Origin of the sequence: Paenibacillus sp. FSL M8-0142 (assembly GCF_038597315.1) — a bacterium.
Taxonomy (GTDB): domain Bacteria; phylum Bacillota; class Bacilli; order Paenibacillales; family Paenibacillaceae; genus Paenibacillus_AQ; species Paenibacillus_AQ lactis.
The window spans coordinates 576,316-807,001 of record NZ_CP152008.1 but is presented as its reverse complement, the minus strand read 5'-3'; the positions used below and the strand labels follow the sequence as shown (position 1 = coordinate 807,001).

Here is a 230,686-nt window from a genome sequence, read left to right as displayed (position 1 = left end):
TGTACACATGGCGGATCGCGCCAAGCTTGCCCTGCTCGATCAGAAACTTGGCATAGCGGACGGCGGCCTTATACCGGTAGGAGAAGCAAATCATATGCGGCAGTTCGTCCTGAAGGAGCAAATCCTTAAGCATCGCCGCTTCCCTGGTGTCCAAAGCGACGGGCTTTTCGAGCGCAAACGGCTTCCGGTGCTTGATCGCCGCATAAGCGATCGTATAATGATTGTGATTCGGCGTTCCGATCGTAACGGCATCCACGTTCGGATCGGCCAGCAGCGCTTCATGATGCAGATACCGGCGCGACTCCGGCACGCCGAGCTGGTCGCCCTTCGCCTGAAGCGCCTCCTCGCTGCTGTCGCAGATCGCCCACACTTCGGCATCAGGACTGGCCAGAATACCGGCGATATGGGCGCCTGAGATTCCGCCTAAACCGATCACGCCTATTCTGAGTGTCACGGTGAACCATCCTCCTGTACGTCCTTCGTTTCATTCACCATGAGTATAGGCTGTGTTACAATGAACGGGAATGTGTGAAAGTTACTCTTTTTGTACAAAAACGACTTCGCGTCATTGGAAAGGGTGCATTTCCATGCTGGTGATGAATGCCGATTACGTGCCGAGAATCAAGCTGATGGGCTTTGTCTCATACAAAAATCCCTGGATCCATTTCAAACGGAACACGCATGAATACATCCTTTATTTCATCAAGAAGGGCGAGCTTCATATTCGGGAGAACGGAATCCCTTACATCCTGCGAAAAGGCGATTTGCTCGTGCTGGAGCCGCATGTCGACCATGAAGGAATCGAGAAGCATACATGCGATTACTACTATATCCACTTCGAGCATCCCTGCATCGAGGCCGTGCCGGAGCAGCCGCTTTCGCTGCTGGCCGAGCAGTGGATCATGACAAACAGCCAGGCCCCTGGCGGCGGAAACGGGAGCAGGAAGCTATATTTTCCGAAGAACTGCTCCTTGACGCAGAAGAAGAGTCTCCATCATATGGTTCACGCGCTGGGAGAAATGCTGCAGCTCTATCGGCGGAAGCATTTTAACCGCACCATGACCGCCTTGAAATTCATGGAGATGCTGATCGAGCTGTCGCGCCACAGCCTGTTCGATGAGCTGGAGCAGAACAGTCCGTATACCAAAACCTACATGAAAGTGCATGCCCTTCTGGATTATATTCATGAGCACTACGCCGAGAAAATCACGAGCGCCGACATCGAGCAGCGTTTTGAATGCAACTACGACTATATGAACCGAGTATTTGCGAAGCTCACGGGCCATACGATCATGCGCTACGTGAACCAGGTCCGCATCAACCATGCTAAGGAACTGATCGAGGCCACCCATCTGAGCTTCGGGGAGATCGGATATTTAACCGGCCTGGACGACCCGTTCTATTTCAGCAAAGTATTCAAAAAATATGTAGGGATCTCCCCGAACCAATATTACAAGCAGGTGCATGAGGCGGAATGACAAGCGAGGATGGGGATAACTTTCTGGGCGAGCCGCCCATTCGCTTTGTTATCCTTGCACTTTTCCACATTTGTTCACAAATCCGGGATAACTCCCCCCTCTAATAGCGCCTGGGCGCTCAAATATCCATAGCATCCGTGGATGATGTTCATAACTCTGTGTATAACGAACTTTTTAGCGATGTTATGCACAGCGGAATTCAAGTTCCTCTCCGCGAGGCGCAACGTTTATCCACATACTGTGGCATGGATTTTTTCGCATCATACGCCGTGACGGCCATTGGGCCGATGGAGTATCCGTGTTGGAACGATGAGACGGCTGCAGAAAAACAAAAACTTGGGATGCGGCAGTTCTCTTGTATCTGATCCAGCTGTTCCGAATATGAGCATATCTATATAAAAAAGCCAAGGACAGCTATCCCCTGCCCTTGGCTTCCTTAAATCAATCCCGCATGCCGCAGCCCATGGCGAATGCCGCCTTCGTTCACATGCTTGGTGACGAAATCGGCCAGCGGCTTCACCTCTTCGTGCGCATTGCCCATGGCGATGCCGAGCCCGACGTACGCCAGCATTTCTTTATCGTTCAACCCGTCCCCGAACGCTACGGCTTCGGCCGGGGTAATTCCAAGATGCTTCAGCACCGCTTCAATCCCCTTCGCTTTCGAGCCGCCTCCCGGAATGACGTCCATCGCCACCCGATGCCAACGCACGAAGTTCAGGTTACCGAACGGAGCTTCGGCCGACGTGTACAGCGATTCCTCGTGAGCTTCGCAATACAGCAGCGCTTGGTACACCTTCGCCTCCTTCCAGTAGCTGCTTCTGTAGCCGGGCACCTCGACCCGCAGATCATGGAACGATTCGGCAACGAACGGATGCTCCTCGTAGTTGGCATACCCTGCTTCAGCCCCCTGCATCACGATTGGATGGTTGTTCGCAAGCGCGGTGCTTTCCAGCAATTCCAGCGTTTTTTCCGGAATCGGGTGCTCATGCACGACTTTTCCTTTGTACACGACATAAGAGCCGTTAAAGCTGACAAAGGAATCGATGCCTAGCGGCTTCGCATAGTGCTGAAAATAATAAGGCGCCCGCCCGGTTGCAATAAATACATCGATGCCGCTCTCCTTCAGCTGTGCAATCGCCTCGATCGTATCCTGCGGAATTTCCTTCTCTTCATTAACAAGTGTTCCGTCAATGTCGAAAAAAACGGCTTTATACTTCATTGTATGGCCTCCTCCTGATGTCTCTATTTATTTACGCCCGTAGTCGGCTTTAATTTCTCCCCAGCTCTTGGTCTGCCACTTGAGCAGCTTGTTGGAATACGTATTGTTACGCAGCCAGCTTTCGGCGCGATCCACCAGATCCCAGATTTCCTTGGTGGAGGCGTCCCTCGGCAGCGTCGACACCACCTTCTTCTGCTTCACCCATTTGATCGCGTTCAGGGAATCGCTGTACACCGTCTTGCTGCTGCCGATCTTCTTCAGATAGGCCAGGGCGTGGACGATCGCCAGAAACTCGCCGAGATTATTGGTGCCCTTCGCAATCGGCCCGCAGGAGAAGAGGATGTCCCCCGTTCGGGTATCTACGCCTTTATATTCGACCGGTCCGGGATTACCCCGTGTTCCCACATCAACCGAGATGCTGTCATAGTCGATCTCGCCCGGATCCTCCGCCGCCATGGAGCGGCTGCGCTTATATCCCGCGCTTCCTCCGGCTCCCGCGCTTCCCTGTCCGGCCGAGGATTGTCCCCAGTAGTTTTTATATCCTGCGGCAAAGGCCTGCTCCGCTTCGCTTCTAGATTCGAACGCCTTGAACTTTGCGCCCGTATATTGATTCACCTGCTGCTGGCACTCGGCCCAGCTTGTATAAATGCCGGGAACTTTGCCGACCCAGACCACGTAATATTTTTGCTTTGCCATGCTAAACCTCCATCCTGCTTGCTAACCTCTCTAGCGTACTATACCACAACCCGTAACCCAATAAAAAAAAAGCGCCATCGTCTCCGATCCGCTTTTTATGCTTGATCTTATTCAGCTGCTCCTGCTTGCCCGGCTTCACTCTCACATGCTGGGACAGTGCGCCGAAATCCTCGTTTGTCTTTCTCATCATGACGGCACTCCATGTGCCTGCGCGTTCCGCCTTGCGGCGCGCCTTCTGCGTCTTGGTACGGGCCATGCGCGTTCACACTCCTTGGTCTTATCTGCTTGCACCTTTATTGTACGTGAAATCCGTGCGGATTGGAATCATCCAACATGTTTACAACCTTGCTATGATATAATACGGAATCATTGGAGAATGAATCCGCATTCTCTTGAAAGGATGGTCTCATGAAGCTGGAACGGCTCATATCGATGATCTACATGCTCCTTAATAACGAAATTTTATCGGCGTCCGCCCTGGCTGAAAAATATAACGTATCCCAGCGGACCATATACCGGGACATTGACGCCATCTGCGCGGCCGGCATTCCGGTCGTATCGTACCAAGGCGTGAATGGCGGCTACGGCATCATGGAGCAGTACAAGATGGATAAAAGCCTGCTCGGTTCCTATGACGTCAGCGCCCTGATCACCATCCTGCACAGCATGTCGACCGTGTTCGAGGATGAGCGTGCGCTGGATACGATCCAACGGCTGCAAACGATCGATCGTTCCGGAAACACAGGGCCCCAGGGGCTTTCGATGGACATCGGCAGCTGGCGCACCCATAACGAATCGCTGAGGCTCCTTCGCGGCGCCATCACCAACCGGCAGACCGTGGCCTTCCAGTACATCAGCGCCAAGAACGAGCGCATCCACCGCAAGGTGGAGCCTCTGCGCCTCATGTATAAATTCGGTGCCTGGTACCTGTATGGATACTGCCGGACGCGGCAGGACTATCGGGAGTTCCGCATTTCCAGAATGTCGGAGCTGACCTCCTCGGCGGAGCCGTTTCAGCGCAACCATGCGGAGGAACACACGCAGGGACCGGGTCGCAAGGCTTCGTCAAGGGACGAAGAACGCCGCGCCTGGGAATCATCGCCCGATGCCCGGGAGGTCGTGCTGCATGTATCGCCTAACGCCCTCGCCAGAGCCATGGATCAATTCTATGACGTGCACCGTGAATTTCTGGAGGACGGTACGCTCCGCCTGACGTTCAAAGTTGAACAGCCGGAATCCTGGTGGTTCTGGTCAACCCTAATGAGCTTCGGGGACGATATCGAGATTATCGAGCCTGCCGAGCTTAGAAGCATGATGAAATCCAAATTGCAAAAAATGCTGCAACGCTACTCGTAAAGTATGACAGTCCGCTGTCATACTTTTTTGTTTACACTGGATTCAAGAACGAAACCCAAGCGTTAAAGGAGAGATGATTGAAATGACATATCCCGTAAAAATGTATCAATACCATGCATGGGCGAACCAAGCGATTTTCAACCGGCTGTTGGAGCTGCCCGGCGAGCTGTACAACCAAAAGATCCACAGCGTCTTCCCGTCCGTAGCCGCCGCATTGATTCATATCTATACCGTCGACTTCAGCTGGCTGAAGGTTTTGACAGGCTCGGATATGAAGGATGCGTTGACGGAAGCCCATCAGATGGGCGGAGAGCTGGAAGACCTCGGCGCCGAGGAGCTGCAGCTGCGGTTCATCGAGCTGTCCGATGGTTATCTGTCTTTTTTCCGCGGCCATTCGGATCTGGAGCAGGTCATCACCTTGGATAATCCGTATGCAGGCATTCGGGACACCCGCCTGTCCGAAATCGTGCTGCATGTAGTGAATCACGGCACGTATCATCGCGGCAATATTGCGGCCATGCTGCGCCAGCTCGGGAGCTCCTCCACCATGACGGATTACGCGTTTTTCTGGTATCAGGATGAGGAAGCGGTTCCCCCGCCGTTTGCTAAACGCTGACTTAGTGGAAAGAGACGACTAGCCTATCCGCAAAAGCCAGATAAATACCTATAGATTCCGCAGGGACACCAAGGGCTCGTTACTCGATATTTGCCGCCCGGCTGCAGCATCCCCCAACCTATCGCCCTTCCCAAAAGAAAAGCCCGCTTTTTGGAATTTCGGATTCCAGAAAGCGAGCTTTTCGCTATGAAGCACGTACCCTCTTCGGACCTCATTAATTACTGTCTCCGTCCCTCGGTCAATCTCACCCAGAAGCCGCCCTTAAAGTTCTTCGGTTCATGGGAAATGATAAAGGCCTGCGGCGAAAGCTTGTTCAGCGTCTCCATCAAGCGCCGCTCATTCTTTCGCTTCACGAGTACCTGCAGCACCAGACGTTTGCCATCCTTGCCGTCCGCCTCCCAGGAGGTGACGCCGTAGCCCTTCTCTCTCAGCTTCATTGCCAAATCCGTCTCCAGGGAGTTGACGATGACTTGAACGACAAGGTAGCCAAGGGCTAAGTATTCCTCGATCCGGCTTCCGATATAAACGCCAAGGCCAAAGCCGAGACAGTACGCTGCCATGTTAAAGGGATTGTCTACATTTTGAAGGACCAGGTTCAGACCAAGCAGATAGACAAAAACCTCCAGCATGGCCAGAAGAGAGGCAATCCCTCTTCTGCCTTTGATCATCAGGATCAGCCGCAGCGAAAAGATCGAGACATACACTACGTTGATGCCGATGATCGAGCCTATGAGAGACAGGTTGATCATAAATGATCACGTGCGGCGATATACTCCGGTCCAGGCTCCGCATGCTGCCTCGAAGGGGAAAGATCCATTTCCTTATCCCGTAAGGTCAATTCTTGGTTGTAGCTCATCACTTATCATCTCCTTAGTCCGTTAGCCCGTAATCGAGGATAATAGTGTGGTACATGCATTCTACGTCATGCACTTCGTAAGCGCCGCCTCCATGATGATGATTGCCGCCGGGAGCGGTAACCCGCTTCCGGGATCATCCGGCAGTTTCTCCATATATGCCATCGTGTCCAGGTCTTCATTAAAGTATCCGTCTTACGGCATATATCCCGAATGGCTCACACCGATAAAGCAAGCCTCAGAAAACCCTCCAACAACCACCCTGAACAGATCAGCCACTTATCATAAATTAACCAATATGGATGGTCCGCTACACTCTGAAATCAAGGACTCATCCAAGAAAAAAGCGAAATCCCCCCGCTTACCGTCATATGCATGCCGGAAACTTTGCATTCTCTGCATCATTCATACGGTTAACCTTCCGCTGAGAAAGGCGGCAAGAAGACTTCGTACCAGCCCCGAAAATTTCTTGTCATGCGCCGGATCACTTCCTAATGCTTGTCTTTATCCCCGTTCATTTCAGCCCGCGTCAGGCCTGTCTCAGACGGAATCGGTGGGCCCCCAACTATAGGGCAACCGTACATTCTAGCAAATAATAGGCGTCCATCTATCAGGAATACGCTATTAACCCATGCCCCCAAGGCAAAAGTTGCGTAGTATAGAACAAATCTAAAGGAGGTGCTTGAATTTGGATCGTTCTCTTAGAAAAAAGAAATTGTGCTCACCTAAAAAAATAGAGAAAAAAGTGCTTCACGCCAAAAAGAAATGCCACGATCATCATGGCAAAGGCAAACACGATCATGGTAAAAAGGATCTGGTGCTTGTGCGCCGCTGTCCAAGAGTTTCGCGCGGGCGGATTGGACCGGTTGGGCCTGTCGGACCGATTGGGCCGATCGGACCTGCGGGACCGCAAGGCATTCCAGGGCCTGCAGGACCACAGGGCATTCCGGGACCGGTAGGGCCTGCTGGACCTGTCGGACCTGCGGGACCTGTGGGACCTGTTGGACCTGCGGGACCTGCTGGACCTGCGGGTGTACCGGGCATACCTGGCGGAGGCGCCATCATTCCGTTTGCCTCCGGTATACCGCTTGCCTTGACAACGCTTGTCGGTGGGTTGGTTGGAACGGTCGGCCTGGTAGGCTTCGGCAATTCCGGACCAGCGGTCACCTTGGCTGGCGGAACCGTCGACCTTACCGGCGCTGGGGGAACCCTGCTTGACTTTGCATTCAACACGCCGAGAGCAGGCACCATTGATGCGATCTCCGCAACCTTCAGCACCACGGTAGCGCTCTCCTTAGTTGGAACAACCGTTACGATCACAGCTCAGCTGTACAGCGCCCCGGCAACAAGCAATATTTTCACACCAATTCCAGGCGCGGTTGTAACGCTGGCTCCTCCGCTTACCGGCGTTCTTGCCCTCGGAACAGTCAGCAACGGTTTTGTGGACGGTCTGGCCATTCCAGTAGCGGCCAATACCCGCTTGCTGATGGTATTCTCAGCTACGGCTTCAGGTATCACGATCGCTACTGCCGTAGCTGGCTACGGAAGCGCTGGTGTCAGCATAATATAATTCGCTCCCGATATAATAGAGCTTCCTTGGAATATGCAAAAAAGCCCCGAGTCCTCTCGGGGCTTTCTTGTGCAGGCATTTAAACCGCTGTATATCCTCCATCAACCAAGAGGGTCGTCCCTGTTATAAACGATGCATCATCACTGGCCAGAAACAAGACTGCCTTCGCTACCTCTTCCGGCTGTCCCAAGCGCCCCATCGGATGAAGGCTGACCAGATGCTGCGTAATGGCTTCCGTCCGTCCCTGGATCAGCGGGGTGTCGATATATCCAGGACATACGGCGTTAATCCGGATGCCTTTCGAGGCATAATCGGCCCCCATGGATTGCGTCAACAGCTTCACCCCGCCCTTGGCTGAAGCATAAGCGGTTACCCCGGATTTGCCGACATGGCTGTGGATCGAGCCGCAATTTACGATCGCGCCGCCGGTGCCTTGGGACAGCATTTGCTTGATCACGTACTTATCGCACAGAAAGACGCCCGTTAAATTAATATCGATCGTCCGCTGCCAATTGTCGAGCTCCAGCACATCGGCCGGTGCATCCTTCGCAATCCCCGCGTTGGCGAATAAAACATCAATGCGTCCATAATGGTTCACCGTCTGCTCGACCATGCGGATCACTTCCGATTCCTTGGTCACATCGGTCTTGACGAACAGCGCCTCATACCCGTCTTGTCTTAATTGATCCGAAAGGGTTTGTCCTCGATCTGAAAAATCCGCAATAACCACCTTTGCCCCTTCTTGTGCGAACAGCCGGACCGTCGCTTCACCAATCCCGCTCGCGCCGCCGGTTACAATGACAACCTTCGACTGAAATCTCATGTTCGTCCCACTCCTTGGCTTGAAAATTTTCGACTCCAAACAGCATGACTATGTCACACATTATGGTATTAACCTAGCGTGAGCATAATCCCCCATATCTATTCTATTTTCATCCGAAAATGGGCCTCCCATGAACAGATGGGACAACCTAATTATTTCCATTAGAATCTAAACATGGACAGACTGTATAATCATTCAGTACTACATCAACATGACATCATAAGGGAGGTCACAATGTCTATTGAATACGTTCGATAAAGGTACACGGTTCATTCAGGTAACCGGTACGCTGGAGCGGGACCGCTTCACATTCCACACCTGCGAATGGAAGCTGCTCGTTGAAACCAGCCGGTATTATGAAATCAAGCCGGACAGCGGATCTGTAAAGAGATTATATAAGGAAAAGCTGCATGTCATCCTGAATGACAGCAGCCATTACAAGCATGCAGCATTGTCCTGCTCCGCTTTTTGCATGAAAGAGCGGGAAGCCGAGATCCGGGTTCAAATATTGCACCATTTGAAGCAGCGAATACAGGAGCTTAAGCAGGATTTGCAGCATAACCTGGATGCGCTGGAACAAGCATCGGGCCAAATCACATAGACAAAAAAAAGCAAAGCCGCAGCCGTACGATGTCCATGACAGCGTAACCTCGCTGGGCTTTTTCCATTACCATCTGCGTCAAGAAGGAGTCGCCCCGATTCGAATATCAGCAGACTAAGCCTTCTCCCATTTTTCCTTAAAGAACAATTGGTACACTCTCTTTACGATAATCTTCACGATCATATAGATCGGAACGACAAGCAGGATCCCGATAATGCCGCCGAGGTCTTGTCCTACCAATATTAAAATGATGATTGTAACCGGATGAATATCCAGCTGCTTGCCGAAAATATACGGGCCGATCAAATTGTCCTGAATCTGCTGGGCGGCCAAAATGACCAGGAGCGACCATATCGCGGTTCCCGGCGACTGGATGAACCCGATAATGACGATCGGAATCGAGGATAGAATGGCCCCGATAAACGGAATAAAGTTGGCAATGACGGCAACCACCGTCAGCAGCAGCGCATACGGAAGCCCGATGATCAGAAAGCCGATGTACATCAGCACGCCAAGGGCCAAATTGACCAGCACCCGGCCGACAATAAACCCTTTCAGGGCGTTATTGATCTCATCCAGCACGGATGCCCCCTCGTCCTTGAAGCGGTTCGGAAGAAAGCCGACCAGCATTTTGCCGAATTTTCCCCCCTCCTTCAGCATGTAATACAGAAGAATCGGGAAGGTAAACAGCACGATCGCGAAATTCGACACAAAGGAGAACAGGTTCATGATGTAGTTGGTGAGGAATGAGAAGCCCCGGTTCAAGTAGTCGGTCAGTTGCGTCAACGGGGTAACGTCTCCGGGAAACAGATCCTGCAAGAAGCCGCTCTGCTCCAGCTCGTGCAGCTGATCGCCCAGTGCGGCGAACAGTGCCGGCGCATTCTGTACGAGCGCAACGACCTGATCCCTCAGAGAAGGCCACACCCACAGGATAAAGCCGGTCAGGATTCCCGCGAACACGACATACAGCAGCAGGATCGCCAGCGATCGGTTCAGCTTCCATCTTTCAAGCAAATCGACCAGCGGCCGCAGCAGGTAAAAGAAGAATCCCGCCAGCATCAACGGCACGAGCGTAATCGAGAAGAACGAGAGGACCGGCTTGAAAATAAAATCGACGAGCGATCCTAAATATATGATGGCCAGGATCAGAATGACGGCAAAGCACAGTTTGAAAAATTTGTTCATTCTTATCAAATAGGGTGCTCCTTATCTCCACAAAGTTTCATTCATCGTATCATGACAGACGGCAGGGATTCAAATGGCGAGCGCGCTGTTTCGCCGCTCCCTTACCTTATGAAACAGGCACTTGACTAAAAATCAAGCGATTAATCCATACTGCGGTTATATACTTCTCCTAACAGCTCACGTATAATATGAAGGATTGCAAGGGCGAGGCTGAAGTTTAGGAGGATTTTTTGCAATGCATGTGACATCCATTATTTTGGGTCTGGTCATCGTTCTGAATATCTTGTTCGCCATCGTGGTCGTTTTCAAGGAGAGACGCGATGCCGCTTCCACGTGGGCGTGGCTGCTGGTGCTGTTCTTCATCCCGATTCTCGGGTTTGCGCTGTACCTTTTATTTGCCCAAAACTTAAAAAGCGTGAGACTGTTCCATTGGGACGATCTTCAGAAGACCGGAATCGAGAAGGTGCTGCTCTCCCAGATGGATTCCATGTATCGGGGAGACTTTTCGTTCGCGAATCGGGCCGCACAGGACAACCGGGATCTGATCCATATGCAGCTCAACGAGAATCAAGCCATTTTTACGGACGATAACAATGTCGAGATTTTTACGGACGGCCGCGACAAATTCCAGCGCCTGTTTCAGGATATCGAGGAAGCGAAGGAATACATACATATTCAGTACTACATTATCCGGCGGGATCAGCTTGGCAAACGCCTGATCGCCCTGCTGACGAAAAAGGCCCGGGAAGGCGTCAAGGTTCGCGTCCTCTATGATCAGCTGGGCTCGCGAAAATTGACGAAAGGGTTCTTTAAGGCTTTTCGGGAAGCGGGCGGAGAGGCCGAGGCCTTCTTCCCTTCCAAGCTCCGCTTCATCAACCTGCGGCTCAATTACCGCAATCACCGAAAGCTGGTCATCATTGACGGCGATATCGGGTATGTCGGCGGTTTTAATGTCGGGGACGAGTATCTGGGGTTGAACTCAAGGTTTGGTTATTGGCGGGATACGCATCTGCGCATACAAGGAGAAGCCGTCTATGCGATGCAGGTCCGCTTCATTCTGGACTGGAATCAGGCATCGCATCACCATGACATCGTCTACGAGCCGAATCTGTTCCCCAAGATCAATTCACCGGGTAACGTCGGTATTCAGATCGTAACCAGCGGTCCGGATTCCGAGTATGAGCACATCAAGAACGGGTATATCAAGATGATCACTTCGGCCAAAAGATCGATCTATATCCAGACCCCTTATTTTATTCCTGATGCAAGCCTGTTTGACGCGCTTCGGATCGCTTCGTTGTCCGGGGTCAAGGTGCATCTGATGATTCCGGACAAGCCGGACCATCCCTTCGTCTATTGGGCGACATGGTCTTATATTGGAGAGATGCTGCAAACCGGGGCGAATGTGTATTTGTACAATAACGGGTTCATTCATGCCAAGACCATCATTATCGATGAGACCATCTCCTCGGTCGGCACGGCCAACATCGATGTCCGAAGCTTCCGGCTGAATTTCGAGGTCAACGCCTTCCTTTATGATGAGCTGCTGTCCCGGCGTTTGACGGAGATTTTCCATCACGATCTGCGCGTATCCAGCCTGCTCACCTTGGAGGAATATGAGAAGCGGTCCAGATGGATCAAATTTAAGGAGTCGATCTCGCGCCTGCTGTCTCCGATTTTATAGACTGCCTAAGGGTTCATATCGGAGGAAGGTTAAGTTAGCAATCCATAAGAAATTCGGGAGTATGGATACCTATATACTTGAATCAAGGAAAGGCTCCAATCTTACTTTCGAAAGGATGTTGATTATGGCGAAGTTGACACCGTACATATTCTCCGAGGATGCTAAAGCGCAGGCTGAGTTTTACACGAGCGCACTGGGAGGCGAAATCCTGTCCGTGAAAACCTTCGGCGAGCTTCCCGGCTCCAACGAAGAAATGAAGGACAAGGTTTTGCATTTAAGCCTTGTTGCCGGAGGGGTTCCCATTTACATGTCCGATTCCATGTATCAATCGCTGGATCGAGGGAATGGAATGCATCTGACCCTGGCGTTTGACAGCGATGCCGAGGCGCATGAAGCATTTGACCGGCTGTCTGAGGGCGGGAAGGTTGTCGATCCGCTGAAGCCCCAATTCTGGGGAGCGCTGTTCGGCGTAATTGAAGATAAATTCGGCGTATTATGGCAAGTGACGACCGAGGCGTCGGCCTAAACGCCGGTCCATTCCATTGAATCGGTAATACCAAAGCGGCCGCCAGTTCCTCAGAGAACTGGCGGCTGTTTCATTTTATCCATAGGGGATACCCGCTGATGCATATGTGCATGCACTCGTTCGTGTGTCCGTATACACATGTGCACTACTTGGTCGTATCCAGCTGATGCATACATACACCTACATTCGTTCATGCCCAGCATGTAACGTGTACTACATTCGTTCGCGCCCCAATTATGCATACGTGCATGTCATCCATTCGTGGTCCGTTATGCATACGTGCATGCATCCATTCGTGGTCCGTCATGCATACGTTCGTGTTCCGCTCGCGTATCATTCATCCCCCCATACATACTAAGGCTTCAACACCATCAGCAAGATCAGAATGACAATCCCCCCTTGAACAATGAGGATATGGGGCAATGCCTGCGACCATAACCGTCGGTAGGTTCGCTCCAGATCGGCTTGCGATACGGTGGATGACTCTACCAGCGTATACAAGGACCGAATTCGCGGCCTGACCGCAAATTTCATGTAAAGGCCGATGACGGGCACCAGCACAAGGGCCGCAACGTACCACAGCATCTGAAATAGAACCGGCTCCATCCATCCCATCAGCAGTCCCGTGACCAGCTGAAGGATCATACCCGTATCCGTCAAACGATCCAGCCTCCGGGCAGTCCCGTGCGCGTATCTCAGCGAACCGGCACCTCCTGCGGAAGCCTGCGGGAAAACAAGAAACCGCTGCAGATAAAATGCCGGGCCGATCATGGCGATGGCCGATATCACGTGAATGATCAAAATCATCGTATAAGCCATAATCACCCTCCCATCTCATTTTCAAAGATGATTTTATGACCTGAATGTTATCCCTGTCCGAAGGTCCTCGTCCCTAATCCAGTGCAAGACCGCCGACTCTGCAGCCTGGAAAGCTTCAGCCAAAATTTCACTCCGATCCAGGACCGCGTGCCCCTGCGCACGGATAATCCTGTAGTCCGTAATACCAAGAAACGCAAACATCGATTTCAAATATTGATGCGAATATTCAACCTCGCTGTACCAGTCGCCATTCGTATATATACCTGGATAACTACGACGCTCCGGCCATCGGTCAGGAGTCCTTCCGACCCGTTCTCCGTATAACGGAATGTTTCCTTCGGGATGATAATATTATCCATATAGTCCTTGAGCTTGGACGGAATATTGAAATTATGGAGCGGCATGGCAATCACATATTTGGACGCCCATTTGAACTGCCGCAGAATCTCGGACATCCGGAGCATCAAATTCTCCTCGACATCCGTTAGCCGCTCCCCGGTCTCAAGCTTAGCCCAACCGTTCAGCATATCGGCCGTAATGGCCGGCACCTCCTCACGATACAGATCAATCTTCTGCAACTCATGATCGGGGTTTAGCTCTCTGTACTTGCTTATAAAGCGGTTAAGAACCTGCAGGCTAAGGGAATGATCGCTCGTAACGAGGGGATGGGCATTGATAACTAATACTCTTTCCATAGGAATCACACTCCTGTCATCATATATCTTCATATCAATCGGCGGTTTGCGAAGCATCTCAATCGTGCTTGATTCACCTCCTGAAACCGGAACTGAAGAAGGAAAAGAGCGATATCTAGAGGAGATTAATCATTGGTGTTTTATATTTGTTGTTTGTACATACAACTATAATCGATTTCCAGTTAAAAGTAAAGCCAGTAATCTGGCCACTTTAAAAGTTTTTTATAATGTATCTGAAAAACGAAAGCAGCAGGTACGCCCGATTATGTCTGGCGTCCCTGCCGCTTCCTATGCATGCTTTGCTGTCCCGTTAGAATACAGCAACCATCAAACCTTATGGATGGTTATTATTGAACGTTGCTTGGATCCATGTACAATACTTCCCACAAATGACCGTCCGGATCCTGGAAGCTCCAGCTGTACATAAAGCCATGATCCACCGGATCATTGGAAGGCGATCCTCCTGCAGCCAGCGCATTGTTGACGATTTCATCAACCTGCTCCTTGCTCTCGGCCGACAACGCCAAGATTACCTCGGTCGTATTGGCCGCGTTGGACAGATCTTTTTTGGTAAAGGTTTTGAAATAGTCCTCCACCAGCAGCATCGCAAAGATGTTGTCGCCGATCATCAAACACGCAGCGTTCTTGTCCGTAAATTGCGGATTGAATTCAAATCCGATCTTCGTAAAGAAGTCCTTCGTTCTGTCCAAATCCTTGACCGGCAAGTTAACAAAGATATTACCACATTTCAGCGCCATATTTGATCACCTCATCCATTTGATAGGTCTATCTTAACATGGGTTCTTTAGCGGGATTTCTCTTTAATTGCTATGTTCGCACTCAGGCGGTTCACCTCTTGGTCATAGCGATGTAGATTAGGGTGCCTCTCGAACCATTCGCTCTGTCTCGAGAAGCACCCTTAATCCTTTTGGGTGAGTCATCTAGTTCAGTAATCCAAGTGTGCGAAGCGTCCTCATTACGGTAACCACCGTCTGTGCCTTGGTCACATTGGATTTCGGATCAAATTTTGTTGTGGATACGCCATGCATGATCTTGTGTTTGACGACCATTGCAACGGCCGACTTCGCATAGGAAGAAACTGCGGAACGATCCTTAAAGCCATCGAGCACGGAGGCACCTGCATCCTTGGTCATGCCGGCATAAGCCAGCACGTTGTCTAGGATAACGGCAAGCTCCTCTCGGGATATCGGACTGCTCGGATCAAAGGTCCCCCCTGTTCTGCCCTTCACCAGTCCCGCTGCCTTAGCCGCAGCAATTTCTCCGGCATAGGCGGATTTTGGATCTACATCTGCAAAATTCGTATAGCTTTCATCCGGCAGAAGACCGAGCGCGCGAACGATGATCGCCACAATTTCAGCCCGGGTGATGGATTTATTGGCACCGAAGTTACCGCTATTATCCCCGGATATGACCCATTTCGCGGCGGCTTGTGCTGCATCCTCCGCTGCCCAGGCCGGGATCGCATCCTTGAACTTCATATCCTGCTGTGCCAGCACGTAGATGCCATTGCCGGTTTTCTTAATTTCCACGGTCACGGTACCGTCAGCGTTCACCTTAAACAGCGTCGGCACCGAACGCAGCTCGTTCAGCCCCGGAATATAAACGACGCCGGTTGCTCGCTTCGTGTTAATCGCTTTGGCATCTACTGTGATAAATTCACTTACGTATAATTTTCCGTAGTGCTTAAGTTCCGTAGCTGTTTGGTCGGCATGAAGCTGCTCCAGCTTGAACAGAAGCGGTGTACTTAGCACCTCTTTCCCTTTCAGAAGCGCTTCGGCTCCCTTGAGGTCTGCCTCGGAAGAGGCTGTAACCGATACCTTCACCGGGCCGGCAACCGTAATAAGCGCAGCCGGAATCCTGTACTCGGTTCCATTAACAAGGATCGACAGGCTGGCGTTTGGTCCTTTTTTCGCAACGGCTGCAATGACCTCTTGCGGTATTTCTGCCTCTGCCTGCTTTGCCTTGTCGCCGGCATCAATTCGGAAGATGACGGAATCCGAAGCGTTAATTGCCTGAACAGCCGCAGCTACCTGAATTGTAATGACGGCTTTATCTCCCGAAAGAACTACCTGCGCGTCCAACTGATCCTTCTCCTTAGGCGGCTGAGGTACAGGAGATGGAGCTGAGCTTGATCCGCCTGATCCGCCGGAGCTGTCCGATCCGCCCGAGCTGCTGCCGGACGTTGTGATACTGAGCTGCTTTGATGCGCTCGAGACACGATGAATCTCATCGCCTGTGCGGTCTACGGCCAGCACATGAATCTTGTAATTGTTCAGCGGCTGAAGACCCTGAATCGTGTAAGCGCCTTTGCCCTCAGTCAACCCGGAAAGCGCGTGGTTCACATACACCTCATAGGTGGAAGCTCCTTCAACCGGATCCCATTCAAGCTGAACGGAATTGGATGTAACGCCAGACACCTTCAGATTGCTAGGTGCTCCGAGTGCAGCATCATTCGACTTGCCGTTAATCGGCAGGTCTTTAACAAGCTGATTCGTCAGCGTATAGTTCCGGTCCCCGCTAATATCCCAGCTCATGACCCCGGCGATATCAAGCGTTTTGACGAGGGATGCGGTGTACATCATTGTAGTTTTGTCATTGTACGTGATGAATACTTTGTTCTGATCATTATAGAGATAAGGCACTTTCGCATACTCGTTCCAGTATCGCTTATAACCGTTCTTGCCGATATAATCGTTCTCAAGATGGCTGAAGTCGAACAGGGCACTCTCCCATGTTCCGACGCTTGAGCCCCCCTTGCAAGCCTGGTACTGCCCATTCGGTCCGCATCCGTCCCAGCCCTTGCCATAGTAAGGAACGCCGGCAATCAATTTATGCGGAGGCACGCCGCCGTTCAAATGCCCCATCAGCCCGCCGAGCACATGATTTCTTGCCGCCGACCGGGTTGGCAGGGCCTTATCATAGAAGAGCGGTGCATTATGGCGTCCTAATGTATCGGTCTTTCCGCTATAGTCGTATGTCATGATATTAATAAAATCGAGATACTGCACGGAATTCTCAAAATCGGCGTTCACCGTGAAATTGTCGCCTTGCCCCGACGCGATCGTCAGCAGATAGTACTTTCCGTCTTCACTGCCTGCTGCATCCAACGCCTCACGGACTGCTTTCATGAGCAGCGTGAAGTTTTCCTTATCCTCAGGTCCCCGGGAATTGGTCTCCAAACCGCCTTCCACCGGATATTCCCAGTCGACGTCCAGGCCGTCAATGCCGTATTCCCGCAGGAAATGGACCGCCGAGTTCGCGAATGCCCTGCGCGTCTCCTCCGTCCGTGCGATGTTCGAGAAATTGCCGGACCACGTCCAGCCTCCGACCGACACCAACAGCTTCAAATGCGGATTCGCTGCTTTAATCGATTCAAATGCCTTGAAGTTCTGAAAATCAAAGGTCGGATCTCCGATGATGATTTCTCCGTCATACACGTACCGGTTCTGGGCGGGAATGTTAGGATCTTCGCAGGCTCGCGCCCCGCTTCCGAACTTCTTCCAGCAGATGTCGGCAAAAGCATAGTTGATGTGCGTCAGCTTGGACACGTCCAAATCGTCAGGCTGCAGGTTGCGGGCATTGGAATCGGTACTCGCGGACCACGACGTGTAATACGTAATATTGTTATAATTGCTGCCAGGAACGACAGTCACCGCATCGCTCTCAGGAGAGGTCCACAGGCTATTTGCTCCCGTCACCTTGAAGGAATAGGTCTTTCCTTCTTCGAGCCCAGCAACCGTATACCGGTTCTGCTCGCTGGTGCCGATCTTTACGCCATCCTGGTAAATATGATAGGTTGTGGCGCCAGGAACCGGAGCCCAGCCTAGCGATACCGTCGACCGCGTCGCCGTTACAACTTGCAGCCCCTCAGGCTGAGCCAGCTCGCCCCATGTGATCGTAACCGTATTGCTGTTCGCGGACGTCTCGAGCGCGCCGTTCACCGTTCGCTGCGCCCCAACCATAAATTTATATGTCTGCCCTGCTTCAAGAGGGGAGTAGGTCGATGAGGTTGCGGTGTTCTCCCAGGTTCCACCTGCCCATGCCCCATTGACGTAAATGTCATAGGCGGCGGCACCCGGACTGGAGCCCCAGTCCAGCGTCACGGAATCCTCTGTTACGTCCGTAATTTTAAGACCGCTTGGCGGCGTTAACGGAGCTTCTTTATACTCGGTGACATCCTTCGTTGTCGTGAACTCCAGCACATTGCTCTTATGCTCCTGTTTCGTATCTTCATTCCATGTAATATAGATGCGGTAGGTGGTTTCCGGGGATAAGCCTGTCACGGCCCGGGTCCAATAGTTCCCCCAAGTCAGCCATTTGCCTGTATCGGCATCCCACACCTGAATATTGTTATCGTCCTCTTTAGGTCTGAAATCCCACTCAAAAATCGCCATATTATGGGAGACGCTGACCAATCTTAGATTTTGCGGGGCTTTCGGATCCTGGTTAGCTGCTATATCGTTCATGGAGGTCGGACTCTTGCCGTACGTGGAATTTGTTACCGTGATGGGCTCCGCTGACAAATCCGCAGCAGGAACCGTTGCCGGAGGGGGAAGATCGCCCTCTGCAGCATATACTGACACAGCAGGGGCAAGCGGAGTAAGAACTAGGAGCAGGACAAGCACCCCAGTGAGCCATTTCGAAAACCTTTTGATCATGAATGGCATGACCGTTTCACCTCAATTTCTCAAATTTCGATTTGCAAAAGGATACAGCATTTTTCATAAATGTCTGTTCTGTCCGTGATGTCATCGCATAACCGGCTTGCAGACGTCATAGCCCAAGCCGTTAATCATACATGAAACGTCTCTGCTTGGCGTTCATCTTGATGACTGGTCCAGCTTCGCATGGTGATCGAAATCCTGCGATAAATGAAAGCGGTTACCGTTTTTATCTCAAAAATATGTACGGCAGACTCATCTCCCTTCTCCATGTCCAAACCTTCAACCTTTTGGCCCCGAGCCCTGCTACAGCCTCCTTCCCCGGCTTTCAGCGGTTTATTGAATTTTAAATCTATTTGTATCATGGAACCTTCCCTAGAAATTGAGAAGGGATACATTTCCATAGATTAGGGATAAAATCTTGTAATTTTATATTCTGTTAATAAATTCAAATCTCAGGAGCGTCCAGCCTCAAGGAAGCAAGGCTCCTAATCAAACGCTTTATGTACAGACCGTTCTATTTTCGGTATTAATGTCCTGGTAACAGAAAAAAGCTGTCCTAAGCAGACAAGCTACTTATAGGACAGCTCCCTTCACCTATATAGACGATTCCTCTACTTCAGCGGGCTAAGATGCTCATGCTTCAGCTTCCAAACTCCTTCCCCGGTCCGCACGAAAACATTGGTCGCTCTTCCCCTGCCGGTAGTAAACTTGCCTTGAGCATATCCCTCGTAGCGGTAGGTATAGATGCAGACCGCCGTCCCGGAATTCTCGGCAATCCACTTCACGTCGTCAGCGTAATAAACCTCGTCCCGAACGACGTCCCAGGCATGTTCGAAGTAAGCGCGGATCTCGTCCTTCGTAACGCAGCTGCGGTCCGAGAACCAGTAAACCGCATTCTCATCCAGCAGTTTAACCACTTGATCGAAATCATGGGTGTTCGTTGCCGATATGTATGCTTCCAGCGCTTGTTGGTATCCCATAAGTGTCTTCCCCCTCCTCCTCTCTCCTCGCCAAATCTCTTCCAAAACCTTTTGCTTTCGCCTTCGGCCCAATTCGTTCCATTCGATGATAACGGCGGATGTTCTTCTTCTCCTGCCCATCTCCAATAAATATAAAGCTAGCTCTCATCATGGAACAACCTATTTTCTCTGAAAAATTCTTACGCCTCCTAATGAAATCCCAGGTCTGCATCTCTACGGATTGTGCTAAGATATGAAGCAATACGAGCTCATTATCAAGAGAAAGAATGTCAACATGATCGTCATGAGACTTGTTCACAGCTTGCCGTCCCCCATACTCCGGCACAGACCTAACGGGACGAAGTGAATCCCTCCGAATACAGGTGATTGCGTATGATGAGTATTGCCGATTTCGCGGAGCGCACAGGCATCGTCCCCAGTGCTCTTCGCTTTTATGAATCCAAAGGAATATTAGTGCCTGCAGAGCGCCAGGCCAACGGCTACCGGACTTATGGCGACCATCAAATCCACGAAGCGAAGCTGGTAAACAGCCTCCGTCAAGCGGGAATCAGCCTTAACGACATCCGAGGTTTCCTTGAATCGGATGAGGAGACACGCTCCCGGCTGCTGGAGCGCTGGCGACGGGAGGCGGAAGCCCGAATTCTCTCCGTACAGATTGCAAGCCAATATCTGAACGGAATGGAACCGGGGCCAGGCAGTCTTCATCTTGTTAGATGGGACGAACCCCTGACCCTGCTATGGCAGCCTTATGAAGTCCATAAGCCTGTTCATTCCTATTCGCTGGCTTGCGAGCATGCCCTTCCGCAACTGCGTCAAGCAGGCATCCGCCCCCAAGGAACCGGCCTGATCCGGGTCCTGGATTCCCGGGAGTCCAGCGTTCTGATCGAAGTCGGCTACCAACTGGGCCGGGATCCTAATGCAAAATGCCGTTCACAATCGCTTCCACCCGAAGCATACTTGGAAACCTTGCCTCCTACCTTGTTCGTCTCCGTCGACAGCTCTTGGGAAGATATCTTTATCTGCATGCGGACGATCCGATTTTTGGAGAAGTTCGGCTTTAAGCCTTCCGGCAAACGGATCGAGCGGCATTTTGAGGACTCGGACTCCTTCGAAATATTAATTCCCGTCATGCAGTCAACCATGGGTTGACCTTCAAGTAACTTGAAGGTTTATACTGGGTTTGTTCGTTCCCAAAACTTTCTTGCTAAGGAGGAGTTTCGTAAATGCCTGCGCTAAAGCTCGATGATTTTGATGGAGGATTTATTATTGCCCCTTGGGACCGGTTCAAGGAGCTCATCACATGGTACAGCACGCACTTGGATTTGAAAGTGACATACGAGGAAGATTTTCCGGTCGAAAAAATGGCCACCCTGACATTCCCTGCACTCGGCTGTATTCATATCAAGTCCGTAGAGCATGGGCATCCCCATTTTGCGGTGGATTGGGGCCGGAACGGAAATGTCCGTTTTTGCTTTACGGCAACCGACCTGGATGCGGTACATACATACTTTCGCAATCAGAACATCCAAGTGACTGAAATTACGGAAGGAGCCTTCGACCGCACCTTTGACTTCTACGACCCGGTCGGCAACCGATTAACAGCGATCGAGCCCGAACCCGGGACCGAGGAATGGGTTGCCAAGGCCCCTACGGCACGCTTTCCATTTCAGGCTATCCCCCGCTTTGGCGTCGATAATCTGGAGGATGCGATCCAGTGGTATGAGACGAATCTGGGCGGCAAGGTCGAACGGATTAGCGAGGACGGCACTTCCGCGATCGTGATCATGACGAACGAAGGCGCGCCGGTCTACCTTGAGACTGCCCGTCCCGATCACACCAAGGACAGGCTGACGGTCGCTGCACGGCCGTACTGGGTGATCCGAAAAAAGGCCGATTTCTTCGAAACCCATAATCGCTTGAAAGAACAGGGCTGGCATGTTACGGATTTCGCCGGGAATCCCAAGACGCTGGTACTGTTCCACACCTACGATCTGTACGGTAACCAAATTAACATATGGTGTTATGAGGACTGTTAATTGCAAGCAATTTGATAAGCCAAAAGGCACTCCCTGAAGCAGGGAATGCCTTTTTTACTGAAGCCGCTTATTATTTACGTGCTCGTTTCCTGCCTTGATTTCACTAAACAAATTAACCTCCGGATCAGGAGTCTTTGGCTCAACAGCCGGATGTCCTGTACCTGCTCCGGTAAAGTATTGAGATAGCAAATCCTCCAACTGTGATAAGGTTACCGGCTTTGCGGAATCCTGCAGTTCATAACCAAGCAGTCCGTTGGGCTCGATCGTAGCCGTTTTCACATCACTTCGTTTGGATATCCCCTGCTGCCGCAATTTCATCTCAAGCGCATCCACGGTTAACCTTAGCTTTTTCATATTCTGCAATTGAAGCTGCCCATTCTCTATAACGATAACGGCTGGTCCCTTTATCCACCTCTCAAAACGGCTCCAACGCACTTGCATAAATTCGACCAGGATGAGAACCAGAATAAAGACCAGAGCCGCTGCAAAGGTCAGAACTAAGTTTTCTTCGGCGATCGGTTGAACGATGATCGTTCCGATGGAAATCATCGTAATGGTTGTGGGTACGGTCATTTGGGAGATTGATTTTCGACCGGATATGCGGAGCACCAGCATTCCAAAAATAATTAAAATAAGGGATTTCCAGATCTCATTCCATAGCTCATTCATAGACTTGTCTCCTCAATCGTTCAATGATTCCCTTATGTTTTGGTCAACGAGTAACCATCTTATGCATGCCCTTACTCATTTTGATGGATAATATTTAACTAGTCCCTCTCTTCCCCATTATTTTGGTTTGCGAATCGCGTAATTTCGGATACAATCAATGACTGAAAAAATTATCCTGAGGCGAGGGGTGCTCTATGCATCATTTCAATGAGATCTTCGTTCAATTGTTAATTTTGCTTGCGATATCGATGGGGGTTATCGCATTGGCCAAAAAAGTAAACCAGCCTTATTCGATTGCGCTCGTTGTGGTAGGTTTGCTGCTCGGATTGCTGCATATTCCCGTTTTGGACGAAGCCGAAACTTTTATTACGCAATCCAATGTATTCCAGGCGATCATCATCTCCTTGTTTCTGCCTATCCTGCTTGGCGACGCCACATTAAAGCTTCCTTTCTCCCACTTACGGCAGCAGAGCAAGCCGGTGGTTGCTCTGGCGATCGGCGGAACCTTTCTATCTTTCCTTATTATCGCACTGGCGATGTATGGAATCATGGGACTGCCTTTACCTGTAGCTTTTACCTTTGCAGCGCTTATGAGCGCAACGGACCCGATTAGCGTAATCTCCATCTTCAAATCCCTTGGTGTTTCCAAGAAAATGGTGACCATCATCGAAGGGGAGTCGCTTTTCAATGACGGCATCGCCGTCGTGTTATTCCAAATTTCATCCGTATACTTGCTCTCCTATATAGAGATGGGCTGGGCAGGCATAGGCAGCGGGATCTGGCTCTTTCTTCAGTTTAGCTTGGGAGGGATTGCGATTGGAGCCATCCTCGGCTTTCTGTTCTCACAGCTCATTCGTTTTTATGACGATTATCCGCTGGAGATTGCCTTTTCGATGTTGTTGTTTTTCGGAAGCTACTTTATTGCCGAGCACTTTCATGTCTCGGGAGTTATCGCCGTCGTCGTAAGCGGCTTGATCTTCGGCAGCTACGGCAGCCGGATCGGGATGTCCGAAACCACGAAGATGAATATCAATTCGTTCTGGGATGTCATTACCCTGGTTGCCAATTCATTGATATTCCTTATGATCGGCCTAGAAATCAAGCATATCGATTTCACGGATAAATGGGCGCTGATTATCGCCTCCATCATTATCGTGCTGATTGGAAGAACGGTCGCTGTTTATACCAGCTTGAGCTTCCTGCGGAAATTTCCGTCATCCTGGAAAGCTCTGCTGAATTGGGGCGGCTTAAAAGGGAGCTTATCGATTGCACTTGCGCTAAGCCTGCCCGCCTCCTTCGAAGGGCGCGACGATATCCTCGTCCTTACATTCAGCGTCGTCCTGTTCTCGCTTCTTGCACAGGGGCTGACGATAAAACCGTTGGTTACCAAGCTTACGCTGTCGAATCCCGTCAAGGAGACCGAATAACTAACTAGAGCAAGATCGAATATTTATTGAAAGTCCGAAACCTCGCGAGGGAACTCGCGTAGAATACCTAAGTATAGATTAAGCTGCATCGTTTCAATAACGTCACATGACACTTCGGGATCAAGGTTTACATTTAGATCTACCTAGCTTAGTATATACTACGATAATCTTATATTATTGATCGCTTAATCCCCACCACTTGGGGAGCGGGGGAACCAGCGAAGCCGCTAACGGCTTCAGGGGTGAATTCTTTCCAAGCCGGAAAGAACGGGGACTCTCAGACCCGAATCCGACAGCTAACCTCGTCAGCGTCTCGAGAGATAACGCCCGTGCAACTTTGACTTGTTTATTCGGAACACAGTCCAAAGCCTGGAAGCAGATTGTCTCTGCTACCGGGCTTTTTTTCCTTGGGTTCAGAAGACTCAAGCCGCTTGATCAGAAAGGAGCAGATGCATTCATGATACATCATGAAAAAATTATGGTGTGTGTTTATTATGGGCCGAACGGCGAACGGCTGATTCGGAGAGGAGGCGAGCTCGCCAAACTACTGCAATGTCCCCTCTATGTGATGAGCGTCATTCCCTCGGCTGTGGATGAACTCGATCTCGAGCAGGAAAAATTCATGGCCCTTTGGCAAACCATCTGCGATGAATATGGAGCTTCGTTCATCACCAAGCCTAATGATAATCGTCATAAAGCTTCGGACATCATCGCCGAGACCGCCAAGCATTATCAGATAACGCAGCTGGTCATCGGACAATCCGGCCAAACACGGTGGCAGGAAATCACACAGGGTTCATTCGTCAATGAGCTGCTTAATCGAATCGGCGAGACGGATCTGCACATCGTGGCTGTGCAGCGAATGGATCAACACATCGTGGAGACTCACGAGCGTGGAATTCCGGTTACGGTTGTCAGCAAAGATGGACTATATCTGATCCGTAAAGGTGAAGACGAAGGGGACGTTGTCGCGGAGGGGCTGTTCTTCAAGGAACTGAATACGGATTTCGAAACCGGTTTGTTGCGTATAAAAACCGATCGGGAATTCAAGTATTTAAAGGTAAGTCAGGGGAAAGTCGCAGACACTTCGTTTTTCCTAAGTCAAGCATCAACACCCCTTGACCATGAGAAGGATTATGGATAGTAACGCAACAACCCAACGATCCGCTCCCAGCAAAATCGAAATGTTCATCAACAAACAAAAAAGCAATATGAGCCCCCCTCAGCTCATCCTGATCGTATTTACCATCTTAATCTTGATCGGTACCTTGCTGCTCGCGCTTCCACTGTCCTCCGCCAGCGGTACATCCGTAGGACTGCTGGATGCATTATTTACTGCCACTTCCGCAATCTGCGTGAATGGCCTAGTTGTCGTGGATACCGGGAGCGTCTACTCAACCTTTGGCCAAGTCATCATTATGATATTGATTCAAACCGGCGGGTTGGGCTTTATGACCTTTGGTGTCATGGTTGCCATCGTGTTAGGGAAAAGAATCGGGTTAAAGCAGCGTCTCATGATTCAACAAACGACCCACTCCACATCGGCACAGGGACTGGTCAAACTATCCCTGTATATGGTGCTGATCTCATTTGCCTTTGAAACGCTCGGAACGATTCTCCTCGCCATTCGATGGCATGAGATCGGCTGGGGACAAGCACTCTATTATGGACTTTTTCATTCCGTCTCTGCCTTCAACAACGCCGGTTTTGCCCTTTGGTCGGACAGTCTCTCTTCCTTTGTCGGCGATCCTGTCGTCAACATAACGATTGTCTTGCTCTTTGTTATTGGCGGACTCGGGTATATTGTCGTTGTCGATCTGTTCCGCAAGCGCTCTTGGAGGAAGCTGTCCCTTCACTCCAAGATTGTCATTCTTGGAACGGGCATCCTATGCGTGTTCGGCTTTGCAGCGATTCTCGTACTGGAAAGCTGGAATCCGGCTACCTTCGGGCATTTGAACGGAGGCGAGCGGGTGCTCGCAGCATTCTTCCAGGGCATGACCCCAAGAAGCTCCGGGTTTAACACGATTGACATCAGCAGCATGCTGGCGGCTTCCCAGTTCATTATCATCATTCTGATGTTTATCGGAGCAGCCTCAGGCGGAACAGGGGGAGGCATCAAGATCAATACGCTTGTGGTACTCATACTGGCAACCATCCAAACCTTCCGTGGCGGCGGCCAAGTCCATGCCTTCCAGCGCAAAATTGCGATTGAAACGGTCTTGCGCGCACTAGCTGTCGTTATGAGTTCATTGGTAGCCGTACTTGTCGTTGCCCTCCTGCTCACGGTATCCGAGGGAATGCTGGAGGAGCATTTTCTAGAGGTTCTCTTTGAAGCGACTTCGGCCTTCAGCACAACCGGGTTGTCTATGGGACTCACGAGTGAGCTGTCTCCTGCCGGCAAATTCATTGTGATTGTCACGATGTTTGCCGGGCGGCTGGGTCCATTAACGCTCGCTTATGCGCTGGCTCAGAAAAAACGCTCCTCCAAAATCGGGTATGCGGAAGATCATGTGCTGATCGGTTAGATAACCTACAAGAATTAATAATAACCTTCCGCCTCTCTGTATCAAGGGTTAAACACACTAAAAATAGGATGCCGGAAATCGGCATCCTCCTTATTGCACTAGTATTAATCCGTTTCTTTTAATGAAGAAGGGACGGCTTCCTCGGCAGTCTGATCCGCTGAATAGCTCATCTTCCTTCCCCTTTCCCTTGACGAGAGCATCACTTCGCCGCGACGGCTTCGATCTCAACGAGCAAATCCGGCGAAGCGAGAGCTTTGACAATAACTAACGTTGTCGCCGGGGGAGGGGTAGGCAAGGAACCTGCCCCCGCCTCCATGAAGGCACCAAGCAGATTTTCATCCGTTAAATAGATCGTGGATTTTACGATATCGTTTGCATCCATATCTGCGTCGGCAAGAACTTTATATAAATTGTTGATCGCCAACTCCGTTTGTTGCCGAATATCATTGCCGGGAACTCCATCCGGACCTACACCCACTTGACCGGAGATGAACAGCATGCGCTGGAAAGACGTGACCTCAACTCCATGATGATAAATGTTTGAAGAGGCCATTCCTGGAGGATTAAATTTTCTCAACATCATCCCATCTCCCTTTTGTTCCATATTTTTGCATAGCATATTAAGGACTCGTGCTCAAAATCGGAAGAGTGCTCTAGACTTTTCTTACGGGGAACCACAGTTCAACGGAATGTAGCCCTGCTATTTCGCCGTAGATTTCCAATTCCATTCCATCCACCTGCTCATAGCCTGACGTTGGGAGCCATTCCGTATAAAATCGCCGGTACATCGTCTCGATGGTTCCACCGAACGCATCCCAAGCAATGGGTTCCGAGGGGAAGATCGCCCATGTTTGTGCAGGAATCGTTATGGTAGAATATCCATTCGTGTTACTGGTTTCGCTTTTAAAGGCACACAGCATATACGGAAAGGTATCATTTCCTGTATGTTTGTAGCTGCAAATCCCATGTACTTTGTATGAATCCGGACTCAAAAAACGGGGCAAGTTGCCGGCATTAGCAGCAAGTCGCTCTACTTCACCAGTGGCGTGGCATTGTTACCAGAATTGTGCCGGCGTGTTCGGTGCATCACCGCCTCCTTCGCTACGAAAAACTCGTTCCATGCCAAATACCTCGAATGATTCCTTCGTTTCTATGCGATAATTCATCGCGTCTACTCCTTTGATCGTAATCAGAAAGGAGAGGCGTGGATAGGCCTTAAGAGCAATTCCGGCTTGGCGAGCCATTGCCGGCGTAACCCCATGAAGCGATTGAAAAGCTCGCGCGAAAGAAACCGGGGATTCGTAGCCGTATTTCATGGCAATATCAATGACTCTCGCCGAATCGCTATTTTGCAATTCGAGTGCGGCAAGGGTAAGCTTTCGGCGCCGAATATACTCCGCCAGTGTTACATTGGTGATGAAGGAGAACATCCTTTGAAACTGATGAGATGAACAACAAGCTCTAAGCGCAACTTCACTCAGTTCAATCTCCCCCGCCAAGTTCAATTCGATATAGTCCATCGCCCGGTTCATCCGCTCAAGCCAATCCATCTAATCCCCTCTTCTCGATCAAAGTATAAAATATAGCAATTATCGCATCGCAACTATTTGTGCACAAATAAGTTGCGTCTTGTTTGCGAACTGCGGGCTTGGTGTCAGTCATCGATGACCTGGTAGACAGTGGCCCTTAACTCATGTAAACGTATCACAAAATCCAGATGGAAAAAATAAGAATCCACCTTGATGAAAAGGGAAATGGTTCCAAGGACCTAGCGATTTTTTTACTATTCTGTTACTTGTTCCTTTTGTGTAGACGGATGACCTTTACTACAATAATTACATTAATCTGTACATTGTTGAGGTGAGTGCCGTGAGCAAAATATTAGTTCCTCCGGAAAGACTTATGGAGATATCCCGACAATTTGCACAGGCTCGGGAAATCGGGGTGCAAATTTGCAGCCACCTTACCCAGCAGATCCAAATCCTTGAAAGCGGTTGGGAAGGTACGACAAGGCAGCAATTCTATCAAAACTTCCAGCTGGCCCGCCAACAAATGGATAGCTTCACGGCAGCGGTGGGCTCGGTCAGCACGGAATTACATACGATTGTCAACCGCTTTACAGAGGCCGATTCCACTCAAGCTTCGTTACAGGCAAGGACGGCCGCCGATCCGATTGATCAAACCCAGGACGTATTAAACAACACGCTGCAAGTGAGAGATAATTTGGAGAAGTGGGGAACTCTCCTTTACAGCTCTGTCGGCGCTTCCTTAGTCTTAACTAATACGGTACGGTTCAGGGTAGATCCCCGAAATCCGTCCCGAGCTAAAATTCATAATGCGCCATGGGTTAAAGGCAAAGGCAACAATACGTTCTTGAAGAACCTGGCAAGAGGCATCAATCGCCAGATCGTGAACCCGGGCTTCATTATGAAGGGCATCAAAGGCTTCGATAGAGTCGCAAGCAAATTCGGTCTCAATTTTGGGTTAGGCTTTAGTCAAGCTAAGAACTTTCCTCAATGGACCAGACAGGTTATAGCCGGTGTAGAAAAAGGCAGGTACGGGATCGAGACCAAGAAAATCCCTGGGATGATCGCCAAAAAGATATTCCCGATTAACGCAACCTTTAATGTGATCGGCGAGGCTTCCGGTCTTGTCAGCAAGTATCGTGAAGGCAAACTCAACGGGGAAGAAGTAGCTGTAGCCGCATCCAACGTTGTTGTAAAAACAGCCGCGACCTATGGCGGCGCTGTAGCAGGCGGAGCCGTCGGTGCAATGATTGGTGGTCCGGTCGGTGCGGCTATCGGTTCCTATGTAGGCGGTACGGTTGGAGCCTTTGTCGGTGATGGCGCGGCTAAAGTGGTCGAAAAGGGAGTTCGCTGGATTAGCGGATTGTTCAAATAATTTCAGGAAGGCGCTAAATCATGAACGCAATAACTTATCGGAAATCCGTAGCATGGGGGAAATCCCTTGGCAGTTTACTGTTTGTGCTGGCCTGCCTGTTTCTGCTGTACGCGGCTTTTTTTATGGATACTTCCTTTATTCGCAAGTTTTTTTGTATCACATCAGCCATAATCGGGATTCCGTTCTTTGGAGGATATTTGGTTGTCAGCTTACCCAAGGCGCTGAAATCAGACACGAAGCTGCTCACCTACGATCAACATTCCATTTCGGACGGTACGCAGACCGTAGCCTGGGCGGAGATTACAAGCATCAGCTACAGCGGCCCTTCCATTCGAAGGTGGCTGCTTCCGAAATTGCCCGTGCTGATTTTTCATTTGAAGAACAGGGAGACCTGGACTGTGAATACGTATTATTTGTTGACCGATTCCGAAATTCAGTCTGTCATGAAGCGCCTGCGGGGGCTGATCAGCCGTAACGGAAAGGAAACGAAATAGATCTGTACTGGAGGATTTGCTTACATGAGCGAGCATACCTTTGTATTTTCATTAGAAGAGCTGGGATACGCCTTGGCCGTTCATCAAGGGGAGGAAATGGCTGCAGGACTTATGAAGGCATACTATGGAGATCTGTCTGAAGACAAATGGGAGCTTCTATTTCAGGCAGCTACACATAGCTTGATGTCCAAAGGTTTTATAGAATCGATGGATGAGGAGAATGGAGAGGTTCGTTTCACATCCGAAATTACGCAAATGATTCAGCATTTGCTGCACAGCAATTATATGCTAAGAGGGATTACCGATCGGAATTCCAGCAAAGTACTCACGATCCATGAGCTGCAGCAGCGGTATTTGTACCACTTGTCTGACAATCATACACTTCATTTTCTTACCTGGACAGAGCCGGCGGATTGGGAAGAAGAGCTAGCACATTTCTATGGAGTGAAGCCTTCGAAAGCCGAAGGGCTGACTTTATCCGAATCCAAGGCTGTGGTCACGGAAGAATTGTGGAATCGGCTGACATCAGGTGAATCCCCTGCCTCCCCTCTCAATGACGAGCTTTCATCCGGTCAGCAGCAGCTGATTGCAAAATGGCAGCAGGATTTTCAAAAAAATGCCCGTACCATGGACAATCTAAGCACCATAAGAATTGGCAGCGGAAATCAGACGGCAATCGAGGATATTTTGTTTATACTTCCTTCTAATGAAGGGGTCTGGATTATACGTAACCAGGAAGCGGACAGAAATGCGGAACCACGGATTTGCATTGAGCTGCAATCCTTCTCGGCATGCAAAAAGACGCTCGGCGCTTTTGCTGGTGCTTTGGCTTAGTCAAGCGGTAGATCTAGTACCGCTCATCTAAACGGTCTTCTATGCGGGAGCATCTTAAAACCTGACCAAGTCTTAAATCTCCGTTGTCCCAAAATAAAAGGATGCAGCGTTTCCCTAGTAAGCGCTGCATCCTTTTTCATTGATTAGCGATATCGGTCATTTTTTCTTAATCAATGAAGGCTATTATAGCCCCCCTCCTTCCAGCCTTTTATTAATATCTTCATCCGAATCTACGAAACCATTTTCCGTTAATTCAACGAAAACTGTACGATCATATTTATAACTTTCTAAAGAAGAAGGATCTATATTTGCTACTTTCTCTAAAAATTCATTCACCTTTAAATACTCATCATCATTAAATATCCAATACGTTGCGGAAATCGAAGGGCCGTTAAACTGATCATAGGATTGCTGAACAATCGTTTTTAATTTCTCTGCTGTAATACTTTCATCATGTTTCATGACAATTTCAACATGGATATACTCTGCTTTCGATTTTTCAAGATAGTCTTCAATCGTCATATCTTTCGTTACTTCAATAGGTTGTTTCGGATGAATATTGACCCACGAAGATGCATCTAGCCCTTGATCTTCAATCGCATGATTAAAAACGGAGGCAAATTTATGCATTAACCGCATCTCCGGATAATTTTCAACGATGTTTTCCGAGGTATCCATTACGGCAGTAAACATGATGTCTGAATCTATTGCTTTAACATATGTAGTTACTGTATTATTGCTTTTCGTCCCCCATCGTTCCCCTATGTATTTTACTTCAAAGGATTCATTGTATTTTTCGGATAACCTTTCCTCGATGATTTTGGCAGTTTTTTCATTTAACTCGCTGCATCCTAATAAGCTTAATATGGATATTCCCATTACGACCATGCATACTTTTCTTAATAATTTACTCATATCCCCTTGCCTTCTTTCATAAAAATATGAACTCATAATCTATTATAACAACGGAATGATTTTCGATTGATCATCAAAATGCCCCGCCTCTTTCTTTATTTACTTTCTTCACCCAAAATCTAACAGAAATAATTTGACAAAAAACTTTAAGTGTCGTCTAATGTGATATATAACAGGATTGCTCATGATCTAAGTATATTTTACTGCATTTTCATGGAGCGAAGGGGGATGGGGATTGCTTTGACGAAAGTATCCTTGATCTCGGAGTCTAAAAAGAGATGTGAGAAGCTAGGTATTGATCCACGGGGGGTTCCCTCTTTTTCGACCTTTTTATCAGAAGGCGATTTGAATCTAAAACGGGCCGAATACGAAGAAATATTGTCGGTAATCAATTTTTTTGTACATAAGATGTTGGAGCTCATGAAAGGGATTCCACTGCTGATCCTGATTTCCGATGAGAATGGCTGTATTCTGGAAATGGCCGGGGATGAAGCGATCAAGAGCGTGGTTCAGCAATCGGGCATACAGATTGGCCTCGTGTTCAACGAGCAAGAAGCGGGAACTAACAGCATTAATTTGGTTTTGGATCATCGTCAGCCCATTCAGCTTGTCGGGGACGAGCATTATTATGAGTTTTTGTGGTCCTCCGCGTGTTATTCCGTACCCTTCCAATATACAGATATCTCCAATCTGCTTGGAACCATTACAATCATGACGACGATCGATCAGCACAACCCATTTTTGCTGGCGATGCTGAGTACGGTCGTAGATTCAATCGAAAGAGAGCTCCTGCTGAAAAAGCAAAATCGACGATTGCACATATTGAATCAGGTGGTTATCGAAACAACCAGAAACGGCATCATTATTACGGATCGGGATGGGAACATAACCGAGTTTAACAAGTTTGCTGAAATTTTAACGGGTGCCAAAAAACAGGATGTCCTTCATAAACCTATTCCGGATGCCAAAACAAATGAGTTCATTCAAGAGGTCCTTCAATCGGGAAAAGAATACGAAAATATGGAATTCATACTGCACCCTCGGACGGGGCAAAACGAGCTGGTCTGCCTGTTCGACGCCTTCCCTATTCGTGATGAGAATATGCAGGTCATGGGCGCATTTGCACAGTTTCGGGATATCACGGAGCGTTATCATACGCAAAAGCAAATTAATTATTTAGCCTACCACGACGATTTAACCGGTTTGCCGAATCGAAGATTCTTCACCAGGCATATTGATGAGCTCCTGAAGCATGGGGTGAAAGAAAACAGTATCTTTGCCGTCATGTTTCTTGATCTGGACAGCTTCAAGAAGATTAATGACACGCTGGGCCATAACAACGGAGACGTGCTGTTAAAGCTGGTTGCCGAGCGTCTGAAAACTTGCTGTCATGCTCCGAATCAACTGGTTTCCAGAATGGGCGGGGATGAATTCACGATCCTCCTGCAAGAGATTACGGATCATACGGAAGCCATTCATGTTGCCGAAGAGATTATAAAAGCATTTGAGAAACCATTTGCGGTAGACGGCTATGAATTCTATATAACGGCCAGTATCGGTGTTGTCTTCTATCCTCAAGACGGCACGAATGTCGAGGTGCTCATGAAGAATGCCGACATTGCTCTTTACCGGATGAAAGACGACGGGAAGAACAATTATAACATTTTCAAACCTGTGCCAAACAGCAGCGGTATTGAAAGACTTACCTTGGAGCATTCAATCCGTAAAGCGTTAGACCTAGATGAATTCGTGGTATATTACCAGCCCCAAATCGATATTCTGACTGGGAACATCATCGGTACCGAGGCGCTCGTTCGTTGGAATCATCCGACTCTCGGCTTGGTCCCTCCAACTAAGTTCATCCCGATCGCCGAGGAAACAGGACTCATTGTCCCCCTTGGGGAATGGGTGCTCAAAACCGCGTGCCTTCAGAATCAAATATGGAAGGATAAGGGGTTCCCTCCTATGAGCGTATCGGTCAATCTCTCTTCTCGCCAATTCTCAAGATATAATTTGGTAGACACCATCAAAGAGATTTTACTCGAAACCCACATCGATCCCCAATACCTGGAGCTCGAGATTACCGAGTCGATGACGATGAATGTCGATGTTGCGATCGAGGTACTCGGGAAACTGAAGGAACTAGGCATACAAATTTGCATCGACGACTTTGGGACGGGTTATAGCAATCTTTACTACTTAAAATTGTTTTCGATTGACCGGCTGAAGATTGATCAATCCTTTGTCAGGAATATTATGACGGATTCGAATGACGCGGACATTGTGGCTACGATCATAGCGATGGCTCATAAGCTTGGCATCGATGTTATCGCAGAAGGCGTAGAAACCAAGGATCAGTTGGATTTCCTGCGTAGTCAAAGCTGCCATGAAGTGCAAGGGTTTTATTATTACCCACCTTTACCCGCAGAACAAATCGAGCGGTTGTTGAACAAAACGGCGACAATAAAAACCAATTTGCAGGGGTGATAGGATGAAAAAGAGAGTGTATACCCTATTAGTCGAGCATTTTAAAAATTGGGGGATTTCTCACGTATTCGGAATTCCCGGAAAGTCCATTTCTCCGCTGATGCTGGAGCTTGAAAGCCATGGTATTCAATATGTGCTGGGTCGTCACGAAGCTGGCTCTGGGTTTGAGGCGTCAGGCTATGCACTGGCGAAAAAAACAATGGGGATCGCGATTGGTACTTCCGGCCCGGGAGGAACGAATCTGATCACAGCCGCCGGGCAGGCCAAAGAGTTCCAGTTACCGGTATTGTTCATCACCGGACAGCCATCGATGCGGGAGACTGGGCGCGCTTTAAGTCAGGATTCAAGCCAGTTTGGGGCCGATTTGGTTAAGATGTTCGAGCCCGTTACCTTGTTCAGTGCCCGCATCGAACGTGGGGACCTTCTTTACTTGTACCTTAAACATGCCCTGGAAAAAGCCTACACGGGTGAAAAAGGCCCTGTTCATCTTTGTATCCCATTTGATGTGCTGATGGAGGAAGTCGAGAGCTTCTACCTGCCTTTGCCAGACCACATTTCACCAGTTGTATCCCCCGATATCGATAAGGCGATATCGATGCTGGGCGAGGCTAAGAAGCCCGTCCTCTTTCTGGGCAAAGGCGCCGTCATGGCGGATGCCTATGAACCATTGCGGATCATGGCCGAGCATTGGGGGATTCCTGTAATGACCACGCCGGGTGCGAAAGGAGCATTTCCTACCAGCCACCCCTTATACCTAGGCGGGTATGGTCTCGGCGGTTCCAAGCATGCAACCGATTATATGAGATCCGGCATTGACCTGATGATCGTCGTAGGCAGCAAATTGTGCGATATGTCCTTGTCCGGATTTACGCCCGATATGGAGCCGGAAAAGGTTTTGCAATTTGAGTATGACCTTAAGTTCGCAGGTAAAACCATTCAGGCGCCGACGCAACTGATTCTTGGCGATATCCGCTCTAACCTGACTCAACTCATCTCGCAAAGCGGGGCATCGTCCAAAGAGCATGAGATGCTGATTGCCCGGGCACAAGTGGCAGCAGCGACCTCCCAAGCGGAATCCGTGTTGTCAGCGGGAACGGCGTTCCGAAGCTTGCGATCCGTGCTCCCGAAAGAGGCAGTTCTCTTCGGGGATGCAGGGAGTCACTCCTTTCATGCCGTACAAAACTTCGAGATCATCGAGCCCGGGACATTCTATTTCGATGAAGTGTTCATCGCTATGGGGGCAGCGATCGGCTATTCGATCGGAGCGAAAATTGCCATGCCCGATCGCCCTGTCGTCTGCGTGACCGGCGACGGCTGCATCATGATGCACGGCACCGAGATATCGACAGCCGTGAACCATGGAATTCCGGTTATTTTCTTTGTACTGAATAACGGCCGTTTAGATATGGTGGAAAAGGGAATGTCTTATAACACCGGGCGTTCGGTAGGCGCTGTCTATGAACGACCGCTGGATGTGAGCTTATTTGCCCAATCCATGGGCGCCATGGCATTCCGCTGCGAAAATGAAGCCGACATTACGAGGGCGGTTCAGTCAGCCTTGCAGTCCCATACGGCTACGGTAATCGAGGTCATGGTGGATCCGCAAGAAATCCCGCCGATTCTTACCCGATTGCTTAGTCTAGATTAACGCTTACGGAGGACGTTTATGGAGTCGAATCGCTATAATAAAGGAATCGAAGTTTTGCAACAGATGGTAAGTGAAGAACGACTGAACGCAACGGTCAAACAGATGGAAAAATTCTCACCGGATATGGCCAGGCTGATTGTCGAGTTCCCTTATGGCTCGCTGTATTCCCGTCCAGGCCTGGATCTAAAACAAAGGAGCCTGCTTACCATAGCGGCTATGCTTGCCTCAGGCGCAGCGGCTCAGCTCGATTTCCATATCGAAGCAGCCTTGAATGCCGGGCTTACGCCAAATGAGATTGTAGAGGCCGTCATGCACTGCGTATCTTACGCAGGCTTTCCCAAAGCGCTGGATGCCATGTTTGTGGTCATGAAAGTGTTTAACGAACGGGGAATTCAATACGAAGAACGATAAACCCCTGCTCCCTACTTTATTTCGGCCAACTCGATTCAACGAGAGTAAGCCTGAGAAGGATTTTGACTTAGTCGAGGATGGATGCGTCACCGTGGTTTGGCCAGGCTCAATCATTCACGGCTATTTTGACTTTACATAATGCATGGCCTACCCAAGTGTCCTTGATTTCTGCAATAACAAGAGCCCCTCTGTTAAATAACTTGAGGGGCTCTTGTGTTGCTTATCATATTATTCAGTTTAGAAAGAATAATTAACTTTCAGACACTTCACTTCTTCTGAGATAAAAGCTCTGGTTTATCCCTTGCCCAAGTATCCTTAACTGTTGAAAAATTCGACCAGTAAAGGAACGAGAGCCGCAGGATCGACATTGTGATCTTGTCCCGCAAGCACCCGATCCTTCGCCTTTACGAGATGATGGGCCAATGTTTTCGCAGCTTCATGGAAGAAAGGCTCGCTGTTTGCGCCGGAAATTACCACTGTGGAGGACGTTACTCGAGCCCATTTGCTGGTTGGCAGCGGCTTGCCGATCATCACATCACGTGCGATCCTTCCATCATATGCGAGCGTATGCGCAACAGCCAGAAAATCTCTCCATATCGGACTTTCCTTCTGCGGAGCCAAGTATTCTTCCGGAATAAGCAGCGCCTGTGTCATGAAAATTTCCAAAGCTTTGTCGCGTTGTCCGGACAAGATAGCCTCGTCCAACTGCTCGACGTAATCCAGGGGAAGAGGCGGACGGCTTGCGTCAAGGATGAGGGGCGGTTCATACAGCGCCAGCTTTGGGATTTTTTCAGACAACCGATCAGCGGCCTCCAGGGCGAGAATTGCTCCGGACGATACACCATACAAATAGGCGCTCCCGCCCACGGATTCTATTAGTGCATCGATATCTTCAATCTCGCGCTCCACCGCATAGGGCGGTGTGTCGTCACTGTCTCCCCGCCCGCGTCGGTCGTAATTGATCACGGTATAATGGTTCGCCAGCAAATCTGCCAGTTGCTCTTGCGAAGGGAACTTGCGATACCCTAGAGCGCCAGTTACCAGGATCACAGCCGGACCGTTGCCGTATTGGTCATAGGCGATGGCCGTTCCATCTTTGGATATAACGTTGTTCATCAGTTCTCGCCCCTCCTTTTTCTTAAATTATTTTCGCTGGTAATGCAAGCCGACGACGCCGTTCTTGTATGTTTTGGAGCGGATCAACCGGAGGGACTGCTGCTTGTTGGCCAAAGCGAACAAGCGCTCGCCGCGGGAAGCGATGACGGGATGAACGAGCAGCCACAGCTCGTCGTAAAGTCCGCTGTGGATGAAAGATTGCCATGTCTTTACTCCGCTTTCGACGGAAATTCGATTGACCCGGCTTTTCAGTGCTTCCAGCTCACGAGCGAGCGAGGTATTGCCACTCCCAATCTGCTGCGAGTTTCTCCAGACCAAATCGACTTTGGAGCTGGAAATGACCACTTTGGAGATCTCGTTCATGCGCATGGCGATGGCCCGTTCCAGCGCATTGGAAGAATGCTCCGCCTGCTGCCAATGCTGGGCTAACGAAGCGTACGAATTTCTGCCTACGATAATCGTATCGACAGTATTGTAATATTCCAAATAATCCTCAAAGATCTCTTCGCTCAATGTCATCCACTGATTTTCATCCGACACGACGCCGTCCAGCGAAAGCTGCATTGTTAAAATCACGTCACCCATTCCTTCAATCACTCCTTGCTTTCATGATTTACGAAACAAATATATCATTTTCCCGGTCCGAGCATTTCTTATCAATTGCTATTATGTTCCAGTTTTAATCTAGGGAACCTGAAGGTACAACAAGATTCCTAGAATGCTGTTAGCCTTTTTTATATTAAACCCTCTGATTTTCTTGATTAAACAACAAAAGAGCTCAGACTAATCTGAGCTCTTTTGGTTTAGAAGTTACAATCCATGGTTTCCATATGCATACTTCTTTTATTGGTTACAAGCTTTATTATTCAAGTTACAAAGAATACTTAATACATTCACACAATTACGAGCAAAGCCCACGCTTACTCTACCGTCACGCTCTTCGCCAGGTTCCGCGGCTTATCCACGTCATTGCCCCGAGCGAGGGAAGCATAGTAAGCAAGCAGCTGCAGCGGGATCACGGACAAGGCGGCCGTCAGTACCGGCAGCGTCTTTGGAATCGCGAAGGCTTGGTCGACCGACTTCAGCAGGTCAGCCACATGCTCCTCGTAGGTAATGGCCATGACTTCCGCACCCCGCGCTTTCACTTCCTTAATGTTGCTTACGGTTTTCTCCAGCACCGCTTCCTGGGTTGCAAGAGCGATCACCGGAATCCCTTCCTCAATCAAAGCGAGCGTGCCGTGCTTCAGCTCACCGGCAGCATAAGCCTCAGAATGGATGTAGGAGATCTCCTTCAGCTTCAGGGAGCCTTCCTGGGCTACCGCATAATCTTGGCCGCGGCCGATAAAGAACAGGTGCTCATGCTTGGCGATCTGCTCGGCATAGGCTTTGATCGATTCGGCATTCGCCAGCATCGCTTCCACCTGCTCCGGCAGAGCCTCCATCGCAGCAATCACTTCGGCAACAGCGTCCTCCGTCATCGTGCCGCGTACCTGAGCCAGATACAGACCAAGCAGATAGAATGCGATCAGCTGGGAGGTGTAGGCTTTTGTCGAAGCAACCGCGATTTCAGGTCCTGCCAACGTACCAAGCACGTCGTCGGCTTCACGGGCGATCGAGCTGCCGACCACGTTCGTAATCGCCAGAACATGGGCGCCGTGGCTCTTCGCTTCACGAAGGGCTGCCAGCGTATCTGCCGTCTCGCCGGACTGGCTCACAACGATGACCAGCGTCTCAGGCGTGACAATCGGCGAACGGTAACGATATTCGGAAGCCACGTCGTTCTCGACAGGTATACGTACCATTCCCTCGATCACGCTGCGTCCGACAAGACCGGCATGGTAAGCCGTTCCGCAGGCAATGATTTGGACATTGCGAATATTCGCGATCTGCTCGTTCGTCAGCTTCAGCTCAGGGAGGACGACTTTCCGTCCGCTCTCATCCACGCGGCCCAGCATCGTATCCCGATAGGCCTTCGGCTGCTCGTGGATCTCCTTCAGCATAAAGTGATCGAACCCGCCTTTTTCCGCCGTGACGGCATCCCAATCGACACGAATCATTTCCCGAGAAATAAAATTCCCTTCGATCGTCATCAATTCGACAGCATCTGCAGTGAGCAGCGCCATCTCGCCGTCATTCAAAATATATACGTTCCGCGTATATTTCAAAATCGCCGGAATATCAGAACCGATAAAGTTCTCGCCTTCACCAAGGCCGATAATGAGCGGGCTGGCTTGACGAACGGCAACCAGCTTATCCGGTTCGTACTCCGTTAGTACGCCAAGTGCAAAAGCCCCTCTCATATACTTGATCGCCTTCTGCACCGCCTTCACGATATCTCCGTCATATTCACGGGCGATGAGATGCGAGATCACTTCCGTATCGGTCTCGGACACAAAGTGATGCCCTTGCTGGATCAGCTCTTCCTTCAGCTCCAGGTAGTTCTCAACGATCCCGTTGTGTACGACCGAGAACTTCTGGCTCTCGTCCGTATGCGGATGGGAGTTGACATCCGATGGACGGCCATGCGTAGCCCAGCGGGTATGACCGATCCCGGCCGTACCGACCAGCGGCGCTGTTTCCAGCCGTTCCTCAAGATTGGCCAGACGTCCCTGTGCCTTGGCTATGCGAAGCCCTTCATTGGTGAACACTGCGATTCCTGCAGAGTCATATCCGCGATACTCGAGCTTTTTGAGTCCTTCCAGCAACACCGTTTGCGTCTTCTGATTTCCAATATATCCGACAATACCACACATTGTATGATTCCTCCGTTCGGTTTCCAAAAGTAATGGTTATGCGAAAAGAAGAATGCGCACCTGCTGTGCGGTATTACGAAAGAAGAATGATCTATTCAATTATCAATGTTCAACGATAGCTTGATAGCTTTCCCTTAAGCTATTGAACAATCATGAATGCACTCTTCTTCCACCGCGCTGTACGCACACTTGATTCGCACATTCATGTTTTTATGAAATACGATGAGCACCTGCTGATGCGTTGTAAGAACGGTCGCCCATTCCTTTTCCGCGTTCAGCTTACGGTTCTGGTGCAATCCCGGGAGGTCCCCGCCGAACAATCCGAACACCTCCACCTCGTCAGCTTGATTGTGCCGTTTCGTTATCACATCGATTCGTCATAACGATTTCCCCGCGCATTTTTCAAGCTCTGGCGCTTATGAAGCTTATGGTCTACCTCACAACCCTCTCTTTCCATTCTTGAATGACATTCTATATTATATTCACCCGAATAGGGTTTGGCAACTTTAGTGGCTAGCCTTCTCTTTCGAGCTCCACCAAGAATCGGCCTTCCAGACTACTTGAATCCATGCATCAGGAATGCGGAGCCTATACCTGCAGCATATGCAGTCATAGCAAGGCTTGCTTCCGCTTTCATGCGCTGCATCATACCAGGAATATGCGGGCCAGTTATCAGCTGTTCTAGTTCACTGGCCCTTACATAAACTGGTGTTCCACCCTTGAAAAATCCAACTTTAGCCTTAGGCTAATTCCCGCTTCACGACATCGGCAATCTGGGTTACATAGCGATCCAGCTCGTCTTTATCCGGACCTTCGGCCATAACCCGAATGAGGGATTCCGTACCGGAAGGGCGAACCAGTACCCGGCCGTTATCTCCCAAAATCTGCTCTACCTCGGAAATCGCAGACTCGATTGCCTTATTTCCTTGGTACTTCGTTTTATCGCCAACGCGCACGTTAACAAGCACTTGAGGATACTTGCGCATGCTGTTCTTCAGTTCATGCAGCGGTTTGCCGGAAGCTACGATGGTGTCCACCAGCTGAATGCCTGTCAGAATTCCGTCACCGGTTGTGTTATAGTCCAGGAAAATAACATGACCGGACTGCTCGCCGCCGAGGTTAAATCCGCCGCGACGCATCTCTTCCATCACGTAGCGGTCGCCAACGGCCGTCTTGGCCGTTTTCAGCTTCAAGCTGTCGCAAGCTTTGTAGAAGCCGATGTTGCTCATGACCGTGGACACAATCGTTCCTGCTTTCAGCTTGCCAGCACGATTCATTGCATCTCCGCAGATGCACAGGATGAAGTCGCCATCAACCTCCTCGCCTTTCCCGTCAATGGCGATCAGACGATCCGCATCTCCGTCAAAAGCAAGTCCCAGATCCGCGCCGTGGGCAAGGACGGCTTCAACCAGCTTCTCCGGATGTGTCGATCCGCAGCCATCATTGATGTTTAGACCGTTAGGCTCAGCGCCGATCGTAATAATCTCCGCACCAAGCTCGCGGAACAGCTTCGGAGCGAGCTCGTAAGCTGCGCCGTTCGCGCAGTCCAGCACGATTTTCAGGCCGTCGAAACGGTTGCTGATAGTTGTCTTCAAATACTCCAAGTATTTAAATTTCGATTCATTATCTACGCGAAGCTCGCCCAGTTCGGCTCCGATCGGACGCGGAAGCTCGTCCTTCTCCGCATCCATGAGCTCTTCAATCTTGAGCTCCGTTTCATCGGACAGCTTGAAGCCGTCTCCGCCAAAGAACTTAATTCCGTTATCTTCAACCGGATTGTGCGAGGCCGAGATCATAACGCCGGCATCGGCTTTCAACAATCTTGTAATGTACGCTACCGCAGGGGTGCTAACAACCCCTAGACGAATAACATGCGCACCGATCGACAGTAGTCCTGCCACCAATGCAGATTCCAGCATAGCTCCGGATACGCGCGTATCCATGCCAATCACGACAGTCGGCTTCTCCTTATCCCCCGTTAGTACATAGCCGCCGCAGCGGCCGATGCTGTAAGCCATTTCGGCAGTCAGCTCTTGATTGGCAATCCCTCTTACCCCATCTGTTCCAAAATATTTCCCCATGTGTTCTCTTCCCCTTTATCTACATTTCTTTATGTTTCACTCATTCGGTGTTTCTGTACCCGTATCCCCATCGTCAGTACTTCCATCTGCCGGCGGATGGGCCGGTTCCTCTTCGTTTCCGCTGGCATCCGTTCCCGAATTTACGGGCGGCGCTACGCTTTGATTCCCCTGCTCATTGCCTGTTCCGGTACTCGGCGGATCGGTCTGGTCTTTATCCTTGCCGTCATCCTTCGGCGTGGTTCCCGGGTTGGTTGTAACCGGCGTAGAGTTGTCCTTCAGCTCGATCTTCACAACCAGTCGATTCCTGTCGGCTCGATTAATGAAATCCGGAAGCGTGATTTGAAGCGGAATTTCATGCATACCCGCCTTCAACCCGGCTAGATTGGCCTGAGCCCCGATATCTTCGGGAGTCAGACTATTCAGCAGGTCGGGCGCTCCGGTAAGCGTAAGTGATATCGACTTCTCCTCGGGCTCAAGGATAACAGCTTCCAGGCCCGAAGCTACTCCCTTTAAGGTTATCGGGATTCCGCTAATGACCCGTTCGCCATGCGATACGGCCGTAACCTCAACTTCGACAGAGCTCGGCTCGATTTTCTCAAAACCTTCAGGCGGCGTCAAGTCGGCCGTAAGTACTGTTGTTCCTGATTTGTTAATTTCAGACAAATCCACAATCGCTTCGATATAGGTCTCTGCTCCTGCAAGCGCCTCTTTGCTCCCGAACAACTTGACTTCCTTGACCTTTTGATCCACCTTGGAAAGCACAAGCCCTTCGGCCAATCTTCCCGTATATTTCAGCTCCAGCGGCACCGTCACAAAGGCAGGCTCAATCGGCACTTCGGCCGCTACGCTGCTCGGCTCGATGACCGCATCCTCCATCACGACGCCTTCCTTATCATATGCCGTCAGCTTGACGCGTTTCTCCGTAATGTTCTCCTTGGCTCCGTCCAGCTCAATATTCCCCTTCACCTGACCGAGCTTCTCCATCCTGGATTCCGGCAGCGTCACCGTGACTTGGCGTGGGTCGATCAGCACGGGTGTCCCGGCCCGGTAATCTTTGGCTGGCTCGCCCTTCGTGCCAATACTTACCGTCACCGACTTGGAGACCCGCTTCTCTACGGTCACCGTAACCATGCTGGGATCCATCGATACGACCTCCACTCCGTTCGGCACTGAAGCAGTTAAAGGAAGGGTATGGGTACCGGGCTCCTTCACATTGCTAAGGTCAAGCTTTACTTTGTACTCATCCGTAAACAGGGTGATGTTGGACCGTTTGCCCCTCACTTCCAGCGTCACGCGGTCTTTGTCGATACCCGTTAAAGCATATTCGCCATCATCGAACCCGTAGGTTTGAATTTTGACCCCTTCAATCACACGGGTATCGTAGAAGGTTGTCGGGGGAGGAGGCGAGCCGCTGTCCATATGAACCATCGCCCACAACAAGATGCTGACAGCCAATGCAATCAGCTTGCTGACTGTATTGTTCTTAATCCATTTATCCATTACGGCCCTCCTTCCGTTTCCAGAAGAACGTGCGTTTCTCCTTCGTGGATGCGGCAGGACGCATCTCCTCATACAGCTTGGAGATGAGGGATTCTTCCTTGATATCCCGAACCACTTGCCCATTCAATGCTAACGATACTTGACCGGTCTCCTCCGATACGACCACCGAGATCGCATCCCCCACTTCACTGATTCCTATGGCTGCGCGGTGTCTGGTACCAAGCTCTTTGCTTATAAAAGGATTCTCCGATAAGGGTAAGTAACAGCCCGCCGCGGCAATCTGTCCGTTCTGGATAATAACCGCTCCATCATGAAGCGGCGTGTTCGGTATGAAAATGTTAATGAACAATTCCGAGCTGATCACCGATCGCATCGGAATGCCGGATTCGACATACTCATTGAGACCGGTTGTCCGCTCAAATACGATGAGGGCACCGATTTTTCGCTTCGACAAATAATTAACGGCCTTAATGGTTTCGCTAATTAATTTATGGGTCTCTTCATCGGCGTCCGCCGTTCGTCCGAAGAACTTGCCGCGGCCAAGCTGCTCCAGTCCACGTCTAAGCTCTGGCTGGAAAATAATAAAGATGGCCAGCACCCCGAACGTGAAGATCTGATTCATCAGCCATTTGAGCGTGTACAGATCGAACCAGGTGCTGAGCGCCCAAATAACGACCAGTACCAAGATTCCTTTCAACAGCTGCACAGCTCTTGTGCCCCGAACGAGCAGAATCATTTGATATATAATATAGGTAACGATAAGAATATCGATTATATCCTTGATGGTTTCTCCCCAGGTCATATCCGTGAAATACTCCATACAGCAACCCCCGTCAATTCCATTAAGTGCGGGTTCAAAAAATCTGCCCCTCACTGGGAACTTTTTGAACGTCCTCATGCATAACGCTTGAGACTATATATGTAGTATGTACTCTACACTCTCTAGGTTATAACGTTAATCTTTCCGATGCAAGCGAATGCCTCGTCCATAACCTGCTTTCTGCAGATTTTTGTAATAAAAGAAGCGCCGTCTTTTCACTGAAAAGAGGCGCTTGTATTCAGTAAGGTGCAGGCGATTCTTATCGGTAAGCGACATCTGTGAACAGATTGGAGATTTTGTACCATATCCAATCCATTGCCTTATCAATATCTTTAACTTGACCTGCTATATGAGCGGTGGAGGCCTGGAACAACTCCCCGTCAATGACCGTGAGATTGCCATTCACTTGGCCATAGACCTTAGTCTTCCCATTCTCAACGGTTATATCTCCCGCAATGACCTGATCGGCAGGAATGATGACCGTGTCACCTTCAATCACCAGCTTCTCGAATTCATCACTCTTCACAACCAGCTGGTTCTCTTGGTTCCAGAAGCTGATGGTGCTAAAGAGCATGACCACGACAAACATGGCTGCCGCTGTAAGCGCAGGATGATTCCTAACCCAGGTAACCCATGCCTTCTGCTTCTTCGGCTTAGGCAGCATGCCCATAATGCGGTCTGCTAGATCATCTGATGGCTTCGTCGCATGATGAGTTAAGGAAAATAGAAGCATATCGGTATGCTCCAGCTTCTCGAAATTGACTCGGCACTCGGAGCATTCCTGCAAATGCTGCTGCAATTCAAGCTGCTTCGGCTCGGACAAGTCATTATCCAGATAATCATGCATCAAAGAGACGGCTAATTTGCAATCCATTTGTGAGCCAATCCTTTCGTTCAATCTCTTTGCTGGGTCCATTCCCCGACCGGGGACATAAGACTTGCTTATTGTTCATACGTGCAGGAGTCACGGATGTTTCAAATATTTTCGGATAAAAAACAATTTTGTCTGCAGAGTCCGCTGAATCGTGGGAATCAGCCCTTACCGATTCTTGGCCCGCATCATAAGCGACAACGTCAACTAAGGCGCCGTCTTGAGGTCAGCAAGAAAAAACCACCCTCCGGTGGCCCGGCTTTTTCTTACAATTTATGCTCCAGCTTTTTCCTAAGGAACTCACGTCCACGGTGGACTCGCGTTTTGATCGTTGTTACAGGCAAGTCCAATATCTCGCTAATCTCTTGCAGCGATAAATCCTGTATATATCTCAGGATCATGATCGTTTTGTACTTGGCCGGAAGCCCCTCGATCGCCTGGTGGATGATCCGCTGCGTTTCCGACAGAAGCGTTTCACTCTCCGGTGTGCGATTGTCACTCGGGATGAGGGAATAACCGTCCATACCGTCACTGTCGTTCAGTTCCGCATCCAGCGAGAAAGAAGGCTTGCGTTTTCGCAGCCGGTCTATACCAAGATTCGTCCCGATCCGGTAGATCCAGGTCGAGAATTTCTGGTTTTCGTCATAACGATCCAGGTTTTTATAGACACGCAAGAACGTCTCCTGTACGACGTCCTCCGCCTCATGGCGGTTGCTTAGCATTCGGTATGCTAAATGAAAGATCTTATCCTTGTACAGTTCCACAATTTCGGCAAAAGCTCGCTGATCGCCTTTGCGGGCTAGCTTTGCCAGTCTTACATCCAAATTTTCCACCATAACTCCCCCAGAATGGTCTGATGGGTAACGTTTTAAAAGCATCATTCAAATGGTAATTCAACTGTTTCTAAAAATCAACAACTATTAGAAATCCAACCGAAAATTTCGAATGGATCAAAGCCTATCATGCCCCATACTCCCCAAGATGAATAAGGAGCGATCCATCCGGTATAAAACAAGGCGAGGCTCGAGTGAGCCTCGCCTTGTTCATCGAGATCTTTGTCTTGCTGTGCTATAACGATCGATCCCAGCCAGGGCCCGCATCAGCCCGTATTCCGAAGCCCTGCGGCAATGCCGTTAATCGTGAGCAGCACTTCGCGAAGCAGCTCCGCGTCATCCTGCCCCTGCTCTCTTAAGCTGCGGAGCTCGTTGAGCAACTGTACCTGCAGGTAGCTAAGCGGATCGACGTAAGGATTGCGGAGTCGAATCGATTCCTGCAGGACCGGTTGATTATCCAGGATGTCCTGCTGTCCGGTAATTTTGAGGACGAGGTCCTTCGTCAGGTTGAACTCTTCCTGGATCATTCCAAAGATGCGCTCGCGTGACGTATCGTCCTTCGTCATTAAGGAGTACTCCTTAGCGATGATAAGATCCGCCTTGGCAAGTGCCATCTGAAGGGTATCAATCAGCGACGTGAAGAACGGATAGTCCGTGTACATCTTCTGGAGCACCTTCAGATTCTCTTCCTTGCCTTGGTAGAAGCTCTGTAAGCCCGTACCAGCCGCATACCATGCCGGGAGGAGGTAACGGCTCTGGGTCCATGCAAACACCCAAGGAATGGCTCTCAGGTCCTCGAAACGGTCGCTGTTCTTGCGCTTCGATGGGCGGGAACCGATATTCAGCTCGCCCACTTCCGGAAGCGGCGTCGATTCTTTGAAAAAGCTAAGGAAATCCGGGTCGCGGAAGATCAGGTCCTGATACTTCTTCTGCGCTGCCTCCGAGATCCGGGAGGCGATTTCCTCCCATTCTTTATCGACAGATTGGGTTTCAGGATATCGTGCATTGATCGATGCCGTAATGAGCGCGGAGGTGGCTTGCTCCAGGCTTCGATAAGCAATCCCTTTCAGGGAATAGCGCGACGAGATGACCTCGCCCTGCTCCGTAATCTTGATGCCGCCGGCAATCGTGGAGGCCGGCTGTGCCAGAATACTGCGGTTCAGCGGCATGCCGCCGCGTCCCAAGGATCCGCCCCGCCCATGGAAATACTTCACCTTGATGCCAAATTCATTCGCAACCGCAGTGATTTCCTTAAGCGCTACTTGAAGCTCCCAGTTGGCCGTAATGGCTCCGCCATCCTTGTTGCTGTCAGAGTAGCCGAGCATGATCTCCTGCAAGTCATTCATTGCGCTTACGGCTTCGCGGTAGATCGGAAGGCTAAAGAGCTTACGCATGATCTCAGGCGCAGCGTGAAGGTCCTCGATCGTCTCGAACAACGGTGCTGCCTGCAAGGTGGCAACTACCGTACCGTCCGTATCCTTCCGGAACAATCCGGCTTCTTTCGCAAACACCATCACTTCCAGAATATCGCTTGCACCCTCAGACATACTGATCAGATAGCTCGAAATGCACTTCACGCCGAATTCCTTCTGAGCACGGAATACGGTACGGTACACTTCCAAGCATTCCTCCGTACTGTCGCTGTACTCCTGATAAGGGGTCGTCAGCGGACGCGGGTCGTTCAGCAGGTCGTTCAGCAGCGCAATCTTCTCATCTTCGCTTAATTGCACATAATCACTGGTAACGTTCATTTTGTGCAAAATCTCAGCCATCGCATTCTCATGCTCTTTGCTGTGCTGTCTGATATCCAGGGTTGCGGTATGGAAGCCAAACAACTCGACCTGGCGAATCAGCTTCTGGATGTACGTATCGGCGACATAGTCAGCAAAGTGGAAGCGCAGGCTGCGGTCAATGATCTTCAAATCCTCAATGAATTCTTCCGGTGACTCGTAGCGCTCGCTGCCGGTCATTTCGTCTTCGAGAATATGACTGATTTTGGCCAGCATATAAACGAGCTTAATACGATACGGCTCTTTCTCATTGTGCCAAATTTCCATCTTCTTCAGCGTGACGTTTTGGCGGTCCTTCTCAATGGACGCAATCAACTCGTCGGATACGTTGACAATGGTCGAGCTGAAGCTGAGATACTTCATGAAATCACGCAGGATCCGCTGGTATTCACGGATTGCCAATTTACGCTGCATCTCAAGGGTTTTCCAGGTCACGTCCGCCGTCACCGAAGGATTACCGTCCCGGTCTCCGCCGATCCACGATCCGAAACGCAGATACGTCGGAACATGCCAATGATGGCCCGGATAATACTTATTCAGGCAACGCTCCAGTTCTTGATAAACCTCTGGCAGAATGTGAAACAGCGTCTCATGGAAATAATACATTCCGTTTCGGACCTCATCCAGAACGGTCGGCTTACGGTCGCGAAGCTCATCGGTTTGCCACAGTGTAATCACTTCATTCAGAAGCTTCTCCCGAAGCTGTTCTCTTTCGCGGAATGTTAATGTTGGGTTGTCCAGCAGCATCACATCCTCGGCGATCCGTTTATGGATATCGAGAATGGCTCTGCGCATCGCTTCAGTAGGGTGAGCTGTCATGACCAGCTCAAGGGATAGATTTTCGAGAATTTCTTGAACTTCTTCAAAAGGAATGTTGCGTTCTTTCAGATCCTGGACCGCACTTTCAATGGATCCCGGCTGAACGCCTTCACCAGCGGAGCGCTCATAATCGCGTTTCCGGCGGATTCGGTGATTCTGCTCGGCGATGTTAACCAATTGGAAGTAAATCGCAAAAGCGCGGATCACTTGATGGCGGATATCCGGTTCCAGCGTGCTGATGATTCTCTTAAAATCTGCGAACAATTCAGGAAGAAATACGGATCGCAACGATTTGCTCGTTTCGCGAATTTTCTCAACTATATCTAAAAGCTCGTTGCCTCCTTGGTGGACAAGAACTTCTCCAAGAATATTGCCAAGGAACCGTACATCTCGCCGCAGCAGATTGTTGGAATTACTCTTTGCGGTTACTGTAAGTTCAGTCATGCTACTCCTCCCATCTCAAAGCCCTTTTTACGCGGTTTATCTCTAGAACATAACGCCTTCCTAACATAATACAATAAATGCGGGCGAAAATCTTCACTTTTCAACCGAAAAAATTAGCCAGATCGACAAAATTCATTCCCTTGAAAAGCGCCAACATCCCATATACGACAAGCCCTGAAGCCATTGGCAAGTCTCCTCTTTAATACATTAACACTTCGCAGAAACATCGTGCGGATATGTAAAAAAACATCACACATGGTGATGTCCTGCTATATTATGGAGCGGGTGATGGGAATCGAACCCACGCTACCAGCTTGGAAGGCTGGAGTTCTACCATTGAACTACACCCGCATATCAACCCACAAAAGTAAAGACTAAGCCTTGAAACATATGCCGATTACTTTTGCGGGAACCGAATTCTTAAGCAAATCGGGATGACACGATTCGAACATGCGACCCCCTGGTCCCAAACCAGGTGCTCTACCAAGCTGAGCTACATCCCGATATGAACTTAAAATGGCACGCCCTGAGAGATTCGAACTCCCGACCTTTTGATTCGTAGTCAAACGCTCTATCCAGCTGAGCTAAGGGCGCAAATGGAGCGGACGACGGGAATCGAACCCGCGACCCTCGCCTTGGCAAGGCGATGCTCTACCGCTGAGCCACGTCCGCAAATATGGTGCGCGTGGAGGGACTTGAACCCCCACGTCAAAGACGCTAGATCCTAAGTCTAGTGCGTCTGCCAATTCCGCCACACGCGCACAAGATAAAACACTGGTGAGCCATGAAGGACTCGAACCTTCGACACCCTGATTAAAAGTCAGGTGCTCTACCAACTGAGCTAATGGCTCGCATTCAAGGCGTCGCCGAGACTTCCGGTTCACCTTCAAAGCTGCTCTTCACCTTGATTGAGGTGAAAATGGCTGGGGATATAGGATTCGAACCTATGCATGACGGAGTCAAAGTCCGTTGCCTTACCGCTTGGCTAATCCCCAATAATTATCATGTTACTAGCATGTCCAATTCGAGATTGAAACATGAATGGTGGAGGCTGAGGGGATCGAACCCCCGACCCTCTGCTTGTAAGGCAGATGCTCTCCCAGCTGAGCTAAGCCTCCATGTTGGTGACCCGTAGGGGATTCGAACCCCTGTTACCTCCGTGAAAGGGAGGTGTCTTAACCCCTTGACCAACGGGCCACATGTTTAAGCTGCTTCTAAGTTGCTAAAAGAAGATCTGGAGCTTCCAACCGGGATCGAACCGGTGACCTCATCCTTACCATGGATGCACTCTACCTACTGAGCTATGGAAGCAGGTGGCTCCCCGAACAGGACTCGAACCTGTGACAACTCGATTAACAGTCGAGTGCTCTACCAACTGAGCTATCAGGGAATATGTATTCGCTTGGCGGCGTCCTACTCTCCCGGGACCCTTCGGTCCAAGTACCATCGGCGCTGGAAGGCTTAACGGTCGTGTTCGGTATGGGAACGCGTGGAACCCTTCCGCCATCGCCACCAAACGTGATTTTTGCGCTGCACTTTGCTTCAATGATTGCTCACCAGCAAAATATCAAGCCTTAGAAAAGGCATGCAGCTTCAAAATCGTTTCAAGATCTTTTGAACCTTGAAAACTAGATACGAAACGTCTTTGCGTTGATTAGAATCCGTAGCATTTCCCCAATGTTGGATCGGGGCCCCCGAAAAGTATTCGGCATCCGCTTCAAAGCTTCGCTTCACTTTTTGGGGTTTTTGTTCATGCTTCCGTAGCGAGCTTTCTTTCAGAAAGCTTGTAGGATAAGCCCTCGACCGATTAGTATTGGTCAGCTCCATGCATTGCTGCACTTCCACCTCCAACCTATCTACCTCGTCGTCTTCAAGGGGTCTTACATACTGGGAAATCTCATCTTGAGGGGGGCTTCACGCTTAGATGCTTTCAGCGCTTATCCCGTCCGTACGTAGCTACCCAGCCATGCTCCTGGCGGAACAACTGGTGCACCAGCGGTACGTCCATCCCGGTCCTCTCGTACTAAGGACAGCTCCTCTCAAATTTCCTACGCCCACGACAGATAGGGACCGAACTGTCTCACGACGTTCTGAACCCAGCTCGCGTACCGCTTTAATGGGCGAACAGCCCAACCCTTGGGACCTACTTCAGCCCCAGGATGCGATGAGCCGACATCGAGGTGCCAAACCTCCCCGTCGATGTGGACTCTTGGGGGAGATAAGCCTGTTATCCCCAGGGTAGCTTTTATCCGTTGAGCGATGGCCCTTCCATGCGGTACCACCGGATCACTAAGCCCGACTTTCGTCCCTGCTCGACTTGTAGGTCTCGCAGTCAAGCTCCCTTATGCCTTTGCACTCTTCGAATGATTTCCAACCATTCTGAGGGAACCTTGGGGCGCCTCCGTTACTCTTTAGGAGGCGACCGCCCCAGTCAAACTGCCCGCCTGACACTGTCCCCGTACCGGATCACGGTACCAGGTTAGAACCTAGATACGATCAGGGTGGTATCCCAACGTCGCCTCCACACAAGCTGGCGCTCATGCTTCAAAGGCTCCCACCTATCCTGTACAGATCGTACCCAAATCCAATATCAAGCTGCAGTAAAGCTCCATGGGGTCTTTCCGTCTTGTCGCGGGTAACCTGCATCTTCACAGGTATTAAAATTTCACCGGATCTCTCGTTGAGACAGCGCCCAAGTCGTTACGCCATTCGTGCGGGTCAGAATTTACCTGACAAGGAATTTCGCTACCTTAGGACCGTTATAGTTACGGCCGCCGTTTACTGGGGCTTCGGTTCACAGCTTCGGGTTTAACCCCTAACCGCTCCCCTTAACCTTCCAGCACCGGGCAGGCGTCAGCCCGTATACTTCGCCTTGCGGCTTCGCACAGACCTGTGTTTTTGCTAAACAGTCGCTTGGGCCTTTTCACTGCGGCCCCCTCGGGCTATTCACCCTACCGAGGCACCCCTTCTCCCGAAGTTACGGGGTCATTTTGCCGAGTTCCTTAACGAGAGTTCTTCCGCGCGCCTTAGAATTCTCTTCTCGCCTACCTGTGTCGGTTTGCGGTACGGGCACCTTCACCTGACTAGAGGCTTTTCTTGGCAGTGTGAGATCATGACCTTCGCTACTGTAATTTTCACTCCCCATCACAGCCCAGCCTTACGATGTGCGGATTTGCCTACACATCAGCCTCACTGCTTGGACGGACATCCATCAGTCCGCGTCACTACCCTCCTGCGTCACCCCATCGTTCATAACGGTTTACGGTGGTACAGGAATTTCAACCTGTTGTCCTTCGACTACGCCTTTCGGCCTCGCCTTAGGTCCCGACTTACCCTGAGCGGACGAGCCTTCCTCAGGAAACCTTGGGCTTTCGGCGGATCAGATTCTCACTGATCTTTTCGTTACTCATACCGGCATTCTCACTTGTATGCTGTCCAGCGCTCCTTACGGTACACCTTCAACCTGCATACAACGCTCCCCTACCCCTGATGCAAGCATCAAGCCATAGCTTCGGTGGTGTGTTTAGCCCCGTTACATTTTCGGCGCAGAGTCACTCGACCAGTGAGCTATTACGCACTCTTTAAATGGTGGCTGCTTCTAAGCCAACATCCTGGTTGTCTGTGCAACTCCACATCCTTTCCCACTTAACACACACTTGGGGACCTTAGCTGATGGTCTGGGCTGTTTCCCTTTTGACAATGGATCTTAGCACTCACTGTCTGACTCCCGGATATAAGTCTATGGCATTCGGAGTTTGACTGAGCTTGGTAACCCTTGCGGGCCCCGCACCCAATCAGTGCTCTACCTCCACGACTCTCAATTCCGAGGCTAGCCCTAAAGCTATTTCGGGGAGAACCAGCTATCTCCGAGTTCGATTGGAATTTCTCCGCTACCCCCACCTCATCCCCGCACTTTTCAACGTACGTGGGTTCGGGCCTCCAGTGCGTGTTACCGCACCTTCACCCTGGACAGGGGTAGATCACACGGTTTCGGGTCTACGTCCACATACTAAAGCGCCCTATTCAGACTCGCTTTCGCTGCGGCTACGGCTTCTCGCCTTAACCTTGCATGGGAACGTAACTCGCCGGTTCATTCTACAAAAGGCACGCCATCACCCATAGATCGGGCTCTGACTTCTTGTAAGCACACGGTTTCAGGTTCTATTTCACTCCCCTTCCGGGGTGCTTTTCACCTTTCCCTCACGGTACTGCTTCACTATCGGTCGCTAGGGAGTATTTAGCCTTAGCAGATGGTCCTGCTGGATTCATACGGGGTTTCACGTGCCCCGCACTACTCGGGATCCGTCTCGGAGGGTTCACATTTTCGATTACAGGGCTTTTACCTTCTATGGCCGGCCTTTCCAGACCTGTTCGTCTAATCTAAACCTTTGTAACTCCATGTGAGACGTCCCACAACCCCAGAGAGCAAGCTCTCTGGTTTAGGCTGTTCCGCGTTCGCTCGCCGCTACTGACGGAATCACTCTTGTTTTCTCTTCCTCCAGGTACTTAGATGTTTCAGTTCCCTGGGTATGCCTCCTCGCATCCTATGTATTCAGATACGGGTAACTGGCTATTACACCAGCTGGGTTTCCCCATTCGGACATCCCCGGATCGAAGCTTGCTTACAGCTCCCCGAGGCAGTATCGTTGTTCGCCACGTCCTTCATCGGCTCCTAGCGCCTAGGCATCCTCCGTGTGCTCTTAGTAGCTTAACCATGTCGCTCCAGCTTCGTGCCATGTGCTCTGTTGTCCACTTGTTTCCTGATTGGATAAAACCACTCAATGGTGAAACAAGCTTCCAAAGGATCACCTGTCACGAATCTTTCGCTCTAACGCTACTCTTTCACTTCTTGGTCAATCACTTGACACAAGTCGTTAGAGAAGGATATTTCTAAAACGCAAATTCGTTTCGTTATCTAGTTTTCAAGGATCAATGCCAGTCTTTCGACCGGAAGATTATCTTACCACAACCTCCATTACAGTACAACCTGCAATTTATGGAAGCGTTAAGAATAAATATGGTGGAGCCAAGGGGGATCGAACCCCTGACCTCCTGCGTGCAAGGCAGGCGCTCTCCCAGCTGAGCTATAGCCCCATATTAGGAAGTATATAAAGTTGTTATGGTGGGCCCTAGTGGACTCGAACCACCGACCTCACCCTTATCAGGGGTGCGCTCTAACCAGCTGAGCTAAGGGCCCATATCATACGCTTGGCAACGTCCTACTCTCCCGGGACCCTTCGGTCCAAGTACCATCGGCGCTGGAAGGCTTAACGGTCGTGTTCGGTATGGGAACGCGTGGAACCCTTCCGCCATCATCACCAAACGTATGTATGAAAGGATTGACCTCTCAAAACTGACCAACGAGTGAGTTGGTTGACTTTACTTCGTAAAGCCTATTTATCCGGCAGCTTGCGCTGACCGTATTTGTACCGCTTCGCTACGGAAGCGAGGTACTCCATAGAAAGGAGGTGATCCAGCCGCACCTTCCGATACGGCTACCTTGTTACGACTTCACCCCAATCATCTACCCCACCTTCGGCGGCTGGCTCCCGTAAGGGTTACCCCACCGACTTCGGGTGTTGTAAACTCTCGTGGTGTGACGGGCGGTGTGTACAAGACCCGGGAACGTATTCACCGCGGCATGCTGATCCGCGATTACTAGCAATTCCGACTTCATGCAGGCGAGTTGCAGCCTGCAATCCGAACTGAGACTGGCTTTTTAGGATTGGCTCCACCTCGCGGCTTCGCTTCCCGTTGTACCAGCCATTGTAGTACGTGTGTAGCCCAAGTCATAAGGGGCATGATGATTTGACGTCATCCCCACCTTCCTCCGGTTTGTCACCGGCAGTCACCTTAGAGTGCCCACCCAAAGTGCTGGCAACTAAGATCAAGGGTTGCGCTCGTTGCGGGACTTAACCCAACATCTCACGACACGAGCTGACGACAACCATGCACCACCTGTCTCCTCTGTCCCGAAGGCCGCCCCTATCTCTAGAGGATTCAGAGGGATGTCAAGACTTGGTAAGGTTCTTCGCGTTGCTTCGAATTAAACCACATACTCCACTGCTTGTGCGGGTCCCCGTCAATTCCTTTGAGTTTCAGTCTTGCGACCGTACTCCCCAGGCGGAATGCTTAATGTGTTAACTTCGGCACCAAGGGTATCGAAACCCCTAACACCTAGCATTCATCGTTTACGGCGTGGACTACCAGGGTATCTAATCCTGTTCGCTCCCCACGCTTTCGCGCCTCAGCGTCAGTTACAGCCCAGAGAGTCGCCTTCGCCACTGGTGTTCCTCCACATATCTACGCATTTCACCGCTACACGTGGAATTCCACTCTCCTCTTCTGCACTCAAGTCCCCCAGTTTCCAGTGCGTCCCGAAGTTGAGCCTCGGGTTTAAACACCAGACTTAAAGAACCGCCTGCGCGCGCTTTACGCCCAATAATTCCGGACAACGCTTGCCCCCTACGTATTACCGCGGCTGCTGGCACGTAGTTAGCCGGGGCTTTCTTCTCAGGTACCGTCACTCTCATAGCAGTTACTCTATGAGACGTTCTTCCCTGGCAACAGAGCTTTACGATCCGAAAACCTTCATCACTCACGCGGCGTTGCTCCGTCAGGCTTTCGCCCATTGCGGAAGATTCCCTACTGCTGCCTCCCGTAGGAGTCTGGGCCGTGTCTCAGTCCCAGTGTGGCCGTTCACCCTCTCAGGTCGGCTACGCATCGTCGCCTTGGTGAGCCGTTACCTCACCAACTAGCTAATGCGCCGCAGGCCCATCCTCAAGTGACAGATTGCTCCGCCTTTCATAACTCCGCCATGCGGCAGATTTAATTATCCGGTATTAGCTACCGTTTCCGGTAGTTATCCCAGTCTTGAGGGCAGGTTGCCTACGTGTTACTCACCCGTCCGCCGCTAACCAACGGTTTCCCCGAAGGAAACCATTAGTCCGCTCGACTTGCATGTATTAGGCACGCCGCCAGCGTTCGTCCTGAGCCAGGATCAAACTCTCCAATAAAGATCGTCCGAAGGACGATCGACCTCGCCGGATTTGGGTTCCACTCGGATGAGTGAATCAAATCTGGTGAGTCTTGAAAGAGCGATTAAGCTCATTAGAAAAACTGACGAGAATTTGTTCAATTCTCTATTGTAACTCCCCGCCGAAGCGGTTCGTTTTTACTCACTCGTTGTTCAGTTTTCAAAGATCAATCATCGTTTCTTTTCGTCATCCGCATCTCAGCGGCGACTTTTATAATATATCATACTTCCTAGCAACTTTGCAATACTTTTTTTAAAAAAGTTTTTTGAAGTTTTTGGTGAAGTTTGATGGCCGCCGACCCGCGGCATCACCTTCGGAAAGGAAGCGAAAATTAATTTACCACACACTCGGCGAGTTCGTCAACACTTTTTCTGCGAATTAGTGTTTGAATTGCGGGAACTTCCCGTTACGCGCATATTTGGAGAGTTCTTTCTGAGGAGCAAAGCGGGCATACATGCGAAATACCGTCTTATAGCGATTCGCGATCGCCTGTCTAATATTCTGGTCCAATCGTTGGTCGCTTAAGTCCAGCAGCATTTCATCCAGTTCTTTTCGCAGTACATAATCAAGCTCTTTGCATTCTTTCTCATTGAATAGCATTCCCAGCATGATAGGACCTCCTTATATATTAGCGAACAATGAAATTTCACTTTCATCGGGTTAAAGCAGCTCTTGCCTATGTAAGGTTGATTAACCGATATGGCCGGATCTCTAAACCGAATATAAGCGATTTCTGGTTTTTCAAAACAGCGAGCGCTGTAAGCTTCACTTAACACTCTTGAAGAACAACGCTCGATCCGCTTTATTAGGTATGCACAATTTCCTTGAAAATTATGACATCAGCCACAATGTAATTGTACTTTCGATAATGGCGGCGACCAGCAGAAGCACGACGACCCATAGCGATGCCGTCCCCAGCTTGCGCCAGAAGCCGCGCCACTCCGTGCCGATCCCTCTTCTTTTCTCACCTGATGCAAGCATGCTTCGGAAGACTAACCCGCCGAAAGCAAGACCATACCCGCAGGCAATCACAATGACCGGAATTTCGATGATCCCGTGCGGGAGCAATCCCTTCACAATGAGATCAAACAGACTCTCGCCGCTTGCCTGCACGATTTTCAGCAAAAACCCAATCACCATGCCGTTAACGAGAAGGAATATGAATGGGATAACCCCGAGCAATATGCCTGACAACATGACCAGCACACTCTTGATGCTATTGTTCAAAAATATAAACACAAAGAAGCTCCATTCCGGGTTGTCCGACATCCGCAGCTCCTGACTCATCTCCCCCAGCCCTTGAAGCTGGCTGATAAGCAGCTGCTCAAATTCATCCGATCCCCACCCGATCGCAATCCCGCCGGCAAACAAGACGGCAGAAAGAATGAGCGCCTTCCGGATCGTGGTTAAATCTCTAAGAAAATTGCTAAAACGAAACATTCGGTACCTCCTTTATTGGTATAACTCACAAGTACGAGCATATGTTGAAGTAAACAAGCTACTGCACACTGAAGGGAGAGGGGCAGATCGTATTATGAATTCTTTTTATGTATTCAACGGCAGAAAGATCAAGCGGTTTTTCTTTGTTCTTGCCGCAGCGGTATTTGCAATCGGCGTCATTTATGTGGAGAGCGACAATATCTCGGTTTTCTCTGAAACCGGCCCGTCGGCCATTTACAGCGTGTCTACAGACAAGAAGCAGATAGCCTTGACATTTGATATCAGCTGGGGAGAAAAACGCGCAGAGCCCATTCTGAAGGCGCTAAAAGACAACGGAGTCCAGAAAGCCACCTTCTTCCTCTCCGGACCATGGAGCAAAACGCATCCGGACATCGTGAATGCCATCAAGGAAAGCGGTTATGAAATCGGCAGCCACGGCTTCAAGCACGAGAACTACAGCTCCCTGTCTGATGAGGAGATTCGGAAGCAGATCATGTCGGCTCATGATATTTTAACCTCAATGACCGGACAAGAACCGAAATTAATCCGGATGCCGAACGGCGACTTTGATAAACGGGTCTTAAGCATTGCGGAAAGCCTGAACTACACCGTCATCCAGTGGGATACGGACTCGAGAGATTGGAAGAACATCGGCGTGGATAAAATCGTCGACCGGGTCGTCTCCAAAGCGCATCCTGGCGATATTGTGCTCATGCATGCCAGCGACTCCGTCAAGCAAACGCACGAAGCGCTGCCGCAGATTATTCAAGAACTCCGCAATAAAGGGTATGAGTTCGTCACCGTGACCGACTTGCTCCAGCAAGGAAGCACAAAGGGCACCGAGGTACGCGACCATGCTTCGATTCAAAAAAATATTGAGGATGCCGGCGGGCTGTGATGCTGCCTCCCGCTTTCCTACCGGTAATAAAAAAAGAGCTAAGGTTTAGCTCTTTTTTTCATCCTGCGTAACTTTATGCAGCGTCAGAATTTGGTATGCATTACAGATCAAAAGAGGTACGACCATAAAGATGGTGGCATTGCTCACACCGATCTGCAGGACGCCGATGATTTCCACAATAGAAACCGCCATCATAAAGAACAGCGTCGGTATCCAGGCATTGGCGTTTGTGCTCTTTACTTTAAAATAAGCGACAATGACTGCAACGACCAGAATGGCAATCCCTAAGCCCACATCTTGTCCCAAGCTAGTCGATCCGCCAACGAAGGTGCGGAAGAACATCAGCTCAAGCAGCGCAAGAACGGCTAGCACGATCTGAATGTACTGCCAGGTTTTTTTGCGGAATATGCCTATTCCCATATAATTTAACGTCAGGTAGGCAAAAAAGCCCATCTGGGAATACACGCTCACCAAAGCCCCAGAACCCAACAAAATCAGTGGGTATATTAAAAAATCGGCTACTCCCTTAAAATCGATAAAGCCATTAAACAGCTGCAGCCCCAGACCTACAATTAAGGCCGCTACTGCCCCTACGAGCATCGTCTTCAAAAATAATTTGGACCACTTCCGTAAGCTCAACGAACCTCCACCCCCACAGATCATTATTTTACCAACGTTCACAATAAAAAACCATTCTGAATGCGACATATTTCCGCAAAAGCATCGCATACTATTCACAGAACCGTAAAAAAGGAGGAAAACGGTAATGAAGTGGCCGTTATTTCGTTTATGTATTATCGTCTTCGTTGCTGCCATAACGCTTACCGCTTGCGGCCAGGAACAGAGCGCTTCCCCTCAGCTTGGATATAAAGAGATCAAATCCATGGTGGTCGACATCCTGAAGACCGACGAAGGAAAAAAAGCGGTGGAAGAAGCGCTCGGAGGCGGGTCCGGTTCTTCCGGAAGCACCGGGTCGATGGGGATGCGGATGATGACCGCCCAATCCGGCGAGGAGATCCGGATGGCTGTTAAAGACACGCTTGTATCGGATGAATATAAAAAAGAAATCGAAAAAATTATGACCGACCCGAAATTTGCCGGCGATTTCGCCAAAGCGATCAATTCCCAAAGCAAACAGCTGCATATGCAGTTGATTAAAGACCCTACTTATCAAAAAGCCATTCAGGACATGCTGAAATCTCCGGACGTGATGAAGTCGTTCCTGGAACTGACCAACACGCCGGATTACCGCAAGCAATCCATGACCGTCATGCAAGAGGCAATGCAAAATCCCCTCTTCCGCATGGAAGTGCTGGAGCTTTTGAAATCCGTCGTGAAGGACGAGCTTCAGCCTAAAGTGGAGAAGAAGAAGCCGCAAGAGGATCAGAAGCAAGAGCAAGGCGGCGGTGAAGGCGGCGGCGAGGGTGAAGGTGGCGGCGAAGGCGGCGGTCAAGGTGAAGAGGGCGGCAGCGGAAGTTAACCGTCTGGCCGGTACCCTCTCGACATATCCGGTTAAAGACACTCTTTCACCGGTTATCGTTCTTGACTAACTGGCTGCCTCTTGAAGCCAAAAACCGTACGATTGCAACTGGGTAAATCCCAATAACAGCCTATACAGCCAGTTCATACGCATAACGGCCCATGCAGTTCTCACGCAAAACGGCCTTGTGCCCCATCAAACGCATACGGCTCATCTCCCCGGCCCATACGCCATTACGGCACGTCCAGCTCGGAGGCACGTTAGCCTACTCATGCGCTCACAACACAATCAGCTGCTCATACGCCATAGAGCACATTAGCCTGCTCATACGCTACACGGCCTTCCAACTGGCTCATATGCCACACGGCACTTCCAACTGGCTCATATGCCACACGGCACTTCCAACTGCTCATACGCCAACGGCACATTTAGCCGCTTCATACGCAAACAAGCTCCCATCAGGGAGCTTGTTTTGTTTCGCTATCGCTTATTAACGGTTGCTCTCGCACTTATCCACAATCTTGGCCGCAACCTCATCATATATCGCGGCACTCTCGGTGCCGGGCTTATACACCGAAGGAGAGAAATCAGGCTCGGACGGATGGTTATCCGGCCCGCCGAGCGGCAGCTGCGCCAGCAGCTCTGTGTGGAGCGTCTCGGCAAGCTTCCCGCCGCCGCCGCGCCCGAATACATAATCCTTCTCGCCGCAATGGGAGCAGGCATAGTACGCCATATTCTCTACAACGCCCAATATCTCATGCTCGGTCTGGATCGCCATTGCCCCCGCTCTTGCGGCGACAAATGCCGCCGTAGCATGCGGAGTCGTAACGATGATCTCCTTGCTCTGCGGGATCATCTGATGCACGTCCAGGGCGATATCCCCCGTTCCCGGCGGAAGATCAAGAAGCATGTAGTCCAGCTCCCCCCAAGCCACATCGCTGAAAAACTGGCGCAGCATCTTGCCAAGCATCGGACCGCGCCAAATCACGGGGCTGTTCTCACGGATGAAGAAGCCCATGGACATCACTTTAACGCCGAAACGTTCTACGGGATGAATGACACCGTCATCGGAAACGGTTGGCCCGATTTCGATGCCCATCATATCCGGTACGCTGAAGCCGTAAATGTCCGCATCAATGAGCCCGACCTTTTTGCCTTGGCGCGCCAGCGCCGCAGCCAGGTTGACGGTCACCGTCGATTTGCCGACACCGCCCTTGCCGCTCGCTACAGCAATGAAAGTAACGCCCGATTCCTCGCTCAATAACTCATGGTTCTCCATACCTGCGGCATGGCCCTTCGTCAGCTTCTCCTGGTCGCTCGGCTCCTGATTTCGGGCCGCTTCGCCCCCGCCTTGTTCCAGCGGCCGCATCCGGATATGGATATCCTCCGCCCCCATCGCCTCCAGAAGCTCCCGGATTTGCGCCTCTAAGGAAGCGCGTACATCTTCGCTGCTATAGGTTACGGATAGACGGACTGTCCGTTCTTTGACCACGATATCCCGAATACGCTGAAGCTCCATCAGACTCTTCCCGGTTTCGGGATCGGTCAGCGGCTGGAGTATCTCCTGTACCTGTTCTCTAGTCAGCATGATAAGCACCTCTGCTCTATGTAATGGAATAGACATTGCTTCGATAACATGTCTATTATACCATTACTCTGCAGCTTGTGACGACTCGGACGGGGACTCTCCAGCGGTATAACGCAAAATACCGTTATAGACGGCTGCAGCCACTTTCCGTTGGTATTTCTCGTCCCGGAGCAAGTCGGATTCCTCCGGGTGGGACAAGAATCCCACCTCGACCAGGGCAGACGGCATCTGTAGAGCCTTAAGCAGATATATGGTGTCTTCCGTCTTCGCCAGCCGCTGTGTATTCTGGAGGTTGTGGCGGATTTCGCTCTGGATCAATTCGGCAAGCTTTCTGCTCTCCTCATTGTTCGGAGGGAAGAAGGTCTGCGCCCCTCTCCAACGATTGGAAGGAATGCTGTTCAGATGCAGGCTGATGAATAGATCTGCCCGGCTGTCCTCGATCTTACGCACCCGCTGCTTCAGATCCTCGGTCTTCCGCTTGGAATAGCCCTTGGTCGATTCCGAGGCAAGATCATAATCTCCTTCCCTCGTCATCACCACCAGCGCTCCGGCCTGCTGCAAATAATCGCGTAAATACAGCGTGATGGCTAAGTTTACATCCTTCTCGATCACCCCTTGGCGGCTGACAGCCCCGCCGTCAGGCCCGCCGTGCCCCGCGTCGAGCGCGATCACTTTGCCCGCCAGCGGCAGACTCCAGGTGTTGGAGGTGTTCGCAGATGGAACCTCATACGTAACGACGATCAAAATTAATGCAAGCAGGCCGGCCCCTATTATCGATTGCTTGATTCTCTTCCACGATACCCACAACGTCACCTTGTCCGAACTCCGCCTGGACATAACAAAACCACCTCGTCCCATGAGTTGTACTAACTCCATCATATGGGACAAGGTGGTTATTTATGACCTCAGACTAAACGGAGACCCGCTCCTTCATACCCTCAATCAGCACCTGAGCAACCTCTGGACGCGTAAATTCAGGCGGCGGGCAAACGCCGTCCCGCAGCAGACCGCGAACCTTCGTACCCGACAAGGTCAAGTGGTCCTCCTTCGGATGCGGGCAGGTTTTGCTCGACGCCATATTGCCGCAAGTCTTGCAGAAGAAGCTGTGCTCGAAGAACAGCGGCGTAATGCCGAGCTCCTCTGCCGTGAAGTTCTTGAAGATTTCCTGGGCCTCATACGTGCCGTAATAGTCGCCTACGCCGGCATGATCCCGGCCTACGATGAAATGCGTGCAGCCGTAGTTTTTCCGAACCATAGCATGAAAGATGGCTTCCCTTGGGCCCGCATAGCGCATGGCGGCAGGAAATACCCCAAGGAAGGTCCGATCCTCCGGATAGTAATGCTTCAGCAAGGTTAAATAGCTCTTCATCCGCACATCAGCCGGCACATCGTCCGATTTGGTCTCCCCGACCAGCGGATTCAGGAATAAGGCATCCACGATTTCCATAGCGCTCTTCTGAATGTACTCATGTGCGCGGTGAACCGGGTTGCGTGTCTGGAAACCGACAACGGTGTTCCATCCTTTGTCCCGGAAAGCCTTTCTCGTCTCGGATGGGTCGAAATAAAACTCGCGAAAACGCTCCGGCTGCGGACGATTCAGCACCTGGATCGGCCCGCCTACGTAGGTGGATGGGCGCTCAAACAGCTTTTTAACGCCGGGATGCTCCGGATCGTCCGTCTTAAATACTTGAACAGCCTCCAGCTTCTGATCAACCTGATAAATGCTCTCCACATCAATAACGCCGTAAATAACGCCGTCTTCTTCTCCGACCAGCGCTGCCTTCCGGCCAACCTCAAGCTTGGCTGCCGTCTCCTCATTCACCGCAAGCGTAATCGGAATGCTCCATACGGTTCCGTCGGAGAGCCGCATGGAAGAAACGACAGCGTTATAATCCTGCTCATTCAGAAATCCTTGCAACGGCGAGAAGGCCCCTACGCCGATCAGATCCAGATCCGAGATCGTCCAGGCATTGACCCGAATTGCTTGAAAAGTGCCTGCCTGCTTCAATAAAGCTTCGCGTTCTTCTCCTTGGACGACCCGCTGCACCAGCGTTCCGCCATGGGGGAGTATTGCTGTCATGAATGATTCCTCCTCTTGTGACTCCCATCGATTGGGTATGTGGATCGGATTATTTATGAAGTCCGCACTCGGTTTTCTCATGGCCGGACCAGCGTCCTGCACGCGGATCTTCGCCAGGCATCACTTGTCTCGTGCAATATTCGCATCCGATGCTCGGATAGTTCTGATCATGCAGCGGGTTATAAATCACATCATTCGCGCGGATATAGTTCCATACGTCTTCACTGGTCCAACCGGCGATCGGATTAAATTTGACAAGTCCGAATTTCGTATCGTATTCGATCTTCTTGGCATTCGCCCGGGTAGGCGCTTGGTCTCTGCGGATCCCGGTAATCCAGGCTTCATATTGAGACAAAATGCGGGTTAACGGCTCAACCTTACGAATGTTGCAGCATTGGTTCGGATTCACGCTCCATAGAGCCTCGCCATGCTGAGCGGCCTGCTCCTCCGGCGTAATAAGCGGAGATACCCGGACAAATTCCAAGCCGTACCGCTCGGCTAACCGATCGCGAGTCTCGTACGTTTCCTTAAAGTGAAAATCGGTATCCAAATAAAAAATATCCGTGGACGGGCTGATCTTCTGAATCATATCAACCAATACGACGTCTTCCGCACCGAAGCTGCACGCAAAGGTGATGTTCGGAAACGTGCGGATCGCATATTCGATAACTTCCTCGGCGGACTTGTGCTCAAGCTCTTCCGCCTGCACCTTGATCAAATCTTCTTTCTCCAGCAAATTCATGTTTTGGATGCCTCCCCCGATTTAAACCCGATATTCCTACTGAAATAATATGAATTACCTTCAGTATAAAACATTCCTAATAAATGTCAACCTCAAATCATCATCCGCACGAAGCCAAAAAAATCCTTCCCTGCATACGCAAGAAAGGATTTTCATCGGGTCTTTATTGAACATTTGGAGGTTCCATATGCTCGAAGAGTGACGGCTTAATCCGCTGCCAAAGATGGCTCGGCAGCTTTGATATTCGTTTTTCCAAGGCCGTCTGCGGACGGCTTGTCGCCCTGCTGAGGAGCAGGTCCTTGGTTGCTGGTACGCAGCGGCACTTCCTTCAAGAAGAACACCAGCAAGAGCGCAATGACAAGCACGAGGGCTCCTGTCAGGAATACCATGGACAGCGTGTTGCCCAGCGCATCGCGGATGCTGTCGATCATCTGCATGAAGAGCGGCTGTACATCGGCAGGAAGATTCGCTTGCGTCTGCTCAATCAACGGTTTGTTCATCAGCGTCTGCGGATTCGCAAAAGACAGCATTTGCTGCGCCATCTGCGGATCAAGCGAGCTGAAATCAGGGGCCTGCGGCGATTGCAGCGCCTCCTTCAGGTTTTTGGTCAAGCTGTTGGACATGACCGTACCCATAACCGCGATCCCGATGGTCCCCCCCAGGTTACGGAACAATTGGGAGGAAGCCGTCACCACGCCAAGCTCCTTGTGAGGAACTGCGTTTTGCGTTGCCAAGGAGAAGACCGGCATACCGAGCCCAAGGCCGAGGCCGAAGATAATCGTACTGATGACCGTCAGCCAGAGGTTATCCATAACTACCATGATTCCCATACCGACGATCATAATCGGCACACCGATCAGCGCATAGCGCTTGTACTTGCCGCTCTTGGCGATCAACTGGCCGACGACGGCGCTCATGCCCATCATGAAGACGGACATCGGAATGGTAACATAACCTGCATAGGTAGGCGATATCCCCAGCACGCCTTGCACATAGAAGGAAATATAAATCATGGCTCCCATCAAACCGAAGTTCATAATGAATCCGATCAGATTGGAAATGGTCACGACGCTGTTCTTAAACAGGCTAAGCGGAAGGATCGGCTCCTTCACTTTCATCTCAATAAGGATAAAGATGATAGCCGATACGATGGAAGCAGCGATTAATCCGATGATCTGCGACGATCCCCATGGATATTCGGTCCCTGCCCAAGAGAAAGCCAGCAGCAGCGGAACGATCGATGTTGTCAGGAACAAGGAGCCCAAATAGTCGATCGACTGCCCCTTCTTGCGATCCACCTTCGGAAACAGCGACAATATCATGATGAAAGCAACAATGCCCAGCGGGAGGAAAATCCAGAACAGCCAGCGCCATTCGATATGGTCGACCAGATAACCGCCTAGCGTCGGCCCGAGCACGCTCGAAAATCCGAATACAGCCGTCATCAGCCCCATCCATTTGCCCCGTTCACGCGGTGCGAACAAGTCGCCGACCGCCGTGAATGCCGTAGACTGGATAATGCCTGCACCGATACCCTGAATACCACGGTAAATGATAAATTGGTACACATCCGTCGACGTACCCGTTAAAAAGGCACCCAGCATGAAAAACAATATCCCAATAAGTATAAACGGCTTCCGTCCGAACATGTCGGACAGCTTACCGACCAGAATGGTCGCAATCGTGGAGGTTAATAAGTAGATGTTAATCGTCCACGTATAATAATCCATTCCATCCAAGATCGCGATAATGCGCGGCATCGCCGTGCTCGTAATCGTCTGGTTGATTGCAGCGAAAAACATCGCGGCCATGATTGCGATCATGATGGATATTTTGCGTTTAAGCGTTAAGTGCTCCATATTCTTTTTCCACCCCTACCCCTTGTGTTGGTCTATATTGGACAGCATTAATGAGAAAATCCGTTTCAAATGCTGTATATCATCTTCGGACAGTATGTCGAAGAAGCCCTGTATCATTTCTTTCTGGTCGCGCTTGACCTTCTGTATCATCTCCAAGCCCGCATCCAGAATCGTAATATTGACGACTCGGCGGTCATCCTCTGCGCGCTCCTTCTGAACATACCCTTCGGCGAATAATTTGTCCGTCAGCCCCGTAATCGCCGGCGGCGTCAGCGACAGAGCTTCCGCAAGCTCGGAAACTTTCTGCGGGCCCCGCATCTTCAATACGTACAACACTTGAAATTGCGGAAAGGTTAAATTGTATTTCCCCGCACTCGTCTTGTTCCAATCCTGCGAAATGTTCTTGAGCAGGGCACGGAACATGGACGACACCTGAAAAAGCTCTTCGTTCCGATCCATCCGTATCCTCCTTTCCAATTACTTATCTAATTAATGATTAAATATTAATTATTTAAGTTGTTAATTAAACGACAATAAATAATATAACGCTATTTACATATGGAGTCAAGTGGAGCTATATCATTTGTCATAGACAACACCAGCGTTTTTTCACAGGCTGTGCACATATTGTGCATAAGGGCCTTTCATTTGATGCGGAATTTCCTCCTGATTCTCTTGATACGCTGAATCCGCTGTGTATAAACGGCTTATGGCTTCCATCATTGACGGCACTTATCCCCAAACGCAAAAAAGCCCTTGACCATAATTGGCCAAGGACTCTTGGATGCTGTAAATTAACGCTTGGAGAACTGAGGTGCGCGACGAGCTGCTTTAAGACCGTATTTCTTACGTTCTTTCATACGAGGGTCGCGAGTCAGGAATCCAGCTTTCTTGAGCGAACCGCGAAGTTCCGGATCTGCTTTCAGAAGAGCACGGGAGATGCCGTGACGGATCGCGCCGGCTTGACCGGAAATACCGCCGCCATGAGCGATAACGAGCACGTCATACTTACCAGCTGTTTCTGTCAGATTCAAAGGTTGTTTAACGATCAGTTTGAGGGTTTCCAAACCGAAGTATTCATTAATATCACGTTTATTGATGACAATGCGTCCTTCACCCGGTACGAGGCGTACACGTGCTACCGAGTGCTTACGACGACCTGTCCCATAGTATTGTACTTGAGCCATGAAACTGTCCTCCTTTTTAATTAACCGCGAAGTTCGTAAACTTCTGGTTTTTGTGCTTCATGTGGATGTGCTGTGCCTGCATATGCTTTCAGTCTCAGCTTCATTTTCTCGCCCATGCGAGTTTTAGGAAGCATACCGTGAACTGCGCTTTCGATCACGCGTTCCGGGAATTTTGCAATCAGGTCTTGAGCTGCAGTTACTTTCAATCCACCTGGATGCAGGGAGTGACGATAGTACTTCTTGTTCTCCATCTTCTTGCCAGTGAGGCGGATTTTCTCGGAATTGATAACAATTACGAAATCCCCTGTGTCAACATGTGGAGTAAATTGAGGCTTATGTTTGCCGCGGATCAGAGCCGCAACTTCACTTGCCAAACGGCCAAGCGTCTTGCCTTCGGCATCAACGATGTACCATTTGCGCTCAACTTCATTTGGCTTCGCCATATAGGTGGTACGCATGTATAGTTCCTCCTTGTATTCGTCCGAAAATCATTTCATTATCATCATTTATCTTCGTTCATGTGTAATGCATGTTCATGTTGTTGCTTCGTGTTACGTCATTCTGTGGCATCTTCTTAACCGGGGCTGTGGGAGAGCCGTTAAGAAAACACAACTAATATAATACAGGATTCAACCTGCTTACGCAAGTGTTTTTTAGGCTTTCCAGGTTATGCTTCCCGCTTTACTCGAACAAGTTGCCAAACACGTCAAGAACCGTTCTAGCCCCTCTGTATGACAGCCTCGCTTGCAGCGGCTCCCACCCGTCTACTAACTGAAGCACAGCGTGTTCAGGTCGTTTGAATGGATGGAGTCTCCGCTATCGAGGGGATATCATATTCCACTTCCCACAGCATCAGACCTTTGCTCATGGCGGTAGGCCCGGCTGCTGCCCGGTTTTTGGCTTCCAGAATCACCCGCATATCATCCGGGTGGCGTCTGCCTTCACCCACTTCGATCAGCGTCCCCATAATAATCCGGACCATATGCTGAAGGAAGCCGTTGCCGGTCAAATACGTATGAATGATTCCTTGATCTTTCGTGCCCGGTCGGCACATTGACGTATCCGTCTCGATCCAGGCGTCGAATATCGTACGTACATGGGACGGCTTCGTCGACTTGCGTGATGCAAACGTCGTGTAATCATGCGTCCCGATCAGATGAGAAAGTCCCTGCCGCATGGCTTCGATATCCAGCTTCCCGTAATGATGGATCTGGTATCTGCGGTTAAAAATATCAGGGAACTGGTTCGCATTGATCGTATAGCGGTACGTTTTACGCTTGGCTGCGCGGCGGGAATGGAAATCCTCCGGCACCTCCATCGCTTCCGTGACCACGATATCTTCCGGCAGCCAGGTATTTAAGGCCATGCACCAACGCTCCAGCGGGATTGGGGAAGCCGTGTAAAAATTAAACACCTGACCGCGCGCATGCACGCCGGCATCCGTCCGTCCCGATGCTGTGATTTTCAACTGCTCACCGGATAAGCGGTGAATAGCCTCCTCCAAATAATCCTGAATTGTGTGGCCACCCGGCTGGGTTTGAAAGCCGTTATAATCGGTACCGTCGTAACTGACTTTCATCAGAAGATTCCGCATGCTGCCCTCCTGTAATGCTTGCCGTCTACTACACGATCCCCATTACGCTAAGGTACCGGCATCCGATCGGATCCATTCCCCTTCAGAGCGGTGTAGACGTTCTTGATGATCAAAAAAAGAGCCCCAAAGGAGCTCCTTTTCATCATGCTTGGCTAAAACCCTTCGAGTCAGCCGCATGACTAGAAGGTCCCCGTTATCATTGCCCATGGGGCAGTCGAGACGAGTCGAACCATCGAATGCTCGACTAGATCTCGTACCACGTCCCCTGCTGGCTCTACCCCGTATTCGCAGTGCGAATAAACATGTGTAGAGCCGGGCATACATAACTACAGTCACTTCATGAAAACAATCTTACGCGCGATCCACCAGTTCCAAGTAAACCATTGGAGCTGCGTCACCACGACGAGGACCCAGCTTCAGGATACGAGTGTATCCGCCTGGACGCTCTGCGTAACGAGGTGCGATTTCGGAGAACAGCTTTTGAATTGCGTCCTGTTCGCCATCCACCGTTTCACGACGTACGAATGCAGCTACTTGACGACGAGCATGAAGATCACCCTTCTTTGCCCGCGTGATCAGCTTCTCAGCGATCGAACGAACTTCTTTCGCTTTCGCTTCTGTCGTTTGAATGCGCTCATATAAGAAAAGGTCGGTTACCAGGTCACGGAACAACGCTTTACGCGCACTGGAATCGCGGCCCAACTTTTGGTATGCCATCTGTTATTCCCTCCTTTGCTAAGCTAAGCCGATTGAAAGCTTAATCCTCCGTACGAAGTCCCAGGCCAAGCTCTTCGAGCTTCTCTTGTACTTCCTCCAAGGATTTGCGTCCGAGGTTCCGGACTTTCATCATATCCTCTTCGGTTTTCGTGGTCAGCTCTTGTACCGTATTAATGCCGGCACGCTTCAAGCAGTTGTAGGAACGAACGGAAAGATCCAGCTCCTCGATCGTCATTTCAAGCACTTTTTCTTTCTTGTCTTCTTCCTTCTCAACCATGATCTCTGCGTCCTTCGCTTCGTCGGTCAGACCCACGAAGAGGAACAGATGCTCCGTCAAGATTTTGGCGCCGAGGCTTACAGCCTCCTCCGGCCGAATGCTTCCATCCGTCCAGATTTCAAGCGTCAATTTGTCGTAGTTGGTTACTTGACCAACACGCGTATTTTCCACGCCGTAATTAACACGGCTAATCGGAGTATAGATCGAATCGACGGGAATGACGCCGATAGGCTGGTCATCGCGTTTGTTCCGATCCGCCTGGACATAGCCACGACCGCGACTAGCAAAAATACGCATATGAAGTCTTGCACCAGGGCCGAGCGTTGCAATATGAAGATCCGGATTCAGAATCTCCACATCGCTATCCGCGCGAATGTCACCTGCGGTAACAACCCCTTCACCCTCCGCATCAATCTCGAACACTTTTTCTTCGTCGGAATGAATCTTGAGCGACAAAGCTTTCAGGTTCAGAATGATTTCGGTCACGTCTTCCATGACACCCGGAATCGTGGAAAATTCATGCAGTACGCCATCGATTTGAATCGATGTAACCGCAGCGCCCGGGAGCGAGGACAGCAGAATGCGGCGAAGTGAATTCCCCAGCGTTGTGCCGTAACCGCGCTCCAGCGGTTCCACTACGAATTTCCCATAGGTTCCTTCTTCATTGACATCAACGGTCTCAATTTTCGGCTTTTCGATTTCAATCACGCAAGTACCCCTCCTTCAAACGTCGCTCCTATATGAAACTGTCATCTTATCCAGTAATCCATGTAGTAGTATGCCTAAACAACCATTCTTAGCAGATTGCACTAGTTTTATACCACACTAACAGGATGACTTCATTATACGCGACGACGTTTTGGTGGGCGGCATCCGTTATGCGGAATTGGTGTAACGTCTTTGATCAGGTTGACTTCAAGGCCAGCTGCTTGCAGGGAACGAATCGCTGCTTCACGACCAGCGCCAGGACCTTTAACCATTACTTCCACCGATTTCATACCGTGCTCCATAGCCGCTTTGGCAGCTGTTTCAGCAGCCATTTGCGCAGCGAACGGGGTCGACTTACGGGAGCCTTTAAATCCAAGGCCGCCGGAGCTTGCCCAAGAAATCGCGTTTCCGTGAGGATCCGTAATCGTTACGATCGTATTGTTGAACGTGGAACGGATATGAGCCACGCCACTTTCAATATTTTTGCGGTCACGACGTTTAGTACGTACGACTTTTTTTGGTTTAGCCATTGTCTGTTATCCCCCTTTCTTATTTCTTCTTGTTCGCTACGGTACGACGAGGACCTTTGCGTGTACGAGCATTGGTTTTGGTACGTTGTCCACGAACAGGCAAGCCGCGACGGTGACGAATACCGCGGTAGCAGCCAATCTCCGTAAGACGTTTAATATTTAAGGAAATTTCACGACGCAGGTCACCTTCTACCTTAACCATTTTGTCGATCGTTTCGCGCAATTTGCTGACTTCATCTTCTGTCAAATCACGAACACGAGTGTCCGGATTGATGCCAGTTTCCTTCAGAACTTTCTGGGAAGTCGTTTTACCGATTCCGAAAATGTAAGTCAAGGCGATCTCAACGCGTTTGTCACGTGGCAAATCCACACCAGCTATACGAGCCATTTTACGCTACACCCCCTTCTTTAACCTTGTTTTTGTTTGTGCTTCGGATTTTCACAGATAACCATTACGTTCCCTTTGCGGCGAATGACTTTGCATTTTTCGCAAATAGGCTTTACAGAAGGTCTTACCTTCATGCTAATTACCTCCTCCAAGTTTTACGTTGTAAAACCAGCTTCGAAACTAAACGGACGTTTGTAGCCGCTGCTGAGTTTTACATCTGTAAAACCGCTTCGCAGCTCTTTGATTCCCCAGGGGAACCGAAAATCTATTTACGGTACGTGATGCGACCTTTGGTCAAATCGTACGGCGAGAGTTGAACAACCACTTTGTCTCCTGTAAGAATACGGATAAAGTGCATCCGCAACTTTCCGGAAACATGAGCGAGAATTTGATGACCATTCTCCAGCTCGACTCTAAAGGTAGCATTCGGCAACGGTTCAATAACCGTTCCTTCGACTTCAATGACATCTTCTTTAGCCACAATTAGTCTCCTTTCTGATCAGCCTTGGATTTATCGGATACAAACCGGCTTACGGCAAACCGCAGCTTTCCGTTTGTGACCCGACCGCTTTCTTGCAAACTGTTTACAACTTCACTGCTAATGAAGGGCTGGGGCTCCAGATGAAGAACATTCTTCTTCTTCGCTCCGTCAAACTTCCGTTTGTCCCCATCCGCGATCCATGCGAACCTGGAATCCTCCATCGAAACGATAACGGCATACTGTCCGGCATCTCTGCCCTTCAGCACTTTAACAATCTGGCCGACTTGCATCGTGACTTCCTTGTTCAAGTTCATCACCTATTCCGGCAGCTTCGTCAAAATTTCCATACCGTCCGGCGTCACCGCTACCGTATGCTCGAAGTGAGCGCACAGGGAGCCATCGACCGTTACTACCGTCCAGTTGTCTTCCAGCGTCTTAACATGCCGTTTTCCGGCGTTAACCATCGGTTCAATCGCAAGCACCATGCCCGGCTTGAGCCTTGGCCCCCGGTCGGGTACGCCGTAATTCGGAATTTGCGGATCCTCATGCAGTTCTGTACCCACACCATGACCGACGTATTCCCGGACGACAGAAAAGCCTGCATCCTCGATATAGCGCTGGATGGCGTGAGAGATTGTAAACAAGCGGACATCCGGTTTGACAAGCGCGAGTCCGGCATAGAGCGAGCCTTCCGTTACGTCCAGCAGACGCTGGGCGTCTTCGGAGATTTCGCCGACCCCGTAGGTCCATGCCGAGTCACCATGGTAACCCTCGTACTGCGCACCGATATCAAACGTTACGATATCGCCTTCGATTAATTTGCGTTTGCCTGGAAATCCATGCACCAATTCTTCATTGACTGATGCGCAAATGCTGGAAGGAAATCCGTTGTAGCCTTTGAAAGATGGCACAGCGCCTTGGCTTCGAATGAACTTGTCGGCCATAAGGTCCAGTTCCCCGGTCGTAATGCCCGGTTCTACATGAGCGGCAAGGAGCTTGTGGCATTCCGCCACAATTCTTCCTGCTTCTCTCATCAAGCTCAGTTCCGCTTCGGATTTACAAATGATCATTATCGTTAACCTCGCAGTAAAGACGCAATTTGTGCGGAAACCGCGTCGATTTCCTGATCACCATCGATTTGACGCAAAAGACCTTTGTTCTCATAAAACGTGAGGAGTGGTGCTGTTTTGTTGATATATTCGTCCAAGCGAATGCCGACGCTCTCTTCGTTATCGTCGGAGCGCTGATACAATTCGCCGCCGCATTTATCACAAATGCCTTCCTGTTTAGGAGGATTAAAGATCACATGATAAGTCGAACCGCAAGACTTGCAAATCCGGCGGCCTGTAAGGCGTGCCAGAAGCTTATCCCGATCCACTTTCAGGTTGATGACATGATCAAGACTGGTGTTCATGCGGGAGAGAATGTCATCCAGCGCTTCCGCTTGCGAAAGGGTTCTTGGAAAACCGTCCAATAAGAAACCTTTTTCGCAATCGGACTGCTGCAATCGCTCTTCCACGATACCAATCGTTACATCATCAGGCACCAGCAGGCCTTGATCGATGTACTCCTTCGCTTTCACTCCAACCGGAGTGCCCTGCTTGATCGCGAGGCGAAATGCATCGCCGGTCGAGATATGAGGGATACCGAATTCATTCACGATATGCTCTGCTTGCGTTCCTTTTCCTGCCCCAGGAGGACCCATGAATAAAATGTTCACTTAAGTCACTCCCTCCTCTTGCCAGTAGCAAGAACAACACAATAGGCGCCGGGAAGCAGTAAAGCCTACTCGCCGGAACCTATCGCCTATTTATTGATAAAACCTTTGTAATGACGTTTGATCAGCTGGCTCTCGATTTGCTTCATCGTATCCAGTGCAACACCGACAACGATGAGCAAGGAGGTTCCGCCGATCTGAACCGTACGCGGAAGTCCTGCAAGCGCCCCGAAGAACACTGGAAGCACAGAGATCACGGCCAGGAACAGAGCTCCTGTCATGGTCAGACGGGTCATCACCCGTGTCAGATACTTCTCGGTTGCCTTACCAGGACGGATGCCTGGCACGTAACCGCCGTTCTTCTTCATGTTATCCGCCATTTGGTTCGGGTTCATCTGCACGAATGTGTAGAAGAAAGTGAAACCAATGATCATGAGAACATAGAGGACCATTCCAAGCGGGCTGTCATACGCCAGATTCTTGGTAACCCATTTTGCCCAATCCATATGCGCCCAGAAGCTGGCCAGGATGACCGGGAACTGGAGCAGCGACATCGCGAAGATTACCGGGATAACCCCTGCAGCGTTAATCTTTAATGGAATGTGCGTGTTCTGTCCACCGTACATTTTATTGCCTACAACACGCTTCGCGTATTGTACAGGAATCTTGCGGATCCCTTGCTGGATGAATACAACACCCGTAATGATCAGAATCAGAATCAGAAGGATGATGACACCCTTCAGCGTATTCAGGAAGATTTGGTTATCCTGAATGAAGTTCGATTCGACCAGAGTCCGGATATGCATCGGGATTCCAGCAGCAATACCTGCAAAGATAATAATCGAAATTCCGTTGCCGATTCCCCGTTCGGTAATCTGCTCACCGAGCCACATCAGGAATGCGGTACCCGCGGTAAGCACGATTGCAATGACGAGATAATCCACGAACGTTGCTCCAGGAACCATTTCGGCGCCATATAAACGGTTGAAACCGATCGACATCCCGAAGGCCTGAATGAGACCCAATATTACCGTACCATAACGGGTAATCTGAGCCAACTGCTTCTTACCGTGTTCCCCTTGTTTGTTCCATTCCGTAAACTTCGGAATGACGTCCATCGATAACAGCTGAACGATAATGGACGACGTAATATATGGAAATATCGAGAGGGCAAAGATCGAAAACTGCGACAGTGCGCCCCCCGAGAACGTGTTAAGGAGACCAAACAATTCGTTCCCTGCTTGATTCGTCTGCGTAAAGACTTCTTTATTGACACCGGGTACCGGTACAAACGATCCGAGACGGAAAATGATCAGAACGAACAGTGTGAACAATATCCGTTTCCTTAGGTCCTCGACACGCCATATATTTTTCAGGGTCTTAACCATTAGATCACCTCGGTTTTACCGCCGGCAGCCTCGATCTTCTCTACCGCAGATTGAGAAAACTTATTAGCTTTTACAGTCAAAGAAACGGTAACTTCACCGTTGCCAAGAATTTTGATTCCGCTCTTCGTATTGTTAACAATACCGCTCTCAACCAAAACTTCTGGAGTCACTTCAGTACCTGCTGCAAAGCTGTTAAGCTCTTCGATGTTCACAATCGCGTACTCTTTGCGGGTCGGGTTTACGAAACCACGCTTTGGAAGACGACGATACAACGGGTTCTGTCCGCCTTCAAAGCCTGGACGCACACCACCGCCGGAACGAGCGTTTTGTCCTTTGTGACCGCGACCTGATGTTTTACCCGTACCGCTGCTCGTACCGCGGCCAACGCGCTTGCGCTCTTTGCGGGAACCAGGTGCTGGGCTCAGCTCATGTAACTTCATCGTTCGTTGCACCTCCTTAATATGTCCGGGATCCCTATCCCGGGATTAACCTTCGATTTCTTTAACAGAAACCAGGTGATTTACTTTCTTGATCATTCCGCGAATCGCAGGATTGTCGTTTTGAACCACGGAATGGTTGATTTTACGAAGTCCGAGTGTCTTCACGGTTGCACGCTGATCCTCTGGACGTCCAATCACGCTGCGTACGAGGGTGATTTCAAGTTTAGCCATGAGATTCCCTCCTTAACCCAACAGCTCTTCGACGGATTTGCCGCGAAGCTTGGCAACATCTTCAGCACGCTTCAGGCGGGACAAGCCCTCCAAAGTCGCATTGACCATGTTCATGGAGTTCGAAGAACCTAGAGATTTTGTCAAAATGTCGCCTACGCCAGCCAGCTCGAGCACGGCACGAACCGGACCGCCGGCGATAACCCCAGTACCTTCGGATGCCGGCTTCAACAATACTTTGCCTGCTCCGAAGTGACCTTGCACAAGGTGAGGAATGGTAGTTCCAACGAGTGGAACGTGGATCAGGTTTTTCTTAGCATCTTCGATACCTTTGCGGATTGCATCCGGTACTTCGCCTGCTTTACCGATACCTGCTCCTACCCAACCTTTGCCATCACCGACAACTACCAGTGCACTAAAGCTGAAACGGCGTCCGCCTTTAACAACCTTAGCAACGCGGTTAATATTTACAACTCTTTCAGTCAGTTCTAAAGTGTTAGGATCTACACGCAAGTCGTTTACCTCCTTTTGAAGTTATCTTAGAATTCAAGGCCTGCTTCGCGAGCTGCTTCTGCAAGAGCTTGAATACGTCCATGGTACAAGTATCCTCCGCGGTCGAATACAACAGACTTGTATCCTTTCTCCGCAGCACGTTTTGCAACGAGTTCGCCAACCTTACGAGCGGATTCTACGTTACCGCCGTTTTGGATGTCGCTGCTCAATTCTTTATCAAGCGTAGAAGCCGATGCCAAAGTTACGCCGGCAACATCGTCGATCAGTTGAGCGTAGATGTGTTTCGAAGAACGGAACACATTCAGACGAGGACGCTCAGCAGTTCCTTGAATTTTCTTGCGGACACGCAGGTGTCTCTTCAAGCGAGCTTTGTTCTTGTCTTGTTTCGTGATCATGCTTCCCTTTCACTCCCTTCAGTTTTGCCTTAACAGCTTCACTTTTAGACGCATCGGGTAAGTAAGGAAGAACAGGTTAGCTATCGGCTTTGGCCATCGCCAAACGCTTAAGCTACCTTATTTCTTCTTACCAGCCTTACCTTCCTTACGGATAATGCGTTCACCTTCGTATTTAATCCCTTTGCCTTTGTATGGCTCAGGCTCGCGTACGGAACGAATCTTAGCAGCGTATGCACCTACGCGCTCTTTATCGATACCGCGTACCGTAATTTTTGTGTTGGAAGCCACTTCGAACTCGATGCCTGCTTCCGGCGTGATTTCAACTGGGTGGGAGTAACCCACGTTCAGTACGATTTTATCACCGGATTTGCTTGCACGGTATCCGACGCCGACGAGCTCAAGGTTTTTCGAGAATCCTTCAGTTACGCCGTTGACCATATTCGAGACAACGCTGCGGGTCGTGCCGTGAAGAGAACGATGCAGTTTGTTGTCGGATGGACGAACAACATTGATTTCGTTGTTTTCTACAGAGATCTGCATGTCTTTATGCAGCTCGCGAGTCAAAGTACCTTTCGGTCCTTTTACCGTAATTACATTGTTATCGAGTTTAACCTCGACACCGCTAGGGATAGCGATTGGTTTACGACCAATACGGGACATTCATTGCACCTCCTATCTTGTGACGTTGATTACCATACGTAGCAGAGAACTTCTCCGCCGGCTTTGGCTTGACGAGCTTCTTTGTCGGTCATAACTCCCTTAGATGTGGAGATGATCGCGATACCCAAACCACCAAGTACACGAGGTACTTCGTTGCTCTTTGTATATACGCGGAGACCTGGCTTGCTGATTCTTTTCAGACCTGTGATTACGCGCTCGTTGTTGGAGCCATATTTCAGGAATACACGAATGATCCCTTGTTTATTGTCTTCAACAAACTCCGCATCACGGATGAAGCCTTCACGCTTCAAGATGTCAGCGATTTGTTTCTTAATCGTCGAAGCAGGCATTTCTACGGTTTCGTGACGAACAGTGTTCGCGTTACGAATACGAGTAAGCATATCTGCAATTGGATCGGACATAGTCATGTAGGATAAACCTCCTTCCCGGTTATAAACTTCTTACCAGCTTGCTTTTTTCACGCCAGGAATCTGGCCTTTATAAGCTAATTCACGGAAACAAATTCTGCAAATTTTAAACTTCTGCAGTACCGAATGTGGACGACCGCAACGCTCACAACGGGTGTATGCCCGAACTTTGAACTTTGGTGTGCGTTGTTGTTTAACTTTCATCGAAGTTTTTGCCACTTAGCCTGACACCTCCTAAATAGTTTCGGAGAAAAGGACAACCGTCTTATTTTGCAAATGGCATGCCCAGTTGAGCAAGCAATTCACGGGACTCTTCATCGGTTTTAGCTGTCGTTACGATAACGATATCCATACCGCGAACCTTATCCACTTTGTCATACTCAATTTCAGGGAAAATGAGCTGCTCTTTCAGACCGAGCGTATAGTTGCCGCGTCCGTCAAATGCTTTGGTGGACACGCCCTGGAAGTCACGTACACGTGGGAGTGTAACGTTGAACAGCTTGTCGAGGAAGTAGTACATACGCTCACCGCGCAATGTCACCTTCACACCGATCGGCATGTTCTCACGCAGTTTGAAGCCCGCGATGGATTTCTTAGCACGGGTGATAACCGGTTTTTGACCAGCAATCAGCTGCATGTCGTTTACAGCGGAATCAAGCACCTTCGAGTTTGCTACAGCGTCACCTACACCCATGTTGATGACAACCTTCTCGATTTTTGGTACCTGCATTACTGTTTTATAGCTAAACTTCTGCATCAGAGCAGGAGTTACTTCATTCAAAAAACGTTCTTTCATTCTTGCTGCCATGATTCAAGGACCTCCTTTCTAAACCGTCTTATTTATCGATAACTTCTCCGGATCTCTTCGCTACGCGAACCTTCTTGCCGTTGTCCAGTACTTTGTAACCGATACGGGTTACTTTTCCGCTCTTCGGATCAACGTGCATAACGTTCGATACATGGATCGGAGCTTCCTTCTCGATGATACCGCCTTGAGGGTTCATTTGGTTCGGCTTTTGGTGCTTCTTGATCATGTTCACACCTTCAACCAGAACGCGGTTTTCACGAGGATATGCTGCGATAACACGGCCTTTTTTGCCTTTATCCTTACCGCTGATGACGATAACCGTATCATCTTTTTTCACGTGCAATTTATTGTTGTGGGATTCCAGAACCTTTTTTGCTTTAGGCATTCGTTACACCTCCTATGACTAGCCAGTTCATCGATTTATCGGGTACCCGCTAAGCCGATAAGCACCGCTTTTCGGGTTATTAGATTACTTCCGGAGCCAAGGAAACGATTTTCATGTAGTCTCTTTCGCGAAGTTCGCGAGCAACTGGTCCGAAAATACGAGTTCCGCGTGGGCTTCTGTCGTCTTTAACAACAACTGCTGCATTCTCGTCAAAAGAGATGTAAGAACCGTCTTTACGGCGTACGGAACGCTTCGTGCGGACAACTACTGCTCTAACTACATCACCTTTTTTGACAACGCCGCCTGGTGTTGCTTGTTTGACGGAGCATACGATCAAATCACCGATTTGAGCTGTACGGCGACCAGTACCACCCAATACGCGGATACACATCAGTTCCTTCGCACCGGAGTTGTCAGCAACAGCCAAACGAGTAAATGGTTGAATCATTTAAATGTCCTCCTTCCATCGAAAACTGATCATTTTCTTAGATGATAACCGCTTTTTCTACCACTTCAACCAGTCTCCAGCGCTTGTCTTTGGAGAGAGGGCGAGTTTCCATGATTTTAACGGTATCTCCGATTTGAGCTTCATTGTTCTCATCATGCGCTTTAAATTTTTTCGTGTATTTAATGCGCTTGTGGTACAAGTCATGCTTCTTATAAGTTTCAACAGCCACTACAATGGTCTTATCCATTTTGTCGCTGACAACTTTACCGATTTGCACTTTACGAGCATTGCGTTCTTCGCTCATTTGTTAGCCTCCTTCCTGAATACAGACGAGCTTTCGCCTGTCTCATTAACTAATCCCAAGTTCTCTTTCACGGATAACGGTTTTAGCACGAGCTATTTCTTTGCGAACGTCACGGATCCGAGTTGGATTATCAAGCTGGCCCGTAGCCAATTGAAAACGGAGGTTAAAGAGTTCTTCTTTAAATCCGGCGATTTTTTGCTCGATTTCTGCAGTGGTTAAGTTGCGCAGTTCATTAGCTTTCATTTGCTTCACCACCCACTTCTTCTCGTTTCACAAACTTCGTTTTCACAGGCAGCTTGTGAGCGGCGAGACGCATCGCTTCGCGGGCGATTTCCTCGGACACGCCTCCAAGTTCAAACATGATCTTGCCTGGTTTAACTACGGCAACCCATTTCTCAACGTTACCTTTACCGCTACCCATCCGGACCTCGAGAGGCTTTTGAGTGATCGGCTTATCTGGGAAAATCTTGATCCATACTTTACCGCCGCGGCGAATGTAACGAGTCATCGCGATACGCGCAGCTTCGATCTGACGGTTCGTGATCCAGCCTGGCTCCATTGCCTGCAGACCAAATTCGCCGAAGTTCAGTTCAGTACCGCCTTTAGCTTGACCTCTCATATGGCCGCGCTGTTGTTTGCGGTGTTTTACACGTTTTGGTACCAACATGATTAGTTGCCTCCTTCCTGAGCAGCTTGTTTCTTAGCCGTAGGAAGAACCTCTCCACGATAGATCCATACTTTCACGCCGATACGGCCGTAAGTCGTATGCGCTTCTGCTGTACCATAGTCGATGTCTGCACGAAGCGTATGAAGTGGAACAGTTCCTTCACTGTAGCCTTCTGTACGAGCAATCTCGGCTCCGCCAAGACGTCCGCTGACCGATGTTTTAATCCCTTTCGCTCCGGCACGCATTGTTCTTTGAATTGCTTGCTTCAGCGCACGACGGAAGGATACACGACGTTCCAGCTGTTGTGCAATGCTTTCAGCAACAAGAATTGCGTCCAGTTCAGGGTTCTTGATTTCAGAAATGTTGATGTGAACTTTTTTGCCGCCGGCGATCTTCGTTACTTGACCGCGCAGAACTTCAACTTCGGAACCACCCTTACCGATAACCATGCCTGGCTTCGCAGTGTGGATCGTTACGTTCACACGATTCGCTGCTCTCTCGATTTCAATACGGGATACAGCGGAGTCTTTCAATTTATTCTTCAGGTATTCACGGATTTTTACGTCTTCCAGCAAAAGATCACCGAAATCTTTGCCTGCATACCATTTGGATTCCCAGTCACGGATAATACCGATACGGAGTCCTACTGGATTTACCTTTTGGCCCACACGTTTTCCCTCCTTATTTTTCAGCTACCACCAAAGTAATGTGGCTGGTGCGTTTATTAATCCGGCTTGCACGTCCCATTGCACGCGGGCGGAAACGTTTCATTGTCGGTCCTTGGTTAACATACGCCTCGGTTACCACCAGCTTGTTAACGTCCAAGGAATAGTTGTGCTCAGCATTCGCGATCGCCGAGTTGAGCAGCTTCTCAACTACTGGAGACGCAGCCTTTGGAGTGTGACGCAGAATTGCGATGGCTTCACCGACTTGCTTGCCGCGAATCAAGTCAACAACGAGTTGAGCTTTACGAGGAGCAATCCGTACCATTCTTGCATGTGCTTTTGCTTCCATTGTTTAACCTCCTCTCAAACAAAGAGCTTCGATAATTATCTTCTCGTTTTCTTATCGTCTTCGTGACCTTTGTAAGTACGAGTTGGAGCAAACTCACCCAACTTGTGTCCTACCATGTCCTCTGTTACATATACAGGTACATGCTTGCGGCCATCATATACACCGAACGTGTGACCGATAAATTGCGGGAAAATAGTGGAGCGGCGGGACCAAGTTTTGATCACAGCCTTCTTGTTTGCGCTGTTCATTTCCTCCACTTTCTTGAGCAGGTATCCGTCGACGAAAGGTCCTTTTTTCAAACTACGGCTCATATAGAAATCCTCCCTTCACCAAATTGTCTCGTTACCATCCAAAGCCTCTCACGAAGCGATGCACTCTCGCGCATTACTTCGTGCGGCGGCGAACGATATATTTGTCAGAAGCTTTACCTTTTTTACGGGTCTTGGCACCAAGGGTTGGTTTACCCCATGGAGACATAGGCGATTTACGTCCGATTGGAGCGCGGCCTTCACCACCACCGTGTGGGTGATCGTTAGGGTTCATGACGACACCTCGTACTTCAGGACGTTGTCCGAGCCAGCGGCTGCGTCCAGCTTTACCGATCTTGATCAACTCATGGTCTTGGTTACCCACAGAACCGATGGTTGCACGGCAAGTTTTCAGGATGTGACGAACTTCACCGGAAGACAAACGTACTGTAACGTACTTTTCTTCTTTACCGAGAAGCTGTGCTTCCGTACCAGCAGCACGAACTAATTGTCCGCCTTTGCCTGGCTTCAATTCAATGTTGTGGATAACGGTACCAACCGGAATGTTCTCCAATGGAAGAGCGTTACCGATTTTGATGTCCGCACCAACGCCGGATACGATTTGATCTCCGACTTTCAGACCTTTTGGAGCGAGGATATAACGCTTCTCACCATCTGCATAGTGGATCAGCGCGATATTAGAAGTACGGTTCGGGTCGTATTCAATCGTAGCAACGCGACCTGGAATGCCGTCTTTGTTCCGTTTGAAGTCAATGATACGGTATTTACGCTTGTGTCCGCCGCCATGGTGACGAACCGTAATTTTACCTTGGTTGTTGCGGCCGGCTGTTTTGCTCAGCGGCGCCAAGAGCGATTTCTCCGGCTTGTTCGTGGTGATTTCTTCGAAAGTCGACACGGACATGTTGCGTCGAGCCGGGGATGTCGGTTTATACTTTTTAATAGGCACTGTGTTTTCCCTCCTTACTTAGCAGTTTTCTTATTCAACCGATTCAAAGAACTCGAGCGGCTTGCTGTCCGCTGTCAGCGTTACAATAGCTTTCTTCCATTCGGTTGTGTAACCGGAATAACGGCCATAACGCTTCGGCTTCGCAGGAACACGCATCGTATTCACACTCGAAACTTTAACTTTAAAAATAGATTCAACAGCTTGCTTGATCTCGGTCTTGTTCGCACGAATGTCAACTTCGAAAGCATATTTCAGCTCTGCCATGTAGTCAGCCGTACGTTCCGTGATCACCGGGCGCTTGATTATATCGCGAGGGTCTTTCATTACGCGAGCACCTCCTCTACCTTCTGAACTGCTTCTTTCGTAATGATCAGTTGATCGTACGACAGTACGTCAAGAACATTAATGCCATCAGCCGCTACGAACTTCACACCTGGGATGTTACGAGCGGAAAGGGCAACATTATCATCGTAGCTAGGAGCAACGATCAGAGCTTTACGTCCTACCTTAAGATTGCTCAAGATATTAGCAAACTCTTTCGTTTTTGGCGCATTCAGCGTCAATTGATCCAATACGATAATTGCGTTGTCGTTCACTTTGGAAGACAAAGCGGATTTGATCGCCAGACGACGAACCTTCTTAGGAAGTTTGAATGTATAGCTGCGCGGAGTTGGTCCGAATACCGTTCCGCCGCCTTTCCATTGTGGTGCGCGGATCGAACCTTGACGAGCACGGCCGGTGCCTTTTTGTTTCCAAGGCTTACGTCCGCCGCCGCGTACTTCAGAACGTCCTTTTACTTTATGCGTACCACGACGAAGGGAAGCGCGCTGCAGCAATACTGCGCTGTGCATAACATGCACGTTCGGCTCGATACCGAATACTGCTTCGTTCAATTCTACTTCGCCAACTTGGCTACCGCTGACATTATAAAGTGCTACTTTAGGCATTGTTTGCTCCTCCTTTCTTTAGGCGACTATTTCTTCACCGTTTGTTTAATTTGCACAAAGCCTTTTTTCGGTCCAGGTACGGAACCTTTAACAAGGATAACGTTGCGTTCAGCATCAACCTTGATAACTTCAAGCTTTTGGATCGTTACCGTATCATGTCCCATATGTCCTGGCAGACGCTTGCCTTTCGGAACACGGTTAGCTTGGATCGAACCCATGGAACCAGGTCCGCGGTGATAACGGGAACCGTGGGACATTGGTCCGCGGCTTTGTCCCCAACGCTTGATTACGCCTTGGAAACCTTTACCCTTGGAAATTCCAGTAACGTCAACAAATTCGCCTTCTGCGAAGACATCCGCCTTCAGCTCTTGGCCGACCTCGACACTCGCGAGGTCAACACCGCGAATTTCGCGAACGTAGCGCTTAGGTGCAGTGTTTGCTTTTTTCGCATGTCCTGCTTCTGGCTTGTTGGCATTGTTTTCTTTCTTATCGGAGAAACCGATCTGGATCGCTTCGTATCCGTCGTTCTCCAGGTCTTTTTTCTGCAAAACAACACAAGGACCTGCTTCGATAACCGTTACAGGAATTACATTACCTTCTGCGGTAAATACTTGAGTCATCCCGAGTTTTCTACCTAAGATACCTTTCATGTTGACACCTCTTTTCCCTTCACTAATTCGTTATGCTATTACAGTTTGATTTCGATATCTACACCGGACGGCAGGTCCAAGCGCATCAAGGCATCCACAGTTTGTGGAGTCGGGTTCACGATGTCGATCAAGCGTTTGTGAGTACGCATTTCGAACTGTTCCCGAGAATCCTTATACTTGTGCACCGCACGGAGAATGGTAATTACTTGCTTTTCAGTTGGAAGCGGGATCGGACCGGAAACACCAGCACCCGAACGTTTTGCTGTCTCAACAATTTTCTCAGCGGATTGATCAAGAATTCTGTGGTCGTATGCTTTCAAGCGAATACGAATTTTTTGCTTTGCCATTTTATTCCCTCCTTCTATCGCCCAATTTGGTATCGGACATACTCCGTGAAAATTTTCCGAACACCTGCCTCATGGCAAAGGGGCCGGGTGTGTCGGTAACCTCTCACATCATCGCAACGTCGCAGAACAACATTCACTATTATATAGAAAAGATAGGCGCATTGCAAGCATAAAATCAGAATTTATTCATACCTTGCATTTCCTCTTTTTTTCTACTATAGAATAAGGTTTCCCGGCCGTGCTTATCCCCTTATTCCTGCATCGTGGACAACGTCCCGACATAGATATGAAGTATGCCGCTGCTCGTACGTTTCGGATCCCGCGGTATTAAAAACAAAGAGCCTGATCGTAAAAGATCAGACTCTGTTATCGTTACATCACACTGTTGCTCGTTACATCACGCTGTTGCTTTATATGTTCAGGCTGTTCGATAAGCCTAAATTACTTAATGATGGAAGCTACGGAACCAGCACCTACGGTACGGCCGCCTTCACGGATGGAGAACTTTGTTCCTTCTTCGATCGCGATTGGAGCGATCAGTTGAACGGTTACGGTGATGTTGTCACCAGGCATAACCATTTCGGAACCTTCTGGCAGGTTGATCACACCAGTTACGTCCGTAGTACGGAAGTAGAACTGTGGACGGTAGCCAGTGAAGAAAGGCTTATGACGTCCGCCTTCTTCTTTGCTCAGTACGTATACTTGAGCAGTGAACTCAGTGTGTGGCTTAACGGAAGCTGGCTTAGCAAGTACTTGACCACGCTCGATTTGAGTACGGTCGATACCGCGAAGCAGAGCACCGATGTTGTCACCAGCTTGAGCGGAATCCAGCAATTTACGGAACATTTCAACGCCCGTAACAACGGATTTCTTAGTCTCTTCTTCGATACCAACGATTTCGATCTCGTCGCCGACTTTGATTGTTCCGCGCTCAACACGGCCAGTAGCAACTGTACCACGACCTGTGATGGAGAACACGTCCTCGACAGGCATCAAGAAAGGCTTGTCAGTGTCGCGCTCAGGCAATGGGATGTACTCGTCGATTGTTTTAAACATCTCAACGATTTTGTCAGCCCAAGGACCGTCTGGGTTTTGCAGCGCTTCACGAGCGGAACCGCGAGTGATTGGAGTGTCATCGCCTGGGAAGTCATATTCGCTCAGGAGATCACGAACTTCCATTTCAACCAGTTCCAGAAGCTCTTCGTCTTCAACCATGTCGCATTTGTTCAGGAATACAACGATGTAAGGTACGCCTACTTGGCGGGACAGCAGGATGTGCTCGCGAGTTTGCGGCATTGGGCCGTCAGCTGCGGATACAACCAGGATAGCGCCGTCCATTTGAGCTGCACCAGTGATCATGTTTTTAACATAGTCAGCGTGTCCTGGGCAGTCAACGTGTGCATAGTGACGTGCGTCAGTTTCGTACTCTACGTGGGAAGTAGAGATTGTGATACCGCGCTCGCGCTCTTCTGGAGCTTTATCGATTTGGTCGAAGGACATAGCTGCACCGCCGTATCTTTTGGACAATACAGTTGTGATTGCAGCAGTCAGAGTTGTTTTACCGTGGTCAACGTGACCGATAGTACCGATGTTAACATGGGGTTTCGTACGTTCGTATTTAGCCTTTGCCATTTGAACAATTCCTCCTTAAGGGGATTTATATGTTTGGGCCGGTTGCGGAGGAATGAAACGGTAGCTCCATTCTCCTCCCCGACAGGTAAAACGTTATTAGAAGTTGTTCAAAGAATCGCCTTACACGACTTTTGAACTCGTGCTATTACTCTCCGCCCTTGTGCTTGGACACGATTTCTTCGGAGATATTCTTAGGAACTTCTTCGTAGTGGGAGAGTTCCATCGAGAATACGCCGCGACCTTGTGTACCGGAACGCAGAGTTGTGGAATATCCGAACATTTCGGACAGAGGCACTTTCGCACGGATAATTTGAGCGCCACCGCGTGAATCCATACCTTCGATACGTCCACGGCGGGAGTTCAGCATACCCATTACGTCGCCCATGTATTCCTCAGGCACGGTAACTTCCACTTTCATGATTGGCTCAAGCAGGACAGGTTGACACTTGTCTTTAGCTGCTTTGAGGGCCATGGAACCTGCAATCTTAAACGCCATCTCGTTGGAGTCGACATCATGGTAAGAACCGTCAACGATCGTTGCTTTAACGTCTACGATCGGGAAGCCGGCGAGTACGCCGTTCTTCATTTGCTCTTCAATACCTTGTTGTGCTGGCGCAATGTATTCTCTAGGTACAGCACCGCCGACGATCTTGCTGTCGAACTGGTTACCGCTACCTGGTTCCAGAGGCTCGAACTCAACCCAAACGTGACCGTATTGACCACGACCACCGGACTGACGAACGAATTTACCTTCAACGCGCCCTGGAGCACGGAAGGTTTCACGATAGGCAACCTGAGGCTTACCTACGTTGGTTTCCACTTTGAACTCACGACGCATACGGTCGATGATGATGTCCAAGTGAAGCTCACCCATACCTGCAAGAATCGTTTGACCGGTTTCCTCGTCAGTATGCGCGCGAAGAGTCGGATCCTCTTCGGTCAGCTTGCCGAGAGCCACGCCCATTTTGTCCTGGTCGGCTTTCGTCTTAGGCTCAACCGCGATTTCGATAACCGGATCAGGGAAGTTCATGGATTCCAGGATTACTGGATGCTTCTCATCACACAGTGTATCACCTGTACCCGTATCTTTCAAACCTACGGCAGCCGCAATATCACCGGAGTAAACTTCGGTAATTTCTTGACGGCTATTCGCATGCATCTGAAGGATACGTCCGATACGCTCGCGCTTACCTTTCGTTGCATTCAGTACGTAAGAGCCGGATTGCAAAATACCGGAGTAAACGCGGAAGAATGTAAGCTTACCAACATAAGGGTCTGTCATGATTTTGAACGCCAGCGCCGCGAATGGCTCTTCATCGGAAGAGTGACGCTCAACTTCAGTACCGTCTTCCAAAGTTCCTTGGATGCTTGGTACGTCGGTTGGAGCCGGCAAGTAATCGATAACAGCGTCCAGCATCAGCTGAACCCCTTTGTTACGGTAAGAAGATCCGCAGATAACCGGGAAGATTTTAACTTCGACAACACCTTTACGCAGAGCCGCTTTAATCTCAGGCACGGTGATTTCTTCACCTTCAAGGTATTTCATTGTCAAATCTTCGTCAAGTTCTGCAACCTTCTCGATGAGCTCGTTGCGGAGCTCTTCAACTTGATCCTTGAATTCCGCTGGAACTTCGGTTTCTTCGATATTTTGACCGAGGTCATCCTTATACATATAAGCTTTTTCCTCGATGATATCGATGATGCCGACGAAGTCGGACTCTGCACCGATCGGAAGCTGAATAGCAACCGCGTTCGCTTGCAGACGATCTCTCATGTCTTTAACAACATTCAAGTAGTCGGCGCCGATAATGTCCATTTTGTTTACGTATGCGATCCGAGGAACCCCGTATTTGTCAGCCTGTCTCCAAACGGTTTCCGACTGAGGCTCAACGCCCTCTTTCGCACTGAATACACCTACTGCCCCATCCAATACACGAAGGGAACGTTCAACTTCTACTGTGAAGTCAACGTGTCCCGGGGTGTCGATGATATTAACGCGATGACCTTTCCATTGAGCGGTCGTAGCAGCGGAAGTAATCGTGATACCGCGCTCCTGCTCCTGCTCCATCCAGTCCATCGTAGCAGCACCCTCGTGAACTTCACCGATTTTGTGCGTACGGCCTGTATAGAACAAGATCCGCTCTGTGGTGGTCGTTTTACCAGCGTCAATATGCGCCATGATCCCGATATTACGTGTATTTTTCAAGGAGAACTCTCTTGCCATGCGAATAGTCTCCCTTCAAAATTGAAGTTTATTAGCTGCTGAATCCTACCAGCGGTAGTGAGCAAACGCTTTGTTCGCTTCAGCCATTTTGTGCGTGTCTTCGCGTTTCTTAACGGAAGCGCCTGTGTTGTTGGAAGCATCGATGATCTCTGCTGCCAAACGCTCTTCCATTGTTTTCTCACCGCGGTTGCGGGAGTAGTTAACGAGCCAACGTAATCCCAGGGAAGTACGTCTCTCTGGCTTAACTTCGATTGGAACTTGGTAGTTCGCACCGCCGACACGACGAGCTTTTACCTCCAGTACCGGCATGATGTTCTTGATGGCTGCTTCAAACACTTCCATCGGATCATTGCCCGTACGTTCCTTGATGATGTTGAACGCGTTGTAAAGGATGCTTTGAGCAACACCTCTTTTACCATCCAACATGATGCGGTTGATCAGACGAGTTACCAGCTTGCTGTTGTACACCGGATCTGGCAGCACGTCTCTTTTTGTAACTGGACCTTTGCGTGGCATGGATATCCCCCTTTCTTCAGTCATGAGTCATGTTTATCCAACATGAGCTTCAATTAGCTTTTTGCTTTAGGACGCTTCGTACCGTATTTGGAACGAGCCTGCATACGGTTGTTAACACCAGCGGTATCAAGCGCGCCGCGAACGATGTGGTAACGTACACCCGGAAGGTCTTTTACCCGTCCACCGCGAACCAATACGACACTGTGCTCTTGCAAGTTATGACCGATACCTGGAATGTAAGCAGTCACCTCGATGCGGTTCGTCAAACGAACACGAGCATATTTACGAAGTGCGGAGTTCGGTTTTTTCGGCGTCATTGTGCCTACACGAGTGCAAACACCGCGTTTTTGCGGAGCGCTCAGATCAGTCTCCTCACGTTTCAAAGCGTTGAACCCTTTTTGAAGTGCTGGAGATTTCGACTTGTAAACTTTAGCTTGACGGCCCTTGCGAACCAGTTGGTTGATTGTTGGCATGTTAGCCACCCCCTTCCCGTAATTATCATCCTGTTACAAACCATTTTAAGTCCACAGACCCAGGCGGTTCATAAAAGAACAAATGAAAAGTTTTTGCCGATAGAGAAGCTGCCTTCTCAAAGCAAAAACGATTTCTCAATCATCATTTCAAGACAGCGGCCGCTGCTGCGCCGACTTCAATACCGCATGCTTCCCCAAGCTCCTTCATGGTCGGTACATAGTTGATAGGTACGCCATATCGTTCGCAGTGGGATACGATCTTGGATATCAGACGCTGGTCGCAATCTTCAGCCACATATACTTCTGTAGCCCGGCCGGTTTCAACGGCCTTCATTGTTTGTTTGGTGCCGATCTTGACGTGTGCATCCTGTAATCCTTTATCATTAGACATTAAGCATTCCTCCAAAAGAACAGGGAACAAGGCAACGATTCACGCACCTTTGCTATATTAGCATCTGCCCTAGGCGATGTCAAGCTATTAAACGTGAAAAAAAAGAAATGGCAGGGAAGGAGCCGAAAGCCGGCTTGATCAAGCAGCCCCGGCTCCTCTCACCTCCATTTCCTTTATTCTACAGAAGCGGTTTCCAGCTCCTGGCTTTCATCGTTCGCATCGTTCTGACCCTCGAATCTCACGTTGCGGTAACGGCTCATGCCTGTTCCCGCAGGGATCAGCTTACCGATGATGACATTCTCTTTCAGACCGAGCAGCTGATCGACTTTACCTTTGATCGCTGCATCTGTCAGGACGCGGGTTGTCTCCTGGAAGGAGGCCGCGGACAAGAAGGAGTCTGTCTCAAGGGAAGCCTTCGTGATACCGAGCAGAACCGGTTTTGCAACCGCTGGCTCTTTGCCGGACAGAATGGCTTCTTTGTTAGCCACTTCGTATTCATGGATATCCACGTAGGAGCCAGGCAGAAGATTCGTGTCTCCAGCGTCGACGATGCGGATTTTGCGCAGCATCTGCCGGATCATAACCTCAACGTGCTTATCGTTGATTTCTACGCCCTGGTTCCGGTATACGCGCTGAACTTCCTGAAGGATATAGTTCTGCACGCCGCGGATCCCTTTAATGCGAAGCATTTCCTTCGGATCGATCGAACCGTCGGTCAGTTCATCCCCAGCTTCGATGTGCTTGCCTTCGCTAACGCGCAGACGGGAGCCATACGTTACGGAGTAGACCTTCGTTTCGGCCTCACCTTGAATTTCAATTTCACGACGGTCTTTCGTTTCGCGGATCTCTTTCACGACGCCGTCGATCTCACTAATGGTCGCTTGACCTTTAGGGTTACGGGCCTCGAAGAGCTCCTGGATACGCGGAAGACCTTGCGTAATATCGTCACCGGCAACCCCGCCTGTGTGGAATGTACGCATCGTCAGCTGGGTTCCCGGTTCACCGATGGATTGAGCCGCGATAATACCTACCGCTTCACCAATCTCAACATGCTTGCCGGTAGCCAGGTTGCGGCCATAACACTTCTTGCAGACGCCATAACGCGCCCGGCAGCTCAGGATGGAGCGGATTTGCACCGACTCCACGCCGGCTTTGACGATTTCGGCTGCTTTATCCGAATCGATCAGCTCGTTGCGGTTAACGATGATCTCTTTTGTCTCCGGATGACGAACCGTTTCAAAGGAGTAACGTCCTTCGATCCGATCGTACAGATCCTCGATAACTTCCTTACCGTCTTGGATCCGGCTTACCGTGAAGCCTTTATCCGTGCTGCACTCGTCCTCGCGGACGATGACGTCCTGCGCAACGTCAACGAGACGACGGGTCAGGTAACCCGAGTCAGCTGTACGAAGCGCCGTATCGGCGAGACCTTTACGCGCACCGTGCGTGGACAGGAAGTACTCGAGTACCGTCAGGCCTTCACGGAAGTTCGATTTGATCGGGAGCTCGATGATACGGCCCGACGGGTTCGCCATCAGACCACGCATACCGCCCAGCTGGGTGATCTGCGATTTGTTACCCCGCGCTTTGGAGTCCACCATGAGCATGATGGAATTGAAGCGGTCCATCGATTTCATCAAGACGTCCGTAATATCGTCTTTCGCTTTCGACCAGATGTCGATGACGCGGTCATAGCGTTCTTCGTTCGTGATCAAGCCACGGCGGTATTGGTTGGTTACCACTTTAACCTTCTCGTCGGACTCTCTCAGAATCTCGTTCTTCTCCTCAGGGACGATAACGTCGGCTACCGCAACGGTAACCCCTGCGCGAGTCGAGTACGTGAAGCCGAGCTGCTTGATCTTATCCAGAATGACAGAGGTTTCTGTCGTATGGTACGTCTCGAAGCAGCGGGCGATAATTTGACCCAGATATTCCTTGCCGACCGCGCCGCTAACCGGAAGACTTTGAATAGCTTCTTGCAGGTTGGCACCCTTTTCGTATACGAAATACTTCTCAGGTGTACCTTGAAGCAGGTTGGTACGGGTCGCCTCGTTGATGTACGGGAAGCTGGCAGGGAAGATTTCGTTAAAGATAATCCGTCCCACCGTCGTAATCAGCATCGCCTTTTGCTGCTCTTCCGTAAAGCTGGTTTTACCCAGAGCCTTAACCGGAATCGCTACACGGGCATGGAGGCCCGCAGTTCCGCGCTGATACGCGGATACCGCTTCGTTCACGCTGCCCAGAATCATGCCGGTACCCTTCTCTTCCTTGTTATCCATGGTCAGATAGAAGGAACCAAGAACCATATCCTGGGACGGCGTTACGACCGGCTTACCGTCTTTCGGGTTCAGGATGTTGCCGGATGCCAGCATCAGGAGACGCGCTTCCGCTTGGGCTTCAGCCGACAACGGAACGTGTACCGCCATTTGGTCACCGTCGAAGTCGGCGTTGTAAGCCGTACATACGAGCGGGTGAAGCCGGATGGCATGACCTTCGACGAGAATCGGTTCAAACGCTTGGATCCCGAGTCTGTGAAGCGTCGGTGCACGGTTCAGGAGAACCGGATGCTCTTTAATGACTTCCTCAAGCACATCCCATACTTCCGGGCTGACGCGTTCTACCTTGCGCTTCGCACTCTTAATATTATGAGCAAGGCCTTTATTGACCAGTTCTTTCATCACGAACGGCTTGAACAGCTCAAGCGCCATCTTCTTAGGAAGACCGCACTGGTACATCTTCAAATAAGGTCCTACGACGATAACGGAACGACCGGAATAGTCTACCCGTTTACCGAGCAAGTTCTGACGGAAACGGCCCTGCTTACCTTTCAGCATGTGGCTGAGGGATTTAAGCGGACGGTTGCCTGGACCCGTTACCGGACGGCCGCGGCGGCCGTTATCGATAAGCGCGTCAACAGCTTCCTGCAGCATGCGCTTCTCGTTCTGTACGATAATATCCGGCGCTCCGAGATCCAGCAGTCTCTTCAGACGGTTGTTCCGGTTGATGACACGGCGGTACAGGTCGTTCAAGTCCGAGGTCGCAAAACGGCCCCCGTCGAGCTGTACCATCGGACGCAGTTCCGGCGGAATAACCGGGAGTACGTCCATAACCATCCATTCCGGATTGTTGCCGGAATTACGGAAAGCCTCGATAACTTCCAGACGCTTGATCGCACGGTTACGGCGCTGCCCTTGAGCCGTGCGCAGCTCTTCTTTCAGGAACTCAAGCTCTTTTTCAATATCAAGATCCTGCAGGAGCTTCTTGACCGCTTCAGCACCCATGCCGGCTTGGAAGCCGTAGCCGTACTTCTCGCGATAGCTGCGGTATTCCTTCTCGGACAACAGCTGCTTCTTCTCCAGCGGTGTGTCGCCTGGATCCGTAACGACATAAGATGCGAAATAAATGATCTCTTCCAGGGATCTTGGGGACATATCCAGCGCCAGACCCATCCGGCTCGGAATGCCTTTGAAATACCAAATATGCGATACCGGTGCAGCCAGCTCGATGTGCCCCATCCGTTCACGACGGACTTTGGCACGCGTTACTTCAACGCCGCAGCGATCACAGACTACGCCTTTATAACGGACACGCTTATACTTACCGCAATGACATTCCCAGTCCTTCTGCGGACCGAAAATCCGTTCACAGAACAGACCTTCCTTCTCGGGCTTCAATGTACGGTAGTTAATCGTCTCCGGCTTCTTAACCTCTCCGCGAGACCACGAGCGGATTTTCTCTGGGGAAGCAAGACCGATCTTCATGTACTCAAAATTGTTAACGTCCAACAAGGAGCAACCCTCCTCAACTTAGTCCTATTTATGTGCTATACAGTCAAGATCACCGCCGCCGCATCATAGCAGGGCGGCGGTGATGAAATGACCGTTATTCCACTCCGACTTCAGCGCCTTCCAAGTTAAGGCTCAGTTTGTCACCTTGAACATCATCTTCATCATCGAGCTCTTTCATCTCGATTTCCTCTTCATTCTCGCTGAGGATCTTAACATCCATACCAAGCGATTGAAGCTCTTTAATCAATACCTTGAACGACTCAGGAACGCCCGGCTCCGGCACGTTCTCGCCCTTAACGATGGATTCGTAGGTTTTCACCCGGCCGACCACGTCATCGGACTTGACGGTAAGAATTTCTTGCAGTGTATAAGCGGCACCATAAGCTTCAAGCGCCCACACCTCCATCTCACCGAAGCGCTGTCCGCCGAACTGAGCTTTACCACCCAGCGGCTGCTGCGTAACGAGCGAGTATGGTCCCGTGGAACGGGCATGGATCTTATCGTCAACCATGTGCGCGAGCTTGATCATGTGCATGACGCCGACCGTAACTTCACGCTCGAAGCGTTCACCGGTACGACCGTCGTAAAGCACGGTTTTACCGTTGCGCTGCATGCCGGCCTCTTCCATCGTATCAAACACGTCGTATTCGTTCGCGCCGTCAAATACCGGCGTTGCAACGTGAATGCCGAGCTGAAGGGCAGCCATGCCCAAGTGAACCTCAAGCACCTGACCGATGTTCATCCGCGACGGAACCCCGAGCGGGTTCAGTACGACTTGAACCGGTGTGCCATCCGGCAGGAACGGCATGTCTTCCTCAGGGAGAATACGGGCAACGACACCCTTATTACCGTGACGTCCGGCCATCTTGTCACCTTCGGAAATTTTACGTTTCTGCGCAATGTAGACGCGAACCAGTTGGTTGACGCCCGGCGGCAGCTCGTCGCCATTCTCGCGAGTGAACACCTTCACGTCAACGATGATTCCGTCACTGCCGTGAGGAACGCGCAAGGAAGTGTCGCGCACTTCGCGAGCCTTCTCACCGAAGATCGCATGCAGGAGGCGCTCTTCTGCTGTCAGCTCGGTAACACCCTTAGGCGTTACTTTACCGACCAGAATGTCGCCTGCGCTGATCTCGGCACCGATGCGGATAATACCGCGCTCGTCAAGGTTCTTCAGCGCTTCTTCACCCACGTTCGGGATATCGCGCGTGATTTCCTCAGGACCAAGCTTCGTATCGCGGGCTTCGGATTCGTATTCCTCGATATGAATCGAAGTGTATACATCCTCTTTCACCAGCTTCTCGGAGAGGAGAATCGCATCCTCGTAGTTGTAGCCTTCCCAAGTCATGAACGCAACGACGACGTTGCGGCCCAGTGCCAATTCGCCAAGTTCTGTCGACGGTCCGTCAGCGAGGATATCGCCTTTCTTGACCACGTCTCCGCGTTTGACGATCGGACGCTGGTTGATGCATGTTCCTTGGTTCGAACGCATAAATTTGTGTAATTTATATTTGATTATATCGCCTTTGACTTCCTGTCCATCCACGGTTTCCACGCGGCGGAGCCAGATTTCGTTGGCGGATGAGCGCTCAATAATCCCGTCGTATTTGGACACAATACATACACCGGAATCTTTAGCAGCCTTGTGCTCCATCCCGGTACCGACAAGCGGTGCTTTCGGAACGAGAAGCGGAACGGCCTGCCGCTGCATGTTCGATCCCATCAGCGCACGGTTGGAGTCGTCGTTCTCAAGGAACGGAATGAGCGCCGTCGCAACCGACACAACCTGTTTCGGCGAAACGTCCATGTAGTCTACACGGTCGCTCGGCATTGGCAGGATATTATCGGACTGCTTATTGTAACGAACGATAACCATGTCATCGGCGAAGGTGCCGTCTTCCTTGAGCTCGGCGTTTGCCTGAGCGACGATGTAGTTATCTTCTTCGTCGGCAGTCAGGTAATCGATTTGCTCGGTGACTTTCCCGGTCTTCGGATCAACCCAGCGGTATGGAGCTTCAATGAAACCATACTCGTTGATGCGGGCAAACGTTGACAAGGAGTTGATCAGACCGATGTTCGGTCCCTCCGGCGTCTCGATCGGACACATACGGCCGTAGTGACTGTGGTGAACGTCCCGTACTTCGAAGCCTGCGCGCTCACGAGTCAGACCGCCCGGTCCCAGTGCGGACAAACGACGCTTATGCGTCAGTTCCGCCAGCGGGTTCGTCTGGTCCATGAACTGAGACAGCTGGGAGCTTCCGAAGAACTCCTTGATCGAGGCGATCACCGGACGGATATTGATCAGCGCCTGCGGCGTAATCACGTTCGCATCCTGGATCGACATTCTTTCACGCACCACGCGCTCCATACGGGACAAACCGATACGGAACTGGTTCTGAAGCAGCTCGCCCACGGAACGCAGACGACGGTTGCCCAGGTGGTCGATATCATCGGTGTTGCCAATGCCATGCAGCAGGTTGATGAAGTAGCTGATGGAAGAGATAATATCGGCTTGCGTAATATGTTTCACCGATTTGTCGATATTGCCGTTTGCAATGACTTTGACCACTTTCCCGTCCTCGATCGGAGAGAATACGTCAATCGTCTGCAGCGTAATATCGTCGCTGTCCATCACACCGCCGGTTACATGGTATTTCTTGAAGCCGACGCTCTTCTCGAGATAAGGCATGATCTCGTCCAAAAGACGACGGTCCACAGTTTGACCTGCTTCCGCAATAATCTCGCCCGTTTCGACGTCGATCAGGCTCTCAGCCAAACGGTGGTTGAAGAGACGGTTCTTGATGTGAAGCTTCTTGTTGATTTTGTAGCGTCCGACATTCGCCAGATCATAACGCTTCGGATCAAAGAAACGAGCGACCAGGAGGCTCTTCGCATTCTCCAGCGTCGGCGGCTCGCCCGGACGAAGACGTTCATAAATTTCGATGAGCGCTTTCTCGGTGGAGTCCGTGTTGTCTTTATCCAGCGTGTTCTGAATATATTCATCATTGCCCAGCAATTCCAGAATCTCGGCATCGGTACCGAAGCCAAGAGCCCGCAGCAGAACCGTTACCGGGATTTTGCGGGTACGGTCGATCCGGACATAAATGATGTCCTTCGCATCCATCTCCAGTTCCAGCCATGCTCCGCGATTCGGGATCACTGTTGCTGTGTAAGTCGATTTACCGTTTTTATCCACTTTTGTGCTGAAATAGACGCTGGGAGAGCGAACCAACTGGCTGACAATAACCCGTTCGGCACCATTGATAATGAACGTTCCGGTTTCCGTCATTAACGGGAAGTCACCCATGAACACTTCCTGCTCCTTGACCTCGCCGGTCTCCTTGTTAATGAGCCGGACTTTTACGCGGAGCGGCGCCGCATAAGTAACGTCGCGTTCTTTCGCGTCATCGACGGTGTATTTCGGTTCTCCAAGGCTGTAGTCAATGAACTCAAGCACCAAATTCCCCGTGAAATCCTGAATCGGCGAGATGTCCTGGAACATTTCGCGGAGTCCTTCCTCCAAAAACCATTCATAAGATTTTTGTTGGATTTCAATCAGGTTCGGAACTTCGAGTACCTCGTTGATACGAGAATAACTGCGCCGAGTGCGTCGACCATATTGAACAAGATGTCCTGCCAACTTAAACTCACCCCTCATGTCTACTCACTTAAAAATTCATTGCGAACCTCTGTTTGTAACACTATAATGGAACATACAGAGCACACACCCATAAATAGAGAAAAGCCCTTATCGAATACCTTTCGAAAAAAGAGCAGCTTATCCATGGTTATGATAATCATCTCATATCTTGTAGATTTGCCTAAAACGTACATATTATACGTCAAGACGACATACTTTATGCATCTTTCCGCACAATAATGCTTGACATTTCAGCAAACTAAAGACAAAGAGACCATCCTAATACTGACATTTTATAATAATACCATATCAGAATACCCAAGTCAACAGCCCATGCTGTATTTTATTTTGCATTTCAAGAGTCTTCGGTATGAAAATCCGTTAAGCCTCTCAGAGGACTCTATCTTCTCCAGAAGTTTCACCTTGCTGACAAGTCCCGTGGAATCAAAGGCCTTCATCCTCGGTGGATCTCGTCATCCTTCGTTCAGGCTTTGGTTGCTTTGAATATCCGATATCCCTTATCCTTCGTCACTTCCTCCACCTGCCCAAACAACGCTTCCAGCTTGGCCTTCGCGGACGGTGCCCCCTGCTTCTTCTGAATCACAACCCACAGCTGGCCGCCCTGGCGCAAATGATTCCATGCTTCCGCAAAAATCGTATGCACCGTTTCCTTCCCGGCACGGATCGGCGGGTTCGTCAACACCACGTCGAACGCTTGATCCTTGACTGCCGCAAACAAATCGCTCTCCAGAATCGTCACATTGGCAATGCCGTTATGCCTCGCATTTTCCCGGGCAAGCTCCACGGCACGGCTGTTAATGTCGATCATGGTTACATGTCCTTGCGGGGCCAGTCTGGCCGCCGTCAGTCCAATCGGGCCGTACCCGCAGCCCACATCCAGCACGGAAGCATCCGGCGCGAATTCCATCGCGTCGATCAGCACCCGGCTGCCATAATCAATGCCGCTCTTGGAGAACACCCCGGCATCGCTGATGAAGCTCAGCGAGTGTCCCCGGAGCTCGGCCTTCAGCTCTTTACGGTCATGTGCGGTTTCCGGCTGATTCGAGTAATAATGTTGATTCGGCATTCTTGCCCTCCTGTAAATCGTAGCACCGTCGTTCCATTATGATCCATAAGATCATAACTGGCCTAGGCGCACTGTCCCTTCATTAACCAGTATGTCCTATCTTTTTTAGAAACAGTATAAAAGATTTCCCGCCACAATAACAAACCCCTTGAACCAAAATTCAAGGGGTTTGTCTCATGCTGACGATTCGGTTATGGAAGCAATTACTTCACTTCTACGGAAGCGCCTGCTTCTTCCAACTTAGCTTTAACAGCTTCAGCTTCGTCTTTGGATACTTTTTCTTTCAATGGTTTTGGAGCGTTGTCAACCAGTTCTTTTGCTTCTTTCAAGCCAAGACCAGTGATTTCGCGAACCACTTTGATTACGTTGATCTTGGAAGCGCCAGCGCTTGCCAGGATTACGTCGAATTCGGATTGCTCAGCAGCTTCAGCTGCACCAGCGCCACCTACAACAGCTACTGGAGCTGCAGCAGTTACACCGAATTCTTCTTCGATTGCTTTTACAAGATCGTTCAGTTCCAGAACAGACATACCTTTAATTGCTTCCAAGATTTGCTCTTTGCTCATTTAAGTTGAACCTCCATTTATAATTAAGATTTAATAGTTGTTGTTACACCACTCGGGCAAGCCCAAGCTTATGCGCTTTGCTCTTCCTTCTCAGCAACGGCTTTAACTGCAAGCGCGAAGTTGCGCACTGGAGCTTGAAGCACGCTGAGGAGCATGGAGAGGAGACCTTCGCGGGATGGAAGTTCTGCCAGAGCCTTGATTTCGCTCTCTCCAACCACACGACCTTCTACTACTGCGCCTTTCAATTTCAACGCTTCGTTCTTCTTCGCAAAATCATTCAGGATTTTTGCTGGAGCGACAGCGTCATTGGTACCAAACGCTACAGCTGTAGGTCCAGTCAATACTTCGTCAAGCTCGGACAGCTCAGCAGCTGCAGTCGCACGGCGAAGCAACGAGTTCTTCAACACTTGGAACTCAACGCCAGCTTCACGAAGCTGCTTACGCAGTTCGGTAACTTGCGATACGTTCAAACCACGGTAGTCCGCAACAACAGTCGTCACGCTCTCGCGCAATTTAGCTGCAATCACCTCAACCGCTTCTTGTTTCGCTTGAATCACTTTTGCGTTTGCCAATGTTTACACCTCCTGGTTGTATTAGTAGCGCTAGGAGCAAATCACTTGCCCCCCGCTCTTCCTACGGGCACTAAAAAAGCCTCCGTAGAATCACGAAGGCCTGATGAATCATCATTTGACCGGAATGTCCGGACAAGCTGCTGACGTTCTATCATAACACCTCGGTAGGAAATTAAGCCTGCTTAGGGCACCTACTGTCTACGGTAAGCATATTCAACTTTAGGGGTCAGTCTCTAAGACTCACAACTGTTACATAATATCAAATGTCCACGACCAAAGTCAATGGAAAAATATTATCTGTAAACAGCTGTGCTCACGCGAGCGCTAGGTCCCATGGTCGAGGAAACAGCGATGCCTTTCAGGTATACACCTTTAGCGGCAGCCGGCTTCGCACGATTCAATGCATCGATGAGAGCTTTGAGGTTCTCATTCAGTTGATCTGCACTGAAGGACACTTTACCGATCGGAGCGTGAATTTGACCTGCTTTGTCCAGACGGTACTCGATTTTACCAGCTTTGATTTCTTGAACAGCCTTGGCAACCTCGAATGTAACCGTACCGGCTTTAGGGTTAGGCATCAGGCCTTTACCACCGAGCAGACGGCCAAGTTTACCGACTTCGCTCATCATATCAGGTGTAGCTACGCAGACATCGAAATCGAACCAGCCTTGTTGGATTTTGTTGATCATGTCCTGATCGCCAACAAAATCTGCGCCAGCCGCTTCCGCTTCCTTCGCTTTTTCACCTTTTGCAAATACCAGAACGCGTTGTGTCTTACCTGTACCGTGTGGCAGTACAACAACACCGCGAACAGCCTGGTCTTGTTTACGAGGGTCTACACCCAAACGCACAGCCACTTCGACAGTTTCGTCGAATTTAGCCGTTGCAGCCTTCTTCACAAGCTCTACAGCTTCCAAAGGCTCATAAGTTGCTTCGCTGTCGATCAGCTTCGCAGCTTCAACGTATTTCTTACCGTGTTTAGCCATGATTGTTTTTTCCTCCTTTGTGGTGTTAGCGGAATTTCCTCCCACATGTTCCGGATGCCACGCATCCGGTTTAACGCTCGATAGACGATTAGTCCTCGATTGTGATACCCATACTGCGGGCAGTACCTTCTACCATCTTCATTGCAGCTTCAACAGATGCAGCGTTCAGGTCAGGCATTTTCGTTTCAGCGATTTGACGCACAGCGTCGCGCTTAACGGTAGCGACTTTCTTCTTGTTAGGCTCGCCGGATCCTTTTTCGATCTTAGCAGCCACGCGAAGCAGAACAGCAGCCGGTGGAGTTTTCGTGATGAACGTAAAGGAACGATCCTCGAATACCGAAATTTCAACCGGGATGATCAGACCAGCTTGATCAGCGGTACGCGCGTTGAATTCTTTACAGAATGCCATGATGTTGACACCCGCTTGACCCAATGCAGGACCTACTGGAGGAGCTGGATTCGCTTTACCTGCAGGAATTTGCAGTTTAACAACTTTGATAACCTTTTTAGCCATGGTTGACACCTCCTTGCATCAATAGTGGTAGCGGACGCGGTTAAACGTCCTCCCACAAGAAACCCGAAGAACGAAATCTATATCTTCTCCACTTGAGTGTAATCCAGCTCAAGCGGGGTTTCCCGTCCAAACATGTTGACGTGAACCTTCAACTTGCTCTTATCAGCCAAAATCTCTTCCACGGAGCCCACAAAATTCGCAAAAGGACCAACCTTGATCCGAACGGATTCTTTGATGTCGAATTCGATCTTCGGTTTCGGTTCCTCCATGCCCATATGCTTCAGAATCTGTTCCACTTCTTCCGGAAGCAAAGGCGTCGGTTTAGAACCGGATCCCGTCGAACCGACAAACCCGGTCACTCCTGGCGTGTTGCGGACAACATACCAAGAATCATCAGTTTGAATCATTTCGACCAAGACATATCCCGGGTAAACTTTCCGCATGACCGTTTTCTTCTTGCCATCCTTGTTTACCACTTCTTCTTCCATCGGAACAAGAACGCGGAATATTTTGTCCTCCATGCCCATGGACTCGACACGTTTTTCCAAATTGGCTTTGACTTTATTCTCATACCCGGAATAGGTATGAACTACATACCATCTTTTTTCCATATCAAGCCACCTGGGACCCTTCTAAATAATCGCTTCGATCACAGCGGAAATGCCGATGTCTATAACCCAAAAATAAATCGTGACAAACACAATGGTGCCTAGAACGATTAGAGTATAGTTCGTCAGTTCTTTACGATTGGGCCAGCGAACCTTTTTAAGTTCCGCCCAGCTTTCAGAGAAAAAGGAAAACAGAGACTTGAAACCACGTTTCACGCCGACTACACCTCCAAATGAAAACTATCTGGTTTCGCGATGAGGAGTTTGCTCGTTACAGAACTTGCAAAATTTCTTCATCTCCATGCGGTCGGGGTGATTTCGCTTGTTTTTGGTGGTTGTGTAGTTTCTTTGTTTGCAGCTTGTACAAGCCAAAGTGATAATTACCCGCATGATGTGCACCTCCCGAAGACGTCCTTCTTCACCAGAAGAACCGATATTGATCCTAGTAGAAACAACCTTGCTTCCTAGGGGGAAGCCTGATTATTTCTGCGAGATGAATAAAACCGCTGTTCCAAGCACTTGTAACAACGATCCATTCATAAAACACGCGAATTTAGGCCTACCTAAAACACTTTATCATATGGATAGAGCCATTTCAAGCCTTTTTCTCTCTGATCGCGGGCTGCAATAAATGCCATTAGCAAGTAAACCGAGGCACCGGTTGTAAAGTTCTTGCAGGCATCCTGCCTTGAACAGCAAAGCTGCGCCGAAGCGTGTTCTCAACATAACAGCCGTTTACGTCTATACCAGTATGTTCAATCTTCCAGCTGATAAAACACCGGATGGGGCACTTTTTAAGGGATGCATGCCGCCCGGACCGACATATAGCATATCAACGACAAAACCATCCTTCAGGCTTGGAAGCCGACAGACCGCACCCTATGGTCCAGATAATGAAAAAAAGGCTCTGATTGGAGCCTTCCCTTAACCGCCTGCCAAGCCTTTAGTTATCCCTGACCTCCAGATACCGTTCAAGCTTGCGCTTGACACGCTGGAGAGCATTATCAATCGATTTCACATGACGCCTTAAATCTACCGCGATTTCCTGGTAGGAACGCCCGTCCAGATAGAGCATCAGAACCTTACGCTCCAGATCGCTCAAAATCTCGGACATCTTATCCTCCAGACCGACGAACTCCTCTTGATTAATGATCAGTTCTTCCGGATCGCTTACCGCCGTGCCGCAAATAACGTCCAGCAGCGTACGGTCGGAATCCTCATCATAAATAGGCTTGTCCAATGAGACATACGAATTGAGCGGAATATGCTTCTGTCTCGTGGCCGTCTTGATCGCCGTAATAATTTGCCTGGTAATGCAGAGCTCGGCAAAGGCCTTGAACGAGGACAGCTTATCCCCTTTAAAATCACGTATTGCCTTGTACAGCCCGATCATGCCTTCCTGGACGATATCCTCCCGGTCGGCTCCTATCAGAAAATAAGAACGGGCTTTAGCACGTACAAAATTCCGGTACTTATTGATCAAATACTCCAGCGCCCCGCTGTCACCTTCACGGACCGCCTCGACAATGTCTTCATCACTTATCACATCATACCCTGACAACATGACTTCCTTGAGGTCCACACTCAATAGAATCCCTCCGGCCCGGAACGCACGGTAGCCCGTCACTCGCTTGAAATATATGACAAGTATATATGATGTCTACTAGACCGTCAACCACGATCTACCTAATATAGAGTGATATTAACATTAAATGTAAGATTTTCATGGTTTCTCGTAGGTTACTCATAGATTTGCAATAGCATACGCTTGCAGGACTACTCCCTCCGCCAACGCTCGAACACCTGTTTTATATCGGGCGGAAGCTTGCCGTCGAGGGTATTTCGGCCTTTGGTCTGCTCCTTGGCAATCTTCTGCTTCACCTCGCGTTCGCTCTGCTCGACTTCGTTCAGCAGTTCCCTTGCGGATAAGCGGAGAGCGCCGCGGGCAAAGATGATATGCTGTTCGATGAGATCACTGGTTGCTACATAGATTTTGCGCCGGCGATGGCTGAATTCCCCGACCAGGCGCTCGATGCATTCGTCCGCGGTTTCCTTCTCCTTCGTGAAGTATACCTGGACCTTGCCCTGCGTATAGGATTTGCCCAATCCCGGCACCCGGTACGCGTCAAAAATCGCGATGACCCGAAGTCCCGAATAAGCCTGATAATCCGCCAGCTTCGCAAGCAGCACATCCCGTGCTTCCTCCATGCTGCTGCTTGCAAGCTTGGCAAGAAACGGCCAGCCGCCGATCATGTTATAGCCATCGACCAGCAGCACATCCCGCCAATCGGCCATCGCGGCTAACCCTGAAGGCGACGACGGCGAAGCACTTCGTACATTACGACACCAGCGGCAACCGAAGCATTCAGCGAATTGATCGTTCCGGCCATCGGAAGCTTAACCAGCACATCGCATTTTTCGCGGATCAGACGCCCCATCCCTTTATTTTCGTTTCCGATGACGATCGCTACCGGCCCCTCAAACACGTCGGTGTCGTACAGCTCCTGCACGGCATCAACCACGGTGCCTACGACCCAAACGCCCATCTCCTTCAGCTGGTCGATCGTCTGGCCGAGATTGGTTACTCTTGCGACAGGCACATACTCCACGGCGCCTGCCGAAGTCTTGGATACCGTTGCCGTAATCTGCGCCGATCTGCGCTTGGGCAAAATAACGCCGTGCGCGCCGGTGCAGTCCGCCGTTCTAAGGATCGATCCCAAATTATGCGGATCCTCGATCTCGTCCAGCAGCAGCAGAAACGGCGGCTCCCCCTTATCTTCGGCTGCTTTCAGCAGATCGTCCACCTCGACGTACGCGTACGGCGCGACCTGTGCCACGACCCCTTGATGCTGAATGCCCGGAGCCATCTGATCCAGCTTGCGCTTGTCCACATGCGAGATGACGATGCCAAGCTTCTTCGCCTCCGCGATGATCGGCTGCGTTAAATGCTTCTGGGCATTTTCAGCGATCCATATTTTATTGATTGTTCGTCCCGACCTCAGCGCTTCCGTGACGGAATGCTTGCCTGCGACAATTTCCTCTTCCTGCATGTTGTACCCTCCTGCATATAAGCCTGGACGAGCGGCATTTGCCGCCAGCCGGCTGCTCGATTCGTTTCTCATGATGCATTGATGTATTGACTGACACTAAGCCTGTCCAAGCCCGTCTCTTATTTCGAATGTTCCACGTACTCGATGCTTTTGCCGACAAGCTCGCGAATCCGGTCCTGCTGCCCCGTATAATATAAATACCCTACCAAGGTTTCAAAGGCCGTCGCATGGCGATATTCCAGCACATCCGCATTTTTCGGAACGCTGCCGGATTTGGCATTGCGCCCCTGGCGAACGATGTCCTGCTCCTCTTCCGTGAGGAGCGGCTCCAGGTACGCCAGAATCCGGCTCTGGGCCTTCGCCGAGACAAGTCCCGTCGCCGTCCGGTGCAGGTGATTCGGCCGAAGATTCGGCCGGGATATCAAATACTGCCGCACGGCGACCTCATATATCGCATCCCCGATATAGGCCAGCACTATCGGCGGAATGAGCCTTGCCGGCTTCGACGGCGGAAAGTCGAACCAGCCGAAGGCCGGCTCCTGAAAGTCCGGCCCGCTCATTTGCGCTTCCAGCGCATGCCCTGCGCAGTATCCTCCAGCACGATGCCTTTGGCCGCCAGCAAGTCGCGAATCTCGTCCGCTCTTCCCCAGTTTTTGTTCTTTCTGGCCTCCACACGCTCGGCAATCAGGCGTTCAATCTCCTCATCCAGCATTTCGTCCTCGCCCGTGTTCACGATCCGCAGCACGCCGTTCATCTCGTTAAAGGCATCAAGCACCTCCCGCAGATCCGCCGCCGGAATCGAAGGCTCCTGCAGCAGCTGGTTCGCTTCGCTCGCCCACTGGAACATCGCCGTTATCGCATCGGGCGTATTGAAATCATCCTGCATTTTCTGATGAAATTCGGCAAGAACCGCCGACATTTTATTCCGGATCTCCTCGCCGGCTTCAGCATCCGGCGAGCCGACTGCCGCGCTTAACCGGTGCTTGACGTTTGCGGCGGCATTGGCAAGACGCTCCACGCTGTTCTGCGCCTGATTCATAACCTCTTCGCTGAAGTTGAGCGGATTGCGGTAATGGGTGGACAGCATAAAGTAGCGTACCGCTTCCTTCGTATATTGTTCGCGCAAATCCTTGACCAATACGCCGTTTCCGAGCGACTTCGACATCTTCTCGTTGTTGATGCGAATGTATCCGTTATGCATCCAGTAGTTCGCTAGCGGCTTCCCTGTCAGCGCCTCGGACTGCGCCACCTCGCACTCATGGTGCGGGAACTGCAGATCCTGGCCGCCGCCGTGGATATCGAGCGTATCCCCTAGATAGCGGCGCGCCATGGCCGAGCACTCGATATGCCATCCCGGACGGCCGTCACCCCACGGGCTGCTCCAGTATATTTCGCCGGGCTTTGCAGCCTTCCACAGCACGAAATCCTCCGGATTTTCCTTGCGCTTATCCACCTCGATCCGGATGCCGAACTGCAGCTCATCGAGATTTTGCTGGGACAGCTTCCCGTATCCGTCGAATTTGCGGGTGCGGAAGAAAACATCGCCTCCGTTCTCATAAGCGAAGCCGCGATCGACCAGGTCCTGAATAAATTCAATGATGTTGTCCATGTTGTCCGTTACCCGCGGATTCAGAGTCGCCCGCGGGATGCCGAGGCCGTCGAGGTCCTCATAGTAAGCCTTGATAAACTTATCCGCGACCTCCGGAACGGTGGTCCCGGTCTGTTCGGCTTTACGGATCATTTTGTCATCGACATCCGTAAAGTTCACGACATAATTGACGTCATTGCCCTGCTGCTCGAAGTACGCGCGAACGACGTCGAAAAAGATCATCGGACGCGCATTTCCGATATGAATGTAATCGTACACGGTAGGACCGCACACATAAATCTTAACCTTGCCTGCCTCCTGGGCAACGAATGTTTCTTTCATACGGGTCAATGTGTTATAGATTTGCAGCGCCATGTTGTATCCCCTCATTCCTTTCATCTAGATTGCGTCCGGCGTGCGAGAAGCCCCCGATTTTCGGGGAGAGCGCTCCTTGCAGCGTCCGCAACGGAATCGAATTCGTCGATATTGATAAACGGTTCAATGCTTTCGCTCGCAATCGCTTGTTATTCCTTATTAATCGAAGACAGCATAACCTCCGGCGCGGACTTCTTCAGCTCCCGTCTCGTCTCCTCCAGCTCCGCACGCAGCTGGTCGATCTCTTTCTGCATCGAGCGAAGGGTATCGACGATCGGGTCCGGCAGGTTTGTATGATCCAGACGGTCGCGAACCCGCTCCCCGTTCTGCTTCACCACTTTGCCGGGATTGCCGACCACGGTGCTGTTCGGCGGAACCGGCCGCAGCACCACCGCGTTGGAGCCGATATTACAGTTATCCCCAATCGCAAAGGAACCTAGCACTTTCGCGCCGGAGCCGATGACAACGTTGTTGCCGATCGTCGGATGGCGCTTGCCCTTCTCCTTGCCGGTACCGCCGAGCGTTACCCCTTGGTAAATGACGACATCGTCCCCGATTTCACAGGTCTCGCCAATGACAACCCCCATGCCATGGTCGATAAACAGCCTTTGCCCGATCCGGGCGCCGGGGTGGATCTCGATCCCGGTCATAAACCGGCTGATCTGGGATATGATCCGGGCCAGCGTGTACCAGCGCCGCTTGAATAAGGCATGGGCAACCCGATGGGCCCATAATGCATGAAGCCCCGAGTAGGTGAATACCACTTCAAAAAGCCCCCGGGCAGCCGGGTCATTCTCAAACACTGTCCGAATATCCGATTTCATCTGTTTGAACATGAACGCTCCCTCTTTCCCTGTTCCAATCGCGTTATGCATCTGTCCCTCATCGTTATTCCCTATAACAAAAACGCCTCTGCAGCTTATCGCTGCAGAGGCGTTCGACCGCGGTTCCACTCTGCTTAGAATCGGCCTTCTGATCCTCCCTTAACAGGGCATTGATCATAAGCCAATTCCTCTTCAAGTCATTAACGGCAGACGACCGGCATGATCTAACGATGGTGTTCGCTTCAACCATGCAGCTCACAGGTGCATTTCCGCTGCAGGCTAACGGGACAACTCTCAGCCGGCAGCTTGATCTGCCGATTGTCCTCTCTGGAACGTGCCTGTTTGATGCGTACTTCTCCTGATCCAAGCTATTATACGTTTATTTGTTGATATAGGTGAAGCCACCCTCCTCTAAAGGACGCTCCGTTGACGGATTGTGCTTTCGATCGCTGTTGTTTTCGGATTTCTTATTAATCACTTTCTCAAGGGGGAAATCCGAAAACAAAGGCGAACGCGTTGCTTCTACAGCTCAATTCCGTCCACTGCGCTACTTCTTCTTAAGGAGTTAATATCTGAACCTTTATCAAAGAATATTCCACTTATAGTTGAGTGTAATTATAACTGATGAAACACGGAACTGACAAGAAGGATTATCTGCCTGGAAAAGCCTATTCTTACGCGCCCTTGATCTGCGAACGCAGTCGGTCCAGCACCCGGTCTCTGCCGAGCAGCCAAATCGTCTGGTTCAGGTCCCGGCCGTGCGTCTGCCCGGTCAATGCGACCCGGATCGGCATGAAAAGCTGTTTGCCCTTGAAGCCGGTCTCCTTCTGGACTTCCTTAATGAGTGCCGCAATCTTCTCTGCGGTGAACTCGTCCGATTGCTCGATTTTGTTAAGGAACGCGGACAGTACGGCAGGCACTTGCTCGCCGCTCATGATCTCAATGCCTTCCGCATCCAGCTCGAGATGCGTGCGGAAGAAGACCTCCGACAGATCGACGATATCCGAAGCGGCCGTCATCTGTTCTTGATAGAGCGCCACCAGTGCACGCGCCCAGGCTTCCTGCTCGGGAGTCAGCTCCGCAGGCAGGCGGCTCGCCTTCTGCAAGTGCGGGATCGCCAGCGCTGCCACCCGCTCCGGATCGGCGCTCTTGATGTAGGTGTTGTTGATGTGAGCCAGCTTATTCGCATCGAAGACGGCCGGGCTCTTGGACAGCCGGTTCTCGTCAAAGATCGAGATCAGCTGCTCCTTGGAGAAAATCTCCTCTTCCCCTTCCGGCGACCAGCCGAGCAGCGAAATAAAGTTGAACATCGCCTCCGGCAAATAACCGAGCTGATCGTACTGCTCAATGAACTGGATGATCGATTCATTCCGCTTGCTCAGCTTCTTGTGATCCTCGCCGACGATGAGCGTCATATGGCCGAAGCGAGGCGGCTCCCAGCCGAAGGCTTCATAGATCATCAGCTGCCGCGGCGTGTTGGAGATATGGTCCTCACCGCGCAGCACGTGGCTGATCTTCATCAGATGGTCATCTACAGCCACGGCGAAATTGTAGGTCGGAATTCCGTCCTTCTTGACGATGACGAAGTCGCCGGTCTCTTTGCTGTTAAAAGAGATCGTTCCCTTCACCATATCGTCAAACGTGTATACGCGATCATCCGGTACTCGGAAACGGATGCTCGGCACGCGTCCTTCCGCTTCCAGGGCAAGACGCTCCTCTTCGGTCAGGTTCCGGTGCTTACCGGAATAGCGCGGCGTCTCCCCGCGGGCCATTTGCTCCTCCCGCTCCTGCTCAAGTTCCTCTTCCGTGCAGTAGCAGCGATAAGCAAGCCCGCGATCCAGAAGATCCTGCCAGTACTGCTTATAAATATCTAGGCGCTCGGTTTGACGGTACGGGCCGTATTCGCCCCCGACATCCACGCTCTCGTCCCAATCCATGCCAAGCCATTTCAGGTATTTAAGCTGGCTTTGCTCTCCGCCTTCCACATTGCGCTTCACATCCGTATCTTCGATCCGGATAATGAATTTCCCGTTGTTCTTGCGGGCGAACAAATAATTGAATAATGCCGTTCTGGCATTGCCGATATGTAAATGTCCCGTCGGACTCGGTGCATAGCGCACGCGGACTTCTCCGGTCATTTGCAACCCCTCCGCTTCTAATTCTTCAATGATTCCTGCAAACATCCTTCAAGATGATAGCATACCTTTCACAAGGCAGACAACCGATTGCGCCGCGATGCCTTCCCCGCGGCCGGTGAAGCCGAGCTGCTCGGTCGTGGTTGCCTTGACGTTGACTTGCTCAACCTCGGCATCCAGCGCCTTCGCGATTACTTCTACCATCTGCGGAATATAAGGAGCCATCTTCGGCTTCTGGGCGATGATCGTAGCATCGACGTTCCCTAATTTATACCCTTTCTCGGCAGCCATGACCCACACCTGTTCAAGCAGCTTGAGGCTGTCCGCATCTTTAAATGCGGGGTCGGTATCCGGGAAATGGCGCCCGATATCGCCAAGCCCCAGCGCTCCGAGAATCGAATCCGCAATCGCATGCAGCAGCACGTCGGCGTCCGAGTGCCCGAGCAGCCCTTTTTCATAAGGAATCGTAACTCCGCCAATGATGCAAGGCCTGCCCTCCACAAGCTGATGCACATCAAATCCATGTCCAACACGAATCATTCTACACTCTCTCCCTTACGTTTCTGTAAAAATGCGGCGTATTCCAGGTCTTCCGGCGTGGTGATCTTGATGTTGCTGTATTTCCCCTCGACCACCTTCACCGGATAGCCTGCCCATTCCATCAGCATCGCGTCATCCGTTCCGGTAAACCCTTCGCTTGCGGCCTTCTCATGCACCGGAAGCAGCTCGGAAAGACGAAAAGTCTGTGGGGTCGCAGCGGCCCACAGACTTTGACGGTCCGGGGTGCCTGTTATCAGCCCCTGGCCGTTCACCTGCTTGATCGTATCCTTCACAGGCACTCCCAGCACGGAAGCGCCGACCTCCATCGCCGCATCGCGGCAAGCTTCAATCTCCTCGGGGGTAATAAACGGTCTGACCCCGTCATGTATCATGACCCATTCGGAGGAGAGCTGCTTCATGCCTTGAAAGACGGAATGCTGTCTTTCGCTGCCTCCCGGGATGACTGCCGTCACCTTGTCCAGCCCGTATTCCTCCACCCAGGATTTGCAGCGGGGAACATCCTCCGCCCCGGTGACGAGCACCAGCTCTTGCAGCCACGGCAGCCGGTTGAACACCGAAAGCGTATGGATGATGATCGGCTTGCCGCCCAGAGCCAGATACTGCTTGCTCTCCCTGGTTCCCATTCGCGTTCCCTTGCCCGCCGCCACGATGACGGCGCCAAAGCTGTTCTTCATGCGCCAAACTCCTGTCTTAGCCCCTGCCGTCCGCTTGGCCGGCAGGCGGATATGTATATCCCCATCATACTCCGTTTACTGGGCTTTTTCCAACAGTTTCGGTTTGGCGAAGATCATCCGGCCCGCCGAGGTTTGCAATACGCTCGTGACGAGCACTTCCATCATCGTGCCGATATATTCGCGCCCGCCTTCAACGACGATCATCGTGCCGTCATCCAAATAGGCGACGCCTTGGCCATGCTCCTTGCCGTCCTTGATAATCTGCACGAGGATTTCTTCGCCCGGCAGAACGACCGGCTTGACCGCATTGGCCAAATCATTGATGTTCAGCACCGATACGCCTTGCAGCTCGCATACCTTGTTCAAATTGAAATCGTTCGTGACCACCTTGCCCTGCAGCACTTTAGCGAGCTTCACGAGCTTGCTGTCCACCTCGGAGATTTCTTCGAAGTCCCCTTCATAGATGAGTACCTTTACATCCAGCTCTTTCTGGATTTTATTCAAAATATCAAGTCCGCGGCGCCCGCGATTGCGCTTGAGCAAATCCGACGAATCGGCAATGTGCTGCAGCTCCTCCAGTACAAACTCGGGAATGACAATCGTTCCTTCGATGAACCCGGTTTTGCAAATATCGGCAATTCTTCCGTCGATAATGACGCTGGTATCCAGAATTTTATGCTCTTCGACGCGCCGGCTTTCCGGCTCGGCCGCCTGGCTCCATCGTCCCGACATCCACAAGGAAGCCAGTTCTTCCTTCTTCTCCAGTCCGATCCGAAGCCCGAGATACCCGCCCAGCACGGTAATCCCCACCTGCAGCAGCTGCCCGACTTGTCCTAACAAGGATAATCCCGGCGAGAGAAGCAAGGATAACAGAAGACCGCCTAATAGCCCGGCTGTTCCGGCTGCCAGATCATTCATCGGAATGCGTGAGAACGAAGAGATCAGGCTGTGCAGGCTTCGGGTCACCCGTTCCGCCGACAGCACGCCAATCATGCCGAATAATAAACCTCCCAGCAGCGCGAAGGCACCGCTCCCCGCCGCAAACACGCCTTGACCAAACATCGGCGAGAGCTCGGGAAATGACCGTTCGATTGTATGATATAACGTATAGCCGCTCCATGCTCCGCATAATACCGTAAATGCTAAAATAGCTTTTTTTAACATGAGCTTTCGCACACCTCCTTATTGTAAACTGAATTATGGTTATTTCTATTTTCCAGTATGCTCCAATTTCAGCCGACCTAATCGTTACGGGGCATATTTTTTATCAGGATCCCCATACCGCACGCCTTCCCCCTGTTGAAACTCACGCGATTTCCAGGCCCGCAGCGTGGGCCGCAATCTGGAATCGAATCCCTCTAAACGCCTGAAACTGGTTGAAATTGGCCGAAGTAGTGGAATATAATGAACTCAATTCATAATATCGAGGTGGATGTATAAATGAGCGCTCCTAGTTTACAGGCCTTTCAGGATCAAGTTTCCGAATTGTTGCTCCGTCACCGCAGTCTATTGGATGTTCTGTCGAAAAATGGTCAAAGCAATGCATCAGTCAACCGTGCCGTTACCAAAGCCATCACAGAATGCGGATGCATCGAGCTCCATGCCACGAAGCAAACCTTCGATATCAACGCTGATCTCGAATCCGCCCGGGAATTAGTGGGCACCCATGTCCAGGGCCATCTGTGCGAGAACTGCCGCGAAGCGGTTAGCTCCGAGCTTGGCCGCAACCTTTTTTATATGTCGGCCCTTGCCAATCTGCTCGATATTCAGCTGGATGACGTGGTGGTGAAGGAGTCGCAGAAATGCTCGACGCTGGGTCTGTTCAATCTGTCCTAAAGCTGCCATGTTCCGGATAAGTGATTGCAGGTATTTAGGGTATTCCAAAATAAACACAAAAAAGCATTTATCTCTCTGCAAGGAGCAGGGAAATAAATGCTTTTTATTTAATGTGCGCGGGCACCAACGTTTCATACCCCGCGCGGTTTGGATTGCAAATGAAGTTAATGAAGCCATAGCGGACCTACCGGTCCGAGGAGCGATAGGCTTCATCCGATTGGCTGTCATCCTTGCGGCGCTTTCTCCGCGTCAGTCTGCGGAAATTTTGCTGAAGGCCGTACCCGGCATACAGCACGAGCGGGACAAAGATCAGCATGGAGGTCTGCTCCGGAAAGAACACGGCCACCATAACGGCACCGATAATGACCAATGGCGTGAATTTGATCGCCGTTTTCGGAATGCCGATCTTCTTGAAGTTCGGGTACTTGACGGCACTGACCATGAGATAAGAAAGAAGCAACATGCCAAAAATCATATAAGGTGCCGTAATCTCTTCATGGAACAGCGCCAGCGTAGCAAGCACGCCGCCTGCAGCGGGGATCGGCAGGCCGATAAAGTATCCCGGTATTCCCGGACGGACGTTGAATCTCGCAAGCCGAAGCGCTCCGCACATCGGAAAGATCGCGGTCACGGTCCAGGCCAAGGCTGAATTGATATCTGTAAAAGCAACTGTATACATAATAAGTGCAGGTGCTACACCAAATGAGATCACATCCGATAAGGAATCCAGTTCCTTGCCGAATTCGCTCTGTGCATTCAGCGCCCGGGCCACCCGGCCGTCCAGACCGTCGAGAAGCATGGCGATGATAATCATAATGGCCGCCATACTTGTTCGGCCTTCTGTCGCCAAGATGATGCCAATCATTCCGAGAAACAGATTACCTAAAGTAAACATGTTCGGAATTGATTTCGTCATTTTATATTCACCTCGTATAATTGAACGTTCCAAACACCGATTGTTCGATTGTAGGCCTTTTAAATCTGTCTGTCAATGAACACTTGCTCCTGCAGCCTCTTCAATCCTTCCTTGATGTTCCGTGCCCGTACCTCGCCGATGCCGTCGACTTCGTCCAATTCGTGGATCGAGGCGGACATGATGCTGGACAGATCCTGGAACCGGTCGACTAGGTTACGGATGATGACATTCGGCAGACGCGGGATCTTGTTCAGGATCCGGTATCCGCGCGGCAGAATCTCTTCTTCGGAAGCGGCGGCGGAAGCTGGATAGCCGAGAAGTCTGACGATATGGTGAATGTCCAGGAGCTCTTCATCGGTCGAACGTTTAAGCGCCAGAATGATCTCGCGGATCTTCTCTTCGCTGTATTCGCGCGCATAATCCGCGTACAAGAGCCATGCTTCCTCCTCCATATTGCTTACCAGCTCATCCATCTGCATGCTGATCAGCCGGCCTTCATTGCCAAGCTCGTTAATATATCGCTTGATTTCCTTCTTGATGCGCAGCACCATCTCTACGCGCTGGATGACGTTGACCACTTCGGGGATCGTAACCAGCTCCTCGAATTCCGAGGCGGACAGGTTGGTCAGCGACTGGTTGAGCACGGCTCTGTACCGCTCCAGCGTCTGAATCGCTTGGTTGGCTTTGGTCAAAATAACGCCGATTTCCTTTAACGCATACCGCAGCGAGCCTTGATACAATGTAATGATATTCCGGCGCTGCGAGATGGACACCACCAGCTTGCCCGTCTGCTTCGCCACCCGCTCCGCCGTCCGGTGACGTATCCCTGTCTCAATGGAAGAAATGGATGAGTCGGGGATGAGCTGGGTGTTGGCATATAGTATCCGTTTCAAGTCTTCGCTCAAGATGATGGCGCCGTCCATCTTGGCAAGCTCATACAAATAGTTCGGCGAGAAATCGCAGTTGATGGAGAAGCCCCCGTCGACAACCTCCATCACCTCGGGGCTGTAGCCCACAACGATCAGCGCGCCCGTCTTCGCCCGCAGCACGTTCTCCAATCCGTCGCGAAACGGCGTTCCCGGTGCTACCAGCTTTAGCAAATCATTCATTTTGTCCAGTTGGCTCGTTTCCTTCACCTTCGTATGCCCCCTAATCTAACGCAACCGCTAATGCATCTGCAACGGTATTAACTCCGATAATTTCAATTCCTTTGGGGTGCTTCCACCCCTTCAAGCTCTTCTCTGGTAAAATCACGCGTTTGAAGCCGAGCTTCTCGGCTTCCTTCACCCTTTGCTCCGCCCGGGAAACGGCGCGAACCTCGCCGGTCAGCCCGACCTCGCCGAAGATAACATCATACGGCTTGGTCGGAATATCGCGAAAGCTGGATGCGATGCTGACAGCGATCGCCAAATCGACGGCAGGCTCATCCAGCTTGACGCCGCCGGCCACATTCAAATAGGCGTCCTGCGTCTGCAGGAACATGCCCATCCGTTTCTCCAGCACGGCGATAATCAGGTTCATGCGATGATGGTCGACGCCTGTGCCCATCCGTCTCGGTGACGGAAAATGCGTCGTGGATATAAGCGCCTGAAGCTCCACGAGCACAGGACGCGTTCCCTCCATGCTGGCAACGACGGTCGACCCGGCTACGCCTAGCGGACGCTCGGAGAGGAACAGCTCGGACGGGTTACCCACTTCACGCAGACCGTCCTCTCCCATTTCAAATATGCCGATCTCATTTGTCGAACCGAAGCGGTTCTTGACCGCACGCAGCAGGCGGTACGTATGATGCCGCTCTCCTTCAAAGTAAAGCACGCAATCCACCATATGCTCCAGCATCCGCGGCCCTGCAATGGCCCCTTCCTTGGTCACGTGGCCGACCAGCACCGTGGCAATGCCCTTCACCTTCGCCAGACGCATGAATCGGGAGGTGCATTCCCGAACCTGGGATACGCTTCCCGGCGCACTCGTGACCTCCGGCAGGTATACCGTTTGAATGGAGTCGATCACGACAAAACCCGGCTGAACGCTCTCCACCGCTTCCTCGATCGATTCCAGGTTCGTTTCGCAGAGGACGAACAGCTCCGGCGACAGCGCGCCGAGCCGGTCGGCCCGAAGCTTCGTTTGCCGAACCGATTCCTCACCCGATATATACAGGACGCGGATGCCGCTTTGCGCCAAACGGTTCGAGGCTTGCAGCAGCAGCGTCGATTTCCCGATGCCGGGGTCTCCTCCAACCAGCACGAGCGATCCGGGAACGAGCCCGCCGCCGAGCACACGGTTCAATTCCGCAATCCCCGTCTGGATTCTCGGTTCCTTTCCGCTCTCTATATTTATGATGGAAAGGGGCTTTTCTTTACTATGAAAAAGAGGGGAATTCATCCCCTGCGTCTTGATTACCGTCTCGGTCTCCTCTACCATGGAATTCCATGATTGACAGCCCGGACATTTCCCGAACCATTTCGGCGCTTCATAGCCGCATTCGGTACAGAAAAATTTCGTCTTAGTTTTGGCCATGGAAGTCTCCTTTATGTTGCCTTTTCCTTTGTCGGAATCCGTAAAACCCTGCAAAATCAGGCATTAATCAAAGTTTACCATTTCTTCTAATTGACCGTAAAGGCAAATTGCACAACTTTACACAGGATGGGATGGATTTGTCTAAAATTTAAAGAGCCGAAGGAGAATCGGCATTTGTTTAATGATCATTTACGAACAAGCGGTGTGTCCGCTTCGCTGCCTGATCATTCTTACGATCGCTGTTAAACAAGGGGAACTGGAATGGATTATCGTGGTGGCTTCCCGGTTTTTAAAGGCGAGCGCTGTCGCTTCTTCGGAACGATTCCATCCTCTCCGCTAGGTTGGTACCCTAAAATCAAAAACCCCCGCTGGAAATAATCCAGCAGGGGGGGAATCTACGCTTATTCGGTCTCGGACGATGCGGCAGCAACGCTATCCTTCTTGCGGACGGACAGCTCGCCGTTCTCCTCGTCGATGATGAGGGCATCGCCTTTCTTGACATTGCCCTTCAGCAGTTCCTCGGAAAGACGGTCCTCGATATGCTTCTGGATGGCCCGGCGCAATGGACGGGCACCGAAGGCAGGGTCGTAGCCTTCTTTCGCGATGAACGCCTTCGCCTGATCGGTAAGCTCGAATTCCACGTCGAATTCGCGCAGCCGCTTGCGCAGCTCGTCGGACATCAAGGTCACGATCTCGGCGATATGCTTCTCTTCGAGCGAGTGGAACACGATGATCTCATCGATCCGGTTCAGGAACTCCGGACGGAAGCTCTTCTTCAGCTCATCCATCACTTTCGTCTTCATATTGTTATAATCGCGGCCCGCATCGGTCACGGCGGTGAAGCCGAGCGTCGAATTGCGCTTGATCGCCTCGGCGCCGACGTTCGACGTGAGGATGATCAGCGTGTTGCGGAAGTCGACGACGCGGCCCTTGGAATCGGTCAAGCGTCCGTCCTCCAGCACCTGGAGCAGAATGTTGAACACTTCAGGATGCGCCTTCTCGATCTCATCCAGCAGGACGACGGAGTATGGCTTGCGGCGAACCTTCTCGGTCAGTTGGCCGCCTTCCTCGTAGCCCACGTATCCCGGAGGCGCTCCGACCAGACGTGCCGTGGAATGCTTCTCCATGTACTCGGACATGTCGATCCGAACGACCGCATTCTCATCGCCGAACATCGCTTCGGCAAGCGCGCGTGCAAGCTCGGTTTTACCAACGCCTGTAGGTCCAAGGAAGATGAAGGAGCCCATCGGACGCTTCGGATCTTTCAGACCTGCGCGTGCACGGCGTACCGCACGGCTGACAGCCTTAACGGCTTCTTCCTGACCGATGACGCGGCTGTGCAGAATCTCTTCGAGATTGAGCAGGCGCTCCGTCTCTTCTTCCTTCAGCTTATTCACCGGAATTCCGGTCCAGTTCGCCACGACATCGGCGATATCCTCAGGCGTAACCTCGGAATCGGTGCGGCCCTGCTTTTCCTTCCACTGATTCTTCGTAATTTCGAGCTCTTCGCGCAGCTTCTGCTCGGTATCGCGAAGTGCAGCGGCCTTCTCGAATTCCTGGCTTTGCACAGCGGCATCCTTCTCCTTGCGGATGTCTTCCAGATGCGCTTCCTGGTCTTTCAGATTCGGCGGAATCGTGTACGTATTCAAGCGTACCTTGGAGCCCGCCTCGTCGATCAGGTCGATGGCCTTATCCGGCAGGAACCGGTCCGTAATGTAACGATCGGACAGCTTCACGGCTTGCTCGATCGCCTCATCCGTAATCTTCACGCGGTGATGCGCTTCATATCTGTCACGCAGCCCGTAGAGGATCTGAATCGCTTCCTCCGGAGAAGGCTGATCCACCGTGATTGGCTGGAAGCGCCGTTCAAGGGCAGCATCCTTCTCAATATATTTGCGGTATTCATCCAGCGTCGTCGCCCCGATGCACTGCAGCTCGCCGCGCGCCAGAGACGGCTTCAGAATGTTGGAAGCGTCGATCGCGCCTTCCGCACCGCCTGCACCGATCAGCGTATGCAGCTCGTCGATGAACAGGATGATGTTGCCCGCTTGGCGGATCTCATCCATAATCTTCTTCAGCCGGTCTTCAAACTCGCCGCGGTATTTCGTGCCGGCCACGACCGAGCCCATGTCGAGGGTCATGACCCGCTTATCGCGGAGCGTTTCCGGAATTTCATTATTGATAATGCGCTGAGCCAAGCCCTCGGCGATGGCCGTCTTACCGACCCCTGGTTCCCCAATCAAAACCGGGTTGTTCTTCGTGCGGCGGCTCAGCACCTGAATGACGCGCTCAATCTCTTTGCTTCGGCCGATGACCGGATCCAGGTTGCCTTCCTTGGCAATCGCGGTCAAATCGCGGGCCAAGCTGTCCAGCGTAGGCGTGCTTACGTTTTGCGGCGTGCCGTGGTGGCTCGATACCGCCTCGCTGCTGCCGAGCAGCTGCAGCACCTGCTGGCGCGCCTTGTTCAGGCTGATGCCCAGATTGTTCAGCACGCGTGCTGCCACGCCTTCGCCCTCGCGAATCAATCCAAGCAAAATATGTTCTGTTCCAACGTAGGTGTGCCCCAGCTTGCGGGCTTCATCCATGGAAAGCTCAATAACCTTCTTCGCCCGCGGCGTGTAGGCAATATTGGTTGGCTGCTCTTGGCCGCGTCCGATCAAGGTCTCTACTTCGTCTTGGATTTTCTCAAGACCAAGCCCGAGGCCGATCAGCGCTTTAGCCGCAATGCCGTCTCCTTCGCGGATGAGTCCGAGTAAAATATGCTCTGTTCCGATATTGTTATGTCCCAGACGCACGGCTTCTTCTTGAGCCAATGCAAGCACCTTCTGAGCACGTTCCGTAAATCTGCCAAACATCATAATATTGCACCTCCACGTTTCATGTATATTTACCCTCACGAATTTCGGTGTATCGCCGCCCCGAAGGGTCGCGATGCTGCCCGATTCGCCTATTAAAAGAAACAACGGTTATATTCCATTAACCGAACCCTGGCATTTTTATCCCGGGTCAAGAAATATTCTTCCTGAAAGCTCTAGATTCCTGTCTCTTAATCAAAAGTTCATCTACGGCTTCGCAGCCAGCGTTTCCCTGATGAGCTTGGCTCTGTACATATCGCGTTCCGAAGGATTCATGCTCTCCCCGAACGTCTTTTGCAGGAAGCCCGGCTGCGTCTTCACATTAAGCTCATTCATCACCGAGCTGGCCGGACCTTCGAGCAATCCCAGATCCACACCGAGACGGACATCGGACAGCCGCTGCGCCGCTTCCTTGGAATCCATAACCGCCGCGTAGGACAGTATGCCATAGGAGCGCATCACCCGGTCCGTGATCCGCAGCTTGGATTCATTAAGAAGACGCTGTCTGGCGTTCTTCTCATGCTCAATGATCTGCAGGGCGACACTGTGAAGATTTTCAATAATCTCGGCTTCGGTCTGGCCAAGCGTAATCTGGTTGGAGATCTGGAACAGATTGCCCACAGCTTCGCTGCCCTCGCCGTAAATGCCCCGAACGGTCAAGCCCACCTGAGACACGGCCGAGAGAATCCGGTTGATCTGCTGGGTCATCACCAGCGCCGGCAGATGCATCATAACCGAGGCACGGAGGCCGGTTCCGACGTTCGTCGGACAGCTGGTCAGGTATCCCCGCTTGTCATCAAAGGCATAATCGACATGCGCTTCGAAAATATCGTCCAGCGCCGTCGCCCGCTCCCAAGCTTCTCTAACCTGAAAGCCCGGATATAAACACTGTATGCGTAGATGATCCTCTTCATTGATCATGATGCTGACGGATTCGTCCTCTGTCAAAATGACAGCGCCGTTTCGGGATTCATTGGCCAGATTGGGACTGATCAGATGCTTCTCGACAAGCACCCGTTTATCCAAATCGTCAATATCGCTCAATTTGATAACATGCAGCTCCCCGAAATCGTTCAGCCGCTCCCTATCCTTGATGACGCTGATCAGGCGCTCTAGCACTTCGCTCGACTGCTGATTCGTCGCCAGCAGCGGGAAAGGAAGCTGCTGCAGATTGCGCGCCACCCTGACACGGGTGCTGATGACAATGTCGGAATCCTGACCATTCCCGCGCATCCATTCGCTCAGCGCCGTATCGGTAAACCGGTGATTAGACATCACGCATTCCTCCTAGCTAAAAGTGCATCATCATAAGTTCCTCATCCTTGGGCGATATTTCGCTCAAGCTCGCGGATCCGGTCCCGAATCTCGGCGGCCGTTTCAAACTCCTCCTGCACGATCCGGAACTGAAGCTCCTTCTTCAGCTCCTCAATCTTGCGCTTGAGCTGAATGACACCGCCGGTCCGCTTCGGCACCTTGCCGACATGGGACGTATTGCCATGCACTCGCTTGAACAGCGGATCCAGGCGATCCGAGAAATATTTATAACACGAGCTGCAGCCGAAACGGCCAAGCTTGCTGAATTGGGAATACGTCATGCCGCATTCCTCGCAGCGCAGTGTCTGCGCCGGCTTGGCTCCCGCATTCTGGCCCTTGCCGGAAGGATCCAGATCCAGGAGCCCTGACAGCAAACTGTGTATAGAAAAACCATTCGACGTCCCGGGGATCAATTCCCCTTTTTCACGGGCACAAGATTCACAAAAATGAAATTCGGTCTTCTCGCCATTCACGATTTTCGTAAAATGCAATGTCGCTGGTCGTTTACCACATTCCTGGCATATCATACTCCATGCCCTCCTTACACAGACTCACTTACCTAACAAAGCAATAAGCATGGCCTTCATGATTCTCGCACGGAGCTCATCCCGGTAAGGAAGCTTCACATTGAGGCAATCCCTCGAAATGGCGGCCCGCATCAAGCTGGCCTCTCGTTTGTTCAAGAACCTTGACTCCTCCAGCTGGTAGATCAGCCCTTCCGCGACCGTCTGGTCGATCCGGCTGCCGATCGTATGATGCAGATGCTGGTGGAGTGCGGAATGCTGGGGAAGCTCGATCCGCTGGATGCGGATATAACCGCCGCCTCCGCGCTTGCTCTCGACGAGAAAGCCCTTCTCCAGCGTAAATCTGGTGCTGATGACATAGTTGATCTGGGAAGGAACGCAGGAGAACTGCTCCGCCAGATCGTTCCGTTGAATTTCAACGGTTCCCTCCGGGCTTTCCTGCAAAATGCTCTTGAGGTATTGTTCGATAATATCAGAGATATTACGCATGGTCTGTTCATCCTCCACTGTTTGAAACGATAAGACGGATTGTGATCTTACACGTCCGCACAGAGTCATACCTTTAAATTTTAACCATAACCAAAATCAGCGAACCCTGCCCGTTGACTTTGACTTTCTTTGACTTTAATCTCATTATAGCATAACTTTAAAATTTGCCAAGGGGGGGCCACAAAATTTTCGCGCCGGTCTGTTATTCGTAGTCTGCCCATTTTTTCTCACCCTTATAGCCACAGCCCCGCAGGAATTTTGCCTCTTCGAGCGCCTTCCAAGCCTGCCCTTAATCCCCACAACGCGCGCCCGCAACTCGAGGCTATAGAAAAAAGCAGCCTGATCCCGGTTCCCCGGCCATAAGGCTGCTCTTCCCTGACTTTATTCCTTTCGAGCCTTCCCGCTGCGCCCTGTCTTTACGCGTCGTAGCTGATTAAATAATGCTGAAGCTCTGTATTGTAATAACCGATGCTGTATTCAATAATCGTCCCCGCACCGTCGTAAGAGGATCTGAGCCGCTTGAGGAGCGGCGTACCCGGACTGACGCCAAGCAGACCCGCCATCTCTTCATCCGCTACGGCCGCCAGAAAACGGTCGCGGAAATTCTCCAGCGTAATCTGGCTTTCTTCAATCCGGTCATAAAGGGAAGGGAGCTCGCCAGGCCCGAAATCCCCTCCCATATCGACAAGCGGCGAAACATAATGCGTATAGTGAATGTAGGGCTGCCCGTCCAGCAGGTACAACCGCTCGATGCGAAGGCATTTTTCGCCGAATTTTTCATACATCTCGCTATCCGGCTCGTGAAACACCCATTCGGTCTTCAGATGGCGCTTCTGAATCTGATGCCCTTCCTCGACCAGAATCTCGGTAAACAGCTTGCCCTTGGAAAGCTTCGAGAACGAGGTGTTGCGGGTTACAATCGTCCCTACCCCGCTGCGTTTCTCGACATAGCCCTCCTGGTGCAGCTCCTGAATCGCATTGCGCACGGTCATCTTGCTGACGTTGAATTCCTGCTCCAGCTGCGGTTCAGAAGGAATATGGGTTCCCAAAGGATACACCCCATGCAGGATCCGGTCCTTAATGATCTTCTTGATCTGAAGATACAGCGGACCGTTCTTACGCGTGATCGACATACGTTAGTTCACCTTACCTTTCCACATCCGACCTATGATCACCCATTGCTCGCAGAATGTCAAGCTCTCCTGCTGTCGGCGTATCTCCAGGTACCGTGTGGGCAAGCATGGCTGCCGCTGCCGCGAAATCAACGGTCTGTACAGGATCATATCCCTGCAGCAGGCCATGGATCACGCCGCTGGCATAAGCATCCCCCGCTCCGATCCGATCATAAACGGAGAAGGTCAACGTTCTCGAAAAATGAAAAGCTCCATCCTTATACAAATATCCCTTCAGGGAATGGGTATTGTCTCCATTAATATGGCGGTGGGTGCCGGAAAGGGCGGAAATGCCGTACGTCTCCGCTACCTTCGGGATCAGCTCCCCGAGCTGCTCCGCCCGGTCTTCCCGCTTCGTTTCCATTCCGAGAATATAGAGCGCATCCTTCTCATTCATGAAGACGATATCCGCAAGGGACAGCATCTCCTCATAATGCGGCTTGGCAAAAGCATAGCCATCCGCGCCCCACAGGGATGGCCGGTAGTTGCAATCGAACACCACCGTGCCGCCGTTAGCCTTCACTTCCCGGGCCAAGGCCTTCATCTGCCCCCGGACATTCTCGTTCATGGAAAGCGTGATTCCGCAAAAGTGGATCACATCGATGCTCCGGGCAATCGCCGAAAAATCATACATCGCAGGGTCCGCCGTATTAAAACTGCTCCCCAGCCGGTCCGTATAAGTGACCCGGCCGGGCCGAACGCCAAAGCCATTCTCCAAAAAATACATGCCGACGTACTTGCCGCCGCGGCTAATGAAGGAGGTGTCGATTCCCAGCTTGCGTAGGTACGCAATCGCCGCATCGCCGAGCGGGTTATCCGGCAGCGTACTGACCAAATAACCGGCATGCCCAAGCCTTCCAAGGGCCGAAGCGATATTAACGCCGGTCCCCGAGAAGGAATAGTTCAGGCTGCTCTCTTGCGCCAAGGAGGCATAGCCCGGCACCTGCAGCCGCATCATGACCTCGCCGAATGCCGCAATCACCTTAGGCATATTGATCAACCAACGCTTTTAACGTCTGATGAAGCTCCTGCACATCGCTGACAATCGTATCGCCGCTCGCCGAATCGATGATCGAGGAGTATACATGCGGGATCACCTGGCGCACGCCGGCTTCCAGCGCGATCCGGACGATCGCTTCGAAATTGTCTTTGTCGATCCCGCCCGTCGGCTCAAGGGCGAAATCCTCTTCCGCACACGCCTTGGCCACTGCCCGGTATTCCTCTTCCAGCTTCAAGCCTTGCATCGGGAAGTATTTAAGCGCATTGCCGCCCATGTCGCGTACCAGGGCAATCGCCGCCTTCACGGGAACGATCGCTTTGTCCGTACCCGCCGCACTCGCCGGCCCCGTCGAAATATTAACGTAGCCTGCCTGACCGGACGGCGAAACGAGGCTGTTGATCCAGCCGTCCTGACCGTTTAGATTGGCGCGCGTCGCGCCGACTGCCGGGAACACCTGATTGATGTGAGTTCCAGGGTAGCTCTTTACGATTTCCGCCACGACGGCCGCCTGGCGGTTGTCCCCTGCGCCTAGCCCGATCGACACGGCATCCTCAATCGCCGCGCCGTACTCCTTCATGGCGACAACCGCTTCCTGCGCGCTCGGGTAATTTTTCGACAGCACGCCGACCAGGACATGCCCTTCCGCTGCTTCAAAGACGTCTTTGGCATTCTGGATGCTGCCTGCCAGCACATTTAATGCCGTGCGGTTTTTATATAATCGTTTCTCCATGTTTGACATGTCATTTTCCCCCTGCAATCTGCTGAATTCTTGTTATGATGACCTGCAGGTCATCGCCGGCAAGCGAGCGCGGATCAATATCGAAATATCCCTGACGTACACCGTAGTCCCGGGTATATACGGCGATCTCGCCTTCCCGTAGCTGATCATTCATCGCCTTGGCGCTGATGCCCGCTGCCTGCTCATCCACTTTGACCCGTCCGCGGAAGATCGCTCGGCCGGCCTCATCCTGCACGATGGCCACGTCGATGCCCGGCAGGCTGGACAGCGTCTTAAGCTCCTCCAGCGCAGCCTTCTCCTGCGCGCTCTTATCTTCCTTCACCATATACTCATCAAGTGCCTGAAGCAAGCCGAACGTTGTCTCCTTGCCGACCTTCATGCTTCGTCCGATACCATGAAGCTGCGCCTTGACCCATTCGACGTATTGGCGTTTGCCGCCGACGATGCCGGAGGTCGGGCCTTCGATTGCTTTGGAGCCGCTGTAGATGGCCAGATCCCCGTATTTCACATACTTCTGGATATCCTCCTCAGCCGCCGCATCGACGATAAGCGGGATACCATGGGCTCTGGCGACTTCGGCCGCTTCCTCGACGGAAATCATGTTCTTCTGAACGCAGTGGTGCGACTTCACATACAAAATCGCCGCGGTGCGCTCATTAATCGCTTCCTCGATATGCTCTTTGCGTCCTTCATTGGCATACCCGACCTCGACCACCTTGCCGCCGCCCAGATAAACCATCGTTTCGACAGGTGCTCCGTACTGGACGTTATGTCCTTTGAACATGATGATCTCATTCTTCGCGATCGGCTCTTGATGGAGTCTGTCGCTCCGTCTCCGCTGGCCCTCCGTCACGATGCCCGCTACCGACAAGGCGATGCCGCTTGATGCCGAGTTCACGACGACGGCGGCTTCGGAGCCGAGAATGCGGGCGATATAATCGCCTGCCTTGTCTACCAGGTCCGCTATTTCGACGTAGCTCTGACCGCCGATCCGCATGGCTTCCATGACGGTATCCGTTGGTGCCGACACTCCGAGTATGCTCATGCGGCCGCTGGCATTGACAACTCGCTTGAGTCCGTATTTAGCATGCAGTGAATGATCCATTGACTACCACTCCTTTAGGTTCGATATAACGGTCGGCAATGCGAGTCTCTCCCTCGGAATCGGTCAAGCTCTGCGGCCCCTGCCGAACCGCAAACAATGTGAGGTGGGCCGCATCGCCCACATGAATTCGGCCGAGCTCCGGCCGTTTCAGCCAAGCCGCCGCCTTGACCGTGACGGCAGAGATGACTTCCTGCAGACTGTAGCCGAGATATAAAAATTTGGTCATCACGCTTGCCAAGCTGTATACGGGGCCATTGATGCGGTTCCCCCGGTAAATATCGGAGCTGATCGTTCCCGGCTCGATCCCATGGTCTTTCGCGAATTCCGCTACCTGGAACGAGAAGCTCGCTGTGCCATGGCCGACATCCATATGAACGCCTCGCTCGATGGCCTTGACCAGGGACGGAATCGGCTTGCCGTCCGGATCGAACAGATTATTCTTTTTGCCGTTCAAATAATGGGTGACGATGTCCCCTTCCTGAAGCAGGTCCAGCACCTCGTTCACCGGTGGAGGCCCGGAACCGATATGCACCATAATCGGCAGCGATGTGCGCCCTGACAATTCCCGGGCACGCCGAAGCGGTTCTACCCCGTTGTCCTTTACAACGCTTTGGCTGATCCGTGCCTTCAGGCCCACGATAAAATCGGGATAAGAACGGGCCGCCTTGACCGCCTTCCCCTGATCGATCCACTCCAGCCTGGACAGCTCATCGATCCGCTGCAGGCCGATGCGGGAGATGTTCAGAAACGCGAACACATTCGTCTTCGAGCGGGCAACCTCAGCGGCCAAATCGCCGATATCGTCCGCTCCGCAGCTTCCTGCGTCCACGATCGTGGCTACGCCCTGCTTGACGCCGATCTCGTCGATGGCATCCCCGTAGGGCTCCAGCTTGGCAACCGCATGAACATGCATATCAATCCATCCGCTGGACACATACAGCCCCGTACCGTCAAATCCGTCCTCGCCCGCCGCCGTGTTGGCCGCGGCAAGCTCGGTGATGAACCCGTTCTCAATCACGATATCGAAGGGTTCTTCCTCGTGCACCGTTCTTACATTCCGCAGCACAAAACGCTGCTTCATTCTCATCACCCCTTCACCTGGCAGAATTTCAGCTTTTTCTTGGGGCATCCATCCGCCAATAGCCTTGCGATAAACAATTTATAGGTATAGCATAGCACAGATCATCGCATACGTGAATATAACGTTATAATGTTTAATCGAATAGTTACTCCATCTTCCATTCTACTAAGATGAGGCTGCCTTTTGTATGGCAAAATAAAAAACAGAGGCTCTCCCAAAGCCATATGGATGACTTGTGGGACAGCCCCGCCAATTCTCAGTTTATAAGGTATAGGTAAATGTGCCGCACTCGATCAAATCTCTAGCGTTCTTGCCGACGAATACCTTGAAATCTCCTTCTTCCACCTCATACTGCTTCTTGGCGGTGAAATACGAGAGCATTTCCGGCTCGATTACAAACTCCACCGTCGCTTTCTCTCCCGGGGCAAGATGGATTTTATGAAAGCCCTTCAGCTCAAGCAGCGGTCTGGACGTGCTGCCCCATAGATCGCGAACGTACATTTGTACGATTTCTTCGCCGGCGTAGTCCCCGGTATTCTGCACCGTCACCATCGCCTTCACGCTGCCGCCCGGCGTTAACGTATCGCCGATCAGCGCGGCGTCCGAATACGTATATTCGGTGTAGCTCAGTCCGTAACCGAACGGATAGAACGGCGCATTCGGAATGTCGAGATATTTGGAGAGGAAACGGAAGTCGTTATCCTCATGCCCTTTCGGTCTGCCGGTGTTCAAGCAGTTGTAGTATACCGGCACTTGCCCGACGGTATACGGAAAGCTCATCGTCAGCTTCGCCGAAGGATTCGCGTCCCCGAACAGCAGGTCGGCGACCGCGTTTCCTCCCTCCGTTCCCGGGAACCACGCTTCCAGAATCGCGGGAACGTGCTCGTGGTACCACTTGAGCTCGAGCGGACGCCCATTGAAGAGAACAAGAACGGTAGGCTTGCCGAGCTTCAGTACCTCCTCTACCAGCTTCGGCTGAACGCCCGGCAACGTTAAGTATGCTCGGCTGCCCGCTTCGCCGCTCATATGGTCCTCTTCGCCCATAGCGAGAATGACGACCTCTGACGAGGCGGCCGCTTCCAATGCGGCTTGGAAGCCGGAAACGTCATTCGAGCTGTAATCGCACCCGGCTGCAGCCGTGACTTTCACGTCATTTCCTAATTTATTGATAAGACCTTGTTTTACGGTAACCGCCTCTTCCGGTTTTCCGAGCCCGCTCCAACCGCCCAAAATCCGGCCGTTGTCGGCGAACGGTCCGATAACGGCCACCGACTTGATGTCCTTTTTCAGGGGCAGAACGCCGTCGTTCTTTAACAGCACCATCGATTTCTGGGCAGCCTCTCTCGCCAGCTGACGATATTCAGGCTTCAGGTGACCCTTTTTTTCGCGCTCAATGTTGAGATAACGGTAGGGATCGTCGAACAGACCGAGCTTGAATTTCAACGTGAGGATGCGTCTGACCGCCTCATCGATCAGCGCAACGTCTACCTCGCCCCTTTCAACCAATTGCTCAAGGTGGCTGATGTATTCCGTCGATATCATCTCGATGTCAAGACCCGCTTCCAGCCCCTGCTTCGCTGCGTCTTCGCCGTCTTTGGAGCTCATATGGAAGATCGTTTCCCAAAGCGAGGTGTAGTCGGAAATGACGACGCCCTCAAAGCCCCACTCCTCTCTGAGCACTTTTCTCAGCAGGAAGGAGTTGGTTGTAGCAGGCACCCCGTCGTAGACGTTAAAGGACGTCATGATCAATTCGGCGCCTGCGTCGAGCCCCGCCTTGTAAGCAGGCAAATAGTAATTGCGGAGCGCAGCTTCCGACATATCGACGGTGTTGTAATCCCGTCCGCCCTCCGCCGCGCCGTATGCCGCAAAATGCTTCACGCATGCCGCAACCGTATCGAGCGCCTTCAGATCGTCCCCTTGAAAGCCTCTTACCATCGCTGCGGCCATTAGACCGTTCAAATACGGGTCTTCTCCGGGGCTTTCCATTACCCTTCCCCATCTCGGATCGCGAACGAGGTCGGCCATCGGCGCGAAGGTCACGTTAATGCCGGAGGCGGCGCCTTCCGCTGCGGCAACCCTGGAGGTATCCTCCGCAAGCTTCGGCTCCCAGCTGGAAGCAAGGCCGAGCGGTACCGGAAACACCGTGCGGAAGCCGTGAATAATATCGAACATGAAGAGCAGCGGGATTTTCAGCCGATTATGTTCAAGGAACACCTTCTGCACTTCGTACGCCGTTTCGGCATCGGTCGCGCTCAGGATCGAGCCCAAATTCGAAATGAGTTCCTTGCTGAGTGTACGCTCGGATACCGGACCGGTCACCGGCGTCGAGACTTCGATTTTTGAATTGTAGGAACGCAGCACGGTTCCCGGGTCGGTCTGGTACATTTGCCCGATTTTTTCGGCAAGGGTCATCTGGGATAGAAGCTCTTCCACTTTCGTATGGATCGTTGAATCGGTGTGCATCAAGTTGTAGTTCCCTCCTATGACACGAAATGTAGTGTTAAGCTGTCGTTTACTTTGGCGTGCTGGCGCGACACGATCCATGTTCTGCCGTCGTCCTTACGGACTGTGAAGCTTTCGTTCGGAATCACTTCGCGGTCCGTCTCGAGCACGATGATATCTTCAGGCTGGGTCAGCCGGAATTCGAGGCGATCGTTCTCCGCCTTGGCAATTTCCGCGGTCGAATACACAATCTTCACTTCGCCGAAGGTCACATTGAGCGGCAGCATAACCCCGTCTTTGCTTTGCAGCAGCAGCTTACGTCCGCCGAACAGCGGTTGGCCGTTCTCCAGAATGCCGATCTCTTTATCGAAGCCGTCCAAATTCAGCACATGGACGAATCGTTCCCCTTCATTCGTTGCCGTAGAAGTCATAAAGATGCCGTGATATTTGCAATCATGCGTCAGTTCCGCTTTCGCGCCGAGAAGCTCCAAGGCTGTCCGGAACAAATCGATATCACACCGATACGAATTGCCGAATACGATCGCGCGTCCCGCTCCGACCTTCGCATCGAACGCGGTCACTTCACCGCTGCCGTACACGCGCATAATCGGCGTTTGGCCGCCGACGTCGAACGTCTGGGCGACATATGCGCGCATTTCCGGCCGCGGGGCCGCCCACCCTTCGGACACGATCGACAGGTAGAAATGGCCCGAATCGCGGAGCAAGCCAAGCGGCTTCACCCCTAACGCTTCCGTCAAAATCGTGCACGGCTTGCCTTCCATATCAAAGCTCGGAAGCTCGCCGTACACGAGCAGCTTTCCTCCCGCATGCAGGTAGTCGGCCAGCTTCCGCTGGATATGGCCGTGCATGTAACGGGCAGACGGCAGCGCGAGTACCGGGGTGGCCGAAGGATCGAGCAGCTTATTTTGAATATCGGTGGCGCCGAACCGATAGCCGGCAAGCAGCATGGCCCGGCCCATGATCTCCCAAGCGCCGTGCGCGCGGTTCCCCTCGATATTTTGCAGGATTTCCTTCACGCGCTCGCTGCCCGGATAACGGTATTCCGTCATGTAATAATCCGGAATGAACGCGAAGCTGACGTCGTCGCGTTCCTCGTTCATTCGCGCGAGCTTATCTCCGACAGCCAATATCGTCTTGTTCGTGCGCGCCATTCGCGGAAACGTATAATTGTACTCGCCTTCCGGACTAATCGGAGCGGCAAAGCCGTGGCGTTCGCCGGTAAAGGCGATTCGGTCGTTCCCGTCGCTAGGCGGCATATCCATCCGATAGTTATAGCCGCCGGTCAGCAAATAATAATTGAGAAGCCGGTTCCCTTGCGCGATGCACATCCGGGCTTTAAAATCGGCGGCCGAAGGATCGTTGCGTCCTCCGTACGTCTCGCCGAAGTTGCTGTCGCCGCAGTTGAATTCGACGGAGGTGAGCGGCTGGTCCGGCGTATGCACCGCGTCCATAAATCCGTTGATGATATAAAGATCCTGGAACGTCACCATGTCCAAATCCCCGAAATAGATGTCGGAGCCCGATAAATATCCCGGCGCCTGCGTATATGCTTCATACAGCTGGCTGATGCCGATCGGGAACGTGAACCCGCGGCCCCCGTCCGTCCCGTGAATGTTAACGACGAACGGAACGTCCTTGACGCCGAACTCCTCGGCATAAGAGCGAAGAATAGCAACATAACGGGCCGCTCGGTTCCGCATATAGTAGCCTAAGTCGTGCGTCAGCTCCGGCGCGTATCCTTCCTTCGGAGAGCGAATGCCGGTCTTGCGCGCTTCGGCGTCATCCAAGGAGAATGGATAACGGGCCGAGAGCTGCTCCGCGGAATACCGCTGCTTGAGCCAAGCGGCGAAAACGCTCAGCACGCTGTCCGTAAGGTCCGGACAATTGCTGACCCAAGCGAGCATGCCGATCTCATTGTCCAGCTGCACCGCGATAATATTGCCTCCGTTCGTGTAGAGACGGGGCGCCACGACCGCCATCACCGCCCGATACCAGTTTTTGCTGGCCTCAAGGAATCCGGGGGCGAGGTAGTCGACCGTCTTCGTCGTCGCCGGGTTTCCGTCCCAGCCGACCGGAATAATTTCCGGATACTTTGTATAAACCCAGTAAGGCAAACCTTCGTTTTTCATTTCCGCCATAATGAACGGGCCCGGTCTAACGAAAAAGTACAGCTCGTTCTCCTTGCACAGATCGATAAAGCCGATGAGGTTAAGCTCCGGGTGCGTATGCCCGTCAAAATCGAACTCCCCCTCCGCCGGCTCATGACAGAGCCACGGTACATAGCTGGCAACCGCATTGCAGCCCGCTTCCTTCAGCTTGTCGATGCGGTCCTGCCAATCCTCCGGCTTAAGCCGGTAATAGTGAATTTCGCCGCACATGATGATCTGCGGCTTGCCGTCGATGAGGATTTGCTTGTCTTTGATTTCAATCATCGTTTCAAACCCTGCCTTTTTCATTTCGAATTGGTCTAGCGGATGATAACGGCGAAACGTTTCGACAAACGGTGACAACAATTACTTATAGTGCGTGTTCAAAAAGTCGGATTTTCACGAGATTCGATGCCGAGTCTCTTCTAGACTCCCTTCGTGATCAAAAAATGACTTTATGAACAACCTCTTCTCTTATAGATGGTGTTATCTCAACCGGTCCGTGAAGAAAGACATCCCCCGTTTAAAGGCCGTCATGCCGTACAGCATGGAGCTCCAGTCGATCACTGTCACTTTCTCGGGGTACCAGCGGTCCCTTCCTTCCAGATGCCACCAGGAGTAACGATGCAATCCGTATTTGTAAGCCGCTCTATATTTCACTTCATCATCCCGATCCCTCGGATTGGAATAGGTGTCGTACGGAATGTGCAGCCGATATAACGCATAAAGGTCGTGGATGCCCGCAGGGTAGACCGGCAGGAAGCCGGCAACAATGTAGGCGGAAGCGACGTTGCCAGGTGAATCCTCGATTTTATCCGCATGATAAGTGTTGTACAGACCGTCATTGGCGCCGGCTCCATACCCCCATACGTAGGAAGGCACATCGGTAAGCTCTTTCCACTTCAGCCGGTCAGCCGTGCATGCATTCTCATAGTACTGATTATAGATCTCGCTCTTCGCATAATCCGGAACCAAGAAATAAGGGAACTGGTGCACAAACGAAGACAAGAACTTCAAATCGCTCGGATCCTTCGTGTTCGTATCGGTAATAACCGGAATGTCCCGGTAATATTTCATAGGGAATTCATTAATCTTGTGTTCCGCAAATGTGTTATCCCACAACTCTTGGATGTCCGGGTCTTCCGGCTGGGCGATTTTCGCCAAGTGGGCAACCAGCACATATTCGTTGTAAGCCGGGAGCGGGGCGATTCCTTGGCCGTCCTTCACGATCATGTTGATGATGCCTCTATGCTTATCTGCGATAACAACACGCCAGTCGATTTGCTCTAACAATTCATGAGCCATCTCGTCGATTTCGGGCATTTTATCCTTAAAATGCTTCCCCGCGAACAAGGCTCCCGCTACCAGCAACGATGTATCGATCGTCGAAATTTCGGAGCCCAGATTCGCGCCTGTCTCCATGTCGATGAAGTGCGCGAAGAAGCCCGTCGCGGCGTCTCTAGCCGGCTTGCAGCCTTCCACATGGCCGAGGACGGCATTAAGCGTAAGCTTGACCTTCTCCGCCGCCTGGTCGTCCCAGCCCTCGTAATCGGCAACAACCAGGCTGATCAAGCCGACCCCGGTCGCAGAGACCGAGCAGCGGGCCTCCGGATTTCTCGCGAAACTGTAATATGCGTCGCCGTAAAGGCCTGTGCGCGGATTGCGGCAAGCATCGATCAACCGGCAGGAGTCCTTATGCTGGCGATCGACAAACGCCTTCACCTTCTCCGAAAGCTGATCATAAACATTCGTCGTTTGTTTCATCGTAATCTCTCTCCATTCGCCGCCTGAAATAGCCTATTTATTTTTGAATTGCAGGGCTTCAAGCCCTTTCTTCACGTAAGGAACCTTCATGAACATGTTCCATACCGTCTCGTCCCGGTAATTGGCGGCCATCAGCAGCGTGATCCCTTTATCGATGCCGATATAATCGGGACCGACCCAGTCGGCATTCAGATTGAACGCATCCTTCAGCCCATATTCGCCGCTTAGATCCGGAACCGTTAGGAAATACTTCAATGCCTCTATGGATTCTTCCGGTGTAAACACAACCGAGCCCAGCGCCCCGGCCGGCGGAACGGTGCCGTCCGCTTGATGGGCCGCATTGTCATAGCCGGAAGGCGGCGAACCGAGCAATCCGTTATAGCCGGCGGGCGAATCGGATGCGGTAAAGCCCCACGACTCTTCCCCCACGCCTTTAAACTTCTCGCTTAGATCGATGGCGAACTGCCGGCTCGCCTGGGAGGCGACGACCGAGTTGTTGAACCAATCAACCCCGTCACGGTCTACCAAGCCGCGAAAGTCGACCCAGGCATGCGAGAACTGATAGGTGAACAGGGAACCGAACCAGGAATGGATGAACGGCTCGCAATTCTTATACGATGCTTTGTGGCGTGTAAAGCCGTCGTAGACGTCAATCGGATGCGTCGGCGAACCGGCGGCCAGCACGTAAAGGGACAGCTGCTCGGCATAAAAGTCCCAATGGCCTTGAAACCCTTTCTCCGGGGAATATGCCATATAGAACTGATTTTTGCCTTTGTCTACCGAACCAGGGCCACTCGACGCGCTCATACAGCTGCTCGCTCTTCTTCTGGACATCGCCGCCGAAGTATTGCCCCGCCGTCAAGACGCCGTTCATTAGCAAGCCGGTGTCGATGCTCGAAATTTCGCTGTTCCACTCCCGCTTGCCGGTATCGATGTTCACGAAGTGGTAAAAAAATCCGTGCTCATGCTCCATCCGCAGAAGCGTATCGAGCGTGCGGTCCGCTCTGTCATAGCCTTCCTCGCGGCTGATCCAGCCGTTCTCCACGCCGATCGGAATCGCCGTGAGCGCGAATCCGGTGGCCGCCGTGCTGGCGATCTTCGGATTGCCCGGGTACCGGTCCCTCGTCAAGCCGTAGCCTTCGGAGCCTTCCTCGCGGTTCGTCTGCTCCCATAGATAGTTGAACGACGCCTTGGCCTCAAGGTCCAATTCGTCCGGCTGCTTCTGCGAGCATCCCATCGCCGCCAGCAGCACCACTGCACCGGCCAGCCATGCGATCCATCTTCTGTGACGCAAAGCAAGTGCACTCCCTTCTCAAGCGATCCTATTCGCCTGTGATGCCTGATCGTTCAATGCTCTCTACGAACCAGCGCTGCGTGAAGAAGTAAACGATCAGCAGCGGGATGATATTCAAAAACGTTCCGGCCATATTGATCGCTTCGTTCAAGCTGCGTCCGGTCTGGGCGTTCGGATCGGCCGGGAATACCTTCTGGTACGTTACGGCGAAGTTTTGCAGCTCCAGCGGCAGCGTCGTCAGCTTATCGCCCAAGTACAGCGCCGCGAGCAGCGTTTCGTTCCAATACCAAACCATCGAGAACAAGAAGGAAATGATGAAGGCCGGCACGGCCATCGGCACGCAAATAACGGCAAATATTTTGTAAGCGCCGGCTCCGTCGATTTGTGCAGCCTCCTCGAGCGACTTCGGAATCGACCGGAAAAACTGATAAAAAATCAGAATGAACAGACCGCTTTTGATCCCCTGTCCGAACGCCGCCGGAATGATATAAGAAAATATGCTCCCGATTAATCCGAGATCTTTAAACATCAGGAACTGCGGAATCATCGTAATTTGCGGCGGTATGATGAACGTTGCCAGTACGAGCGCAAACAAGACGGATTTCCCCGGAATCCGGAAGCGGGCAAAGCCGTATCCGATAACGGCCGCCGAAACGGTCTGGACGACGGCAGGAACGAAGGAAGCAAGAACGTTCTGCCACAAGGTATTAAGAAAGTCCATGACCTCGGCTGCCTTGGCGAAATTGTCCATATAAAATCCTGACGGAATATAGGTGATTAACGGATTGATCAGGTCTTCCGTATTCATGAAGCTGTAGGTGATCATATAAAACAACGGGTACAAATAGACGAAGCCGATCAGAGACAGCAAGAAGTATACGGCTAATTTGTAGACAATGCCTTCTCCCGTAAACCCCCACAGGATCCGCTTCGTCTTGTCGATCGTTCTGCGGTCAATCCCTTTCATACCATCCCACCTCCTAACGGTTCGTTTCCCGCTGCCTTGTTACGAGCACCAGCACGCCTAGCAGCACCAGCATGACGAGGAAATAGATCCACGCCATCGCAGCGGAATAGCCCATTCCGTATTTCGCATCATACATCGCGCTCTGGATCTGAGTAATGACCGGATTCAGCGAAAAGACGGACTGCATGATGACGGTATACACCATATTGACGATAATCATCGGGTTCAGCGCCGGCAGCGTCAGCTTCCAGAACGATTCCCATCTGGAGGCGCCGTCGATGCTCGCCGCTTCATACATCGAGGAATCCAGCTTCTGCAGGCCTGCCAGGAAGATCAGCATCTGCACGCCGGAGAACCAGAGAATCGTAATAAACGACGTCAGCAGAAACACGATCAGATCGGCGAGCAGCTCCGGCATGCTTTCATGAAGCTTGCTCATTTCGATAATCGTCTGGATGCCCGGGAGCGTAGTGGCTCCTTGATCCATCAGCTGCTTGATGACAGGTCCGCTTGTAATAATGACCGGAAGAAAGTAAATCGTCCGGAAGATGCCTTTACCGCGGATTTTCACGTTCAGCAGAAGGGAGACGATTAACGCGAACACGACGATGATCGGCACAATCACAAGCGTCTCAACAAAATAGGTGGCCAAGGTATCGCCGAACTCAACGTTCAGGAACAGCGCGTTCCGGTAATTTTCCCAGCCGATGAACGTTGTCTTGACTCCGTCTGCGGTAATCTTTACTTGGCTGAAGCTGAACAGCAAGGTGCGGATCAACGGATAGCAGGTGAAGACCAAAAAACCAACGATCCAAATCCAGATAAACGATAGGCCGATAAGCGCCTCTCTAAGCCGGTAACGGATTTTCATGAACGGCCTCCTTCCCGGACCAAGAACCCTTGCGCCGGAATCTTGTTCCCGTCCGCCGTAACTTCATTCATGGTGTAATTGACATAGATGACGGTGCCGTTCGAGTAGGTGTTTCTAAATACGCCTTCCCGCACTTTTTCACGTTTGTCAAAGGTCGCATCCGCAACAGGCTTCAGGGCTTCCGCAACCGTCCGATATTCATGTACGGCCTGATCCTTCCACACCGAATATTGCGAAGTGAACAGCCACCATGACGACTCTGTGTTAGCCAGCTTGATCGGATCCTCGTCGGTCAGGATGAAGGACGGGTAGCTGCCGTAATCGATCATTTTCAGTTGCTCCTTCTGCGGGTTCGCGTTGAAATTGGAGGCCAGGGCGTAATAATCGACATGTCCTTTCAGCACAAGCTGCAGGAACGGCACCTCTTCGCTCTCCAGCAGGAAGCTTGAAGTGCTCATCGGCAGATCCATGATCCGGTCGGCAAACCTCCACAGGTAATAATTCGGCTTGTAAAATGCGTAGCTGTTGATGGAATCCCGGGGCAGCATCGACGTATACGTCTCGATCGACCCGCTGCGCGTAGACGAGGACTTCCCATAAGCGGAAAAGAGATTGCTACCTATCGAGTCCATCGCGATATGGTCGATGCCGTGCTTCTGGAATGAAGAAATCTCATTCTCAAACAGCTTCGCGGACGCTGCCGGCTGCAGGTAGTACGACGTGTCGTAGAACGAAAGCAGCTGCTTGGAAACGGACTGGGCGATGTCCCCCTTGCCGTATCCGTCCGCCGTCGCCCCGGCCATCACGTAGTCGGTATAAAAGTACACGGGAATGCCTATTGCTTTATACTTTTCCACGAATGCGTTCCAATCGTCCCCGCTGCCTACCTTTTCTTCAAACGGAAAATGTGTAGGAGATGCTCCGGTAGCGCCGCCCTCCGTGTAGCCGCGGACAACAACCATCATGCGGTCCACTTCATTTGCCCGCAGATCGGTCAGTATATCGTCCATTTGGTCCACGGTGGTCATGGGGATGACTTCGCTCCCAATCAATTGCTTTTGGTTGTCCGCGGCGAAAAATTCGATGCGGAGCGGGAGCGGATCCGCGCCGTCCTTCTTGGCGGGCAGCTCCCCCCGCTGCACAAGCTCGCTCTGCACCCGGTTTGCCATGCCGGAATAATCGGCCTGCTTGCCGGAAAGAAGCATGACTTTCATGGAAGCGTCGAATTGGTTCTTCTCTTCCTGGTTTAAGGTGATGCCTTTGCCCTCTTTGTCCAAGGACTGGAAGTAGTTTTCTCTGTATATCCATTTCGCCGTGGTCCAATTGTAAGTCGTGGTCACATTGCCCGGATAAGCGCGGATTTCCGCGTAAGGGGCGCCGCCCGTGATCATGGAAACGAAAGCGTTGCCGCCTTCCTTATGGGCGATGCCGAACACCGGCAGATACACTTGCTCTACGGGAGTCGCCATTCCTTCTGATAGCTGCGGGCTGCCCTTCATCCCGAGATCGTCGCCGAACACTCTCCCGATATAGGGCTGCGTCGCCAGCGTCTGCTCGTTCAAGCTGATGAGCGCTCCCGAGCCGTCAGGAATGAGCATATAACCTTTATCCGGCTGAACTCCCTTGGTTGCCCCAAAGAACGGATACACGTAGAGCGACTGCAGCCGGTTGTCCTTATTCGTCTCCTGAATCGAATTCTCCGGAACCTTGAATTCGATCGCGTCTTCCGTCAACCTCACTTCCAGCTTCAGCGAGATTCCCAGCCTCTCGTAATTCACGTTCGCCGAGAAGCCGTCCTCCATGGGCTCAACCGCAATCTTTGCTTGCTCTCCGGTTACCGGCGCGGTGCTGATTTTCCGTTTGACATCCATGTATTCCACGCTCAAGCCCGACTCGAAGAGCGATTGCCACGATTTGTTCAGCTTGTCGTCCTTCTCGTCGAGCGTGCCGTCCCATACATAACCATTCTGTTTGTCTTGGACTTTGATGCCGAGCGTGTTCTTATTTACATAAAGCGCCAAGCGAGCGTTTTCAGCAGCTTTCTCGTATGATGCGAGTCGATCGCCCGATGCGTCCGCACCGGCGCCTGGAGCTTCCGGTTGGTTCACTCCCTGCTGCGCGAGCGCCGCGATCGAGATCAAACCGGCCAACAGCAGGAACGTTAACGATAGAGCAGCTATTCGTTTCACTTTGTTAAGCACGGTTTCTCATCTCCTGAATGATCGTTTGAATGAATTCCACTTCTTGATTAAATAAGAGCACTAACAAGAAAATAACCAGGGCAGCCAATACGATGCCGAACACCGTTAGGAACAAATTCCGCACCGTCTGCCTGAACGTATAATCATGCAGCTCCTTCACCATGATGCAAACGAGAAGCAGCGACCAGCCTTGGATAAACATCATCGAATAGTCGTAGACGAATTTTTCGTTATACGTCAGCACGTTGCTGATCCATGCGATCGGGAGCGCGAATATCAAATAAGGCGACAGCGCGTAAATCGTGCCGATATAAACCTCCGACAGCTTTCCCTCTCCGTCGCTGATCGTGCTGACCATATAGTTCATAATGACCCAGAATAATAGCGGAACGGCGGTAGTTAGCATGATCGGCAATAAGTCCATTTGGTCGGGATCTCCGCTTGCGAACAAGTATCCTTTGGCATAGACCAGAATGATTTGAAGCAGCAGCATCCAGACATACAGAACCGTCGCCGAACGGACGGTCGCCCTTTTGTGTTCCTTCAGCTCCTGGACCGCATCGATCGGATGCTTGAGGAAGTAGAACATGAACCCGATTTCTTTCACCAGCTTAATGTCCGCCACGCGGTTTCTCAATCGTACAAGCGGCTGCAGCACGCGATACCGCCGATGCAGCGTTCGGATGACGTAACCCGCAACGATGATGGCAAATACGGTATATACGACGACATTAATGTTTTGTTGAAGCCAATCATTGCGGATTTTCCAGAATGCGTCGGAATAACCCTCCTTGTCTTCCGCCATCCTGAAGCTCTCCAGAGCCTTGCTATTCTGGTTTTGCTTGAAATACGATTCAGCCAACGATTTGTACGACAAAATAAAATAGCTGTTCATCTTGAGGATCTCGTTCCAGATGTCCTCGCTCTGCACGTATAATCCTTGCTTGTACTGGTCGACGCCCTCATAAACCTTCGTTCCGAACGGGGTGATCGAATAGCGGTTAATGACGTTCCGCTCTTTGTCGGCGACGTACAGCGTACGCCCGGAGTCGGTGACGTCAATGGCCGAGGCGCTTTTAAACAGCCCCTGGCGCTCATACTTGTCGTCCCCTCCGCCAAACATGAACAGCAAATTGCCAAAGCTGTCGTAAACGCAGATGAGCCCATTGACGTCTACCGTATAGATGTTTCCGCCCGCATCCACGTCGATATCCACCATCGAATCACTGGTCCAAGAGCTTGAGGACAATATGTTATCGCCGACAATATTCAGCTTCTTGATGCCGTCACTGCTAATTCCATTGGTTACCGTGTACAGCAGCCCTTGATAATCAAGCACAATGCTGGTCGGGGACGGCGGCGTCGATTTGAACAGCTGCGCCTTCTGTCCTTCGGTAAAAATGAAGCGTTGAATGAGCATTTTCATCGACAGGCTCGTTCGGTTCGCGCCGACGTAACCCAGGAAATGCCCCTCGTTGTTCAACTGCACGACACCGTTGATGGAGCCTTCGCTGATGACGTAGATGTTGCCGCGTTTATCTACCGCTACCTTCTTCGGTGCAAAATCATTCTTTTTGCCGTAAATCGGTTCCTCCGGACGGCCGAACTGTTTCACGAGCTTTCCCTGCTCGTCGAACACGACAATTTGCTTCAACCCGTAATCCGCGACGTAAACGAGTCGATCGGCGGCCACATACACGCCGGAAGGATTCGATAAGACGTCTTCTCCGATCGTTTGCGATGCGTTGTTCTCTTCATACACTACGATTCTTGCATTTCCGGGATCCGCGATATACAGCTTTCCGGTCGGCTCATCATAGAACAGATCCGCCGGCTGGTTTACGTCAAGCCGAATCATTCCGTCCGGTTCATATGCGGTTTGCGTCCCGACGATCATGCCTCCCGGGCCTTCGGTCCCTGTTTGATACGGCGCAGCGGCCATAGCCGGAGCCGAGAATTGAACGAGCAGAAAGCTTGCAATTACGACGAGCAACACCCATCTGCCTACCGTCTTCTTTTTCATCTGCTTCACACCTATTTCAGACCGGAATGAGCCATCGTATTCATAACCCGGCTTTGCATAAAGATAAAGATCAGCAAATTCGGGATAAACATGATGAGCGCGGCCGCCGCGGATATCCCTTGGCCCGCCACTTCATTGTTGGTCGCCGTAAAGGTCGACATATAATAAGCAAAGTTCTTCAATTCCTCGTCATTGACGTACAGCGTCGCCGGCTCTATGCTGTTCCAGCTGAGCTGGAACGCCAGGATCGCAATCGTGGCGATCGCCGGCATCGTCATCGGAATGATGATTTTCCGGAAGATCGTAAAGTCGTTCGCTCCGTCAATCTGGGCAGCCTCTATCAGCTCATTCGGAATTTGGTCAATGAACTGCTTCAATAGAAACAAGCCGACAGGCATCGCCAAGAGCGGAAGAATATTAACCGAGAAGTCATTGATCAATCCGAGCTTGACGACGAGGAAGTACCTCGGAATGGAAACGGCGACCGGAACAAACATAAGCGCGAGGGTATTAATCGAAAACAGCGTGTTCTTCAGCTTGAAATTTTTCTTAGAGAAGGCGTATCCGGCTGCTGCGCTGATATAAATCGTCGCGAACACCGTCACGACCGTAATGACGACGCTGTTGAATATATAGCGGCTGACCGGAATGCCGGAAACCGTAAACGTCGACAACAGGAACCGAAAGTTATCCATCGTCGGATTTTGAACGAAAAACCTCGGGGGAAACGCAAACAATTCGTCCATCGGTTTAAGCGAATGCGAAAATATAAAAATGATCGGCATCACCATGAAAACCGAGAGGGGAGCCAGAATCAGGTAGAACTTCAACTGACTGATATGAAATCGGCTCGGATTCATCTTTGTTCCTTGAAATGAAGCCATACTTGTTCCCTCCTACTCTTTCTCGGCGAACATTTTCCATACGAACTTCGAGCAAAGCCAAATAACCAGGAGAAGAACGGTGGAAATGGCCGAAGCATAACCCATCTCGTAGCGGATGAAGCCGTAATCCTCAATGTGATTGACGATCAACTGTCCGGCATATGACGGCGTCGGGTTCGTACCCGACAGCTGAACCCCGATGAGCCCTGCTTGAAATGTGTTAACGACCGCCATGACGGCACCGAATAGCATTTGCGGTTTCATGGACGGAATCGTAATATGAACGATTTCTTGAAAGCGGTTCGATATCCCGTCGATATATCCTGCTTCATACATCTCCGAATTGATGTTCAAGACGCCTGCAAGCATCGCCAAAAACCCGATGCCCATACTGCTCCAAATCGTGACGACCATCATGATCGGCAGCAAATACTCGGGCGATTGAAGCCATTGGATCGGCTGCGTGATGAAGCCGTTGCGAATCAGCAGGCTGTTAATATAGCCCGTCGGGTCTCCGCTGAATATCGTCTTCCATACGACCGCCATCGCGACGCCCATCGTAAGGGAAGGCGAATAGATGAGCAAGGCGAGCACCGTTCTCGGACCGCGCTGAATTTGCGCCAGCATCCAAGCGAGAAGGAACGATAAAATATACGAGATCGGGCCGACGATGAGCGAAAACTTCAAGGTGTTCGGCAAGACGTACTGCATGAACACGCTGTCTCTCATAAATAGATCAATATAATTTTTGAGCCCCATAAACTTCGGCATTTGAATCGCGTTAAAGCTTGTGAAGGAGAGCCCGACCGCAAATATGACGGGAAGCACGATAAAGATAAAAAAAAGCAATAGATAGGGAGCGAGGAAAAGGTAGGCGGAGCCTTCCTTTTCTCTCCATTTCTTAAATTTGCTGCGGGTTTGTGGCGTCCCGTCGATTCGCGGCAGCGCTGCTGTTTCGGACTTAGTTTCCATCTCTTCCTCTCACCCAACTTTCTACATCCTCGATTGTTGCGATACGGTAAGGAGCGACAACCTTGCCCTGTTTCATATATCCGAACTCTTCCATCTTTCTTGCCGTTTCCTTGTCGATCTCGTTCACTGCGTCTTCCACGGCCGAACGGATATTTTCCCCGTCGAATACAACCTTGGTCCAAATATTGCTCAATTCGCGTTCGATTAAATAGGCGCTCGGCGACTTAGGCACTTCCTTGAGCCATTTCCACTGCTCCAGAACGACCTGTTTGTCTTCCTCCGGCCAATACAGCTGGGAGAAGGCTTCGTTATTGGCGGTATTCCACAAATATTCTTTGCCGTACAACGTTTGCAGCTGGTTAGCAAAGTGCACCTGCGTCTCCGTTGAAATCCACCATTTTAATAATTGCCAGGCTTCGTCGGGGTGCTTGGTGCTCTTAAAGATCATCGACACTTGCGCCGAGCCCGGCTCCCATCGTTCCGTCACCCCGTTGCGCGTAATCCCTGGCGCGGGAGCGATTTTCCACGAGCCTTTCAGCTCGGGAGCCGCCACTTGCATTTGGATATACGTAGCGAAATTGCTGACGCCCAGAGGCATTTTTCCGGAACGGAAGTGCTCATAGAATACGGGCACCTGCATCTGCAAACCATACAGCTTGAACAAATTCGTCATCAGCTCTATGCCTTTCAGCGACTCCTTGCTGTCGATTCCCGTCTCAAAAGCGTCCTTTCCGAATATATCCCCGCCCGCTTGATAAATGAAAGGCGCGGTAGCCATGAACGGCTTCATTCCCGTCGCGCCGGCGATCGGCGAATAGAAATTCATGCCATACCGCTGCAGCTCCGGCATGATTTCGATGACGTCGTCCCATGTATCCGGCACAGGAATGTTGAGCGAATCCAATATATCCTTCCGATAAAACAGTACGTAAAAATCTTGCGTTTCAGGAACACCGTATACTTCGTCATTCACGATGAGCGGCAGCAGCGCCCCGGGCGAGAACGGTTCGATCACTTGGCCGAAGTCGTCAAATTGCTTTAGATCGAGCGCTGCGCCCCGGAAGCCCAAATCGAATGGGATATTGTTGCTGATACCGAGAGCCAGGTCCGGGGCGATGCCGGATGAGGCGGCAAGCGTAAGCCGCTGCTCGTTAGGCAATGTCGAGAAATTCACCTTGATGCCCGTCTTCGGCGTAAACTGTTCGTCCACCATCCGCTGCAGGAGCTCCATATAGTTTCTAGGCCGGTTCATCCAGACGTTCAACGTTATTCCATCGTCGTTGTCCTGCCGTTTCGGCGACCGGAACGTATGGAAGAACTGCTTTGTGCCTTCATATACGGAGTTGATCCAGGAGGCTTTATGCTCCGGATAAGAAGCGCCTTTGTTCGAAATGTACAATTGGTCTACCGTTAGCGGCTGCATTTCGAAATCGGTGATCGCATTCGACAAGTTCTGCGTCACGGAACCGGCCCCGCCGTTCAGCTCATTCAGCTTACGCGGAATTTGGTTCGGCTCGGCCGCCAGCTTCTCCAGGCTGCCCACCGCCATCTTCATTGCAGTCAGGCCCTTGGAGCTGTCTACGCCGCCGTTCAGCATGACCACCTTCTCATACTCTTGGCTAAGCGCCTTCGCTATATCAATTAAATCTCCCTGAATAGTCGGAAAGTGCTCCGTAATCTCCCACTCCCGATTCTGATCCACGTCGTTGCCCACTAATTTGCGGATTTCCAATGTCAGATCGTTGGTCTGTTTAATGGATTGCTGCAGCAATTGCATCACATCGTAATACGGGCTCGCATCCGCCATAATCCCGATTCGATGCGTTCCTTTGCTTAAGTAAAACAGATAAGGGCCTTCAGCTCCTTGCAGCACTTCGGTCTTCCATGAAGTCGAATACTCGAAAGGATAATGCTTCGCTTCCTCGAAGGGAATATGCCCGTTGATCGTAAAGGTCCGGAACACTCGGGAATTCGGTTTGTCCTCTTGCTTATATTTAACGCCGATTTGGTACAGGCCGTCCTGTTCCACATGGATGTCGTAATAAACCGTTTGGCCCGATATATCCCATGTTTTTCCGCCAAGCGTGTTGAGCAGCAGCAGGTTCGTCGCATAAGGGCTTACTCCCAAGTTTCTGCTTGGCAGCGGGTTGATCGTCGTATCGTTTTTGAAATCGGGCTTTTCCGCTTCCTTCACAATCATTGCCGACTTCGCTTCTGTCTTATCGATGTGCTGGGCGGCATATTGCGCATACGACGGCAATGCAGCCGGAGCTGAAACGGTAATGCTGCCGTTTAACAATTCTCCGTTCATCAATGTAAATTTAATGATGTTTTTCCCTTTGTTCAGCTTGATCTTGATCGGCTCCGGATTCATCCGGTTCGGATCCGCGAATTCAATCGTCTGCCACTCGTCCGCCCGCACCTGCGTCGGCATCACTTCGTTCCCGTAGCGGTCCTTCGGAAAAGTATCCGTGTTGCTTTTCCACAGCGGCGGGAGAACAAATCGATTGGCTTCCAGAGCAGGGGATTTACCGTTTACTTGAATGCTGTACTCCGTAGATTGCAATCCTTCGGCAAGAATAAAATAATCGAATGACAGGGTATACTCGCCTTCCTTCGGAACTTCAATTTCGGCTGCGAAGGAGTCGCCCTTCTTCAGGTGAATCGCGCCGTCATCGTAACCGTAGGCAGCCTCTCTGGCAAGAATCGGTAAGTTGGAATCGGCTATAAAACGGGATGGGGCGATCCTGAAGGATCCCCCGTCGGCCGGACTCATTCCTTCTTTCTCCCTTTGATCCAGAGAGGCAGAACTGCGGTTATTGACCATATTGGAATTGGAATTGGAATCGGCATCACCATTCCCTCTGCTAATAAAGCCGCTGATGCCTGAGATCATGATGATTCCAATCAAGATCAAGCTGAAGGTGATCTTGGCTCCTCTACGCCTTAACATGGATTCTACCTCCTCTGGCCACCGGTCGTAGGTTACTGCGTCAAAGCGGAGATTGCGTCGGCTGCTGCCTTGTATTCATCGTTCGCAAGCTTATTGATTTGTTCCGCGTAATCTTCGATCTTCGTACCTCCCTTAATGCTGTCAAGAATCAAATCGCCGAGGTTGGCGTTTTCCTTGTCGCCGACTTTGACGCCGGTTGGCGCTTCCCATCTGGATCTAACAACGCCCGGAATGAACTTGACGCCCTCCAAAATCGCATTGTCGATGTTATCGTAAGCCTCCTTCAATCCCTCATAGCCGCCGTTAGCGAAATATTGATCAAGGATGCTTTGGTCCGTCGTCATCGGCAGGGATGTATACGAACCGTCCGTGTTCAGCTCCATACGCTTCAAAATGCCATCTTTGCCGAACGTCATATATTTAGCGAATTTGTATGCTTCTTGTTGGTGCTCGGTGCTCTTCGAAATACCGATGAAATCGCCGATCAAAATAAATTTGCCGCCAGGGATGCCGATAAACTTGGATTTGAAGTTCAGATTGCTGAAATCCTTTGTTGCCCATGTGCCTTCCCACCGGACTGCAACCTTTCCTTGATTCCACACGTCGCCGTGCCAGGTGGCATTGTACTTCGCTTTTTCGTCTTCGGACAGGCTGTCGAACGTGTATTTGCCCTGCATAATCTCCTTCGCCTTGTTCACGCCTTCAATAAACACCGGGTCGTTCAAGTGATACTGCTGTCCGTCCCATGTGAACCAGCCGAGCTTCGAATTCACGGAGGCCGGGTACCAGTCCGGAATTTGGACCGCTTCGGACAATCCAAGAACGTCTTCCGAAGGATTGTTCAGCGTTTTTACCGCGTTCAGGAACTCATCCCAAGTCGGAGAATAGTTCAGCTCCGGCAGGTTAGCTTGCTCAAACAAGTCCTGATTGATGAAGTAACCCTGGAAGAACATCCCCGCAGGAACTGCGTAGATTCCGCTGCCGTAATGCGTGGCGTTCTCGAGCGCTTTCGGAATGTTTGCCCACTCCGGATCGGATGCAGCGATGTCGTTAAGGTTGAGCAGCCATTCGTTCGTCAAGCCGAACGGAATGTTCGGAAGCATCATGACGTCGGGCAATTTGCCCGCAGCCGCTGCAGCCGCCAGGGAATCGCCGTATTTCGAATAGTCGAACGATTCGTCCAGCTGGATATCGATGTTCGGATGAGCCTCTTCGAACGCCGCGATCATTTTTCTTTCAATGTTGTTTTCGGCTTCGGTGCCGAGGTTCCAATTCACATAATTGATCACAATCTTCTCGCCCGAGCCGACATTTGCATCATCGCCAGGCTTATTCGTTTGTTCCTGGTTCTGCCCTTGGTTCGGCTCCGTTGCGTTGTCGGTCTTGCTCGACGAACAACCGCTTAACAGTGCGACCAGCAGCGTAAGAATAAGAGCGAATACAACGGTTTTCTTCATACTGATCCCTCTCTTTTGATTATTGTTGTTTATTTTCCATCGCCTTCCGTGAAAAGCGTACGGCGCTCAAACCAGGTCTGGATAATGGCAACGCTTTCACTTTAATTTTGCGAAGGCCTAGTAGCGAAGCTTGCAGGATCTTCGCACGACCAGCTCCGTCGACAGTACATACTCATGCTCAAGCTCGAGCCCTTCCAATAGCTGCACAATCAGGTGGGCAGCTAGCGAGCCGATCTCGTACTTGGGCTGACGGATTGTCGTAAGCGGCGGGTTCATGTGCTCGGCGAGGAAAATATCGTCGAAGCCGACGATCGAAATATCGTCGGGAACCCGGATACCGGCCTCTTGGAAAGCTTTAATGCCGCCTGCCGCCATCTCGTCGTTCGCATAAAAAATCGCGTCCGGGAGCTGGCGCTGGCCGATCAGCAATTTTGTTGCCATATAGCCGCCATCGATCGTAAATCTTCCGTTGATATTCAAGTTGGATGTGCATTCGAGATTGTAATCGCTTAAAGCTTGCAAATACCCTTTGTAACGCAGCTTGTGATCATAGGAATTGCTTGAACTGCTGATGTACGCGATTTGCTTGCAGCCGTTCTTGATCAGCAGCTCCGTCGCCATATAGCCGCCTTTCTCGTTATCGACAAGAACATTGTAGATATAATCGCCCTTGAGGTACCGGTCAAGCACGACAATCGGGAAGCCTTTGCGTGCGGATTGCAAAATCGCTTCGTCATGGAGATTGTGTTCCGAGATGATGACGCCGTCTACGCGCTTCTCTCTCAGAAATTTAATCGCGGTCGATTCGTTGCCGCCGAACGAACTGCAGGCAATAAGGTCGTAACCGTTCTCGAGCGCGACTTCCTGCACCCCTCGGATCAACTCCGAATAATACGGACCGGACATGTCGCTTAAAATCAGCGCAATCGTCTTCGTGCTGCTCCGCTTTAGGTCAGTTGCCAAACCGTTCTTTTGATAATTCAGCTGTTTGGCCGCTTCGATAACCTTCGCTCTTGTCGCTTCGCTGATCTTGCTGCTGCCGTTGATCGCGTAAGATGCAGTCGACAAGGACACCCCCGCCGCTTTGGCTACATCCTTCATAGTTGCCATTCACGTAACTCCTTCTCTTCTCTCAAACTTATATTTATCAGTTGAAACGTTTCACTTACCGATATCATAATGGAGAAAAATGACATCGTCAAGATTTTTTTGTAACCGCTTTAATATATTTTTGATTAAGTTCGTATTCTTGCATAAATGCTTGTATACCAAGGGTTATTCGAGGTCCCTCAAACAATTCCTTGATTTTTTATGGTGGTGAACAACAGGTGAAATTTAAGTGAAACGAATCGTATGTTAACCACTATCTCCGACACCTGCCTCGGAGTTTGGGCGCCGACATTGATCCCCAGCCCCAAAAAAAAGAGGAAACTGCCGTGACGACAGTTTCCCAAAGGTTAAGCTTTATGATTCGTTACACTTCAACTTTACGATCTATCAGATATGCGGTTGCATAGACGATCAACGCTGCTATGACGAGTTCAAACGCAAGTCCGCCCCAGGCGAACAGGTACTCCCCTGGCGATATGTTCACGCTGGTTTCGTTCCCGAACTGAATCGTAGCTGCAGGCCCGATCCACAGATCCTCCGTTCCGAAGAGCAGATGATTCATCAAACCGAGCAGGTAATGCAGCACGAAGAATACCAGGATGCCGATCCAGACGCTGCCTTTTTTCGTAACGCTCCTCGACACGGTAATCGCGAAGAAGATCGTAATCATTAAGAAGATGAACTGCCATGCAGCCAATAAAGCGTTCGCCACATAATACCATATCGGCAATTCGGATAGATGGAGAGCTTCCCATGGCAAACCGGACATTCTCCAATATAGCCATGCATGGGCAAGCATCAAAATAGACAGCACCAGCAGCGTTGCGCACGCCAGGAACAGGGATGACGCAATGCTCCACACCGAGCGGACGGGAAGCAGTCTGCGGTGATATGCTTTAATGTTGCTGGCGAAGTTCTTGCAGGTAACTACGAGCAGCAGCACGCTTGCGGAGCCGTAGGCAAGCATACTTAGGATCATCATCACCCCCGGTTCCCAGTGCCTTATCGATCCGGTTACCGTGATGACAACCTGCACAATCAGCAGCACCGCGAGGGCGCCCAGGAGCGTCGTCGCATTTCTCTTCCAGTCGTACTTCAGCAATCTCATCATGTTATGCATACACCTCTTTAAACATCTCATCTATGCTCTTGCCATGTTTAATTCGGATGTTCTCCACCTCGTCATGCATGACGATCTCTCCGTCCCGAATAAAGATGACTTCATCAAATATCCGCTCGATATCGCTGACCAAATGCGTGGATATGATGATGCTGCTGTCCTCATTGTAGAATTTGACGATGGCGTCCAAAATTTTGCCTCGGGCTACGGGGTCGACCCCGCCGATCGGCTCGTCAAGCATATACAGCTTGGCATTTCGGGATAGTGCCAGCGTCAATTGCAGCCGCTCGTTCATCCCCTTGGAGAGGGTGCTTACCCGGTCCTCCGGGTTCAGCTTCATGAATTCCAGCATGCTGCGTGCTTTATCGGGGTCAAAGTCTGCATAGAAATCCCGGAAGTATTCAATCGCATCCGATACCTTCATCCAGCCTTCGGTCAACGAGCGGTCCGGCATAAAGGAGACCTCCGCTTTCGTCTTAAGGCCGACCGGCATGCCCGCGATTTCCATGGTTCCCTTCGAAGGCTGCATCAGGCCAGCGGCGATTTTCATGAAGGTGCTCTTTCCGCTTCCGTTCGTACCCAGCAGTCCGATGATTTTACCGCTGCCGATGCTTAAGGATACGTCGTGCAGCGCCTTACGCCCTCCGCCATAAACTTTGCTTATATTTCGGGCTTGCAGCAGATTCTCCATGTTCGCTCCACCTCACTTGTATTCATTAAGGTTCTTTCACGGCATCTTCAACGATGCTGACGATGTCCTGATCCTTAAAGCCCAGCTCCTGCATGCCGCGAATGAACCGCTCCAGCAGCTCGCCGGCCATTTCTTTCTTAATGGTCATAATTTTCGATTCCTCGCTTGTCACATACCGGCCCAATCCCCGCCGCGTCTCCACAATACCCTCACGCTCCAATTCTTGAAAAGTTCGCTGCACCGTGTTCGGATTGATCTGGAGCTCGGCTGCGAGCTCCCGCACTGATGGAATTTTATCTCCAGGCTGAAGATTGCCGATAATGATCTGTTTCTTCAGATAGGTCATGATTTGCAAATAGATCGGCAGATTATTGTCAAATTCAATACTCACTGTCCGGTAACTCCTTTCCGCCGCTCATCTCGGTCTTCTTGGCTTTCTCTATTAAGCGACATCCCGTTTTTTAAACGTAACAAAGCCTGCTCCGAGAAACAAGAGAAGATAGGCAACGAGCACAGTAATGGAAAATGCTAAGCTCATGCCAGGGACCGGCGAGGACCCGCCTCCGCTGTACATGGACAAATCCACATTCAGGAACAGCAGATACTTCGACCAGCTGTAACGTGCGAGCAGTTGAACCACCATGCTCTCCACAATGACCGAAAACATGCCGATACCGATGGCAGCTCCCGACGACCGGGTTAGGATGCCTACCATAAACGTCAGGGTTACGTAGACAACCGTGTAAACGAGATTGTACAGGGACCCCTGCAGGACATCATTAAGCGTAGCCGAGCCGTTCTCCATGCCGAAGGAAATCTGACCAGTTAGCACTGACACAGCTAGCATAAACGCTACAAGGGTTACTACATAAATCAGAATGGCCGTATATTTCGAAGCCAAAATTTTGGTCCGGCTTTGTGCGCGGATCAGCAGCAGCTTGATCGTTCCCATGCTGTGCTCCTTCGCCACCGTCCCTGCGGTTACGACGACCGCAAGCAGCGTCAGCATTTGGCCCATCCCTCTGGTGGAGACGGCCATCTCCGCAAATCCGTAGCCGTTGTCTCCACCGGAGAAGTTATACAGCATCACGGCAACGAGAATGACAGCGCCTGCCAGCAGCAGATAAGGCAAAAAGAAGCTGCGTTTCTTGAACATTTTGAGCCATTCGTTCCATACTAGGTTTCCAAAGCTACGCAATGCGGTTTCCTCCCGTCCATTTCAAGAATTCATCCTCGAGCGATGACTTGTGCTCCTCAACCCGATAAATGCGCACCCGCGCGTTACACAGTGCGGATATCAGATCGGGAATATCCTCTTCCTTCAATCGAACAGTCAAAGCTCCTTCATCCGGGATCGAACCGATCCGAGTCAGACCATCCAGTCTCGAGGCAGTCTGTTCGGCGAGTTCAAGATCATTGACGCGAAGCGTTACGGTAGACAGCTCTTCGTTCTCCCCGGCCTGGCCGATCGCTCGCTCCGTCACGAGTTTCCCCTCCTGAATGACAACGACACGGCTGCACATCAGTTCCATCTCGGACAGCAGGTGACTGGATACAAGAATCGCAATTCCTTCCTCGCGGGCAATTCGCTTCAGATAATCACGCATTTCGCGGATCCCTGCCGGGTCCAGACCGTTTGTGGGTTCATCCAGAATCAATATCGAGGGGTTGTGCAGAAGAGCCTGAGCGATGCCTAATCGCTGGCGCATCCCGAGGGAATAGGCACTGACCTTCTTGTGAATCGCATCCTGAAGCCCGACCAGCTTGACGATCTCCATAATTCTTGTGATGCTTACGCCGTCAGACATACGCTGGTATTGTCTCAGATTGTCATAGCCGCTCATATACGGATAAAATTCAGGATTCTCGATAATGCCTCCGATATGACGAATCGCCTTCACAAAGTCTCCCTTAATACTATGCCCTTGCACCAGCACGTCCCCGCGGGACATCTCAATCAGACCGACAATCATCCGGATCGTTGTTGTCTTACCGGCGCCGTTAGGACCGAGCAAGCCTACGATTTCTCCGTGATGTATATCAAAGGTAAGGCCATCTACAATATTTCGACGACCGATCGTCTTGGTAACTCCGTTTACGGATAGAACGGGAGTTGTATTCGTTCCGACCATGGTTCCACTCCTCTTTTGTATCAGTGTTATAGTTGAATAGTACACTAAGATATTGGTATTGTAAAGCCCCGATAAGAAAAAATGAAAAGAATTGAATTCGAAATGGCGGAAAGCAAGCTAGGAGGCATAGGTGTCACCTTAAGGCTATCTATTTTAGTTGGAGTGGGATACCGCAGGAGTGATATTTACAGGTCCACCTTCTGGACCAGCTGGATTGGCATGAAACATTATACATACCCAGGCAAATGGCATGAAGGGTGTCAAGATCGTGGAAATCGTTCCAGGCGCGTCCGCAGACGGCATTCTTGAGGTAGGCGATATCATTATAAGCACCGATAATAAGCAAATTCGGCAATATGATGAGTTAGAGGGAATCGTAACGGCCGTGCAGCCTGGCGAAGAAATACACTGGCGTTTATTAGAGACGGTCAACAGCAACAAGCAACACTTACCGTACTCCCCTACGGTCAGCGAAAGCCGGTTGGCAATCCTCACTAGAGCGGAGTAGGAACATTAATCCTTGCAGGATACTTTCGGGGGCGAGTTGAGCTTCACGCCCCTTAAAGCTCAACCCTGAGTTCTTCTTAAGAGGCGCCGGTAAACGATTTACTATATAAAATATTAATGACATACATATTTAAAAGGCCGTCATCGATTGCTCGATAACGGCCTTTATGGTTGTTCGCTTGGCGGCGTCCTACTCTCCCGGGACCCTTCGGTCCAAGTACCATCGGCGCTGGAAGGCTTAACGGTCGTGTTCGGTATGGGAACGCGTGGAACCCTTCCGCCATCGCCACCAAACGTGATTTTTGCGCTGCACTTTGCTTCAATGATTGCTCACCAGCAAAATATCAAGCCTTAGAAAAGGCATGCAGCTTCAAAATCGTTTCAAGATCTTTTGAACCTTGAAAACTAGATACGAAACGTCTTTGCGTTGTTTAGAATCCGTAGCATTTCCCCAATGGTTGGATCGGGGTCCCCGAAAAGTATTCGGCATCCGCTTCAAAGCTTCGCTTCACTTTTTGGGGTAATTTTAGGATAAGCCCTCGACCGATTAGTATTGGTCAGCTCCATGCATTACTGCACTTCCACCTCCAACCTATCTACCTCGTCGTCTTCAAGGGGTCTTACATACTGGGAAATCTCATCTTGAGGGGGGCTTCACGCTTAGATGCTTTCAGCGCTTATCCCGTCCGTACGTAGCTACCCAGCCATGCTCCTGGCGGAACAACTGGTGCACCAGCGGTACGTCCATCCCGGTCCTCTCGTACTAAGGACAGCTCCTCTCAAATTTCCTACGCCCACGACAGATAGGGACCGAACTGTCTCACGACGTTCTGAACCCAGCTCGCGTACCGCTTTAATGGGCGAACAGCCCAACCCTTGGGACCTACTTCAGCCCCAGGATGCGATGAGCCGACATCGAGGTGCCAAACCTCCCCGTCGATGTGGACTCTTGGGGGAGATAAGCCTGTTATCCCCAGGGTAGCTTTTATCCGTTGAGCGATGGCCCTTCCATGCGGTACCACCGGATCACTAAGCCCGACTTTCGTCCCTGCTCGACTTGTAGGTCTCGCAGTCAAGCTCCCTTATGCCTTTGCACTCTTCGAATGATTTCCAACCATTCTGAGGGAACCTTGGGGCGCCTCCGTTACTCTTTAGGAGGCGACCGCCCCAGTCAAACTGCCCGCCTGACACTGTCCCCGTACCGGATCACGGTACCAGGTTAGAACCTAGATACGATCAGGGTGGTATCCCAACGTCGCCTCCACACAAGCTGGCGCTCATGCTTCAAAGGCTCCCACCTATCCTGTACAGATCGTACCCAAATCCAATATCAAGCTGCAGTAAAGCTCCATGGGGTCTTTCCGTCTTGTCGCGGGTAACCTGCATCTTCACAGGTATTAAAATTTCACCGGATCTCTCGTTGAGACAGCGCCCAAGTCGTTACGCCATTCGTGCGGGTCAGAATTTACCTGACAAGGAATTTCGCTACCTTAGGACCGTTATAGTTACGGCCGCCGTTTACTGGGGCTTCGGTTCACAGCTTCGGGTTTAACCCCTAACCGCTCCCCTTAACCTTCCAGCACCGGGCAGGCGTCAGCCCGTATACTTCGCCTTGCGGCTTCGCACAGACCTGTGTTTTTGCTAAACAGTCGCTTGGGCCTTTTCACTGCGGCCCCCTCGGGCTATTCACCCTACCGAGGCACCCCTTCTCCCGAAGTTACGGGGTCATTTTGCCGAGTTCCTTAACGAGAGTTCTTCCGCGCGCCTTAGAATTCTCTTCTCGCCTACCTGTGTCGGTTTGCGGTACGGGCACCTTCACCTGACTAGAGGCTTTTCTTGGCAGTGTGAGATCATGACCTTCGCTACTGTAATTTTCACTCCCCATCACAGCCCAGCCTTACGATGTGCGGATTTGCCTACACATCAGCCTCACTGCTTGGACGGACATCCATCAGTCCGCGTCACTACCCTCCTGCGTCACCCCATCGTTCATAACGGTTTACGGTGGTACAGGAATTTCAACCTGTTGTCCTTCGACTACGCCTTTCGGCCTCGCCTTAGGTCCCGACTTACCCTGAGCGGACGAGCCTTCCTCAGGAAACCTTGGGCTTTCGGCGGATCAGATTCTCACTGATCTTTTCGTTACTCATACCGGCATTCTCACTTGTATGCTGTCCAGCGCTCCTTACGGTACACCTTCAACCTACATACAACGCTCCCCTACCCCTGAATCGACTTCACTCCACCTTCGAAGTGTGTTTAACCCCTGAGAGCATTTGGTCATCCTTGATTTCATCTCAAGTCTGACAAAAATGTTCAACTCAGGCTCACTACCTCAAAGAAGCAGTGAAGTCGATTCAAGCCATAGCTTCGGTGGTGTGTTTAGCCCCGTTACATTTTCGGCGCAGAGTCACTCGACCAGTGAGCTATTACGCACTCTTTAAATGGTGGCTGCTTCTAAGCCAACATCCTGGTTGTCTGTGCAACTCCACATCCTTTCCCACTTAACACACACTTGGGGACCTTAGCTGATGGTCTGGGCTGTTTCCCTTTTGACAATGGATCTTAGCACTCACTGTCTGACTCCCGGATATAAGTCTATGGCATTCGGAGTTTGACTGAGCTTGGTAACCCTTGCGGGCCCCGCACCCAATCAGTGCTCTACCTCCACGACTCTCAATTCCGAGGCTAGCCCTAAAGCTATTTCGGGGAGAACCAGCTATCTCCGAGTTCGATTGGAATTTCTCCGCTACCCCCACCTCATCCCCGCACTTTTCAACGTACGTGGGTTCGGGCCTCCAGTGCGTGTTACCGCACCTTCACCCTGGACAGGGGTAGATCACACGGTTTCGGGTCTACGTCCACATACTAAAGCGCCCTATTCAGACTCGCTTTCGCTGCGGCTACGGCTTCTCGCCTTAACCTTGCATGGGAACGTAACTCGCCGGTTCATTCTACAAAAGGCACGCCATCACCCATAGATCGGGCTCTGACTTCTTGTAAGCACACGGTTTCAGGTTCTATTTCACTCCCCTTCCGGGGTGCTTTTCACCTTTCCCTCACGGTACTGCTTCACTATCGGTCGCTAGGGAGTATTTAGCCTTAGCAGATGGTCCTGCTGGATTCATACGGGGTTTCACGTGCCCCGCACTACTCGGGATCCGTCTCGGAGGGTTCACATTTTCGATTACAGGGCTTTTACCTTCTATGGCCGGCCTTTCCAGACCTGTTCGTCTAATCTAAACCTTTGTAACTCCATGTGAGACGTCCCACAACCCCAGAGAGCAAGCTCTCTGGTTTAGGCTGTTCCGCGTTCGCTCGCCGCTACTGACGGAATCACTCTTGTTTTCTCTTCCTCCAGGTACTTAGATGTTTCAGTTCCCTGGGTATGCCTCCTCGCATCCTATGTATTCAGATACGGGTAACTGGCTATTACACCAGCTGGGTTTCCCCATTCGGACATCCCCGGATCGAAGCTTGCTTACAGCTCCCCGAGGCAGTATCGTTGTTCGCCACGTCCTTCATCGGCTCCTAGCGCCTAGGCATCCTCCGTGTGCTCTTAGTAGCTTAACCTTATGCTACTTTTATTGAAACTTGTTTTGACACAAGTTCAGCTAAAAGGATATTTCTAAAACGCAAATTCGTTTCGTTATCTAGTTTTCAAGGATCAATGATTGATGAAATTGATTTGGTGGAGCCAAGGGGGATCGAACCCCTGACCTCCTGCGTGCAAGGCAGGCGCTCTCCCAGCTGAGCTATAGCCCCTCAAATTCCATCAAAACTGAACAAATGAAAGCACGTCATTGTCTTTGCTTTCGCAAAGGATCGGCGACCTTGCGGTCAGCCATATTTGTACCGCTTCGCTACGGAAGCGAGGTACTCCATAGAAAGGAGGTGATCCAGCCGCACCTTCCGATACGGCTACCTTGTTACGACTTCACCCCAATCATCTACCCCACCTTCGGCGGCTGGCTCCCGTAAGGGTTACCCCACCGACTTCGGGTGTTGTAAACTCTCGTGGTGTGACGGGCGGTGTGTACAAGACCCGGGAACGTATTCACCGCGGCATGCTGATCCGCGATTACTAGCAATTCCGACTTCATGCAGGCGAGTTGCAGCCTGCAATCCGAACTGAGACTGGCTTTTTAGGATTGGCTCCACCTCGCGGCTTCGCTTCCCGTTGTACCAGCCATTGTAGTACGTGTGTAGCCCAAGTCATAAGGGGCATGATGATTTGACGTCATCCCCACCTTCCTCCGGTTTGTCACCGGCAGTCACCTTAGAGTGCCCACCCGAAGTGCTGGCAACTAAGATCAAGGGTTGCGCTCGTTGCGGGACTTAACCCAACATCTCACGACACGAGCTGACGACAACCATGCACCACCTGTCTCCTCTGTCCCGAAGGCCGCCTCTATCTCTAGAGGATTCAGAGGGATGTCAAGACTTGGTAAGGTTCTTCGCGTTGCTTCGAATTAAACCACATACTCCACTGCTTGTGCGGGTCCCCGTCAATTCCTTTGAGTTTCAGTCTTGCGACCGTACTCCCCAGGCGGAATGCTTAATGTGTTAACTTCGGCACCAAGGGTATCGAAACCCCTAACACCTAGCATTCATCGTTTACGGCGTGGACTACCAGGGTATCTAATCCTGTTCGCTCCCCACGCTTTCGCGCCTCAGCGTCAGTTACAGCCCAGAGAGTCGCCTTCGCCACTGGTGTTCCTCCACATATCTACGCATTTCACCGCTACACGTGGAATTCCACTCTCCTCTTCTGCACTCAAGTTCCCCAGTTTCCAGTGCGTCCCGAAGTTGAGCCTCGGGTTTAAACACCAGACTTAAAGAACCGCCTGCGCGCGCTTTACGCCCAATAATTCCGGACAACGCTTGCCCCCTACGTATTACCGCGGCTGCTGGCACGTAGTTAGCCGGGGCTTTCTTCTCAGGTACCGTCACTCTCATAGCAGTTACTCTATGAGACGTTCTTCCCTGGCAACAGAGCTTTACGATCCGAAAACCTTCATCACTCACGCGGCGTTGCTCCGTCAGGCTTTCGCCCATTGCGGAAGATTCCCTACTGCTGCCTCCCGTAGGAGTCTGGGCCGTGTCTCAGTCCCAGTGTGGCCGTTCACCCTCTCAGGTCGGCTACGCATCGTCGCCTTGGTGAGCCGTTACCTCACCAACTAGCTAATGCGCCGCAGGCCCATCCTCAAGTGACAGATTGCTCCGCCTTTCATAAATCCGCCATGCAGCAGATTTAATTATCCGGTATTAGCTACCGTTTCCGGTAGTTATCCCAGTCTTGAGGGCAGGTTGCCTACGTGTTACTCACCCGTCCGCCGCTAACTCTCAGAGAAGCAAGCTCCTCATCAAGTCCGCTCGACTTGCATGTATTAGGCACGCCGCCAGCGTTCGTCCTGAGCCAGGATCAAACTCTCCAATAAAGATCGTCCGAAGGACGATGAATTGAAAGAGCGATTAAGCTCATTTAGAAGCCAACGTCTTCACGTTGCTTGTGTTTCATTGACGTGTTCCATTTGTTCAGTTTTCAAGGAACTTGATGTTTCGTCTGTCGCGCCGATCAGTTCAATCAGCAGCGCAGGTTTATATCATATCAAGTTATCGACGTCATGTCAACACTTTTTTTCGACGCCGTTCGACAACCTGCAAAAGCGTTTGTCAAAAGCGACAATTAGTAATATACCACCTGGGCGAAAAATTATCAAGGCTTTTGCTCAAAAAAATCGATCTCCTTTTTATTCCATCATGTTTGCCTTCCGAACTTCGGATTTATTTGCATTTTGTTATTCGAATTCATTGATTTCCACACGAAAAGGTTTTAATGTTAGTTCATTACTGAAACGGCGCATGGTTCATGATTATGCCCACTACATAACACCACTCTATATAAGAAGAAAGGAGTTCCTTCAATGGCGGACAGAAGCGTAGCTCTCCAGAAACCCTCTGCCCCCCCAAGCCCCGTCCGTGGCGGGACTCAACAGGCGACGGTATATCGGATACTGCTTGCGATCAGCTTCGTACACTTATTTAATGATTCGATTCAATCAGTCATCCCTGCGATCTTTCCTATTTTAAAAGACAATCTATTTCTAACCTTTACGCAAATCGGCTGGATTTCCTTTGCCATCAACTTTACTTCTTCCCTTATACAGCCGGTTATCGGCTATGCCGCCGACCGCAGGCCGACACCGATTCTTCTGCCAATCGGCATGTGCTTTACGTTCGCGGGCGTGTTCCTTCTTGCGCACGCGCATACCTATTTGCTTGTCATGCTCGCCGTTATACTCATCGGCCTTGGCTCGGCAACCTTCCATCCGGAAGGAATGCGGGTCGCCCATATGGCTGCCGGTATGCGAAAGGGCTTGTCTCAATCGATCTTTCAGGTTGGGGGCAATGCCGGACAATCCCTGGCGCCGCTGCTTACGAAGTTTATTTTTGTACCCTACGGGCAAATCGGAGCGATGGCCTTCACCTTTGTCGCGGGGGCCGGCATCCTCGTCCAGAGCTATGTTGCCAAGTGGTACCACGGGATGCTGAAAGCAGGCTATACCTTCAAAAAGAGAACAGCCGGCAGAACACTGGACCCTGCCCGCCGCAAAAGCATCTGGAACGCGACCGTCGTGCTCGTCGTCCTCGTGTTCATCCGCTCTTGGTATGGAGCAGCGATCAGCAGCTATTACGCTTTTTATTTAATGGATGCTTACCGGATATCCATTGAAAATGCGCAAATTTATATTTTTCTATTCCTGGCTTCGGGAGCCGTAGGTACCTTCTTCGGGGGGCCGCTTGCCGATCGTTACGGACGACGGAATCTGATCATCTTCTCCATGGTTGGGACAGCGCCGATTGCGCTCATCCTGCCTTTCGTGTCTTCATTCTGGGCAGGGGTGCTGCTTGTGATCAGCGGATTCGTGCTTTTATCCAGCTTCTCGGTGACCGTGGTATACGCCCAAATGCTGCATCCCGGCAATATCGGCACGGTCTCCGGACTAATCACCGGTTTTGCCTTCGGCATGGGCGGCATCGGCTCGCTGGTGCTCGGAAACCTCGGGGACGTCTGGGGAATTGCCAATGTCATGATTGCCGTTGGCTTCCTTCCTCTGCTGGGGCTTCTTGCCCTCTTGCTGCCAAGTGACCGAACGCTCGATCAGTGGTCGAAGGAATAACCGTTTCTGGCGATCCCCTTAAATCACTACGAATAAAGAAACAATGGTTCACACGGTGGCCATTAGCTAGATTAAATGTCCAAGACGCTCGCCATTCGCATGTTTGCGGATCGGATGAGCGTTTTTCTTTTTTTAATGTTAGGGATGGCAGATTGTGAGGGAGCTTTATATGAAAAGAGGTCCCGGTGGTCACCAGTGTCTCAGGGACATGCTTGTTTACTTTATTTTACGGACCAGCTTAATAAACCAATAGAGAAAGATCCACGGCAAAACATAGGTTGTCACCCATTCTATGCTTCGCTGGATCCCACCGCCTTCCGCCCCTTCGCCAACGTCACCCAACACAGTAAGTAGTACGAATACGGGTACGATCGCTATAACAAAATAAATGATGATCTTTTGGGTTTTCAACTTTGTTCGCCTCCCGTTATGCTCGTCCATTATCCTTATTACAAGCATTCGTTCATTGTTCTGTCAATAAAAAAGGGCCCGGCTGCTGCCAGCCGAGTCCCTCGATAATGATGAGTCGTTGCATCAAAACTAGGATCAGATTTTATTCAAGTAATCCAGCAGGCGGTACACGATGACCGATACTTGCGCCCGGGTCGAAGTCTCTTCAGGTGCAAAACGGTTTCCGTTCATCCCTTTGACGAGACCCTGTTCAACTGCAAAAGCGACGGCGGCACGTGCATCAGCCGGAATTTGATTCGCATCGCTGAAGGACAATTGGCCTCCTTCGGACTCCACCTTCAATGCGTCGGCAATCATCGTGACCATCTCTACCCGAGTCAGCGGGTTCTTCGCTCCCGCTTCCTTGCTGCGGGTATCCCAATCGATGCCTGTCTCAAAGATGCGGTCCAAGAGGGTAGCGAACTCTGCACGGGTTATGGTTGTGTTCGGTGAGAAGCGTCCGGCCCCTGTGCCGTACGTGACGTGCTGTGAGGCGGCAACTTCAATCTCATCCTTGGCCCAGTGACCGCTGATGTCATTGAAGGTTACGCTGTTCTCGGCGGCAACGTAGGATGCCGGAACGTAGATCCGGAAGGTAATGGAGCCTTTTGCGGCAGAATGCAGTAAGCCTGCGGACACCATGTCTCCTGTTGCCGACTGCATGTAGGCGCCAACCTTGCGCGCATCCTTCACCTTGGCCGAATCATAGTTTAGTGTCAGCAAAATCGAATGCTTGAACTTATCGGCATGCTTCACCGTCACGAGCGGCGAAACAACATTCAAGCTTGCAGGATTTCCTGCCTTGCCGGCAGCTACGGACACCGTCAAATTGAATCCGCTGGCCGTCGTGAAATCATCCAGCGCATCGGCAGGCACCGTCAACGCAAAGCCGTTGCCTTGAATGACCAGCGGCTTGCCGGAGGCTTTTAGCTTATCAACGGTTGCCTTGTTTAAAGTAAATGCAACGTCGCTGTACTTCGTGAAGTCCAGCTTTGATACATCCAGCTTCACTTCCTTGCCGTCTCCGGCAATGCCTGCACTCACTGCGGTTTCAGACAATGCAGCGGTGGCGGATTCGGTGCCATCCGTATTTTTCTTCGTTGTTACTTTGGCATCGCCCGATACTTCAGGAGCCGGTGTGGATGGAGTCGTAGAACCGCCACCGGACGATGATCCGCCTCCTCCGCCGGAGCCACCGCCTGGGTTACCCGGATCCGGGTTGCCAGGACCCGGAGCACCGGTCAGCTGCAGATCAACCGTTGCCGTTCCTTCCAGACCTTGACGGTCCTTGACCGAAAGCTCTACCGTATAGTTGCCCGAGGACAGTCCATCAAGCGGAATGGTAAATGCCCCATCCTGCTCAACATCAAAGCTTCCTTCCTTGGCTACGGATTTGTTGGCTCTCTTGATCGTGTATTTGGCATCGAGCCATTCGCTTACGTCGAAGTCGATTGCCCATTCATCCCACATCGCCGGAGCAGCAGTTACATAGAGATCCTCGATTGTACCGCTTAAGGCAGGCTTATCCTTGCCTGAAAGCTGTACATCTTGTTCTGTATGAATAACCGGCGCTGCTCGTTTGACGAAGAACGGGATGGTGGAGTAATCGGAACTTACTTGCAAATTTGTACCCAAAGCTAAAAGTTCAATGGAGTATAATCCATCCTGAACTTCCACCTCTTGCTCGGTTGCATAATCGCCGTATTTTCCGTTCCAACCGATTGTAAAGGACGTGTTAGCATCAAAGTACCCCTGATTCCCGAAAATTTGGCCAATTATTCCATCACCTTCTACCCCCGCTCCTGGGTTCAGGCTGTCGTACAGATCAGCAATGACGATCTGCATCGGATTATAGAATTCGAATGAAACATTCAATTTCCCAAGATTTCCGTACTGATCCAATGGGAAATGCGGAATATATACCTCTGTATCGTTAAATACTTTGGTGTACTTAATTCCTGTAATCTCTAAATTGAAGTACGCTGCATACGGTACAGAATACGTCCGCGTTCCATTTGTCAGCGTAATATAGCCTTGCTGCTCCGAAACACCCGTAATGCCCTCCGGCACTTCCAGGGTAACGACCAGTTCCTCTTGGCCGTTCAGCGCGAAGGAGGCTTTATCTACCGTCACCGAGACGCCCGGCGTCTCAACAGTAGAATTGACTGCGACCTTAAATTCTCCCCCGTTTGCCCCCAGTTGCTCTACCCGGATTTTCTTCTGGACCTTTTTAGCTGTCGTCCCCGTAAAGTTGCCGAAACTGATGCTGCCGGTAATGTTGTCATACTCTTTGCTGGTTCCTTTCTCCTGATAAGTTGTCTTGTCGATGACCTTGACCAGCGTATCCGCTTGAATCGTCTGGAGCGCTTGTACGCGGCCTGCCCCCTGATCATTGACTTCGTACAATTCAGTGTTCAGAACCTTCGCATTGTTCATGAGCGCGACCTTAACATCAAACGGCGACCAATGGCTGTTCTTTTCCAGGATCAGAGCAGCGAGACCAGCAACGTGCGGAGACGCCATGCTCGTGCCCGTGAAGCGATCATACGCTTGGCTGTAATCCGCCTCTGGCGAATCCTTGCCGTATGCCGGTACCGTTGACAGGATGCTCGTTCCTGGTGCTACGACATCCGGTTTAATATCCAGCGTTTTCTTGGCTGGTCCTCTTGAACTCGAGGTGTACATTTCATCCCCTTCGGTTTGGGTCCGCTTGAAATCGGAGAACCGGACTTGAAGGTTCGGATGTTCACCGAGAAGTGCCTTAATCTGCTCCCCTACATCCTTGCTAGTACGGAAGGTCGGGATGAATTGGAAGCTGTCTCCAAGGTACGCTATCGGATTGGTAGCGTCATCCGTATTGTTGTATATGATAATACCGATGGCTCCTGCTGCCTTGGCACTAGCGATCTTGTCGACGAATGGAATGACGCCTCTTTGAATCAATGCGATTTTACCTTCAGCGTTTACCCCTTTGAAATCCTCAGGATAACCAAGTCCGGCATAGACCAACTCGAAATCTCCTTGAAGTACAACTTCAGGATCCTCTGCCAAATTCCAGGCCATCAAATCCATTCCATAAGTTGCTTCAACAACAGTCAACGGTCTGTTCTGCTCATCAACAGAACCGTTCCCCTCCTGTTCAAGCGGGAGTTGTCCGTCGGTCGACTCGGTTCCTTCGTCTGTTGACGGGGAGTCTACAGGAGTTCCCTGTTCCGAGTCTTGCTCAGTCGATGTACCGGTTGCTGGTACGCTTGTGTCTTCTTCCGTATGACCGGATAGGTTCGATGCCTCTCCATGGCTCTCGGCCTCCGTTTCTGACGTTCCTGCAGATGGTTCTTGTCCAAGATCGGCTTCACCTGCATCCTCTCCTTCTTCCGGAACTGGCTGTTGATCCGGCTGCGTTGCATTTCCCAGCTCTGCCGGAGGATCGCTCGGTTCCGTATTATCCGGCTGATCGATTTCAAGATCCTCTTCCGCGTAAAAATAACCGGTGGCTGCAATCTCATCACTTGGTCCCGTCGAGTTGCCTACAGTTATGGCAAATGCGGAAGTGGCCGGTGACCCGGCCGTCCAGCGGTTAGGACCGCTATTGCCGCTCGCGACAACCGGTGTTACGCCGGCCAAGGCGGCATTGTTAACCGCAACCGATGTCACATAATCCGGATCATTACGGGAATTACCCAGGGATAGGTTGATGACATCCATGCCATCCTGAACGGCGCGGTCAATGCCGCCAACCACCCAGCTGGAATAACCGCTGCCATATGGCCCAAGGACACGGTAAGCATAGATGCTCGCTCCCGGCGCAATTCCCACAACACCGAATTCGCCTGCTTCCCGTGCAGCAATCGTTCCCGCTACATGTGTTCCATGATCAGTCCAATAGGTGCTTCCATTGTCATCTACCGGAGCCGGATTGGTAGGATCGTTCTCCCAATCAAGAGGCGTTGCTTCATAAGGGTCATTGTCATTATCAACGAAGTCATATCCCCCCTTATAGGCGTCCTTCAAGTTCGGATGCTCGTAATCAATGCCGGTATCAATGACACCGACCTTGATGCCCTTCCCGGTGTATCCCAAATCCCACACGTCTGGTGCCCCGATAAAAGGACCCGTATCCTTCATGTAAGGCTTGACTTCGTCAACCTTCGGACCCGCCGTTACTTCCAGATCCGGATACACACCAAGCACACCAGGGATCTCAAGCAGTGCTTCGACTTGGCTCCCTTCGATCTCCATGGAAAGACCGTTGAATGCATAGCTATATTGATTTGAAACGTCGTGATCGATATTTTTGGAGTCCAGGCTGTCTATAAATTTCTGCTGCTGCTGTTCCACTTGGGCTTCCGCCTGTGCTTCCATCGATGACGTAAAAGATCTGCCCGACAGTGCGGAAATTCCCTTCTTTAACGCAACAGGCTCGGCCGATAATTCAACAATGACTCTGGTCGGACCTCCCGTTGATTTCCTTAGACTCTGATCGAGTTCAGGAAACTCGGCCAGCTTCGCCCGATGCTCTAACATCTGCTTCAATTGGAATGCTTCTTCGGTGCTTAACGAACTGCTAAGCTCTTGCGATCCTTCCGTAGGAGCCGCAGCTGCAGGTACGACTAGAGATAGCGCCAATAGTAAACTTAATAGAATAGATAACCATCTTTTACTCAAAGCTTTGCTCCTCCCCGAAACATAATGTATAAAGCCATGAAACAGGGTCTTGAAACTAGCAGCAAAAACGCCTCTCTATCACCTCTTTCTATGAAAGACTGACCCGTGGTAAATTACTTCGAGGTGTAAATTTTATATTCCTTCATCCTTTTCTGTATTTAATTGTAAAGTATTGTCGGAAGGATAGGAGGTTTTGGCGAAAGCTCGAATAGTAGGGCCCAGCATTCATGCCTATAAGGCTGCATGGAGTTGCCATCGTAAATCGTCCTGCAGAGATTTTCACTGCAAAAAAATAGCGACACAGGAACCACTCCTGCATCGCTATTTCAAACTAATTTATTGAGCTGTTGAATTTGGCGGCCTCATCTCGCCGAGTTCAATCCATTCAGCTTGCTCAAGCTTCGTTCAAAAGCCGCACAAACTCTTCTTCGTTATCCAAAATATCAATCCCGAGCTGCTGCGCCTTGGCCAGCTTGCTTCCGGCCTTCTCGCCGGCGATCAGCAGGTCCGTCTTCTTGGAGACGCTGCCCGTCACTTTGGCTCCCAGCGCCTCCAGGCGCTCGGTGGCCTCCTCGCGGGTGAGCAGGTGCAGCGTGCCTGTCAGCACGACCGTCTTCCCGCTGAAGAACGAGTCGGTGCTCACCGGCTTCGGCGCTTCCGGTGCTTTGGCCTGCACGCCGAGCGACAGCATCTTCTCAATGCTCGCCCGGTTGAACGGATCCGCGAAATATCCGGCAATGCTCTCGGCCACGATGCCGCCAACGTCCGGCAGCTCCACCAGTTCTTCGGCAGTTGCCTCCATCACGCGGTGAAGATCCCGGTAATGGTCCGCAAGCATTTTGGTCGTGGATTTGCCGGTATTCGGGATGCCAAGCGCGAACAGAAACGCCGCGAGATCCCGCTCCTTGCTCTTCTCGATCGCATCCAGCAGGTTTTGCGCCTTCTTCTCCCCGAACCGCTCCAGCTTAACCAAGCTGTCGAAGGACAGCGTGTACAGATCGGCCGGCTCCCGTACATCCAGCTCCTCATACAGCTGGATCGCCGTCTTGTCGCTGAACGTCTCGATATCCATCGCATCCCGCGAAGCAAAATGCGTAATCCGCGCGACGATCTGCGGCTTGCACCCCGTCTTGTTGTTGCAGAACAGGTGCGCGCCGCGCTGCTCCAGCGGGAATCCGCAGGACGGACATGCCTCCGGATACAGAATCTCCTCGCCGTCATTCTCTTCCGTTACCTTACCGAGGATTTCCGGGATGACGTCGTTCGAACGGCGGATAAAGACGCGGGTACCGAGGGCGAACTTGAGGTTTTTGCGCTCAATATCCCCGATATTGTTCAGCGTGCAGTTCTGTACCGTAACGCCTGCCAGCTCGACCGGCTCGACGCGCGCGAGCGGCGTGATTTTTCCCGTGCGGCCCACGTTCCAGGATACCGACTGCAGCACCGTAGTTGTCTCTTCCGCTTCGAATTTGTAAGCAACCGCCCAACGCGGGAATTTATCCGTATACCCAAGTGCCTCGCGAGTGCGGAAATCGGTCACCTTCACGACGGCCCCGTCGATCAGGTAGTCCAGCTCGGAACGGCGTTTCTCGATGTCGGCCAGCTGCTCCATCACGTCATCGAACTGCTCAAAATAGAAAATATACGGATTCACCTTGAACCGGTTCTCCCGCAGGAAATCCATCATTTCCTTGTGGTCCTTAAACGCGACGCTGTCCGAGTAACCAATGTTGTAAAAATAAGCGTTCAGCTTGCGCTCGGCCGTTACCTTCGGGTTCAGGTTGCGCAGTGCGCCAGCCGCGGCGTTGCGTGCATTTTTAAGAGGCTCAACCGCCGTCTTATTGTATTCCTCCAGCACCGACAGGTTCATGATGCCCTCGCCCTGCACTTCGATCGTTCCTTCCGTGTACGGAATCGTGAGCGGAACCGATTTGATTGTCTTCACCTGGGAGAGGATGCCCTCGCCCACCACGCCGTTCCCCCGCGTCGAGGCTTGGATGAGCTTGCCGTTCTGATACGTCAAATTCAGCGTAAGCCCATCGAACTTCAGCTCAAGCGCGTAGCAAGGGGGCGGCAGCGGGCTGCCGGGATTCTTCGTATTGTAGTCATTAACCAGCCGGACGACCCGGTCATGCCAGGTACGAAGCTGCTCGATATTCTGGGCTTTGTCCAAGCTCCAGAGCGGCGCCAAATGGCGATGCGGCGTAAATCCCTTCAAAATCTCCCCGCCCACCCGCTGGGTAGGGGAATCCGGAAGCGTGACCCCGGTCTCTCTCTCCAATGCTACCAGCTGGTCATATAAAGCATCATATTCCTTGTCGCTCACGAGCGGCTGATCCAGCGTGTAGTAATGGTAATTGTATCGGTTTAGCTCCGCGATGAGCTTCTCCATCTGTTCCTTGAACTCCATGCAGGGGGAATCCTCCTTTAATATAATACGGGCATCATTCTTCGAACCGTCGAAGCAGGTTATTGCGAGCTTATGCTTGCAGTTACAGTGCTTCCCGCTTTCCTATCTCTTACGTCTCTAATTCTAGCCTTTATTCCACCTTCGTAATCGGAGCGAAGCCGGCCAGCAGCCGTTTCACGCCGACCGGTGCCGGGAACGCGATCTGCAGCTCCATGTCGTTGCCGCTGCCTTTGACCGCGACGATCGTGCCAGTGCCCCATTTGCCATGGGCTACTTTATCGCCGGCTTTGAAATCCGAGCTACCGCCGGCTGCAGCCTGACGGGCCGCCCCGCCTGTCGCCATCGTCACCCGGCTCTTCGATGCGGTCTGGGCGGATGCGGTTGAGCCTCCAAGCGACAGATCGCTGGTGCGGGATGCGCCGAAGTTGCTGCCTCCCCCGCCGCCAAAGCCGCGGCCGGCATACGAGCCGCCGACATTGCCGCCGCCTCCGCGGCGGTAGCGGTCATGGGCCATCTGCGTGTCTTCCTTCAGCTCATCCGGAATTTCATCCAGGAAGCGCGAAGGCGGATTGGCCGTGGTCCGGCCGAACAGAGTCCGCATGCGGGCACAGGACAGGAACAATTGCTTTTCCGCACGCGTAATGCCTACATAGGCAAGGCGACGCTCTTCCTCCAGCTCTTCATTGTCCATAAAAGCACGGCTGTGCGGGAATACGCCCTCCTCCATACCAATAATGAAAACAACCGGGAATTCAAGTCCCTTGGCGCTGTGCATCGTCATCAGCACGACCGCATCGCTCTTGTCTTCCTCGTCGTCATTCATCGAGTCGATATCCGCGATCAAGGCGAGATCCGTCAGGAAGGAGACGAGCGATTTATCCTCATTGTTCTTCTCGAACTCCTGGGTCACCGACAGGAACTCGTCGATGTTCTCGAGCCGGGAACGGGATTCGAGCGTGTTTTCATTTTGCAGCTCAAGCCGGTATTCCGACATCTCGAGCATTTTCTCGGTGAGCTCCGTCACGGACAGGTACTCCACCATTTTGTTCAGTGCGTCAATCATGTCGTAGAAATTAACGAGCGCGTTGCGCGTCCGCCCGGCGAAGCCGAGATCATCCACAACCTCCAGCACACGGAAAATCGAGATGCCCCGCTCTGCGGCGGCAGCCGCAAGCTTCGCTACCGTCGTATCCCCGATGCTCCGCTTCGGTACGTTAATGATTCGCGTCAAGCTGATATCGTCATCCGGGTTGGAAATGAGGCGCAGATAGGCCAGCATATCCTTGATCTCTTTGCGGTCGTAGAACTTGATGCCCCCGACGATCTGGTACGGAATGTCCGACTTGATCAGAATTTCCTCGATCACCCGCGACTGGGCGTTCGTCCGGTAGAGAATCGCATGGTCCGCGTAGTTTTTGCCGGCCTTGATGTTCTTGCTGATCTCCGAAGTCACAAAATATCCCTCGTCATGCTCCGTATCCCCGCGGAACACCTTGATCTTGGGCCCTTCCCCCTGCTCGGTCCACAGGTTTTTCGGCTTGCGGCCGGTATTGAGGGCGATCACGTTGTTGGCGGCATTCAGGATGTTCGATGTGGAACGGTAATTCTGCTCCAGCAGAATCGTCCGCGCCTCCGGGTAATCCTCCTCAAAATTCAGGATGTTCGTGATATCCGCGCCGCGCCAGCGATAGATGGACTGGTCGCTGTCGCCGACGACGCAAATGCGGTGATGGCTGTCGGCCAGCATCCGGCACAGCATATACTGCGCCCGGTTCGTATCCTGGTATTCATCCACATGGATGTACTGGAATTTGCGCTGGTAGAAATCAAGCACTTCCGGCACTTCCTTGAACAGCTGGATCGTCGTCATGATCAGATCGTCAAAATCGAGGGAGTTGTTGCTCTTCAGACGCTTCTGGTAATCCACGTACACCTTGGCGACCAAGCTCTCGAAATAATCTCCCGCTTTCTGCTCATATTGCTGCGGAGTAATCAGCTCGTTCTTCGCCGCGCTAATGGCGGCTTGTACAGCCTTCGGTTCAAATTTCTTAGGATCGATATTGTGGTGCTTCATCACATTGCGGATCACGGATAATTGGTCGGTCGAGTCCAGGATGCTGAAATTCGATGTAAAGCCAAGCCGCTCAATATCCCTGCGCAAAATACGCACGCACATCGAGTGGAACGTCGATACCCAGATATCCTGCCCTTCCCGCCCGACGAGCTTCGAGACCCGCTCCTGCATTTCGCGGGCGGCTTTATTGGTAAAGGTGATCGCCAGGATGCTCCAAGGCGCCGCCTTGCGTGTGGCGATCAGGTACGCGATCCGGTGCGTCAGCACCCGCGTCTTGCCGGAGCCTGCTCCGGCCATGATGAGCAGCGGTCCGTCAGTGGCCTCCACGGCCTGCCGCTGCTGGGGATTGAGGCGCTTGATCGCCTCATGTATGTCAATGGAATGCATAAAGATTGCCTCCTAAGGTGTAAATTTGAGCAATGTGCGTCGTGTTGTGTTTTTTCAAAAAATGGGGTTGTACAAAAAGATCCGGGGTCTGTATAAGGAATGTTCGGCGGTCTACTTTGGCCTCTGTGGACTATTACTCATGTATATCAAGACTATAGGAATCGGGTATCAGGTGTTAGCCCTTAACCGTATTGACCGTCGCCAGTGCCTGCTCCAGGTCATCATAAACGATATTGCCCACGATGATGGTATCGGCGCATGCCGCAGCCTCAGCTGCCCGCTCTGCGTTCGTGATTCCCCCGCCGTAAAATAGACGGGCCTGATCAAGCGATCGGCGCACCTTGCGGACGGTCTCCATATCGCCGAACGCACCGCTGTATTCCAAATAGACGACCGGCAGCTGCATGAGCTTGTCCGCCACTTGGGCGTAAGCTGCGGCAGAGCTTGCATCCAGCGCGGTATTCGCACCTGTCAGCTCGGCAACGGCCGCATCCGGATTCAGCACAATATAGCCCTCCGCCACGACCAGCTCCCACGGAATCATATAACCATACCGCTCGATTCCTTCATGATGGCGGCCGAGTATCCATGTCGGATCCCCGGTATTCAGCACCATGGGAATCATGTATAGATCAAATCCGGGTACAACGGCTTCCAGATCGGACACCTCCTGCACGCACGGCAGCTCATAGCGGCGAACACGGGACAGAAGATCCACCGTATTTTCATAGGTAACGCCTGTCGAGCCTCCTACCATAATCGCATCGGTTCCTGACATGCATACCGCATCAAGGGCATCGTCGCCGATCTCCTTGTCGGGATCCAGCTTAAACACATGCCGCCAGGATTGTATCAAATCTTTCAAGCGTCATACCTCCACGTTCACGGGTTACTATTATACTAAATTAAGTCTATGCCAGCACGGTATGCAAGTCAATTTATGTTCGCATAAAATACGAACATTTTTTTGGTAATGGCGGGGAAGCGAGGGATGTGCGCTCAAACCGTTTCATGGCGGTTGCAGGGAACGGGACGCGATGAGCATAAAAAGCCCAACCCTTCCCGTTAGCGGGAGAAGATTGGGCCAAGCTTCAAGCATCCGGTTATTGTGTTACTTTTTCGCGGTGTTGTTTGGTTTAAGTACGTGGATGTACCATTTTAAACCGGCTTTATGATTGAACAAGCTTACCTTATCCACTACCTCAAACGACCCGCAGGTCTCCATCTCTTGAATTTTGTGTTCCACCATGGCGTAATCGGGATCCTGCTGGTTTTTGTGCGAATACATCGATGTGACGATAACTCCGCCCGGCGTAAGAAACTCGGCGTATTCCAGCAGCTTGGCCGGCGTGTTCGGGACATACTGCAGCGATTCGTTAAAGACGATGACGTCAAAGGATCTCGGCGGCGTGTAATGATTGATGTCGGCGCAATGGAAAATAGGGTTGTCCGTTTTCCCCGAGGCGATTTTGATCGCTTCCTCCGACAGATCGACGCCTACATATGCCGGCTTTTCCTGCTCCGTCAGCAGATCGTACAGATTGCCCGCACCGCATCCCATATCCAAAATCCCCTCAGCTGCGGCAAACTTCCGTATATAGCCGTATACAATGGAATACCGGGCGTACTCGCTCATATCGGATAAGTAATCCCACATCTGCGCTTTATACTCTTCGTCCCATTGCTGCTTGCTGCTTTCAATGAAATCTTGAATCATTTTTTCCATGGATGGATTCCTCCCCATACGGAATGAATAGTAAGTCTTCAAGTATTCATGCTTAGACAAACGTACTGCAACGTAACCAGGAAATCTGGATGTTAAGTAGCCTTTTCCAAAAACATGGATTAGCGGGTTCTTAGGAAGTGCAGGAAGTGCAGAAAGTGCAAAAAGTGCAAGAAGTGCTAGAAATGTTAGAAATGCTTGAAATGCTAGAAGAGAGAGCAAGAGGTACAGGAAGCACAGGAAGTTCAGGTGGTTCAGATAGTTCAGGTAGTTCAGGTAGTTCAGGAAGCACAAGAAGTTCGGAAGTACAAGAAGTTCGGAAGTACAAGAAGTACAGAGTGTGATCAAACTTTCAGGATGGCTGCATGTGGGCACATGGCGAAGGTAAGTCGAGATTCATGCTAGTGAGGAATAAACATAGAGTCACATACTTTATTTTCGGTACAAACAAACAATGCTTGCGGCTTCGTTATAATACCATAATCATCCATATTATGTAAATGAACTGAAGTATGGAATAATATACAGCTGGGCATTTTTCGGATACGGGTTTCATCCTAAAAGTCGGGGAAGGGGCTTTGACTGCAAGGCAAGAGGAGAGTCGTTAGATCCTTCAGCAGGTTCAGCCCCGAAGACCGCACTATCAGTGCGGTTACTTTTGGAGTGTTTAGCGCAGGCTGATCTTTTCCAGCTCCGGTTCGGTTAGCAGGACGGAATAGACGCCGTACACACCCCATTTTTCATAATTGTTCACCGTATTGGCGTCGTTGATGGTGTGCACATACGTGACGGCCCCCGCATCCTTCAGCTTCGCCACAAAGTTGGGATTTACCCGGTGCTCCGGCATGGTTACGGCGTCGATATGATTCGCTTTCACGAACTCAATGATCCGCTCCGGCGAGTCTTTTGTCGCATACAGCGTGTAAATGATGGAGGAAAACGGGTAGATCTCCCTCACCATATCCAGCATCGTTTCATTGTAAATCTGGATCACCACCCGATCAAGCAATGCCGGATCCCGAGCCAAGGCAGCCTCTGTCAGCTCCGTCAAGAGCAGCCGGATGTCTTCATCCTTCTGCTCTTTCGTATCGGTCACGATATAGATATCCGGAACGCTGGCCATCAAGTCCATCACCGCATCCACATCCATCGGCTGGTATCGCTCCAATATCGGCGTCTCCATAAACTCCTCGTGGGTCAGACGTGCCCCCTGCTTCTCCTTCGGCAACTGATCCAGCTGGCCAAGCTGTTCGCTCATGCTCGCCGTCCACTCATGCCGTGCTACGACCTTTCGATCAGCCGTCAGCATAAAGTCGATCTCGAATACCCGGGTGCCCTGCTTATAATTAGCGACCATCGCCTCATATGCATTCGTATACGGCTGATCTTCCCCGCTGCATGGGCAATTAGACGATAGGCCGTAAAGCCCTGCCGCTCTTCGGAACCATCCTGGATATAGATTAGCATGAGGATCACTATTACCGAGAACAGTGCACCAACCGTCGCTATTCGTCTCATATTATCCCCGCCTCACCGTAGTCTAGTTGCGTATTCGTCTGTTTGCTAGGTTAATACCCGCCAGGCCAAGGTACCAAACGAAAAAACCCGCATTCGGCTTGTGCCAAATTGCGGGTTTTTGTTGGGATGATTAGTAAGCATTCTTGAAGCCATTGCGGATCGTGCGAAGAATGATCTTGATATCAAACAGAATGGACCAGTTTTCAATGTAAAAAATATCATGCTTGATCCGTTCCTCAATCGACGTGTCTCCTCGCAGCCCATTACTCTGCGCCCAACCGGTAATGCCAGGCCGGACATGGTGCTTCACCATGTATTTCGGAATTTCCTCTTTGAACTGCTCTACATAGTACGGACGCTCCGGTCTTGGGCCGACGACGCTCATATGCCCAAACAGCACATTGAAGAACTGTGGCAGCTCGTCGAGACTGGTCTTGCGCAAGAACGAACCGAATTTGGTGCGGCGCGGGTCATTTTCCACGGTCCATCCGGTGTCGGCTACGCCTGGCGGCAGCGGCTTCATGGAACGGAATTTATACATGTTAAACGTGCGGCGGTTAAGCCCTACCCGCTCCTGCTTAAAGATCGCCGGCCCGGGCGAGGTCAGCTTGATGCCGATGAAAATACCGACCATGACCGGCAACGTCAGGATAATCGCCACCAGTGAAAAGACAATATCAAACGCCCGCTTAAATAGCCGGTTCGCGGCCAGATCCAGGGGAATATCCCGCACATTGATCATCGGCATGCCCGCAAAATTGTCGAATACCGGCCGGGCCGGAAGATAATCGAAAAAGTCCGGAATAATGAGCGTACGCACGCCCGCCTTCTCACAGGCTGCAATGATCTCGGGATATTTGTGATGGGCATTGAGCGGCAAGGCCAGCACAACTTCGTCGATGAGCTTTTCGTTCAACACGTTGTCCAGGTCGCTGACCGATCCAAGGATCGGCTTGAAGCGCCTCTCCTCCAGCTCGCTCCATTGCTGGTAATCGTCCAGAAACCCGATCACCTCGTAACCGAGTTCAGGGTACTGCTGCAGATTTTTATAGAACCGCTTGCCCAGCGTTCCAGCACCCACGATGAGGACGAACTGGCGGTTGTAGCCTTTTTCCCGGAAATGCTTCAGCGTCTTCTTCAGAAAATAACGGTACAGGATGATCGACGCTACGTTCAGGATCATGTAGATGGCGAGATACCAGCGGGAGATATTGACCTCCTTCACGAAGAACATCAAGCTGAGCAGGATGAACATCCCAATAAAATGCATTTGGAAGATCTTCATGAACTCGTCGGCAAAACGCTTCTTTCGCTTAGGCGAGTACAACGAAATCATGATGCCGACCGCGACAGCAACCCCGCCGTATACCAAACTCCACATCCCGTACGATTCGATAGGAAGCGGCATTTCATATGGGAACCAGCCGCTTTCGAACTTGATCCACCATGCGAGCAGGAACGACATCTGGATGAACGCAAAGTCGGTCAACATATAGACTCGGGTCAAGAAGCCCTGATTCTTGCGGATCATGATTTCACCTCCACTCCGCCGGAAGATGAGGGCATCGATGCCGGCCGAATCGGCTTCAGCCGGTTCGTGAGCAGGGCCAGGAGCATTTTCAAACCGACGCCTGCATATACCGCTCCGTTAACCAATATGTTGTACTTCTTCCGGTAATGCTTCCGATGGAACAAAATCATCGCCCGATGGAATTCATAAATAATTTTGAAGGGACGGCGCCGGGCGCTTCCGCCTTTGTAATGCACAATCGTCGTACGAGGATAGTAGTGGATGCCCCACCCGGCCTGCTTGATCCGGTAGCACCAATCGATATCCTCTCCATACATGAAGAATGTCTCGTCCAACCCGCCTACCTGCTCAATCGTCTCCCGCCGTACCAGCATGAACGCGCCGACCAGGCAATCCACGGGGTATTCCTGATCGGGATCGAGATAGCCCAGCTGATACTGGTTGAAACGCGGCTCATTAGGAAACAGCTTGCTCAGACCGAAGGCATAGTAAAAGGAAGCAGATGGCGTTGGGAAGCCTCTTTTACAAGCCTTGTCCAGGGAACCGTCCGGCAGAATGATTTTGCAGCCCGAGGCGCCCGTAATCGGATTACGGTCCATAAAGGCCACCATCGTTTGAAGCGTGTCCCGCTGGATCACGGTGTCGGAATTTAAAAGCAGCACATAACGTCCCTGCGCCGCTGCCATCCCCTGGTTGTTGGCTTTGGCGAAGCCGGTGTTTTCTGTATTTTCAATCAACCTAACGAGCGGAAATTCCTGGCGAATCGCCTGCACGGAATCGTCCTTCGAATCGTTATCAATGACGATGACTTCATATGTAAATTCGGTCTCCGATGCGTATACCGATCGCAAACAATCCAACGTCAGCTGACGGGTATTGTAGTTTACGATTAAAATGCTAACATCCATTGCTGCATGGCTCCTGACAAATATAGTAATCTATCGACATTACATCGAAAGAACACCCTCATCAAGCGGTGCATGCGCTAAGGGGGTGGTTAATCGGTGACATCTCCGATATCAACATAATTTCTTGTATATCCCTCTCCTTAAGCCATACCAATGTGGTAAAATAGAAGGGAACGTACGTTTGTGTCCTAGGAGGAGGTGAATGTGTGGCAGAACCTGTATTCAGAACATATCAAATATGGATCAAACCTGGCCATCAACTGTTTTCATATGCAGAACAGATGTGTCAGGGCGCGAAGAATTTGTATAACACAACGAACTTTTATATCCGGCAGGTATACACTGCGCTCAGGCAGGACAAGCCGCTTGAGCCTTTGCAACAAGAAGTCATGGATACACTGCAGACAAATATTGGCCCGATGAACGAACGCCAGCTTCAGGCTTATCAGTCAAGATTACAGAAACAACTTCAAAAACCACCGAATCAGCGCAAGGGTTCTCGTTGTAACCTGTTCGAAATGCCAACCAGGGAATCACCTTATATGGATTTCCTTTTCCTCGATTGTTTGTTCAAGGTGATGAATCAAGCAGATTACAGAGCACTACCGACGCAGAGCAGTCAGTGGGTGATGAAGCTTGTGTTCTCTACTTGGCAGTCGTTCTACTCGTGCCTGAAAGATTACCGTGCAAATCCTAACAAATACACCGGCAGGCCGCGCATTCCTGGCTATACCCGTACAAAGACCAGAGAAGTCATCCTCACAAATCAAGATTGCGAGATTAAGGACCACAAGTACCTCAAATTCCCCAAGACTAAACATCGGCTAAACATCGGAAAGCTCGGCTATACCGACGGACAATTAAAGCAGGTGCGCATCGTTCCCAGATACAGCAAGTACGTGGTCGAACTGGTCTTTGCTTGCTCCACAGAAGAGGCTAATGTCAAGAAAGGGAATGTGCTAGCGATTGATCTGGGTATTAACCGACTTGCAACCATCGTCACCAATACAGGTCACAGACCCGTTTGTGTGAAGGGCAAGCCGCTAAAAGCGATCAATCAGTATTACAACAAACTCAAGGCACATTACACCGGCATTCTCCGGCAAGGGAAGCATCCTAAGGAAGGTTCACATACCTCCAAGCGTCTGGAGCAACTGCATCTAAAGCGTCACCAGAGAATCAAGGACATGTTCCACAAGACGAGCCACTATATTGTGAAGCTTGCCAAGGAAGAGCAGATTGGCACTATCGTTATCGGGTACAATCAGGGATGGAAGAACCAGTCCGAGCTAGGCCGGCGAAACAATCAGTCTTTCTGCCACATCCCGCATCAGATGCTCGTCTCGATGATTCGATACAAAGCAGAAAGCTTGGGGATTGAGGTCATCCTCACCGAAGAAGCGTATACCTCCCAAGCAAGCTTCCTTGATCGTGATCCGCTGCCCAAGTTCGAAGGAGGGGTTATACAAACCTTCTCTGGCAAGCGAGTACATCGCGGGCTATATCGAAGCCGAAACGGCCTGATCCATGCCGATGTGAACGGTGCAGCGAATATCTTGCGGAAAGTATTCCCAAAGGCTTGTTCCGATGGGATAGCGGGGTTGGACGGTACCCAGTCCGTCAACGTGTCAACTCCACTGATGTTAAGCGTCTCGTAAATTGCAGGGATGAACCATCAGAAACCCCCACCTCAACCGCAGCGTTAGCGAAGGTAAGTGGCGGGAGTATTCATCGACATTATAGCACAGAGTTTGTTGGGAATGTCGGAATTACAAGGAAATCCTGCATGCTTCATATAAAACCTATCAGGATAAAAAATTTAAACAGAAGGCTTTCGGCACGGGATTGACGATGAAGCTTGCTGCGTCTGATATATCGGATTCGCTCTGCCATCCTGCGGCGTGGTGAGAGAAACAGGTCCAGCTGCTCTTTTTGTTCATTGTTTAACCGGGCACCGTAAATCTTCCGAAACTCCTCGGCCTGCTTTCGGAGCAATCCCCTTCCGGTATGTCTCTTAAAGCTCGCCCACTTGCTCTTCAATTTACCAAACCATGTATTGCTTCCGCCTACTACATTATGGTTGTGCTGGCGGTATAGCATTGAAGGCGAGTGGTCATATATTACCGTTCCAAACGCGGATACCAGCAGATAGAACCACCAATCATGCATTAGGATGCTGTGACTGTCAGCTTTCCTACTGTTCACAAACAAATTCCGAGCGGATGCATTCATCGTAATGGTCGCCCCAATCGCGATGTTCTCATATAGGGCATTATAGAAGGATGGTTCCCTAGCCGGAGGCTTGGGCCATACACCTAGGCGATTCAAATGTTCATCCGTTAGATAAGCAGGCGTAAAGATCATCGCAGGCACTTCCGTATGGATCGCTGAATGTAAACGAGCAACAGCCGACTCTACCTTATGATCCAGCCACACATCATCTTGGTCACAGAAGCAAAAGTAATCAGCAGTCGGATCCGAGCTCCGCAGCAATTCAAAAAAGCTTGCCACGACGCCGATATTGTTCCCTTGCATTATGCTAATCTGATCAGGATATGCAGCTTGCAGCCTCTTTAGAAGCTCGGGCGTTTCATCCGAAGAACCGTCATCCCGTATGAGCATGGAGATTGAGGGATAGCGCTGCTGAAGAATACTATGAATCTGCTCTTCAACATAAGCTGCTCCATTATATGTAGATAGTAATACTTGTACCTTTTCCATATCCCCGTACCTCCGATAAAGCACACTATAGCTGGCTAAACGAAAGACCTGATCTACAGATCAGGTCTTGTCAGTCGCTGTATTCATCTTAAGTATAAATCAGGGTCCTTCTTCATATCTACCATAAACTGCTTCAGCCCATCTCTCCAATGCGGTAAATCCTGCAGTTGGTTGATCCGAATCGCAAGATGATCCATCACCGAAAAGGCTGGCCGGGGAGCGGGGCGTGGAAATTGTGCTGTGGTGCATGGTTCCAGTTTGGCGGTTATGCTTAATCCAATCTGCTCACGAGCTTCTTCAAAGATAACCTCCGTAAATTCATACCATGTGCAAGATCCGCTATTGGAAGCATGGTAGGTGCCGTATTTCTCAGTTGGCAGTAGTTGCAGCAGGAAGCGGGCTAAGTCCACCGTATAGGTCGGAGATCCCTTCTGGTCATGGACAACCTGCAGAACAGGTTTTTCCTGTCCGAGCCGCAGCATCGTTTTAACGAAATTACCGCCATTTAGGCCAAAAACCCAGGAAGTTCTCACGATAAACCATTTGGAGCAAAAATCGCGTACCATCTGTTCGCCGGCAAGCTTGGATTGACCATATACCGTCTTCGGATCCGTTGGATCGTATTCTGAGTACGGCCGGTCCGAATTACCGTTGAATACATAGTCCGTGCTAATGTAAATCAGTTTGGCGCCTACCCTCTCTGCGGCAAGCGCAATATTTCGTGTTCCGATCGCATTCACGAGATAAGCACCGGCGGCATCCGATTCAGCAGCATCCACAGCTGTATATGCAGCACAGTGAATAACAGCCTCGGGGCGACTCTTCGACATGACATCAAAGCATTGATCCAAATCCGTGATATCCAGCTCGGCACGGCCGAGCCCCTGTACCTCATGCCCCGACCCACGAAAACACTGTACAACGTCCTGCCCGAGCTGACCGTTTGCTCCGGTTACCAGAACTCTCATGCTTTATCACCTAACCGACCACTGTACTGCTTCGCCATATAATCCCGATAAGCTCCAGACTGGATCCGTGTCCACCACTCCTTATTGTTTAAGTACCATTGGATCGTTTCCTTGATGCCTGTCTCGAAATTATGCTTCGGCTTCCAGCCAAGCTCCTCCGTAATCTTTGTCGGGTCTATGCCATAGCGCCGGTCGTGACCAGGTCTGTCCTCCACATAGCGGATAAGGGATTCCGGCTTCCCAAGCTCCTTCAAAATGGTTTGGACGATATGAATGTTCGTACGCTCGTTGTTGCCGCCGATGTTATAAACCTCGCCGATGCGTCCTTGTCGAATGACCAGATCAATGGCACTGCAATGGTCCTCGACATACAGCCAGTCCCGAATATTCAATCCATCGCCATAGATCGGCAGCGACTCATCCTGTAATGCGCGGGATATCATGAGCGGAATGAGCTTTTCGGGGAATTGATATGGTCCGTAGTTGTTGGAGCAGCGGGTAATATTCACCGGCAATCCGAACGTCTCGTGATAAGCTCTTACGAGCAGATCTCCTCCCGCCTTGCTAGCCGAATATGGGCTGTTCGGTGCAAGCGGCGTCGTCTCGCTAAAGAGTCCTGTCTCCCCAAGAGACCCGTAAACTTCGTCCGTAGAAACCTGCACAAACTTCGTTACCCCGTATCTCTTCGCGGCATCAAGCAGAACTTGCGTACCCAGAACATTGGCATTAACAAATGCCTCCGGCTCCAGGATGCTGCGATCCACGTGGGATTCAGCCGCAAAGTTTACAACAACATCGATACCACTCTTGAAGACTTCATCCACTTTCCTTTTATCAGCGATATCTCCGTGAACAAAGGTATAGTTCGGCTCATTCTCCACCGATTTCAGATTTTCCAAATTTCCTGCATACGTAAGAGCATCCAGATTAATGATCTCGTCCTGTGGATGCTGCCGCATCATATATAAAATGAAATTACTGCCGATAAAACCGGCACCGCCGGTAACCAAGATTTTCATAAGTATCTCCCTTACTCAAAGTTCATCTCTGCGTCTTTCAACAGCGGATGCCGCTGGTCCTTTTCCGATAAAATCGGCTGGGATGTCGGCCAATCGATGCCAAGTGCCGGATCATTCCATAATATGCCGCGGTCATGTTCAGGGGAATAATATTCGTCCACTTTATAGAGGACTTGGGTATTGGGAACGAGCGTGCAAAAGCCGTGCGCAAACCCTTTTGGCACAAGCAGCTGCCGCTTGTTATGCTCGCTCAAAATCACTCCAACCCATTGACCAAATGTAGGGGAGTTCTTCCGAATATCTACGATTACATCATAGATCGCTCCAGTCAGCACTCGAATGAGTTTTGTTTGGGCTTTCGGGTCCAACTGGTAATGCAACCCCCGAAGAACACCAGGTTCTGCAGACAAAGAATGATTATCTTGAATAAAGTTGTAGTTGATGCCATTTTGTTTAAAAAGGGAATCGTTGTAGCTTTCCATAAAGAAGCCACGGTGATCGCCGTGGACTTTAGGTTCAATAAGTAAAGCTTTGTTTAATGATAAAGGGGTAACGTTCATATAACTACCTCCTATACTTTGAGTTTACCAAACTCTTCAGGAAATAAGACATTATGAGCCAACTCGTTAGCTTTTGCCAATGATGCATGTGTTCCCGCATCAGTCCACCATCCGTTTAGAATATCATAAGTGAGCTCACCTTTTGCAATATATGCGTTGTTAACATCGGTGATCTCAAGTTCACCACGTGCCGAAGGTTTTAGTGTTTTAACAATATCAAATACATGATGATCGAACATATAGATACCAGTAACTGCATAATTAGATTTCGGATTAGATGGTTTTTCTTCAATTGAAATAATTCTATCACCGTGAAGCTCTGGCACACCAAATCGTTTAGGGTCTTCTACTTGCCGAATTAAAATTTTGGCTCCATGTTGCTGATTTTTAAAATTTCTAATAAATGGGGACAAATCCTCTTCAAAAACATTATCACCCAGGATGACAATCATCTGGTCAATTCCAACAAAATTTTCTGCAAGATCTAAAGCCTGAGCAATCCCTCCTGCTTCATCTTGAACTTTATAGGTGAATGTAACTCCCATATCACTACCGCTTCCCAATAAATTTACAACGTCACCCATATGTTCCTTGCCTGTTACAATGAGGATATCTTGTATACCTGCCTGTTTGAGCTTATGTACAGCGTGAAATATCATTGGGTACTTCCCAACAGGAAGTAGATGTTTATTAGTTACTTTAGTTAAAGGATATAAGCGTGAGCCAGTACCGCCAGCTAGAATAATACCTTTCATTTGAGTTAGCTCCTAAGTGATTTTTTATTTTGTGGCTATGAAAATAACACCAAGCAATATTAGTGAAGCACCTATCCACTTCATCAGTGAAACTGGTTCACTAAATATATATATAGCAGCAAAAATACCCAGAATATAAGCTATTGATTGTGCCGGATAGGCTATACTTAAAGGAATTCTCGATAACACAACAAACCAGATTAGTGTAGCAATAACATAAAGCAGTAGACCCGTGAATACTATTGGATTAAAAATTGCTTTCCAGGATTGACTAAGGTTTACTCCCCCCATTCTTTCTAAACCAACTTTAAAGAGTATTTGCCCTCCAGATAGCATTATTATATTTAATCCTAACAAAAAGTAACTGATCGTATTGCTATTTTTAAACATCCTTATCCTCGCTCTTCAACATTATTTGTTTTGATAATATCTCTACATTTCTCTTCATAATTCCAATTTCTTGAGTCAGATCTTTAATTTTGTTATTTGCCTTAGAGATTTCCAATGTTGCGGAAAAGGAAATACATATCAAGCCAAAAATGGAGAAAAGAAACAATGCATTAACAGGGAGTTCAATGCCCAACAATTCCGAGAAGAAGCTGAATACTTTAGGGAATATGGATAGTATGAATAATAGCACTACAACGACGATCCAAAGAATAGAATATTTTAATTCTAGTCTGTATCTGCTTAAAAGATTTATTAGTATAACTACACATAGCAACGAAGAAGCTATTAAGATAACCTGTAATTTATATGATATCATAGCTCCTCCTTACGAAACTTGCTTTCTCATTCGATCTATAACTATAGCTAGAGATACTTTGGTCATGTAATATATGGATTTTAAAGAAGTAATAGATGAAGCACCTTGTAACCTTGGCTCCATGATTACGGGAACCTCCATAATTTTTAAGTTGTTTCGCTTTAAAAACATAATAGATTCGGGTTCAGGATAATCGACTGGATATCTATTTGAAAACAGTTTGATAACCCGCTTATCACATGCTCTGAATCCAGATGTAGGATCAGTAATTAGTTGTCCAGTAAGTGTTTCCAAAAGTTTGGAAAAATAACGAATACCTAACCTTCTCATTGCAGTAGATTGAAATCCTTTTCTATTAATATATCTTGAGCCAATAACTAAGTTAGCCTCACCACTAAGAATTGGATTTATGAGCTTTTCAATGTATATCGGATTATGTTGGCCATCCCCATCTAGTTGAATGGCAATATCATAATCATTATTCAAAGCAAATTTATATCCTGTTTGTACTGCACCACCAATGCCTAGATTGCAAGGGAGATCAATCAGATTAACGTTATAGTTTCTGCATATTTGTGATGTATTATCAGTAGAACAGTCATTAATCACAAGAATATCTAAACTAGTTTTATATATACTATTTATTTTTTGAAGGGTTGTCTCAATATTTCCTGCTTCATTAAAGGCAGGTATTATTATCAATATCCTCATTTTATTTCCCCTCACTTTCAATTTGTAAATAAATAATCCACTTGCATTGTCATAGTCAATAGCTACAATATTTTTTTAAATCCAAACTTGTTTTTGTCAGTATATACTTGGCTTCTGCTAACGGAAGTCATTGATATTAAGATTAACCGTAAATGAGTTTGGTGAGGTTAATTCAAAACTTGCTTATAGACCAATCTGATCAATCTTTCTTTACACATTTAGATCAGGATAGATATGCACTAAATGTATTTGACCCAAAAGCCAATAAATATTGTCCTAGTAAAGCATTATCAAAAGTAATCAACTTCGCATCTGGATTTGGTTTATTTATTTTTTGGATTTTCTCTGAAATATCTCTGTCGTATATTGCTCCTGTACCTTGTGCTATGGGATGACAACAACCCCAAACATACAACTGGAAGCGCTAAATTTTGTCGTTCCTCTAAGTTTAAAGAAACTTATGAGCAAATGGCCGCAACTTCTGGTAGAGATATCCAACCTACGAATTCTTTAATGCTAGTGTCACTAACCATCACCGTATATGATTGGAACATCACCATTAAGAAATTTGTCAGTAATAAATGAGATAACTCCTGCCTCACCATTTATTCTCTCTGACGCTTTGCGTAAACATTAGCATACCTGAGTATAGTGTATTTTAGCTGACATAATGAAGAAATAATCTTTATGTAATTCTCAGGTGTATACTTAGAAACTCCATAATAAGAAATATGAGTAACCAAACAAATTCTCATCAATAGGCAACTTAGAGGGATTGCAGTAAACAGCTACTGATGAAGCGCATGTAATCCTCTTAACACCATACTTAATTTTCCCGGAATTTAAAACGGAATTAGTATATCATCATGCACAAATAGAAGTTCAACAATCTATCTTTGCACCAGAGTATGAGCTGCTATTAATATAATTGGTCCCTTAGGTTAATACTACAAAACTTATACTTAAGAGCCCCGCCTCATACTGTGTACACAGTATGAGGACTAAAATAAATCCCCAATAAAATCCAGAGTTGCTCTCTCTATAGATGAATAGAATTCTCTGAACAACTCCTGTATCTTGTAAATATCCCCAGCCACCTTTTCTTATTGCTTCCTCGCTACTCGAAGTGGGTTAAAAATACCGCGGTTTTATATGGAGAGGCGGACATGATAAGCTGATTAGCAACGCGAATTCCTTGTGCTTCGCGTCTTTCACGAGTACTCATGCCCGCAGAGGCTCCATGTCAAATCGCTCTATTATACTATCAAACGTACCTTTAACCACGAGTTTAGCGAAGAGCCCTCTTATCTTATAATACAAAAGTTCACGCCACAAACTGTTTCACTTTAGCAGAATGCTAATTTCTAATAACCACCGTTTTTATGGTATCCAATACCGAATAATTAAAATAAACGTCATTAAAGCAGTTGTAAAATAAGAAATTGGAACTATTAATTGATCAAGTGCATTACACGCCCTGCTCTTCCAGTCCTTCAAATAATGGTTAGAGTATAAAAGAATAAAAGCCAAAAGTGAAAATGGAATAAAGTATCTACCTTGCACTCCTGAAACAATTTCATGGCCAATCCCCCCAATTTCCGGTAACGATGTCCATATTAAATAGAGGGAGGTCTCAACTAATAAAAATATTAGAATAAATACCAAAAAACCATAGATTTTATTTCTCCAGCTTATAATTATTTCATGATTTGTGTCTATAAAAGCAATGAATAAAAGCAATAGGAAATATAGCACAATGAATATAGGAGGGAAGTTAGTATCCAACCAGCCTAAATTACCTACAAAACTATTTAAATAAAAAAACTTTAGTTCAGAAATAGTTCTTAAAATGATTCCTGCATATTCAAATGGATGATTGATAATAAAAATCAATTGTTCCTTCATAAAAGATTCTGCTCCAGGAGCAGCAGTTGTATTTTTCGAGATTATAATCCATATTAAATGGCCTATAATACCTGAAGCCATTACAATTCCAATGGAAGTTAATTTTTTTTTCAAAGTGCCAAATTTAATACTCGGAATCATGATAAGAAGTAATAATAACGGAAAGTACACCTGTTTTAATTCTATTAATACTATAGAAATTATAGAAAGCAGAATGACATCATTTCTACCCAAACCGGTATAATCCTTATTGTAACAAATATTCATAATAACACTGAAAGTAAGGAAACAGAGACCAATAACCATGGAATCGTAACTTAATGAAGCGGCCAGCCCCACAGACATAGGCATTATTGAAAGAAAGAATAGTAATCTCTTGTAAAATGGTATTAATTTGATCGATGTGTATATGCAAAGCATGTAAAACAAGAGATTCCCTACTCTTCCTGCATACATATACATTAAAGGAGAAATTGATTGAGATTCTCCTAGATTAAGTACTTTCATTAATAGCTCGAAAGATAGCATTGCACCCGCTTGAGGAATATACAGTATGGGATTTGTCTTTGCTGTACTGTACCCCACATAAGACTTTTCAGTATACTCAGTATTTAATGAGAAGTACCCATAAAGTTTACTATAACTGTATTTCTCATCTAGCGCATTAATCATGTAACGATGAGAATCTTCAAACTCTAATATTTCATTAGGTATATAGCTTCCAATAACTCCGTCGACATTATCAGGCAGAATAGAAAATTGCGAGACAAGATAAGCTTTTTTAAAATGACTATCCTCATCAGCCATTTGGAACGGAGGAACAATAAAAACTAACAATAAACCAATAAACAACATGACCTTTAAAAAAAACATTTCAATCTTAAAACTCGAATCCTTCGTAACTCCCACAATGGCACCCCATTTAAGTAAAGCTTTAAATAAATCTTACTTAGTTAGTTAGAATAATGTTTTATTATAAACAACTCTAAATACTAAGTCTCCATCCATTCGAACACCATTTTGAAAAAGGCTACCGTCTTTATAATGATCTTTAGATGATTTATAAACAGTGATTGACTTATCCACTGGGCTGCCGTTGGATTTTATAAATAAAATATACTCTTTTCCTTTAGATACCGTAATTGGAGGGAAACGATAATCAAAATATGCATTATCAACAATGCTTTTAGCTTTAACAGTTGTAGAATAAATTATCTTCCTCGTTTTCGCTCTTTTAATTCCAATTACTATATCACCTGAATTTTCCCTCATATATGTTCCAAACTTAATTGAAAAACCACTTATATTATTTACAGAAGAGTAAAAGGACTGTTCGATTTCGATACCATCCGAAATTCCTCCCACTGTATCATTACTAAGAGATTGATCAATGCTTAACTCAATCTTGCCTATATTTCCTACATACACAAAGATAATTAATAGCAGTAACAGAACTAGAAAAAAGATTCTTTTAAATTTTTGCATAATCTTCTCCCTTAGTAGTTTGAAAACCATACAACTTCAAAATTTCTTGCTCAATAGATACCCAATTTCTTTGCTCTGCAGTTCTAACTCCGTTTTTAATAATTTGACTACGAAGATTATGGTCACTACAAACCAATTCAATCATATGTAATGCTTCGTCAATATTTCCTTGTTCGTATAACAAGCAATTTTCAGAATGCATTAAATATTCGATATTCCCCTCATTAGGGGCAACAATTGCTATCCCCCCTGTTGCCATCATTTCCAGTGGTGGATAGGAGAAACTTTCCAATAGACTTGATTTAAGTAATATATGGCACTCGGAATATATTTTACTGACCTCATCATAAGGTATTTTATTTAGGAACTTGTCTACCCGATACCAATCCTTGGGTTTTCCACTATACGATAAGTACCAAATTTCAAATTTTGAAGGATCCAATTTATTTGTTATTTTGAAGCTCTCATCAACGTTTTTATAATAATCATTGGAATTACCTTCCACAAGTATCCTTATCTTGCCTTCAAACGTTCTCTCCTTGTAGGTGAACAATGATAAATCAATTCCATTTGGTGCATACTCTACCTTCTTTTTGTACCTATTTTCCAACCATGATTCGCACCATTTAGAGATGGTTATATAATTGATATCTGAGAAGGAGTTATAGGTTAAGTTCGCCCAAATTCTCATCTCATTTCCAGGTTCATAGAAACGAGTTTCGAAATTCTGTACTAAATAGTATTTTTCTTTTATTTTTGAATATGAATACAAAAAATCGGTAGTTGACCACAATGTGGCAACGCACTTTCTAAATAGCCCATGAAAAGAGTGACGATGATAGGATATCACTATAGTCTCACCATCTTTATTTATGATATTTTCATCATCATCGCTCATAGAAATTATTGTGACATCTATTCCGTTATTCCGTAGTATATTGCAATGTTTAATTACAACATTAACCCCACCGCTTATTTGTGTTGATGGTAATACAAAAGCGATATTATCATTTAATTTAGATTCTATAAATTCAAATAACCCATAACCACTTCCTAATGTAGTCCACCCATCCATAACATCATTAAAGGCCTGCAAACCGATTCTAGAACGATAACTGCTATCAACTATTAATTTATCTAAATAATACAGCCAGTCTTTAGCTGAATCGCAAAGTATTCCGTTTCTTTCATGTACTATTACCTCATTAAAGGCCCCTACATTGCTTGCAATAGTAGGTACTTTAACAAGCCCCGCCTCCATCCATTTATTTTCGGATTTCGCTTCATTAAATATAGATGAGACTAAGGGAGCTAAGTTAACATCCACATTGGATATGATTTCAGGTAGATTTGTCCAATCTGTAAATTTCTCAAAAATAATTCTATCAGAGTAATCATTCAGTTGTTCTGGGATATCTAAAATACCAACAACTTTCAGATACAAGTTTTTATGTTTATCAAACATTCGCTTGATTGGATCAATGATTAAATTAAAATCTTCGTTGTGAGTTATGCTACCACTAAAATAACCTAAAATAATTTTCTCATTGTTTCGAGTGTTTAGTCCACTAATTTCCTTTCTCTTTAATGCATCTAAAGAAATACTAACCATCTTTTCAGATGCAACATTCCTATTTATAAACACTTCACTTACATAATTTCCAAGTTCATTTGAGAGTCTACTTGTTGTAGTAATTGCATAGTCACACATAGATAGAGTTTTTTTAGTCCGAATCACTCCATCCATATACATCTCATATTCTTCCTTGCTCATCGTCTTTAAATGATCAATTGTCTTTACATACTTCTGATCAATAACCAAATCATCAATATCAAAAAATATCTTTTTATTAAAATACTTAGCTTTTTCAATTAATTGTCCAACAGTTTCAGTGAACGGACACCGAAAAAACACAAATGCTCTATAATAATTCACCATATCAATCGTTAGATTCTCATAATAAACACTATCGCACGAATACCCATTATAATGTAATTGTTCTATTTGATGATCGATTCTATATCTAGGCGGATGTGGAAGAGAACATCCGTTTATAAAAAGGACATCTTTAAAATGATTCCTATCATTCAATTGCATTTGAGCCCTTAATAGTTTTCTTTTAGTATAGCCATAAGATTTCTTTAAAAAAGATATAGTTCCCTCATATTTAAGTGTAGATACTGACTTTTTAAGTAGCAAATTAATGCCCAAATAGATCACCTTCTATTTATTTATATTCAGAAAGCATTTTTTTTCGTTGTTTTTTGATGTAGGGCTTCCGTCTTTCTCCTCCAGCAGTAGATGTTGGTGAGATTCTCCAATGATATAAAACTTTAGGTATGTGTCTAATTACAGAGGAAACCTGTACAGCACGAATGGCAAGATCCCAGTCCTGAACACCTTCATACCCGACCCTAAAGCCACCTAATTTTTCAATTATTGTTGTCCTGTACACTACTAAATGACAAAAATAATTTAGCGAAAACAGTAATTTAGGGTTCCAATTTTTTTTGAAAAATGGTTGGGTCCTAGTGTTTCCTAATAATTTATCTTCATCACTATAGATTATATCTACATTTGGGAATTTATTGATTTCTGAAACCACTTCGAATAATGCGATTGGAGACAAGATATCATCATTATCCAGCAGAGCTATAAATTCACCATTAGCTAATTCAAACGCACTATTACTACAGGCAGAAATATGCCCATTTTGTTCACGATAGACAACTCTTATTCTTTCATCTCTTGATTTATATTCCTCTAGTACTTCCCTCACATGAGGGAGTGTAGAACAATCATCAGCTATACATAACTCCCAGTATGGATAAGTTTGTTTAATTACTGATTCTATACATTCAATTAAATGACCGCGTTTTGCATTATATACAGGCAAAATAATTGATATAATAGGTTTATAATCCATAACAATTTCAGATTGTTCAGAAGGCAATTTTTCATTTTCAGCAATCCATTTATTATACCAATTGACACTTAACTCCTTAAATACCCAAAAAAGATTATATTTTATTGTAAAACGAATACAAAATTTCAATAGAGCATAATAAATGCTTGTTACTAGAAACAATTTTTATATCCTCCGTCCATTCTAGCTATATTTAGAATAGTAAAAAGTACAAAGGTCTGATATATTACCCCTCCTAATGACTTGACCTTTTTCTAATATAACTCCACTTGTACACAAGCTTTGTATCTGATCCATTGAGTGTGATACAAGTAAGACGCTGGTTCCCTTATTAACCATTTCGTTTATTTTTTCTTCGCATTTTTGTTGAAATTTAAAATCCCCTACGGATAATATCTCATCTACTATCAATAGTTCAGGCGTTGTTGATGTGGCAATTGCAAATCCTAATCTTGCATACATACCGGATGAAAAATTCTTAACAGGGACATCAATAAATTGTTCTAATTCAGAGAAAGAAACTATGTCATCAAATCTTGAATCCATCTCTTTCTTACTGAATCCTAGTATTGCACCATTTAAATATATATTCTCTCTTGCAGTCAGTTCCGTATCAAAACCTGCTCCTAGTTCTATTAGTGGGGCCATCTTCCCAAAAACATTAACTCGACCTTTTGTTGGTTTTAAAACACCAGCTACGATTTTTAACAGTGTACTTTTACCCGCTCCATTTAAACCTAATATCCCAAAAAGTTCTCCTCTCTGTACTTGAAAGCTCACATCACTAAGCGCCCAAAATTCAGTGTAGGATATTTGATTTTTGAATCTTTTGATCAAATATTCTTTAAAGGTGGTGATTTTTTCAGTAGTCATATTAAAACACATAGAAACATTTTGAATGTCAACAATCGCTTCATTTACAGCCATACAATGTTACTCCTTAAATATATAATATGAATTTATCTTGTTTTCTCTTGAATAAATAAAGACCAGCGAACAGTGTCACAATGGCGTAACTTGCGCATTGAACATTAAGTTCAAGAGGCGGAACATGACCATATAATAATGATTCTCTAAAATGTGTTATAAAATAGAACAGTGGATTACTCAATAATAAAACCATAAATTTATCCGGCATTATGTTCATCGGATAAATGATTGGAGTTGCGTACATCCAAGCAGTAATTAGGACACCATAGATATGTTCAATATCTCTAAAAAACACTACAAGGCTACTCAAAATCAAACCAACCCCAACACTAAATACAAACAAATATAAAATAGACACGATACTATAAATGACTGTATATTCGAGATGAACTCCTGTAATTATACAAACGATAAGTACTGCACAAAAAGAAAACAACATATTAACCAGTGAATAAATGGCTTTAGACAATGGGAATATGTATTTTGGAACATATATTTTCTTGATTATTTGCCCAGAAGAGTAAATAGAAGTCATTGCTAACGAAGTAGAGTCTGAGAAAAAAGAAAATAATACTTGGCCACTTATAACATAGGCTGCAAAATTTTCTACATTAAATTTGAATAATTCTTGAAATACTAATGTAATTATAATCATAGTAAACAAAGGGTTTAATACACTCCAAAAAACCCCTAAGACTGAGCGTTTATATTTTATTTTCACATCTTTGATTACTAACAACTTCAATAAATTCGTATACTTTAGAAAGTTCGCAATATAATTCTTCATCATTTCACATTCTCCATTACACCTGACCAATTTTTTATTACATAACAAAATGTTCTATTAATATCAGTTCGAAAAATTATACTTATATCCTGATCTCTAGCTCCTACGGTATTACCTGTGCTAGAATATTGTCGTATCTACAAGAAAAGGAGCTAATTACGTTGTCGAAACCAGTATACGGCAAAAAAGCCGCTGAGTCGAGGAATAGAGAGAAAAGTTCAGCTTTATTTTGGGTGTTATTAGTAGGAATCATTCTTTTTCTAGCATGGACGCCATTCCAAACGGCATTATTTAACGGACAGCAGTTAACTTTTGAAAAGCCTATTTTTTGGGCATCGTTTTTATCCTGCCTATTGCTACTGCTCTGGATCGCTCATTCCTTCAAGAACATTCAATTGAAAGATCAGCGTGACTGGTTAGCTGTGGGCGTACTTCTTCTGCCCCTAACATACTTAATTTCGTTAATTAGCGCTGCATCCCAGGTTCTTGCTATGAACATGGTGATCATCAACTGTATTTACGCAACGATGTTTGTCATTGGGTTATATACGCTTCGTGACAAGTTGGGAAATCGAATCATCCAAAATACCATCATGACGGTCGCCTACCTTATTGTTGGTTTCGGCCTCCTAAATTGGTTCGGCCAGGGCAAGACAGCCGGTGCGATCGCAAAATGGTTCTCCAACACCGTGCTTAACGGAACATACACTCATGCCGTCATGACAGATTCCAACGGTTTACGTCTTACTTCCGTATTCCAGTATGCCAATACATACGCTGCCTTTTTGATGGCATTCCTATTTGCAGCTGTATTCTGCATTACTGCTTCACGAAAGTGGTACGGTAAGGCGTTCCATAGCTTCATGCTCGTACCGATCATTGTGTCGCTGCTCTTGACGCTATCCCGTGGCGGTCTGGTCATGCTGCCGGTTGTATTTGTTCTACTGCTGTTGTTCCTAAAGCCTGCTCAACAGCTGCTATGGATCCTATACTGCGGCATTGCCGGCGTCGCATCGCTCTTAATCTCTAAATCCGTGACAGAACTGGGACTGCAGTTGAATGAAACGTTTAGCGGCAGCGGAGCGTTACAGGGATGGGGAATCCTGATTGGTTCATCGGCGGTCGTAGGACTGATCGGGTGGGCAATTCAGAGCTTTGTCGCTCCGAAACTGGACAAGGCCTTGGGGAATTGGTCCTCTAAAAAAGGCTCCAGCTTATGGATTCCGATTGGATCTACGGTGATTGGTGGCCTGTTGATCTTCCTGTTTATTGGGACTGGCCTCAAAAATATTTTGCCGCAAAACATTAGCGTCCGCTTGGAGAACATAAACTTTAACCAGCATAGTGTTCTGGAGCGTTTCACTTTCTATAAAGATGCGATGAAGGTTCTTGCGGATTATCCGATTATCGGTGCAGGCGGCGGTGCCTGGGCCTCGCTTTACGAGCAGTATCAGAACAACCCGTATACGAGCCGTCAGGCTCATAACTTCTTCCTGCAGTATCTCGTCGAGGTTGGTATTCTCGGCTTTGTGATTTTCATGGCATTTATCTTGTATATCTTCTATAAATATATTCGCGGCTACATGAAGGGAACCGAGGAAGATCGTAACAGCCACTTCCTGTATCTCATTATCGTGCTTTCCATTCTGATGCACAGTATTTTGGACTTTAACATGAGTTATGTGTTTATGGGGATTCTCGTATTCCTGGGGCTCGGCGGTATGGCGGCATTCATGGAACATAAACCGCTCGTCAAATGGAAGGTAAACGATTCTACTTATAGAAGCGTCTTTAGTGCAGTCTTCGGGCTCGGTGCTATATTGGTATTGGTTACATCGATTCGTTATGTGCAAGCCGCCGATGCAGCACTGGATGCTCACAGAGTTGTCCAGGTTAGCATTTCTTTCGAAGAGATCAAAGCACCACTGGACAAAGATCTCAGCATCCGCTCAAGCCATCCGGATTCCGTACTGATGTTAGCATCGCTATATCAGGCAGTCTACCAGCAGAACCAGGATGAAAGCTTCTATAATGCGTCGGTAGATTTGCTGAACAAGGCACTAGCAAACGAGCCATACAACAAATCAATTCTTCGGAGTCTCATCAAGACATATGAAATGAAACAACAGCCGGAACTAGCATATGATGTCTTGATTCAGAACGCGCATAAATTCAATTGGGATATCGAATGGTACCAGGACATTATCCTCCAAGGTTATGAACTTGGCATGAAAGCTCTCGGAACGGGCGACCACGCTAAAAAAGATGAATACTTCGAACATGCAACCGATGCTTTCGCAAAAGTCCAGAAAGGCATTCAGCATCTTAAAACGCTGCCGGAAGGACAACTTCAAGGGAATCCGTTTGAAAATACTCCGGAAATGATCCTCCATGCAGGCAAGATGCATTACATGATGAATCAGCCGGAGCAAGCAGTAAATGTGCTCAAAATCGGCATTCAGGACGATCTGTCGCAATCATCTGCTCAAGAGATTGTTAGATGGTACCTCGCTGCACTTCAGAAGCAAGGACAGAGTGATGAGTCTCTGCTTGTGAAGTTAAAGCAGGTTGATCCGAATGCAGAGCAAAACATCAAGCAATTGGCGGATCTGCAATTCTAAATCAAATAGCGGGTACGTTACGGTAGATTAATAGGATCTACCTGGAACGTACCCGCTATTTTTTTGTTATGAATGTAGAGACTATCTTACTTTCTCCATTATTTTACTCATGTAGGCAAGCAAATCTTCACGTAAATCCTCACGCTGCAGTGCATAGTGAATGCTGGTCTGAATATACCCCATCTTCTCTCCGACATCGTGACGAATCCCCGCGAAATTATAAGCTAAGATGGGGCTTCGATGGGCTAATACCGATAGGGCATCGGTTAGCTGAATTTCCCCGTTCTTCCCAGCTTCTTGATCCTCCAGTATATCAAAAATAACAGAAGGCAAAATATAGCGTCCCATGATTGCTAGGTTGGACGGGGCTTCTTCTCGCGAAGGCTTCTCAACAAGCCTTGTCGTTTCATAAATTCTTTCGGATTTTCTAAGGCCATCAACAATACCGTAGCGATTGACTTCATCCCAGTCAACGGTTTGTACTCCTACAACAGCCGATTGATATGTATCGTAAACCTTTATCATTTGTTTCAGACACGGCACTTCCGACTCCACAATATCATCACCGAGCAGCACCGCAAACGGCTCGTCCCCTATGAACTTCCGCGCACACCATATTGCGTGCCCTAGGCCCTTTGGCTCTTTTTGTCGGATATAATGAATGTCAGCTAAGTTCGACGGCTTCTGGACTTCCTCCAGCAGCTCCCATTTTCCTTTCCCCGCCAAATTATGCTCGAGCTCAAAGGACGAGTCGAAATGGTCTTCAATTGCCCGTTTCCCCTTACCAGTAACGATAATAATATCTTCAATACCGGATGCAACCGCTTCTTCAATAATATATTGAATCGTTGGCTTGTCCACAATAGGAAGCATTTCTTTCGGCATCGCTTTCGTGGCCGGCAGGAATCGCGTACCTAATCCTGCAGCTGGTATGATCGCTTTACGAATGTTCATTTCTAACTATCGTCTCCATTTCCGCATTTTCCCGAATGAATCTATTGTAACATGTCCCGACCAGTCGTTCGACAATAAAATGGTTTTTGTCAAAGTAATGGAGCTTCAACCTAAAGGCCGTCTAACCCTGTAGAAAAAGTACAAATCATATTAAATATAAGTACTAATCGAGCTTACGGCCGTACTTGATTATCCATCATGACAAATGCACCCCAGTTTTACACTAGCGCTCCCGCCATCGATTTCACCGTTTACAACAACCAATAAATTGGTTATTAAGACGGTAACACCAATCGCCTGCAAAGAAGCGGCACGAAGCACCTGTCTGAAAGAAGATGAGCCGACTGAGGGGAATCCGGTATTTCAGATACCTTCATTCCGAGGCTGATCCCCTCTTGCCCAGTTACAGACGTCTCCGTCAAGCGAATATTTCATTATCTTTTAAACGATATCTTCACGCTTAATTCGTACCTTCACAGCTTAGAACACAGCTCAAGATCAATACCCTAAACCCAAGCCCCCTTCCAACTTCAACCATGGAAAGCCCCACTGCCATCCGATATACTAAAACGAAACTTCATTGGAACGTCAAACCCAAAGGAGCTGGTTGCCAGATGAAAGAGAGAGACGTCTATTTTGATAACCTCAAATTCATACTGATCCTGTTGGTGGTCGTGGGGCACCTCATAGAGCCGTTTAACGGCGATCCCTGGATAGGAACGGTTTATCAGTTCATTTACTCGTTTCACATGCCGCTGTTTATTTTCGCGGCGGGTTATTTCTCCAAACACATCCAATACCCCAAATACTACATCAGCCTGCTGTCGGGATTGGTCGTGCCGTACTTCATTTTCGAGACGCTGTACACCTTGTTCGACTATTACATGCAGGGACTGGATCGGCTCGACTTCACCTATTTTTACCCCTACTGGATTCTGTGGTTCCTCTTCAGCATGATACTGTGGAAAATGCTTCTGCCATACCTGCTGATGCTCAAATATCCGCTGATCATCTGCATCGCGTTGTCGGTCCTGCTCGGATACTCGATCGACGTGGATTATTACGCGAGCATTTCGCGCACGCTGTATTTCCTGCCTTTTTTTCTCATTGGATATTATTTCAAAAGGGAGTGGCTAAACGCCTTCAAAACCCGATCATTTCAGCTGCTGTCCATTGCCATCCTCACCGGCGGATTTGCCTTGCTGCATGGCCTGACACCCATTCTGCAAACAAACGCCAGCTGGTTCTACGGTGCCATGCCATATCTGGAATTCGGTTTGGAATCTTGGAACGCCGGACTTTACCGAATACTGACCTATGCCTTCACGGCCCTGATGGGTCTATGCTTACTTTCCATCATTCCGGAGACGAGGCAGCCCTATTCGGAACGGGGACTTTATACCATGTACGTTTTTCTGCTGCACGGATTTATCGTCAAAACAATGCAGTATAACGGGTGGCTCGAGGCCACCTTCCAGTCGACTGGAGGTAAACTGCTGCTGATTCCTCTTGGCATCATTTTGACCTGGGTGCTGTCCTCGCCCTGGATCAAACGCGGTTTCGGGTGGATCGTCGAACCGAACGTCGAGCCGCTGTTCAAGGAACAGATCCGCCGCCGGCCGAAGAATGTCCTTAAACAAGAGGAATATTAGCATAAAGCATGACGCCGACCACCACACGCCGGGAGCTCCACTAATGCCCTAAAAAACCCTGAATTAGCATGAGGCATGACTCTGACCACTACACACTGTGAGATTCGAGGGTACCCGAATAACCTGAGCTCGTGTTACGCCGATCCGGTAGTGGCAGCAGAGCCCCCACCAGCCCACGTAAAAAAGGCCTTCCTGCAGCTGCTTTTACGCAAGCGTTGCGGGAAGGCCTCTTCTGTCGAGGCGTGGAGTCAAGCAGATCGTCGCCTCCGAAAGCCCTGCAATACGTGGGTAATCCCCATTCATGCATCGTCTACACCGAGCTGGTAAGAGCAATGCGTATTGGAAGGCTTGGATAGATGTATTAAAAGTTTCTATGATAGCGGCGCCGTTGAGCCGCGGATCACCAGCTCCGGGGGAAGCACCATCCGCCGGGCGGGATCGTCTTGTCCGGACAGCTCCTGCACCACCAGGTCGACCGCCAGGCGGCCCATCTCCTCGATCGGCTGGGCGATCACGGTGAGCGGCGGATCGGTGACACGCGCCAGGATGGTATCGTCAAAGCTGACGACCGAGCAATCCTCCGGCACGCGCAGCCCGAGCTCGCGAATCGCCTGAAGGGCGCCGATTGCCAGCAGATCGTTACAGCAGAACAGCCCCGTCGGGTGCTCCGCCAGCTTCAGCATAGCCTTAGCTCTCCGGTATCCATCCTCGATCTTGTGGTCGCAGACTGCAATATGATCAGGAGGCAGTTCCACGCCGAACGAGGCTGCAGTCTCGACAAACCCTCTTACCCGCTCACCGCTGCTTGTCACCCGCTCATTCTCCGCAAGCACCGCCAGCCTGCGGTGGCCGAGGCGAAGCAAATGCTCGGCAGCCAGACGCCCGCCGTCGAGATCATGAACCCGCACGCAGCTCGCCCCAAGCTCCGGATGGTCCCGGGCGATGAGCGTGATCGCCAGCGAATGCTCCTGCAGCGGCTTAAGCAGCTCGCCGTGGGATACACCCGTGCCGATAATGACGCCATCCACTTGCTTTTGCTTTAGCAGACTGACATAGCGTTTTACCTTTTCTTCATTGTTATCCGTACTGCAGATAATCACACTGTACCCAAGCTGATGCCCGCGATCCTCAACGGCCCGTGCAATCTCGGCAAAAAACGGGTTGGAGATATCGGGAACGAGCAGGCCGAGGGTATAGGTTCTTTTGCTGGCGAGGGCAGAGGCAATCGCATTAGGCCGGTAATTCAAGCGCTTCATGATATTCAAAATCTCTTCACGCCGTTGGCGGCTGATCTTGCCCTTGCCGTTAATGACATGAGAGACGGTCGCAATGGAGACGCCGGCTTCGCGCGCAACGTCATAAATAGTCGCTTTGATCATCCCTTGTGCTCCATTTGTTTAATTTTGGCATTTAAATCATTATGCGCTCCCGGCCCGCTTCGTGCAAGGCCATTTTAGCGTCGATCCCGTTTGCTGGGGACCTGTCTCTTAAACAATAGGTTAAAATGCATTTCACGGTGCTTATCGTACAAGCATGGACTCCATTATCCTCGTTGCAGCAGCCATCCTTTTTTACAACACATAACTGAGGAACGGCTGACGGGGAAAATAGACCAGCTTCTGCCCCTTATTTCATTAGCCAGTCATGATCGGGATCGTTGCGGAACTTCCAGATCCGCTTCGGCCCTGCCATGACGTTCAGGTAGTACACGTCATATCCGGGAGGCGCCGAAACGGGGTGGTAGCCCTCGGGCACCATAACCGACTGGCCGTCCTTAACCGCCATCGTTTCATCCAGCGAACGATCGTCAGTGTAGACCCGCTGGACAGCAAAGCCCTGCTCCGGCTGCACCCGGAAATAATAGGTTTCCTCAAGCCGGGATTCCTCCGGCAGCTCATCGCGGTCATGCTTGTGCGGCGGATAGCTGGACCAGTTTCCTCCGTCCGTAAACACCTCGACCACCAGCAGGCTGTCCGCCGGCTTTTGCTCCGGAAGAATGTTATGCACCAGGCGCGACATGCTCCCGCTGCCGCGGTTTTCGACGCCGACGTCCTCCGGCGCGATCAGGCGCGCCTGATGATTGCCTTGCCCCGGGGCAAGACAGACCGCCAGCTCCAGCTCGGTAAGCGCCGTGACTTCGTACGGTTCCTGCGAAGGAACATACACCGTATAGGGCGGCGTCTTTTCAAACACGCTCATCCGCTGGCCAATGTTGTCCCAGCGCTCTCCTCCAGCCTTCACGTCGGCACGGCCGGACAGCAGAACAAGAGCCGCTTCCTTATCTCTCGTCCCCCGGGTCAGCGTCTGTCCTTCGCTTAAACGGTATACCTCAAAGCCTACATATTCCCAGCCTGCGCTTTCCGGCGTAATGGACAGCACGCATCCGTCCCCGTCCGGAGCCGTAGAAGGCACAATTAGGTTCGGCATGATTCTTTCCCCCCTCTAAAATATCCTTTTTTCAGTTGATGAATGGAGCGAGCCTGAGCGGACAGCTCGTGTCATAGGATCGATGTTCATCCCGTAGGCGCAGGCCTAATGCCGCTCCATTACATCCTCTCCAGGCTTAGCTCACCGCGGAAATGCCGCTGCTTAGCTCGGCAAGCTTCACCGGGCGGCCCTGCTCCAGGGATCGCTTGGCCGCCAAGGCAATCAGCTCCGCCTGCAGACCGTCATGGCCGCTGACCGGTACTGGCGTGCCCTTTTTCAAACTCTCAATAAACTGACGCGTTTCGTTGATGTAGGCTTCTTTATACCGCTCCAGGAAGAAGTACAACGGCTTGTCGCGGATGACGCCCTCCGGGCCGCTGACGACAGCGGTGCTCGGATAATCATTGTCGGCGGAAACGCTGCCGCCGGAGCCGAATACCTCGACCCGCTGATCATAGCCGTAAACCGCCTTGCGGCTGTTGTCGATGACGCCGAGCGCCCCGTTTGCAAACCGCAGCGTCGTAACGGCCGTGTCAATATCACCCTGTTCTCCGATCGCAGGATCTACCAGCACCGCCCCCTGGGCGTACACTTCGACCACTTCACTGCCCGAAAGAAAACGGGCGATGTCAAAATCATGAATCGCCATATCCATAAACAGCCCGCCGGACACCTTAATATAATCCGGATGCGGCGGATTCGGATCGCGGGAGGTAATCTTGATCAAATGCGGCTCCCCGATTTTCCCCTCGGACACAATTTCGCGGACCCGGCAGAAATTATGGTCGAACCGGCGGTTGAAGCCAATCTGCAGACTCACGCCGGCAGCCTCCGCGGCCGCGAGCGCCTCGCGGGTTTGCTCTACGCTCATGCTGACCGGCTTCTCGCAAAAAATATGCTTGCCGTTCGCCGCAGCCTGCTTGATCAGCGGGACATGTGTATCCGTCGAGGAGCAGATGAAAACGGCATCGAGGTCCGGATGCTCCATGATCTCGGTACTGTTGTTCGTAACCAAGGGAATGCCCCGCTCCGCGGCCCAGGCACGCAGCTCGTCTCCGGCGTATAGATCGCTGACGGCCACAATTTCTGCGCCCGGCATGTGCAGCAGATGATCCGCATGGATTTTGCCGATTCGTCCGGCACCGATAATGCCGATTTTAATGGTTTTCATATGAATGTCTCCTCCGCTTATGAGCTTACCAGCGTGCCGTTACCATTTTCTTTCGGGTATAGAATTCCACGCCGTCGGTGCCGTTCGCATGCAGGTCCCCATAGAAGGAGTTTTTCCAGCCGGAGAACGGGAAGAATGCCATCGGCGCAGGAACGCCGAGGTTGACGCCCAGCATGCCGGCATCGATATGCTCGCGGAACTGGCGCACGTCGCTGCCGTCCTGTGTGAACAGGCAGGCACCATTGGCGAAGTCCGAGCGGTTGGAAATTTCAATGGCTTCCTCCAGCGTTTCTGCACGCATGACGGATAGCACCGGTGCAAAAATTTCGTCCCTCCAGATCTTCATCTCGCAGGTCACTTCATCAAAAATCGTCGGTCCGACAAAATACCCCTCACCGTTCGTGGCATCATCCTTCCGCCCGTCACGGACCAGCTTGGCTCCTTCCTGCTCGCCCGCCTCAATGTAAGAGAGCGTGCGCTCCTTGTGGGCTTGCCGGATCACCGGCCCCAGGAAAACACCTTCATCCGCCCCGTTGCCGATGGAGATTTCATCGGCCGCTTGCTTCAGCTTCCCGATCAGCGGCTCCGCTACGTCCCCAACGGCTACCACCACGGAGCAGGCCATACAGCGCTCACCGGCCGAACCGAAGGCCGCGCTGACGATTTGGGTGACGGCTGCGTCCAAGTCGGCTGATGGCATCACGATGCTGTGGTTTTTGGCTCCGGCCAAGGCCTGGACGCGCTTGCCGTAGGAAGAAGCGGTTTTGTACACGTACTCCGCCACCGGCTGAGAGCCTACAAAGGATACGGCAGCAATGCCCGGATGCTCCAAAATGCCGTTGACCACGTCATGCGCGCCATGAACAACGTTGAGCACGCCGTCCGGAAGGCCGGCTTCCGCGAACAGCTCCGCCAGACGCTGGGCCAAGAGCGGCGTGCGCTCCGACGGCTTCAGCACGAACGCATTGCCGCAGGCGATGGCGAGCGGGAACATCCAGCACGGCACCATCATCGGGAAGTTGAACGGCGTGATGCCGGCTACAACACCGATCGGATAACTGTACATCCCGGACTCCAGATTGGTGGCGATGTCGGGAAGCTGTTTGCCCATCATCAGCGTGGGCGCGCCGGCTGCAAATTCCACGCACTCGATGCCGCGCTGCACTTCGCCGTAGGCTTCGGCATAGCTTTTGCCGTTCTCCGCGGTAATGAGGCGGGCCAGCTCCTCCCAGTGCTCCACAAGCAGTTGTTGATACTTGAACAGAATGCGCGCGCGGCGAGGCACGGCGGTCTTCGCCCAGGAGCGCCCCGCTTTGGCTGCTGCCTGCACCGCCAGGTCTACCTCCTCCTTGGTCGAAAGCGGCACGTAAGCGAGAATCTCCTCCGTCGCCGGATTGTAGACGGGATCGGTTGTTTCGGATCGGGATGGCACAAATTGTCCGCCGATATAATTGCTCAGGGTTTGCGTCATGGCTGGTTAGCCCCTTTCGATTGAATCAGTTAGCGTTTTTGATTGGATCCGTTAGGATATTGGTTAGGATCAGTCAGGATATTTATTGAGATTGGTCAGGATATTAGTTGAGATCACTCAGGATATTCAGTAGAATCCGTCAGGACCTTCGATAAAATCAGAGAGCCTTCGCCAAGCTATATAAGTCACCGTAAATGAATGGTCAGATGCACGGTACCTAGGTATTAGCCGTGATTTCCCCGCGCTTGCAGCGCTCCATATAATCGTGAACCGCTTCGCTTGTCGGCATGGCATCGGAGCAGCTGTGGCTGGAGATGACAATGCTTGCCGCCGCGCTGCCGAATTCCATGGACCGCTCAATGGTCCAGCCCTGCATTAGACCGTACAGAAAACCTGCGGCGTACGAATCCCCTGCCCCGAACGTCTTGATGACCTTTGCCGGAAAGCTTTGAGCCGTATGGCTGGTGCCGTCCGGTGTATATGCGATGGAGCCCTCCTTGCCGTGCTTGATAATGACGATCCTGGCGCTGTAGTCAAACCACTTGGCCGCCGTGATGCGGTCGCTCCGCTCCGGGTTGCCTCCAAACTGCTCCATCATGTCGAACTCCTCACGCGTGCCGAGGATGATATCGCATTTTTCAGCCGCCAGATTATAATAGGTCGCCGTTTCCTGAGGGGATTTCCAAGTGTACGGACGGTAATCCAGATCAAACGCAATTACGGCGCCGTGGCGCTTGGCATATTCCAGAGCCAGGAACACCGCTTCCCGGGAAGGGCTGGCCGCAAGCGCGGTTCCGGAGATCAGCACCATTTTGGCGGAAGCAATCAATTCCTCGTTCACATCCCCCGTCTCCAGCAGCAAATCCGCAGCGTTGTCGCGGTACATCAGGATGCTGCAGTCGGTCGGACTTTTAATTTCGGTAAAAGCCAGCCCCGTCACGGCACCGGTACGGTCGGTCGTTACGCCCTGCGTCGCAATTCCGTTATCCTTCAGGTATTTGGTAATAAAACGCCCCATCTGATCGTCTGCCACCTTGCCGATGAAGCCCGTATTCAGGCCCAGGCGGGCCATTCCGATACAGATATTGGCCGGGGATCCGCCCACATACTTGGTAAACGTGCTCGTCTCTTCCATCGGCCGGTTAATCTCATTGGCGTTCAAGTCGATGCACAATCTCCCCACGGCGACAAAATCCACCGGCTTTTCGTCGTTAAACGTGATTTCACTCATGGATGAACCTCCTTGATCAGATCGGCCCACGCTGAGCATTCATAGGAATGTATGGCTCGGCTCTTCAATGGCCGTAATCACTTGTAAGTTGAACAAATGAATGTGCGTTAGGGCAAGTACGTAAAATGTTCCTACAATCGCTGTTGTTTTCAGATTTATTGATTTTATAGAACCTATTGCGGTAGAAATCCGAAACCAAAGGCGACCGTTCCACTTTCTTCGGAATCATTTCACTCCCTTGCCTGCATCGTTTTCTTAAGTCCAACTTATATTAGATAGTTAAATTCAGGAATTACCGGGTGTCCGATAAGCAAACTGGTAATCTCACTGCATTTTGGAACTCTGCCGAATTGCTATCAGCCTAGTTTTCGGCTCACGAACCGAGCGGCTTCATACCTGCGGCTTGAGCTGGCCTTCCAGACGATCCAGGTATTCGATCGCCCGCTGAGCATACGCCTTGGCCGGATGCAGCGCAGGATCCTGTTCTCCTTCCAGCATCGCCCAGCCGTTATAACCGCGCTCCATGAGCTCTCCGATAATCGGCGCAAAATCGATGCAGCCATCGCCGGGAACCGTGAACACGCCCCTGCGGATACAGCTCACGAAATCGCAGCCATCTAGACGTGCCTGCTCCAAGATTTCATGCCGGATATCCTTCAGGTGGATATACGCGATCCGGTCATAATGCTTGCGGAGCAGCTCGAGCGGATCGCTTCCCCCGTAATAGGCATGGCCGGTATCGTAAAGGAGAAACACGAGCGAAGGGTCGGTCATCGCCATCAGCCGGTCGATTTCGGCCGGCTGCTCCACGACCGTGCCGCCATGGTGATGATACGTCAGCTTCATGCCGTAGCTCGCCGCAATTTCGCCGGCCTGGTTGAGGCCCTCCGCCAGGCTTTCCCACCCGGCGTCATCCAGGCGTAGAACGACACGCTCGTTCGGCGTCCGGCGGGGATCGAAGTGCAGCGAGCCTCCGACCTCCGCCGTGCTGATGACCTTGCTGCCAAAACCGGCCAGAAACTCCGCATGCCGGCGGTAGTCCTCCAGCTCCTGCTTCCGGTAAGCGGGATCGGAGAACAGCACGGACTTCCACTGCGAGACCAGTTGAATGCCGCGGGACTCCAGCTCCCGCTTCAGCACCGCCGGATCCTTCGGAAATTTCCTGCCCATCTCCGTGCCTGTCAAACCCAAAGCCGCAATATCATCCACAATCGTTTCAAACGTTGTGTCATCTCCATGCTCTCTGACATCCTCGCCGACCCAGTTGATGGGGTGGATCCCCAGCTTGAACAGCCTGTTGCTCATATCCAGCGCTCCCTTGCTTTGTTTGGTAGAGTGGCTTCCTTGCTCTAGACGCTTAGACCTTAGTAGGACCTTGCTTCCTTACTCCGGGCTCTTAGTCGAACCGGCTTCCTTCAGCCGAGATACTTGTAAAGCCTTCCTTGCCCGGACTTCTCTTGCGCAGAGCTGCTTAGTACAGCTTCTGCCGCGCCGTTACTAGGATCTTGCTCGCTTAGTTTCTTCAGCTGGCAGTATTGAGTTGTTTCCTCACTCCAAATCCCTTAATCGGACCATACTTCTTACAGCGCGGCACTTGTCCCGGACATTTCTTACCTCGACTCGGTTTCATATTGCCCCTACTCAGGCGGTGAGAAAGGTCTCGCTTGCTTTGTTGCTCCAGCTGTCGGCAGGGAGTTGCTTCCTTACCGCTGCAGCCGCTAGTAAAGCCTTGCCTCCTTGCTCCGGGCGGCCATCTCGCGCTGAGCCTTCGTCACCTTGCTCGATACGGATACCTCCGGCACCTCCACACGCCACCAGGACTCGTAGCCGTCGGTGTTCGTGCCCGGAACCACCGGAATCTCGATCAGGGTTGTGACGGGCTCCTGCCGGGCCTGAAGCAGCGCTGCTCGCAGCTCCTCCGGTGTGCCAGCCTTGTAGGCTTTGCCGCCTAGCGCCCGCGCGTGCGCGGCGAAATCAATCGGGAGGTATTCACCGGTCAGGCGGCCCGTGCCCTCCTCGCGGCGGCGGAACTCGTTGCCGAAGCCGTCGCTGCCGTTGCTCCGCTGCAGATTGTGAATGCATTGGAAGCCATGGTTGTCGAACAGCAAGATCGTAATCTTGCGACCTTCCTGCAAGCTGGTGACCAGCTCCGAGTGCATCATGAGATAACTGCCGTCGCCGACCAGCGCATAGACCTCGCGGTCCGGTTCTGCCATGGCCACACCAAGGGCACCGCTCACCTCATACCCCATACAGGAGAACCCATACTCCATGTGATACGTCTTCGCTTCGGCAGCTCGCCATAATCGGTGCAGGTCCCCCGGAAGACTGCCTGCCGCACAGACGATGACCGAGGACGGAGGAATGACCTCATTGATGACGCCAAGCGCCCTCGTCTGCGACAAGCCATCCGGATGCTCGGCGGCGTACAACCGATCCACCTCGCGGTCCCACTCCGCTTTCAGCCCGGCGAGCTCGCCTTCTTCATATGCGGCTTGATAGCCGTCCTGCGACAGCTTAGCATGCAGTGCCTTTAGACCTTCCTTCGCATCGGCCACCAGCGCTTCGCCGCCAAGCTTAACGCTGTCCGCACCGTTGACGTTCAGGTTCAGGAACGAAACATCCTCCCGCTGAAACGCCCATTTGGAGGACGTCGTAAAGTCCGTATACCGGGTGCCGATGCCGATGATCAAATCCGCTTCTGCCGCGGTACGGTTCGCCGCCAGCGAGCCGGTCACGCCGATCGCCCCCAGGTTCAAGGGGTGATTCCAGGGAAGCGCGCTTTTGCCGGCCTGCGTTTCGGCGACTGGGATTCCGAAGGCTTCTGCAAAAGCAGCAAGCTGCCCGGTTGCATCGCTGTAATGCACGCCGCCTCCGGCGATGATCAGCGGGCGCTTGCTCGCGGCAATCCGTGCGGCTGCCCGCTGCAGCCCTTCCGCCGACGGCGGGCGTCGATCGATGACATGAACGGTTTTCTCGAACAGCGAATCCGGATAGTCATACGCCTCAGCCTGCACGTCCTGCGGCAGCGCCAGCGTCACCGCCCCCGTCTCCGCTGGATCGGTCAGCACGCGGATCGCCTGCCGTGCCGCTGCGATCAGCTGCTCCGGCCGGGATATCCGATCCCAGTACCGGCTCACCGGCTTGAATGCATCGGCCGCCGAAACGGTATAATCCGACGGGGCCTCGATCTGCTGAAGCACCGGATCAGGCTGACGGCAGGCGAAATTGTCGCCTGGGAGCAGCAGCACCGGAATGCGGTTCACCGTTGCCGTAGCTGCTGCGGTAACCATATTCAAGGCACCGGGACCGATGGATGAGGTGCAGGCCCAAATCTGCCGGCGATTCTTCTGCTTGGCGTAGGCCGCCGCGGTGTGCACCATGCCCTGCTCGTTTTTGCCCTGCACATAAACCAGGTCCCCCGCGCTTCGTTCCAATGCCTCGCCAAGGCCGGTCACATTGCCGTGCCCGAAAATCCCCATCACCCCGTGCACAAATTTCGTCTCCACTCCGTCGACAGAAACATACTGGGCATCCAGGAACCTCAGCAGCGCCTGTGCCATCGTTAATCTTGTCGTTGTCAACCGGTTCATCTCCTTTTCGCTCATCTTCTCTTGAATCCAAACGGGAAAGCGGGATAGCGGGAAAGCCATCTATGAATTAAGCGCTTAACCTAGTGCACCGAAGCGCTTATATCCTTTGGCGGATTAAGCGCTTTAACGAAAGTGTATGCCTTACTGGAGGCCCTGCATGCCTTTCATTTTCATAATTTCCACGCACGACAGCATCATGATGCCGATCCCGTGGTTGTCGTTCAGCACCGTAAGCAGATCATGCTTGTAATAGTCCCCCGTAAAGGAATAACGGGACCCGCTGCACACCCCATGCACGCTGCCGCTGCGATCGATGGCATGCTCGGTCAGCCCCTGCCATGCCCGAATGGCGGCCTCGGCGAACCGTCCGGGATTCTCCAGCCAGCCAAACCTCACGCCTCTGGCAAAGGCGTAAGCGAACATCGCCGTACAGGAAGCTTCCTCATAAGCCTCCGGATCGGTAATAACCTGTCTCCAGAGTCCTGACTCGCCCTGATAGGAAGCGATCCCGGCGCACAGCTCGCGGAAAAATCCAAGCAGTGCCGGGCGGTCCTTATGATCGTCCGGCAGGCGCTCCAGCTGCTCGGATAGGGAAAACAGGCTCCAGCCGTTTCCGCGTCCCCACGGTATCCGTGTCGCTTTCCCGTATTTGAAATCAAATACGTGGCTCATCACGCCTTCCTCCGGCATGAACAGATACTCCCGGTATCTCAGAAACTGCCTTGCCGCTTCGTCCAGATAGGAGGAATCGCCTGTAATCCCGGTGTACCGCGACAAGAACGGCGTGCTCATGTACAGATCATCCGCCCACATCGTATCCGCGGAATATTCGGAAACGCACAGCCGGTAAAAAGCCCCGTCCTCCCGGCGTTCCAGGCGGTTCGCCATAAAATCCGCAATGACCTCCGCGACCTTCAAATCCTCCGGACTGCCGCCGCTTTCCGCATAGGCTTCCAGCATCGCGGAGCCGAAGGAACCGCAGTTGTCCAGCATCTTGATCAGCACCAGCTGATGGTTAATGGACGGAAAGCCGTACGTATCCCGGTCCCAGACCGCGTATTCGTACCATGACGTGCAGATGCCGATATGTGCCCGGGCATATTCCGCAATATCCGGCCGTCCCAACACTCGCGCGGTCTGCAGCAGACCATACATCGTCACGCCGAGCGGATAGTCCCAGCGCCCGAAGTTGGTGGCCGAGCCGGAGGTCCATTTGTTGCTCAGCATGGCGTTCTCATAGAACGGCCTGACCCGGCAGCCCGGCGCATCCAGGGACCATCCGGTCAAGCCGCGGCCGTCCGTAAGCGGGAACAGCCTCTTGACCGTGCACACCTCCTCCGGCGTTTCCTCCTTCGCTGCCGCCAGCGGGCCGGCATACAACCAAGGAGACGGCGCCCCCTGTACCGGAACCGGGAGCACGAATTCGAGCTCTTCCCCCGCATGATAGGCCTGAAGCTGAAATCCCCATCCGGACGGCCCGCTGCTGCAGCGGACCAGCAAATCCCCTTGGCAGCTCGCGGCAGGCAGCTCACAGCGGAAGTCTCCTCCCTCTTGAAGGTCTAGGACCGGTACAGGATGTCCGCCGATCCGGACCTGCAGCCTGCCCCAAGCACGGCCCCTAAGCTCAATCGGATCGGCGGCGGCAGGCACCTTCAATCGGCTCCAGGCATACCCCGATACCGCTGCCCCAGGCAAGCCGAACATTCGCTCAAAATTCGGCTTCATCGCTTCTTGCTCGCTCCAGCCTGTAACCGGGAGCCAGCTCAAACCCGTCTCGTCTTCGCTTCCGTGAGCGTTCGGAAAGCGGCCGCTTTCGCCGAATAGGCCGGCCGTCATTGGCCCGGCATACGCCCAGCCGGCGGCTCCCTTCCGGTCCGCAAACGGGGACAGCACCTGCAGAATTCGGACCTTGCCCTCCTGAGCGCCAAAGCGGCAGCCGAATCCGGCCTCAGTCCTGCGCGCCTCAATCAACAACGTGTTCCAGCCCGGATTCAGCACCAGCGGAACGACAATCTTCGCATAGGGCTTCATCTCGTCCTCGGCTCCTGAACGGTACATCAGCTGCTCGTTCAGATAGAAGCGGACCGGGCTGAACGGCATGATCGCGGCATCCAGCGACCGTTCATCGTCGCTCCACACCAGACCAAGCGCAAAGGCAGCGTCCCCCTGCTTCGCATCCCGAAACCAGTCGCCGAAGTTAAAGTCGTAGAACCCTTCTCCGGTCTGAAGAATCCCCGTACAAGCGAACGACCGAAGCGCGAACGGAATTTCCGGGTTCGCCCCGATGTAGCGCCCGGCAATCGTCTTCAGAATGCCGGCATCATCATCGCCGAGCCAATACCGGATGCTCTCGCGGGTCTCGATATAGCTTGTCATGAAGATTCGCCTCCTTCCGTTCGGCCGTTCGCTGCCATCGGAGAAAGCTTGATATCAATCTCCTTCACGAACGGAGTCACCACATTCAGCAGCAGCGTACGGAACCCGAGCGGATACGCCGCTTCCCGGACGCCTGCCGCCGTATGCTCAAATCCGGCGCCACTGATCTCCATCCAGTCGCCGCCCGCTTCATAACGGATGCTCCCTCCCATCCAGAACTGGGTATCCACGCCCGCAGGAGCAAGCTCACCGCCGCTAAGGGCTCCGGCAGCAGGAAAAATAAGCGAGATTTGCGACACGACATCCTCCGGCTCTGTCGAGGAAATGACCAGCTTCCAGCCTTCGCTCGTCTCCACCACATCCACCTCCACCTTGTGCCGCTGGAGATGCGTCTGTGGGCGGCAGTGATGCGGCAGCAAGTACCAAGGGCTGACGTCTTCGCCTGCGCTTGCAGGCAAATCGGCTTCCGGCACCGGGCCGTTGTAGCCCTTTTCCTGTTCGCCGGATAGCCGGTATCCCTGCTCCAGCGGTGCCATCCGGCTCATCTTGACGAAGCCGGGCTCGAAATACGAGGCAAACTGCACGCCGAGCAGGCGGGCCGCACCATGTCGAAGCGAAAAGAAGGAAGACATCTCCGTGCTTACCGTCACACTGGTATGACCCTCGCGGATTCGCGCCACCGGGGCGCCAAAATCCGTGTGCATCCGGCTGTAGCGGATAACGCCGTGATGGCCGGCGTCTGCAAAGCCGGACAGATAGCGCTCCCTGGGAAAATCACCGTTCAGCACGATTCGGTAATTCTCCGGCATCGGCTTCGTCTCCGCACCTTCACGCAGAAGCCCTGGATCCAGCAGCAGCCGCACGGCGGCATTCGTCGGCGCTCCGCCGGGATGCTTCAGCAAAGCCAGCGACTGTTCGGCCATGCCTTGGAATACCGGGTCCCCGTCCAGTGAAGCCATCATCAGACACGGCAGAAAATACCCCGACATATCGAAGCTTTGGCCGAAATCCTGCCGGCCGGAATATTCGGTGACGATCTCTCCGTCCGGGTGGACCAGATAGGACATCATCTTCAGGTTGGCCCGGACCGGCACCAGAAGCTCCGGACGCTTCAGCAGCCTGGCCGCATGAATCAGCATGACATCGCTGACGACGTTGTAAATCCCGTTGCTGCGCTCGGTCCACTCCCCGTCCGCCGTGGCATCCATGCCTTCCGCGAGCCACGCCCGGGCCCGCTTCAAGGCGTCCGGCGAATCAAAGAGCTCGTTCAAGAAGCCCAGCGCCGCGCAGATGACCCACCGATGATTCGGCGTATGGCAGCCTCCGGTAATCAGCGCGGGCAAGGTCCGTTCCAGGAACAGGAGCATATCCGCAACCGCATCCTTCAAGTCCTCCCAGCCGTCAGCCATAAGCAGCTGCGCGGTTTGCGCGTAACCAACCACCACGAAGGCGGTATCCGGCGGGGAATGGAAATTCGTCCAGCCGGGCGATATCGTGCCGTCGCTATGCTGAGCCGCAAGCATGTAACGCGCGGCAAGCGCAAATCGACGGGCCAGCTCGTGATTGCGGTAATATTCGGATGCCGGATTGCAAAGCGCGGCGGCCCAGATGGCCATGGCGGTCGGCGTCCCGCTGTTATGGTTGGTCGAAGGCAGCCCGTTCTCGATCGTGCGGACCCCGCCGTACCAGCGGTGCTCCGGCTCCATGATCTGGCGGTCCATCGCCTCCCGCACCCAGCTGTCGTTCACTTCAAAAACCCTGTTATACATCATAAGCTCCCCCTGATCTCCGTCATCCTTAACCTTTTACCGCTCCCAGCATAACGCCGCTGACAAAGTAACGCTGCAGCCAAGGGTACACGATCAGAATCGGTACCGTGGCAAACACGACGCTCGCCGCTTTCAGGCTTTCCGTGGCTGCTCTAATACCTGCGGAAGGTCCCTCGTTGCGGGTCAAATCCGTAATCATATTGTTCTGCACCAGCTGGTACAGCTTCAGCTGCAGCGGATAGAGCTCTTCCTTCGTGATATACAGGAGCGTGTCCTGAAATCCGTTCCAGCGCCCGACGGCATAGAACAGGCTTAGGGTCGCGATCACCGGCAAGGATAGCGGCAAGATAATCCGCAGCATCGTCCCGATCTGGCTCGTGCCGTCAATCTCGGCTGCTTCCTCGAGGCTTTCCGGAATACCGTTGAAGAAGGAAATCAGGATGATGAGATAGAACGGACTGATCAATCCCGGAAGTACCAATGACCAGATCGTATTCAACAAGTTCAAGTCTTTTACGAGGATGTACTCCGGAATGATGCCCCCGCTGAAGAACATGGTCACGATGATAATGAACATGAAAAATTTGCGGCCCTTCAGCTTCTTTTTCGTCAGCGGGTAAGCGGCAATAATCGTCATTATCATGCACATCACCGTCGTCAGCAGCGTCAGCATCACCGTAAAGCCAAGAGACCGGATCATGCTGGAATCGGAGAATACGGATTGATAAGCCTGAAGGCTGAATTCCACGGGAAACAACGTCACGTCCCCCGACGTTACCGCCCGGTTGGAGCTGAAGGATATCGCGATAATATGGAAGAAGGGTGCCAGGCAAATAAGAACGAACACCGCAAGCAGGATAATGTTTACGGTATCAAAAACACGGTTCGACACACGCTCGCTCATGGGTGAAGCTCCTTTCTGTACAACGTTAAATGATGGATTCGTCCGTCAGCTTTTTCGATGCGTAGTTCGCGCCCAGCAGGAAGATCAGACCGACCACCGCCTGGAACAAGCCGACCACCGTCGCCAGCGTATACTGTCCGGATTCCAGACCCGTCCGGTACACATAGGTGCTGAGCACGTCGGAATAATCCATGACCGCTTTATTGCCGATGACGAACGGGCGGTCGAAGCCGATCGCGATCATATTGCCGAGGTTGATGATGAGCAGCGTGACGACCGTGGTCTTCAGGCCCGGCAGGGTGATATGCCGTATCCGCTTGAACCGGCCCGCTCCGTCCACCTCCGCCGCTTCATACAGCTCCTTATTGATGCCGGTCAATGCCGCCAGATAGAGAATGGTTCCCCAGCCTGCGCTCTGCCATACGCCCGTTGCCAGGTAAGTAATAAGCCACGTGTCTTTGTCAGTCAGGAAAGGCACCGATTCAAAGCCAAGCGCCATCAGCACGTTGTTGATCATGCCGGATTGCGTGCCGAACACCTGATACACAATGCCGCCTATAATAACCCATGAAATGAAATGGGGAATATACAAAATCGTTTGGGATAACCGTTTAAACCATCGGATCCGGAGCTCATGCAGCATAATCGCCAGAATCAAAGGCGCCGGAAATGAAACCAGGAGGTCTAACAGATTAAGCATCAGCGTGTTGCGCAATGTTTTATAAAAATCCTGGGTTTGGAAGACTTCACGGAAGGCATCCAGCCCGATCCATTCGCTTCCGGTAATGCCTTGGAAGAAGTTGAAATCCTTAAACGCGATCTGAACGCCCCACATCGGGCCGTATTTGAAAATGATGAAATAAACCAGCGGCAGAACAAGCAGTGCATATAATTGCCAGTACCGGCGCAGATAAACGGTTCCACTCATCTGAATCATCCTCTCCTTGCTCATGACGCCGGGAACGAAGGAACGGCCTCAACGTTGACAGCCGTCCTTCCCCATATCCCGCTGCGGATTATCTTGTTATTTAGACTGCATTTCCTGATAAACCTTGGTCCGCTCGTCGAGGATCGCCTGACCGCCGCTGACCATGTAATCCTTCATCGTGGTTTCGAAGGTTTTCTCGAAGTCTTCCGGTTTGGCCATGGCCGTCTTGACGATCATCTCTTCGTATTTCGCCTGCAGGTTAGTGCCGTACTTCGCTTCCGATTCGATCGGACGGTCAAAGTTGACCGGCTTGAACGTATCCGTCGCCGCGATTTCCACTGCCTTGCGGTGCAGATCCTGGAATCGTTGCGGAAAGTTGGTGGTCAGCTTCTCCCGGTTCTGCGCATCGTCGCCGACAAAGTTGCCGTTGGCAATAATGGCAATATCGCCGGAGTTATACAGACGGTCAATCACATCCTGAGGGGCGTCCGGCTTGATGACGGGAATGCCGTCGACCATTTCGTAGTTTTCGCCTTCCACGCCGTTTTGCAGAGCCAGCAGATTCTGAGGGTCCGCCATCCAGTTCAGGTATTTGATCGCTTCGACCGCATGCTTGCTTGTTTTCGGGATCATGATGTACATGCCGTTTGGCGCGTACTCAGGCTTTGAGTGCTTGCCTTCGGAGTTGGTGAACGGGTCCACCGGCTCCAGCTTGGCATCCGGCTGGTTTTTCAGCAGCGTATCATAGGTGCCGTCCGCGTAATACAGGTTCGGATAATCCTCTGTCAAAAAGCCTACGAGACCGTTTGTCACATCCTGGGTCAGCTGCTTCTTGTCCTCGTCCAAACTGAAATCGCGGCTCATCAGCCCCTCATTGTACAGCTTGTTCATGAATTGGAGCGCATCCTTGAAGCCCGGCAGCAGAGTCGGGTAGTCGTTGGCCCCGAGCTTTTGAATCAACGTGTACTTCTGCTCCTCCGTGGTCGGCTGGATAAAGGACCAGATCAGCGGATCATATTGCGCCGGTTCGATCGTCATGCCGAAAGGAATAACCTTGCCGCCGGTTTCCCCGGGATCCTTTTCTTTAAAAGCCTTCAGCACCTCGTACAGCTCCTCCGTCGTTTGAGGAACATCCATGCCGAGCTTATCCAGCCAATCCGTGCGGATAAAGGAAGAATACTTGCCCAGGAATGCCCGTTTTCCGGGAACGGCGAACTGCTTGCCCATGTACTGGCCGTAGCTCATCGCGTCCTCATCGAGAAACGCCTTCAAATTCGGGCCATGCTCGTTGATCAGATCGGTCAGCTCCGTCAAACCGCCCTGCTCGGCATAACGGTTGAAGGTGGGCGTGTCATACGTAAACACGATATCCGGCACGTCGCCGCCGCTGGCCATGAGAACATTCAGCTTCTTGATTTCTTCCGAACGGGGTACCGGTACGAATTCCATCTTAATGTTGTTAGGGGTTCCAAAGTTGTCCTGGATATATCTCGTAAGGTAACTGTCGGTGATCGTGTACGGCTCCGGCGTATTGCCGCGGTCGAAGATCTCGACCTTCAGCGTGACCTGCTTACCATCATTGGATCCGGAGCTTCCGCCTGAGGTATCGGTGCTGCCGCCCGATTTTGAAGAGCATCCGGATAATACGACCGTTCCGGCCATCAGCATTACGAGCGAGAGCTTTGCGAGCTTGCCCCACGTTTTCTTGCTTGCCGCCATAGTTACATCCCCTTTTCGTTTAAATATGTCCCTGCCGATTCGCGCCGATCTTTTTTAATGAAAATGTCCTGCGGGGACAGCCGGGAATCCGGCTTCGCCTGCCACCAGTGTAAGCGCTTAACCTTTTGGGTGTCCTCAGTATGCCTTAGCGGCCGGCGAATGACAATAAACCAAATTCCAAACGCTACAAACCCCGCGGTTACAAGGTTTTTCGGATATCGAATGACTGTTTTCGCATAATAAACCGATTTCAAATGATGGCTGAATGCCCTGCTGCACCGGCGTTTGCTGCCAAGCTGCGACTCCCGATCCAGTGTGATTGACAGGCTACGATATGCCCGATATTCGTAAAATACGAAACGGGTGCAGCTTCCGCTTTGGAATGTTCTGCACCCGTTGCTTGATCCATATATACGATAAACCATTTTCGTAATCCAAACCGCTTTCTAGGAATCCGAACCCTTCGTCATCCAAACCGCCTTCTAGGAATCCAGAACGTTTTCTTCATCCAACCGCCTTCTAGGATTCCAGCTCCGCACCCGGCGAGGCCTTCATCTTGAGCTTGCGGTAATCCCCCGGCGTCATCCCCACCGTCCGTTTGAACACCCGGCCGAACGTTATCGCGTTGGCATACCCGATTTTCTCCGCAATTTCCTGGGTTGAAAGCTCGGTATTCGCCAGCAGCTCCTCCGCCCGCTCCATCCGCAGTTGCACCAGAAAATCGACGAACTTCATATTGTATTCCATTTTAAACAGATAGCTTGCATACTTTCCGGAGATCTGGAAACGGTCGCTGAGATGCTTGAGGGATAAATCCGGATCCTCAAAATGCTCCTCGATATAATGCTTCATCTCGCTGATCATGGCACGATAGCTTTTCGTTTCGCTGAGCGCTACGTAAGTGCGGTATATTTCCGTTAAGTGGTCACTGATTCTGCCCTGCAGCTCTTCCAGGGTCGCTGCACCGGCAAGAACTGGCTCCATGCCTTCCGACAGCTGGCTGCGCAGCTCGTCGGATAACGCGCCGACCTCCCGGGAGAGGAGCTGAAGCATGCTTTTGACCAGAGAGCGGATGATATCATCCTTCAGCCGCTCTTCTTTGAACGAAACGAACATGTTCTTCAGACGGGTTCTCCAGCCTTCGTTATTTAAGCGGAAGTCCTTCACCAGCTCCGAAATCTCCGTCAGATAAGGAAGCAGATGGCTTAAATCGCCTTTGGACAGCTCGTCGCCGACCAGCACGGCATGCTCGCCCATCGCCAGCCTGTGGCCAAGCGCCTCCGAGGCGGAGCGGTACGATGCTCCGATCTCATGGAGGCCGGCAACCTTGCCGCCCAGTCCGAAGCTCACCGACATGCGGAGCTTGTCCTCGACCCAGCCCCTGCATTCCTCGGCAGCGTGGATCAGACCCTCGCGATGACCGGCCTCACCTTCGGGCAATGCGATCAGAATACCGACGCGGCTGCCGGTAATCCATTCGAGCCAGCTGTGGAAGCCGGCATTGCGTGAGATTTCCTGGAACACGTTCATCAGCGCAAACTTCAGCACGTTCTGGTCACGGACGGTATGAACGTCCCGAAAACCGCTGTAATCATTGATTTCGCCAAGCATCATGGCATAACCGGCCGTCTTCGCCGGCAGCTGCATCGGAGCCAGCTCGGCCATGCGGGATTGCAGCTCCTCCTCGGGCTTCTGCCCGCTGATCAGGTCCATAAACAGCTGGCTGCGCTGAAGCTGAAGATTCTCGTGCTGCTTTTTGTCATAATCCATGGACCGGCTGATCAGGCTCTCAAGCGCACTGTCGATCATGGACAGCTCATCCTTGGCCGCCTGCGGCATGCTGAGCTGAATGGACTCCACGCGGTTCATCAGCGCTTTGATCGGCTGATAGTTCCGTCTGGTAATATAAACGATGTAGATAATGGCGAGCACCACGGTCACAAAGCCGATCACGATCCAGATGTAGGACACGACCGACACCCAGGCATAGAGCTGGCCCGCCCGGAGGCCGCTTTCAAACGTCCACCCCAGCTGATCCGATTGCAGCGTCGTCAGCACCTTGCCTTCTTTGGCCCGGTTATCCCCTCCCATTCGGGACGCTTCGAAGATCAGCTCTCCGCCGGAGTCCAGAATATTCAAAAAGGAAACGCTGTCATTTATCATCGGATTGATCATCTGCTCCACCCGGTAGATGCCGACGTTGATTACAAGCAGACCCTGAGTGCCGAAGGGGAGCGGCAAATTTTTATGCATGGAGATGACCTGCTTCGGCTTGCTTTCGCCCAGGCCCGTCATGGAGCGCACGGCCGACCAGCCCCGGTAATCGGGCTCCTTCAGAGCTTGCTCGATGAACGACCGGTCCGGGAACGATTGGAGCGGACTCTGGCCGCTTGTGGTTAGCACCGACTGATCCGAGTGACGGTACAAATAGACCGATTCAATCAGACCGCTTCCCGTCTGCAGTCCGCGCAGGCGCTTCACCAGCGAGTGCATCAGGTTCTGATCGGATGAAGGGTCGCTGAACAGATAGCTGGAGTAGAGGGAGCTGGTCTCCACTTCGTTCAGCACGTCCATTTCAATGGCATTGATAGAGCGGTCCAGGTCTTCCATAATAAACCGCGTGGAAATCCCGTTCGCCTTGGCCGCCTCTTCACGAGAGGCTTCGTTGAACATAATGAAAGAAAGAAACACGATGATCGTAATCGTAATGAGGAAAATGGGAAAATAGGAGAGAAGCAGCTTGCGATACCAGTTGTGCTGCAAAGGGTTCAGTCCTTTCTCTTCCAGGTTAAGCGTTTTACTTATGCTTGTGCTATATTGTAGCACGTTCTTGTCTCTCTCTGAAAGAGGGGTGTCCCTGGTGAAAGGACCTCTGGATGAAGCTGCTGCCTTCAGACGACAATCTGGACGCTAAAAAAAGGAGTGATGCCCGCACCGGCATCACTCCTTCTTATTCACACGCTTGGGATCGCTTGGTTCGAACGTTGTGCGTCCTCGCGTTTTATTTCCTTTATGGGAACGCTATGCTGCAAACGCTGCGCGTCCTCTTATTATCGTACAGGGGATCGCTCGCCAGCTGTACGCAATCCTTCCGGGCTCCCTTTATTTCACTAGCTGCCCCCGCGTAACGCCGAGCTGGTTGGTCGCCTTCAGCGTTTTCCACACCTGGGTTCCGCTGATTTCTCCGCGCAGAGCACGGTTGTACAGATCGATGACCTGATGAACCTGCTCCGGCGTTTCTTCCAGGAATTCCACCCGGTAGCGCGGCACGCCGAGCTCCATGAAGTTCGAGAGGTATTCCGCCCCGGACTGCTCAATGGCGTTGTATACCGTGTTGCGGCAGCCTTCGTCCACCCGCACCGGATGGGACATGCCGATCCGGTCCTGCAGGGATGCCCGATGCGCCTCGCATGGGCGGCCGCAGTTCGTGTAGTCCGTGCCTTCGCTAAGGAAGGTACAGTACACGCAGTGCTCGGTATGGAACATCGGCAGATGCTGATGGATGACGATCTCCATCTTCGACGTGTCCGCCTTCCGAAGAAGATCCACCATCTGCTGGATGTTCAGATCATACGAAGGCGTGACGACGTCGCAGCCGACTTCGGTGAACAGGTCAACCGTTTTGTGGTTGGCAATGTTCAAGGAGAAGTCGCCGATCAGCCGGGGATGCTTCGCCCCCGGGTTCTCCATCCGGTGGCGCAGATAGAAATACAGCGCCCCGGTGTTGCGCACCAGCACGGCGTCCGGCTGGAGGCGCAGGATGTTGTTATGGTAGCCGTTCTCGCCCGGCATGTGGATGCGCGGCGTAGCCAGCGCAATCTGCTTGCCGGCTGCCCGGACGGCTTCCACCGCTGCCGGGAACTGCTTGATGAACTCGAAGTCGGCGTAGATCATCTCGACGCCGGCTTCGAGCGCAGCCTGCACCTGCGGCAGGCTGCGGCACAACGCGGTCAGCTGCGCTTCCCCGCGCGCCACCGGCGCTGCAGGCGAAGCTGCATCGCCATATACCTCCACCGCCCGCTTCACGTACACGGGCGGCTTCGGCCGCTCGCCCGCAAGCTGTTCCACCGCACGGCGGCGGATGCTGTTCAGCTCGCGAATCGGCACAATGACGTCGCCGTACAGGTCGACGTCCAGCTCCTCGAGCTGGAACACCGTTCCGCCCAGGCGGCCCAGCTGCTCCTCGAGAATCTCCCGATTCAGGGGCCGCTTCTGGGCGACTTCCAGCTCCAGCTCCGAATCCACCTGTACCGTCGTGCCCTTCTGCACATCGGTCCACCAGGTCGACAGCGGCTGTCCCGGACGTCCGCTCACCCGCACATGCACCGGGAACACCCGGTACGGCTTGTCCGTCTCGAACGTCTGGCGGAGGCGCTTGTCCAGCGCCGGATCGCTCGTCTTCCAGATCCGGTCGCCGACGTGGACCTTGCGCAGATCCACATCGCTGCGGCCCGGCACGATATCGATGATCCAGCCCTCCTGCGCCTCGCCCTCCAGCTTGACGCCTTTACGGCGCACGTCATAGACGCGTCCGCCTTCTTCCTTCTTCGTCGGGTCGCCTGCATCGAATACGATGCCGTCGCCGCGCTTCAGCGGCGCTTCCAGCTTGCAGACGACGCCGTCGCGCAGGATCTGCTCCACCCGGCCGAGATACACGCCGCGGCTTTTCGGGAATGTGCCCTCAACCAGCTTTTTATTATTCGTGCCTTCCAGGAAACCATGCGTGAAGCCGCGCGAGAAGCTCTGCTGCAGCTCGCGGACCTCTTCCTTGCTCGGACGCGCATCCTCGCCGTCGAAATAACGGTCAATGGCTTTCCGGTACTTGCTCACGACGTTCGCCACATATTCAGGGCTCTTCAGACGGCCCTCAATCTTGAAGGAGGTCACGCCCGCTTCAATCAGCTCCGGCATCAGGTCAATCGCCGCCAGATCCTTCGGAGACAGCAGGTATGCCACATCGCCCATCGGCTTCTGCTCCCCGTCCACGATCAGATCATACGGCAGGCGGCATGCCTGCGCGCACTCGCCGCGGTTGGCCGAACGGCCGCCCCACATTTCGGAGGTCAGGCACTGTCCCGAGTACGATACACACAGTGCACCGTGCACAAACACTTCCATCGGCAGCTTCGCTTGCTCGCCAATTTTTTGAATTTGCTTCAGATTGTTCTCCCGTCCCAGCACGACCCGCTCCATATTGAACGGCTTCGTGAACTCGACCGCCTCCGGCGACGTAATCGTCATCTGGGTAGAGCCATGTATCGGGAAATCCGGCGAGATTTCGCGGATCAGCTTCACGAGCCCCAAATCCTGCACGATCACCGCGTCCACGCCGGCGTCCACGCACGCATCGATCAGCTCCTTGGCATCCTCCAGCTCGTTCTCAAACACCAGGATATTAAAGGTCAGGAACCCCTTAACCCCATAGCTGTGCAGGAATGCCATAATCTCGGGAAGCTCGTCCATCCGGAAATTGTTCGCCCGCGCCCGGGCGTTAAACTTCTCGACGCCGAAAAAAATCGCATCCGCGCCGTTCGCCACGGCCGCCCGCATGCAGTCCCAATCGCCTGCCGGCGCCAGCAGCTCCACGTCTTCTCTTCGCAACGCTTTTATGTCCATCGATATCCTCCATCAACCGGCGCCAGGCCGGCATGCTATATATACTTTCTTCTTGTGCTCTACGAAAAGGCGAAAGCAGTTAATCAAGACGGTCTCCTGTCTCTTCCCTGCATTCTGCCCCTCATCAAACACCGTTCATTTTCATAGAATATACGACGATTCGTTATACCATCTATTGTAAAAGCATTGAAAGCTTTTCAACTTATCTAGTGTACCAGAAGTCGGGCCTTGCTTCTACCTGCTTGCTTGATTTCCACCGTTTTAATAGTGTTGCCAGAATCCGCACGCGACTTTCCCCTACTCTGCCCCCTCCAGGACAAAATCCATACTCGCCAGCCGCTTGCCGTTAACGATAATATGAAGCCGATGGTCACCGGAATAAAATCGCCGCGTGGATATCAGCTTAAACGATTGCTTCTTCTCCACCGTCCAGCTTCCCGGCGCATACCGCTTATCCGAGCATTTGTAGCGCTTGGGAGCCAGCTTGCCGCTCGCCTTCATATAATCGATCTCATAATCGATCCGCAAGGATACCGGACTTCCCGTATCGTTCACAACCTGAAAGCTGAATTCCAGCTCCTCCCCTACCGCGATCAACGGGCGTTTGATTTTGAGCTCGCGAACTTCGATGCCCTCCAGCTCCTCAAGCTCCTGATAGCCAAAAATCGCAAGCGCCCGGATATCCCCCTTGCGCAGCAAGCTCCGGAGAGCATGCCGGACGATCCAGTCCGTCAGCGGATGCTTGCCGTACCAATTCGTGGCCAGCTCCAGCACCACCTCGGGGTGATCCTTCGATATATCGTTCAGATGGTTCGCCACGCTTTTTCTGACATACAGGGACGGATCCTCTTTAAGCCGCTCCAGGATCGGCAGCGCCGGCCGCGGGTCGCGGATCAGGCTTGGCAGCTGGGAAGCCCAGGGCAGACGGGGTCTGATGCCTTCGCTGGCAAGCCGCCTCAGATGCTCGTCATCCGACTCCGCCCACGCCGCCATCTGCGCCAGCATTCGCTCCTGGTCCCGGATAACGAAGGGGCGCACCGCAAATTCGGCAGTCGAATAATGCGTGAATACCGCCAGAGCCTCCATCGACGTTTCCCACTGATCCATTCCGTTCAGCTCCACGTAATCCGGGAAGAAAATATACTCCACGCCCCGGAAAAACGGAGCAGCCTGCGTCAATATCGTAACCGCCTCCGGATACGAGCCGGGCAGCACTTCGGTTAGCGCCATCGCAATATGGCGGACACGCTGCTTGAACTCCTCTTGCTCCCAGGCTTCATTATGAATCAGCCACAGAAACCGGCCTTCATCGAACCCGGCATATACCTCCCCGATTCGTCCCGCCACCGTTTGCAGCAATTCTGTCGTATATAAATCCTTTAAGGTTTCTCGCATGTCGATCTCCTTATGAAAAAAATTTTCGCTATCATTTCCTGCCCATTTTCGCTCCATCCAAAGGGCGATAATCGCGCCAGCCATGCGGCTTCCCGCCCGTAATCCCTCACGCCCTGCGACCGGAAGCGCCGTGCTCGGTGCCCTTCCCATTCCATATCATGTGGTGTAGGATGAAATTATTAGACGCCTGTCGCTGAGGAAGGTACCTGGATGCTTGGGATGATTCCAGTTTACCAAATTTGGGGGGCGTTTTGCTGTACGGGTCTTGTTCGGGGCAAACTCGATTTCCATTTTCTTTAAACTTTTTTTATCAGGAGTTCCAGAGCTTTTTCATACATACCGCATTTTGCATAGGAGACAGGGGGGATTCAGCATCCGCAGAGGAAGATGAACGAATCATGCACATCAGGAGATGAAGAAGACATGGAAAGTTGGAAGAAAAATTTATGGATTCTATGGTTCGGTTCTTTTATCGTTTCATCAAGCTTCTCAATGGTCATTCCCTTTCTCCCGCTGTTTCTGATTGAGCTCGGCGTTACCAAGCATACGGAAATGTGGTCGGGCCTGCTGTTCAGCTCGGCTTTTTTTGCCGGCGCGCTCTCCTCGCCGTTCTGGGGAGCGGTCGGCGATAAATACGGCCGTAAACCGATGATTATTCGGGCGGGCATGGTGCTCTTCGTCATTTATGTGCTGATGGCGTTCGTCACGAACGAGTATCAGGTGCTGATCCTGCGCCTGCTTCAGGGGCTGCTGTCCGGGTTTATCCCGGGGGCCATTGCCATTGTCGGCACGAATACTCCTGAGAAAAAAGTCGGCTACGCGCTCTCCATGATGTCAACGGCAACCGCCACCGGCGGCATTATGGGACCGATGATCGGCGGTACCCTCGCCTCCCTCTTTAGCAACCGCATGGCGTTCGGACTAGCCGGGGTGCTCTGCTTTATCGCTACGCTGCTCGTCATTTTCTGGGTCAAGGAAGAGAAGTTCGTGCCGAGCAAGGAGCGGGTGTCGGTCGTGAATACGTTCAAAGTCGCGGGTCATAACAAAGCGCTGCTGACCGTGCTGGCGCTCACCCTGCTGACGCAGTTCTCCGTCATGACGATTGAGCCCGTATTACCGCTGTATATCGCGCAGATCGGCGGCTCGTCGAGCCACACCTCCATGATTGCCGGATTCGTCTTTTCGATCGTAGGTATTGCCAGCATTCTGTTTGCCGCCCGTTGGGGGCGCCTAGCCGACAAAATCGGCTTTCATAAAGTGCTGCTGATCGGTCTTCTGGCCAGCGGCATCGGGTCTCTGGCGCAGATGCTGTTCAGCAATATTTGGGCGTTCTCCGCCATCCGATTTGTCTATGGGGCCTTCTTCTGTGCCGTCTTCCCGGCGCTGAACGGCCTGGTCGTCCGCAACACGCCAAGCGAGTTCAGGGGCCGGGCGTTCAGCCTGAGCCAGACGGCAAACCAAATCGGCGGCATGGCCGGTCCGCTCTTCGGCGGTCTGGTCAGCGGCATCTTCAACATTCATTCCGTATTCATGATGACCGGCCTATTGATGCTGATTACGACGGTGATCACGTACTGGACGATGCGCAATTCGGGACAGTCTCCCCTGCCCGCCAAGAACAAAACATCCGCATCTTCCTAAGGTGTACAACTTATTATACAGAGAAGGAGCGAGGCGTCTTTCATGCGCCCCGCTCCTTTCTTTTTACAATGACCCATTCCGTGACTTCCGCATGCTAATGCTCGGCCACTTCCACACTTACACATGCATAAGCTTGTCCGCCTCATCCCATGGTACCGCATAGCCCGCTCCCTTCGCGCAGAAGATGGAGGATGAGGTGTACTCGGGGTCGGCATTTTTGTCGTACCCGATTCGGCGGATCACTTCTTCTTCGTTATGGCAGCGGTCATAACCGCCGTAGGTCAGGGTGATCGCTCCCCTCCCCTTCGTATAGGCCGCCAATTCCATCGCATAATTCATCAGGGTAGAGACCGGGGCGGTGCCTGTTACCGTCACCTTGTCTCCCGTCGTGTCCGGCGGCTCGAACGTCGCCTTGGCCTGTGTCAGATCCGACAGCAGCCGGCCGATGTGCTCGAGCTCCACTTTGATTTTAAACTGATAATACGGCTCCAGCAGCAAACTCGTCGTTTTCTCCAGCCCTTGTCTGAGCGCGCGGAAGGTCGCTTCGCGAAAATCCCCGCCATGGGTATGCTTGTTATGCGCCCGTCCTTTTAACAGCGTGATCTTCATGTCGGTCAACGGAGAGCCCGTGAGCAGCCCATGATGCTCCCGCTCGCCGATGTGCTGGGCGACGAGATGCTGGTAGTTCACCGGCAGCATGTCGGGATGGCATGCGTTCGCAAACACGATGCCGCTGTTCCGCTCTCCCGGCTCCAGCTTCAGATGAACCTCCGCATAATGCTTGAGCGGCTCGAAATGCCCGCTGCCGATGCTCGGATGGGCGATCGTTTCTTTATATAATATCTCCGGCTCGGCGAATCCGATCCGGTGTCCGAACCGTTCGTCCACGATCCGCTGCAGCACCTCCAGCTGAATGGTCCCCATGACATGGAGATGGATGCCCTGGGAAGCCTCATCCCACTGGACGGACAGGGAGGGATCCTCAGCATCCAGCAGCCGGAAGATCCGCAGCATGTCCTTCGGATGGACCGAGGAATCGAACTGTACCTTCGATTTCAGCGTAGGCACGAGCTCATAGACCGTTCTGCCGCCAAGCGCCCCCAAGCCGTCCCCGGCCGCTGCCGATGACAGCCCGGTCACCACGAACAAGTCCCCGGCGCTGACCTCATCGACCATGGTAAATTTCTTGCCGTGAACCAGGCGAATTCCGGTGATCTTTTCCCGCATGCCGGCAGGGCCGCCGTGATAGGTAACTTCATCCCGTACACGCAGCTTGCCGCTCAAAGCTTTTATATAGGTCAGCCTGGTTCCCTGATCGTCATGGCGGATTTTGTACACCCGGCCGGAGAACTCCGCCTCTCTGTCATAATCGGTATGAAGGAGGCTGTCCAGCTGGAGCAGAAAGTGGGACACGCCGATACTTTGCAGAGCCGAGCCGCTAAAGCACGGGAAGCATCGTCCATCCTGAATCATCTTTCTCATTGCACTCAGCCATGTGCCCGCATCGAACCCTTGGTCGATATACTGCTCCAGGAGTCTCTCGTCCCGTTCGGCAACGGCCTCTGCCAGAGAGAGCGACATCACACCTTCATGCAGCTTGTCTTCCTCGGAAATCAAACAGACATCTTCAGTAAGCTCCCGCCTGATCTCTTCGAGCACCCTTTCGGGATCTGCACCCGTTCGATCGATTTTGTTCAGGAAAAAGAAGGTCGGCACCCCATACTTGCGCAGCAGCTGCCACACCGTCTCCGTATGACCTTCCACGCCTTCCACCGCACTGATCACGACGACGGCGGCATCCATAGCCTGAATGGCCCGCTCCATCTCCGGCGAGAAGTCGACATGGCCGGGCGTGTCGATCAGATAATAGGTCGAGCCTTGAAACGGCATGATCGCCTGATCCGCAAATACCGTGATGCCCCGCTCTTTTTCAATATCGTGGTTATCCATATAAGCATTCCGGTGATCCACCCGTCCGCGCTCCTGAATGGCATGTGTTAAATATAGAAGCTGCTCCGCCAGCGTGGTTTTGCCTGCATCCACATGGGCGAACAGACCGATCGTTTTGTTCAATGCGATCCCCTCATTCCTCTACCCGGTATTCATGCCTTGCAAGTCGGTGTTATTGTATCACAGCGGGCCGCCGGCAGGAACTGTCGTAACGGCAGTCGTAATCGCTATTGCCAGCAGGCGCCCAGGCATCTTTCACTTAGAACGCATTCCGTTTTGATGGCTTCGATCGGTTCGATTGGATTCTTCCGAATCCATTCCCTTTCTCCCCCTCATCCTCCCGGTTCACCCAACACAAGCTCCATAGCAAAAAAATCGCTGTTCCTGCACAAAAAAAATCGCCGTCCCCGCACCAAGAGGTGCTCTTTGGGAACAGCGATTCGGCCCGGGCCGCGATGGCCCTCATTTCAATTTAACTCATCAACTCGGAACCTCATAAGGTTAACTCATTATCCCGGCACTCCATTAGCCCTGCGTGGACATTACTTGACGAACTCAAAGGAGGACAGCGTCCGGTCGAGTGCAGCCTGCTGGGCTTCCGTTGCATTGGCATCATTCAGCGTGGTGATGATCGTATAGGTGTTGCCCCCGTTCTCGAACACCAGCTCCCGGGTCGTATATTCAATGCCATTCTTGACCTGATGCACATTGAAGGACACCGCCGGAACACCGGCAACCTTCGTCTGCTCGATCCCCAGCAGCTTAAACGATGCGCCCGGCACAGATGCGGCTTCATTGTAGTAACGCTTCAGCTGGCTAACCACGTATTCCGCGGTTGTGTCCTGCTGAACCGCAAGCTCGAACCGGCCTCCGGCAAATGCATATTCGATATTCTCCTGCTCGAACTGGTCGCGCACCGGCTCCCAATATTTTGGAATATCAATATGATAGCGATATGTCCGGGAGCTCTTCGCGCTCATCCGCGTTTTGTCCGTGAGGAAGCCTTCTTCACCGATTCGTCCGAAGTTCTCCGGTACCGCCTCATAATCGATTTCCACCGATTCCAGCACCTTCTTCCAACTCGCGGCCGTGGCTTCCTGCCCTTCCGGCACCGCATATTCCAAATAGTAGCGGTAGCCGTTCTTCTGAACCATCACTTCATACTCCGTGATCCACTTGTCGCCGTACGTATACCGCACTTCCTGAACCTGTCCCCGGACCCCTGAAATTTCGACAGGCGTTACGCCAATAATCTGGTACGCATCCTTCACGAACGACTCCGCGAACCAATCCTGAAGCCGCTGCGCCCAGGCTGCCAGCGTGCCGTTCGCTCCGGCCGGCGCCGATGTGACCGATACGGACAAGTATCCCTGTTTCTCGGCCCCGTACAGCATCTCCCGATTGTCGATCTGCCAGCCGGCCGGCACCATCAGGCGGATGCCGTATTCTGCATTGCCGGCCTCGCGCAGCCCGTTCACGACCGTCGAGATATCTTTAAGCGACTTATCCGATCCGTTATACGAGGTACGGAACGAACCGAGTAGCCCTGCATGCTTATCCATATCACGATAGTGGACCGCCTCCGCATCCGCAAAATACAGCTCGTACAACTTTTTGTTGTCATAATACTGCCGGCTTTCCCACAGCACGCCGTCCACGTCGCGGGACACAATGCGGGCATATGGCAGCGCTCCGGCTTCGACCTTCTCCTCGTGCAGCACGATGTCGCCGGATGCCTCGACCTCCTTCACCAGCTGTTCGAGGAGATCATCCGTGTCCAGCTCCACCTCTTGCGGGGTTACATGCACCTCCAGGTAATAGCGGCCCGCGGTGTCATTGAATGCAGTCCCGCTCTCATCATCCGAGCCTCGCCCGACCATCATCCAGGACGGGTAATTGATGCTCCAGCCGTAATAGCTGTTGCCGATTCGGGTCTTGCCGTTGCTTGTGTTGATCGCATCCTCATCGCGCTTCTCTTCCTTATCGGTAATGGTCAGGCTGATCGACAGCTTTCCTTGAGCCGAGGTTACCTTAGCGCCGATCCCTGATGCCACGTTCCGCAGCGGTACCATGAGCGTTCCGGAGACCATCGTCGGGGCAGCCGGCAGCTGCACCTTCTTGCCGTCGATCCAGGCCGTCCTGTTATCGATCACAAGCACGACCGTGTGGGGCCCCTGCAGCAGCCGAACCCGGTTCTCTCCTTCAAGCCGAATCTCGGTGCCAAACGCTTTCTTGAATACGCTTAGCGGCACCATCAGCACGCCTTGCTTCACAACCGGCTTCGCGATTTCGTACGCATTGCCGTTGACCGAAGCCTTGCTGCTGCCGCTCTGAATCGTCAGCACCCGCTTCTCCGATGCCGCATCGCCCCATGCCGGAATCGATAATGCTGCCAGCAGTACCGCCGATGACAAAGCTCCGACAGCCATCTTTCTCAGCCCGCGCGATATTCCGGTTTTCTCTCCCTTGATCATGCGCTTTCGCCTCCCTCATCGTCAGTCGATACAGCGGAAGCGCCGTCCCGGCTGAGCTTCAGGCTGACGTTTACAATATCCCCGTCCCGCTGCATCAGCAGGCGAACCTGCTGTCCCGGCGTGTAGGACTTCAGCCGCTCATTAATATCCACCACGGAGTAGACACGCTTTCCATTGATGCCATACAGCACGTCTCCCTCCGCTATTCCAGCCTTCTTGGCCTCGGCGGACAGCACCTTGGTGACCGTCAGCGGGTCATCCGAAGGCAGCCCGACAATGGCGGACCAGCTTTCCTCCAGCTCCAGCCCAAGCGTGGCTCTCCGAACCTCGCCGTACTTCAGTAGATGATCGACAACATACCGGACGGTTTCCGCCGGAATGGAGAAGCCCATGTTTTCGATGCCGACAGCGGCGAATTTCTTGCTATTGATGCCGATGACCTCGCCCTTTAAATTGACAAGCGGTCCTCCGCTATTTCCCGGATTGATTGCGGTATCCGTCTGAATCAATCGGTAGGAGCCGTCAACGCTCCGGTTCAGCCCGCTGACCACCCCGACCGAAGCGGAGTTGCGGAGCGAGAACGAGATCGGCGTACCGATTGCAACGACCGTCTCGCCAACCACTGCCTCCTGGGCGGTTACCGCGAACACAGCTGGCTTGAGGGACTTGGCGTTGATTTTGACGAGTGCGATATCACTCTTCGGATCGCTAAAAACAGCCTTTGCCTTATAGGACTTGCCGTCGGACGTAACGACGGTAATGCCGCTTAGCCCGTCCACTACATGGGCGTTCGTTACGATCCAGCCGTCCGCTTTCCAGATGACGCCCGTTCCGTGCGCCAGATTATATCGATCATCCACTTCGCCCGGTGTTCCCTGGGCCACTTTACCGATAATGCCTACTACCGACGGCGATAATCGGCTAATCACGCTTGGTACCGTTTCTGGCTCGTATGTACTCTTGACTATAAAACTTTCTGTCGCTGCAGCCTCCCCTTCCAGAATGGCCCCATGGCTTCCTAGCATGAGCGCAGTGCTCAGCAGCAGCGCCGTTGATACTTTGTATCCGCGTCTCTTCATTTGTTCACCTGTTCCTCCCCGGTCCCATCCTCGATCCCGTTTCACGGTCACTCCTATAATTTATCATATTTTTCCATATGCAACCATGACTTTAAGACCTATATCATGTGCACTATTGAACGGAATGCAAGACAGGTGCGTAATAATTTCTGCCAATACGATTGTAGTGTTGCATCCCCTCCTGTTCCCGCATCAACTCGCAAAACGTCAGCCGTCCACGGACCCTCAATCTAGTTTCTAAACATTGCCCGGTATATCAGCCGATCAGAACACAAAAAGACGCTCTCCCTGCTCCATGCAGGCGGCGTCTTGTTTGTATGTATTATCCCTTCGTCATGACCATTCATTACGATCGTCCGTACGCGGTTTAACTATTTGAACCAACCGGTAACCATCGCGTAGTCCGAGTACAGGAACACGAGCAAGCTGACGATACCGAAAGCGATTGCGAATTTATTTTTTTGGCGGGCCATCAACAAGCGAACCACACCAACAAAAATGAGAATGGTGAACAGGATCATAAAGATATCGAAATACTTGAACTTGGCAGTTGCATCCGATACAGCTGCAAGGAACATGAGACGTACCTCCTCGTGAGTTTCTTTCTCGGGCAAATTTGCATATCTTCTTCTATGTTATCCGTGAGTCCGCCAAGATGCAAGTCCCAGTGACCACAAAATGAAAAAAAGTCATAGAAATTTCTCATATTTAACCAGTCACTTCGTTTTTGGCGTGAAAATAATCATATTCTTGGGGCTTGGTAACATAACACAAAGGCCGCTACAATGGCGGATTGTTCTTCGATCATTGTTATATCCTGGAACAGGAATGGCCCTATCCTGAAGGTAAAATCAGCATAAGCTGCCATCCTTAGGATGACCGCTTATGCCGGTCATTTATTCGTTTGGCTTCAGGCCAACGTTCGGATTCTGAATCCATTCCGCATCCTAATAAAAAGAGCACCCGATGATCCATTCATCGGGTGCTCGGCAAGGATTCGAGATGCGGCAGCTCCTTAACGGGCAGCCTCTACCTTATTCAGCTCCGCCGTCCGCTTCGTGTCGCGTTCCAATACCGGCTTCAGATATTTGCCTGTGTAAGACTGAGGCACCTTCACGATGTCCTCCGGCGTTCCGGTAGCGATGATGGTGCCGCCGCCGCTTCCGCCTTCCGGACCAAGGTCAATGATATAATCCGCCGTCTTAATGACATCCAGGTTATGCTCAATGACCAGCACCGATTCGCCGGAATCGACTAACCGGTGAAGCACGGTAAGCAGGCGGTCGATATCGTCCACATGCAAGCCCGTGGTCGGCTCATCCAGGATATACATCGTCTTGCCCGTGCTCCGGCGGTACAGCTCCGAAGCCAGCTTCACGCGCTGTGCCTCCCCGCCGGAGAGCGTCGTGGCCGGCTGCCCGAGCGTAATATACCCGAGACCGACATCCATCAGCGTCTGCATCTTTCGGTGGATCTTCGGAATGTTCTGGAAGAACTCGGTGGCATTCTCCACCGTCATCTCCAGCACTTCCGATATATTTTTGCCTTTATACTTAACCTCAAGCGTCTCCCGGTTATACCGTTTGCCCTTGCATACTTCGCATGGCACATAAATATCCGGCAGGAAGTGCATCTCGATCTTGATGATGCCGTCGCCGCGGCAGGCCTCACAGCGGCCGCCCTTGACGTTGAAGCTGAAGCGGCCTTTCTTGTATCCGCGAATCTTCGCTTCGTTCGTCTGGGCGAAGATATCCCGAATATCGTCGAACACGCCGGTATAGGTGGCCGGGTTCGAGCGCGGCGTACGACCGATCGGCGACTGGTCGATATCGATCACTTTCTCGACATGCTCAAGTCCCTTGATCTCACGATACTGACCCGGGCGTACTTTCGCTTTGTTCAAATCCCGAGCAAGCGTCTTGTACAGAATCTCGTTCACCAAGGTCGATTTCCCTGAACCGGACACGCCGGTTACCGCCGTAAAGACGCCGATCGGAAACTTAACGTTGATGTTCTTGAGGTTGTTCTCCTTCGCTCCCTTGATTTCGAGCCAGCGTCCATCCGGCTTCCGGCGCTCCAGATTAACCGGGATGAACTTGCGGCCGCTCAAGTATTGGCCGGTCAGAGAATTCGGGTCCTCCATAATTTCCTTCGGCGTTCCTTGGGCAATAACCTGCCCGCCATGAATGCCGGCACCCGGACCGATATCGATGATATAATCGGCAGCCATCATCGTATCCTCGTCATGCTCAACGACGATGAGCGTGTTCCCTAGATCCCGCATATGCTCCAGCGTGGCAATCAGGCGGTCATTATCGCGCTGGTGAAGACCGATGCTGGGCTCGTCCAAAATATAGAGTACGCCCATCAAGCTCGAGCCGATCTGCGTGGCGAGCCGGATCCGCTGCGCTTCGCCGCCGGAGAGGGTCCCTGCCGAACGGCTGAGGGTCAAATAATCCAGTCCCACATTGACGAGGAAGCCCAAGCGGCTATGAATTTCCTTTAGAATCAGATTGGCGATCTGCCGCTCTTTCTCGGTCAAATCCAGCGATTCGAAAAACTTCAGCGACTCTCCGATCGACAGGCTGGTGACATAAGCCATGTTACGGTCATTGATCGTAACGGCCAAGCTCTCCTTGCGGAGGCGGTGCCCCTTACATACATCGCATGGCTTGCTGCTCATGTAGCCTTCGATATATTCGCGAATGCCCTCGGAATTCGTATCGCGATAACGACGCTCCAGGTTCGGGATGATGCCCTCGAAGGTGACGTACGCTTCCTTTCGCTGTCCGAAATCATTCTCATAACGGAAGTGCACCTTCTCGTTGCCCGTTCCGTACAGCAGCTTATTCATCTGCTCCTGGCTTAATTCGCTCACAGGCACATCCTGCGGAATGCCGTAATGCTGGCATACCGATTTCAGGAATTGCGGGTAATACGTCGATGTGCCGCCGCTCCAGGCCAAAAATGCCCCTTCCTCGATGCTCTTGCTCGTGTCCGGCACCAGCAGCTCGGGATCAACGATCATCTCCACGCCCAAGCCGTCGCAATCCGGACACGCGCCGAACGGGGTATTAAAGGAAAACATTCTCGGCGTCAGCTCTTCCATGCTGAATCCGCAGATCGGGCAAGCAAAGTTCGAGCTGAACCGCAGCTCCTCCTGGCCGATAATATCGACCAGCAGCTGCCCGCCGGACAGGTTAAGCGCGGTCTCGATGGAGTCTGCCAGGCGCGCCTCGATATCCGCTTTAACGACGATGCGGTCAACGACAACCTCGATGGTATGCTTCTTGTTCTTCTCG

At 51.0% G+C, this 230,686-nt stretch carries 196 protein-coding genes, 14 tRNA genes, 7 rRNA genes, 2 pseudogenes, 1 riboswitch and 1 other annotated feature (2 of these 221 running past the window's edge); of the genes and pseudogenes, 28 read left to right on the top strand and 191 right to left on the bottom strand.

Going from position 1 to position 230,686, the window contains the following annotated elements:
* Window positions 1-454: the 5' portion of a Gfo/Idh/MocA family oxidoreductase gene (locus NSQ46_RS03570; RefSeq protein WP_342576344.1), read on the bottom strand. 611 nt of this gene lie to the left of the window's left edge; only the first 454 of its 1,065 coding nucleotides appear in the window; it begins with the start codon at window positions 452-454; its stop codon lies beyond the left edge, outside the window.
* Between the two features lie 133 nt (window positions 455-587).
* Between NSQ46_RS03570 and NSQ46_RS03565 the strand changes: the two genes are divergently transcribed.
* Window positions 588-1,478, top strand: coding sequence for an AraC family transcriptional regulator (locus NSQ46_RS03565; protein WP_210095562.1), 891 nt, complete (start codon window positions 588-590; stop codon window positions 1,476-1,478).
* Between the two features lie 436 nt (window positions 1,479-1,914).
* Here NSQ46_RS03565 and NSQ46_RS03560 read toward each other — a convergent pair whose 3' ends face one another.
* From NSQ46_RS03560 to NSQ46_RS03550, 3 genes are read right to left on the bottom strand one after another with little or no spacing between them, the layout of a single operon-like run.
* Window positions 1,915-2,697 carry a Cof-type HAD-IIB family hydrolase gene (locus NSQ46_RS03560; protein ID WP_210095561.1) on the bottom strand — a complete coding sequence of 261 codons (783 nt, stop codon included), beginning with the start codon at window positions 2,695-2,697 and terminating at the stop codon, window positions 1,915-1,917.
* A 27-nt stretch (window positions 2,698-2,724) separates the two neighbouring features.
* The gene (locus NSQ46_RS03555) at window positions 2,725-3,393 is read right to left on the bottom strand and encodes a ribonuclease H family protein (RefSeq protein WP_210095560.1); all 669 of its coding nucleotides are present in this window, start codon (window positions 3,391-3,393) and stop codon (window positions 2,725-2,727) included.
* A gap of 1 nt (window position 3,394) precedes the next feature.
* Window positions 3,395-3,649: a hypothetical protein gene (locus tag NSQ46_RS03550; protein WP_051425117.1), complete on the bottom strand. Its 255-nt coding sequence runs from the start codon at window positions 3,647-3,649 to the stop codon at window positions 3,395-3,397.
* Between the two features lie 152 nt (window positions 3,650-3,801).
* On the opposite strand from NSQ46_RS03550, the gene NSQ46_RS03545 reads away from it, so the two are divergent.
* Window positions 3,802-4,749, top strand: a complete 948-nt coding sequence (locus tag NSQ46_RS03545) for a YafY family protein (protein ID WP_213617021.1) — start codon at window positions 3,802-3,804, stop codon at window positions 4,747-4,749.
* Between the two features lie 82 nt (window positions 4,750-4,831).
* On the top strand, window positions 4,832-5,365 hold the full coding sequence (locus NSQ46_RS03540) for a DinB family protein (RefSeq protein ID WP_028405071.1): 534 nt from the start codon (window positions 4,832-4,834) through the stop codon (window positions 5,363-5,365).
* 218 nt (window positions 5,366-5,583) lie between these two features.
* Here the strand turns inward: NSQ46_RS03540 and NSQ46_RS03535 are convergent, their stop codons facing one another.
* Window positions 5,584-6,114: a DUF2179 domain-containing protein gene (locus tag NSQ46_RS03535; protein ID WP_028405072.1), complete on the bottom strand. Its 531-nt coding sequence runs from the start codon at window positions 6,112-6,114 to the stop codon at window positions 5,584-5,586.
* A gap of 850 nt (window positions 6,115-6,964) precedes the next feature.
* Between NSQ46_RS03535 and NSQ46_RS03530 the strand changes: the two genes are divergently transcribed.
* Window positions 6,965-7,789, top strand: coding sequence for an exosporium glycoprotein BclB-related protein (locus NSQ46_RS03530; RefSeq protein WP_028405073.1), 825 nt, complete (start codon window positions 6,965-6,967; stop codon window positions 7,787-7,789).
* A 79-nt stretch (window positions 7,790-7,868) separates the two neighbouring features.
* On the opposite strand, the gene NSQ46_RS03525 is transcribed toward NSQ46_RS03530, so the two are convergent.
* Complete coding sequence (locus tag NSQ46_RS03525) at window positions 7,869-8,612, bottom strand: SDR family NAD(P)-dependent oxidoreductase (RefSeq protein ID WP_210095559.1); 744 nt, start codon at window positions 8,610-8,612, stop codon at window positions 7,869-7,871.
* 241 nt (window positions 8,613-8,853) lie between these two features.
* Between NSQ46_RS03525 and NSQ46_RS03520 the strand changes: the two genes are divergently transcribed.
* The gene (locus tag NSQ46_RS03520) at window positions 8,854-9,213 is read left to right on the top strand and encodes a hypothetical protein (RefSeq protein ID WP_210095558.1); all 360 of its coding nucleotides are present in this window, start codon (window positions 8,854-8,856) and stop codon (window positions 9,211-9,213) included.
* A 114-nt stretch (window positions 9,214-9,327) separates the two neighbouring features.
* Here the strand turns inward: NSQ46_RS03520 and NSQ46_RS03515 are convergent, their stop codons facing one another.
* The gene (locus tag NSQ46_RS03515; RefSeq protein WP_007133223.1) at window positions 9,328-10,407 is read right to left on the bottom strand and encodes an AI-2E family transporter; all 1,080 of its coding nucleotides are present in this window, start codon (window positions 10,405-10,407) and stop codon (window positions 9,328-9,330) included.
* 226 nt (window positions 10,408-10,633) lie between these two features.
* Between NSQ46_RS03515 and cls the strand changes: the two genes are divergently transcribed.
* Window positions 10,634-12,082: a cardiolipin synthase gene (cls, locus tag NSQ46_RS03510; RefSeq protein WP_007133222.1), complete on the top strand. Its 1,449-nt coding sequence runs from the start codon at window positions 10,634-10,636 to the stop codon at window positions 12,080-12,082.
* Between the two features lie 124 nt (window positions 12,083-12,206).
* Window positions 12,207-12,608, top strand: coding sequence for a VOC family protein (locus NSQ46_RS03505; RefSeq protein WP_028405075.1), 402 nt, complete (start codon window positions 12,207-12,209; stop codon window positions 12,606-12,608).
* 354 nt (window positions 12,609-12,962) lie between these two features.
* Here the strand turns inward: NSQ46_RS03505 and NSQ46_RS03500 are convergent, their stop codons facing one another.
* The 6 genes and pseudogenes from NSQ46_RS03500 to NSQ46_RS03475 all read right to left on the bottom strand — a co-directional run bounded on the left by NSQ46_RS03500 (window position 12,963) and on the right by NSQ46_RS03475 (window position 20,085).
* Window positions 12,963-13,427 (bottom strand): DUF2269 family protein, encoded by a 465-nt coding sequence (locus NSQ46_RS03500; RefSeq protein WP_051425118.1) that lies wholly within the window; start codon window positions 13,425-13,427, stop codon window positions 12,963-12,965.
* Window positions 13,428-13,460: 33 nt separating this feature from the next.
* Window positions 13,461-14,122 (bottom strand): annotated as a pseudogene (locus tag NSQ46_RS03495) (NAD(P)H-dependent oxidoreductase).
* Window positions 14,123-14,469: 347 nt separating this feature from the next.
* On the bottom strand, window positions 14,470-14,880 hold the full coding sequence (locus NSQ46_RS03490; RefSeq protein ID WP_028405077.1) for a VOC family protein: 411 nt from the start codon (window positions 14,878-14,880) through the stop codon (window positions 14,470-14,472).
* Between the two features lie 183 nt (window positions 14,881-15,063).
* On the bottom strand, window positions 15,064-18,810 hold the full coding sequence (locus NSQ46_RS03485) for a glycosyl hydrolase family 18 protein (protein WP_342576343.1): 3,747 nt from the start codon (window positions 18,808-18,810) through the stop codon (window positions 15,064-15,066).
* A gap of 608 nt (window positions 18,811-19,418) precedes the next feature.
* The gene (locus tag NSQ46_RS03480; RefSeq protein ID WP_342576342.1) at window positions 19,419-19,787 is read right to left on the bottom strand and encodes a nuclear transport factor 2 family protein; all 369 of its coding nucleotides are present in this window, start codon (window positions 19,785-19,787) and stop codon (window positions 19,419-19,421) included.
* The gene (locus tag NSQ46_RS03475; RefSeq protein ID WP_342576341.1) at window positions 19,735-20,085 is read right to left on the bottom strand and encodes a hypothetical protein; all 351 of its coding nucleotides are present in this window, start codon (window positions 20,083-20,085) and stop codon (window positions 19,735-19,737) included. Before NSQ46_RS03475 ends, NSQ46_RS03480 begins: the two co-directional genes overlap by 53 nt.
* A 74-nt stretch (window positions 20,086-20,159) precedes the next feature.
* Here NSQ46_RS03475 and NSQ46_RS03470 point away from each other — a divergent pair, with 74 nt between their 5' ends.
* Both NSQ46_RS03470 and NSQ46_RS03465 read left to right on the top strand, forming a co-directional pair.
* Entirely contained in the window at window positions 20,160-20,936 is a 777-nt protein-coding gene (locus NSQ46_RS03470; protein ID WP_342576340.1) for a MerR family transcriptional regulator, read from the top strand.
* A gap of 74 nt (window positions 20,937-21,010) precedes the next feature.
* The gene (locus NSQ46_RS03465) at window positions 21,011-21,823 is read left to right on the top strand and encodes a VOC family protein (RefSeq protein ID WP_340898926.1); all 813 of its coding nucleotides are present in this window, start codon (window positions 21,011-21,013) and stop codon (window positions 21,821-21,823) included.
* A gap of 54 nt (window positions 21,824-21,877) precedes the next feature.
* Here NSQ46_RS03465 and NSQ46_RS03460 read toward each other — a convergent pair whose 3' ends face one another.
* A complete protein-coding gene (locus tag NSQ46_RS03460) occupies window positions 21,878-22,492 on the bottom strand; it encodes a DUF421 domain-containing protein (RefSeq protein ID WP_340898923.1) in 615 nt (204 codons plus the stop codon).
* A gap of 194 nt (window positions 22,493-22,686) precedes the next feature.
* Here NSQ46_RS03460 and NSQ46_RS03455 point away from each other — a divergent pair, with 194 nt between their 5' ends.
* The 3 genes from NSQ46_RS03455 to NSQ46_RS03445 all read left to right on the top strand — a co-directional run bounded on the left by NSQ46_RS03455 (window position 22,687) and on the right by NSQ46_RS03445 (window position 26,444).
* On the top strand, window positions 22,687-23,919 hold the full coding sequence (locus NSQ46_RS03455) for a sodium:proton antiporter (RefSeq protein WP_342576339.1): 1,233 nt from the start codon (window positions 22,687-22,689) through the stop codon (window positions 23,917-23,919).
* A 172-nt stretch (window positions 23,920-24,091) separates the two neighbouring features.
* A riboswitch (cyclic di-AMP (ydaO/yuaA leader) is annotated at window positions 24,092-24,244 on the top strand.
* Window positions 24,245-24,376: 132 nt separating this feature from the next.
* Window positions 24,377-25,063: a histidine kinase gene (locus NSQ46_RS03450; RefSeq protein WP_340898918.1), complete on the top strand. Its 687-nt coding sequence runs from the start codon at window positions 24,377-24,379 to the stop codon at window positions 25,061-25,063.
* A complete protein-coding gene (locus tag NSQ46_RS03445) occupies window positions 25,056-26,444 on the top strand; it encodes a TrkH family potassium uptake protein (protein WP_342576338.1) in 1,389 nt (462 codons plus the stop codon). Before NSQ46_RS03450 ends, NSQ46_RS03445 begins: the two co-directional genes overlap by 8 nt.
* A gap of 199 nt (window positions 26,445-26,643) precedes the next feature.
* On the opposite strand, the gene NSQ46_RS03440 is transcribed toward NSQ46_RS03445, so the two are convergent.
* Window positions 26,644-27,027, bottom strand: coding sequence for a RidA family protein (locus NSQ46_RS03440; protein ID WP_342576337.1), 384 nt, complete (start codon window positions 27,025-27,027; stop codon window positions 26,644-26,646).
* A gap of 70 nt (window positions 27,028-27,097) precedes the next feature.
* A pseudogene (locus NSQ46_RS03435) lies at window positions 27,098-27,994 on the bottom strand (AraC family transcriptional regulator).
* 319 nt (window positions 27,995-28,313) lie between these two features.
* Between NSQ46_RS03435 and NSQ46_RS03430 the strand changes: the two are divergent.
* Genes NSQ46_RS03430 through NSQ46_RS03420 form a run of 3 tightly spaced genes read left to right on the top strand, consistent with a single transcriptional unit; the run spans window position 28,314 to window position 30,673 of the window.
* Window positions 28,314-29,345: a WXG100 family type VII secretion target gene (locus NSQ46_RS03430; protein ID WP_342576336.1), complete on the top strand. Its 1,032-nt coding sequence runs from the start codon at window positions 28,314-28,316 to the stop codon at window positions 29,343-29,345.
* Between the two features lie 20 nt (window positions 29,346-29,365).
* Window positions 29,366-29,839 carry a DUF5381 family protein gene (locus tag NSQ46_RS03425; protein ID WP_342576335.1) on the top strand — a complete coding sequence of 158 codons (474 nt, stop codon included), beginning with the start codon at window positions 29,366-29,368 and terminating at the stop codon, window positions 29,837-29,839.
* A 24-nt stretch (window positions 29,840-29,863) separates the two neighbouring features.
* Window positions 29,864-30,673, top strand: coding sequence for a hypothetical protein (locus NSQ46_RS03420; RefSeq protein ID WP_342576334.1), 810 nt, complete (start codon window positions 29,864-29,866; stop codon window positions 30,671-30,673).
* Between the two features lie 183 nt (window positions 30,674-30,856).
* Here the strand turns inward: NSQ46_RS03420 and NSQ46_RS03415 are convergent, their stop codons facing one another.
* Window positions 30,857-31,588 carry a hypothetical protein gene (locus NSQ46_RS03415; RefSeq protein ID WP_342576333.1) on the bottom strand — a complete coding sequence of 244 codons (732 nt, stop codon included), beginning with the start codon at window positions 31,586-31,588 and terminating at the stop codon, window positions 30,857-30,859.
* Between the two features lie 420 nt (window positions 31,589-32,008).
* Between NSQ46_RS03415 and NSQ46_RS03410 the strand changes: the two genes are divergently transcribed.
* The 3 genes from NSQ46_RS03410 to NSQ46_RS03400 are packed head-to-tail and all read left to right on the top strand — an operon-like array spanning window position 32,009 to window position 36,134.
* Entirely contained in the window at window positions 32,009-34,075 is a 2,067-nt protein-coding gene (locus NSQ46_RS03410; RefSeq protein ID WP_232239306.1) for an EAL domain-containing protein, read from the top strand.
* A gap of 4 nt (window positions 34,076-34,079) precedes the next feature.
* Window positions 34,080-35,723, top strand: coding sequence for a thiamine pyrophosphate-binding protein (locus NSQ46_RS03405; RefSeq protein WP_342576332.1), 1,644 nt, complete (start codon window positions 34,080-34,082; stop codon window positions 35,721-35,723).
* An 18-nt stretch (window positions 35,724-35,741) separates the two neighbouring features.
* Window positions 35,742-36,134 (top strand): carboxymuconolactone decarboxylase family protein, encoded by a 393-nt coding sequence (locus NSQ46_RS03400; RefSeq protein ID WP_007133204.1) that lies wholly within the window; start codon window positions 35,742-35,744, stop codon window positions 36,132-36,134.
* Window positions 36,135-36,449: 315 nt separating this feature from the next.
* Here the strand turns inward: NSQ46_RS03400 and NSQ46_RS03395 are convergent, their stop codons facing one another.
* From NSQ46_RS03395 to NSQ46_RS03255, 29 genes are all read right to left on the bottom strand, one after another.
* Complete coding sequence (locus tag NSQ46_RS03395) at window positions 36,450-37,250, bottom strand: alpha/beta hydrolase (protein WP_213617005.1); 801 nt, start codon at window positions 37,248-37,250, stop codon at window positions 36,450-36,452.
* 27 nt (window positions 37,251-37,277) lie between these two features.
* Window positions 37,278-37,835, bottom strand: coding sequence for a dihydrofolate reductase family protein (locus NSQ46_RS03390; RefSeq protein ID WP_213617003.1), 558 nt, complete (start codon window positions 37,833-37,835; stop codon window positions 37,278-37,280).
* A gap of 335 nt (window positions 37,836-38,170) precedes the next feature.
* Window positions 38,171-40,003 carry a glutamine--fructose-6-phosphate transaminase (isomerizing) gene (gene glmS / locus NSQ46_RS03385; RefSeq protein ID WP_007133201.1) on the bottom strand — a complete coding sequence of 611 codons (1,833 nt, stop codon included), beginning with the start codon at window positions 40,001-40,003 and terminating at the stop codon, window positions 38,171-38,173.
* A gap of 134 nt (window positions 40,004-40,137) precedes the next feature.
* Window positions 40,138-40,371, bottom strand: a complete 234-nt coding sequence (locus NSQ46_RS03380) for a hypothetical protein (RefSeq protein WP_138919369.1) — start codon at window positions 40,369-40,371, stop codon at window positions 40,138-40,140.
* Window positions 40,372-40,743: 372 nt separating this feature from the next.
* Complete coding sequence (gene glmM, locus NSQ46_RS03375) at window positions 40,744-42,084, bottom strand: phosphoglucosamine mutase (RefSeq protein WP_007133199.1); 1,341 nt, start codon at window positions 42,082-42,084, stop codon at window positions 40,744-40,746.
* A gap of 36 nt (window positions 42,085-42,120) precedes the next feature.
* On the bottom strand, window positions 42,121-43,584 hold the full coding sequence (locus NSQ46_RS03370; protein ID WP_213617001.1) for a CdaR family protein: 1,464 nt from the start codon (window positions 43,582-43,584) through the stop codon (window positions 42,121-42,123).
* The gene (gene cdaA, locus NSQ46_RS03365; protein ID WP_007133197.1) at window positions 43,577-44,404 is read right to left on the bottom strand and encodes a diadenylate cyclase CdaA; all 828 of its coding nucleotides are present in this window, start codon (window positions 44,402-44,404) and stop codon (window positions 43,577-43,579) included. Before cdaA ends, NSQ46_RS03370 begins: the two co-directional genes overlap by 8 nt.
* Window positions 44,405-44,663: 259 nt before the next feature.
* Entirely contained in the window at window positions 44,664-45,278 is a 615-nt protein-coding gene (locus NSQ46_RS03360; RefSeq protein WP_007133196.1) for a zf-HC2 domain-containing protein, read from the bottom strand.
* A 263-nt stretch (window positions 45,279-45,541) separates the two neighbouring features.
* The gene (gene sigW / locus NSQ46_RS03355; RefSeq protein ID WP_034274467.1) at window positions 45,542-46,111 is read right to left on the bottom strand and encodes an RNA polymerase sigma factor SigW; all 570 of its coding nucleotides are present in this window, start codon (window positions 46,109-46,111) and stop codon (window positions 45,542-45,544) included.
* A gap of 263 nt (window positions 46,112-46,374) precedes the next feature.
* Window positions 46,375-49,161 carry a phosphoenolpyruvate carboxylase gene (ppc, locus tag NSQ46_RS03350; RefSeq protein ID WP_007133194.1) on the bottom strand — a complete coding sequence of 929 codons (2,787 nt, stop codon included), beginning with the start codon at window positions 49,159-49,161 and terminating at the stop codon, window positions 46,375-46,377.
* A 277-nt stretch (window positions 49,162-49,438) separates the two neighbouring features.
* A tRNA-Gly gene (locus NSQ46_RS03345) sits at window positions 49,439-49,512 on the bottom strand.
* Between the two features lie 78 nt (window positions 49,513-49,590).
* Window positions 49,591-49,664, bottom strand: a tRNA-Pro gene (locus NSQ46_RS03340).
* 14 nt (window positions 49,665-49,678) lie between these two features.
* Window positions 49,679-49,755, bottom strand: a tRNA-Arg gene (locus NSQ46_RS03335).
* Between the two features lie 3 nt (window positions 49,756-49,758).
* Window positions 49,759-49,833 (bottom strand) — tRNA-Gly (locus NSQ46_RS03330).
* Between the two features lie 5 nt (window positions 49,834-49,838).
* Window positions 49,839-49,922: transfer RNA gene (locus NSQ46_RS03325), tRNA-Leu, on the bottom strand.
* Window positions 49,923-49,936: 14 nt separating this feature from the next.
* Window positions 49,937-50,012, bottom strand: a tRNA-Lys gene (locus NSQ46_RS03320).
* Window positions 50,013-50,081: 69 nt separating this feature from the next.
* Window positions 50,082-50,156 (bottom strand) — tRNA-Gln (locus NSQ46_RS03315).
* Between the two features lie 47 nt (window positions 50,157-50,203).
* A tRNA-Val gene (locus NSQ46_RS03310) sits at window positions 50,204-50,279 on the bottom strand.
* Between the two features lie 4 nt (window positions 50,280-50,283).
* Window positions 50,284-50,358 (bottom strand) — tRNA-Glu (locus tag NSQ46_RS03305).
* A 38-nt stretch (window positions 50,359-50,396) separates the two neighbouring features.
* Window positions 50,397-50,472: transfer RNA gene (locus tag NSQ46_RS03300), tRNA-Thr, on the bottom strand.
* Between the two features lie 3 nt (window positions 50,473-50,475).
* Window positions 50,476-50,551: transfer RNA gene (locus tag NSQ46_RS03295), tRNA-Asn, on the bottom strand.
* A 10-nt stretch (window positions 50,552-50,561) separates the two neighbouring features.
* Window positions 50,562-50,678 (bottom strand): 5S ribosomal RNA (gene rrf / locus NSQ46_RS03290).
* A gap of 270 nt (window positions 50,679-50,948) precedes the next feature.
* A 23S ribosomal RNA gene (locus NSQ46_RS03285) occupies window positions 50,949-53,875 on the bottom strand.
* 304 nt (window positions 53,876-54,179) lie between these two features.
* Window positions 54,180-54,255 (bottom strand) — tRNA-Ala (locus NSQ46_RS03280).
* Window positions 54,256-54,281: 26 nt separating this feature from the next.
* Window positions 54,282-54,358 (bottom strand) — tRNA-Ile (locus NSQ46_RS03275).
* 9 nt (window positions 54,359-54,367) lie between these two features.
* Window positions 54,368-54,484, bottom strand: a 5S ribosomal RNA gene (gene rrf, locus NSQ46_RS03270).
* A gap of 138 nt (window positions 54,485-54,622) precedes the next feature.
* Window positions 54,623-56,177, bottom strand: a 16S ribosomal RNA gene (locus NSQ46_RS03265).
* Together the 16S, 23S and 5S rRNA genes with 13 tRNA genes alongside form the textbook arrangement of a ribosomal RNA operon.
* A 399-nt stretch (window positions 56,178-56,576) precedes the next feature.
* Complete coding sequence (locus tag NSQ46_RS03260; protein ID WP_007132529.1) at window positions 56,577-56,807, bottom strand: hypothetical protein; 231 nt, start codon at window positions 56,805-56,807, stop codon at window positions 56,577-56,579.
* Window positions 56,808-57,029: 222 nt separating this feature from the next.
* Complete coding sequence (locus NSQ46_RS03255) at window positions 57,030-57,638, bottom strand: stage II sporulation protein M (protein WP_007132530.1); 609 nt, start codon at window positions 57,636-57,638, stop codon at window positions 57,030-57,032.
* A gap of 94 nt (window positions 57,639-57,732) precedes the next feature.
* Here NSQ46_RS03255 and pdaB point away from each other — a divergent pair, with 94 nt between their 5' ends.
* The gene (gene pdaB, locus NSQ46_RS03250; RefSeq protein ID WP_007132531.1) at window positions 57,733-58,536 is read left to right on the top strand and encodes a polysaccharide deacetylase family sporulation protein PdaB; all 804 of its coding nucleotides are present in this window, start codon (window positions 57,733-57,735) and stop codon (window positions 58,534-58,536) included.
* Between the two features lie 45 nt (window positions 58,537-58,581).
* Here pdaB and NSQ46_RS03245 read toward each other — a convergent pair whose 3' ends face one another.
* Window positions 58,582-59,175, bottom strand: coding sequence for a KinB-signaling pathway activation protein (locus tag NSQ46_RS03245; RefSeq protein ID WP_007132532.1), 594 nt, complete (start codon window positions 59,173-59,175; stop codon window positions 58,582-58,584).
* A 127-nt stretch (window positions 59,176-59,302) separates the two neighbouring features.
* On the opposite strand from NSQ46_RS03245, the gene gerD reads away from it, so the two are divergent.
* Entirely contained in the window at window positions 59,303-60,016 is a 714-nt protein-coding gene (gerD, locus tag NSQ46_RS03240) for a spore germination lipoprotein GerD (RefSeq protein WP_007132533.1), read from the top strand.
* A 490-nt stretch (window positions 60,017-60,506) separates the two neighbouring features.
* Here gerD and NSQ46_RS03235 read toward each other — a convergent pair whose 3' ends face one another.
* The 65 genes from NSQ46_RS03235 to NSQ46_RS02915 all read right to left on the bottom strand — a co-directional run bounded on the left by NSQ46_RS03235 (window position 60,507) and on the right by NSQ46_RS02915 (window position 112,089).
* Window positions 60,507-61,604 (bottom strand): P-loop NTPase, encoded by a 1,098-nt coding sequence (locus NSQ46_RS03235; protein ID WP_007132534.1) that lies wholly within the window; start codon window positions 61,602-61,604, stop codon window positions 60,507-60,509.
* A gap of 63 nt (window positions 61,605-61,667) precedes the next feature.
* Entirely contained in the window at window positions 61,668-62,441 is a 774-nt protein-coding gene (gene cwlD / locus NSQ46_RS03230) for an N-acetylmuramoyl-L-alanine amidase CwlD (protein ID WP_007132535.1), read from the bottom strand.
* 73 nt (window positions 62,442-62,514) lie between these two features.
* Entirely contained in the window at window positions 62,515-63,684 is a 1,170-nt protein-coding gene (gene sat / locus NSQ46_RS03225) for a sulfate adenylyltransferase (protein WP_007132536.1), read from the bottom strand.
* Between the two features lie 49 nt (window positions 63,685-63,733).
* A complete protein-coding gene (locus NSQ46_RS03220; RefSeq protein ID WP_007132537.1) occupies window positions 63,734-64,426 on the bottom strand; it encodes a phosphoadenylyl-sulfate reductase in 693 nt (230 codons plus the stop codon).
* A 206-nt stretch (window positions 64,427-64,632) separates the two neighbouring features.
* Window positions 64,633-66,285, bottom strand: a complete 1,653-nt coding sequence (locus tag NSQ46_RS03215) for an MDR family MFS transporter (protein WP_007132538.1) — start codon at window positions 66,283-66,285, stop codon at window positions 64,633-64,635.
* Window positions 66,286-66,300: 15 nt separating this feature from the next.
* Entirely contained in the window at window positions 66,301-66,744 is a 444-nt protein-coding gene (locus tag NSQ46_RS03210; protein WP_007132539.1) for a MarR family transcriptional regulator, read from the bottom strand.
* Window positions 66,745-67,079: 335 nt separating this feature from the next.
* The gene (gene rpsI, locus NSQ46_RS03205) at window positions 67,080-67,472 is read right to left on the bottom strand and encodes a 30S ribosomal protein S9 (protein ID WP_007132540.1); all 393 of its coding nucleotides are present in this window, start codon (window positions 67,470-67,472) and stop codon (window positions 67,080-67,082) included.
* A gap of 20 nt (window positions 67,473-67,492) precedes the next feature.
* Window positions 67,493-67,930, bottom strand: a complete 438-nt coding sequence (rplM, locus tag NSQ46_RS03200; RefSeq protein WP_007132541.1) for a 50S ribosomal protein L13 — start codon at window positions 67,928-67,930, stop codon at window positions 67,493-67,495.
* A 329-nt stretch (window positions 67,931-68,259) separates the two neighbouring features.
* A complete protein-coding gene (gene truA, locus NSQ46_RS03195) occupies window positions 68,260-69,066 on the bottom strand; it encodes a tRNA pseudouridine(38-40) synthase TruA (protein ID WP_007132542.1) in 807 nt (268 codons plus the stop codon).
* 351 nt (window positions 69,067-69,417) lie between these two features.
* A complete protein-coding gene (gene rplQ, locus NSQ46_RS03190; RefSeq protein ID WP_007132543.1) occupies window positions 69,418-69,783 on the bottom strand; it encodes a 50S ribosomal protein L17 in 366 nt (121 codons plus the stop codon).
* A 40-nt stretch (window positions 69,784-69,823) separates the two neighbouring features.
* The gene (locus tag NSQ46_RS03185) at window positions 69,824-70,768 is read right to left on the bottom strand and encodes a DNA-directed RNA polymerase subunit alpha (protein WP_007132544.1); all 945 of its coding nucleotides are present in this window, start codon (window positions 70,766-70,768) and stop codon (window positions 69,824-69,826) included.
* A 134-nt stretch (window positions 70,769-70,902) separates the two neighbouring features.
* Window positions 70,903-71,298 carry a 30S ribosomal protein S11 gene (rpsK, locus tag NSQ46_RS03180; RefSeq protein ID WP_007132545.1) on the bottom strand — a complete coding sequence of 132 codons (396 nt, stop codon included), beginning with the start codon at window positions 71,296-71,298 and terminating at the stop codon, window positions 70,903-70,905.
* Between the two features lie 19 nt (window positions 71,299-71,317).
* Window positions 71,318-71,686: a 30S ribosomal protein S13 gene (rpsM, locus tag NSQ46_RS03175; RefSeq protein ID WP_007132546.1), complete on the bottom strand. Its 369-nt coding sequence runs from the start codon at window positions 71,684-71,686 to the stop codon at window positions 71,318-71,320.
* A gap of 20 nt (window positions 71,687-71,706) precedes the next feature.
* Window positions 71,707-71,820: a 50S ribosomal protein L36 gene (gene rpmJ / locus NSQ46_RS03170; RefSeq protein ID WP_003333770.1), complete on the bottom strand. Its 114-nt coding sequence runs from the start codon at window positions 71,818-71,820 to the stop codon at window positions 71,707-71,709.
* 131 nt (window positions 71,821-71,951) lie between these two features.
* Window positions 71,952-72,167: a translation initiation factor IF-1 gene (infA, locus tag NSQ46_RS03165; protein WP_007132547.1), complete on the bottom strand. Its 216-nt coding sequence runs from the start codon at window positions 72,165-72,167 to the stop codon at window positions 71,952-71,954.
* A gap of 2 nt (window positions 72,168-72,169) precedes the next feature.
* The gene (locus NSQ46_RS03160; RefSeq protein ID WP_028406460.1) at window positions 72,170-72,475 is read right to left on the bottom strand and encodes a KOW domain-containing RNA-binding protein; all 306 of its coding nucleotides are present in this window, start codon (window positions 72,473-72,475) and stop codon (window positions 72,170-72,172) included.
* Between the two features lie 9 nt (window positions 72,476-72,484).
* A complete protein-coding gene (gene map, locus NSQ46_RS03155) occupies window positions 72,485-73,237 on the bottom strand; it encodes a type I methionyl aminopeptidase (protein WP_007132549.1) in 753 nt (250 codons plus the stop codon).
* A gap of 5 nt (window positions 73,238-73,242) precedes the next feature.
* Window positions 73,243-73,887 (bottom strand): adenylate kinase, encoded by a 645-nt coding sequence (locus NSQ46_RS03150; protein WP_007132550.1) that lies wholly within the window; start codon window positions 73,885-73,887, stop codon window positions 73,243-73,245.
* 86 nt (window positions 73,888-73,973) lie between these two features.
* A complete protein-coding gene (gene secY / locus NSQ46_RS03145; protein ID WP_007132551.1) occupies window positions 73,974-75,272 on the bottom strand; it encodes a preprotein translocase subunit SecY in 1,299 nt (432 codons plus the stop codon).
* The gene (rplO, locus tag NSQ46_RS03140; protein ID WP_007132552.1) at window positions 75,272-75,712 is read right to left on the bottom strand and encodes a 50S ribosomal protein L15; all 441 of its coding nucleotides are present in this window, start codon (window positions 75,710-75,712) and stop codon (window positions 75,272-75,274) included. Before rplO ends, secY begins: the two co-directional genes overlap by 1 nt.
* A gap of 45 nt (window positions 75,713-75,757) precedes the next feature.
* Window positions 75,758-75,943 (bottom strand): 50S ribosomal protein L30, encoded by a 186-nt coding sequence (gene rpmD, locus NSQ46_RS03135; protein ID WP_007132553.1) that lies wholly within the window; start codon window positions 75,941-75,943, stop codon window positions 75,758-75,760.
* Window positions 75,944-75,955: 12 nt separating this feature from the next.
* The gene (rpsE, locus tag NSQ46_RS03130) at window positions 75,956-76,453 is read right to left on the bottom strand and encodes a 30S ribosomal protein S5 (RefSeq protein WP_007132554.1); all 498 of its coding nucleotides are present in this window, start codon (window positions 76,451-76,453) and stop codon (window positions 75,956-75,958) included.
* 26 nt (window positions 76,454-76,479) lie between these two features.
* Window positions 76,480-76,848, bottom strand: a complete 369-nt coding sequence (gene rplR / locus NSQ46_RS03125; RefSeq protein ID WP_007132555.1) for a 50S ribosomal protein L18 — start codon at window positions 76,846-76,848, stop codon at window positions 76,480-76,482.
* A 117-nt stretch (window positions 76,849-76,965) separates the two neighbouring features.
* Window positions 76,966-77,508: a 50S ribosomal protein L6 gene (gene rplF, locus NSQ46_RS03120; protein ID WP_007132556.1), complete on the bottom strand. Its 543-nt coding sequence runs from the start codon at window positions 77,506-77,508 to the stop codon at window positions 76,966-76,968.
* Window positions 77,509-77,537: 29 nt separating this feature from the next.
* Window positions 77,538-77,936: a 30S ribosomal protein S8 gene (gene rpsH / locus NSQ46_RS03115; RefSeq protein WP_007132557.1), complete on the bottom strand. Its 399-nt coding sequence runs from the start codon at window positions 77,934-77,936 to the stop codon at window positions 77,538-77,540.
* A gap of 33 nt (window positions 77,937-77,969) precedes the next feature.
* Complete coding sequence (locus tag NSQ46_RS03110; protein ID WP_013312154.1) at window positions 77,970-78,155, bottom strand: type Z 30S ribosomal protein S14; 186 nt, start codon at window positions 78,153-78,155, stop codon at window positions 77,970-77,972.
* A gap of 46 nt (window positions 78,156-78,201) precedes the next feature.
* Window positions 78,202-78,744, bottom strand: coding sequence for a 50S ribosomal protein L5 (rplE, locus tag NSQ46_RS03105; protein ID WP_007132558.1), 543 nt, complete (start codon window positions 78,742-78,744; stop codon window positions 78,202-78,204).
* Between the two features lie 28 nt (window positions 78,745-78,772).
* A complete protein-coding gene (gene rplX / locus NSQ46_RS03100) occupies window positions 78,773-79,129 on the bottom strand; it encodes a 50S ribosomal protein L24 (RefSeq protein ID WP_007132559.1) in 357 nt (118 codons plus the stop codon).
* Window positions 79,130-79,208: 79 nt separating this feature from the next.
* On the bottom strand, window positions 79,209-79,577 hold the full coding sequence (rplN, locus tag NSQ46_RS03095) for a 50S ribosomal protein L14 (protein ID WP_006212911.1): 369 nt from the start codon (window positions 79,575-79,577) through the stop codon (window positions 79,209-79,211).
* A 37-nt stretch (window positions 79,578-79,614) separates the two neighbouring features.
* Window positions 79,615-79,881 (bottom strand): 30S ribosomal protein S17, encoded by a 267-nt coding sequence (gene rpsQ, locus NSQ46_RS03090; RefSeq protein WP_007132560.1) that lies wholly within the window; start codon window positions 79,879-79,881, stop codon window positions 79,615-79,617.
* 45 nt (window positions 79,882-79,926) lie between these two features.
* Window positions 79,927-80,124: a 50S ribosomal protein L29 gene (gene rpmC / locus NSQ46_RS03085; protein WP_007132561.1), complete on the bottom strand. Its 198-nt coding sequence runs from the start codon at window positions 80,122-80,124 to the stop codon at window positions 79,927-79,929.
* The gene (gene rplP / locus NSQ46_RS03080) at window positions 80,114-80,548 is read right to left on the bottom strand and encodes a 50S ribosomal protein L16 (protein WP_007132562.1); all 435 of its coding nucleotides are present in this window, start codon (window positions 80,546-80,548) and stop codon (window positions 80,114-80,116) included. Before rplP ends, rpmC begins: the two co-directional genes overlap by 11 nt.
* A 2-nt stretch (window positions 80,549-80,550) precedes the next feature.
* Entirely contained in the window at window positions 80,551-81,216 is a 666-nt protein-coding gene (gene rpsC / locus NSQ46_RS03075; RefSeq protein ID WP_007132563.1) for a 30S ribosomal protein S3, read from the bottom strand.
* A gap of 13 nt (window positions 81,217-81,229) precedes the next feature.
* Window positions 81,230-81,562: a 50S ribosomal protein L22 gene (gene rplV / locus NSQ46_RS03070; RefSeq protein ID WP_007132564.1), complete on the bottom strand. Its 333-nt coding sequence runs from the start codon at window positions 81,560-81,562 to the stop codon at window positions 81,230-81,232.
* A 35-nt stretch (window positions 81,563-81,597) separates the two neighbouring features.
* Window positions 81,598-81,873, bottom strand: a complete 276-nt coding sequence (gene rpsS, locus NSQ46_RS03065; protein WP_007132565.1) for a 30S ribosomal protein S19 — start codon at window positions 81,871-81,873, stop codon at window positions 81,598-81,600.
* A 73-nt stretch (window positions 81,874-81,946) separates the two neighbouring features.
* Window positions 81,947-82,777 carry a 50S ribosomal protein L2 gene (rplB, locus tag NSQ46_RS03060; RefSeq protein WP_007132566.1) on the bottom strand — a complete coding sequence of 277 codons (831 nt, stop codon included), beginning with the start codon at window positions 82,775-82,777 and terminating at the stop codon, window positions 81,947-81,949.
* A gap of 30 nt (window positions 82,778-82,807) precedes the next feature.
* Complete coding sequence (gene rplW, locus NSQ46_RS03055) at window positions 82,808-83,101, bottom strand: 50S ribosomal protein L23 (RefSeq protein WP_007132567.1); 294 nt, start codon at window positions 83,099-83,101, stop codon at window positions 82,808-82,810.
* Window positions 83,101-83,724: a 50S ribosomal protein L4 gene (gene rplD / locus NSQ46_RS03050; protein WP_007132568.1), complete on the bottom strand. Its 624-nt coding sequence runs from the start codon at window positions 83,722-83,724 to the stop codon at window positions 83,101-83,103. Before rplD ends, rplW begins: the two co-directional genes overlap by 1 nt.
* Before the next feature lie 26 nt (window positions 83,725-83,750).
* Entirely contained in the window at window positions 83,751-84,374 is a 624-nt protein-coding gene (rplC, locus tag NSQ46_RS03045; protein ID WP_007132569.1) for a 50S ribosomal protein L3, read from the bottom strand.
* Between the two features lie 38 nt (window positions 84,375-84,412).
* On the bottom strand, window positions 84,413-84,721 hold the full coding sequence (gene rpsJ, locus NSQ46_RS03040) for a 30S ribosomal protein S10 (protein ID WP_006676490.1): 309 nt from the start codon (window positions 84,719-84,721) through the stop codon (window positions 84,413-84,415).
* Window positions 84,722-85,162: 441 nt separating this feature from the next.
* Entirely contained in the window at window positions 85,163-86,353 is a 1,191-nt protein-coding gene (gene tuf / locus NSQ46_RS03035; protein ID WP_007132570.1) for an elongation factor Tu, read from the bottom strand.
* Window positions 86,354-86,498: 145 nt separating this feature from the next.
* Window positions 86,499-88,577 carry an elongation factor G gene (gene fusA, locus NSQ46_RS03030; protein ID WP_007132571.1) on the bottom strand — a complete coding sequence of 693 codons (2,079 nt, stop codon included), beginning with the start codon at window positions 88,575-88,577 and terminating at the stop codon, window positions 86,499-86,501.
* Window positions 88,578-88,622: 45 nt separating this feature from the next.
* Window positions 88,623-89,093, bottom strand: a complete 471-nt coding sequence (rpsG, locus tag NSQ46_RS03025; RefSeq protein ID WP_007132572.1) for a 30S ribosomal protein S7 — start codon at window positions 89,091-89,093, stop codon at window positions 88,623-88,625.
* Window positions 89,094-89,146: 53 nt separating this feature from the next.
* Complete coding sequence (gene rpsL, locus NSQ46_RS03020; RefSeq protein WP_006212930.1) at window positions 89,147-89,566, bottom strand: 30S ribosomal protein S12; 420 nt, start codon at window positions 89,564-89,566, stop codon at window positions 89,147-89,149.
* Window positions 89,567-89,708: 142 nt separating this feature from the next.
* Window positions 89,709-89,957, bottom strand: a complete 249-nt coding sequence (locus NSQ46_RS03015; protein ID WP_007132573.1) for a ribosomal L7Ae/L30e/S12e/Gadd45 family protein — start codon at window positions 89,955-89,957, stop codon at window positions 89,709-89,711.
* A 173-nt stretch (window positions 89,958-90,130) separates the two neighbouring features.
* Complete coding sequence (rpoC, locus tag NSQ46_RS03010) at window positions 90,131-93,745, bottom strand: DNA-directed RNA polymerase subunit beta' (protein WP_007132574.1); 3,615 nt, start codon at window positions 93,743-93,745, stop codon at window positions 90,131-90,133.
* Window positions 93,746-93,839: 94 nt separating this feature from the next.
* Complete coding sequence (gene rpoB / locus NSQ46_RS03005) at window positions 93,840-97,385, bottom strand: DNA-directed RNA polymerase subunit beta (protein WP_342576331.1); 3,546 nt, start codon at window positions 97,383-97,385, stop codon at window positions 93,840-93,842.
* A gap of 484 nt (window positions 97,386-97,869) precedes the next feature.
* The gene (locus tag NSQ46_RS03000) at window positions 97,870-98,472 is read right to left on the bottom strand and encodes a class I SAM-dependent methyltransferase (RefSeq protein WP_251537807.1); all 603 of its coding nucleotides are present in this window, start codon (window positions 98,470-98,472) and stop codon (window positions 97,870-97,872) included.
* 203 nt (window positions 98,473-98,675) lie between these two features.
* Entirely contained in the window at window positions 98,676-99,038 is a 363-nt protein-coding gene (gene rplL, locus NSQ46_RS02995; protein ID WP_007132577.1) for a 50S ribosomal protein L7/L12, read from the bottom strand.
* A 68-nt stretch (window positions 99,039-99,106) separates the two neighbouring features.
* Complete coding sequence (rplJ, locus tag NSQ46_RS02990; RefSeq protein WP_007132578.1) at window positions 99,107-99,610, bottom strand: 50S ribosomal protein L10; 504 nt, start codon at window positions 99,608-99,610, stop codon at window positions 99,107-99,109.
* A 63-nt stretch (window positions 99,611-99,673) separates the two neighbouring features.
* Window positions 99,674-99,832: a sequence feature (ribosomal protein L10 leader region), on the bottom strand.
* Between the two features lie 71 nt (window positions 99,833-99,903).
* Window positions 99,904-100,596: a 50S ribosomal protein L1 gene (gene rplA, locus NSQ46_RS02985; protein WP_213616963.1), complete on the bottom strand. Its 693-nt coding sequence runs from the start codon at window positions 100,594-100,596 to the stop codon at window positions 99,904-99,906.
* Window positions 100,597-100,684: 88 nt separating this feature from the next.
* Window positions 100,685-101,110 carry a 50S ribosomal protein L11 gene (rplK, locus tag NSQ46_RS02980; RefSeq protein ID WP_007132580.1) on the bottom strand — a complete coding sequence of 142 codons (426 nt, stop codon included), beginning with the start codon at window positions 101,108-101,110 and terminating at the stop codon, window positions 100,685-100,687.
* A 77-nt stretch (window positions 101,111-101,187) separates the two neighbouring features.
* On the bottom strand, window positions 101,188-101,721 hold the full coding sequence (gene nusG / locus NSQ46_RS02975) for a transcription termination/antitermination protein NusG (protein ID WP_007132581.1): 534 nt from the start codon (window positions 101,719-101,721) through the stop codon (window positions 101,188-101,190).
* Window positions 101,722-101,742: 21 nt separating this feature from the next.
* Window positions 101,743-101,934 (bottom strand): preprotein translocase subunit SecE, encoded by a 192-nt coding sequence (gene secE, locus NSQ46_RS02970; protein WP_007132582.1) that lies wholly within the window; start codon window positions 101,932-101,934, stop codon window positions 101,743-101,745.
* A 24-nt stretch (window positions 101,935-101,958) separates the two neighbouring features.
* Window positions 101,959-102,108, bottom strand: coding sequence for a 50S ribosomal protein L33 (gene rpmG / locus NSQ46_RS02965; protein WP_006212941.1), 150 nt, complete (start codon window positions 102,106-102,108; stop codon window positions 101,959-101,961).
* Window positions 102,109-102,661: 553 nt separating this feature from the next.
* On the bottom strand, window positions 102,662-103,306 hold the full coding sequence (gene sigH / locus NSQ46_RS02960; protein WP_006212942.1) for an RNA polymerase sporulation sigma factor SigH: 645 nt from the start codon (window positions 103,304-103,306) through the stop codon (window positions 102,662-102,664).
* A 188-nt stretch (window positions 103,307-103,494) separates the two neighbouring features.
* Window positions 103,495-104,013, bottom strand: a complete 519-nt coding sequence (locus tag NSQ46_RS02955; protein ID WP_342576330.1) for an NYN domain-containing protein — start codon at window positions 104,011-104,013, stop codon at window positions 103,495-103,497.
* Window positions 104,014-104,018: 5 nt separating this feature from the next.
* Window positions 104,019-104,768 carry a 23S rRNA (guanosine(2251)-2'-O)-methyltransferase RlmB gene (gene rlmB / locus NSQ46_RS02950; RefSeq protein WP_007132584.1) on the bottom strand — a complete coding sequence of 250 codons (750 nt, stop codon included), beginning with the start codon at window positions 104,766-104,768 and terminating at the stop codon, window positions 104,019-104,021.
* A 119-nt stretch (window positions 104,769-104,887) separates the two neighbouring features.
* Window positions 104,888-105,328, bottom strand: a complete 441-nt coding sequence (locus NSQ46_RS02945; protein ID WP_342576329.1) for a Mini-ribonuclease 3 — start codon at window positions 105,326-105,328, stop codon at window positions 104,888-104,890.
* Window positions 105,325-106,731, bottom strand: a complete 1,407-nt coding sequence (cysS, locus tag NSQ46_RS02940) for a cysteine--tRNA ligase (protein WP_007132586.1) — start codon at window positions 106,729-106,731, stop codon at window positions 105,325-105,327. Before cysS ends, NSQ46_RS02945 begins: the two co-directional genes overlap by 4 nt.
* Before the next feature lie 149 nt (window positions 106,732-106,880).
* Window positions 106,881-107,567, bottom strand: coding sequence for a serine O-acetyltransferase (gene cysE, locus NSQ46_RS02935; RefSeq protein WP_040740229.1), 687 nt, complete (start codon window positions 107,565-107,567; stop codon window positions 106,881-106,883).
* A gap of 662 nt (window positions 107,568-108,229) precedes the next feature.
* Entirely contained in the window at window positions 108,230-109,693 is a 1,464-nt protein-coding gene (gene gltX, locus NSQ46_RS02930) for a glutamate--tRNA ligase (protein WP_340898825.1), read from the bottom strand.
* Window positions 109,694-109,741: 48 nt separating this feature from the next.
* Window positions 109,742-110,230, bottom strand: a complete 489-nt coding sequence (gene ispF / locus NSQ46_RS02925; RefSeq protein WP_340898822.1) for a 2-C-methyl-D-erythritol 2,4-cyclodiphosphate synthase — start codon at window positions 110,228-110,230, stop codon at window positions 109,742-109,744.
* A complete protein-coding gene (gene ispD, locus NSQ46_RS02920) occupies window positions 110,227-110,925 on the bottom strand; it encodes a 2-C-methyl-D-erythritol 4-phosphate cytidylyltransferase (RefSeq protein ID WP_144870422.1) in 699 nt (232 codons plus the stop codon). Before ispD ends, ispF begins: the two co-directional genes overlap by 4 nt.
* A 75-nt stretch (window positions 110,926-111,000) precedes the next feature.
* Entirely contained in the window at window positions 111,001-112,089 is a 1,089-nt protein-coding gene (locus NSQ46_RS02915) for a PIN/TRAM domain-containing protein (RefSeq protein WP_007132591.1), read from the bottom strand.
* 276 nt (window positions 112,090-112,365) lie between these two features.
* Here NSQ46_RS02915 and NSQ46_RS02910 point away from each other — a divergent pair, with 276 nt between their 5' ends.
* Window positions 112,366-112,761, top strand: coding sequence for a hypothetical protein (locus NSQ46_RS02910; protein WP_007132592.1), 396 nt, complete (start codon window positions 112,366-112,368; stop codon window positions 112,759-112,761).
* A gap of 184 nt (window positions 112,762-112,945) precedes the next feature.
* Here the strand turns inward: NSQ46_RS02910 and pssA are convergent, their stop codons facing one another.
* From pssA to NSQ46_RS02755, 31 genes are all read right to left on the bottom strand, one after another.
* Complete coding sequence (pssA, locus tag NSQ46_RS02905; protein WP_007132593.1) at window positions 112,946-113,677, bottom strand: CDP-diacylglycerol--serine O-phosphatidyltransferase; 732 nt, start codon at window positions 113,675-113,677, stop codon at window positions 112,946-112,948.
* Window positions 113,678-113,736: 59 nt separating this feature from the next.
* Window positions 113,737-114,813: a DNA integrity scanning diadenylate cyclase DisA gene (disA, locus tag NSQ46_RS02900; RefSeq protein ID WP_007132594.1), complete on the bottom strand. Its 1,077-nt coding sequence runs from the start codon at window positions 114,811-114,813 to the stop codon at window positions 113,737-113,739.
* A 13-nt stretch (window positions 114,814-114,826) separates the two neighbouring features.
* A complete protein-coding gene (gene radA, locus NSQ46_RS02895; protein WP_007132595.1) occupies window positions 114,827-116,194 on the bottom strand; it encodes a DNA repair protein RadA in 1,368 nt (455 codons plus the stop codon).
* 401 nt (window positions 116,195-116,595) lie between these two features.
* Window positions 116,596-119,052: an ATP-dependent protease ATP-binding subunit ClpC gene (gene clpC, locus NSQ46_RS02890; protein ID WP_007132596.1), complete on the bottom strand. Its 2,457-nt coding sequence runs from the start codon at window positions 119,050-119,052 to the stop codon at window positions 116,596-116,598.
* A gap of 204 nt (window positions 119,053-119,256) precedes the next feature.
* The gene (locus NSQ46_RS02885; protein WP_144873031.1) at window positions 119,257-120,324 is read right to left on the bottom strand and encodes a protein arginine kinase; all 1,068 of its coding nucleotides are present in this window, start codon (window positions 120,322-120,324) and stop codon (window positions 119,257-119,259) included.
* 41 nt (window positions 120,325-120,365) lie between these two features.
* The gene (locus NSQ46_RS02880; RefSeq protein ID WP_007132598.1) at window positions 120,366-120,890 is read right to left on the bottom strand and encodes a UvrB/UvrC motif-containing protein; all 525 of its coding nucleotides are present in this window, start codon (window positions 120,888-120,890) and stop codon (window positions 120,366-120,368) included.
* A gap of 24 nt (window positions 120,891-120,914) precedes the next feature.
* The gene (locus NSQ46_RS02875) at window positions 120,915-121,376 is read right to left on the bottom strand and encodes a CtsR family transcriptional regulator (protein WP_007132599.1); all 462 of its coding nucleotides are present in this window, start codon (window positions 121,374-121,376) and stop codon (window positions 120,915-120,917) included.
* Between the two features lie 416 nt (window positions 121,377-121,792).
* Window positions 121,793-122,509 (bottom strand): GntR family transcriptional regulator, encoded by a 717-nt coding sequence (locus NSQ46_RS02870; RefSeq protein ID WP_040740231.1) that lies wholly within the window; start codon window positions 122,507-122,509, stop codon window positions 121,793-121,795.
* A 13-nt stretch (window positions 122,510-122,522) separates the two neighbouring features.
* On the bottom strand, window positions 122,523-123,539 hold the full coding sequence (locus NSQ46_RS02865; RefSeq protein ID WP_342576328.1) for a sugar kinase: 1,017 nt from the start codon (window positions 123,537-123,539) through the stop codon (window positions 122,523-122,525).
* On the bottom strand, window positions 123,532-124,287 hold the full coding sequence (locus NSQ46_RS02860; protein ID WP_007132602.1) for a KDGP aldolase family protein: 756 nt from the start codon (window positions 124,285-124,287) through the stop codon (window positions 123,532-123,534). The genes NSQ46_RS02865 and NSQ46_RS02860 overlap by 8 nt, the downstream gene beginning before the upstream one ends.
* 1 nt (window position 124,288) lies before the next feature.
* On the bottom strand, window positions 124,289-125,392 hold the full coding sequence (locus NSQ46_RS02855; protein WP_007132603.1) for a DgaE family pyridoxal phosphate-dependent ammonia lyase: 1,104 nt from the start codon (window positions 125,390-125,392) through the stop codon (window positions 124,289-124,291).
* On the bottom strand, window positions 125,370-126,473 hold the full coding sequence (locus tag NSQ46_RS02850; RefSeq protein WP_040740236.1) for an amidohydrolase/deacetylase family metallohydrolase: 1,104 nt from the start codon (window positions 126,471-126,473) through the stop codon (window positions 125,370-125,372). Before NSQ46_RS02850 ends, NSQ46_RS02855 begins: the two co-directional genes overlap by 23 nt.
* A 261-nt stretch (window positions 126,474-126,734) precedes the next feature.
* Complete coding sequence (gene bglX, locus NSQ46_RS02845) at window positions 126,735-128,936, bottom strand: beta-glucosidase BglX (protein WP_341342656.1); 2,202 nt, start codon at window positions 128,934-128,936, stop codon at window positions 126,735-126,737.
* A 17-nt stretch (window positions 128,937-128,953) separates the two neighbouring features.
* Entirely contained in the window at window positions 128,954-131,368 is a 2,415-nt protein-coding gene (locus tag NSQ46_RS02840; protein WP_342576327.1) for a beta-galactosidase, read from the bottom strand.
* A gap of 201 nt (window positions 131,369-131,569) precedes the next feature.
* Entirely contained in the window at window positions 131,570-132,847 is a 1,278-nt protein-coding gene (locus NSQ46_RS02835; RefSeq protein WP_028406624.1) for a hypothetical protein, read from the bottom strand.
* Between the two features lie 33 nt (window positions 132,848-132,880).
* Entirely contained in the window at window positions 132,881-133,600 is a 720-nt protein-coding gene (locus tag NSQ46_RS02830; RefSeq protein WP_342576326.1) for a glucoamylase family protein, read from the bottom strand.
* Window positions 133,497-134,141 (bottom strand): hypothetical protein, encoded by a 645-nt coding sequence (locus NSQ46_RS02825; protein ID WP_342576325.1) that lies wholly within the window; start codon window positions 134,139-134,141, stop codon window positions 133,497-133,499. Before NSQ46_RS02825 ends, NSQ46_RS02830 begins: the two co-directional genes overlap by 104 nt.
* A gap of 28 nt (window positions 134,142-134,169) precedes the next feature.
* Window positions 134,170-135,108, bottom strand: coding sequence for a carbohydrate ABC transporter permease (locus NSQ46_RS02820; RefSeq protein WP_028406626.1), 939 nt, complete (start codon window positions 135,106-135,108; stop codon window positions 134,170-134,172).
* A 13-nt stretch (window positions 135,109-135,121) separates the two neighbouring features.
* Entirely contained in the window at window positions 135,122-135,979 is an 858-nt protein-coding gene (locus NSQ46_RS02815; protein ID WP_028406627.1) for a sugar ABC transporter permease, read from the bottom strand.
* Window positions 135,976-138,180: a DUF5696 domain-containing protein gene (locus tag NSQ46_RS02810; protein ID WP_342576324.1), complete on the bottom strand. Its 2,205-nt coding sequence runs from the start codon at window positions 138,178-138,180 to the stop codon at window positions 135,976-135,978. The genes NSQ46_RS02815 and NSQ46_RS02810 overlap by 4 nt, the downstream gene beginning before the upstream one ends.
* The gene (locus NSQ46_RS02805) at window positions 138,173-140,203 is read right to left on the bottom strand and encodes a YIP1 family protein (protein WP_341342441.1); all 2,031 of its coding nucleotides are present in this window, start codon (window positions 140,201-140,203) and stop codon (window positions 138,173-138,175) included. The genes NSQ46_RS02810 and NSQ46_RS02805 overlap by 8 nt, the downstream gene beginning before the upstream one ends.
* Before the next feature lie 11 nt (window positions 140,204-140,214).
* Window positions 140,215-141,087: a carbohydrate ABC transporter permease gene (locus NSQ46_RS02800; protein WP_007132613.1), complete on the bottom strand. Its 873-nt coding sequence runs from the start codon at window positions 141,085-141,087 to the stop codon at window positions 140,215-140,217.
* Window positions 141,088-141,099: 12 nt separating this feature from the next.
* Window positions 141,100-142,059: a sugar ABC transporter permease gene (locus NSQ46_RS02795; protein WP_034274210.1), complete on the bottom strand. Its 960-nt coding sequence runs from the start codon at window positions 142,057-142,059 to the stop codon at window positions 141,100-141,102.
* Entirely contained in the window at window positions 142,049-145,012 is a 2,964-nt protein-coding gene (locus NSQ46_RS02790; RefSeq protein WP_144872411.1) for an extracellular solute-binding protein, read from the bottom strand. The genes NSQ46_RS02795 and NSQ46_RS02790 overlap by 11 nt, the downstream gene beginning before the upstream one ends.
* Window positions 145,013-145,044: 32 nt before the next feature.
* Complete coding sequence (locus tag NSQ46_RS02785; RefSeq protein WP_341342442.1) at window positions 145,045-146,469, bottom strand: extracellular solute-binding protein; 1,425 nt, start codon at window positions 146,467-146,469, stop codon at window positions 145,045-145,047.
* Between the two features lie 117 nt (window positions 146,470-146,586).
* Window positions 146,587-147,579, bottom strand: a complete 993-nt coding sequence (locus NSQ46_RS02780; protein ID WP_144872414.1) for a LacI family DNA-binding transcriptional regulator — start codon at window positions 147,577-147,579, stop codon at window positions 146,587-146,589.
* A gap of 364 nt (window positions 147,580-147,943) precedes the next feature.
* A complete protein-coding gene (locus tag NSQ46_RS02775; protein ID WP_144872417.1) occupies window positions 147,944-148,690 on the bottom strand; it encodes a hypothetical protein in 747 nt (248 codons plus the stop codon).
* A gap of 1 nt (window position 148,691) precedes the next feature.
* Entirely contained in the window at window positions 148,692-149,390 is a 699-nt protein-coding gene (locus tag NSQ46_RS02770; RefSeq protein ID WP_144872420.1) for an ABC transporter ATP-binding protein, read from the bottom strand.
* Window positions 149,391-149,415: 25 nt separating this feature from the next.
* Window positions 149,416-149,781, bottom strand: a complete 366-nt coding sequence (locus NSQ46_RS02765) for a GntR family transcriptional regulator (RefSeq protein WP_007132620.1) — start codon at window positions 149,779-149,781, stop codon at window positions 149,416-149,418.
* A 51-nt stretch (window positions 149,782-149,832) separates the two neighbouring features.
* The gene (locus tag NSQ46_RS02760) at window positions 149,833-150,588 is read right to left on the bottom strand and encodes an ABC transporter permease (RefSeq protein WP_341342443.1); all 756 of its coding nucleotides are present in this window, start codon (window positions 150,586-150,588) and stop codon (window positions 149,833-149,835) included.
* Window positions 150,581-151,522 (bottom strand): ABC transporter ATP-binding protein, encoded by a 942-nt coding sequence (locus NSQ46_RS02755; RefSeq protein ID WP_341342444.1) that lies wholly within the window; start codon window positions 151,520-151,522, stop codon window positions 150,581-150,583. Before NSQ46_RS02755 ends, NSQ46_RS02760 begins: the two co-directional genes overlap by 8 nt.
* A gap of 268 nt (window positions 151,523-151,790) precedes the next feature.
* Here NSQ46_RS02755 and NSQ46_RS02750 point away from each other — a divergent pair, with 268 nt between their 5' ends.
* Window positions 151,791-152,030: a hypothetical protein gene (locus tag NSQ46_RS02750; protein WP_007132623.1), complete on the top strand. Its 240-nt coding sequence runs from the start codon at window positions 151,791-151,793 to the stop codon at window positions 152,028-152,030.
* 176 nt (window positions 152,031-152,206) lie between these two features.
* Here the strand turns inward: NSQ46_RS02750 and rrf (NSQ46_RS02745) are convergent.
* The 4 genes from rrf (NSQ46_RS02745) to NSQ46_RS02730 form a co-directional block, all read right to left on the bottom strand.
* Window positions 152,207-152,323, bottom strand: a 5S ribosomal RNA gene (rrf, locus tag NSQ46_RS02745).
* A 233-nt stretch (window positions 152,324-152,556) separates the two neighbouring features.
* Window positions 152,557-155,602: ribosomal RNA gene (locus tag NSQ46_RS02740) — 23S ribosomal RNA — on the bottom strand.
* A gap of 116 nt (window positions 155,603-155,718) precedes the next feature.
* Window positions 155,719-155,794 (bottom strand) — tRNA-Ala (locus NSQ46_RS02735).
* A gap of 122 nt (window positions 155,795-155,916) precedes the next feature.
* Window positions 155,917-157,470: ribosomal RNA gene (locus tag NSQ46_RS02730) — 16S ribosomal RNA — on the bottom strand.
* A 486-nt stretch (window positions 157,471-157,956) separates the two neighbouring features.
* Here NSQ46_RS02730 and NSQ46_RS02725 point away from each other — a divergent pair.
* Window positions 157,957-159,213 carry an MFS transporter gene (locus tag NSQ46_RS02725; RefSeq protein WP_342576323.1) on the top strand — a complete coding sequence of 419 codons (1,257 nt, stop codon included), beginning with the start codon at window positions 157,957-157,959 and terminating at the stop codon, window positions 159,211-159,213.
* A 216-nt stretch (window positions 159,214-159,429) separates the two neighbouring features.
* Here the strand turns inward: NSQ46_RS02725 and NSQ46_RS02720 are convergent, their stop codons facing one another.
* From NSQ46_RS02720 to NSQ46_RS02695, 6 genes are all read right to left on the bottom strand, one after another.
* On the bottom strand, window positions 159,430-159,624 hold the full coding sequence (locus NSQ46_RS02720) for a hypothetical protein (RefSeq protein ID WP_210093940.1): 195 nt from the start codon (window positions 159,622-159,624) through the stop codon (window positions 159,430-159,432).
* A gap of 135 nt (window positions 159,625-159,759) precedes the next feature.
* Window positions 159,760-164,328: a S8 family serine peptidase gene (locus NSQ46_RS02715; RefSeq protein WP_342576322.1), complete on the bottom strand. Its 4,569-nt coding sequence runs from the start codon at window positions 164,326-164,328 to the stop codon at window positions 159,760-159,762.
* A 394-nt stretch (window positions 164,329-164,722) separates the two neighbouring features.
* Window positions 164,723-166,738: an NAD-dependent DNA ligase LigA gene (gene ligA, locus NSQ46_RS02710; RefSeq protein ID WP_342576321.1), complete on the bottom strand. Its 2,016-nt coding sequence runs from the start codon at window positions 166,736-166,738 to the stop codon at window positions 164,723-164,725.
* Between the two features lie 130 nt (window positions 166,739-166,868).
* Entirely contained in the window at window positions 166,869-169,199 is a 2,331-nt protein-coding gene (gene pcrA, locus NSQ46_RS02705) for a DNA helicase PcrA (RefSeq protein ID WP_342576320.1), read from the bottom strand.
* Window positions 169,200-169,374: 175 nt separating this feature from the next.
* The gene (locus tag NSQ46_RS02700) at window positions 169,375-170,064 is read right to left on the bottom strand and encodes a heptaprenylglyceryl phosphate synthase (protein ID WP_342576319.1); all 690 of its coding nucleotides are present in this window, start codon (window positions 170,062-170,064) and stop codon (window positions 169,375-169,377) included.
* Between the two features lie 246 nt (window positions 170,065-170,310).
* On the bottom strand, window positions 170,311-170,925 hold the full coding sequence (locus tag NSQ46_RS02695) for a class I SAM-dependent methyltransferase (RefSeq protein ID WP_342576318.1): 615 nt from the start codon (window positions 170,923-170,925) through the stop codon (window positions 170,311-170,313).
* A 146-nt stretch (window positions 170,926-171,071) separates the two neighbouring features.
* Between NSQ46_RS02695 and NSQ46_RS02690 the strand changes: the two genes are divergently transcribed.
* Entirely contained in the window at window positions 171,072-171,266 is a 195-nt protein-coding gene (locus tag NSQ46_RS02690) for a hypothetical protein (protein WP_342576317.1), read from the top strand.
* A gap of 323 nt (window positions 171,267-171,589) precedes the next feature.
* Here the strand turns inward: NSQ46_RS02690 and NSQ46_RS02685 are convergent, their stop codons facing one another.
* From NSQ46_RS02685 to NSQ46_RS02675, 3 genes are all read right to left on the bottom strand, one after another.
* Window positions 171,590-172,279 (bottom strand): phosphatidylinositol-specific phospholipase C/glycerophosphodiester phosphodiesterase family protein, encoded by a 690-nt coding sequence (locus NSQ46_RS02685; protein ID WP_342576316.1) that lies wholly within the window; start codon window positions 172,277-172,279, stop codon window positions 171,590-171,592.
* 291 nt (window positions 172,280-172,570) lie between these two features.
* Window positions 172,571-173,971: an undecaprenyl-phosphate glucose phosphotransferase gene (locus NSQ46_RS02680; protein WP_342576315.1), complete on the bottom strand. Its 1,401-nt coding sequence runs from the start codon at window positions 173,969-173,971 to the stop codon at window positions 172,571-172,573.
* On the bottom strand, window positions 173,968-174,879 hold the full coding sequence (locus NSQ46_RS02675; protein WP_342576314.1) for a glycosyltransferase family 2 protein: 912 nt from the start codon (window positions 174,877-174,879) through the stop codon (window positions 173,968-173,970). The genes NSQ46_RS02680 and NSQ46_RS02675 overlap by 4 nt, the downstream gene beginning before the upstream one ends.
* A 206-nt stretch (window positions 174,880-175,085) precedes the next feature.
* Between NSQ46_RS02675 and NSQ46_RS02670 the strand changes: the two genes are divergently transcribed.
* Entirely contained in the window at window positions 175,086-176,537 is a 1,452-nt protein-coding gene (locus NSQ46_RS02670; protein ID WP_028405489.1) for an RNA-guided endonuclease TnpB family protein, read from the top strand.
* Window positions 176,538-176,670: 133 nt separating this feature from the next.
* Here NSQ46_RS02670 and NSQ46_RS02665 read toward each other — a convergent pair whose 3' ends face one another.
* The 14 genes from NSQ46_RS02665 to NSQ46_RS02600 form a co-directional block, all read right to left on the bottom strand.
* Window positions 176,671-177,600 carry a glycosyltransferase family 2 protein gene (locus NSQ46_RS02665; RefSeq protein WP_341342453.1) on the bottom strand — a complete coding sequence of 310 codons (930 nt, stop codon included), beginning with the start codon at window positions 177,598-177,600 and terminating at the stop codon, window positions 176,671-176,673.
* Window positions 177,601-177,683: 83 nt separating this feature from the next.
* Window positions 177,684-178,568 (bottom strand): dTDP-4-dehydrorhamnose reductase, encoded by an 885-nt coding sequence (gene rfbD / locus NSQ46_RS02660; RefSeq protein WP_341342454.1) that lies wholly within the window; start codon window positions 178,566-178,568, stop codon window positions 177,684-177,686.
* Window positions 178,565-179,587, bottom strand: coding sequence for a dTDP-glucose 4,6-dehydratase (rfbB, locus tag NSQ46_RS02655; protein WP_342576313.1), 1,023 nt, complete (start codon window positions 179,585-179,587; stop codon window positions 178,565-178,567). Before rfbB ends, rfbD begins: the two co-directional genes overlap by 4 nt.
* Window positions 179,588-179,598: 11 nt before the next feature.
* Window positions 179,599-180,147: a dTDP-4-dehydrorhamnose 3,5-epimerase gene (gene rfbC, locus NSQ46_RS02650; RefSeq protein ID WP_341342456.1), complete on the bottom strand. Its 549-nt coding sequence runs from the start codon at window positions 180,145-180,147 to the stop codon at window positions 179,599-179,601.
* 11 nt (window positions 180,148-180,158) lie between these two features.
* Window positions 180,159-180,902 carry a sugar phosphate nucleotidyltransferase gene (locus NSQ46_RS02645; RefSeq protein ID WP_341342457.1) on the bottom strand — a complete coding sequence of 248 codons (744 nt, stop codon included), beginning with the start codon at window positions 180,900-180,902 and terminating at the stop codon, window positions 180,159-180,161.
* A gap of 24 nt (window positions 180,903-180,926) precedes the next feature.
* Window positions 180,927-181,292, bottom strand: a complete 366-nt coding sequence (locus tag NSQ46_RS02640; RefSeq protein WP_341342458.1) for an EamA family transporter — start codon at window positions 181,290-181,292, stop codon at window positions 180,927-180,929.
* Window positions 181,285-181,668 carry a DUF2304 domain-containing protein gene (locus NSQ46_RS02635; RefSeq protein ID WP_341342459.1) on the bottom strand — a complete coding sequence of 128 codons (384 nt, stop codon included), beginning with the start codon at window positions 181,666-181,668 and terminating at the stop codon, window positions 181,285-181,287. Before NSQ46_RS02635 ends, NSQ46_RS02640 begins: the two co-directional genes overlap by 8 nt.
* Before the next feature lie 9 nt (window positions 181,669-181,677).
* Window positions 181,678-182,379 carry a glycosyltransferase family 2 protein gene (locus NSQ46_RS02630; RefSeq protein WP_341342460.1) on the bottom strand — a complete coding sequence of 234 codons (702 nt, stop codon included), beginning with the start codon at window positions 182,377-182,379 and terminating at the stop codon, window positions 181,678-181,680.
* 1,380 nt (window positions 182,380-183,759) lie between these two features.
* Window positions 183,760-185,193: a DUF2142 domain-containing protein gene (locus tag NSQ46_RS02625; protein WP_341342461.1), complete on the bottom strand. Its 1,434-nt coding sequence runs from the start codon at window positions 185,191-185,193 to the stop codon at window positions 183,760-183,762.
* A gap of 48 nt (window positions 185,194-185,241) precedes the next feature.
* A complete protein-coding gene (locus tag NSQ46_RS02620) occupies window positions 185,242-185,769 on the bottom strand; it encodes a hypothetical protein (RefSeq protein ID WP_341342462.1) in 528 nt (175 codons plus the stop codon).
* Window positions 185,756-187,981: a glycosyltransferase gene (locus tag NSQ46_RS02615; protein ID WP_341342463.1), complete on the bottom strand. Its 2,226-nt coding sequence runs from the start codon at window positions 187,979-187,981 to the stop codon at window positions 185,756-185,758. Before NSQ46_RS02615 ends, NSQ46_RS02620 begins: the two co-directional genes overlap by 14 nt.
* A gap of 16 nt (window positions 187,982-187,997) precedes the next feature.
* Complete coding sequence (locus NSQ46_RS02610) at window positions 187,998-188,858, bottom strand: glycosyltransferase (protein ID WP_341342464.1); 861 nt, start codon at window positions 188,856-188,858, stop codon at window positions 187,998-188,000.
* A gap of 21 nt (window positions 188,859-188,879) precedes the next feature.
* Window positions 188,880-189,623 (bottom strand): ABC transporter ATP-binding protein, encoded by a 744-nt coding sequence (locus NSQ46_RS02605; RefSeq protein ID WP_341342465.1) that lies wholly within the window; start codon window positions 189,621-189,623, stop codon window positions 188,880-188,882.
* A gap of 13 nt (window positions 189,624-189,636) precedes the next feature.
* Window positions 189,637-190,416, bottom strand: a complete 780-nt coding sequence (locus NSQ46_RS02600) for an ABC transporter permease (RefSeq protein ID WP_341342466.1) — start codon at window positions 190,414-190,416, stop codon at window positions 189,637-189,639.
* 158 nt (window positions 190,417-190,574) lie between these two features.
* On the opposite strand from NSQ46_RS02600, the gene NSQ46_RS02595 reads away from it, so the two are divergent.
* Window positions 190,575-193,034, top strand: a complete 2,460-nt coding sequence (locus NSQ46_RS02595) for an O-antigen ligase family protein (RefSeq protein ID WP_342576312.1) — start codon at window positions 190,575-190,577, stop codon at window positions 193,032-193,034.
* Window positions 193,035-193,115: 81 nt separating this feature from the next.
* Here the strand turns inward: NSQ46_RS02595 and galU are convergent, their stop codons facing one another.
* The gene (galU, locus tag NSQ46_RS02590; RefSeq protein ID WP_341342468.1) at window positions 193,116-193,988 is read right to left on the bottom strand and encodes a UTP--glucose-1-phosphate uridylyltransferase GalU; all 873 of its coding nucleotides are present in this window, start codon (window positions 193,986-193,988) and stop codon (window positions 193,116-193,118) included.
* A 614-nt stretch (window positions 193,989-194,602) separates the two neighbouring features.
* On the opposite strand from galU, the gene NSQ46_RS02585 reads away from it, so the two are divergent.
* The gene (locus NSQ46_RS02585; protein ID WP_341342469.1) at window positions 194,603-195,640 is read left to right on the top strand and encodes an acyltransferase family protein; all 1,038 of its coding nucleotides are present in this window, start codon (window positions 194,603-194,605) and stop codon (window positions 195,638-195,640) included.
* 371 nt (window positions 195,641-196,011) lie between these two features.
* Here the strand turns inward: NSQ46_RS02585 and NSQ46_RS02580 are convergent, their stop codons facing one another.
* The 15 genes from NSQ46_RS02580 to NSQ46_RS02510 form a co-directional block, all read right to left on the bottom strand.
* The gene (locus tag NSQ46_RS02580) at window positions 196,012-197,019 is read right to left on the bottom strand and encodes a LacI family DNA-binding transcriptional regulator (RefSeq protein ID WP_341342470.1); all 1,008 of its coding nucleotides are present in this window, start codon (window positions 197,017-197,019) and stop codon (window positions 196,012-196,014) included.
* A gap of 247 nt (window positions 197,020-197,266) precedes the next feature.
* On the bottom strand, window positions 197,267-198,067 hold the full coding sequence (gene iolB, locus NSQ46_RS02575; protein WP_341342471.1) for a 5-deoxy-glucuronate isomerase: 801 nt from the start codon (window positions 198,065-198,067) through the stop codon (window positions 197,267-197,269).
* Between the two features lie 136 nt (window positions 198,068-198,203).
* Window positions 198,204-199,238 (bottom strand): inositol 2-dehydrogenase, encoded by a 1,035-nt coding sequence (gene iolG, locus NSQ46_RS02570; RefSeq protein ID WP_341342472.1) that lies wholly within the window; start codon window positions 199,236-199,238, stop codon window positions 198,204-198,206.
* 25 nt (window positions 199,239-199,263) lie between these two features.
* Window positions 199,264-200,709, bottom strand: coding sequence for a CoA-acylating methylmalonate-semialdehyde dehydrogenase (locus NSQ46_RS02565; RefSeq protein WP_342576311.1), 1,446 nt, complete (start codon window positions 200,707-200,709; stop codon window positions 199,264-199,266).
* 217 nt (window positions 200,710-200,926) lie between these two features.
* Window positions 200,927-201,940 carry a 5-dehydro-2-deoxygluconokinase gene (gene iolC, locus NSQ46_RS02560; protein ID WP_341342474.1) on the bottom strand — a complete coding sequence of 338 codons (1,014 nt, stop codon included), beginning with the start codon at window positions 201,938-201,940 and terminating at the stop codon, window positions 200,927-200,929.
* Between the two features lie 390 nt (window positions 201,941-202,330).
* Window positions 202,331-203,245 (bottom strand): myo-inosose-2 dehydratase, encoded by a 915-nt coding sequence (iolE, locus tag NSQ46_RS02555; RefSeq protein ID WP_341342475.1) that lies wholly within the window; start codon window positions 203,243-203,245, stop codon window positions 202,331-202,333.
* Window positions 203,246-203,658: 413 nt separating this feature from the next.
* Window positions 203,659-205,524: a 3D-(3,5/4)-trihydroxycyclohexane-1,2-dione acylhydrolase (decyclizing) gene (iolD, locus tag NSQ46_RS02550; protein ID WP_342576310.1), complete on the bottom strand. Its 1,866-nt coding sequence runs from the start codon at window positions 205,522-205,524 to the stop codon at window positions 203,659-203,661.
* A gap of 150 nt (window positions 205,525-205,674) precedes the next feature.
* Window positions 205,675-207,909 (bottom strand): glycoside hydrolase family 88 protein, encoded by a 2,235-nt coding sequence (locus NSQ46_RS02545; RefSeq protein ID WP_342576309.1) that lies wholly within the window; start codon window positions 207,907-207,909, stop codon window positions 205,675-205,677.
* Complete coding sequence (locus NSQ46_RS02540; protein WP_342576308.1) at window positions 207,906-209,681, bottom strand: hypothetical protein; 1,776 nt, start codon at window positions 209,679-209,681, stop codon at window positions 207,906-207,908. Before NSQ46_RS02540 ends, NSQ46_RS02545 begins: the two co-directional genes overlap by 4 nt.
* Window positions 209,682-209,706: 25 nt before the next feature.
* Complete coding sequence (locus tag NSQ46_RS02535) at window positions 209,707-210,582, bottom strand: carbohydrate ABC transporter permease (protein ID WP_007132248.1); 876 nt, start codon at window positions 210,580-210,582, stop codon at window positions 209,707-209,709.
* A 25-nt stretch (window positions 210,583-210,607) separates the two neighbouring features.
* Window positions 210,608-211,510, bottom strand: coding sequence for an ABC transporter permease subunit (locus NSQ46_RS02530; protein ID WP_007132249.1), 903 nt, complete (start codon window positions 211,508-211,510; stop codon window positions 210,608-210,610).
* Between the two features lie 96 nt (window positions 211,511-211,606).
* Window positions 211,607-213,229, bottom strand: coding sequence for an extracellular solute-binding protein (locus NSQ46_RS02525; protein ID WP_342576307.1), 1,623 nt, complete (start codon window positions 213,227-213,229; stop codon window positions 211,607-211,609).
* 519 nt (window positions 213,230-213,748) lie between these two features.
* Window positions 213,749-216,055, bottom strand: a complete 2,307-nt coding sequence (locus NSQ46_RS02520) for a helix-turn-helix domain-containing protein (protein ID WP_342576306.1) — start codon at window positions 216,053-216,055, stop codon at window positions 213,749-213,751.
* 276 nt (window positions 216,056-216,331) lie between these two features.
* Window positions 216,332-218,845, bottom strand: a complete 2,514-nt coding sequence (locus NSQ46_RS02515) for a U32 family peptidase (protein ID WP_342576305.1) — start codon at window positions 218,843-218,845, stop codon at window positions 216,332-216,334.
* A 297-nt stretch (window positions 218,846-219,142) separates the two neighbouring features.
* Window positions 219,143-220,240: a DNA alkylation repair protein gene (locus NSQ46_RS02510; protein ID WP_342576304.1), complete on the bottom strand. Its 1,098-nt coding sequence runs from the start codon at window positions 220,238-220,240 to the stop codon at window positions 219,143-219,145.
* Between the two features lie 423 nt (window positions 220,241-220,663).
* Here NSQ46_RS02510 and NSQ46_RS02505 point away from each other — a divergent pair, with 423 nt between their 5' ends.
* On the top strand, window positions 220,664-221,881 hold the full coding sequence (locus tag NSQ46_RS02505; RefSeq protein ID WP_342576303.1) for an MFS transporter: 1,218 nt from the start codon (window positions 220,664-220,666) through the stop codon (window positions 221,879-221,881).
* 117 nt (window positions 221,882-221,998) lie between these two features.
* Here the strand turns inward: NSQ46_RS02505 and NSQ46_RS02500 are convergent, their stop codons facing one another.
* The 5 genes from NSQ46_RS02500 to uvrA all read right to left on the bottom strand — a co-directional run.
* Window positions 221,999-223,954 (bottom strand): translation factor GTPase family protein, encoded by a 1,956-nt coding sequence (locus NSQ46_RS02500; RefSeq protein WP_342576302.1) that lies wholly within the window; start codon window positions 223,952-223,954, stop codon window positions 221,999-222,001.
* 419 nt (window positions 223,955-224,373) lie between these two features.
* A complete protein-coding gene (locus tag NSQ46_RS02495; RefSeq protein ID WP_342576301.1) occupies window positions 224,374-226,305 on the bottom strand; it encodes a copper amine oxidase N-terminal domain-containing protein in 1,932 nt (643 codons plus the stop codon).
* On the bottom strand, window positions 226,302-227,384 hold the full coding sequence (locus tag NSQ46_RS02490; RefSeq protein ID WP_210093976.1) for a trypsin-like peptidase domain-containing protein: 1,083 nt from the start codon (window positions 227,382-227,384) through the stop codon (window positions 226,302-226,304). Before NSQ46_RS02490 ends, NSQ46_RS02495 begins: the two co-directional genes overlap by 4 nt.
* A gap of 371 nt (window positions 227,385-227,755) precedes the next feature.
* Entirely contained in the window at window positions 227,756-227,962 is a 207-nt protein-coding gene (locus NSQ46_RS02485) for a hypothetical protein (RefSeq protein WP_007132258.1), read from the bottom strand.
* 437 nt (window positions 227,963-228,399) lie between these two features.
* Window positions 228,400-230,686, bottom strand: partial view of an excinuclease ABC subunit UvrA gene (gene uvrA, locus NSQ46_RS02480; protein ID WP_342576300.1) — the 3' portion only. 581 nt of this gene lie beyond the right edge of the window; only the last 2,287 of its 2,868 coding nucleotides appear in the window; its start codon lies beyond the right edge, outside the window; the stop codon is at window positions 228,400-228,402.

Bases quoted from the DNA above. Each gene is read 5' to 3' on its own strand.
- NSQ46_RS03565 (WP_210095562.1), top strand. From the start codon at position 588: ATGCTGGTGATGAATGCCGATTACGTGCCGAGAATCAAGCTGATGGGC.
- NSQ46_RS03560 (WP_210095561.1), bottom strand. From the start codon at position 2,697: ATGAAGTATAAAGCCGTTTTTTTCGACATTGACGGAACACTTGTTAAT.
- NSQ46_RS03555 (WP_210095560.1), bottom strand. From the start codon at position 3,393: ATGGCAAAGCAAAAATATTACGTGGTCTGGGTCGGCAAAGTTCCCGGC.
- NSQ46_RS03550 (WP_051425117.1), bottom strand. From the start codon at position 3,649: ATGGCCCGTACCAAGACGCAGAAGGCGCGCCGCAAGGCGGAACGCGCA.
- NSQ46_RS03545 (WP_213617021.1), top strand. From the start codon at position 3,802: ATGAAGCTGGAACGGCTCATATCGATGATCTACATGCTCCTTAATAAC.
- NSQ46_RS03540 (WP_028405071.1), top strand. From the start codon at position 4,832: ATGACATATCCCGTAAAAATGTATCAATACCATGCATGGGCGAACCAA.
- NSQ46_RS03535 (WP_028405072.1), bottom strand. From the start codon at position 6,114: ATGATCAACCTGTCTCTCATAGGCTCGATCATCGGCATCAACGTAGTG.
- NSQ46_RS03525 (WP_210095559.1), bottom strand. From the start codon at position 8,612: ATGAGATTTCAGTCGAAGGTTGTCATTGTAACCGGCGGCGCGAGCGGG.
- cls (WP_007133222.1), top strand. From the start codon at position 10,634: ATGCATGTGACATCCATTATTTTGGGTCTGGTCATCGTTCTGAATATC.
- NSQ46_RS03505 (WP_028405075.1), top strand. From the start codon at position 12,207: ATGGCGAAGTTGACACCGTACATATTCTCCGAGGATGCTAAAGCGCAG.
- NSQ46_RS03500 (WP_051425118.1), bottom strand. From the start codon at position 13,427: ATGGCTTATACGATGATTTTGATCATTCACGTGATATCGGCCATCGCC.
- NSQ46_RS03490 (WP_028405077.1), bottom strand. From the start codon at position 14,880: ATGGCGCTGAAATGTGGTAATATCTTTGTTAACTTGCCGGTCAAGGAT.
- NSQ46_RS03485 (WP_342576343.1), bottom strand. From the start codon at position 18,810: ATGCCATTCATGATCAAAAGGTTTTCGAAATGGCTCACTGGGGTGCTT.
- NSQ46_RS03480 (WP_342576342.1), bottom strand. From the start codon at position 19,787: ATGGGATACCAACAAGCGCTGGAAGCATACATATCGGCAACGAACACC.
- NSQ46_RS03470 (WP_342576340.1), top strand. From the start codon at position 20,160: ATGATGAGTATTGCCGATTTCGCGGAGCGCACAGGCATCGTCCCCAGT.
- NSQ46_RS03465 (WP_340898926.1), top strand. From the start codon at position 21,011: ATGCCTGCGCTAAAGCTCGATGATTTTGATGGAGGATTTATTATTGCC.
- NSQ46_RS03460 (WP_340898923.1), bottom strand. From the start codon at position 22,492: ATGAATGAGCTATGGAATGAGATCTGGAAATCCCTTATTTTAATTATT.
- NSQ46_RS03455 (WP_342576339.1), top strand. From the start codon at position 22,687: ATGCATCATTTCAATGAGATCTTCGTTCAATTGTTAATTTTGCTTGCG.
- NSQ46_RS03450 (WP_340898918.1), top strand. From the start codon at position 24,377: ATGATACATCATGAAAAAATTATGGTGTGTGTTTATTATGGGCCGAAC.
- NSQ46_RS03445 (WP_342576338.1), top strand. From the start codon at position 25,056: ATGGATAGTAACGCAACAACCCAACGATCCGCTCCCAGCAAAATCGAA.
- NSQ46_RS03440 (WP_342576337.1), bottom strand. From the start codon at position 27,027: ATGATGTTGAGAAAATTTAATCCTCCAGGAATGGCCTCTTCAAACATT.
- NSQ46_RS03425 (WP_342576335.1), top strand. From the start codon at position 29,366: ATGAACGCAATAACTTATCGGAAATCCGTAGCATGGGGGAAATCCCTT.
- NSQ46_RS03420 (WP_342576334.1), top strand. From the start codon at position 29,864: ATGAGCGAGCATACCTTTGTATTTTCATTAGAAGAGCTGGGATACGCC.
- NSQ46_RS03415 (WP_342576333.1), bottom strand. From the start codon at position 31,588: ATGAGTAAATTATTAAGAAAAGTATGCATGGTCGTAATGGGAATATCC.
- NSQ46_RS03410 (WP_232239306.1), top strand. From the start codon at position 32,009: ATGAAAGGGATTCCACTGCTGATCCTGATTTCCGATGAGAATGGCTGT.
- NSQ46_RS03405 (WP_342576332.1), top strand. From the start codon at position 34,080: ATGAAAAAGAGAGTGTATACCCTATTAGTCGAGCATTTTAAAAATTGG.
- NSQ46_RS03400 (WP_007133204.1), top strand. From the start codon at position 35,742: ATGGAGTCGAATCGCTATAATAAAGGAATCGAAGTTTTGCAACAGATG.
- NSQ46_RS03395 (WP_213617005.1), bottom strand. From the start codon at position 37,250: ATGAACAACGTTATATCCAAAGATGGAACGGCCATCGCCTATGACCAA.
- NSQ46_RS03390 (WP_213617003.1), bottom strand. From the start codon at position 37,835: ATGGGTGACGTGATTTTAACAATGCAGCTTTCGCTGGACGGCGTCGTG.
- glmS (WP_007133201.1), bottom strand. From the start codon at position 40,003: ATGTGTGGTATTGTCGGATATATTGGAAATCAGAAGACGCAAACGGTG.
- glmM (WP_007133199.1), bottom strand. From the start codon at position 42,084: ATGGGGAAATATTTTGGAACAGATGGGGTAAGAGGGATTGCCAATCAA.
- NSQ46_RS03370 (WP_213617001.1), bottom strand. From the start codon at position 43,584: ATGGATAAATGGATTAAGAACAATACAGTCAGCAAGCTGATTGCATTG.
- cdaA (WP_007133197.1), bottom strand. From the start codon at position 44,404: ATGGAGTATTTCACGGATATGACCTGGGGAGAAACCATCAAGGATATA.
- NSQ46_RS03360 (WP_007133196.1), bottom strand. From the start codon at position 45,278: ATGGATTGCAAATTAGCCGTCTCTTTGATGCATGATTATCTGGATAAT.
- sigW (WP_034274467.1), bottom strand. From the start codon at position 46,111: ATGGTGGAAAATTTGGATGTAAGACTGGCAAAGCTAGCCCGCAAAGGC.
- ppc (WP_007133194.1), bottom strand. From the start codon at position 49,161: ATGACTGAACTTACAGTAACCGCAAAGAGTAATTCCAACAATCTGCTG.
- NSQ46_RS03260 (WP_007132529.1), bottom strand. From the start codon at position 56,807: ATGCTGGGAATGCTATTCAATGAGAAAGAATGCAAAGAGCTTGATTAT.
- NSQ46_RS03255 (WP_007132530.1), bottom strand. From the start codon at position 57,638: ATGTTTCGTTTTAGCAATTTTCTTAGAGATTTAACCACGATCCGGAAG.
- pdaB (WP_007132531.1), top strand. From the start codon at position 57,733: ATGAATTCTTTTTATGTATTCAACGGCAGAAAGATCAAGCGGTTTTTC.
- gerD (WP_007132533.1), top strand. From the start codon at position 59,303: ATGAAGTGGCCGTTATTTCGTTTATGTATTATCGTCTTCGTTGCTGCC.
- NSQ46_RS03235 (WP_007132534.1), bottom strand. From the start codon at position 61,604: ATGCTGACTAGAGAACAGGTACAGGAGATACTCCAGCCGCTGACCGAT.
- cwlD (WP_007132535.1), bottom strand. From the start codon at position 62,441: ATGTCCAGGCGGAGTTCGGACAAGGTGACGTTGTGGGTATCGTGGAAG.
- sat (WP_007132536.1), bottom strand. From the start codon at position 63,684: ATGACAGCAATACTCCCCCATGGCGGAACGCTGGTGCAGCGGGTCGTC.
- NSQ46_RS03220 (WP_007132537.1), bottom strand. From the start codon at position 64,426: ATGAATTTGCTGGAGAAAGAAGATTTGATCAAGGTGCAGGCGGAAGAG.
- NSQ46_RS03215 (WP_007132538.1), bottom strand. From the start codon at position 66,285: ATGGAGCACTTAACGCTTAAACGCAAAATATCCATCATGATCGCAATC.
- NSQ46_RS03210 (WP_007132539.1), bottom strand. From the start codon at position 66,744: ATGGATCGGAACGAAGAGCTTTTTCAGGTGTCGTCCATGTTCCGTGCC.
- rpsI (WP_007132540.1), bottom strand. From the start codon at position 67,472: ATGGCTCAAGTACAATACTATGGGACAGGTCGTCGTAAGCACTCGGTA.
- rplM (WP_007132541.1), bottom strand. From the start codon at position 67,930: ATGCGTACCACCTATATGGCGAAGCCAAATGAAGTTGAGCGCAAATGG.
- truA (WP_007132542.1), bottom strand. From the start codon at position 69,066: ATGCGGAATCTTCTGATGAAAGTCAGTTACGACGGTACCGATTATAAC.
- rplQ (WP_007132543.1), bottom strand. From the start codon at position 69,783: ATGGCATACCAAAAGTTGGGCCGCGATTCCAGTGCGCGTAAAGCGTTG.
- rpsK (WP_007132545.1), bottom strand. From the start codon at position 71,298: ATGGCTAAACCAAAAAAAGTCGTACGTACTAAACGTCGTGACCGCAAA.
- rpsM (WP_007132546.1), bottom strand. From the start codon at position 71,686: ATGGCTCGTATAGCTGGTGTGGATTTGCCACGTGACAAACGCGTTGAG.
- rpmJ (WP_003333770.1), bottom strand. From the start codon at position 71,820: ATGAAGGTAAGACCTTCTGTAAAGCCTATTTGCGAAAAATGCAAAGTC.
- map (WP_007132549.1), bottom strand. From the start codon at position 73,237: ATGATCATTTGTAAATCCGAAGCGGAACTGAGCTTGATGAGAGAAGCA.
- secY (WP_007132551.1), bottom strand. From the start codon at position 75,272: ATGGTTAAGACCCTGAAAAATATATGGCGTGTCGAGGACCTAAGGAAA.
- rplO (WP_007132552.1), bottom strand. From the start codon at position 75,712: ATGAAGTTACATGAGCTGAGCCCAGCACCTGGTTCCCGCAAAGAGCGC.
- rpmD (WP_007132553.1), bottom strand. From the start codon at position 75,943: ATGGCTAAACTTGAAATCACCCTCGTACGCAGCGTGATTGGACGTCCA.
- rplR (WP_007132555.1), bottom strand. From the start codon at position 76,848: ATGATCACGAAACAAGACAAGAACAAAGCTCGCTTGAAGAGACACCTG.
- rplF (WP_007132556.1), bottom strand. From the start codon at position 77,508: ATGTCCCGTATTGGTCGTAAACCAATCGCTATCCCTAGCGGTGTCGAG.
- rpsH (WP_007132557.1), bottom strand. From the start codon at position 77,936: ATGACTATGTCCGATCCAATTGCAGATATGCTTACTCGTATTCGTAAC.
- rplE (WP_007132558.1), bottom strand. From the start codon at position 78,744: ATGGCAGCAAGAATGAAAGAACGTTTTTTGAATGAAGTAACTCCTGCT.
- rplX (WP_007132559.1), bottom strand. From the start codon at position 79,129: ATGCCTAAAGCAAAAAAGGTTCTGGAATCCCACAACAATAAATTGCAC.
- rplN (WP_006212911.1), bottom strand. From the start codon at position 79,577: ATGATTCAACCATTTACTCGTTTGGCTGTTGCTGACAACTCCGGTGCG.
- rpsQ (WP_007132560.1), bottom strand. From the start codon at position 79,881: ATGAGCGAAGAACGCAATGCTCGTAAAGTGCAAATCGGTAAAGTTGTC.
- rpmC (WP_007132561.1), bottom strand. From the start codon at position 80,124: ATGAAAGCTAATGAACTGCGCAACTTAACCACTGCAGAAATCGAGCAA.
- rplP (WP_007132562.1), bottom strand. From the start codon at position 80,548: ATGTTGGTACCAAAACGTGTAAAACACCGCAAACAACAGCGCGGCCAT.
- rplV (WP_007132564.1), bottom strand. From the start codon at position 81,562: ATGGAAGCAAAAGCACATGCAAGAATGGTACGGATTGCTCCTCGTAAA.
- rpsS (WP_007132565.1), bottom strand. From the start codon at position 81,873: ATGAGCCGTAGTTTGAAAAAAGGACCTTTCGTCGACGGATACCTGCTC.
- rplW (WP_007132567.1), bottom strand. From the start codon at position 83,101: ATGAAAGACCCTCGCGATATAATCAAGCGCCCGGTGATCACGGAACGT.
- rplD (WP_007132568.1), bottom strand. From the start codon at position 83,724: ATGCCTAAAGTAGCACTTTATAATGTCAGCGGTAGCCAAGTTGGCGAA.
- rplC (WP_007132569.1), bottom strand. From the start codon at position 84,374: ATGAAAGGTATCTTAGGTAGAAAACTCGGGATGACTCAAGTATTTACC.
- rpsJ (WP_006676490.1), bottom strand. From the start codon at position 84,721: ATGGCAAAGCAAAAAATTCGTATTCGCTTGAAAGCATACGACCACAGA.
- tuf (WP_007132570.1), bottom strand. From the start codon at position 86,353: ATGGCAAAGGCTAAATACGAACGTACGAAACCCCATGTTAACATCGGT.
- fusA (WP_007132571.1), bottom strand. From the start codon at position 88,577: ATGGCAAGAGAGTTCTCCTTGAAAAATACACGTAATATCGGGATCATG.
- rpsG (WP_007132572.1), bottom strand. From the start codon at position 89,093: ATGCCACGCAAAGGTCCAGTTACAAAAAGAGACGTGCTGCCAGATCCG.
- rpsL (WP_006212930.1), bottom strand. From the start codon at position 89,566: ATGCCAACAATCAACCAACTGGTTCGCAAGGGCCGTCAAGCTAAAGTT.
- NSQ46_RS03015 (WP_007132573.1), bottom strand. From the start codon at position 89,957: ATGTCTAATGATAAAGGATTACAGGATGCACACGTCAAGATCGGCACC.
- NSQ46_RS03000 (WP_251537807.1), bottom strand. From the start codon at position 98,472: ATGCCGAATCAACATTATTACTCGAATCAGCCGGAAACCGCACATGAC.
- rplL (WP_007132577.1), bottom strand. From the start codon at position 99,038: ATGAGCAAAGAGCAAATCTTGGAAGCAATTAAAGGTATGTCTGTTCTG.
- rplA (WP_213616963.1), bottom strand. From the start codon at position 100,596: ATGGCTAAACACGGTAAGAAATACGTTGAAGCTGCGAAGCTGATCGAC.
- rplK (WP_007132580.1), bottom strand. From the start codon at position 101,110: ATGGCTAAAAAGGTTATCAAAGTTGTTAAACTGCAAATTCCTGCAGGT.
- nusG (WP_007132581.1), bottom strand. From the start codon at position 101,721: ATGGAAAAAAGATGGTATGTAGTTCATACCTATTCCGGGTATGAGAAT.
- rpmG (WP_006212941.1), bottom strand. From the start codon at position 102,108: ATGCGGGTAATTATCACTTTGGCTTGTACAAGCTGCAAACAAAGAAAC.
- NSQ46_RS02955 (WP_342576330.1), bottom strand. From the start codon at position 104,013: ATGGCCGATTGGCGGGATGTGCTGCTGGTCGATGGCTATAACATGATC.
- rlmB (WP_007132584.1), bottom strand. From the start codon at position 104,768: ATGCAGGAAGAGGAAATTGTCGCAGGCAAGCATTCCGTCACGGAAGCG.
- NSQ46_RS02945 (WP_342576329.1), bottom strand. From the start codon at position 105,328: ATGAGCGGGCCGGACTTTCAGGAGCCGGCCTTCGGCTGGTTCGACTTT.
- cysS (WP_007132586.1), bottom strand. From the start codon at position 106,731: ATGGCGCTGCAAATCTATAACACATTGACCCGTATGAAAGAAACATTC.
- cysE (WP_040740229.1), bottom strand. From the start codon at position 107,567: ATGTTCAAACAGATGAAATCGGATATTCGGACAGTGTTTGAGAATGAC.
- gltX (WP_340898825.1), bottom strand. From the start codon at position 109,693: ATGACCGGAGAAGTCCGCGTGCGCTATGCACCGAGTCCGACGGGACAT.
- ispF (WP_340898822.1), bottom strand. From the start codon at position 110,230: ATGATTCGTGTTGGACATGGATTTGATGTGCATCAGCTTGTGGAGGGC.
- ispD (WP_144870422.1), bottom strand. From the start codon at position 110,925: ATGAAGAACAGCTTTGGCGCCGTCATCGTGGCGGCGGGCAAGGGAACG.
- NSQ46_RS02915 (WP_007132591.1), bottom strand. From the start codon at position 112,089: ATGTTAAAAAAAGCTATTTTAGCATTTACGGTATTATGCGGAGCATGG.
- NSQ46_RS02910 (WP_007132592.1), top strand. From the start codon at position 112,366: ATGAGCGCTCCTAGTTTACAGGCCTTTCAGGATCAAGTTTCCGAATTG.
- pssA (WP_007132593.1), bottom strand. From the start codon at position 113,677: ATGACGAAATCAATTCCGAACATGTTTACTTTAGGTAATCTGTTTCTC.
- radA (WP_007132595.1), bottom strand. From the start codon at position 116,194: ATGGCCAAAACTAAGACGAAATTTTTCTGTACCGAATGCGGCTATGAA.
- clpC (WP_007132596.1), bottom strand. From the start codon at position 119,052: ATGATGTTTGGCAGATTTACGGAACGTGCTCAGAAGGTGCTTGCATTG.
- NSQ46_RS02885 (WP_144873031.1), bottom strand. From the start codon at position 120,324: ATGTCTAATCACCGGTTTACCGATACGGCGCTGAGCGAATGGATGCGC.
- NSQ46_RS02880 (WP_007132598.1), bottom strand. From the start codon at position 120,890: ATGATATGCCAGGAATGTGGTAAACGACCAGCGACATTGCATTTTACG.
- NSQ46_RS02875 (WP_007132599.1), bottom strand. From the start codon at position 121,376: ATGCGTAATATCTCTGATATTATCGAACAATACCTCAAGAGCATTTTG.
- NSQ46_RS02870 (WP_040740231.1), bottom strand. From the start codon at position 122,509: ATGTCGATCACGCGTAAGAACGGTCCGCTGTATCTTCAGATCAAGAAG.
- NSQ46_RS02865 (WP_342576328.1), bottom strand. From the start codon at position 123,539: ATGCCTAAGGTGATTGCGGCATTCGGCGAGGTCATGATGCGGCTGCAG.
- NSQ46_RS02860 (WP_007132602.1), bottom strand. From the start codon at position 124,287: ATGTCAAACATGGAGAAACGATTATATAAAAACCGCACGGCATTAAAT.
- NSQ46_RS02855 (WP_007132603.1), bottom strand. From the start codon at position 125,392: ATGGATCATTCACTGCATGCTAAATACGGACTCAAGCGAGTTGTCAAT.
- NSQ46_RS02850 (WP_040740236.1), bottom strand. From the start codon at position 126,473: ATGAAGCAGCGTTTTGTGCTGCGGAATGTAAGAACGGTGCACGAGGAA.
- bglX (WP_341342656.1), bottom strand. From the start codon at position 128,936: ATGCACACCGATTCAACGATCCATACGAAAGTGGAAGAGCTTCTATCC.
- NSQ46_RS02840 (WP_342576327.1), bottom strand. From the start codon at position 131,368: ATGATTGAAATCAAAGACAAGCAAATCCTCATCGACGGCAAGCCGCAG.
- NSQ46_RS02835 (WP_028406624.1), bottom strand. From the start codon at position 132,847: ATGAAACAAACGACGAATGTTTATGATCAGCTTTCGGAGAAGGTGAAG.
- NSQ46_RS02830 (WP_342576326.1), bottom strand. From the start codon at position 133,600: ATGGCATATTCCCCGGAGAAAGGGTTTCAAGGCCATTGGGACTTTTAT.
- NSQ46_RS02820 (WP_028406626.1), bottom strand. From the start codon at position 135,108: ATGAAAGGGATTGACCGCAGAACGATCGACAAGACGAAGCGGATCCTG.
- NSQ46_RS02815 (WP_028406627.1), bottom strand. From the start codon at position 135,979: ATGAAAATCCGTTACCGGCTTAGAGAGGCGCTTATCGGCCTATCGTTT.
- NSQ46_RS02805 (WP_341342441.1), bottom strand. From the start codon at position 140,203: ATGAAAAAGAAGACGGTAGGCAGATGGGTGTTGCTCGTCGTAATTGCA.
- NSQ46_RS02800 (WP_007132613.1), bottom strand. From the start codon at position 141,087: ATGGCTTCATTTCAAGGAACAAAGATGAATCCGAGCCGATTTCATATC.
- NSQ46_RS02795 (WP_034274210.1), bottom strand. From the start codon at position 142,059: ATGGAAACTAAGTCCGAAACAGCAGCGCTGCCGCGAATCGACGGGACG.
- NSQ46_RS02790 (WP_144872411.1), bottom strand. From the start codon at position 145,012: ATGTTAAGGCGTAGAGGAGCCAAGATCACCTTCAGCTTGATCTTGATT.
- NSQ46_RS02785 (WP_341342442.1), bottom strand. From the start codon at position 146,469: ATGAAGAAAACCGTTGTATTCGCTCTTATTCTTACGCTGCTGGTCGCA.
- NSQ46_RS02780 (WP_144872414.1), bottom strand. From the start codon at position 147,579: ATGGCAACTATGAAGGATGTAGCCAAAGCGGCGGGGGTGTCCTTGTCG.
- NSQ46_RS02775 (WP_144872417.1), bottom strand. From the start codon at position 148,690: ATGATGAGATTGCTGAAGTACGACTGGAAGAGAAATGCGACGACGCTC.
- NSQ46_RS02770 (WP_144872420.1), bottom strand. From the start codon at position 149,390: ATGGAGAATCTGCTGCAAGCCCGAAATATAAGCAAAGTTTATGGCGGA.
- NSQ46_RS02755 (WP_341342444.1), bottom strand. From the start codon at position 151,522: ATGGTCGGAACGAATACAACTCCCGTTCTATCCGTAAACGGAGTTACC.
- NSQ46_RS02725 (WP_342576323.1), top strand. From the start codon at position 157,957: ATGGCGGACAGAAGCGTAGCTCTCCAGAAACCCTCTGCCCCCCCAAGC.
- ligA (WP_342576321.1), bottom strand. From the start codon at position 166,738: ATGGAGTTCAAGGAACAGATGGAGAAGCTCATCGCGGAGCTAAACCGA.
- pcrA (WP_342576320.1), bottom strand. From the start codon at position 169,199: ATGCATTCCATTGACATACATGAGGCGATCAAGCGCCTCAATCCCCAG.
- NSQ46_RS02695 (WP_342576318.1), bottom strand. From the start codon at position 170,925: ATGGAAAAAATGATTCAAGATTTCATTGAAAGCAGCAAGCAGCAATGG.
- NSQ46_RS02685 (WP_342576316.1), bottom strand. From the start codon at position 172,279: ATGGTCGCTAATTATAAGCAGGGCACCCGGGTATTCGAGATCGACTTT.
- NSQ46_RS02680 (WP_342576315.1), bottom strand. From the start codon at position 173,971: ATGATCCGCAAGAATCAGGGCTTCTTGACCCGAGTCTATATGTTGACC.
- NSQ46_RS02675 (WP_342576314.1), bottom strand. From the start codon at position 174,879: ATGGATGTTAGCATTTTAATCGTAAACTACAATACCCGTCAGCTGACG.
- NSQ46_RS02665 (WP_341342453.1), bottom strand. From the start codon at position 177,600: ATGGAAAAGGTACAAGTATTACTATCTACATATAATGGAGCAGCTTAT.
- rfbD (WP_341342454.1), bottom strand. From the start codon at position 178,568: ATGAGAGTTCTGGTAACCGGAGCAAACGGTCAGCTCGGGCAGGACGTT.
- rfbB (WP_342576313.1), bottom strand. From the start codon at position 179,587: ATGAAAATCTTGGTTACCGGCGGTGCCGGTTTTATCGGCAGTAATTTC.
- rfbC (WP_341342456.1), bottom strand. From the start codon at position 180,147: ATGAACGTTACCCCTTTATCATTAAACAAAGCTTTACTTATTGAACCT.
- NSQ46_RS02645 (WP_341342457.1), bottom strand. From the start codon at position 180,902: ATGAAAGGTATTATTCTAGCTGGCGGTACTGGCTCACGCTTATATCCT.
- NSQ46_RS02640 (WP_341342458.1), bottom strand. From the start codon at position 181,292: ATGTTTAAAAATAGCAATACGATCAGTTACTTTTTGTTAGGATTAAAT.
- NSQ46_RS02635 (WP_341342459.1), bottom strand. From the start codon at position 181,668: ATGATATCATATAAATTACAGGTTATCTTAATAGCTTCTTCGTTGCTA.
- NSQ46_RS02630 (WP_341342460.1), bottom strand. From the start codon at position 182,379: ATGAGGATATTGATAATAATACCTGCCTTTAATGAAGCAGGAAATATT.
- NSQ46_RS02620 (WP_341342462.1), bottom strand. From the start codon at position 185,769: ATGCAAAAATTTAAAAGAATCTTTTTTCTAGTTCTGTTACTGCTATTA.
- NSQ46_RS02605 (WP_341342465.1), bottom strand. From the start codon at position 189,623: ATGGCTGTAAATGAAGCGATTGTTGACATTCAAAATGTTTCTATGTGT.
- NSQ46_RS02600 (WP_341342466.1), bottom strand. From the start codon at position 190,416: ATGATGAAGAATTATATTGCGAACTTTCTAAAGTATACGAATTTATTG.
- galU (WP_341342468.1), bottom strand. From the start codon at position 193,988: ATGAACATTCGTAAAGCGATCATACCAGCTGCAGGATTAGGTACGCGA.
- NSQ46_RS02585 (WP_341342469.1), top strand. From the start codon at position 194,603: ATGAAAGAGAGAGACGTCTATTTTGATAACCTCAAATTCATACTGATC.
- NSQ46_RS02580 (WP_341342470.1), bottom strand. From the start codon at position 197,019: ATGATCAAAGCGACTATTTATGACGTTGCGCGCGAAGCCGGCGTCTCC.
- iolB (WP_341342471.1), bottom strand. From the start codon at position 198,067: ATGCCGAACCTAATTGTGCCTTCTACGGCTCCGGACGGGGACGGATGC.
- iolG (WP_341342472.1), bottom strand. From the start codon at position 199,238: ATGAAAACCATTAAAATCGGCATTATCGGTGCCGGACGAATCGGCAAA.
- NSQ46_RS02565 (WP_342576311.1), bottom strand. From the start codon at position 200,709: ATGACGCAAACCCTGAGCAATTATATCGGCGGACAATTTGTGCCATCC.
- iolC (WP_341342474.1), bottom strand. From the start codon at position 201,940: ATGAGTGAAATCACGTTTAACGACGAAAAGCCGGTGGATTTTGTCGCC.
- iolE (WP_341342475.1), bottom strand. From the start codon at position 203,245: ATGAGCAACAGGCTGTTCAAGCTGGGGATCCACCCCATCAACTGGGTC.
- NSQ46_RS02545 (WP_342576309.1), bottom strand. From the start codon at position 207,909: ATGACAAGCTATATCGAGACCCGCGAGAGCATCCGGTATTGGCTCGGC.
- NSQ46_RS02540 (WP_342576308.1), bottom strand. From the start codon at position 209,681: ATGATGTATAACAGGGTTTTTGAAGTGAACGACAGCTGGGTGCGGGAG.
- NSQ46_RS02535 (WP_007132248.1), bottom strand. From the start codon at position 210,582: ATGAGCGAGCGTGTGTCGAACCGTGTTTTTGATACCGTAAACATTATC.
- NSQ46_RS02530 (WP_007132249.1), bottom strand. From the start codon at position 211,510: ATGAGTGGAACCGTTTATCTGCGCCGGTACTGGCAATTATATGCACTG.
- NSQ46_RS02525 (WP_342576307.1), bottom strand. From the start codon at position 213,229: ATGGCGGCAAGCAAGAAAACGTGGGGCAAGCTCGCAAAGCTCTCGCTC.
- NSQ46_RS02515 (WP_342576305.1), bottom strand. From the start codon at position 218,845: ATGGACATAAAAGCGTTGCGAAGAGAAGACGTGGAGCTGCTGGCGCCG.
- NSQ46_RS02510 (WP_342576304.1), bottom strand. From the start codon at position 220,240: ATGCGAGAAACCTTAAAGGATTTATATACGACAGAATTGCTGCAAACG.
- NSQ46_RS02505 (WP_342576303.1), top strand. From the start codon at position 220,664: ATGGAAAGTTGGAAGAAAAATTTATGGATTCTATGGTTCGGTTCTTTT.
- NSQ46_RS02495 (WP_342576301.1), bottom strand. From the start codon at position 226,305: ATGATCAAGGGAGAGAAAACCGGAATATCGCGCGGGCTGAGAAAGATG.
- NSQ46_RS02490 (WP_210093976.1), bottom strand. From the start codon at position 227,384: ATGAAGAGACGCGGATACAAAGTATCAACGGCGCTGCTGCTGAGCACT.
- NSQ46_RS02485 (WP_007132258.1), bottom strand. From the start codon at position 227,962: ATGTTCCTTGCAGCTGTATCGGATGCAACTGCCAAGTTCAAGTATTTC.